Raw genomic sequence first — 227,287 nt, 5'->3', positions numbered from 1 at the left:
GATGGGGGTATTCCTTAACATTATTTTCTTTAGCGTAATTAAATTGAAAACATCTTCGTGGGTTAAAACCCACATTTCGTTACTTGCTTCGAATTAGCTCAGCACAGGTACTTCGACTGCGCTCAGCACAAGCATTGCTAACTGTTCACTGCTCCTCCAATGCCGGGGCTTAAAAGCCACGGCAATTGATGGGGGTATTCCTTAAAATTATTTTCTTTACCGTAATTTAATTGAAAATATCTTCGTGGGTTAAAACCCACATTTCATTACTTGCTTCGAATTAGCTCAGCACAGGTACTTCGACTGCGCTCAGCACGAGCATTCCTCATTCATCATTCTTAATTATTCATTGCTAACTGTTCACTGCTCACTACTAACTCTTTACATTCTCCAACTACTCTCGAAAGTCCACAATAAGACCTCATGGTACCTAAAAATAATTATCGTCGTATCGGCTCGTATGGCGTGGGTGGCTCGACGATAATTACCCTGCGAGCCTCTGGTTTCAGGAGGAGATTCTTCTCCCCGAGTTGCGGTGCATGAAAGTAATCGTAAATAACCTAATTCACCAAGCACCTTACTCGGGGTTATTCAATATTTAAGCCTTTCAGGCTTATAAGGAGACACTAGAGTTCATCGCAGGAAGAAAATTGCTACAATTTAGAGGCAAGAAATTCTTTCATTTTTAATTCCTTGCTTCGACAAGCTCAGCACAAGCATTTTCCATTCTTAATTCCTAATTCTTCATTCCTAATTCCTAATTCCTAATTCCTAATTCCCTACCCACTGTTCACTAAAACAGCCCCAGCTGTTCTTCGTCGTCTTTTTTGACTTTGAACTCAACCGTAGAGCCTACGTCGAAGCCTTCGTTGGTGCTGCTTTCTTCGGAGGTGGCATCAGCTTCTTCGGGTTCGGTGATTTCGGATGCTTCCTCTTCGGTAGATTCTGCAACAGCACTGATCAATTGGATATCTAGAATTGGATGTGAGGATAGTTTGTTGCCTATGGCCTTCCAGCCTTTGACATCAATCAACATATCCAAATCGTATTCTATCTCCTCTTGTTCTTTGCCTTTTTGTAGCTGCACTTTCACCTGTGGTTGTTTGGCAGTGGAAACTACTTTCAAGGAGGATTGCTTATGATCGGAAACTACTGAGAATTTTTTGTTGATGGTGGTGGTTTCGATCAAGAAGCGTTTCACAAAATAGGTTTTGCTAGCTCCATCATAGTAAATGCAGGAAATAACCCCCTCCGGATTAAATTTCTCTATCAACAATACATCCGCAGACTCATAGCGATTGGTTAATTCAAAGGTGGTCAACTCGTATTCTCCGGATTTGTAGAAAACCAAAATACGGTCATCTCCCAGAAAATTACCGATTTTTTTGCCCCGCTGATCGGTATTTAAGCGGCCAACCGAACTATCGTAATAAATATCCAAGCCTCCGAGGGTAGAAACACCCTGCATCTTTAATTGAATCTTCCGAACCGGATATTTGGTCAAAATATTTCCACCTGCAGCACGTCCTTTGATTTCTATTGAACTAAAGTCAAAATCAAAAACCTTGATTTTTGCTTTAGCGCCTTGTGTCAAATAAACGGTTACGATTTCTGCTTCTCCATTGGGATTGGCAGTCATATACAGCACTTTGGAGCCTTTGCTTCCCTTGGTCAAATCATACTCTCTATCCCGTGTAACTGCTAACACTTGGAATCGCTTAACCATAGCCCTGCCACTGCCTCCGTCGAGATAAATCAAATTGTACACCATGCGCTCATCTCCTTTGCGGAAAACAGCCACATGAATTATATCTTTTCCGACAAATCCCTTCTCCTGTATTTTCGTCACTACACAAACACCATCTCTTCTAAAGACGATGATATCATCCAAATCGGAACAATCGCAGACAAATTCATCCTTCTTCAATCCAAAACCCACAAAACCATCAGCTCTATTGACATACAATTTCGCATTGTTGGCAGCCACCACAGTAGCTTCAATCTGATCGAAGGTGCGGATTTCGGTCTTTCGCTCCCTACCTTTCCCGTATTTGGTCAATAGATTTTCGTAGTACTTGATGGCATAAGCAGTCAGATGCTTCAAATTGTAATTCACTTCCTTCAGCTCTTCCTGCAATTTGCGCATCAACTCATCTGCTTTGAAGGCATCAAACTTGGAAATTCGCTTAATCTTGATTTCTGTTAAGCGAACAATGTCTTCTGTGATGATTTCTCGGTAAAAGTCCGGCTTAAATGGATCCAAACCTCGATCGATGGTTTCAATGACTGCATCCCAAGTTTCGCATTCCTCAATATCCCGATAGATTCTATTTTCGATGAAGATCTTTTCCAGAGAAGAAAAGAGTAATTTCTCCATCAATTCAGCCTTTCGGATCTCCAACTCCCGCTTCAGCAATTGCTTGGTTTGGTTGGTATTGTATGCTAGGATATCATTGACCGACAAGAAAACCGGTCTATCCTCGATAATAACGCAGGCATTTGGTGAGATGCTGACCTCACAATCGGTAAAAGCATATAAGGCATCTATGGTCATATCGGGAGATTGCCCCGGTGCCAATTGAATCTGAATCTCTACATCTTTGGCTGTATTATCGACTACTTTCTTGATTTTGATTTTCCCTTTATCATTGGCTTTGATAATGGAATCAATCAGAGAATTAGTGGTAGTTCCAAAAGGTATATCCTTGATTAAAAGTGTTTTATTATCCTCCTCTTCAATTCTTGCTCGAACTTTAACTCTACCACCTCTGAGGCCTTCATTATATTCAGAAAAGTCTGCTAAGCCTCCCGTAGGAAAGTCCGGTAGTATATTGGTTCGCTCCCCATTGAGGATGGCGATGGAGCCATGAATCAATTCAACAAAGTTGTGAGGAAGAATTTTGGTAGACAAACCCACGGCAATTCCTTCCACCCCCTGAGCCAATAGCAAAGGAAATTTGACAGGCAAAGTGACCGGTTCCCGCTTTCTTCCATCGTAGGACAACTGCCACTCGGTGGTTTGGGGATTGAACACCACCTCCAAAGCAAATTTTGAAAGACGTGCCTCGATGTATCGGGATGCTGCCGCACCATCACCGGTACGGATATCACCCCAATTTCCTTGGGTTTCGATCAATAAATCCTTTTGGCCCAAATTGACGATGGCGTCTCCAATAGAAGCATCTCCATGCGGGTGATACTGCATGGATTGACCGATGATATTGGCTACTTTGTTGAAGCGCCCATCATCCATTTCTTTCATGGCATGGAGAATCCTGCGCTGTACAGGCTTCAAACCATCTTCAATGGCTGGTACCGCCCGCTCTAAGATTACATAGGAGGCGTAGTCCAAAAACCAGTCTTTATACATCCCTGTAACAGGAACGGAATCATGTAAGCGTGCGTCTTCTTCGTTTGGGTTGGGTGTATTGGTATCGCTCATGCTTGTGTACTAAGTTGAAATCTGTTTGGGTAATCCAAGAAATTATGCAGCTTCGGAATCTTCATCTGACTCTTTCTTTGAAGGATCATCAAAAACCAAGTCTTTTTCGATTTTCAAATTATCAATGATGAAATTCTGTCGGTCAGGTGTATTTTTCCCCATATAGAAACTCAACAGATCTGCAATTTTGGTCTCTTTGTTTAAGATAATGGGGTCCAAACGAATATCTTCTCCTATAAATTTTCCGAATTCCTCCGGAGAAATCTCTCCTAAGCCCTTGAATCGGGTGATTTCTGCGGTCTTCCCTAATTTATGAATGGCTCGTTGACGCTCCTCATCGGTGTAGCAATAGATGGTTTCCTTTTTATTTCGGACACGGAATAAAGGTGTATCCAATATAAAGAGGTGTCCGTTTCTTACCAAATCCGGGAAGAATTGTAAGAAATAGGTCATAATCAACAAACGAATGTGCATACCATCTACATCCGCATCGGTGGCAATGACTATTTTTCTAAAGCGCAAACCTTCAATACCATCTTCAATATTTAGGGCGTGTTGCAAAAGATTAAATTCCTCATTTTCATAGACCACCTTCTTGGTCATACCGTAGCAATTCAGAGGCTTTCCACGCAAGGAGAATACCGCCTGAGTTTGCACGTTTCTGGACTTGGTAATGGAACCGGAAGCTGAGTCGCCTTCCGTGATAAACAACATGGTATTGTTTCTCAACTCCTCATCCCCTTTAGCATCATCGTAGTGCAAGCGGCAATCGCGCAGCTTCTTATTGTGCAAATTGGCTTTTTTAGCCCGCTCATTAGCCAATTTCTTGATACCGGATATTTCCTTACGCTCCCGCTCGGATTGCAAAATCCTTTTCAAAATAGCATCCGCCACCGCAGGGTTTTTATGTAGGTAATTATCCAATTCTGTCTTGACAAAGTCATTGACAAACGTACGGAGCGTTGGTCCATCAGGTCCTACCGATTGAGAGCCTAGTTTGGTTTTGGTTTGAGATTCAAAGACAGGTTCCTGTACCCTAACTGCAATAGCCGCCACAATGGATTGACGGATATCAGAGGCATCAAAATCTTTTTTATAAAACTCTCGCAAGGTTTTTACCACCGCTTCACGAAATGCTGCCAAGTGAGTACCTCCCTGGGTGGTATACTGTCCATTCACAAAAGAATAATATTCCTCCCCATACTGATTGGCATGGGTCATAGCAAATTCAATATCATTCCCCTTCAGATGAAGAATGGGATAACGAATGGAATCCTCATCTACTTTTCTGGTCAATAGGTCGTACAAGCCTTTTTCAGAAAAATACTTTTTCCCGTTATAATTGATGGTTAACCCAGCATTCAAAAAGGCATAATTCCAAATCTGATTTTCAAGGTATTCGGGAATGAAATGGTAATTTTTGAAAATGCTCGCATCAGGTGTAAAAATTACTTTCGTTCCATTTCGGTCCGAAGTCTTTTCAATCAATTCCTCATGTTTCAAAATTCCTTTTTCAAATTCCGCCACTTTGGACTGTCCATCTCTGTAGGATTGCACTTTAAAGTAATCCGAAAGGGCGTTTACGGCTTTGGTACCCACTCCATTTAATCCTACGGATTTCTGAAAGGCTCCTGAGTCGTATTTACCACCGGTATTGATTTTGGATACGCAGTCAATTACTTTTCCCAAAGGAATTCCGCGACCGTAATCTCGAACTTCCACCCGGTGCTCGGAGATTTTGATATCAATCGTGCGACCATGTCCCATCATGTGTTCATCGATGGAGTTATCCACCACCTCTTTTACCAAGACATAAATCCCATCATCTTGGGCACTTCCATCTCCTAACTTTCCGATGTACATCCCTGGACGTAAGCGGATATGTTCCCGCCAATCAAGGGATCGAATACTATCTTCGGTATATTGTACGTTTTCCGCCATGGACTATTTTGAATATTTATGAGGGTGAGTTTTCTTTAATATCCTGAAATTTTTTGAATAAAATCCAGAAAAGGGCCAAAATCCAGATAAAGAAAAAGATCGGCACCATGTAAAAGAAGAAGCTAAAGCTATCTGCTGAAATTTCATTTTGATTGTTGATACTATGTACAAATAGCGTCAGGATGGATAGAGAAACATTGATGATTCCAATGAAGCTATAAATCCATAGTAAAATGTATTCTCTGAAAATATCTCCCACGGGAAATAAGCGTTTCAAACTGGCAATACTTCCATTTTCAATCATTTTGCCCGGCACAGCCAAGATTACATTTAATAGACCAAAGATGATCAACCCTGTATAAAAGAAGGTTCCTTTGGTGATGGTTTTCAACCAACCTCCATCCTCATCCACTGCATAAGCAATTCTATCTGAGAGTGCTGCATAGAAATACAGGAATACAAAGAGAAACAAGAAAATGGTCAGACCATGAAATACTTTTCCAAATCGAATATACATACCACACAATTTTAGCCTGCTAATATAGCTATTTAAAGGAAATTGGAACGCTGTAAATGCTAGCAACCCACAAAATGCGGCAGCAATTGTCACACAATCTGCTGGAATTTAATACCCTAGCAGGTTTAAGTAATTTTAGAAAGCCCAGGATTTTTGTAGAAGTGCACATTCGTTTATTTCATGGAAGTAATTTAAAATGCTTAAATAGGCAATTTGGAAACAAAGCTGCAGGCATCTAGTTTCTTTGCTTGAGGATAATTATAGATATTCTTTTACTTTTGCATTCAAATCAACACCCATGAAAAATCAACTCTTTTCTAAGCGTTCAGTAGTAACTTTCCTTGTTATTTTGGGCTTAACAGCAGCATGTTCATCCAAATTGGAAATGGAAGGCGTAGATTTTGAGGCTTGGAAAAATGACCGAGGAGGTTGCAAAGGAGATCGTTTGGCTTCCGTGGAGACATTTCGCCCTTTGAAAGATGAATTATTGGGAAAAGATAATCAGGCATTGATGAAGACCTTTGGGAGACCTGACCAAGTGGAATTGGCGGATCGCTCGCAATCCTTTTTCATTTATTTTGCTGAGCCGGGACCTGAATGTGAGCAATTTGTGAAAAAAGAGGAAGAGCCCTTAAAAATTATTTTGCGTTTAAACGCTTTAAACAGGGTCAGTGAGGTTACGATTACCCGCACTAACCCTTGGTAAGCTGGACTAATCCATATTTTTTCGTTGTCTAAACTTGGACTGCTTCGTATTGGCTTCCGATGAACTTGCTTTAGGTTGTTCATTTTGCCTTGGAATAGCAGGTTTGGCTACAGGAGAAACTCTTGGTTTTTTTGCTGTTGCCGTCTCACTACTGCCTTCTGAAGAAGCTTTTGTTTGTTCTCCTCGTTCTTCCTTAGGACGGTTGCTCTTCTTCTTGAAGGGTTTTTTTCCAGTTTTTTTCTGAGATGAACCTGCATTTGAACGTTGTTTAAGAACAGGGCCTGCCTCCAATCCTTCTGGAAGTGGACACTTTTCAATCTCCATTCCAATCAATTGCTCGATTCGGAAATATTTGTAGGCATCCTTGTCAGAAACAAAAGTAATAGCCTCCCCTTTGGAGTCTGCACGAGCTGTTCTACCTACTCTGTGTACATAGTCTTCCGGATCATTGGGAGTATCAAAATTGACTACCAATTCAATTCCTACCACATCAATCCCTCTGGAAATGATATCAGTTCCGATAAGGATTTTCAATTGCCTATTTTTAAAGCGAGACATAATCTGTTCACGCTCCACTTGCTCCAAGTCAGAATGAAAAGCTTCCACTTCAAAGTCTTTACGCAGGAGTTTATGTAAGCTCTTGACCTTATCCTTGGTGGATGCGAAAATAATAACTGCTTCGTAATCTTTGCTTGTCAAAATAGAGCGGATAAGTGCTTCTTTCTGTCCGTCATAGACAGCATATACTTTTTGCGTTACGCCAGCTGCTGTTTTTCCCAAAGCCAAACTAATCTCTTCCGGACTGTTTAGAATCTGCTTGGAGAACGAGCGGATTTTTGGAGGCATAGTAGCCGAGAACAGGATGGTTTGACGCTCTTTGGGCAGGTAGTTAATGATGGTCAGGATATCATCTGAAAAACCCATATCCATCATTCGGTCTGCTTCATCTAAGATCAAATGTTCTAGGGAACTGAGGTCAATTTTCTTACCCTGTAATAGGGCAATCAAACGCCCGGGAGTAGCTACGATGATTTCTGCCCCCATTTCCATGGCTTTTTTCTGCTGTTCCCAAGCAATCCCATCTCCACCTCCGTAAATCGGAATGGAGCTGATGCCTGCGAAATAGGCGAAACCCTGAATCTGTTGATCAATTTGTATGGCCAACTCTCTCGTTGGTGCCAGCACGAGGGTATTTAAGCAGCTTTTTCCCGATTTGACGATTTTATCAATTACGGGTAAAATAAATGCGGCTGTTTTCCCTGTGCCTGTTTGTGCACATGCGATTAAGTCTTTTCCTGCTTGAATTACTGGAACGGCTGCTTCTTGTATAGGTGTTGGCTTGTCGAAGCCCATGGCATCCAGCCCATCTTGGAGGCTGCTGTCAAATTTAAACTGTTGAAATCCCAATTTTTAAAAGATTTTGCAAATCAATACTTATATTACTGATAAAATTACACTCGAACTCAATTAAACCAAAACAATTGTTGATATTTTGATTTCACTAAATAAAAATACCGATTTGCCGATGAATATTCTAATACGACTACAAGGTACGCTATTTTTTGCCTTTTGCCTGCTTTTAACTCCTATTTTATCTTATGCGCAAACATTTCAGATCAGTGGAAGCCTCAAACATGGAATAAGCGAGGAGCCCATTGTCAATGCTACCATAACCATCCGAGAAACAGCTTTCTATGCGATCAGTGGACAAACGGGAAAGTTTGAGATCTCTAATGTGTATGAAGGAAGGTTTGTGATTCAAGTGCTCATTCCTGGTTTTGAACCTTACCAAAATCAGATCAATGTCAAAAACAACCTGAATTTAGGAACGATTCTTATCTATCCTTTGGGGATGGAAGAAAAGTCAGGTGATGTCTTACAAAAAACCATCCGAGCTACCAATGTAGCCCAATTGTTTACCTCCCGTCCTAATTTGGTAGGTGGAAATGCTGTTTTTGGGATTCCTCCGGAGCCGAAGCAATTGATTGGAGACTACTATTTGGATGCGAATTGGAACAAGGCTTCTATCTTACTCTACAAGAATTCGGAAGTGATGGAAGGCTATATGGTCCGCTATCAGATCAATTCAAACACCTTTGAAATTAAAGCTGAGGATTCGGATGAGGTCAGCGCCATTCCCGGATTGCGTATACAAAATGTCGTGTGGGTGGATAAGGATTTTAATATTCCCCGATTTTTTGTCAACGGTATGGATTTTAAAGATGAAGGCTCACCAATTTCCGGGTTCTTTGAGGTATTGGTGGATGGACAAAAGCCTTTACTCCGTAGAACCGTTGCCAGCATCCGAGCTTCCAATTATAACGAAGCATTGATGGTTGGTGAAAAAGATGATAAAATCGTTAAGAGAAATCAGTATTATTATGCTGTTGGAAAAGACATCTTCCTCATCCCAAAAAAGAAAAAACAATTCCTGGAAATCTTTGGAGATCAAGCAACAATGATTTCCACCTTTGTCAGTGATAATAAATTGAGATACAATGACCCCTCTTCCTGGTATAGTATTTTCACATATTACAATAGTCAATTTGAAGGTTTCGAACCCATCAGTAACCAATTGATGGAGAATTAAAATTCAGTCCTTACATGTTTTAAAAACTTATCAAATTATCACCAAAAGAACAATTACATAGTCATGTTCAAACGATTCCGCTTAATCATTATCGCCCTTATCTTAGTAGTCGCCCACAACACATTTGCCCAAACAACTCAAAAGCCACCTCTTCACGGGAAGGAGTGGATGGCAATCACTGGAAAGCCTCTCGGGGCTACCGCTGGCTCCATGATTTTCCAGCAAGGAGGCAATGCCGTAGATGCTGCCTGTGGTATGTTGGCAGCGGTGGCCACAATGTGGGATGTATTGAATTGGGGTGGTGAAACACAAGCGCTTATTTATCATCCCGAACTCAAAAAAGTAATAGCCATCAATGCCATGGGTGTAGCCCCAACAGGTGCGACCATAGAATTTTATAAATCTCAGGGAATGGATTACCCACCAGCTTTTGGCCCCTTAGCGGCCACCACCCCCGGAACACCCGGAGGTTTGATGACCATGCTGGCAGAATATGGAACCATGAGTTTGGAACAAGTGCTCAAGCCAGCCATGCAGTTAGCTAAAGGCTATCCCATTGAAGCACAAACAGCCAATTCCATCGAGAGTAATAAAGCACGAATCAAAGAATGGCCCTATTCCCAAAAGGTTTTCCTACCCCATTTAGGTGAAGAGCGAGAAGCTCCGCATGCAGGTGAAATCTTTGTTCAGGAAGATTTATATCAAACTTTGGCAAAGCTAGTGGAAGCAGAACGGACTGCATTGGCTAGTGGCAAAAACCGTAAAGAAGCGATTTATGCAGCTTATGAGAGATTCTACACAGGTGATATTGCGGAGGAAATTGTTCGCTCTACACGTGAACAAGGGGGATTGTTTACCATGGAAGATCTATCCAAGTGGAAGGTGAAGATCGAAGAACCCCTTTCGGTTAACTACAAAGGTATAGATGTGTATAAGTTGCAAGAGTGGACCCAAGGTCCTGCCCTCCTGCAGTCATTGAATATTTTGGAGAATTTTGACTTAAAATCCATGGGTTACAATTCAGCCAACTACATCAACACAGTTTATCAAGCCATGTCCTTAGCTTTTGCTGATCGGGACTTTTATTATGGAGATCCTGCTTTCGAGCCAAAGAGCCCCATGAGAGGTTTATTGTCCAAGGAATATGCGAAAGAGCGTGCGAAGTTGATTCAGGAGAAGAATGACCCTACGATCGGTCCTGGTGACCCCTATCCTTTCCAAGGAGGTAAAAATCCTTTCTTGCATTTGTTGGAAAAACGTTCGGAAGCTTTGGCTTACCATGCACCTGAACAACCAATTTCAGGCCCCGAAGATCCTTTTTTATTGGAGTTCCAATCCGGCACTACTTCCATTCAGGCTGCCGATGCGGAAGGATGGGTGGTTTCCATTACACCTTCTGGTGGCTGGGTTCCTGCGGTGATTGCAGGAAATACGGGGGTTGGCTTAAGTCAGCGCATGCAATCTTGGGTTTTGGATGAACGTATGAATCCATACAATTTACTAGAGCCTGGCAAGCGTCCTCGGGTAACGCTTACTCCTTCGATGGCTTTGAAAGATGGAAAGCCCTATTTATCCTTTGCTGTACAAGGGGGTGATACCCAAGATCAGGACTTGTTGCAACTATTCTTGAATATCGTAGAGTTTGGAATGACGGTACAGGAAGCCTCTGAAGCAGCCAATATTCACAGTTATCAGATGCAATCCTCTTTCGGTGCCCATGAAATTAAACCCGGTTCAATAACGCTCAACAATGCCATTCCATCTTGGATTCGCAACGATTTAAGAAAGCGAGGCTACAAAATGGACTTTCAAGAGCGCACTTCTGGTCCGTTGAATGCCATTTGGTTTGATTGGAAACACGGCACCCTCTGGGGCGGCTCAAGCAATCATGGAGAGGATTATGGAATAGCGTGGTAGGGTGAACAGTGGGCAGTGCTTGTGCTGAGCGAAGTCGAAGCAAGCAGTGAAAAGTGAGTAGTTAGCAGTGAACAGTTGGGAATGAAGAATGAAGAATGAGGAATGAGGAATGCCCATCCAGAGCGTAATCGAAGCAAGGAGTGAGCAGTGAAAAGTGAGTAGTGAACAGTTAGCAATGCCTGTGCTGAGCTTGTCGAAGCAAGGAATGAGCTCATAGCCACTAGTGCCATAGGCACGCCCCACATCTAAGCCTTGGATTTCTATCCCCGGCATTGGAAAATAATTGAAAGTGATTTGGAGGTAAATAAATCTAGATTTTAATAAAATTAAGGTTTTACCTAAAAATCCCGATAGGGGTTAAATCCCGAAGGGTATTAGCCCCGAGTGACAACTCGGGGTTAAATATGTAATCAATCTACCAGCACTCCCAACCCCTGAAAGGGGTTGAACTGTTAGAAGAATCTTCTTTCTTTTAGGATAAAATTTAATCAAAACTTCTATTAACAATCAATTCCGATAAAATTCAACTCCTATCGGAGTTGGGAAATAGGGGATGCTTTATCATTTTTTCCCCGAGTGGCGACTCGGGGCTAATACCCTGCGGTAGTAGACTCCTGCCGGAGTCTTGAGGAGGTAACAGAAAGAAATTAGGAATGCCTGTGTTGAGCATAGTCCAAGCACTTGTACTGAGCTTGTCGAAGCAAGGAGTTAAAAATGAAAGAATTTCTTGTCTCTAAGTAGTAGTACTTTGCTTCCTGCTATGATCTCTAGTGTCTCCTTATAAGCCTGAAAGGCTTAAATCTTGAATATTCCCTTGTAAGGTGCTTGGTCAATTAAGTTATTTACGATTATTTCTTTCATCTATCCAAATTCCCACAAAAAATGAGACCAGGCAGGTTTTAAAAACCTGCCTGGTCTTTTCAAACTATCGCTAAGTGTTCAATCCCAAATGTAAACTGTTTACTTCAACTGACCTCATCAATAGCACTGTGCACTTTTAACTACCACTGTTCACTAGGCACTGTTCACTACTCACTGCTCACTATGCACTGTTCACTACGCTCTATTCACTACTCACTACTCACTATGCACTGCTAACTGCTTACTGTCAACTTGCCAAAATAATCTTCCCATTTCTACCCCCTGTTTCGTAGGCCTGGATGGCTTCTGCAAATTGCTCTAATGGATAGACTGCATCCACATCTACTTTCATTTGCTGGGATAGCAACATACCAAAAACAGTTTTAAAGGCGGTGTTTCGCTCCTCCGTAGTCAAGCTTTCCATCCAGGTAGTCAGCCAAAATCCTTCCACTTTCAAGTCTTTGAAAATTAATAAGCCTGAATTCAAGGGAATGTTTTCTAAACTCAATAATCCAAACACCATCATCCGTCCTCCGGCTTTCAAACTTGCCAATGCCCGGGCACCTAAGGTTCCCCCTACTGCATCGAATACCACTGAAACTCCTCCATCAGTTTTCTCCATAATCACTTTTTGGAGCTTTTCCTTTTCAGTATTGATAACTAAATCAGCTCCTAATCCTTCCAATAAGGCTTTCTGTTCATCCCTTCTGACGGTACAGGCTACTTTAATTCCCTTTTTACTGGCCAATTGGATCACCAACTTTCCAAAAGCAGATGCGCCAGCCGTCACCAACAACCAGTCACCAGTCTTTAGACCGGATTTCTCTAACATACCATAGGCTGTCAATGGATTGACAAAAGCCTGACAAGCTACCTCATCCGAAATTCCAGACGGCGTAGGAATGACCATCATAGCAGGCACACAGACAAATTCCTTCCAAGTGCCGATAGCTGTAAAAATCACCCGTGTTCCTACAGGAATTTTATTTTCCGCATCGGCGGTCTCCACCACGCCTGCGGCTTCAAAACCGGCAGAACTTGGTAGCTTAGGGGTAATCCCATACATCCCACGAATAAACATGATGTCCGATGGATTGATATTACGGGCAGTTACGCGAATACGTACTTCATGAGGTTTGGGAGTTGGCATTTCTGCTTCCTCCATCTTCAATACATCCAGGGGCATGCCCGTTTCCTTAAATACTACTTGTTTCATTTGTTAATAGCTTTTTAATGTACTTGGCTTGAGGGTTAGCTACCTGAACAAACCAGCACTTTGTTTGAGTTTAAAGGTTAATTTCTGAATCTTGAAGTTATAAAAAATACTCGGTATGCAGAATATTTTTGAAAGAAGGTTTATAAAAAAGCTAGCTTTTCTTATCTTAGGGCATATGTTCAAATATAAACCCAAGCAGAAATGGACCTATCCTCCCTTTTTTCACTAGCAGATAAAGTTGCCTTGATTACCGGTGCCAGTAAAGGTATTGGTTTTGCTATAGCTGAAGCTTTTGCAGCAGCCGGCGCCAAAGTAGTCATCTCTAGCAGAAAGCAAGAATCCTTAGATGAAATGACCGCACTCCTTAAAAGCAAAGGCTACGAAGCCACCGGCATTGCCTGTAATGTGGGCAAAATGGAGGAATTGGAAAATTTGGTTAAGAAGACAGTCGATGCTTATGGACAGATAGACGTGTTGGTAAATAATGCTGCGTCCAATCCCGTTTTCGGACCTGTTCATGAGACATCCTTGGATGCTTTCGATAAAATCATGGATGTCAATGTCAAGGCACCTTTTCACTTAATGAATCTTTGTTTTCCTTACCTCAGACAATCCTCACACCCATCAGTCATCAATATAAGTTCTGTGGGGGGTATTTCCCCTGAAACTGGTTTGGGGATCTATTCGGTCAGTAAAGCAGCCTTGATCTCTCTTTCGAAAGTGTATGCCAAGGAATGGGGAGTTGCCAATATCCGTGTAAATACCATTTGTCCGGGATTGATTCAAACAAAATTCTCCGAAGCATTGTGGAGCAATGATAAAATCATGTCCCACATGATGAAAGCTCTTCCAATCAAACGCGTAGGAACCAGTGAAGAAATTGCTGCGATGAGTTTGTTTTTAGCTTCCCCGGCAGCTGCTTATTCTACTGGTGGGGTATTCACCGCTGATGGAGGATTTACGATTTAAGGCTATGGATTTACGCTATTTAAGTAACTCAACACGCGTGCATGAGTTAGTTCCTGCTTACCAAAGCTTTGTGCAGGAACACCTATATCCCTTAGAACAGGAGGCTGTCTATGGCTCCTTCAAAGCAGCACTTCCCAAACTCCATGCGCTCCGTGTGTTGGCCAAAGAAAAAGGACTCTTTGCTCCCCATCTTTCCAAGGAAGAAGGTGGATTGGGATTATCCTTGGTAGAATTTGCCTTTGTATCAGAGGTCTTGGGAATGTCTCCTTTGGGTCATTTTGTATTCAATTGCCAAGCACCGGATATTGGTAATATGGAGCTGATGCATCAGTTTGCGTCTAAGGAATTGAAAGAAAAATATCTAAAGCCCTTACAGGAAGGCGATATCCGAAGTTGCTTTGCCATGACGGAACCACAGAATCCGGGCAGCAATCCCGTTCATCTTTCCACAACGGCGGTGCGAGATGGAGATGAATATGTCATCAATGGTCATAAATGGTTTACCACTGCTGCGGATGGGGCAAGTTTCACCATTGTGATGGCCTTGACTGATCCTGAAAATGTGAATCCCTACCTTCGGGCAAGCATGATTTTGGTTCCACTGGATAATCCGGGCTATCAATTGCTTCGAAATATCCCTATCATGGGTGATGTAGGAGAAGATTATATGTCACATGGAGAGGTGAAATTTACAGATTGTCGGGTTCCTGTAAGTAATCTCATAGGTAAAGAAGGAGCTGGGTTTGCGTTGGCACAAGAACGTTTAGGGCCTGGAAGAATCCATCATTGCATGCGTTGGATTGGTATTTGTGAGCGGGCAATAGATCTGATGTGTACACGTGCTTTGGCTAGAAATTTGGATCCTGGAAGAAATCTGGCTTCCCAACAAACTGTCCAAAATTGGATTGCAGAGGCCGTTGCTTCGGTCAAAGCAGCTAGGCTGATGGTCTTGCAAACTGCCGAGAAAATCGAAAAGGAAGGTGCAAAGGCTGCCAAAATCGATATTTCAACCATCAAATTTTATGTATCTGATATCTTGATGAAAACGCTTGATCGCGCTATACAGGTTCATGGTGCTTTGGGGGTGACAGATGATACGATTCTTTCCTTCTGGTACAGGCATGAGCGTGGTGCGCGTATTTATGATGGACCTGATGAAGTCCATAAGTCTGTTTTGGCCCGTCAAATTCTCAAAAAATATGCAAGCCATGAATAAGCTGCCTGTTGGAATTGAAGGTATAGCAGGCTATTTGAAAGAGAAATTTGAAATCGATCCTGCTGACTTGACAATTAAGCAATTCAAAGGAGGATATTCTAATCTGACCTACCTCATTCAAAGTCCAAGTAAAAATTTGGTCTTGAGAAGGCCGCCCTTAGGACTAAAGATAGCCAAAGCGCATGACATGCTACGGGAGTATACCATTTTACAGGCACTTGAAAAGGCAGGTTATTCCAAAATTCCCAAAGTGTTGGATGCGAGCGAAGATGAAGGTATAATAGGAGCGCCTTTTTTCATCATGGAAGAAGTTAGTGGACCTATTTTAAGGAACTGCTTATCTACTGAAATTCAAGATCCCATATCCTTTTTTTCTATACTTTCCAAAAATGCCATTGACTGCCTAGTTGAGTTGCATCAGTTGGAATTGGAAAAATCAGGTTTGATTCAATTGGGCAAACCTGAGGGCTATGTTGGCAGGCAGGTACATGGATGGGTCGAGCGCTATTTTAAATCAGAGACGGATGATTTACCCGCAATGAAAGCAGTGGCAGCTTGGTTAGGCAATAATATCCCTACTCGGGAAGATGTGGCTTTCATTCATAATGATTTCAAATATGACAACCTTATCCTCTCCTCCTATGAAAACCCAACTATCAAAGCTGTCTTGGATTGGGAGATGGCAACTGTGGGAGACCCCTTGATGGATTTAGGTACGAGTTTGGCATATTGGGCGGAAGATGGGGATGACACCATCCTCAAACAATTCAATATCAGTCATGTAGCTGGAAATATGACCCGCAAAGAAGTCATTGCCTATTATTTTGAAAAGAAAAACCAAACACCTGTTGACATGGTATTTTACTATGCCTTTGGCTTATTTAAAGTTGGGGTAATTGCACAACAGATTTATAAACGCTACACCTTAGGATTTGCTCAGGATGAGCGATTTGCAGGCTTGATCCATGTGGTCAAAGCTGCTGGAAGAAAAGCATTGAACAGTATTCAAACTCACACCATATGACAATCAAAAATGTATGCATTTTAGGTGCCGGGACCTTAGGCACCCGAGTGGCATTACAATCAGCGCTTTCAGGATATAAGGTTCGGATCTATGATATCCATCCCAAAGCATTGGAGCAATCCAAAAGAGTGATGGAGAAAATAGTCCATCAGCTAGCGAAAACAGCGAATTTGGAGGCAGATGCAGGTTTAAATGCCATTGAAGGAATTATATTCACCGATATGCCTGCCAATGCTGTCATGGATGCAGATATCATCAATGAAAGTGTCTTAGAAGATTATGCAGTCAAAAAAGAAGTTTGGACATTATTTGGTCAAATAGCGCCTGAGAAAACCATTTTCACGACCAACACTTCCTACATGCTTCCTTCCATGTTTGCTGAGTTCAGCGGCAGACCTGATAAATTCTGTGCCCTGCATTTCCATGATGTATTTTATTCCAAGGTGGTAGATATTATGCCTCATACAGGAACAGATCCTGATTTGATTCCTCTTTTGATGGATTTTGGCAGAAGTTTGGAGCAAGTACCGGTATTTGTGAAAAAAGAAAATCCGGGATACATCTTCAATAGTATGCTGATGGCCTTTATTGGGGCAGCAGGCAAATTAATCACTAATGATGTGGGCAGTATTGAAGATATAGATCGCTCTTGGATGGTCAATTTTCACATGCCCATGGGGCCATTCGGTATTTTGGACAGCATTGGTTTGGATACTGCCTGGCATGTGACGAGTAGCCAAAAGGATTCTGCCTCGCAAAAATTTGCAGCATTTCTCAAGACTTATTTGGATGCAGGAAAATTAGGAGAAAAAACGGGTGAAGGTTTTTATACCTACCCTAATCCCGCCTACAGATCCAAAGACTTCGTGGAATGATTACGGCTTAAATCTCCCAACCATAATACCGGATTGAGATTTGGACCCTTGGAGATATTCGTGAATAGGTTTTTCGGATATCTCCACTTTTTTTGAAACAGAACTGGCATGCAGCAAATGCATGCGCCCATTTTTCTCTATAGCAAAGCCCACATGTACCATATCCAAATTCCCTAAACTTGATGTAATGGCAATCAAATCTCCGTTTTGGAGTTTATCTTCTATTCCTTTGACAGCTGCTTTTGGGATATAGTGATACTGCCTTTTGGCTATTCCTTGCTCTATCACACGCATGGCATTTAAATTGTAAGCATTGGCCAATTGAGGATAGTATTGTGGATTTTCGGTCATAAAGGTTGGTTTATTTTCATATGGTACCCCTCCTAGATCTTTCGTAACATCTATCAAAAATCCTTTCCCAACTGCATCACTGATCCAATCGGAAAAATAATGCAGTCGAGAAGGATACCCATCCCGAACACCATTTCTATACCGCACAAAAGTCAGGGAATTTTCAAAAGGACCGATTCCGTGTTTGAGTAAATCCTTGCTTCTGTTTAGAGCAATCACCGATTCCACAAAAGTCGTACAATCCAGTCCCAAGACGTTGATGACCAATGACTCATCATCCGTGATTTCCAGTGTTTTTTCAACATAAGGAGTATTCAAAAATAGCTTCCCCAATTGAATATTCCGTTCGGAAAAGGAATCTGCCAATTTTTCATCAGCCAAAATTTCCATAATTATTCCTTCCATAGCTTCCCTATTCTCGGGGGTACAAATAGTTTGAGCAAATGATTTTTGGGTCAAGCCAAGTAAAGAAAGGACGATAATTTTCAGAAAAAGACTAGAAATTTTCATAGATGACAACTAATATCGATAACCTTAAGCCATTTTATAGGCAAATATGTACAGTTTTTTACATTTTTTAAGAAACCTTTATGATAAAGCTCCGTTGTAATACATTGAATGCAATGACGGGAGGACTTCCTACTGCTCATAAGGAGAGTAAGGCTTTTCTCTTTAGTTTAGTTGATGATTGTCATTGTTCAAACGGACCCCTTTACTCAAGGGGTCCGCTTTTTTTATACCCTTTTGAAAACTAAGGACGTTCTATTCGGAAGGTAAATATGAATCTTTTTATTTTTATCCGAAGGAAAGGTCAATTTTTCCTCAATCCGTTCAAATCCTCCAAATTGTTTATCATCCGAATTAAGTACCAATTCGTAAGTTCCATTGCTGGTTACAGGTAACTCAAATCCAAAAATGGATTCGGAAATATTCCAATTGTGAATAAAAACTAAATCTGCCCGTTCATAAGCCAAGATCTTTTTTTCTGCATCGAGGTATAACTGTTTTGCGGGTTCCGCTGCACAGATTTGATACTCATTCACCAAAGCGATCATAGCTTTATCCCATAAATCCAAATCTCTATACCTCAGGTGTTCTGTGTCCACGAGTGACCATTGTCTGCGAGCATATTGATAGCTCCAATTGTTTCCCTCTCTTGGAAAATCTACCCATTCCGGATGACCAAATTCATTACCAATGAAATTCAGATACCCTTCCCCACCCAAGCTGATGGTAATCATTCGGATCATTTTATGTAGGGCAATTCCTCGATCCACTACCAAACTTTGCTGTAACTTGGACATGGAAAAATACATTTCCTTATCCATCAGCCAAAATGCAATGGACTTATCTCCTACCAAAGCCTGATCGTGTGATTCAGCGTAAGCAATGGTTTTTTCTCCTTTAGGTCTATTGGTCAACTCATGCCACATCTCAAACATATCCCAATGCTCGTCTGGTTTATGCTTCAAGGTTTTGATCCAAAAATCCGGAATTCCCATGCCTAATCTGAAATCAAAGCCTATTCCTCCCTCCTCTTGTGGTCTACATAATCCCGGCATGCCTGAAACCTCTTCAGCTATAGATAAAGCCTGTGCAGAAAAATCATGGATCAGCTTGTTGGCTAGTTGTAAGTAAACCACTGCTTCATCATCCACTCCCTCCCCAAAATAAGCTGAAGGATCACCAAAGCTTACATGGCCATGATGCTCGTAAATCATGGAAGTCACACCATCCCAACGGAATCCATCAAAGTGAAACTCTTCCAACCAATAGCGAATGTTGGAAAGCAAAAATTGCAATACATTGAATTTACCGTAATTGAACAATTTGGAATCCCAGCCTTCATGGTAGCCTTTAGAACCGGGATGAAAATACTGATCAAATGAACCATCAAACTCGTTGAGTCCTTCCAATACATTTTTTACTGCATGAGAATGTACTAAGTCCATGATGACAGAAATACCCATTTGATGGCACTTGTTAATCAAATATTTCAACTCTTCAGGTGTACCAAATCTGGAAGTTGGCGCAAAAAAGTTGGATACATGGTATCCAAAAGAACCGTAGTAAGGGTGTTCCATGATAGCCATCATCTGTATGGTATTGTAGCCCCCGGCTTTAATTCTTGGCAGAATAGTATCTGCAAACTCCACATAGGTCCCCACACCTTCTTTCTCTTGCGCCATCCCTATGTGGCACTCATAGATGATTGGCTGTTGTAAATTTTTCTGCGGATCAAATGTATGGTCTGTCCAAGTGAATGACTTCTCAGGCATCCAAAGTTGTCCCGCAAAGTCATGTGAACGCTCATCTTGGATTACCCTTCGGATGTAAGCGGGGATTCTATCCAATTCATGTCTGGAAGAAATCACGTGCACTTTCACTTTTCCTTGGTGAACTAAGGAGTTTTTGTAATCAGCAAAGGGCAGGAAAATCTCCCAATCTCCTCTATGGTTTTTTTTCATAGGATGGGAGTAGCGATTCCATCCATTGAAATCTCCCATAAAAAACAATTGCTGTGCTTCTGGTGCCCATTCACGGTAAATCCATCCATTACGAATTTTATCAAAATGAATACCGTAATACTCATGGATTCTCGCAAATTCCAAAATACTCCCAAAATGACTTTCGAGTTGGCTCAAGCTATTTTTAAAACGTGTATGCCTTGCTTCAAGCTCTTTAGCATAAGGTTTTAGCCAGTCCTCATCCTGCAAAATTTTTAATGTTTGTTTCTTGCTCACAAAAAGTTACGATTAGTACTCATCCAAGATAAAGAAATGCACACAAAAAAACCTGCAACTTTGAAAAAATCTTTATTGCCTACGACTTTTTGACTCCTGAACTCCTAATAATCTAGATAAAACCGTAGGAGAAGTAATTATCCAACAATGAAATATAACATGGTGGATGCTAGTGTATACCCTATCAATAAGGAAAAAAATATGGGTCCAGATAGGGAGACTTTTTGATAACCTGGACTTTTTTGGTGTGAGTAATAGTGACTAAGTTTCTTTGAGTATTTCTCGGGAAAGAAAGACAATATTACTGCAGCGTAAATCACCGTCAGTAAAATCAATGAAAATGCTGTTTCCATAACTTGTAATCTACGCTACAAAGATACATAAGGTCCCGATATTCCCCTACAAATGTTAAGAAATCTTTACCTGAATTTTATCATGAATTAATATGGAGCGTATCAGCAATTGCCTAAGCGAATTATCCCATTTATCTGTTCGAGGATTCCCTGACAATCAGCCGTGTTTTCAACTCTAAGGTATCCGGGATTTCGAAACTTTTATCCTCTAACTTCTGTATCAACATCCGGACAGCTTCCACGCCCATTTGATAGCCATGTTGATCAATCGATGTCAAACTTGGACTTACAATTTCAGCTAGTTTCCAATTGCTAAAGCCTACAATTGCTAGTTGATCCGGAATAGATATACCCTTGCTTTTCAATGTTTTAATAACCCCCAATGCAACTAGATCTGTAATACAAAAAACAGCATCCGGAGGATAAGGTAAGGCTAAAAATTCCTCCATAAATTGCTCCCCCTCTTCTTCTGTAATGGATTCACAATACCGTATATACTCCTCATGAAAGGGTATTTGATGATCTTCTAAAGCTTTTTTATATCCCTTCATACGCTCACAGGCATTTAGCACATCTTTTCTGCCTGCAATATGTGCGATCCGCTTACAGCCTTGTTCTATTAAATGCTTGGTAGCGGTATACCCCCCTTCAAAATCGTCTACGATTACTTTAGGAACTGGAAGCTTTTCCAAGATTTTATCAAACTGAATAACGGGCTTACCTTCGTCAATAAATTCTAAAATATGGTCTCCATCATAGGTTTCATTGGAGATGGAAATTAAAAGGCCATCTACACTACTTGCCATCATTGTTCTGCAAGCTACGATTTCATCCGCAAGAAAATCATTGGACTGACTCACCAAAATATTATAACCCGACTTTTTGGCTTCATCAATGGAACCACTGATGACCGTGGAGAAAAAATGATGGACTAATTCAGGAACAATTAGCCCAATATTTTTAGTGCGACTTTTCCGGAAATTAACAGCAATGATATTGGGAACATAATTATGCTTTGCTGCATAATCTTTGACCATCTGTATGGTTTCCTGCGCTATATCCGGATGGGCTTTCAATGCCCTTGATGCAGTAGATACAGAAATCCCCAAATCCTTCGCAATATCCTTCAACGTTAATTTTCTTCGCTCAGTCATGACACTACACCTTTATGCTAGCGTCCAAGATACTGGTAATCTATAAAAAACGAATACATCAACAGAGAAAAATCTCTTGACTAGCCTATTGCTCAATTAACATTTCAACCCGGCGGTTAAGCTTTCTGCCTTCTTCTGTGCTATTATCGGCTATTGGACGGGTTCCTCCCCAACCTGAAATCCGTATTCTTTCAAACTCCACCCCATGTAAGGTTAAGTAAGCCCTGATCTTAGAGGCACGTTTTAAAGATAAGTCTTTGTTCAACATGGGATCTCCATAATTATCCGTATGTCCTTCAAAACGAATTTTCAACGCAGGATTTTCTTTTAGGAATTCTAATAGATTATCTAATACTTGTATGGATCGGGCATCTGCAAAATCAGCAGTACCCACATTGAATTGAATATTGTTCAAGACCAATGAACTGCCAGCTTCTGCCTTACTCAAATAAAAAGTATAATCTCCCAATTCAGCCCAACTAGCCGCCGCAACTTCTCTCGGAATATAGTTTGGAGATTGAATCAAAACTCCTTCAAATCCGTCGGTAGCCAACAAAGAATCAATTGCATAAACATTTTCTAAGGTCAACCGGTCACCTCGCTTACTTAATAAAGTTACTTGATAAGGAATGGCTGTACGATCCTTTAAATCCAATACCTCTATAACTTTTCTTTCTAGTGGCTTTTCACTTGGTTGAACTGAATCCTTTGCATTTAAAACCAATGTTTCATCTGTCTTATCTAGAGAAACTACAACATCATCACGCACCACAGTTGAATCTACTTCCTCAATTGCGCTAGCCTCTGCTACGAGATGGGAGGCTTTCACTTCTTCTTTTTTGAAAATGGTCTCATCCATTTCTAAAGAAACCAAAACAAAGTCTCCGAAGCCTTCAGAGTTTTGGGTGGTAGAAAAAAGCGCCAGTTGATTTACCGGATCTATTGGCAAATAATATAAGTCAGAGCCTTGGGTGCTTGCTTTGCTTAGTGCACGAGGAGAAGACCATTGAGTCCAGGTACTATCCAGTCGTTGGGTGACATAAATATCCTTCCCTCTACCATTACCGGATTTATTGGAAGAAAAAAACAAATACTCCTGATTTGCAGCTAAATATGGTCCCTGTTCTTGAGCAAAGGTATTTATCTCTTCACCCAAATTCATCGGATGGGACCATACTCCTTCTCTAATTTGTCGGATGATGTAAATATCCTCATTGCCGTACCCTCCTTGCTGTTGGAAAGAAAGTAGCATCTTGGTTCCTGAGGCATCAAGCCTGCCACTGAAGTAGTTCCCTTCCGGTCGGAAGTTTTCAATGGACAAACGTCTCACATGATTCCATGAACTACCAAATCTAGCATATTGATGGATACCTCTTCCATAAGTTCCCTCACTATGATAGACAAAAACAGTAATAGCATCCGGGAAACCTACAATAACATCATTTCCTTCCGTACTTAAGGCATTGACGCGGGTGGGACGGGTCCATTCTCCCAAGGGATTTTGTGAAGACATCCAAATATCTCCATAATCCTTAAAGCCTCCCACGTTATCCGGATGAAAGCCTACCGAGAAAAAAAGTGAGCCATCCGGTGCGATTACAGGATGCTTTTCATCATAGGGTGAATTAAGCACTTTTAAGTGCTCCAATTCTTGGGCAATGGCTAGGTTTGAAAATAGGAAAGCAAGGGAAAGAACTCCCCTTGCTTTCGAAATAAGATAAGAATAGTTAATTTTAATCATTTTATTGGTCCAGTACAATCGCAAACACAAGTGGCGCAACGATTGTGGCATCGGATTCAATGATGTATTTTGGTGTTTCGAGACCTAATTTACCCCAAGTGATTTTCTCATTTGGGACAGCTCCTGAATACGAACCATAGGATGTAGTAGAGTCAGAAATCTGACAGAAATATCCCCATAACGGCACATTATCACGCTGTAAGTCTTGGTGTAACATAGGCACGACACAAATCGGGAAATCTCCTGCAATACCACCACCGATTTGGAAGAAACCAACAGTGCTATCGTTAGTAGCATTTTCCGTGTACCACTCTGCCAAGAACATCATGTATTCAATACCACTTCTCACTGTGTGAACATTTTTCACATCGCCTGAAATCACGTGCCCTGCATACATGTTACCCAAGGTAGAGTCTTCCCAGCCTGGTACGATGATCGGAAGGTTTTTCTTAGCAGCTTCCAATAGCCAGGAGTTTTTAGGATCAATTTGGAAAGATTCATCCATTTTTCCTGAGAGAAGAATTTTATAGAAAAACTCGTGAGGAAAATAGCGCTCACCTTTCGCATCGGCGGCCATCCACTCCTCCAAGATCACATTTTCAATCCTTCTCATCGCTTCCATTTCCGGAATACAGGTATCAGTCACGCGATTCAAATGTCTATCTAACAAATCTTGTTCCTGTTCTGCTGAAAGCTCCCGATAATTTGGAATTCTTTCATAATAATTGTGTGCAACAAGGTTAAACACATCCTCTTCTAAGTTTGCACCTGTACAGGAAATGATCTGAACCTTATCCTGACGGATCATTTCAGCTAATGAAATCCCCAACTCGGCTGTGGACATGGCACCTGCTAAGGTTACCATCATTTTTCCTCCATTATCCAAATGGGCTTTGTATCCTTCTGCGGCGTCAATCAAAGCTGCCGCATTGAAATGCCTGTAGTTGTGTTTCAGAAACTCCGTAATTTTCATTTGTCAGTTTTTTAATTTGCTTGCAAAAGTACCAAATTATAAGGGACAAAAAAAGCCCCACTTAAAAAGCGGGGCTGCTGATTTCTTTAGATCGGAAATTACTTTGCAGCTGTTTTGCTAGCTACATATTTTTTATTTAATCCTTCGATCACGACATCTGTGATATCCAAGGCTTTGTTAGCATACCACATGGCACCACCACGTGTGTAAGAAAGGATCATTTCAAAACCATTCTCTTCCGCATAAACACTTAAAAATTCTTGGATCTGATCGTAGACATCGCTGTATAGCTTAGCTTCATCAGCAGAAAGTTCCTGCATCAAATTGTCACGGAAAGTCATCAAATTACGTTCCTTCTTCATCAAGTCTTCTTGTCTGGCTCTTGCCTGATTTTGAGTCATGGAACCGGCAGTTTGCTCAAAGTTGGCTACTTCTTGCTCAAAACCTCTCGCTCTGGAGCTTAGATCACTTTCAAATTTTCTACCTTTTTCGGTGATCTCTTCAGACTTCTCTTTGAAAAATTCATACTTGGCAATCAAACTGTCAGTCAACACATAAGCAACTTTGATGTCAGTCATGGCTGTTTCAGATGGAGTGCCTTCTTCTGAAGCAGGAGCGGAAGATGTTCCGGAACCTTGGTTACAACTTACTAGCGCAACTGCCATTATTGTCAGCAGGCCAAATGCAGATACTAATTTTCTCACGATTTTTTGATTAATTGTCAATAGGACGCAAATATAAACAAAGTAATTGTTTGTCAAAGTTTACAAACTTTCATTCTTGTTAAAATGCGTTAACTCATTTTTTCTTGTTGAATTTCTTTTTCCAATCGATTAGTGTTTTGAAAACTACGGCTTGGCCAAATACGGATAAACCTGCCATGATGATGGATAAAGCCAAGGTACCCAATCCAAACCAATTCCAGAATGGTTCTCCGGAAATTTTCCAACTTAAGGATTCACCCATTAAGCTAAATCCAAATCCCAGCAGTAAAATACCACCAACGGCATAGCTGAGCCATTTTTTTTTCAATGCTTTCATCTCTAGAAATAAATTTCTTGTGCTAATCTATACGTATTTGCATGTGCTTCAATGATATGGGAGATTTTTTCTGAGTACCCTCCTCCCATGCAGCACATGACGGGGATCTTATGTCGGTAAGCAGCTTCTAGTACTATTCTGTCTCGCTCCTTGCAACCTTGCATACTCATACCCAACCTACCCAATTTATCTGTTGCCAATACATCCACACCCGATTGGAAAATTAGGAAATCAGGTTCAAACTTGTCCAATAATGGATAAAAATTATCCTTTAATAGCTTAAGGTAATTGGAATCATCGATTTTATCCGGCAGTGCTATATCTAAATCGGATTGTTCTTTGTGCATGGGATAATTAGCAGCACCATGCATGCTGAATGTAAATATATTGGGATTATTGGCACATATTTCTGCTGTACCATTTCCTTGATGTACATCTAGGTCAACTACCAAGATTTTCTTGGCCAATTGTTTATCCAATAAATAGTTGGCAGCAATTGCAATGTCATTGAGCAGGCAAAAACCCTCTCCCCTGTTTGTAAAAGCATGATGAGTTCCTCCGGCTATGTTCATAGCAACCCCAAACTGTTTTGCATAAATTGCAGCTTGAACAGAACCATTCATAATATGGATTTCACGATCTACTAATTGCCTGCTCAATGGAAAGCCTGTTTTGCGGATTTCTGATTTGGTCAGTTCTAGATTGAAGAGGCGGTCTACATAGGATTTATCATGCGTCTGATAGATCCAGTCCATGGCCATATTTTCGGGAATAAAGAAATTATCAGAAGAAACGGTACCCTCGTAAAGCAATTGCTCGGGTAATAGCGTGTATTTCTCCATCGGAAAACGATGTCCATCTGGTAAGGGATGACAATATAATTCTGAATAGGCGATCTTAAGCATATATAAAAAAAGCTTGTTGGTTAACAAGCTCGAAAATTAAAATGTTTGAAACAATAAGGTTTATGGGGTATCAATGTCCTCTTCCTCTTCTGTCTGGAAAGAATATAAGGTCTCATCCAGGACTAATGAATCCTCATTGAATTGTTTAACAAATTTATTGACTACTTTTTCATCGATGTACTCCACATTCAAGGCTGCATCTAAGCCAATTCCATAATCATGATTGGTGTCGATATCTACAAATTCCTGAACTTTCACCGTTTCCTCATCCTCTATTTCCATGATGATTTCTGTGATAAACCAGCCAATTTCTTCCTCTTCACTGCTCAAAGGCTTCAGATTCCCATTTTCATCTTCTTCATACTTGATAGCTTTAAAATTTGGGAATTTTTTGGCAGCTTCATGTTCAGCCAATTCATACACCTCTGATGCATGATGCAATCTTAGGGTGTACAAGGCAGCATCATAAATGACTTCTCTTCCTTCATGCATTCCTATAAAGTAAAAGTTAACAAACTCGTCTGTATTCTCTTCTGAGTCTGCAAGTTTAAATAATGCATTGGTTTCTTTTAATTCCTGCTTTAATGCAGCAATCACTTTTGGATCAAAACCTTCATTCGGTATTTTCATAACATTTCGCACTCGGTTGGTGTCTTTATTTGGGTTGGTTAGGATTAAAAACTATGAAACGCCAAAATAAATTCCGCTTTTCACAATCAATACATTAATATAGCTACAAATTGTAAATAAAAAATGCTTTTACCAAAAAAAAATCTCGAATTTATTGAAAGTTTACTTAGAAGAAAGGAAGGCTTAACACTTGATTTTAAGCTACATATCAGTAGTTCAGAGAAAATAGCAAAAACTTTAGTCGCATTTGCCAATACCAATGGAGGAATGATTCTTATCGGAGTATCCGATTCCGGTAAGATAAAAGGGATTGATGGAGAAGAAGAACATTATATGTTGGAGAGAGCGAGTGAAAGGTTTTGCAATCCTCCCATCCCACTTTCGTATGAATTATTTGAAATCGAAAACTGGGATGGGGATTTAGAATTGGAAGAAAGTTATGTATTATTAGTAAAAGTCCCTAAGACGGGGTTTCAGCATACACATATCAGCAGTGATGGAAAAGCGACTGTTTATAAAAGAGAAGGCGATCAAACCATTCCCATTTAATTAGCGCTTTTCTCCCAGCGAAACTCCTAATAAAGAATTCACTAAACTGAGAATCAATGCAAAAGCTAAAGCCCACCAAAACCCATCCACATGAAAACCCCCAATTATTTCAGAAGCTAGTAGGATTAAAATAGCATTGATTGCCAATAAAAATAAGCCCAAGGTAACAATGGTGATTGGAATGGTTAATACGATTAAAATTGGTTTAACAGTAATATTTAACAAGGCTAATAAGGCTGTTAAAATCACGGCAGTCAAAAATCCATCCACATGCACGCCCGGTAAGAGATACGCTGTAATGATTACAGATACACCCCCCAAAACAAGTTGAGCTAGGATACCCAAAGCTTCAGATGACTTACTCATATATCAATAGTTTGTGGTTTAATACACTAAATTAGGAAACTTGTCACAGAATCGTACCATTTCAGGAAATATATTTATAAAATCAACCCTAAGGCCGTATATTTGTAGTAAGTATTCATTTATAAATTAGTTACAAGTGATTTTAATTGCGTTCTTTCTACTGCATTGGTATTTCTCCTTGTTTTGCCAAAGCTTCTTCTTGCACCGTTATGCCGCTCATCAGATGTTTTCAATGAATAAATTTTGGGAACGATTCTTTTACGTATTTACATGGATTTGTCAAGGTAGTTCTTATTTGTCCCCTAGAGCTTATGCCGTTCTCCACAGAATGCACCATGCATATAGTGATACGCCCAAAGATCCACACAGTCCTCATCATACCGAAAACCTATTCACTATGATGTGGAAGACAAAAAATATTTACAACGATTATTTTACTTTCAGATTAAAGCCCGAAGAGCGCTTTTCCAAAGATGTTCCAGATTGGAACAAATTTGATTTATTTGCCGACTCTATGATGGCACGCTTAGGCTGGGGTGTTGTTTATGTCTTAATATATGTATTAAGCATTTCAGTGTTTGAATTACCAGGTACGCATGTTTGGATGTATGTATTACTTCCATTACACTTTCTAATGGGTCCTGTCCACGGTGCTATTGTCAATTGGAGTGGCCATAAATATGGATATGCTAATTTTGACAATAATGATAAATCTAAAAACAGTTTGTTACTCGATGTATTGATGTTAGGAGAATTATTCCAAAATAATCATCACAAATTACCTAATAGACCTAATTTCGCTGTAAAGTGGTATGAGTTTGATCCTACCTATCCAATGGTGAAATTACTACATGGTATGGGTATCATACGACTCAAATCAGTCTAATTCATTGAAGCTCTTATACTAACCTCCTTTCGGAGGTTTTTTTTTATGAAAAATAAACTAACAAATATTTTGCGAAACTAAAATAAATTTACTAATTTTATCCATGCCAATAGAAAGATTTACAACCTACGCTTGCTTTTATGAAACTAAATGGATAAGTTCGGACATTATTAAACTTAAACGCCAATATGAGAGAGTTAACACGTGCTGAAGAGCAAATCATGCAAATCCTGTGGGACCTAGAGAAAGGTTTTGTAAAGGATATCTTAGAAAAAATGTCAGAGCCAAAGCCGGCATACAACACCGTTTCCACAATTGTAAGGATTTTGGAAAGAAAGGGTTTTGTTAGCCACAAAGCTTACGGTAAGTCACATGAGTACTTCCCTATTGTATCGAAAGATGAATACAGAAGTTTCTCCATCAAAAATTTACTATCAGGTTATTTCGGAGGTTCTTTCTCAAGACTAGCTTCTTTCTTTGCCAAAGATAAAAATTTGGATGTGAAAGATTTGGAGCAAATCTTAAGTGAAGTCAAAGATGAAGTGAAGTAATTCATGGCTATCCTTCTAGACTATATCTGGCAAAGCACTTTCTGCATGCTGTTTTTCTTTGGGGTATATGCAGTATTCCTTAGAAATGAGAAAAGTTTTACGTTTACTAGGATTTACTTATTGGTAACTCCTTTACTCGCATTCACTTTTCCACTTATACAGATCCCCGTTGAATTTGCCAAGCCAGATATATCGCTAGAACAAACAGCATTCTTCAAGGCCCTTACTACACAAGAGGGCCCTGAAGAAGTTGTTGCTACATTTGGATTACCAGAAGTCACTGTAAGCAGCACTAAGTTGCCAATCCTATGGACTTGGCTAGATACCCTGTTCGTTGTTTACCTTATAGCGGTTGCACTGGGTATTTTACGGATCTTTTGGAGTTATATTCAACTTAGATTATTAAAAGAACGTGGTTGGTACCAAACACGCTTCAACCTCAAAGACAATTATTTTTTTATACCCACCTTTGGACTCGCCCCTGTTTTTTCATACTTCAATAAATTATTTTGGGATGATTCCCAACAGCTTTCTAAAGAAGAAGAAGCTCAGATTATCAAACATGAATTGATACATATTCGACAGTATCATTCTTACGACATTCTCTATTACCAAGTATTGAGTATTATTTTTTGGTTTAATCCTGTCATTCACTTGATGCGCTCAGCCTTAGTAGACGTACATGAATACCTTGCAGATGAAGGGGTATTAAAAGAAACTTCATCTAAAGAAAACTATCCGAAATTAGTCGTGAAAATGGCATTTAAGGGTGTAGATCTTCCTATTGGCAATTATTTCATTCGATCTACCACACTTAAAAGAATTGTCATGATGAAGAAATCAGGAAAGAAAAATTGGATTAAAACCCTCATGGTGCTACCCCTCACAGCTATGCTCTTGGGCTTAGTGGCTATGAAAACGAGAACCAACTTGAGTTTCCCTACTGAAGTTTGGGTAAGTAAAACAGAGGATATCAGCCAACAGTTAACCTTGGCTCAGGACTCTATTAACTTCAGTGTAAAGGTGAAAAAAATCACTAATCCACAGCATTATGAGTTAATTGGCCCCCTGAGAGGTGATAAGCTTACGGCCCAACTGGGGGAATTACAATATGAATTCTCAGACATTCAATCCACGGAGGATTATATTAAAGTCAGAGGCTTGATACAAACCCTTCGTAATAATTCCCGTATCACCAAAACCTACAATGGCGTCAGTACCCGATTCCAAGCAGGTGTCAAATTAGCAGAACCTTTGATTGCTTTTAGTGATTGGCAAAAAGAGTTTTTAGATGCTTTAGATATTCCTGAGCAAGAGCAAAGCTTAGGTCTTTTAGATCGTTTGACCTTAGAATTACTTGTTGATGAGACAGGAAAAGTTACTGAAGCAATCATTAAAAATAGCATTGGAGCTGGTATAGATCAGCAGGCATTGGATTTATTGAAAAATGAGCGTTTCAATCGTTGGAAGCCTGGAACCTTAAATGAAAAACCTGTAGTTTCTTTGGCCACCGTAAGTTTCAATTTTCATTCGGAAATTCCTGCCGAAACACGTGCCTCTTTAAATTTTTTCAATCCCTCTGTTGCGAATAGAGGTGTGACTGAATACGGACCTTTAGACCTGTCAGATCCTAACGCAGTATTTGATGTGGTAGAAAACCCACCTAGTTTTGAAGGAGGCATGGAAGCTTGGCAAGCTTATGTGAAAGAAAATCTCCGTTACTCAGAAGCTGCTCAGCGAATGGGAATTGAAGGAAATGTGTATGTCGTTTTTGTAATCGACAGTGAAGGAAAAGTAAGAAATCCTGAGTTATTACGTGGGGTAATGAGTGAATTGGACAATGAAGCGCTGAGATTAGTTGAAAACTCTCCCAATTGGATACCCGGTACACAAAAAAATCAGCCGGTTAATGTACGCATGAGACTTCCTATCCGCTTCAAATTGGATCAGGCTAGTGCTCAACAGCTCAAAGGGTCAGTCGTCTCATCCAATCAGATACCTGTTGGCAATAAGATAGCGGAAATTAAACCAAGTGATGAATTCACCCATTTTCTAAAGCGTAATCTGAAATATCCGATTGAATCAAGAAGAAAAGGAATTTCAGGAGTTGTTCAAACCGAATTGACCTTAGACAAAGATGGATTTGTCAAATCCATTACCATCCGGGAAGCACCGAATAAAGAATTGTACTCAGAAGTTATGTGGACCATGGGTCAAAATCGAGAACGATGGATTATCAACGGGGGCGATCAAGAAGAATATACAGTTCAAGTTCCAATTGCTTTTAATTTGCCGGATTTGCAACAAACAGTATCCACAGGAAATCCTTTTGAAATCAGAGTTGTAGGCTATGGCAGCACTGGGGAAGAGCGAAAGACAGAACAAAAAGAGGCTGTTTTGCTTATGAATGGCCAAGTTACAGGAACACTTAATACCACTCATGGAATTAAATTCCAGTCGGCTTCTGCTACCCCTCCTGTTTATGTGATTGATGGCGCAGTTAAATCTCAGGAATTTCTAAATAAAAAGATAGACCCCAAAAATATTGAATCGATTAGAATTGTGAAGGGTGAGGAAGCTGCTGCCATGAATAACCTATATGGTTCGGCTGCTAGCAATGGTATCGTATTCATAGAAACTAAGAAGGATTAACCCGAGAACTACAAACAAAAAACTCCCATCTGATTGATCAAATGGGAGTTTTTTTGTGCTTTGTTTATTAGGATTTGAATTTACTTGAGATTCAACTTTCCTTGAGAAGCCCCAAATAGGTTAGCCATTCGATACAATACACGTGCAGCAACATTACCGTCCCACTCATCACCTTCGGGACCAGGTGCTACTTCTACGATGTCGAAACCAATGATTTTTCTTCCAGAACGAACTACTTGTTTCATGAGGTACAATACCTGCTCCATTTCAAATCCACCTGCTACAGGGGTTCCTGTATGCGGGCATAGTTTTGGGTCCAATCCATCGATATCAATAGTAATGTAAACATCTTGAGGAAGCTGATCAATGATATCATCACAAATAATTTTCCAAGCCTTTCCTTCATACATATCTTCTTTGATATCCTTATCATAGAATGTATGAATACGGTTATTTTCTTTGGCCATAATAGCTTCTGATTGGCAATAATCACGGATACCAACCTGTACCAAACGGCTGATTTGAGGAAGCTTCAATGCATTGTAAGCAATGGATGCGTGTGAATATTCAAAATCCTCATACGCCTTACGTAAATCCGCATGTGCATCAATCTGAAGAATACCAAAGCTATTGTACTCTTCAGAAAGAGCTTTGATCATACCCAAAGGCGTACTGTGATCACCTCCGACCAAAGCAACCAATTTTCCTTGAGATCTGTAATGTTTTACTTGCTCATATACCCACTGATTCATCTCTTCACAAGCTTGATTAATCAGTTGTGGAATTGCAACAAAACGTTCCTTATCTGCTTCATCCATTCCACCCTCCAACCAAGAAATATAGTTTCTGGCCATGATTCGGTAATTGGATGATTTGGTAGCAATATCATCTGGAAGGGGCAACATGTATACACCCATTTTCCAGGCATCATGGATATCATCTTGGAATAAATCCACCTGATAGGAGGCGTTCAGTATAGCTTCTGGACCTTCGGCAGTACCTGATGAATACGACACGGTAACTTCCCAAGGAACAGGTATTAAAATTAGGTCTGCAGTAGCTTCGTCAAACGGGAGTCCAAAAATTCCCTCATGAGCCCCTACTCCGTTTGGATCGAAGGACTCGATTAATTGATGTTTTAATGACATAATGAAATAAATTTGATTTTTGGGTTTGTAGATTTCGGAAGTCCGAAATTATCTTAAAATATCTGAAATAATAGCAATATCTTGGGTCAAAAAGTTCCATTCCTCAATTTCCAAAGACAAAATGACCAAATCCCCTGGGCTCATGGATAAAAAGAACTCTCCGGAGAAATAACTTACTAATGCACTTACTCCGGGATTATGTCCGACCAAAAGTAAATGATCCACATCCTTCCCTATTTTTTGAAGCTCTTCAATTAACTCCATCAGATCACATTCATACAAACTATCTTTATATTCAACCTTAGCTACCGGAATTTCTTTCAAAATATAATCACACGTTTGTTTTGTTCTTTTGGCGCTACTGCATAATACTTGATCAAAATTAATTGCCCTTTTTGCTAAACGTTCAGCTAAAATTTGAATCTGATTTTTTCCATAAATTGTTAGCACACGCTGAAAATCACCTTCATAATGGGAGTGTTCACTTTCACCATGCCTCAGTACGTACAAAAATTTCATAACTAAAAAAGAATTTGTCAGGAAATCAAATATGCAAAATATACTTGTAAAATCCACTTGATTACTTGTTAAATTTGGAATAGAGTAGAATGCCATCTATTTTTAGGATTTTAAAGTACTTCCAAGTGAGGTAACAACAACAAATAGAATATGCCAAAAAATTTAGTAATCGTTGAGTCCCCGGCTAAAGCAAAAACTATAGAAGGATATTTGGGCAAAGATTTTAAAGTAGCATCGAGCTATGGGCACGTACGTGACCTCCCAAAAGGTGATAAGGCAATTGACATTCAAAACAAGTTTAAGCCAACGTATGAAATCACTCCTGATAAACGCGATGTTATCAAGCAGCTCAAAAGTTTAGTGAAGGATTCGGAAACGATTTACTTAGCAAGTGATGATGACCGCGAGGGAGAAGCTATTTCATGGCATTTAAAAGAAGTGTTAAATCTCAAGGAATCTAACACTAAGCGTATTGTTTTTAGAGAAATAACGAAGTCAGCTATCACCAAGGCCATAGAAAATCCACGTGGAATAGATTATGACTTAGTCAATGCACAACAAGCCAGAAGAATTTTAGACAGATTGGTGGGTTTTGAGCTATCCCCAATCCTTTGGAAAAAAATAAAAACAGGTTTATCCGCTGGTCGGGTACAATCGGTCGCCGTACGATTGATTGTAGAACGTGAGCGCGAAATAGAAAAGTTTAATTCGAAGTCTTCCTTCAAAATTACTGCACAATTTGACGTCAGCGGAAAAACCCTACAAGCCGAACTTCCTAAGAAATTTGATACCAAAGAGGAAGCTGAAAAATTCCTAAAAGATTGTTTGGGGGCAAGTTTCAGTATTGAAAATCTCGAAACAAAACCTGGTAAAAAATCTCCTGCAGCGCCATTTACCACATCAACCTTGCAACAAGAGGCGAGTAGAAAGCTTTATTTCTCTGTAGCTCAGACGATGTCTGTTGCACAAAAGCTGTACGAATCGGGAAAAATCACCTATATGCGTACGGATAGTGTCAATCTTTCAGATGATGCCCGTGCAGCTGCTAAAAATGAAATCTATAGTGCCTACGGTCCAGAGTACCATCAGGAAAGAAAATTTGCCACGAAATCGGAGGGGGCACAAGAAGCTCACGAGGCTATACGCCCTACGGACTTTTCCAAGCATGAAACCTCTGGTGATAGAAATGAACAAAGGCTTTATGAGTTGATCTGGAAAAGGGCTATCGCATCTCAAATGTCCGAGGCTCAATTGGAAAAAACAGTAGCTACCATTGCTATTGATACCCGAGATGAGAAATTAACCGCTAGCGGTGAGGTGATCAAGTTTGATGGATTTTTGAAAGTCTATCTGGAAAGTACAGATGATGAACCAGAAGATGAGGAAAGCAACGAAAAAGGGCTACTACCCCCTTTGAACATCGGTCAAGTTCTTAACCTGATTGAATTGAAAGGAAGGGAAACATTTAGCAGGCCTGCTCCTCGGTATACGGAAGCATCTTTAGTGAAGAAATTAGAAGAAATGGGTATTGGACGGCCATCAACTTATGCTCCAACGATTTCCACGATTCAAAAGCGGGAATATGTTCTGAAAGAATCCAGAGAAGGTACCGAAAGGCCCTATATTGAGATGAAAGTTGCTTCTGGCAAGTTCTCAGAAAATCAGAAAAAAGAAATTACCGGAGCGGATAAAAACAAACTTTTCCCCACCAATATTGCCATGGTGGTGAATGATTTCCTTGTGGAGCATTTCCCTAATGTGATCGATTTCTCTTTTACTGCCAAAGTAGAAAAAGAATTTGATGATATCGCACATGGTGGACAAAACTGGGAAGATATGATCCAAAACTTCTACGGAAAATTTCATACTCGCGTAGAAGAAACCGCCAACGTCGCAAGAGCAGATATCAATAGTTCTAGAGAGTTGGGTATCGATCCAAAATCAGGCAAACCTATTATTGCACGCTTAGGGAAATTTGGTCCCTTGGTCCAAATCGGCGATCAAGAGGATGAAGAAAAGCAGTTTGCCAGCATGAAAAAAGGTCAATTCATCGAAAATATCACCTTGGAAGATGCATTGGAACTGTTCAAACTACCAAGAGAAGTTGGGGAGTTTGAGGGTAAAAATATGGTTGTGGGTGTTGGAAGATTCGGTCCATACGTACGCCATGACGGAAAGTTTGTATCCCTCAAAAAAGAGCAAGACCCTTTAAGCATTACAGAAGCTGAAGCGATTGAATTGATTCAAGAAAAGCGGGAAGCTGACGAGAAAAAGCATATCAAAACTTTTGAAGAAAATCCTGAAATCCAAATTCTCAATGGGCGTTGGGGTCCATATATCAAATTCGGTAAAAACAACTTCAAAATTCCCAAAGACAAAGAAGCAGAAAAATTGACCTATGCCGAAACCATAGAAATCATCGAAGCTCCACAAGAGAAAAAGAAAAGCAGGTTTACGAAGAAAAAGTAAACGATAGGGAGATTGGAATGAGGAATTAAGAATGAGGAATTAGGAATGAGGAATTAAGAATGAGGAATTAAGAATGAGGAATTAAGAATGAGGAATGCTTGTGCTGAGCTTGTCGAAGCACTTGTGCTGAGCTTGTCGAAGCAAACAGTATATCTTGATTCTTGTTTCTTGTCTCTTGATTCTAGCCTCTTGACTAGTAAACATGTAAAGAGACTCACTCTATCTCCCTCAACTCTACTCTCACAGCTTCATCCTTAGGAATAATACTACCTCCGACATTTTCAGCAATGTAATACGTGATTTGTGCACCGAATAGGAAGATAACAATGGAATAATAGGTCCAGACCAAAAGAATTACCAAGGAACCTGCTGCGCCATAGGTGCTTCCCAAGTCTGAATTTCCCATATAAATACCAATCATGTACTTCCCTATTCCAATCAATACCATGGTAATAAAGGCACCTAACCAAGTATCTCTCCAGCGAACTTTGGCATCAGGCAAAATCTTATACATCAAGGCGAAAATCAGTACAAAGAATGCCTGAGCAGTAAAAAAATGTGCCATGGCTGCCAAATCAAAAGGAATATCCACTATCAGAAATTGGGCTAAGTAATTGTTAATAATCACAAAAGCCGCATCCAAGATCAAGGAAACTACCAGAATCAACCCAATCGATGCTATCAGAGAAAAACTCAACAAGCGATTGATGGCAAACTTCAATAAGCCTTTTTCTGGTTTAGGTTTGATATGCCAAATATGATTGATCGCATTTTGTAAGCTTACAAAGACTGTTGTGGCACTAAACGCCAAGATCAGAACTGCTACAAAATTGGGGATCCCTTTACTATCCCCAATTTCAAAATTATTAAAGATTTCTTCAATCGAAGCTTTGCTTTCAGCACCTGCCAATACCTCAATCTGATGAAGGATTTCGGCTTGCATTTCAGATTCCGAAAAAATAGCCGTTCCTATGTTTAGGATAATGATGGCAAAAGCAGGCAAACTGAAAATGGTATAAAAAGCCGTTCCAGCTGCCAAACCCATGGATTCTCCAGAAATAAAATCTTTAATGGAGTCCCGAAGTATAATGTAGGCTGTTAACTTTTTAATCGTTTGAATCATTCTTTATTCTTTTTCCCAAAGGTCATCCAAGGTATATGGACTTCTCGGACCTGTGTAAAATGTACCATCAATAAATCGATACTTGGTACCAATATTTTTCAATGCTAGCATATCCTCAGCAGTTAAATAAATGTTTCCAGCTTGGAGGTTTTGTTGGATACGCTCTTGATTGATGGACTTAGGTATTACCGAAATATCTCTTGCCACCGAGTAGGCTATCAAAATTTGAGCAGCCGTACAGCCATGCTTTTCTGCTAATGACTGAATCAAAGGATCTTGCATCATGGCAGGTTCATCTGCTTTTTTAATGGCAGAAGACCGATCACCTGAACCCAAAGGAGAGTATGCCGTCATAAGCATGCCGTGTTCTTTGCAAAAGTCTACCAGTTTTTCCTGTGGTAGATAAGGATGCATTTCAACCTGATTCATTTCAGGTTTGATGGTACAGGTTTCAAAGATCTCGGTCAATTTAGCACTATTGAAATTGGAAACTCCGATGTGTTTGACAAGTCCTTTTGCATGACAAGCCTCCATACCCTCCCAGGTTTGTGCAAGTGGAACATCCTGATAGGTGTAATACTCCTCTCTATTTTGAGCAAATTCCACGCCTTTTTTAAAACTAACAGGCCAATGAACCAAATATAAGTCTAAATAACCTAATCGTAAATCCCTTAAGGTTTGGGATAAGCCTTCTTCCACATCCTCCAATCGGTGGTTGGAGTTCCATAATTTAGACGTCACGAAAAGATCTTCCCTTCTTACCAATCCATCACCAAATGCTTTGGTAAAGGCCTCTCCTACCTCTGCCTGATTATTATAAATTGCCGCACAGTCGATGTGTCTGTAACCAGCTTCCAAAGCCCATAAAACCGCCTGATATACTTGACCAGGTTTGGATTTCCATGTTCCTAGTCCTATGATGGGTAATTGATCTCCGTTTTTAAACTGTAATGTTTTCATTGGTGTAGTCGTGTGACAGTAAAGTTAGCATATTAAAAACAAATGCTTGTTTGCAATTTCTGCGAGTGGTTATTTCCCATCAAATTTGAATTTCTCCAAATATTTCTTGAAGCGGTTCATTACCCACAAATGAATCCTCGCTTGGGTATTTACGTAAATAAACCAAGGTAAACGAGGCACAAACTCATGTATGGCTGAAATCATATATTTTCCTCCAAGCACCTCTCTAAATTCCAACCATCCATAATCAAAGCGCTTCACCAGCCATCCACCTGTAATGTAAAAGAGCTGCCGCTTCATATCACTACGATCGGGAATCAGTGTAAGTTGTAACATAGGTTTGGGAAAATTAAGCAAATGAAAGCCAATATCCCCTCTGCTGTTTTCTTTGGCATTGATCAAAAAGCTAAAAAAGGTAGGTAACCACACTTTGTACCGATTGGCAACCCATAATGCGGACTGATGACGGGTATTAGGTAGTCGTTGGATACTTCTTACCGTATTTTCCTCACCCATTGAGGCCTTAAATTTTGGTAGTTTTGGTAATTTAACATGTGGGTCTAAGGCTTTCTGTGCCGCAGTTTTATAATCCAAATAAGCGATTTCCTTTTCCTTAAACGCCAATTCGGGAGAGACTGTCAGGGTATGTTTGAGGCTTTCTACCAAGGGAGAAACCAGTGTCATAGGTGTCTTGCCAAAATAGGAGACCCACAATTTGGAAAATCCTACAGAGAAAACAGGCACTGAAATAATCCAACGTTTTTTCCCCATCGCCCGGGCCGTCTCTTCCAACATACCCTTATAAGTCAATATCTCTGGTGAACCTAATTCAATTGCCTTTCCGAAGACATTAGCATTTCCAATACAGCTATCCATAATGGTCAGGGTATCCTCTAAGGAAATGGCTTGGGTTTCTGATAAGGTCCATTGAGGACAAATCAGCACAGGTAGCTTTCTTACCAAATGGTACATCATTTCAAATGAAGAACCACCGGGGCCTACAATAATTCCTGCCCGAAGAGCCGTGACTGGAACTCCTTTGGAGGCTAAGGTTTCCTCTACTTCCAATCGGCTTCTAAGATGAAGAGAAATTGATTCTGTAGCCACCTCTTTTGGAAGAATCCCTCCCAAATATAATATTTGCTTGATTCCATTAGCAGCAGCTGCACGTGCAAAATTATCTGCTAATAATAAATCTGTATCTTGAAAGCTTCCTTGATTCAATCGCGTGGATGCAGACATGGAGTGGATTAAATAGATGGCATAATCTACCCCCTCCAAAGCATCGGTTGTAGATGTAATTGAGAATAATTCCACTTGTTTCCAAGTAACATCAGCATCTTCAGCTTTCGAAGCAGTCCTTCTACTCAAGGCAATGATGTCATAACGGTCTTTAAACCGATCGATAAACCATCTTCCGATGTATCCACCTGCTCCTGCTATGGCGATCTTTTTCTTCAATTTACATGGGTGCTTGGTCTGATAAAATCAAGGCTTCCGCTGCTCTTCTTCCCGAGGTCATCGCTGCATTGATCGATGCATTCAGCATGTGATCTCCTGCCAAATAAACTCCATCCATTAATTTTGATTGGGTAGGCGTGATGTCTCCTTTCATATCCTGCACATCAGGTAAGGCATCTATAATCTCATAGGTGGCAATATGCTCAAAATGAGCAGCAGAAATACCTGTCAACGCCTCCAATTCGATACCTATCATGGAGATTAATTTATCATCCACCGTTACCGGCTTAATAATAGAAACAGAAAGTAAAGCCTTTCCAGCAGGTGCATAAGCTTTACTCACATCGGTCATGAAGACTAAGTTATTGATGATAAATTGAGGATCGGGAATCAAGGAAATCATCGGGCTGGCCGTAAAGGAATGATCCAATGAAAAATACACATTTACAACTTTTCGATAAGGATTTACCTGTCCCTGCATCTGAGGAATCACCAAATCGGGTCTACAAGTTACTATTACCTTTCTTGCATCTAAGATTTCGCCATTTTGAAGATGAATAGTCGTTCCCTGAATAGATGCAACCGGAGTATTGAATCGAATCTCCGTTTTCTTAAGCTTATTTTTCAATTGTTCAGAAATCTGCCCCATTCCTTTGGAAGGCACAGCTGCATGTCCTAAAGCAAACATTCTAAAGACAAATTTGAACATGCGCGAAGAAGTTCTCAACTCGTTTTCCAAGAAAATACCTTTGAAAAATGGTTTGAAGAAATTATTCATAATGATGTCAGAAAAGCCATACTCTTTCAAGAACTGAATTGTCGGTATAGATTCTTCTACGAATATTGCCTCATCTGTTTGCGATTTTAACTTATTCGTAAGCGTGAAGATTTTCACCTTGTCAGACAAGCTTCCCACTTCGGAAAATGCCATTCCAAAAAGCTTCATAGGGTCACGCAATGGATCATGAATGGCAAAGCTATTTCCCGGTTTCAGCACAATGGCGCCGGGAGAAAACTTTTTTAATTCTAAGGCATCATAATCTAAATAGCGTTGAGCCTCAGGATAGGCTGTATTCAATACCTGAAAACCTCTATCGCAAAGAAATCCTTTGACTTCATCTGTTTTAACCCTTCCTCCTACGCTATTGGATGATTCAATAATGATCGGGCTATATCCAGCCATTTCCAATTCATACGCTGCAATCAATCCAGATAGTCCAGCGCCAATAATACAAACAGGTTTTTGTTCGTGCATGAGTATTAAGTAATGTAGATAAGACCAAAATTAATCTAAATTGTTTGATATCATACGGGAACAAGCAGTAAACCGATTAAATAATCTTTGCTTTTGGTCCTGTAATTTTTGAAGGGAATCCTTCAATCTTGCTTACTTTCGGTTTCAAGATAACAGCATCAGCCATGAGAAAACCCCTGACTTTGATTTTATTCATAACTTTTTTTATACAGCAAGTGAGCTTTACACAGACCTATTTCCCATCTTCCTCTAAATGGGAGGAAAAGCAAGCTCAAGAATTAGGTGTATCGGCTTCCAAACTCAATGAGGCTATCCAATTTGCTAAGGCAATTGAGAGTGCGGAAGACAAAAATTTAAAACTAGCTCATTACCAATCCGCTTTTGGTCGAGAGCCATTCGGGTACCCTATTGGACCAATGAAAGACCGTGGTGAATCAACCGGACTGATTATTTATAAAGGATATATTATCGGCAAGTGGGGAGATCCCGAACGTGTGGATTTGACTTTCTCGGTGGCAAAAAGCATATTATCTACTACTGCTGGATTGGCAGTTGATGCGGGATTAATAAAATCCGAAAAGGATTTGGTCTATCCCTACATGGCACCAATCATTCCGTATGTTCCTCACCAATTGATTCAAAATAAAGCAGATCACCTGATGCAAGAAGATGTATTTGATCTTTTTGATGGTCCTCATAACCGAAAAATCACCTGGGAACACTTGCTTCGCCAAACGTCTGATTGGGAGGGCAGCTTGTGGGGCAAGCCTGACTGGGCGGATAGACCTCAGGGAAATTCCAGAGATTGGCTGACTCGAGAAAGGCATGAACCAGGTACGGTTTACAAATACAACGATACCCGAGTCAATGTATTAGCGCTTGCTTTGCTAAATGTTTGGAGGAAACCATTGCCAGTAGTTTTAAAAGAGCGATTGATGGATAAGATTGGTGCTAGTCCTACCTGGAGATGGACTGGTTATGAAAACTCCTTTGTAATCATCGATGGACAAATTATGCAGTCCGTCAGCGGTGGTTCCCATTGGGGAGGAGGATTATTTATTTCTGCTTATGATCAGGCAAGATTTGGGTATCTAACGCTTCGGAATGGCAATTGGAACGGAGAGCAGATTATCTCCCAAGAGTGGATCAAGAAATCCAAGACCCCTACCAGCGTGCAGACCAATTATGGTTTCATGAACTACTTCCTGAATACCGACAAAAAAGAAATTCCTGCTGCACCAGAATCTGCATTTTTCCACTTAGGCGCCGGCACTAATATGGTCTATGTAGATCCCGAAAATGACTTGGTCATCGTAGCCCGATGGATTAAAAATAACGAAAAAGCTGCTTTGGTGGAAAAAGTCCTTCAGGCAATGCCGAAGAAATAGCCAACTAGAAAAAAACAGGTTAAATCATTCAAAGTCAAAGAGCAAAAATGACAAGTAGCAAACGGTTACCTGCTCAATTCCTTTCCAATGCCGGGGGGTTAATACCCACGGCTATTGATGGGTGTTTTCCTTAAACATTCAACACATTAAAGCCCTACTAATTACGATTCTTGTAGTGGGTTAAAACCCAAAGTTGGGAAGTGGAGATTTGCCAATATCCCCATGGGTTAAAACCCAAGGCTAGTATGTCTTATGTGCCTTTGGCACTAGGGTCTCTGATTTCATTCCTTGCTTCGACAAGCTCAGCACAAGCATGCTTCATTACAAATTTTCCACGGTTCACTACTCACTTCTCAATGTTAACTTTTCACTGCCCACTACACAACTGTTCACTGTTCACTACTCACTACCCACTACTAACCCCCTAACTACCCTGACCGCTTCTTGCACCTCCTCCATCGTTGTTGGCGATCCAAAGGAAAATCGAATGGAAGCTTTCCCTTGCTCATCCGTAAGTCCCATAGCTTTGAGAACGTGAGAAGCTTTGGGTGTGATGGAAGTACAGGCCGAGCCTGAACTGCATGCTACAAATTTGTTAACCTGAGAAAGGAGGTCTTCTCCTTGCACTCCCTCAAATTGTAGATTGCTCACATGAGGCAAGCGGTTTGCTATATCCCCATTAACAGATACTCCATCTATTGCTGTCAATGCTTGTTCAAAGTAATCCCGAAGTTGAGCCATACGGATTTGACTCTTGTTCAAGCTTTTTTTGGAGATTTCTGCCGCTTTACCCATCCCCACAATACCAGGTATATTGAGTGTACCACTGCGAAACCCTTTTTCATGGTTTCCTCCATCCATCATTGGATGTGGCTTGAGAAATGTATCATTATGCCGGATGTAAAGCGCTCCTACTCCTTTTGGTCCATAAAATTTATGTGCAGAAAGCGCCATTAGATGGCAATGGATGGTATGGACAGGGATTTTCCCAACAGCTTGTACAGCATCCGTAAAGAAAATCACCCCCATTCTTTCGGCAATGGAAAAGATTTCTTCTACTGGATGGATGACCCCAGTTTCATTATTTGCCCACATGAGAGCAATCATTCGGGTGTGTGCTTGGATGGAGGATTCTAAGTGTTTTAAATCAATTTTACCTTTGTTATCTACAGGTAAATAAGTGACTTCTGCACCCCATGATTCCAACGTTGAAAAGGTATCTAAAACTGCTTTATGTTCCGTTACACATGTAATATAATGTTGCTTTTCTCCTTGATACCGATAAAAAATACCTTTGATAGCCAAATTTATAGCTTCTGTAGCGCCTGAGGTAAAGATAATTTCCTTTGGTTTGGCCTGAATCAATTGAGCTACCCGAGCGCGTGCAAGATCCACCGCTTCTTCTGCCATCCAACCATATGGGTGACTTTTACTTGCTGCATTCCCAAATTGTTCAGTGAAAAAGGGCAGCATTTCTTCCACTACAGCTTGATGACAAGGAGTAGTTGCATTATAATCCAGGTAAATGGGGGCTTTCATTTCAATACTCACTTCTCCATTTTTTCTTTTCCGATTGAGCTTTTTTTGCCTTCAAACGCTCTTCGATAGCGGATTTGGATGGTTTGGTAGCCACTCTGATCTTTTTTTTCTCATAAGCCCTTCCTAATAGCTCATAAAACTTCCGTAAGACCAATTCCTTATTTTGAAGCTGAGATCGTTTTTCCTGACTTTGGATCATGATAGCGCCGGAGGAATCCAGTTTACTTGCCCATTTCTTCTGTAAAAGTGCCTTTTCCTCTTCAGAAAGCAAAGTAGATTCAACTACATTGAATTTCAACTGGACTTTGGAATTCACTTTATTGACATTTTGCCCACCTGGACCGGAAGATCGGCTCATACTAAACTCGAATTCTGAGTCTAATAGTCTCAACTTTATTTTTTTCCGGATATCCATCGTGTGAAGTCTTTTTGCGCTAGTTTTATTTTAAACAAGCAATTTGGAAGAATGGTTTGCGCTACATACCATGTACAATTTGCATCAATAGACCACAGATATATGCCCCATAAGTACCCACAGCATATCCCAATACTGCCATCAAGACACCAACAGGTGCTAAGGATGGATTAAATGCTGAGGCTACAATGGGTGCTGAAGCTGCACCGCCAACATTGGCTTGTGAACCAACGGCAACAAAAAAGAAGGGTGCTTTAATCAGATAAGCCACCAATAGCATGATCATCACATGGAAAACCATCCAAGTTATCCCGATCAAGAAGAAAACGGGATTATCAAAAATAGCTCCCAAATCCATCTTCATGCCAATAGTTGCTACCAGTACATACAATAAAAGAGACCCCATTCTTGATGCCCCCACACCTTCGAGCTCTCTACTTTTTGTAAATGATAGAATTAAACCACCGGTAGTCGAAATTACAACAATCCAGAAAAAGGTTGAATCTAAGGAATAAGCACTTAAAGCAGGGAAATTCTCACCTATGTAAGGAGCTACATAATCCGCAATTAAATGGGATAATCCCGTAATGGCAAAACCAATCCCGAAGATTTTCATGGTATCAGCCAATGTAGGCAGTTTCATGATGCTTGCCCTGTACTTCTCCACTTTTTCTTGTAACTCGGTAATGGCAGAAGCATCCGCCTTGAAGATTTTATCGATTTTTCCAGGTTTGGCAGCCCAATAGAGCAATACGGCCATCCACACATTGGCAACCAATACGTCAACCGCTATCATCTGAGAAAACAAAGTTGGGCTTGCTCCAAATACTTCCAGCATAGCTGTCTGATTAGCTCCCCCTCCTATCCAACTACCGGCAATAGTTGCCAAACCTCTCCAGATTTCATCTGGGCCAACACCGCCTAAAATCTCCGGATATATAGCCGAAATGGTCAACAAAGCCAATGGACCACCTAATATAATCCCTAGAGAGCCTGCAAGGAACATAATCAAAGCCTTCGGGCCTAATTTCAAAATCCCTTTAAAATCAATCCCCAAGGTCAGTAATACCAATGAAGTTGGTAATAAATAACGGGAGGCAACTTTGTACAAACTGGAACTATCCCCTGAAATCACTCCCAAGGAGTTAAATACTGCTGGTATAAAATAGCAAAGCAATACCGATGGGATGTATTTATAGAATTTTTGCCAAAATGGAGCTTTGCTTGCCGAGGTGCTAAATACGAATGCCAAGATCAGCATCAATAATCCTAATACGGTAGCGTCGTTTGTCAATAAAGGCGCTTGTTCTGTCATGAGATAATCCTTAATAGAAGCGTAAATGGGATAAATTAACGCTCGAAGATAGGAAAATTGTGGAAAGTACCAAGTGCCGCAAACCAAGTAGGGATCTAAGACCTAAAAGAGAATTTGATTTTTTACTTGGGCCATAGGTAAATTTCTAAAACCAATTATCCTAAAAAAAAAGACCTTCAGGGTTCTTTAAAACCCCAAAGGTCCTTAATTCCAAGGCTTGAGTGCCTTACCTACCTAAGGCATTTGCACCAAGACCTACATATGCACACTTACCATTTTATATTTTATCGGCAGTCTTTAGAATCCACTCATTCATTTTCAATTCTACATTCACAAATCTCTGCCAACTGTTCACTTATCAACTGTTAACTGTTTAACTGCCAACTGCTCACTACAAGTTCCCTCTCAGCTCCTGTTCCCGCTCGATTGCTTCGAAAAGGGCCTTGAAGTTTCCTTTCCCGAAGGATTTAGCCCCTTTTCGTTGAATGATTTCGAAGAATAGAGTTGGTCTGTCCTGAACTGGTTTGGTAAAGATTTGAAGAAGATAACCCTCTTCGTCTCTATCAACTAAGATATTTAGATCTTTTAAAGGTTGTAAATCCTCATCAATTTCTCCTACTCGCTCGAACAAATCATCATAATAGGAACTAGGAACTTCCAAGAATTCCACCCCTCTTTTTCTAAGTTCAGATACCGTATGAATGATATCATCCGTTGCAATAGCCATGTGCTGCACACCTGCACCATTGTAAAAATCTAAGTACTCTTCGATTTGAGACTTCTTTTTACCTTCGGCAGGTTCGTTAATAGGAAATTTGATGTACCCATTTCCATTGGAAACCACTTTAGACATTAAAGCTGAGTATTCGGTTGAAATATCCTTATCATCAAAAGTAATCAACAAATTAAAGCCCATTACTTTCTCATAGAAATCTACCCACTTGTTCATCTCTCCCCAACCAACATTACCCACACAGTGGTCGATGAATTTCAAACCTATGGGAGTAGCCTGATACAAACTTTTTTTCGGTTTGAAGCCAGGCAAAAATACACCTGTGTAATTTTTACGCTCAACGAAGGTGTGGATAGTTTCACCATAAGTACGGATAGAAGCTACTTTTACCTCTCCAAACTCATCTGTCAATATTTGTGGTTCTGCATAAGAAACAGCACCTCTTGAAGTGGTTTCTTTCCAAGATTGCTCGGCATCGTCTACCCAAAGGGCCAATACTTTTACTCCATCTCCATGTTTTTTGATATGGTCAGCGATTGGATGATTTTCTTGCAATGGAGTCGTTAATACCAAACGAATTTTATCTTGCTTCAAGACATATGAAGCACGGTCACGAACACCTGTTTCAGGTCCTGAATAAGCTACAAGCTCGTAACCAAATGCATATTGGTAGTAAAGAGCAGATTGTTTGGCATTGCCTACATACAATTCTACATAGTCAGTCCCGTTGATGGGAAGGAAATCCTGTTGCATATCCTAAGTTTTTGGGTTTATAATTCTTCTGCAAAGATAGGAAAAAATTATGCGTTAGGGAAGGAACACAGAAGCGAGAATTGCTTTTAGCAGAAAGTAGTAAGGCCACAAAAAATAAAAAAGGTAACCGTATGCAACTACGGTTACCTAATAATTCTCAACTATTTTAAATTTCAAAATTAAAGGGTAAAGTACTCTGGACTTATAGACTAGTAGTTGAAACTTAACACTTGATTCATTTTTAATTCCTCATTTATCATTCTTCACTGTTCATGCCTCCCTTTCCTAGTGTACCCTAGTTTCTATTCAAACTCATCATATTTAAGGTTTCATGGGCCACTTTGATATTGTATTCATAGGCCAAACTCTTATAGTTGACCAAGTCCACAATCGTACCGATAAAACAAAGACCTACTGTTACAAAGTATAGAATCCCTAACCCTATTTGACCCAAGATAAATCGATGTAAACCTGCGAAGCCTACAAAACCCAAGAGGCATAAAATCAGCACCATTTGGTTGTCTTTTCTACGGGCACGGTATACAGTGGAGAATAAGCTAGCTTGCTCGTCATCCATTTCTTTCATGATTCCTTGGATATACCCCAATTCCATGCCTTCCAATTCCGGAAGATGTCTCAATACATTAGCCATGATTTCTAGTTGTTTTTAAGTTTCTGATTAATTGAATGATTCGATAAGATATGACAGCAAAGGCAAACATTGCCAAAGGATGCATGGACCAAGAGGCCTTGAAATCACCATGCGTTAACAAACTCATGGACCTGCCCAATCCACAGCCTGGACACCATTGGAATCCTAGGTTATCCAAAGGGCAAAGTGTGAAATGTTGTGGTCCATAAGGATCGATTAGTAAAATGCCAATGATAGCACCTATCCAAAAGATCAATTCGAGCGGTAACTTAGATACATACTTGCTGATAGCTTTCATATACTTGCTCAAATTACCAAAAGAATGCCATCTTTAAAAATAGGCTCAAATAGAGCGTTTAATGGCTTTTCGGTATAGAAACCTACTGAAATCGGACAAAAAATGTACGATTATGAACGCTTTATCACAGGTACGGACAATTCAGGATGCTTGCCCATACGTATGATGCTTTGGCGCAAAAACTCTTTTCGCGTATTTTCATAAGTTATAGGTGCATTGGATTCTCGCTGCGAAGCAAAACTCCAGTCTAATAAGACTCTGTATGCAAGTCCGGGAACTTGGTCCGAATAAGGTAAATCCAAAGCTCTTGAGGCTTCCTTGCCTACAAAAAAAGCAATAATCCTTTTCAACGAGGCAGTCATAGCTGGTTCAGGGAAGGTTTGTTCGTAATAGCGCATCAAAGAGTTGATCAGCTGAATCCCAGCCTCTGACCGCTTCAAATGACGCTTACGAATCAAACGTTCCAATTCAAAGGCTTCTTTGGAGGTCTCGGGCCAGTATTCCACAGCTAGACCTAAGTACTGCCCCAGCAGTTTCCAGTAATACAAAACGGCTTCGTAAACCTCCAAACCCGGATATTTCCCTAACTTATCCAAACCTCGGATGACCAGCATGCTAAAGGCAAGATTAGTCCCTATCATATCCTCTTGATTGATGGGGACGCCCCACTCAGACTTCCAGTCTTTTACATAGTGCTTGACAAAATAACGGCTAAAGGCATGGATCAACCGAACCTTAGCCAGAGTCAATAAACTCTCATTGACCTGTAAAAATGTACCCGGCTTAAAAGCATCGAGCAGAAATAAAGCAGTTTCCATTAAGCGCTGTCCAACTTCTTCGGTAATCCGCTTTGAACGGACCAATACCTGAGCCCCATCTGCAAATGCATAGCAATAAGGTAAAGAGTATAGGCCTAAAAGAGATAAATAATCATTTCCCTGAGAGCCAAAAAAATCTTGAGCAAGCTTCACTTTTTGATAATCTATTTGATTTGGAACTTCTTTGTACTCAGCAAAAAAATTCTGAAAGTTTGGACTAAACGTACCTAAGTCAGCACCAACAGGGATAAATCCTCGCCAAGAATTGATGGAAGCGGCCCAATCAGGATTCGCTAATAGTTCAAGCACAAGAGCGTCAGCCAAAGGATCTCCTTGACCACGGAGTCCATCTAGATAAGAATTTGAATAGTAAGCTAAGTTTTTCACAAGAATTTAACTCCGAATTGCTACTTTAGTTTCCTGAAATTGACACAAATTCCTTATGAGATTTTTAACACTTGCTATTTATTTCACAGGTATTGCATGCAGTGGGCTTTTTGCCCAACAGTCCACTGATTTGATTCTACTCGATGCAAAAGTAAAAGGAGGAAGTCTCCATGTACAAAACGAATCTCTCAAATTACTGACTGACCGAAACTTGTACGATAATCAACCCTTTTTTATCAACGACAAACAATTAGCTTTCTCAGCTGCGGACGAAAAAGGGAATCACGATATTATCATATACACCATTGCTTCGGGTAAGTTTGTAAACCTCACCCAAACTCGAGATTTCAATGAGTTTTCTCCAGCGACTACTGATTGTGGACTGTATGTTTCCGCCATTACTGTAGAACCTACAGGGAAACAGCGTTTGTGGCTTTATCCCAATAACTTTGGGGAACCGGAATTATTGTATGATGACATCGAGCCGGTAGGTTACTATGCTTGGTATGATAACCGAGCAGCCATGTTTGTTTTAGGTTCTCCAAATAAATTGGTCTATCCCTATTCTCGGGAGGAAGTGCTTACCATTTCCGAAAATGTTGGTCGAAGCATCCATTTGAAACCAAAAAGCGCTATCATCAGCTATGTAGATAAAAACGATGTACAAGAAACTCCTGATGGTAAAACTTACGCTATCAAGGGTTTTGATATTGCCAATAGAATCTACCATGATTTTGGAAGAACTATACCCGGATCGGAGGATATGATTTGGTTAGGTAAAGATATCTTACTGATGGGGTCAGCCAATAACCTCTACACCAGAAAAATCACTCACGCTAACTGGAAGCTCGCCACTACTGTTAACTTAGATTCTCATACCAAAATCTCCAGACTAGCTTATTCTCCAAAGATGAAGAAAATAGCGGTTGTGATGGAGCGAAAGAATTAGAACTGAGCCCTTTGACAGGCTCAGGGACCGTGTAGTGAAGAAAGAGACAAGAGACAAGAATCAAGAATCAAGAATCAAGATATACTGCTTGCTTCGACAAGCTCAGCACAGATACTGCTTACTTACTATGGTATTTATTATAATATTCCATAGCTATCGGCATTTGTTTTTTGAGTTCTTCTTTTCTCCTATTTGGACCTGGATGAGTAGAAAGGAATTCCGGAGGTGCTCCACCACCTCCAAGGTTGGCCATTCTATCCCAGAAATCTGGAGCAACTCTTGGGTCATAGCCCGCCATGGCCATAAAATTAAGTCCTAATTGATCAGCTTCCAATTCATGTCTTCTACTGAAGGACAACATACCTAATTGCCCTCCTACTCCAAAAGACTGTAAAAATATCTGCTGGGTCAAAGTTGGATTTTGCCCCATAGCCACTTGTGCACCACCAATCAAACCATTCAACAGCAAACCGTTAGACATACGCTCTCTACCATGGTTGGCAATCGCATGTGCAACTTCGTGTCCCATCACCACAGCAACTCCCGCCTCATCTTGGCAAACTGGCATAATTCCAGTATAAAAAGCAACTTTACCACCTGGCATACACCAAGCATTAACAATATCTTCCTGAATCAAATTGAATTCCCAATCAAAACCCTGTAGCTGTCTTTCCATTCCATTTTCTCTCATATACATTTCTACAGCTTCAGCAATCTTTTTTCCGACTCGTACTACCATTTGACCTTCAGGGGTATTGGTTACTAATCTCCCTTCCATCAATACCTGACCATACTGATCAAAAGACATTGGCAGCAATTCAGCGTTACTAACTAAGGCCAACTGATTTCGATTAGACATTGGAACCTTAGCACAACCATAGGCAACCAAGCCAACTGTTAATAAAAAGAATATTTTTTTCAACATGGGAATTAACTTTTTTACAAAATTGGCCAAAAAACATGCCAGTTCAAAATCATTTTCAAATATAACTACAATTAAAGCACCTTTCTAGTAATCCAATTAATTAGACCTTGCTTGTATGCATCCTTTGGCTGTAGTAGCAAATCATCCACCTTTTTGAGGCTTCCACCTAGCATTAAGTTTTCATATTGAGGGAGACGGATCAACTTAAATCCATGTAATCTGCTTAATAAATCATATTGAGCATCATTATAGGCTGTCAATTTCCAACCAGAAGATCCTGTCCCACTGAGGTCTCCTGCATCTTGAGAAAGACCAAAAACCTTTTTTGCGATAGGCGGACCATTCCAGATTCTTTCTTGAATACCTGCTTTCAAACACTCCTTTTCATAAGTTCTACAAAGGCGTTTGTAACTTTCTACCCAGTCAAATGAAAAGGTTTCGTACAAATTAGTTTTTAGGGTATTCAAGCGATACCTATTGAAATGAACCTCATCGTCATAAATAAACAGGTAGCGTTGAATTTTAAAGTCAAAACGTAGTTTTTCCAATAATGGCATATTCCCATTTCCTTCTAAAGAATCAAAAACTCCCTTTAGTAATTCCTCTCCTTTACCTTTGAGGTAAGCAGGGTTCACTTCTAATGAAAAAGATGCTTCAAGCTCCAAATCTGAGTCCTGCAAAATTTTAACCAGGTTTGTTATTTTTAATTGATGCATAGACATTATAAAAATTAGTCCTCTTGGACATCCTGACTATTCTCACCTTCCCGAAGTATTTCCCAAGTATGGTCAGCCAGTAATTTGATTTCTGCTACAAAAATGAATTTCTTGGATCTCCCCCACTCTTCTGGACCTACCATGCTAAGAAAGTCGGTTCCATCTTCTTTTTCGTACAAATAATACACATGATTAATCAAGGGCTCAAAAGACATGGAAGACTGATAAATGCGCTCAGAAACTTCTACTCGCTTTTGAATTAGCTTCGCTTGCTCTGCCAACAAGGACATTTGCTGATAAATCTGCGCCATCTGCATATCAGTCTGAGAATGCATTGCAGCAACCGCCCTACCAGTAATTTTACCTTTATCTTCAGGCTTGATGATGGCACTTCCAGATTGATGCGCATAAGGAAGTAACCCCGGCTGATCCGTGGTCTTTTCCTTCATTTTTTCTAAATCAATCCTTTCAATATCTATCTTATTGTTCTTCACTCGATGAATTACTTTGGTTGGTTTCAGAGGGTGCAATACGCTCCTTCAAATTGCCTTTAGAGCCAGGAAATGTAGTGCGGGTAGAAATATCATAACTTACCCAAAGTATAATCACCATGAAGATACCCGCTAAGATTAGGAAAAGCAGCTTATTTCTATTCATTGTTTTGTAAACAAGATTTTGAGGTAATGGGTTTAACGCTTCGCAAAATTACCACGAAAATAAAATCATGGGTTATAAAATCATGACTTTCTTTACCGCTTCTTATGACTCATGGCAAATCCTGCAACAATTCCCACAGCAGCACCAGCCAGATGTGTTTCCCAAGAAACTTTTCTATCTGTAGGAAGTACTCCGTAAATTAAGCTTCCATATAAAAAGATCGTAATTCCAGATATTAGCAAAGATTTCAGAGTGCCTCTGAAAATACCAAAAGCAATCATAAAAAAAGCCAAAGCGTACACCATACCCGAAGACCCAATATGGAAATAAGGCCTCCCAACAATCCATACAATAAGATAAGGAATAAAGTAGGCATAAAACATTACCTGATTGGCGATATTGCTATAAAAGAAATAAAGTGCAATACCCAAAATAAGAAAAGGAACTACGTTTGACAAAAAGTGAAAAAAAGAACCATGGACCAAAGGTGCTGTAAATAATCCCAAAAGATGTGGCAGGCTTAAAGGTTTGACACCCAAAAAACCTAAATCTACCGAAAAAGAAAGTTGAATCATTAAAAGAAGAAACATCAATATTGATAGCCTAATTGGGACTTGTAGACTTTCTTTGATATGCCTAAAAAAACTTTTCATCATTTTAAAATTTGTTGATTATTTTTTGTCTAAAGACTTGAATTTTGTTACGAAATACATAATTTTGCATAATAAGTACATATTTATACTAACTTTTGTTTTAATGTACCAGCTTATAAGTCCTCAAACAATCTACCAATACTTTGGAGATGATGATAAAGAAATGCTTTTAGAGATGATCCAGATCATTTTGGACACTAATTTGCATGACCTAAAATCATTAGATAAAGCCTTTACCGATGAAGATTATCCAATCATCAAGAAGAGTTGCCATAAATCTAAACCTTCCCTAAGCTACATAGGAGCGATCAAAACGCGGAAACTTGTGGAGCAAATCGAGAGCGATATTCCTGCTTCTCAAAGCTTGTATCAAGATTTGAAAGAGCAAATCCTAACGATTGAAAATGAGCTGCACAAATTTCTAGCTTCGGTGGAATAACACATTTTCCGACCGCTGGTTTAGTTTTTTTATTGGCTTTCATTTTTTTTCCGATCTTTAGCTACCCAAATAAACGGTAGTTATGAAACAAAGATTATTAATTCTGTTTTTCCTGCTGACAGGAAGCCATTACCTTTTTTCGCAACAATTATCTGTAGAATACATTATGAGAGATCCTGTTTGGATGGGACATTTTCCATCCAATCTACGCTGGTCAGATGATTCACAGACTATTTACTTCAATTATAACCCTGAAAACAATCCGGGTGACTCTCTCTATAAAATAGAGCTTTCTGACCCTCAACGATACCTAAAAGTTTCAAGGGCCGAACGTCAAAGTTTCGCCCCTATCAATGCACGTAGTAATGCAGCCAAAACACAAAAAGTATATGCAGATGGAAATGAACTGATGCTTTACACAGTTCAGACCAAAGAAAAAAAATCTCTTCTAGAATGGCCTGAACGGCTTAGTAACCCAACTTTTCTCTATGGAGATAAAAAAATCGCGTTTGAATCTAGGTCAAATATTTTTATCTATGACTTAGAGTCTGGAAAAACCCGAAAAGTCACCAACATTCAAAGTGGAAGTAAATCAGAAAACCGTTCTGCAAAACTTAGCGAGCGGGATGAATGGTTAAAAGAAGATAATTTACAATTACTTCAAGTGGTACGGGAACGGGAAGAAGCCCGTGAAAAAAGAAAAGTATACAGTGAGTCTTTTGTAAAACCTGAACCTTTTACCTTTTATACTGGAAACAAGCAACTTTCAAATCTACAAATCAGTCCTGATGGTTCTTATGTCACTTTTTCTCTCATTACCAGAGCAGAAAATAAGAATACTATTGTACCTGATTATACACATCTAAGCGGATACACCACCAATCTTAATACCAGAAGCAAAGTTGGCGATCAGCCAGCAAAAGTAGAAATGGGAATCTATAATCTGCTTAAAGATACTGTTTACATCGTAAATACATCCAATCTTCCAGGTTTAAAAGATTTACCGGATTATGTAAAGGATTATCCAAACAAAAAATGGGAAGCCAAAGAGCGCGACTTGTTAGTTTCAGGACCTTATTTTTCCAATGACGGCAAACAAGCAGTGATCAATGTTCGCTCTTTTGACAATAAAGATAGATGGATTGCATTGTTGAATCTAGAAAACGGAACCGTGAAAAGCTTGGACCGTCAGCGGGATGAAGCATGGATAGCAGGTCCAGGAATTGGCTGGAATATGAGTGGAGGTACCCTGGGATGGCTTCCTGACAACAAGCATATTTACTTCCAATCGGAAGAAAGCGGATATTCTCATTTGTATATTTTGGATGTTAACAAAGGCTCGAAAAAGCAATTAACTTCAGGAACCTTTGAAGTCTTTGACCCAAAAATATCGAATAACGGTAAATATTGGTTTTTGACTACTTCTGCGGTGGATCCCAGTGAACGTCACTTGTATATGATGCCGCTGATGGGTGGAAAAATGGAGCAACTAACCACAATGACGGGTAATAATGATGTGGCTATCTCACCTGATGAGAAAAACTTTGCAATTCTTTATTCCTATTCAAACAAGCCTTGGGAAATTTACATGCAAGCCAATGAAGTGGGGGCTGAACCCAAACAATTGACTTTTGGTCAAAGTGAAGAATTCAAAGCTTATACATGGAGAGACCCTGAAATTGTCCGTTTCAAAGCCGAAGATGGGGCAAGAGTACCTGCTCGTCTGTATAAACCTGATCCAGCAAAAAGCAATGGTGCTGCCGTCATTTTTGTTCATGGAGCAGGATACCTGCAAAATGTTCACAAATGGTGGTCGACCTATTTCCGTGAATATATGTTCCACAATTTATTAACAGATTTAGGCTATACTGTCTTGGATATTGATTACCGGGCTTCTGCTGGATATGGTAGGGATTGGAGAACGGGGATCTATCGTCATATGGGAGGGAAAGATCTATCCGACCAAGTGGATGGTGCAAAATACTTAATAGCTGAACATGGTGTACAACCTGGAAAAATTGGAATTTATGGGGGAAGCTATGGAGGCTTCATTACCTTAATGGCCTTGTTTAACGCCTCCGAAGTGTTTACTTCCGGTGCAGCATTACGTTCGGTGACAGACTGGGCGCATTATAATCATGGATATACCAGTAATATTTTGAATGAGCCATTCAATGATCCCATCGCTTACCGAAGATCCTCTCCTATTTATTTTGCTGAAGGATTGAAAGGTCATTTATTGATTGCTCATGGCATGCTTGATGTGAATGTGCATTTCCAAGATGTAGTCAGACTCGCACAGCGATTGATTGAACTAGGAAAAGAAAATTGGGAATTTGCCGTATACCCAGTAGAAGACCATGGCTTTGTCGAACCAAGCAGTTGGACTGATGAGTACAAGCGGATTTTAAAACTATTCAATGACACCTTATTAAAATAATCATGTTCAACTCATCCAGTACTTCCTATTCTTTTTTATTAGGCTTAGTATTTCTCTTCTACTCTTGTCAATCCAAAGAAAGTTTTGATTCAAGTTCAAGAGGTTTGATAGCGGATAAAGCCATGGTCGTATCAGCCCGTGTGGAAGCTTCGGCTATTGGTCTGCAAGTATTACAGCAAGGTGGTAATGCCTTCGATGCCATGGCGGCAACAGAATTAGCCTTGGCAGTCGCATTCCCATTTGCAGGAAACTTGGGAGGTGGTGGGTTTATGGTATATCGCTTGTCAGATGGGCAAATTGGCTCCATCGATTATCGGGAAAAAGCACCCCTCGCTGCTCATCGAGACATGTATTTAGATGAAGAAGGAAATGTCATTCCAGGATTAAGCACCAAAGGAGCTCTTGCAGTAGGTGTACCGGGTACTATTGCTGGGATCTATGAAGTTCATCAAAAGTTTGGAATTCTTCCTTGGTCTGAAATCCTTCAACCTGTCATTCAACTCGCTGAAAAAGGGGTAGTAGTGACTGAAAAGCAAGCACAACGATTGGCTAATAGCAGACAGGATATTATTGAGATAAGTGGTGAACAAACCTTGTTTGCAAAAGAATTTCAACCAGGAGATACGATCAAGTATCCTGCCTTAGCTAAGACTTTGCGAAGAATTGCGGTAAACGGAGCGGATGAATTTTACAAAGGAGAAACCGCACAACGTCTGGTAAATTTCTTGCAGGCCAAAGGTGGTATCATAACTGTGGAAGATTTGGCTTCTTACCGTGCCCAATGGAGAGATCCAATACGATTTGACTATAGAGGATATACTATCATTTCCATGGCTCCACCGAGCTCAGGAGGTGTTACGCTAGCTCAAATCATGGGAATGTTAGAACCATTTAATTTGGCGGCTATGCGCCATAATTCTTCGAATTATATTCAGGTGTTGACTGAAGCAGAAAGACGAGCTTACGCAGATCGAAATTATTACTTGGGAGATCCTGATTTTGTGGAGGTTCCGATAGCGCAACTTATGGATAAGAAATATCTTAAGGCCCGAATGGCATCCTATGATCCAGATAAGGCTACACTTTCATCAAATGTTAGAAAAGGAGAAATTAGCATTTATGAAAGTGACGAGACAACCCATTATTCCATTGTAGATCAGTTTGGTAATGGATTATCCATCACCACTACCCTAAATGGTGCTTATGGATCAAAATTATATGTTGATGAATTGGGATTCTTTCTAAATAATGAAATGGATGATTTCAGTGCCAAAACAGGTGTTCCCAATATGTTTGGTTTGATAGGGGCTGATGCCAATGCAATCGCTCCTGGTAAACGGATGTTGAGTTCTATGACTCCTACTATTGTAGAGAAAGATGGAAAACTGTTGATGGTAGTGGGTACTCCAGGCGGATCCACTATCATCACATCGGTCTTACAAACTATTCTCAATGTGGTTGAATTTGGAATGAACATGCAGGAAGCTGTAGATGCCCCCCGGTTTCATCATCAATGGCTTCCAGACCATATCAACTTCGAACCGGAAGGATTTTCTTCGAGTGATAAAGAAATATTAAAAGCCAAAGGATATAAAATCAATGAGGGCTACACGCCTATTATTGGAAAAGTGGATGCCATATTGGTTTTAAAAGATGGACGTTTAGAAGGTGGAGCAGATAAAAGAGGGGACGATACAGCAGTAGGTTTTTGATATGGATCCACAGATTTTAAAAGATTTAGTAAAAGAGCGTATGCCATTTGGTAAATACAAAGGGAAAATATTGGCCGATATACCTGAATATTACTTAGTATGGTATCACAGGCAAGGTTTCCCTCCTGGCAAGCTCGGCATGTATCTCTCCACCCTCTACGAAATTCGGCTGAATGGGCTGGAAGGGATTTTGGATGAATTGAGAAGGGGTATTAAATGAACAATGTGTCATGATAAAAGAAGAATGCAGGAGTCTGCGAAATAGAAATAAGAAATTATAAAAGTTAATACCAAACTTACGACACTACTATAGTTTAAATTACCGTTTGTATTCATTTAATTACATTTCATACCATAAATTATAATTTTCTCTGCCTTTTTTTTAGAACTCTTGGTTTTATACAATACTTTTTTTAACTTTCATATGAAACCCTGAACAAATACACAAGATTTCTTCTTTACCATTCGTGCTTATTTTAACTTTTCCCTGAAATCAGAGTTAAAATTTGCTATGAAACATATTATTGTGTTAACCGCTATTGCTATGGCTACAGCAACGTCAATTATTACTGATCCGCTTGTCTTCGATTTCGGAGAAGGTAAAATCTTTGGTCGATGGACCATCATCAATGATCCAGTCATGGGAGGTCTCTCCGATGCAAATGCGCTCGTCAATAAAAACTCTGTTTTTTTAAATGGGTATGTCTCATTAAAAAACAATGGCGGATTCGTTTCCCTTAGAGGCCCTATAGGCAAGTATGACCTGTCTAAGTATTCCTTATGTGAAATTAGATACAAGGCAACTAACGGTCGGATCTTTGAAGTCCTCCTAGAGAGGGAAACACCTTTCTATCTCCCAAAATTTCGAGCAAAATTCTCCTCAACAAAAGATGACTGGGAAACCATCATTATCCCACTCAAAGATTTTGAAATCAGCCGTATGGGAAATACTGTGCAAGAGGGTATCGATATTTCTGAGTTAAAAGCCATTCAACGCATAGGTTTTATCCTAGCGGATAAAATAGAAGGAGATTTTACACTAGAAATTGATTATCTAAAATTCTATTAATCTGTTTGCTCGCAGAAATCAAGGAGATCACTCCAAAATAAATAGTTTTGGAATAAAGGATCGAGTAGGTTGTGATTTTAGTTAAAAGTGAAATGTCAGATTGTAAGAGATAGAAAATCAAATATTTACTTCTACAAGCTTATGAAGAGATCCCAATTTAAATTGATATCCGTCATGGGAATCAAGTTTTGCTTATTGGAGATATATAGACGGCGTTTTAATAAGGAAATTTCTCAAAAATTAATCAGGTAGTTTCAAGACAAGTCATTCACGTGTACTCTTTAAACCTTCAATTGCCAGCTGTTTACAAATCACTCTTCACCACCAAGACCACTTTTTTAAAATCTTCTGGTTTTTCTAGCTTTAGTTTTTCTTTTTTGATCAATTCCTGAACTTCCTTTTCCTTAGGACCAGCGAAAGCTTTAAGGGCTTGCTTAGAGGTTTTGATTTCGGTTGCTGTCAGCCCTTTCATATGAAAATAATTGATATCATACCTGAATTCATCATATTGAGGGCCTGAATAGCCATCTCGCTGTACATATGGCTGAATAAATGTTTTCCGATGAACAGCCACAATTTTCTGATTTTCTCCTTTCCATAATAGCTCAGTTATCTCTTGTTTAGTGCCTATTCGTTCACGAGAAAACAAACGCTTTTGCTCTTGACCTGTTTCCACAATTACCCAATTATTCACTGAAAAAGGATCTGAATCAACACCATCAGTTTGGATAAATAAATCCCCCCTATCCAAATTGATATTAAAAGGGATATTATCATATGTCTTTCCATTTGTTAAGACGATTGTACCCAATTGTGCTTTTTCAAAAAGTAAAGGAGTTCCTTTAATCCCCACCGAAATGGCATTTAACCTGAAGCTTCTAGAGGCATCTAGAGTATACTCTTGAATTGGTGTTTGTGCTTCAGCAAACTTTACAAATCCTATTAAAACCAAACAAACAGCTACTATTCTTCTCCCTAACATGTTTTGAACCAGTAATTAATTTGATAAATTTATTGATAGCGTTAAAATCGGAAAGAAATATCAATTTTAAAACCAAGTTGGTGAAGTTCTAGGATAAAATATCCGGTCATCATTAAGGATTGCTTACTTTTGCAGGATGAAAGAAAGTATACTCTCCTTGTGCCCCTCCCATTGGACTGACTATGAATTGATCGATACGGGAGGATTTGAAAAACTGGAAAGATTTGGCAAGTTTATCTTAAGTAGACCAGAACCACAGGCTATCTGGGATAAAAGCATGCCAGAGTCCGAATGGAGAGCCATGGCGCATGCACATTTTGCCAAAGAAAAAAATAATCCTGAAAAAGGACAATGGCAAGAATTTAGACGTATCCCGCACAACTGGCAGGTAGCTTATAAAAATCCTCATGGACTAGATTTAACACTCAATCTTGCCATGACTTCTTTCAAACATATTGGACTTTTTCCTGAACAAGCGGTTAATTGGGACTATATCAGCGAAACCCTAAAGAACTTTCCTATTGCTAAGCCAAAAATATTGAATCTTTTCGCCTATACAGGGGCAGCTAGTGTTGCTGCACGTGCTTGTGGAGCAGATGTAACTCATTTGGATTCTGTGAAGCAAGTAGTCACTTGGTCCAAACATAATATGGAAAGTTCCAAACTCGATGGCATCCGATGGATTGTGGATGACGCCATGAAATTCATCAAACGGGAACAAAGAAGAGGAAATACCTATCATGGAATAATCTTGGATCCACCTGCATACGGAAGAGGTCCTGATGGTGAAAAATGGATTTTGGAAGAACAGATCAATGAAATGCTCAAAGTATGTGCAGATATCTTAGATCCTACGCATCATTTTCTCATTCTCAACATGTATTCATTGAGCTTTAGCTCTATGATTGCAGCCAATTTAATCCGCTCCAATTTTCCTAAAGTGGAAAACGCTGAACATGGGGAGCTATATTTGGTTGATAAATTTGAAAAGAAACTACCCTTAGGCATCTTTTTTAGATTCAGAAGTTACATATGAACAATAGACAACTATTTCTTAGCCATTTGGCTCAAACCACTGATTTTCCCTTGATGATAGAAATCGAGCGCGCTGAGGGGATTTACATGTATGGGCCAGATGGTAAACGTTATATTGATTTAATTTCCGGCATAGGCGTCAGTAATATCGGACATAGACATCCGAAGGTTTTGAATGCCATTCAAGAACAATTGGATAAGTATCTTCACTTGATGGTTTATGGGGAATATGTGCAAAGTCCACAGGTTCAATTAGCTCATGCCTTGTGCCAAACACTTCCTGATTCATTGAATAATGTCTATTTAGTCAATTCAGGTTCCGAAGCAGTTGAGGGTGCTCTTAAACTTTCCAAACGCTATACCAACAGACGGGAAATCATCTCCTGTATCAACGCCTACCATGGGTCGAGTCACGGTTCCTTATCCGTTGGAGGAAATGAAGTCTTCAAGCGCGCCTACCGTCCCCTACTCCCTGGCATTCGCAATATTCTTTATGGGAGCTATTATCAGTTGGATCAGATAACTGAGCAAACAGCTGCTGTAATTATTGAAACTATTCAAGGGGAAGCAGGTATCAGAGTTGCTTGTAAGCAGTACTTTCAAGCCTTGAGAAAACGTTGTGATGAAACAGGCACTTTACTTATCTTGGACGAAATACAAGCTGGATTTGGCCGTACGGGTAAATTTTGGGCTTTTGAGCATTTTGAGATTGTGCCAGATATATTAGTTTGTGCCAAAGGTATGGGCGGAGGTATGCCAATTGGAGCATTTATTGCCAATCAAGAGGTAATGGCAGCCTTTAAAAACAATCCTTTGCTGGGACATATCACTACTTTTGGAGGACATCCGGTTTCTTCGGCAGCGTCTTTGGCTACCTTAAAAGTTATTCAGGAATGCAGTTTATTGGAGCAAGTAGAGACAAAAGCAAATTTATTTAAAGAGCTATTGGTACATCCCAAAATCAAAGGCATACGAAATAAAGGGTTGATGATGGCAGTGGAATTTGATTCTTTTGATGTATTGAAACCCATCATTGATCGAGCCATAGAGATGGGTGTGATTACGGATTGGTTTCTATTTTGCGATGATAGTATGCGGATAGCTCCACCTTTGATCATTACAGAGGAAGAAATCCGTGAAGCTTGCTTGATTATCTTGCAAGCAATCGGATAAGCGGCTTTTAATTTCAGAAGGAAAGAATTAAATTTCCTTCATCAAAGCCCAAACTTATCCATGAAAAAATTTCTCTACGTACTCTTCAGCCTACTAATAGCCTTATTAGTAGGTTTTTTATTGCTTAAAAATGCGCATTCTCCACAATATTCAGGACAGCTATCCTTGGATGGGTTGAATGAGGAAGTAACCGTCTATTTCGATGCACACGGTGTACCGCACATTTATGGTCAAAATGCTGAAGATACCTACCAAGCGCTCGGGTTTTTGCATGCCCAAGACCGAATCTTTCAAATGGATATGATGCGAAGAGTGGGGACTGGAACTTTAGCAGAGTTTCTAGGGGAAGATGTTCTAGATATCGATAAATTCTTTAGAACCTTAGGGATTCCACAACATGCTGCCTGGAGTACGGAAATCTGGAATCAAGAAGGTTTTTCCGAATGGAAATCAGCGACAGAAGCGTATATCAAAGGAGTCAATCAATTTATTCAAGAAGGTAATTTACCCATTGAATATACCTTGCTTGGGTCCCAACCTCGTGAATTTACTATAAACGATATGCACGGAGTAGCTGGCTATATGGCATTTTCTTTTGCCATGGCTGTTCGTACGGATCCTTTGGTGACCAAAATTGTCAGGAATTTAGGCCCTGATTACACCAAATCCCTTTCTATTCACACGCTTCCGGAGCATTTTGTTATCCCCAATCATTATCCCGAGAGAGATGCTGAATCGGGAACCATTGTCCGCAGCAAACAAACCATCGCTTTCTTGGATAAATTACCTGTTCCCATGTTGGATGGTTCCAATGCTTGGGTGATAGCTCCAGAGCGTACGGCTTCGGGCCAAGTCTTATTTTGTAACGATACGCATATTGGATTTGCTCAACCATCTGTTTGGTTTGAAGCGCATTTAGAATATCCTGGCTTTAGCTTTTATGGGAATCATTTAGCTGGACTCCCATTTGGTTTGGTAGGGCATAGCAGACATCATAGTATTGGATTGACCATGTTTGAAAATGATGATCAGGATTTTTTTGAAGAGCAAATAAACCCTGACAATCCTTTGGAAACAAAGTATGGAGATGGTTTCGTGCCTATGACTGTCAGAGAAGAATTGATTCCTGTCAAAGGAAAAGAACCTGTAGCCATTACCATCCGAGAGTCTATTCACGGTCCAATCATGAATGAGGTAGTTCCTGAAATCGCCCGCTTAACCTCTAATCCTGTGGCTTCTTGGTGGGTATATGTATTGGAGCCTTCAAAGGCTATGGAAGCGTTGTGGAAATTGAATCATGCAAAAACCATTGATGATGTAGAAGCGGCGGCTCCTTTGATTCATGCGCCTGGTCTGAACATCATGTATGGAGATAAGGAAGGAAATATTGCTTGGTGGGCAGTAGCTCGTTTACCTATCCGTCCATCACATGTCAATTCCAAAGTATTTTTGGATGGAAGTAATCCTGAGGACGAACCACAAGGTTGGATGCCATTCTCAGAAAACCCTATGAGTATTAATCCTCCCTCAGGTTTTGTAGCCTCAGCAAATAATCAGCCAGATACTTTGAGTAATGGTACATTTTTCCCAGGTTATTATTATCCAGGAGACCGTTGGAACAGAATTGCTAAAACAGTAACATCCCGTAATGACTGGACAACGGAAAGTATCCAAAAGCTGCAATTGGAAGCCATCAATGAAAATCATCCTTTAAATGCTCAGTCGATGATTGCAGCTGTAGGAAAAGAAGCTTTTGGACCTTATACGGATGCGCTCAAAGCACTTGAACGCTGGTCAGGTAATCATGACTTGGATATTATAGCCCCCACTGTTTATTACAAATGGCTGTATCACACGCTTCATGGCATGATGGCTGATGAATTGGGAGAAGAGGATTTTAGTACTTTTTTGACCACCTTTCTCTATATCCGCAGCGTACCAACCCTAATTCGTTCAGAAGATTCTAAATGGTGGGATAATGTCGAAACAGACGTCATAGAAACGAAAAAGGATATTGTTGCAGCGGCTTTGGAAAAAACACTCCAGGAATTAGCTGAACAGTTAGGGAAAAAAGATTCGGAGTGGTTGTGGAAAAAAGTGGTAACGTTAGAACACCCTCATCCCTTAGGTTCTAAAAAACCTCTGGATAAAATCTTTAATGTAAAAACGGTTCCAGTAACAGCTAATGAGGAGTCCGTGAACAAATTACCGTTCAAATTGAATGGAGATGGAATATATCAGGTAAACTCAGGTCCTGCGATGCGGATCATTTTGGATTTTGCAGATGTGGACGCAGCTATTTCCGTGCTTCCAACAGGACAAAGTGGAAACATCTTCAGCAAATACTACAAAGACCAAGCACACATGTATGCCACTGGTAACTACCGTCCAATGTTAATGAACACAAAAGAAATTGAGGAAAAGGCTGTTTCTGAGTTAGTGTTTAAGAGACGCTAGGCTTGGTTTATCGCAAAGGCTCAAAGGAGCAAAAAATATGGCGTGGGTTGAAACCCGCGCCTTTTGATTTTTGGATTCCCAGCTAGAATTTTGGGTTCATAACTTTATATCCAGTGTCAAATCAAGATTCAGGACCCGAAAAAGAAGAATCGTATTTGAACCACACCTTAAACACATTGTTAACGATTCACTTTTCACTAACCACTAAATCAACCAATCACTTAATTAACTAATAACACACTGCACACTGCTAACTATTCATTAGCACTAAATCCGCGGCTTTCTCTCCAATCATGATGCAGGCGGCGTTGGTATTTCCAGTGATGATAGTGGGCATGATAGAGGCGTCGGCTATCCGGAGCTTTTGTATGCCATACACACGAAGTTGATCATCCACCACGGCCATAGCGTCTTTGCCCATTTTGCAAGTCCCGACGGGATGATAGAGTGTTTCCAGACTCCTCTTGATATGTTTTTCTAAAGTCTCATCATCGAAGCTCGACGGAAGATAAATCCCATCTTTTTGAAAAGCTTGTAATTCCTTGGTTTCCATTACTTGCTTAGCCAGATACATGCCTTTTTTGAGAGTTTCTAAATCATCGGGATGTGAGAAAATATTAGGCTGTATTTTGGGAGAATCCAAGGGATTAGCAGAATTCAATCCTACAAATCCTTTGCTTTTTGGCCGTACTAAGATACACATAATGGAAAAACCAGACTCCTTTGGAAATGTTGCAACATCATACAAATCCGTACTGTAATCTTTCTTTACACCTGTCGGTGCAAAATGGAATTGTATATCGGGTCGGTCTAATGATTGATCAGTTTTGATAAAGGCATTAGCAGTCAAGGGACTATTGCCTAAGACTCCTTTTTTGAACAATATATAATTAGCCAATTCACGAAATTTCACTAAGGGCTTTAAGGTATCGTTATTTGTTGGAACTGTAGATTTAGCAGAGACTCCTGACCATACATGCTCTAGTAAATTCTGCCCTACTCCTTTTAACTCATGTTCACAAGCAATCCCAAAAGAGTTTAAATATGCAGCATCTCCGATTCCCGATAGCAATAAAATTTGAGGACTTTGAAAGGCTCCTGCGCTTAGGATTACTTCCTTGGAACAGAAGATTTCCCGAATTTTACCATCTCCATTGATCGCTTGCACACCTTTGACAACCTTGTTTTCAAGGATAATTTTTGTCACTTGTATTCGAGTCATTACTGTCAGATTACTTCGCTTCAAAGCAGGTTTCAAAAAGGCAGCAGCGGTACTTTGTCGCTCATTATTTTTGATTGTAAATTGGAGTAAGGAAGCACCCTCTTGTTGAGCTGCGTTATATTCAGGGTTTTCGGGAATACCTATTTGTGTACAAGCCTTGATGAAGTACTTTCCCAAGGGATGTGGCTGCTGACTGTGAGCTACATGCAAAAAGCCATCATTTCCATAAAATTCACCAGAAAAATTTTCATTATATTCGGATTTTTTGAAGTAGGGCAATACATCTTGATAACTCCAACCATCATTCTCTAAAGCGGCCCATTCGTCAAAATCTTTTGGATTTCCTCTAACGTAGGCCATAGCGTTGGTACTGCTGCTACCTCCCAACACTTTTCCACGGGGAATATAAATCTTTCTACCATCTACATGTTCCTGAGGTTCTGTCCAAAACGACCAATCCACAGCAGTCCTATTCAACTGACTATAGGCGCCAGGAATGTGAATATCTGTTTGACTGTCGGGTCCCCCTGCTTCTAGAAGTAAAACTTGGTTTCTTGGGTTTTCAGATAAACGATTGGCCAAGACACAGCCCGCCGAACCTGCTCCTACAATAATGTAATCAAAAATCATTTGGTATTTTGGGTTTTTAAGAAACAAAAAGTATGAAAAAAATGAGATTTGCACAAGTTTTTTTTGATTAGAGGTAGGAATGGGGAATTCTTTATTATACAAAGTACCATAGCCTATCCCGTATTTGGATACCAAGTCAGGATTTCAGTCTGAAAGCGAGATTTGATTTTTTAATTAGGTAAAAGGCAACTTTTCCAAAGTTCCAAACTTTGAAAAAGTTTTTCCCTTGAGGTTCAATAAACCCCTAAAGGTCAATTATTCCAAAAAAAATACCCTGTTGGTTTTTAAAACCAACAGGGTATTTCTCTTACAAATTTGCATTTTAATTAACTTCAGTGCTCATTGTTCTCAACTCACTCCTTCTTCTCGTGCATTTCCTTGATTTTTCTACGAAGGATTTTTCCCACGTTAGTCTTAGGAAGTTCATCAGTAAAGTAAACTTCCCGAGGAACCTTATAATTGGTCAAATTCTCACGACAGTGCGAGATAACTTCTTCAGCCGTCAAAGATTTATCTTTAGCAACTACATAAGCAACGACTTTCTCCGTAGATTTATCATCAGGCATGCCAATTACTCCAGTCTCTAATACCTTTGGATGTAAAGCAATTGCATTTTCCACTTCATTTGGATAGACATTAAAACCTGATACCAAGATCATTTCTTTTTTACGGTCTACTATTTTCACAAAACCGTCTTTATCAATTACCGCAATATCTCCAGTCTTAAACCAATCGCCATCCATTACTTTTTCCGTTTCCTCGGGTCTATTCCAGTAGCCTTTCATCACTTGAGGTCCTTTAATGCACAATTCTCCTCGTTCTCCCACAGGTAGATCAGCTCCGTTATCATCGATTATTTTTACATCCGTGTTAGGTAGCGGAATCCCGATGGTACCAATTCGTTCCGTACCATCGATTGGGTTACAAGTAGCCACAGGTGAAGTTTCCGTAAGACCATAGCCTTCCGCTAAAGGAGTTCCTGTTACTTTTTCCCACTTTTCGGCTGTAGCCTGCTGCACGGCCATGCCACCACCTACGGATATTTTAAGAGAAGAGAAGTCCAGCTTAGTAAATGCTTCTTGGTTCAATAATCCATTGAACAAGGTATTCACACCTGTCATTACAGTGAATTTCTTCTTGCTTAATTCCTTGATAAAACCTGGCATATCTCGAGGATTGGTAATCAGTACATTATGTGCACCGATTTTCATCATAGCCAAACAATTAACTGTTAATGCAAAAATGTGATACAAAGGCAAAGCAGTGATGACAATTTCTTCTTTATCCACCAATTTTGGTTTCATCCAAGCAGAGATTTGCTGCATATTTGCTACGATGTTTCCGTGGGTCAATTCAGCACCTTTAGAAACTCCGGTAGTGCCGCCTGTATATTGCAAGAAAGCGGTATCTGCCAAAGTCATATCCTGACGCTTAAATTTGGAAACATCCGCCTTCCCCATCATCGTTTTCCAACGGATAGCTCTTGGAAGGTTGAAAGCAGGCACCATCTTTTTGACATGCTTCACTACAAAATTCACAATCGTGCCTTTCAAGCCACCCAGCATATCACCCAATTCAGTAACAATAATATGCTTGGTATTTAGTTCATGGCGGATTTTTTCCAGATTGGAGGCAAAGTTGGCTACAATAACGATGGCTTCAACCCCTGCATCTTGAAACTGATGTTTCATCTCTGGGGCAGTATATAAAGGGTTGGTGTTGACCACCACCATTCCTGCTCGGAGGGTACCAAAAAGCGCTACAGGATATTGCAGACAGTTGGGCATTTGAATGGCCACACGGTCCCCCTTCTTCATATTTAAATCATTTTGAAGGTAGGAGGCAAACTTTTTGGAAAGCTCATCCACCTCGTTGAAAGAGATGGTTTTACCCATACATTCATAGGCAATCGCATTTCCAAATTTCTTCACACTCTCTTCGAACAAGTTGACGACCGAACTGTATTGGGTGACGTTTACCTCGGTATCTACTGCTGATGGATAAAATTTAAACCACGGGAAATTATGCATAAGTAGTTTTTTGATTTTGGGTTTACAACATTAGAAGGACTAAATATAAAGCATAAAAGTTTTAAAGCCACAAAAAATGTCTCGTAGAAGGAGCAGAATGCACAGAAAAATTTACTGAAAAGATGTATGGAATAGATTCAAACTATTGAAAACAATTTCTAAGGGTGTTTAATCCCTCAGGGTATAAGCAATGAGTTGTCAATCGGAGTGTCAAAAGATTTACTGAACAACAGTTTTCCAACTCAAGAAGGAGTTGAATTCGGAGAATAATTTATTTCTACACAAAAAAGCCAACCCTTTAGGAGGATTGGCTTGAATAGAAATCTTACTTCAAAATTTTTCTGGCAATCAACTCTTTCATGATTTCGTTGGTACCTGCGTATATCCGTTGTACACGAGCATCAGCGAAGGCACGGGCAACAGAGTATTCCCACATGTAGCCATAGCCACCATGTAACTGTACGCACTCATCGGAAACCCAACATTGCAATTCTGTTAATAGATACTTAGCAGCAGAAGACATGGCGGAATCTAATTTTCCTTCATTATGCAACGCGACCAATTGATCTGCATATATTCTTCCTTGTTCTAATTTGGCAGCCATTTCAGCGATTTTAAAACGCGTATTCTGGAAATCTGAAACCATCTTTCCAAAAGCAGGCCTACTTTTAACATAGTCAACTGTACTTAAAAATGTAGATTCAGCCAAGGCAATAGCTGCCAAACCAACTACCAATCGCTCCTGTGCCAATTCTGTCATCAAATACTTGAAACCCTCTCCTACTTTACCTAATAGATTTTCTTTCGGAACTTTTACATCCTCAAAAAACAATTCACAAGTATCCTGTGCGTGTAAACCGACTTTTTCAAAAGGCACTCCTTTGGAAAATCCAGCCATATCCTTGTCAACAAGAAACAAACTGATTCCTTTAGCACCTAAGCTAGGATCGGTTTTGGCAGCGACCACCACGACATCGCAAAGGTATCCATTGGTGATAAAGGTTTTAGAGCCATTGATTAGGTAATAATCCCCTTTATCCTCGGCTGTGGACCGAATAGCCTGCAAATCAGATCCAGCTCCAGGTTCCGTCATGGCTACAGCAGCTATCAATTCACCAGAAATCATACCCGGTATATACTTTGCCTTAGCGGCTTCGGTTCCATAATGCATGATATAAGGAAACACAATATCTGAATGCAATGGATACCCTATCGCTGGACCAGAACAACCAGAAAGCCCTAATTCTTCGGTGAAAATGGCATTATATCGAAAATCAGACAAGCCCAATCCGCCAAATTCCTCTGGAGCTTGCATGCAAAGAAATCCGTTTTCGCCCAGTTTCTTCCAAGACTCACGACTAACCATTTTATTTTTCTCCCATTCAGCGTTATTGGGAGTAATTTCTTTGGAAATAAAATCTCTTACGGATTGGCGAAAGAGTTCATGCTCCTCCGTAAAAATCATTCTTGGGACTTTGTACATATCTATTTGGGTTTATAATTCAGAATTTTAAGAAAACTATCGTAGATTAAACGATAAAAATCTCCCGAAAGTTAAAAAATTAAGCCTGTTTAACCAATCAAAATTTGGTATTCGGTATAAATGCAATAAAAAAAAGCCATGAACGAATTGTTCATGGCTTCCTTTCAATGAGTGGTAAATTTTACCAAGGTTTTCTTGGCAATTTTTCTGTTCTCTCAGACGTGTTATACACCATCGCTGCTATAATGATGGCAGCTTGGGTCATATCTCCAAATTGCATGCGCTCATAAACATCCATATTGGTGTGATAGCCTTTACCATAGTCAATTGGGTCTTGTATAAACTGAAAACCTGGAACACCCACCGCATCAAATGCTACGTGGTCTGTGGAACCTGTGCTTCTTCTTGTAATGGTATTTGCTCCCATCTCATGGAATGGCTCAAACCATTTTTCAAAAATAGGAACCAGCATATCATTTCCTTCCAGATAAATCCCTCTGATTTTACCGGAACCATTATCTAGGTTGTAGTAAGCGGAAATTTTATCCCACTCTGCTTTTTTCTCTTTCGTACTTCTGTCAGCCACATATTTCTGAACATAACCTCTGGAGCCATACAATCCCTGCTCCTCTTCACCCCATAATGCGATACGGATGGTTCTTTTTGGTTGAACATCCAAGGCTTTCAAAATACGAATCGCTTCCATCATTACGACAACACCAGCGGCATTGTCATTGGCACCTGTACCGGCATGCCAACTATCCAAGTGTCCACCTAACATGACAATTTCAGGCTTAAGAGTTCTATCAGTACCAGGAATCTCTGCAATAACATTATAACCTGCATAATCATCATCCAACCATTGAACATCAATTTCAGCCTCTATACTTACCTTTTTACCGTTTTTGATCAGGCGATAAATACGGCCATAGTGTTCGGCAGCAATTTCCATTTCTGGGACTGTTACTTTTTTATCAGTAGAGAATGAACCTGAACGGGTGTGGAATACTGTTCCGAAGCTACCTCGGGTACCTGTCAAACGTAAGCCTACCTGCTCTTCCAATAGGAAGGCATTTAACTTGGCATCCAATTCTCGGGCAGTTCTCATTTGTGCCATCTGCTCAGGAGTCCATCTTGATGGCATATTGCCCACAGGAATTGTTTTTCTATTTTCTAATTCCTCATCTGTCCAACGTCTTGCTTCCGCTTCAAATGCTGGATTGACAGTCAAATTTGCAGGAGTCATCACAACTTTGCCTTTCAACTTCCCTCTATACTTATCAAAGTCTGCATCCGAAGAAATTTCTATCAACATCACTTCATCAGAAACCAAGCCATTGGTTCCGTCTGTCCAAGCTTTCGGATATCCAATGATCTGTGCATAATAAGGCTCTTTCATGGCAATGTAGGCTTTCTTCACATCCCATCCACGACCAAACTCACCATAAGTATCGATTTTCACATTGCTTAAACCCCATTCCTTGAATTTTTCTGCTGTCCAATTTCTTGCATTGCGAAGATTAGTAGATCCAGACAAACGTGGACCTAGGAAGTCTGTTAAATGAAAGGAAAGATCTTGAATTTGGGAATTGCGCATTCCTTCATTTTTGATGCGATGCATCATTTCCAAATTAACCGTCTCTTGAGCAAATACTTGCCCCATGGCCAAAAGCCATACCAAAATCAGGCTTGATATCTTGGTTTTGTAATTCATAAGCTGTTGATTTTTATTTTCAGCCCTAAAAATGTAGAAAAATATGGATTGAGAGATAACCGATGATGTAATTTTCATTCAATGCACGTATTAATTAGAATGATTGATTTTATTGAAAAGAAACTTACACGAAAAGTCTCAAGTTTGTCATTTTTAATATATTTGTCCAAAAGACCGATTTAAACATGAAAAGAGTTCCCTTATTATTAACTAGTTCAATCATCACTTTCTTTACCATTGCTTGTTCTTCTGGGAAAAATGAGGAAGACAATTCGGAGATTTACATCGAAGCAAATGTATATCATCAAAGCAGCCTTGATGCCCGTGAGGAAATTATGGAAATCGAAAAATTATTAAAAGAACAAGATGTTGATTTCTCTAAGTTAAAAGAAGAATTAAAAATTTGGGATAAGGAGATTATCGAAGTACCTGGATTCGAGCATTCCCATGACGATGAATTTCAACGAAAATACCATGTGCATAACCGTATGAAGCCATTTTCCGCAGAGGAACACTTAGAATACCAAAAGGTAATGAATGCAGAAATCAAGACCTTGCTTGACAGTTTCAAATTGTTGACAATTGAAAAAATAATGGATGAGGGTGAGGATTAAATCAATCCAACCCTCTCATATCAGGAGCACACAAGCTGATATTATTTCGATCAAATGCTGCACGACTGTTGTCATTCGACCCTACGTTTCCAACAGTTAGATAAACATTATATTCAGGTCCTGAATCTGCTAAGTGAATTTTAATGTGTCCATCAAAGTTTTTGAAATCTTCGAAATTCAACACCCGTCCATCAGATAGCACATCCATTTTAGTTACACTTTTCAATGTACGGATATCTATTGGGTTAAATAAAAAGGCAATGGGTGAATCAGCTTGGTCATAACTTCCAAAATGTAAATGTACCGGAAAGAAGTAAGGGGTAGCATCTTTAGGTCCTTCTAAAGTTATTTCCATTTCCAACTCTCCTGTATTCAATTCCCTTAAGGTGGCTATTCCCGTGTAGGCAAAATCTGAACTTTGGAATAATTGATAAGTCACTTCATTTCGGGTATATCTTCTATCCTCATCTTTGTTGCAAGCAAAGAAAATTGAACTTAAAAGAAGGATGCTTAGTAACTTTTTCATTGGTGTCTGGTTTTATCAATAATACGCCGAAAAAGGCTATTTTGTTGAACATTTACAAGTTAATTAATTCTCATGGAAGGAATTGTGACTTGATTCACATTTCTGAGAAATAACCCAACTATGAAAGATTTTGTTGCGCTTTTTAATCGCCTAGACCAAAGTAATAAAACAAGCGATAAATTGCAGGCATTGAAGACTTATTTTTTAACTGCCAATGATCAGGATAAACTTTGGACGCTGGCACTATTTACCCATAGGCGTCCCAAAAGACAGGTCAATACACGTTTGCTACGGGAATGGTGCTGCGAGTTAGCTGAAATACCTGCATGGCTATTTGAAGAATCTTATCAAACTGTAGGCGATTTAGCGGAAACCATTTCATTACTCTTACCTCCTCCAACTAAATCATCCCAGCAAACCTTGAGTCAATGGATTTCTTTTTTAATGAATTTGCAAGGTTTGGAGGAGGAAGAAAAAAAGGAACAAATCATGACTGCCTGGACCAGTTTGGACAAAGAAGAGCGGTTCATTTTCACTAAATTGATCACGGGAGGTTTTCGAGTTGGGGTTAGTCAGCAATTGGTGATTCAGGCATTAGCAGATGTACTACAGCTAGAGAAAACCGATGTTACCCACCGTTTAATGGGTGATTGGAATCCTTTAAATGATAGCTTTGAAAATTTACTTCTAACATCCAGTCTATCAGATGATTTATCGAGACCTTATCCGTTTTATTTAGCGCATCCTGTAGAAACAACTTTAATGGAAACAGAGCATCCGCAGGATTGGCAGGTGGAGTGGAAATGGGATGGTATACGGGGGCAATTAATCAAACGAAGAGGAGAGATTTTCATTTGGTCACGAGGAGAGGAATTGGTCACGGATAAGTTTCCGGAGTTGGTAGAAGCCGCTGCCTTTCTCCCAGACAACGCAGTATTGGATGGAGAAATTCTTTGTTTTGAGGGAACACTACCCCTACCCTTTGCCATGCTTCAAACACGTATTGGAAGAAAAACACTTACTAAAAAAATACTTCAGCAGGCACCTGTTTCTTTTTTTGCTTACGACCTGTTGGAACTGGAAGGCAAAGATTTTCGCTCACAGGCATTGACCGTTAGAAGAGCACATTTGGAAGAACTATTGCTAGGGATTCAAACCGACCGACTGCACCTATCTCCAACAGTAGAAGCAGAAAGCTGGGCAGCATTGGAGAAAATCAGAGAACGTTCCAGAAAGCAAATGGCTGAAGGTTTTATGTTGAAACGTAAAAACTCAGTCTATGAAGTAGGAAGAAAGCGTGGGAATTGGTGGAAGTGGAAAATTGAACCATTGACCATAGATGGAGTACTGATATATGCACAAAAAGGGCATGGACGTAGAGCAGATTTATTTACCGACTTTACCTTGGCAGTTTGGGAGGGTGAAAAATTGATTCCATTTACCAAAGCCTATTCAGGTCTCACAGATGCGGAATTGAAAGAAGCGGATCAGTACATCAAAAAGAATACGCTTGAAAAATTTGGGCCTGTGCGTACCGTCAAACCAGGATTAGTATTTGAAATTGCATTTGAGGGGATTCAAGAAAGCCCACGTCATAAGTCCGGCATTGCTTTGCGTTTCCCCAGGATCAATCGATGGAGAACGGATAAAAGCATTGAAGAAGCAAATACCTTATCTGATTTAAAAGATTTACTTTCGCTGTATGGAGGATAAAGAGTTAGGTATTGGCTTTTCCTATTTTGAGAATAAAGGTTGGAAACCATTTGATTTTCAAACACAAACATGGAAAGATTTCTTAGCAGGCAAATCAGGAATCTTAAATGCACCTACAGGAAGTGGTAAAACCTTTGCCTTATGGTTCCCTCCTATTCTCGATTACATACGCAAGCATCCGGATAACTGGCAAAAACCAAAAAAGATGGGTATCCAAGTCATTTGGATAACGCCTTTGCGTGCCTTAGCTCAGGACATACACCACGCCATGCAGGAGGTATGCGACAGTATTGGGCTTCCATGGAAAGTGGCTGTAAGAAATGGAGATACTGACACCAAAACCCGTAACCAGCAGAAACGTAACCCACCCCAGTGCTTAGTAACCACACCTGAAACTTTACAAATTCTCCTGGCTCAAAAGGAAAATGCAAGCATCTTCCAGGAAGTCAAGTGCATCATTGTAGATGAATGGCATGAATTGATGGGAAATAAACGCGGGGTGCAAGTTCAATTGGCCCTTGCCTACATTCAAAGCATCCTACAAAAGGATATACAATTGTGGGGAATCTCTGCCACTATTGGGAATTTGGAAGAAGCCAATCGGATTTTGCTGGGAATCCATGCTCCTATCCATATCGTCAAAGCAGATATTCACAAAGAGATAGCGGTTCATACCGTCTACCCTGATGAACTCGAAAAATACCCCTGGTCGGGACACCTAGGGTTGAAATTGCTGGATAAAATCATCCCCATTATCGAGCATCACAACAGCTTGCTATTGTTTACCAATACCCGGGCACAAACAGAAATCTGGTATCAAAAAATCATGGAGGCAAGACCTGACTGGGCTGGATGGGTTGCCATGCATCACGGTTCCTTGGATATGGCTGTACGTACATGGGTAGAAGAAGCACTCCATCAAAACAAATTGAAGTTGGTGGTTTGTACCTCGAGTTTGGACTTAGGGGTTGATTTCCGCCCAGTGGATGCCGTTATCCAAATTGGAAGTCCCAAAGGTGTTGCCCGTTTTATGCAACGTGCAGGAAGGGCTGGCCATCAGCCTGGATTACCTTCTGAAATTTACTTTGTCCCTACGAATTCTCTAGAGTTAATCGAGGCAGCGGCTCTACGCTTTGCCATGGAAACAGGAGATATGGAAAGCATCCATTGTCCAACTGGTACTTACGATGTATTAATTCAATTTTTGATCACCTTGGCTGTTGGGGATGGATTCTATCCAGAGCCTACATATCATTTGGTTAAAAATACCTACACCTTTCAAGATTTACAGCCGGATGAATTTAAGTGGATGTTGCATTTCATCACCGAAGGAGGGGAATCTCTGAGAGGCTATGAGGAGTTTTCCAAAGTAGAAATCGAAGAGGATGGGCGCTATAAAGTTCACGATAAGCGAACAGCCATGCGTCACCGATTGTCCATGGGTACGATCGTGAGTGATCCTATGTACAAGGTAAGGTTTAAAAATGGCACCTTCTTGGGGATGGTTGAAGAATATTTTATCTCTCGATTGAAGCCTGGTGACCGATTTTTCTTTGCCGGAAGAACCTTGGAATTCATTGCTATCCGTGATTTGAGTGCGATCGTTACTCAGTCTACCAAAAAGACTAGCAATATTCCTTCCTACATGGGGGGAAGGATTTCACTGACTTCCAAGTTGTCAACTAAGATGCGAGAAATTTTGGAAAACGCTTCCAAAGGCTCTTACTACTCAGAGGAAGTAAAATACCTAGCACCTCTGCTAGATTTGCAACAGCGACTTTCCATGATACCCGATTCGCACACATTTCTAATTGAAAAATGTATTTCTAGAGATGGGCATCATGTATTTTTCTATCCTTTTGAAGGCAGGATGGTTCATGAGGTGTTGGGCGCCCTAGTAGCTTATCGCATCAGTTTGAACTATCCAATCACCTTTAGCATCGGGATGAATGATTACGGCTTTGAATTGCTGTCAGATGAGGTGATTCCGATAGAAGATATTTTGGCTGAGGATTTATTCAGTGAGCAAAACTTTATGGATGATATCCAATCATGCATCAATGAAAGCGACATGGCGAAACGTAAATTCAGGGATGTGGCCACCATTTCTGGAATCATATTCCAAGGATTTCCTGGGAAACCCACGAAACTGAAGCATCTGCAATCCAATAGTAGCTTAATTTACAGTGTTTTTGAAGACTACGATCCTGATAACCTTCTGCTGAAACAATCCCGACGAGAGGCTTTGGAGATGCAGATGGACAAGGATAGTGTTTTGAACGCTATTCAAAAAATTAACAAACAGCAAATCGTTTTAAAATATCCTGGTCAGTTTACTCCATTTTCATTCCCTATACTCGTAGACCGTCTCCGAGCTTCTCTTTCCTCCGAATCTTTGGAAGATCGTATCGCCAAAATGAGAGCCACTATGATTGATTAAGGGGGGTCTCGCGGAAAGCCCGGAATACACAGAAAATGGCGTGAGAAATTAGCTGTCCACGACTTACACTAATAAACACGAAAAAATTCTTTTGGGAAGAAGGGAATCTTGACACAGATTGAAATGTGATTTACGCTGATTTCCACAGATATTTTAGTGAAGCATCCATAGGCTCTAAACATGCGAAAAATAAATCCAGAAACATTTACTTTATAAAAAACATATTATCGTACAAATTTCACTTCAGAATCTAATTTCCAAACTCCGATAGGAGTTGAATCCCGAAGGGTGCCAGCCCCGAGTGGCCACTCGGGGTTTATTGTATAGATTACATTTTCATAGACCAACTCCGATAGGAGTTGAATTTAATGGAAGTCCCGAACTATTTTAAGGATTAATTTTAATCATAAAAATCCGCTCTATCGAGTCCTTAGCTACTAACTTTCCCCTAAATTGCTTTTCTTTGCTAGCTGAATAGAAAAGCCCATGAAAGTCATTGCAATCGGAAGAAATTACGCTGAGCACATCGAAGAGTTGAATAACGAACGTCCATCTGCACCTGTCGTTTTTCTTAAACCAGATACTGCCGTCCTCAAAAATAACGCTCCTTTTTATCATCCTGACTTTTCCCAAAACATCCATCATGAGGTGGAATTGGTGTTGAAAGTGTGCAAGGAAGGAAAATATATACAACCGCAGTTTGCACATCGCTATTTTGATGAAATTGGAATCGGTATTGATTTCACAGCAAGAGACTTACAAGACACTTGCAAAGCGAAAGGTTTGCCTTGGGAAATTGCCAAAGCTTTCAATGGTTCAGCTCCTGTAGGTTCATTTTTACCTGTTTCTGAGTTTACTGCCATGAACGATATCAATTTCCACTTAGCAATCAATGGAGAATTGAAACAAAAAGGCAATACCTCCATGATGCTGTTTGATTTCAATGCCATCATTGCTTATGTATCGCAGTTTTTCACCTTGAAAAAAGGAGACTTGATTTTTACGGGTACTCCTGCTGGTGTAAGCAAAGTCAACATAGGAGACCGCTTGGAAGCATTTATTGAAGACCAAAAATTACTGGACTTTGAAATTAAATAATTCCTTATTGTTGCTTTGTTGCTTGCTAGGCCTTTTCACCCAAACCATTGCCCAAGATTATTTATTTCCGGTCAAACCAGGACAGAGAGCAGCTTTGTCAGGCAATTTTTCTGAAATAAGACCCAATCATTTCCATTCGGGTATTGATGTAAAAATCGGTGGAGTGGACGGCGAACCCATCTTAGCTATTGCCGACGGTTACATCTATCGCATGAAAATTTCCACCTATGGTTATGGAAATGTGCTGTACCTTAGACATAATGATGGGCAATCATCCGTCTATGCTCATTTAAGAAACTTCTCTCCAAAGATCATGGAATTCATGCGCAAGGAGATGTATTTCGCCAAAAAGAATGAGCTTGAAATTTTCCCAGATCCTGAGTTTTTACCAATCAAACGAGGGGAAGTTATCGGAAATGGAGGAAATACAGGGAGTTCGGGAGGGCCTCACCTTCATTTCGAAATCCGTGATACTTTAGATCGAGCCATAGATCCTTTTGTCTATCGATTCAAAGAAGTCGTAGATAATACCCCTCCAATCGTTTACAAGATGGCTATTCGTCCAATCGGCATGGATAGCAGAGTGAATGGTTTATATCAACGAATTGAAGTGACACCTGTACTTGAAGGTGGAACGTATGTAGTCAAAGAACCTATCAAAGTAAGCGGTAAAGTCGGAATTGAAATTTATTCCATTGACCGTATGGATGGATCCACCAATATTTTTGGAAATCCAGTGTACGAGTTGATGGAAGATGGAAAGTCGATTTTTAAAGCCAATCTTCAACATGTTGATTTCAACAAGGGTAGATTTTTCTTTTCCCACATGACCAACAATAGGTTTAAGCGACTGTACAAGGTCCCAAACAACATCCTGGAAATTTATGAACCTGATTCAACATGGTCAGGATCTATCACAGTAAATCCACAGCAGCGAAAAAATATCTCTGTTAAAGCCCAAGACTTTTTTGGAAATTCTCGAATGGTGAAAATGACACTGCTCGGTGAAGAAGCTCCGTTTTTTTTGGGGAATAGAAGCATTAGTAGCACCAAAGGCACATTCATTAAATTTGATGGTCCATTAATGATTATAGAAACAGGAGCTTCTGACATTGGAACCTTAGCCAAGGTTTGGGTAAAAAGCCATGAAATGGAAATGGTCCCCATGTATGTGAGCAATTCCCATAGAATATATAAATGGGATATGCGTTATGGGATTCCAGAGCAAATTGACTTATGCACTGAGGTGATTTTTCCGTCCGTCATTGCACATATTCCCTTTGGAGAAGAGCGTTTGGTTGCCAATCAGCTAGTAGAAATCATTGTACCAGAAGAAGCTACTTTGGATGATTTGTATGTGAGGATAGAGCATCAAAGCAATCGTCTCAAAATCAACGATACGGATGAATATTTACGTTCACCTATTGAAATCGTATGGAAGGAACCTCTCGGTAATCCTGATAGAGATAAAACCCATGTATACGCACTCAATAGAAATGGAAGTAAATCTTTTGTGGGCGGTTCTTGGGAATTAGGAAATATCCGTTTCAAAACCAGAAACTTTGGTACTTTTGTACTCGATACTGATATCAATCCTCCCAGCATTACTCCTATCCGTGTAAATGCTGAGGAATTAAGGTTTACCATACGCGATGATAAATCCGGAATTAAGGATTTTGAGGCATGGGTAAATGGGGAATGGGTATTGATGCGATACGAACATAAGCAAAATGTAATTTGGTCTGAGAAGTTGACCAAACAACCTTTCAAAGGAGATGTATTGTTGAAAGTAAGGGATATGGCTGGGAATGAAGCTGTTTTTAAAACGGTCATAAATTAAAATCATCTAAATTAATACCTTAGAGATTCATGAACTGTAAAATATCATTTCAGGAGAGAATCGTTTTATAGATTTAACTCAAGTTAAATCCTACACAAAATCAATAAAGAGTTAAGAAAATAGATACAGGATGCTAATTTTTCACAAGAGCATGCTACATACGTTTTAATACAACTATGTTTCTATGTACCTATGTGGTAAATCTTAAATCATTCATCAAAGTTTTAACCCAAAAACCAGAAGTTTTGGTACTTTTGCCATTAGCCCAGCTTTTATCTATTTAACAACATAAAACCACAAAAACATGGCGTTAGAAATCGGAAATCCAGCACCGGCATTTGAAGCAAAAGACCAAAATGGCAACATCCTGAAGTTATCAGATTTCAAGGGCAAAAAAGTTGTCCTCTATTTTTATCCAAAAGATAATACACCTGGTTGCACAGCCCAAGCATGTAATTTAAGAGACAATTATGATGCTTTATTGGCAGCTGGTTATGTAGTATTGGGTGTGAGTTCAGACTCCGAAAAATCCCACCAAAAATTCATAGAAAAACAAAGCCTTCCATTCCCACTATTAGCAGATGAGGACTTGAAAGTTCATGAAGCTTATGGCACTTGGGTTGAAAAATCCATGTATGGTAGAAAATACATGGGAACAGCTCGCACCACCTTTATCATCAATGAGGAAGGGATTTTGGAAGAAATTATTGAAAAAGTAAACACAAAAGAACATACCAAACAAATCTTAAAATAATTCCAAACCAATGGAAAATCATTCAATCGAACAACTCAACGACATCTGTTCACAGGTAAGAAGAGATTGCTTGCGCATGGTTCATGGCGTGCAATCCGGTCACCCTGGAGCAGCATTGGGCCTCACGGAGTACTTCGTGGCGCTTTTCTTCAAAGAAATGACCCACAATAATCAGTTCCAAATGGACGGAATAGGAGAAGACCTTTTCTTCCTATCCAATGGACACGTATCTGCCTTATGGTACTCTGTATTGGCAAGATCAGGTTATTTCGGTGTTGAAGAGTTGGGGACATTCCGAAAAATCAATACCCGTCTTCAAGGGCATCCTGCAACCGAAGAAGGTTTGCCAGGTATCCGTATCGCCTCCGGCTCATTGGGTCAAGGACTCTCTGTGGCATTAGGGGCTGCACAAGTGAAAAAACTCAATGGAGACGATAAGCTTGTGTTTGCAGTCATGGGAGATGGCGAGCAGCAAGAAGGTCAAGTATGGGAAGCAGCCATGTATGCGGCTCACTACAAGATTGACAATGTAATTGCAGCCATTGATTACAATGGACAGCAGATTGATGGTCCAACTGAAAAGGTGATGGATTTGAAAAACCTGAAGGCCAAATGGGAAGCATTCGGCTGGGAGGTATTGGAAATCCAAAAAGGAAACAATATGGAAGCTGTGTTGGATGGTCTTGCAGAAGCCAAAGCGCTTACCGGCAAAGGAAAGCCTGTACTCATTTTGTTATACACTGAAATGGGATACGGCGTAGACTTTATGGTAGGCACGCACAAGTGGCACGGAATTGCACCGAGTGATGCTGAATTGGAAAATGCATTGGGACAATTGAAAGAAACCTTAGGAGACTATTAACATGGAAAAGACATTGGATTTAAAATATACCTATACAGAGAAAAAAGATACGCGTTCAGGTTTTGGTGATGGCTTATTAGAAGCCGGAAGACTGAACCCAAATGTGGTTGGTCTTTGTGCTGATTTGATTGGTTCTTTGAAAATGGGCGCTTTCCAGAAAGAATTTCCAGAGCGCTTTTTCCAAGTAGGTATTGCTGAGGCTAATATGATTGGATTGGCTGCCGGGATGACGATTGGAGGAAAGATTCCTTTCACAGGAACATTTGCCAACTTCTCTACCGGTCGAGTTTATGACCAAATCAGGCAGTCTGTAGCTTATTCGGACAAAAATGTGAAAATCTGTGCTTCTCATGCAGGCTTAACCTTGGGTGAAGACGGTGCAACACATCAGATTTTGGAAGATTTGGGTATGATGAAAATGTTACCACACATGACTGTCATCAATCCTTGTGATTACAATCAAACCAAAGCGGCTACATTGGCCTTAGTTGACCACCAAGGACCTGCCTATCTAAGATTTGGTAGACCTAGTTGGCCAATTTTCACTCCTAAAGACCAAGAATTTGTCATTGGCAAAGCTTGGAAAATGATTGAGGGAAAAGATGTTACCATCTTTGCAACCGGTCATTTGGTGTGGGAAGCAGTGGTAGCTGAGGCCATGTTGAGAGAAGAAGGCATTTATGCTGAGGTGATTAATATCCACACAATCAAACCATTGGATGAAGAAGCAATATTAGCATCTGTTGCTAAAACAGGCTGTGCCGTATCTGCAGAAGAACATCAAATCAATGGTGGCTTGGGTGATAGCATTGCTCAAACCTTGATCCGCAACAACCCTGCTCCTTTGGAGTACGTGGGTGTGCTTGATTCTTTTGGTGAGTCAGGAACTCCTACTCAATTGTTGGAGAAATACGGCTTGAATGCTGAAAATATTGTGAAGGCTGCAAAAAAAGCGATTGCTCGAAAGGGATAGCAGGGAGCAGTGAACAGTGAAAAGTGAACAGTTAGTAGTGAGCAGTTAGCAGTGAACAATGAGCAGTGAACAGTGAATGGTGATTCGGTGAATTGTTCAATTGGGAATGAGGAATTAAAAATTAGGAATGAATGTAAGTTGTATTTCAGTTTTCTCATTCTTTCTAGCTTACTTTCCGTTCTTTTCGTTCTTAGATAAAAAATCACCCATAAGGAAATCAATTTTTTTAGGGGTGATTTTTTTGTTGGCACCAAAGTTTTTTTTAAATTGATTGAGTATTAAACATCTTATTTTATGAAACAGATTCTTTTTTCTTTCGCAATGATTTTCATGATGAGCATTGTCAACGATGCTTTTGCTCAAAGGTTACGTCTGCCTTCTGGAGGAGGTGATCTCACATCTCAAGTCTTAACTGCTTTAAATACGGTGGACAAGCTGGGTTTAACGGCCGATCAAGACACGAAATTAAAAGCCCACAACAAGTCTTTTGTAGACGATGTATTCAAAGTCTTGAACAATAGCAGTCTTTCAGATGATGCTAAAAAAAGTAGTTTTCTAAATTTGAAAAACACACGTCAAAACTTCCTGCTACAGTTATTGGGGCAACAGCTATTGGGTAACTACAACAAAGGTGTAGGCAATCTGCTCAAACCGCTCAATAAACAGTTAGGATTAGCAGCCTTAGCGTTCTAGCATAGTACTTGCAAAGGCGTCAAGTTCACAAAGCAGTTGCAAATTAAAATTGAACTGATCAAAAGCTATATTTGTGGCTTGTCGTCTCTGAATTTAAAATGCGTCTTGGCGCCTTTGCGAGAATTAATTCAAAGCACCTGAATTCTATCCAATTCAATTTTTGGAAAAAAGGCCTTCAGTAAGTACTGAGAGTCACGCTCAGGTTGAACACGAGTCAAAGTCTCTAGATTAATAGTCACTTCACTTTTACTGGATTCAAAAAAAGCATATCCATGGAACACGCCATCTTCAAAATACAAAAAAGATTGTTCTTGAGTTGACCTACCTACATCCTGAATCAAAAGTCTACCCTTCTCCTTGGCAAAGGTTTGAGTCAATTGTTTTACTTTTTGGTTGTACACTTCGGAGCTCTCCTCTCCCCCACAGGCACCAGCACATTCACCCTTTTCATAATCAAAACAAAAGTGGGTTGACTTCTGAATACCTGCTAATTTGGGACATAAGCCAAACTCATGAACCTTATGTTTCAGCAAATGAAAAGCTTCTGCATGGCTATTAAACTGTGCTATACACTGCGTTCCTTTACTGTTTTTGGCGACCTGCAAACGTAAATAGCCATTCCCATCCTCATAACTGACCAATCCCCAACTCATGGTTTTGAATTTGGCAGCCTTGTTAAATTTGGGCCACTTATGTTTGATTTCTTGTAATTCCAATAAACAAGCCAAAAACTCACTTCCTGTCAATTTCCACTGTATATCCCGAATCAAGGATTTTAATTGGAATTTTTCTTCCTCTTCAGACTTTCCAGAAAAATGCTGCTTGAATCTGCTGCGTATATTGAGGGCTTTTCCAATGTAAATGGGAATGCCTTTTTCATCCAAAAAATAATAAATACCCGTTTCTTCCGGCAGACTCATAAACTTTTCTTCTGAAATATGTGGAGGTAGAAAATGGAAGGTTTGCTTCTTTCGGAGACTACCTAAGACAATTTCTTCATTCGTTTCATAGATCATTCCAAAAAGCTCAGCAGTAGCTTCTGCATCTCCAAAAGCTCTGTGTCTTGCCTGGATTTCTATATTCAAATGACCACAAATCCTCCCTAAACTATACGACTGCAAGCTAGGAAATGCCTTTCTGCTCAACTGAACGGTGCACAACTTAGGGGCTTCAAAAGGAATACCGATGGAAGCAAAAGCCTCTCTAACAAACCCATAATCAAAATTAACATTATGTGCTACAAATACTTTATCCTCCAATAAACCGAAGAGCTTGGGAGCAATCTCTTCAAATACTGGTGCATTGGCTACCATGGATTCATCGATTCCTGTTAGGCCAGTAATGTAAGCAGGAATATACTGCTGTGGATTCAGCAGTGTGTGAAAGGTATCCACAACTTGGGATCCATCATGCACTAATACCGCTATTTCAGTAATTCCTGCACTTCGTGCACTCCCTCCCGTGGTCTCTATATCAACTATTGCAAAAAGCATGGTCTAAGGTAAAAAAGAATTCGGAAGGAATGAAAGGAAAGACGAAGGTTGTCAGAAAAATAAAAAGATTTCTCGCAAAGGCGCTGAGACGCATAAAACTATAAAATTAAAATTTATTCAAACTTATATTTATAATTTGACACAATCAAAATATTCAATTCTTTTTTGGCGGCTTTGCGGCTTTGCGAGAACAAATCATTAACAGTTATTCCCCTCTACATCACAGGCTTGACCATCTCCATCTAAGAAACTAATCCCCATAGATGCCTGATAACCAGCAAAAGCTTTTGCAATGGTTTGTTGAAAAACGTCATCTGCTTGAGCTCCTGAAATACCAAATTTTCTATCCAGTACAAAAAATGGAACACCTCTTACCCCCAGTTGTTGAGCCTCCTGAACATCTTCATTGACTTCTTTCAAGAAAGAATCAGAATCTAAACAAGCTTTCACTTCTTCTTTAATCAAACCAACTTCGCTTGCTAAGTTTACCAGAGTTTCTGTATCATCGATATTCATTCCTTCCGTAAAATACGCTCTCAACAAGCGCTCTTTCATTGGGGAACCCAATCCATGAGTTTTTGCAAAATGCAATAATCTATGCGCTTTATATGCATTAGCAACTACGGTGTTTTCCATGTCATAATCCAAACCTTCTGCAGCTGCCATGGCTACCACTTGTTCGGTGATTTGCTTCGTTTGCTGTATGGACCATCCCTTCACCTCAGAGAGGTAGGCCAATGAGTTTTTGGATGGATCAGTTTTCATACTAGGATTAAGCAAAAAACTCTTCCATTCAATCACAATCTGATCTCGGTATTCGAAGGATTCCAAGGCTTTTTCTAAACGTCTTTTGCCTATGTAGCAAAAAGGGCACATGATATCCGACCAAATTTCTATCTTCATGATTCCAATTAAAATTAATTCGTATACATAAAACGAAATATTCCTATAAGGTTCCCATGAAAACAAAAGAATGTCCCTCCTGTGCAATGGATGTAGATTCAAAAGCAGATTTCTGCCCCATCTGCCAATTTGAATTCCCTAAAAGAAATCCCATTTATCAGTGGATCGCCATCATATTAGCACTCTTTTTTTTGGCTTTGATAATTTTGTGAGTTTACTCGATGATAAAAGGCTGAGGCGTAAAGCATAAGACAAAAATCAAAATAGCAATCCAGCCAATAATTTGACGTTTTTTGTCTAATGATTTTAAACCATTGACTTCGGGATGATTCAGGCCCATGACCCGACCTAGTAAAAAGGCGAAAAACAGCCAGCCCATATACCCTTCAATCGTTGGAAAAAGATTTATCAAAAGGTATTGAGTGGCTACAATTCCCAATACAATGGTCCAAATCGTTTGTGTCTCCAAACTGGATTTTCGATAACAGATATAGAGAAAGCCAATGTATAATGGAATCGCAATGATCAAATGACTGAGTTCATCATAAGGATTAATTACTCCTAAACCTGCATAAAAAATAAAGGCACTGTAAAAGAATAGAGAGATTTGCTTGTGATGCTTAGGAAATAAGCCAAATACCACGTGTCCACCATCCAACTGACCAATAGGAAGAAGATTGAGCGCTGTAAAGAACAGTGCTAAATAGCCTGCAAAAAGGTATGGGAAATGGATGATTTCAGAAACATCAGGCATTTTTTCAGGATCTGCCAAACCTTTTTCCATCATCCAAAACAAGAGGTTATATCCAATTTTGATGGTGATATAGCCTTCATCAGCTGAATGTCCTTGAAAATTTTCATCCAAATATTCGGGATGAATCTGATAAATGTAATCTGCATCTGGCAGATTTGTAAATCCATAGTACAAGACCCCAAGGGCAACTACAAAACCTGCCAATGGACCGGCAACCCCGATATCAAAATATTTTTTACGACTGTTGATAAAGCTTTTAATTCGTATAACCGCGCCAAAGGTTCCGATAGAAAGCGCTCCTAAGAATCCTAACCAGCCTGGAATAAAGAAAGGTAGAGAGGATTTAACACGATGATGAATAGAAGTAAATAAATGACCCAACTCATGGATCAATAAAATCCCGATAAATGGAACAGAAAAATGAAGAGACTTGAGGAAATATTCCCAAGTTAGGGCATGTTCCCCTCCTACCATGATTGATTTTCCATACAGCCACTCTGCACCTGCTAAAGTGGTAGCCGCTAAAGTCAAAATGAAAAGTATACTATGGCGTAGATATTCTTTGGGTTGATACATTTTAAATTAATTCGATTTCTCCTAAACTAGCGATACTTCAAACATCTTAGTGAATTCGTTTTCAATATTTTACAAATAGAATGAAAAAGTAATACTACCTGTAGACTTATTTCTTTCCAATGCTTGTTCAAATATATGCTATTAAACTCAGGAGCCAATAATTAGTTCAAGGATTAAATTTCCTGATCAAAAACATAGTTTTTATCTAATTTCAGCTTTAAATTGCCGTATAATTAAACCAATTTATGAAAAATATAATGTTAAAAACTACCAGCATTTTGCTAATTGCTGTTTTACTATTCAGTTCTTGCGCTAGCACTACTGTTATTCAGAGTTATCCATCAGACGCCAAGTTGTATATCAATGGAGAATATATGGGAACTACTCCTGTCACCTACAGTGATAAAAAAATTGTTGGTTCAACCAATTTGGTGACCTTGGAAAAAGAAGGATATAACCCGTTAAATACAGCATTTTCAAGAGACGAAGAACTTGATGTAGGTGCATTAGTTGGTGGTATATTTGTCCTTGTACCATTCCTATGGATTATGAAGTACAAGCCCAATAGAACATTTGAATTGAAGCCAACTGCTAATTAATCCAAAGCTCCATCGGAGCGACCTACATACTAGCGAAGGGTTTCAACCCGTTGGCACCAATCGAACCGCAAGCAGGCGAAGTGTCGTAGACACGATTAACAATGGCTAATGCCGTAAAATTTAATAGTCTCTATGGGACTTGGGGAAACCCATAAAACAATTATTTCCGCGTATTCCGCGCTTTCTGCGAGCCCCCCTAAAAAAAAGCCCATCATAATTGACGGGCTTTTTATATGGAACTGTACAGTTCCTATGTCAAATAAGATGTGCGGTCTTATTTAACTTTTTCAACTACAGCTTTGAATGCCTCTGGGTGGTTCATAGCCAAATCTGCAAGAACTTTTCTGTTCAATTCGATATCAGCTTTTTTCAACATACCCATAAATTGTGAGTAAGAGATACCAAATTGTCTGGCACCTGCATTGATACGCTGGATCCATAGAGCTCTGAATTCTCTTTTCTTCGCTTTTCTATCTCTGTACGCGTATTGTAAACCTTTTTCGTACTTGTTTTTGGCTACTGTCCAAACGTTTTTACCACGTCCGAAATAACCTTTTGTTGCTTTTAAAACCTTTTTTCTACGTGCTCTTGAAGCAACCGCGTTGACCGATCTTGGCATAATTTTGTAATTTTTTGACCCTAGGTGCCTAATGGACTTAAAACCTCAGCGTCTGGTGAATAATAAACCTGTTAATTAATTTGATTGAAGTGTCGGATTATCCGATTCTAAGCATTGCTTTTACTCTGCCCTCATCTGTTACATCAACCATACCCATCTGAGTAAGATTTCTCTTTCTCTTGGTAGCTTTTTTGGTCAAGATGTGGCTCTTGTACGCATGCTTTCTTCTAATCTTTCCGGTTCCAGTTAACTTGAACCTCTTTTTTGCACCTGATTTTGTTTTTACTTTAGGCATAACTGTATTTGTTAGTTGAAATTATTTCTTAGCCTTGGGAGCAAGGAATAAAAACATTCGCTTACCCTCCATTTTAGGAAGTTGTTCCACTATACCATACTCTTCCAATTCCTGGGCAAACTTCAAGAGAAGCATTTCACCTCTCTCCTTAAAGACAATACTTCTACCAACGAAATGTACATAAGCTTTCACTTTTGCACCCTCCTTCAAGAAACCGATAGCATGCTTCAGTTTAAAATTGAAATCGTGATCGTCTGTATTTGGTCCAAAACGGATTTCTTTCAAAACAGTCTTAGCAGCATTTGCCTTAATTTCCTTCTGCTTTTTCTTCTGCTCGTATTTAAACTTTGCGTAATCAATAATTTTACACACAGGAGGATCAGCATTTGGAGAAATCTCGACCAAATCAAGGTCGTTTTCCTGAGCAAGCTTAATTGCCTGTGGGACAGTCATAACAGCATTACCGCCTTCTATGAAGTCTCCTACCAAGCGTATTTCACGAGCCCTAATCTTCTCATTTACGCGATATGGCTCTTCTTGTCTTTGTCTATTGTAAGGTGGTCTTCCTCTCAAATTAGTATGGTATTTAATGAAATCGACTGCAAATATCGGAATAATTTCGGGATTAAAAAAAATCCCAACTATTTTACCGTTTTATTTAATTTTTTAATGATTCAGCTATGATCCCTTTGAAATGAGATATAAATTCATCCAAGCTCAAACTTCCCAAATCTCCCTCTCCGTGCTTTCTGACAGAGATTTTTGATTCTTCTTGCTCTTTTTCTCCGACGATTAACATAAATGGGATTTTTTTCACTTCTGCATCGCGAATTTTTCTCCCAATTTTTTCATCACGATTATCTATCTGACCGATGATGTCATGCTCTTCTAAAGCCGATTTGACAGACTCTGCATATTCCTTATACTTTTCGGAAATAGGAAGAATGGTAATTTGTTCAGGAGAAAGCCATAAAGGAAAATTACCAGCGCAATGCTCAATCAACACAGCTACGAATCGTTCTAGGGAGCCAAATGGCGCACGATGAATCATCACAGGTCTATGTTTTTGATTGTCAGCTCCGATATATTCTAATTGAAAGCGCTCCGGAAGATTGTAATCTACCTGAATAGTTCCCAATTGCCATTTTCTACCCAAAGCATCTTTGACCATGAAGTCAAGCTTAGGACCGTAAAATGCTGCTTCACCGAGTTCCGTTACTGTATCCAATCCGCGCTCTTCTGCAGCTTCGATGATGGAACGCTCTGCTTTTTCCCAAGCTTCATCAGTCCCGATATATTTTTCCCTGTTATTAGGATCTCTAAGGGAAATCTGCGCTGTGAAATTTTCAAAACCCAAGGCTTTGAATACATATAAAACAAGGTCAATCACCTTCACAAATTCCTCCTTCACCTGCTCCGGACGACAGAAAATGTGCGCATCATCTTGTGTAAATCCTCGAACTCGAGTCAATCCATGAAGCTCCCCACTTTGTTCATAGCGGTATACTGTACCAAACTCAGCATATCGAATAGGCAAATCCTTGTACGAACGTGGCTTGTGCTTATAAATCTCGCAGTGATGCGGGCAGTTCATCGGTTTTAGCAAAAACTCCTCTCCTTCATTCGGAGTAGCGATTGGCTGAAAGGAGTCCTTCCCGTATTTCTCATAGTGACCGGAAGTTTCATACAAAACTTTATGACCGATATGTGGCGTAACTACCTGCTGATAGCCCGATTTATCTTGGGCTCGCTTCATAAAATTCACCAAACGCTCTCTTAGAAGTGTCCCTTTTGGCAACCAAAGTGGCAAGCCCATCCCTACTTTTTCAGAGAAAGTAAATAATTCCAGTTCCCTACCCAGCTTTCGGTGATCCCGCTTCTTGGCCTCTTCCAACATGTGCAGGTATTCCTGCAATTCCTTGGCTTTGGGGAAGGTGATCCCGTAAATTCGGGTCAACATTTTATTTTTTTCGTCGCCTCTCCAATAGGCTCCAGCAATATTCAACAACTTAGCAGCTTTGATAAAGCCCGTATTGGGGATGTGAGGACCCCGACATAAGTCTACAAAATTTCCTTGCTCGTAGAAGGTGATACTTCCATCTTCCAAACCATCAATGAGGTCAAGCTTGTATTCATCACCCTTTTCCGTGAAATAAGCGATGGCATCGGCCTTTCCTACTTCTTTGCGGATATATTCATTCTTTTGTCTGGCTAGCTCCATCATTTTGGCCTCGATTTTCTCGAGTTCGGCGCCATCTAATGGTTTATCCCCGAAATCCACATCGTAATAGAATCCATTTTCCAATGCTGGACCTATTCCAAATTTGACTCCAGGGTATAAGGCTTCCAAAGCCTCTGCCATCAAGTGTGCAGAAGAATGCCAAAACGTGTTTTTTCCTTCTGCATCGTTCCAAGTCAATAACTGAACCGTAGCATCGGAGTGAATGGGCCTGCCAGCATCCCAGGTTTCACCATTGACTTTGGCTGCAAGTACATTTCTGGCTAAACCCTCGCTGATACTAAGTGCAATCTGTAGCCCTGAAACTCCTTTTTCGTATTCCCTGACCGAACCGTCGGGAAGTGTAATCTTAATTTGTTGATTAGACATTTATCATGTGTAGTATTATGAAACATGGCATCTTTACAAACAGATGCTTTTACAAGCTGCAAATATGCAAATTGATTGTGGCTTTATAAAAGATACTGGGGATTGCATGGGTTATTTTTTCAAAGTCAGCAATGAAATTACGTAATTTTCGGACTGAAGGGCATCAAAAGCAGTTTCAACAAATTGAAAAATGGTATCCAAATACGTACGTGTAAAATAAAAGCTTCCTTCATTCAGAAAAAAATTATCCCAATCCATCATTCTACCATAAAAAATAGTCGAATATGCAGGAAAATATGATTCAACTATTGTTCCGTTATGGTCAATTACATTTACTAGATGTTCTGATCCTGGATCACCTTTTACATGAAAATAGGTAGTTTTCTCATCAATATGGAAGTTCCTTCCCAAAACAGGTAATTTGATTTCTTCCAAAAACTCACCTGCTAAATCAAGCTTTAACAGTTTTAAAGGCTGCGCCAATAAGTAAATGGTATCCCTAAAAATCTGAACATCCTCAACCTCTATGTATTTTCCATAATCCAGTCCAAACATTCGAACTTTTTTTATAAAATTCCCTTCTGAATCAAAAAACTGTAAGGATTTTCCTTTAAAACTGTCTAATACAATATATGTATCCCTGTGGAATAAAAGCTTGGATACTTCACCAATTTGGGAGGCAGGGTCATCTGTCTCCTTTAAAATCAAATACTCAATCTCAGGTTCAAAAAAATCAGTCAGCTTAGCTTCTCTTAACTTGTTTACATCAATTGTAATGGTGGTAACACCATTCTTTTCTGTAACTTCTTCAGAGTTAAAATCTGACCCACAACTACTTAAAAATAAAAGTAAACCCCATAAAAGCACCATGAGATTCAATTTTGTCTGTTTCATCATTTCCATGTCAAAATTACTAAAACCCTATTTTCGCTATTCTTAGCTCGGTTAGCCGTAGATACCAATTTGTACCCCTCTCCTTTTACGAATGTCTCCCATGCCTTATTTGACATTTTACCTCGCAATTCTTGGACATGTTTGTACAAATCCCTTCCAGTAGTCCAAGTATATACTGAGGAGTCGTTTAAAAAACTGAGTCCATGAATTACTTTACCTTGATCCAAGTCATTGATAATTCCAGATTTGAAAACAGAACCAGACGTTTTTTCGAAATCATAAACTCCTAAATAATGATTATTCCTATATTGAAAATAGCCCAAAAAGTATCTTTGATTTCCAACTGCGAGACCTGAAAAATATAACGGCATCCTGTTATTCAAATAATCTAAATATTCCAAAGGTTCGTAATCTTTAATTTGATTTAAGTCACTTTCCGTGAAACCCTTTTTTAGAAAATCAAATCTTAAGTAAGATTCTCGCAATCCATTTCTTATCCTAAATAAAGTGTCTGCATATTGTTCAAAAAACACCACATCATCATTGGCTTCTAAAAATGGTTCTCGATTGATTGTTTTTATTTTTTCAAAGGTTGATCTAAAAGGAAACCCATCAAAAATTAATGTTCCATGCTTATCATACACCTGAACCTGATTCTTTAAATCAGCTGATAGATACGATGCTACATAATGAAACTCATTTCCCTTGGTATCAAAAAAAACTTTCAAAGCCGGTGACTTTAATTTGGCATCATAAAGCCAGCTACCCTCTAAATCATAGGAAAGAATTTTGTTTTGAGAAATATCAAGTAAACGAAGCGTATCTTGGAAAATCTGAAAAGATGAAGGGTACACATAAGAACCAGGACCATCTCCATACCCTCTTACTTTTCTGATAAAATTACCTTTGTCGGAAAAAATGTAAAAGCAAATACACATATCTTCATCAAAGATGTAGTATTTATCTTGATGTGAAATCAAGCGATGAATCACTCCTAGGGAAGCATCTTCATTGGATTCATCTTCCAACCATACATAATCTATGGATTCAAAATAATCAGACAATTTTGCCTCACTAACCACATCAATATCTACAACCAATGTTGGAATACTTGACTGATTGGAATCTTTCTGACAAGATGCCAAGCAAGTGATTAGTAAAAAGACAATCCAGCGTATAAACGTATGCATCATCCCGTAAAACTAATTAATTAAAACAAAAACTCCTATACTATCCCTGCATATTCTGTCATTCCAACAGTATATTTGCCTCACAAAGTATTGGAAGCATGACATACGATATCATCATTATAGGCGGGGGGATTGTTGGCCTTGCCACGGGGTTAAAAATCAAGCAAAAAAATTCATCCTTAACAGTGGCTATTTTAGACAAGGAAGATGAAGTGGCCAAGCATCAGACTGGTAATAATTCCGGAGTAATCCATTCTGGTTTATACTATAAACCTGGTTCGCTCAAAGCTATCAATTGCATCAACGGCTACCATCAGTTGGTGAATTTTTGTAAGGAAGAAGGCATTCCATTTGAGCTCACAGGGAAAGTGGTTGTTGCTACCAAGAAAGAGCAAATATCCATTTTGAATGGTCTATATGAAAGGGCTTTGCAAAATAACTTGATTGGTACCAAAAAAATCTCACTAGATGAATTGAAGGAATATGAACCCTACTGTGCAGGAGTAGCAGCTATTCATGTACCACAAACTGGTATTGTGGATTACAAAGTTGTCGCTCAACGATATGCCAGCAAATTTGAGGAGTTAGGAGGAGAAATCTTCCTTCAAAAAACGGTTACAGGCATCAAGACTTTAAATGGAATTTCATACGTACAAACCCAGTATCAGGAGTTTGCCGGGAAGTTAATCGTCAATTGTGCAGGCTTATATTCCGACAAAATCGCCCAAATGACTCAAGATGAGCCTTTGGATGTGAAGATCATTCCTTTCAGAGGTGAGTATTACAAAATCAAACAAGAGCGGGAGTACCTAGTCAAAAACCTAATTTACCCAGTTCCCGACCCCAATTTCCCTTTTTTAGGTGTACATTTTACCAGAATGAAAAAAGGCGGTGTGGAAGCAGGGCCTAATGCTGTATTGGCTTTCAAACGTGAGGGATATACGCGCTTCGCAGTTAACATAAAAGAACTTTCTGAAACCTTGGCTTGGCCAGGATTTCAAAAAGTGGCTGCTAAATACTGGAAAACCGGGATGGGAGAACTTTATCGCTCTTTCTCCAAAACAGCCTTTACCGCAGCCTTACAGGAATTAATCCCAGATATTCAAGAGTCAGACTTGGTGGATGGTGGTGCAGGTGTGCGTGCACAGGCCTGCGATAAGACGGGAGGATTATTAGATGACTTTTGCATCCGTGAAAATGAAAAGGCTATCAATGTTTTGAATGCTCCATCTCCTGCGGCTACGAGTTCCTTGTCGATTGGAGATACGGTGAGTGATTTGGTTTTGAAGAGGATATTGTAAAATATGGTTAGTTTTTTTAAACAAAACAGATTCCTAATAATCAGTACTTTTATTGTACTGACACTTTTTGGAATACAATATTCACCACCTTACTTGAATGTTATTTCGTACACAGTTGTTGGGAAATTCATATCAACCAACAATAAAAGTTCAGTTAAATTATTTTTCCCAAATTATGGGTCTTTTGTAGAAATCAACTTTGATATAACAGCACAAAAATTGTTGGATTTTGAAGGTTATGAATTCAAAAAGGAACAAGATATTTGGGTGGATGTATCGAAAAGGGATAAGGAAAGGATAGAAAATTCAGTTAATGATAATTTTTCAATTGAAGGCTATTCCTTAATAACAATAGATAAAGATTTACTAACAATTGATGATTATTTAGAAGAAAAAATAAAAGATTCCCAAAAAGAATATCACAAGAAATACTTTGCCAACTTAGGGGTTATTTTAATTGTCATTGTAAGTATTGACTTTCTTTTCAAACACTTACACATCCTAACTTATTTTTTTGACAAAACTGAAAAATGGATTGAGGATAAATTTATTTATAAAATAGATGAAAATTCAAAAGAAGGAAAGTTTATTGAGCGAATAGGATTTTTCACAAAGGTCAATACCAAATTTATTCTACTGAAGGATTATCAAGATAAAAAATTTGTAGTTAATAAAGAAAGCTATTCCTTTTACACCAATAAATTAAAAGGAATTTTTGTTGTTCTCTCTGGATTGACAATGCTAATTGGATTGATTTATGTAGCGATAGAAGAAAATAAACCAATCTTATATCTTGGATTACCTTTATTTGTAGGAGAATTTTTGGTACTAGTTTTTCTTATATTCTTTAATTTGGGTGTCAATTTAGAAATAAATACCATTGGTATTTACGGTAAATTCAGAGGATTATTTTTATGGGAAGATATTGACACAATAGTTATTGGTGTTGATGAAAAGAACGGAAGCAGTTCGGTCTATTTTTCAAAGAAAAACAACAAAGAAATTTTTCAAATCAGCATCAGTGGCTTAGAGTTAAGGGACAAATCAATAGCAAAAATCATAAATCACTTTCTCGAAAAGTCAAAAGAAAATACCCAAAACTTTAGACAGGTATAAATATTTAATTTCCATTCAAAAAATCTAAAAATCGCATTTCAGCCCACGTAAACTCCTGTCCTTTTACTTGAAAGCCAGTATGTCCTCCTCGTTGTGGCATCTCTAAAAAAAGATGGGATGATTTTTCTGCTAATTTGACAGGAAAGCAGCGGTCATACAATAGTGGATCGTTAAGCGCATTGATGATTAAAGTCGGAATTTGAATGTTGGGCATGTGTCGATCCGCACTGACCCCTTGATAAAAATCTTCAGCATCCTTAAATCCATGCAATTTGGCAGTAAAGTAGGTGTCGAAAGTGTCAAAATCCTTCACTCGCTCCAATAAGTCCAAATCTACCAATTCGGGATATTGTTGACCTTTAACTCTCATTTTGGCTTTTAACTTTTCCAAAAAACGTTTGGTGTAAAAGCTATTCTTTTTCCATCGTAATGTAGCTGCAGAGTCAGGTAGGTTACAGGGTGTTGAATACACCGCTGCTTTTTTAATTTTTGAATTCAGGTCAAGTCCTTTTTCACCCAGATACTTCAACGTCTGCGCTCCTCCCATTGAAATCCCCACTAGGTAGATAACCGCATAATCAGAGAAATTCTCTACATGCTGGATTACCGTATCCAAATCGTACGTAGCTCCATGGTGATAGAGAATGGGAGCTAAATTCATCTCACCGCTGCAACTCCGATTATTCCAGGCCAATGCATCAATCCCCTGTTGATTAAATAATTTGGCCAAGGCTTTGGCATAATGTCGCTCAGAGCTTCCCTCCAAGCCGTGTGAAATTACTAGCAAGGTATCCGAACCAACCCTCGACCAATCTAAATCCAAAAAATCCTGATCTGGCGTTGTGATACGCTCACGCTTATAGGATACTCCTTCAATTTTTCTAAAAATACTAGGAACAATGGTTTCCAAATGTCCATTAAATAACCATTTGGGGTAATTAGCGTAGGAAGAATGCTTGATTATAGGCATTAGAACACAATCGGAATCATTTATCGACCGTGAAATTACAAGATATCTTTATCTCTAGTGCTACTTTCGAATGTTTATTCCTGCATTTATTGACTTTTCCTTGGGATAGCTTATAAAAACAGAAACCTGATTTACTATAAAATCAGGTTTCTGTTTTAATTCAAGATTACCAATTGATCAAATTCAGTTTGATTATCAATTTTTATCTAATTTGTGTGTCCATCCACCATGAGAATTAAAGGTTGCCGCAGGTGGAATGTCACTGAGGTTATACCCTACCTTATTTTTATTTTTTGAGTTTTGCACATGACGAGGATGAGCATAATGATTAATATCTACACTCGAATTATTCTTGATTGGCATCAATTCAATAGATTTTTGAAGCTCTCTTTGTTGTTTACGAAGCTCTTTTCTTTCCTTTCTCAACTCTTTGTTGGTTTTCACATCATCTGTTTGAGCAAATGACAGAAATGGCATCAAAATAATTGCCGCAACTATAATTATTTTTTTCATGGGTCTGCCGTTTTATTGAGTAATATTACGAGAAAAGTCGAATATATGTTTACTTTTATTTTGAAATAACATCCCTATGAAAAATATTATCTCCACAATTACAGTACTTATGACCATCTCCTTATTTTCTTCTACAGTTAAATCTCAAACAATCGATAGCTTCATTGATGGAATTTACCCTTCGTTAGATATACTATATAAAGAACTCCATCAAAACCCAGAATTATCCCTTCAGGAAAAAGAAACATCCGCAAGAATGGCTCAAGAATTACGCGCCTTGGGGTATGAAGTGACAGAAGGCATTGGCGGATATGGTGTTATTGGAGTTTTGAAAAATGGGGTTGGCCCTACCCTACTGATCCGCACCGATATGGACGCTTTGCCAATGGAAGAAAAAACAGGCCTACCTTATGCCTCTACCAAAAAAGGAATTGGAAATGATGGCAAAGAGACTTTCATTACTCACTCTTGTGGACATGATATACACATGTCAGTTTTTATAGGCACTGCCAAAACTATGATGGAATATAGGGGCTCATGGAGAGGAACATTGCTGATGGTTGCCCAGCCTGCGGAGGAAAACGGCATGGGAGCTTGGAATATGTTGAATGATGGATTATATGAACGATTTCCGCAACCGGACTTTGCGATTGCTTTACACGATGACCCTTTTCTTCCTGCGGGTAAAATTGGCTACAAAACAGGTGCTTTGATGGCTGGTGTAGATATGATGAATGTAACCGTTTATGGAGAGGGTGCGCACGGTGCGGCACCACATACGGGAATAGACCCTATCGTTCTAAGTGCGCAAATGATCCAAGCCTATCAGACAATTGTTAGCCGGAGAATCGCTCCCACAGAGCCTGCTGTAGTTACCGTAGGCTCCATACATGGCGGAACTATCCATAACATCATTCCTGATAAAGTAGAAATGCAATTGACGCTTCGCTCTTATTCTCCAAGTGTTCGGGAAGAAATGGTCAGCAGCATCAAACGTATCTCCGAAAATATTGCAAGATCCGCAGGTCTTTCAGATGATAAAATGCCCACCTATTGGATCAGAGAGCCTCATACACCCGCACTGATTAATGATGTAGACTTAACCAATCAGATGGTTCAAGTTTTCCAAACAAATCTTGGAGTAGAAAATGTTGTGGAAGTACAGGCTCAGATGATTGGGGAAGATTTTAGCCGCTATGGCTTAGCAGAACGCAAGATCCCAATCAGTATGTTTTATTTGGGAGCGAATGATCCTGCATTTCTTGAAAAAGCAATAAAAGAAGGTTTGGAAATCCCAGGATTGCACAGCCCTTATTTCGCACCTATTCCAGAACCAACCATTAAAACAGGAGTCAAAGCCATGAGCTTGGCTGCGATGGATATTTTGCGGAATACGGATATGATGAGAGGAAAGTAAAAAAATACACAATAATTCCTTAACATGAACATAATCAATCACAGCCATCGAATCAGTAGCTTTGCAGCAGTAAAATTTTCTTCATAGGTATTTACGATAATGTAAAGAGGCTCTCAATTGGGGGCTTTTTTTATTCCGTCTTGTACCTCGATGTGACTTTTCGCACAAATTTTTCATTTTCAGAAATAGTACTTTTATCCTCGATTTGCTAACTTATACCTATGGAACTGGATTTACAGATTGTTATTGTATTGGGAATCTTGGTGGCAACTGTCATCATGATGGTTTTTGAAATTTTCAGAATTGATGTGGTAGCCATTATTACCATGTTGGCCTTGGGATGGTCGGGTGTCTTAACTCCTGACGAAATGCTCAAAGGATTCTCATCTAATGCAGTTATTTCCATGTTGGCTGTCATGATTTTAGGCTATGGCATTACCACTACCGGAGTTATGGAACGCTTTTCAGAAGCAGTGCTAAAAAAAGTGGGAAATGATAAAAATAAAATCATTGGCTTTTTGGGACTCTCAGTAGGTACCTTATCAGCTTTTATGCAAAATATAGGTGCTGCTGCTTTGTTCCTACCTGGAACACTTGATATTTCACGTAAAACAAAAATCCCTGCAACCCAGCTCATCATGCCTTTGGGATTTGCTGCGATATTGGGAGGTTCGCTGACAATGGTAGGTTCAGGCCATTTGATTTTGATCAACGACCTGTTAAAAAACGCCTCCTTGGAGCCATATGCATTATTCGCCGTCACACCTGTGGGAGCGGTATTGTTACTCGCTGGAATCGTTTATTTCTTTGTTTTGGGCAATTATGTCCTTCCTAAAGAGGGAAAGGGCGCTAAAAAGAAAACAGCACAGGAACAACTGATCGAAACTTTACACTTGCCTAACAATCTATGGTATTTCAGCATTCAGGAAGGTAGTAGCCTTATTGGCAAAACCACTGAATCGTCAGGTATTTGGAAGAATTTTCAATTAAACCTGATCGCTTTAGCTGATGGAGAAAATGTCATTTATGCCCCTTGGAGAGAAACTACCTTTTTACAGGGTCATATTTTGGCTTTGTTGGGCTCAGAAAAAGAAGCCAAGCGACTCGCTGAAGTTTTTGGATTAAAAGAGACCATACAGCCTTCTATTTTTAACCGTTTAAGCAAACCTGATGAATCAGGTTTTGCAGAAATTATAGTGGGTACTGGTTCAGAGTTGATTGGCCAATCCTTACGGGATTTTGCATTTCGCCGAAAGTTTGCCTTGGAGCCCTTGATTTTGTTTAACAATGGTGTGGAAATCAAAGGAGATTTCTCGGATCACCATTTTCATAAAGGTGATACCTTGATCGTTTATGGTCTATGGGATAATATTAGAAGTTTGAAGAGCAATCCTGATTTCATTTTAGCAACCCCTATTGAAGCAGAGCCGAAAAATCAATCCAAGGCCATTCCGGCTATTGCCAGTTTCGCGTTTGGAATTATCCTTACTTTTTTGGGCGTACCCATTGCACTTGCCTTCTTAACAGGCGCAATGGCAATGATATTGTCGAGAGTTATCAGCATTCAGCAGGCTTATGATGCCGTAGATTGGAAAGTAGTGTTTTTATTAGCCGGATTAATTCCCCTTGGTATAGCCATGCAAAAATCAGGTGCAGCCTATTTCCTTGCACAATATGTAATGCAAGTAATTGAAGGACAGCCCACCATCGTATTATTAATTGCTATTACCGTTCTGAGCACTATTTTCTCCTTATTCATGTCTAATGTGGGAGCTGTGGTGGTATTAGCACCATTGGTAATCGGAATGGCGGAAATCGCTGGATTAGACCCAAGACCATTGGTTTTATTAGCGGCTGTGGGTGTTTCAAATTCATTCTTACTTCCCACCCACCAAGTAAATGCATTGATGATTTCTGCTGGGGGCTATCAAAACAAAGATTATATTAAGGCAGGAAGTGGACTTACTGTTATTTTCGTGATTTTGACGGTAGCAGTTTTCTACCTTTTTTACATTTAAACCTCATATTGGGTAGGTTTGCCTCAATAAGGAGAACTATTGTGGCAAACCTACTCACTTCAACACCAATCATTACTGCTTAGAACTAAGATTCACCTTTCAGCAGATATCACCTGCTTCCCTTTTACGGTATCTGTAACTTTGAATTCGTTAAAATTAAAGTCACGAAATGAAGTTTTGGATTCCCCTTTTTATTTTCTTCTTTTTTTCACTACAAACTGGTTTTTCCCAGTCCTTCCCAATCAAAGGTACAGTAAAGGATGAGCGTACAAACGATGTAATGCCGTTTGTAAATGTATTGCTTCTTTCAGCCTCAGACTCCTCACAAGTTAGTGGAACAGTCACTGATATTGATGGGACCTTTGAGTTATCAAGTATTAGAAGAGGCAGTTATATATTACGTGTACAATTTATTGGGTACAAAGATCTCATCAAAGTCATTGAATTGACTGAACCGCTCAACCTTGGCAATATTTATGTAAGAGAAGAAGCACAAGATTTGAATGAAGTTGTAGTGCAAGCCCGTCGCTCCACCGGTGTGCAAAAAGGTGACACCACCTTATTCAATGCCGATGCATTTAAAACAATGAAAGATGCTTCTGCCCAAGCATTGTTAGAAAAATTGCCAGGTGTGAGTTCTGATGGTGGGGTATTGCAAGCACAGGGAGAAAATATAGCTCAAATTTTGGTAGATGGGAAGCCTTTTTTCGGTAACGATATTACTGCTGCCTTGCAGAATATTCCAGCAGAAATGATCCAAAGTATAGAAATTTTTGATCAGCTATCAGAAAAAGCGCAACTGAGTGGATTTGACGACGGTGAACGACAAAAAACGATCAATATCATTACAAGACCTGATCGGCGAAAGGGACAATTTGGAAAAGGAACAGCAGGTTTTGGAACGGATGATCGCTACTTGGCAGGAGCCTCAGTGAATATTTTTGATGAAGATACAAGACTGACTTTTACAGGTTTGAGTAATAACGTCAACATCCTAAATTATTCAGCAGACCCCAATGCACAGACAAATGCCAGTCCGCAGGAGGGAATTATCACTACAAATCTATTTGGAGCAAACTATACAGATACTTGGGGAGAAAAAATTAAAGTCACCGGTAGCTATGTGTTTACCCGGACTGAAAACCTAGGAATTGAAAGCCGGATACGTGAGTTTATCACTTCGGAAGACGAAAATCAATTTTATGCGGAAAATAGCCGAGATGTGAGAATCAATAACCGTCATCAAGCCAATCTTCGATTTGAATACCAAATTGATGAAAAAAACAGAATTCTTTACATTCCGCGATTTTCTGCCAGATTTGAAAATGAAGTCTCTGGATTTGAAGGACAGACTACACAGGGAGGCAATCTGATCAATACTGTAGAAAATGCCCGTTTGGGTGAATATGGAGATTTTGACCTTTTCAATCGCTTTTATTACAGCCATAAATTTGATAAACCCGGAAGATCTTTTACCACTCGCTTGAATTTTAGTACCAATTGGAATAAGGACGAATCCACACGAGAAGCGGTAAATACCTTTTTTAATGAATCAGGGACCGATGAAGAAATCCTCAACCAATTAACCACAAGGGATCGTCGAGGGAATTCTTGGAATGTACGATTGGCATTCACAGAACCGGTTGGTGAATTTGGCCAGATGGAATGGGAGTACTCCATAGGAAATAGAAACAATCGATCAGACCAATTGCTGTTTAATATCATCTCAGACCTTGGTCCTTCTGATCAATTAGCATTGGATACAGCTTTAAGTAACACTTTCGAAAGTTCTTTTCTACGAAATCAATTTGAGTGGGGCTATCAATACAAAAAAGACAATCTACGCATTCAAGCAGAGTTAGAGTATCAAGATGCCCGACTGGACAATAATCAGTTCTTTCCCAACGAAGAAGTGCTCAATCGGGTGTTTACAAACTTCCTCCCTACCGTCCGCTTAGAATACAAATTGTCCCGTAACACAAATGTTCAATTGGATTACGACACCTATACCAATGAGCCAAATGTAGGACAGCTCCAGGCAGCGATCAACAACAACAATCCACTTCAGCTACGCACAGGGAATCCAAATTTGGATCAGGCATTTACCAATCAATTCCGATTGCGATTTAGAAGTAACAATCCAGATAAAGACCAAAATTGGTTTTTATTTGCACAGTCTCGGGTAACCAATAATTTTATTTCAAATAGCACATTTATTGCGGATGGACCGATAGACATCGGGGATGGCATCATTTTACAGCAAGGTGCACAGCTCAATCGACCAGTAAACCTGGACGGATTCAGAGAGTTTAGATCATGGCTTAGTTATGGTATTCCCTTAGGATTTATGAAGTCCAATTTAAATTTAAATACGGGGTTAGGTATCACTCAACGCCCTGGACAAGTCAATGAGGAAATAGGTTTTAATAATTCAAACCGATATTCAGGCGGTTTCAATATCAGTAGTAATATCAGTGAAAATGTTGATTTTAACATTTGGTCCCGCTCTTCTTACAATCAAGTGAACAATACCTTAAATCCTAGATTGAGCAATAACTTCTTTCAACAACGATTCCGAGTAAACTTTAATTGGATTATCTGGAAAGGAATCATTTATAGAATGGATGTCAACCATCAAATCAATAATGGTTTAGCAGATGGATTTGACGCTACGTTTACGCTGATAAACATGAGTTTGGGTAAAAAGCTTTTCAAAAATGAGCGTGGTGAAATCAGCTTGATGGTATACGATTTACTTGGTCAAAATGCCAATGTTCGTCGAAGAATCACAGAGACATACATTGAAGATTTTCAATCCAATGTACTTCAACGCTATGCCATGATCACATTCACTTATAATTTAAGGAGATTCAGCAAAGGATTGGAAGAAAGAGAAGTGCAAGAGATGTTTTCTGGCAATTAAATAAAGCCTATATCTTTATCAAAATGAGCCGCTTATTTCCTTTGGGTAATAGCGGTTTTTATTTAATTTTGATTTTGAACAACATCATCAATGCATATATTACGGGTTAATTATATTTTATTTATTTGGCTTTTTGCCTTAATTACTAATTTTTGTTTGGCATTACCCACATTTGCTCAAGATCATACAGCTGCCTCAGATAGCCTTTATAAAACTTTCATCCAACTAGAGGGGCCAAAGGAAAAGTTAAAAACTCTAACCCTCCTACTTCGGGAAATCCACTATTCAGACTCTGCACAGCCATATTATCTTCAGGCTATCGCACTTGCCAAGGAGGTTAATGATCAAAGTTTACTTGCAGAAAACCTCAACAGACTTGGGGTTTACTACCGCAACAATAATCTCCAGGACGAAGCACTCTTCTATTACGAAGAGGGGCTTGAAGTCAGTCAGCGTGCCAAGGACATGGTACAAGTCGGACATTCATTAAATAGCATTGGTCAGATTTATTATTACCAAGGACTTTACGAGGAAGCCCTCAATTACTATTTGAAAGCTGGCGTATATTTCAAGGATGAAGATGATTTGAGCGGTCTCGCGTATAATTTGACAGGAAAAAGTTTGGTACTAAGTGCATTAGGACAATATCCCCAAGCCTTGGAGGCTATCGATGAAGCTATTGCTATTAGAGGTACCAAAGGAAACGAAAGACAGTTGATCGTATCAAAATTCAATAAAGCCCAACTTTTGATGGACATGGGCGACTTAAATGCCGCCCGCAAAGATGTGCTTGCTTTATACGAGTATGGAAAGGAAAATGATCCTTTCAGGGCTTTGCAGGCCCTTGAAAAGTTGGTAGAAATTGAATTTTCAAACAAAAACTTCGCAAACCTCAAAGTATATACAGAAGAAGCCTTAAAACTCCATCAAATCCGGCCAAACAGAGAATCAATCATTGATATTTTGACATTTGCCACAGAAGTGGCAAGGCTTGAAAATGACATTGAAAGAAAAATTGCTTTGGAGCAAATGCTGGAGGATGAGAAAAAGGAATTGAATTCCCAAAAAACCAGAGAATACCTCGCTAAACTAACTATTCAACGACAAAAACGTGAAATTGAGCAACTTAACAGAGAAAATGAATTAATCCTTCAAACTGAAAAATTTCAGAATTATATTTTTTTCCTCCTTTTTGCTATATCAATCATCCTTTTTATTCTCGTCATCGTGTATCGGAGATACTTGAATTACCAAAGAGATTTGAATCAAGAGCTCAAAGTCCAAAAAATCAAAATGGAAGTTCAAGCGAGTGAACTTTCTAAGACCAACCGAATCAAAGATAAAATTTTGAGCATACTTGCGCATGATTTAAGAGGTCCCTTACATTCTCTTCAAGGCATGCTGGATTTGGTCAATTCGAAATATTTAACTCAAGAAGAATTTCAAACCTATATCCCGAAACTTTCCATGGATTTAGGGAATAATGTGTTGCTGTTGGAAAATCTGTTGTTGTGGTCTAAAAATCAGATGCAAGGGATGCAAAGTAAAAAATCAACTTTTGATATAGCTGATATGGTACAAAAAAACTTTGAGCTTATAACAGCCTCAAGCTATTTTAAAAATCAAGAGTTGATAAATCTCATTCCTGCTGGCACGCAATTGTTTGCCGATAAGAATATGATTGAGATTGTACTACGGAATCTTTTGAATAATGCGATGAAATTCACCAATTCAGGCAATCAGATTTTTGTAAATGCATGGTTGGAAGATAACAACTATTGTATTTATGTGGAAGACAAAGGTATAGGAATGGACGAAGAGACTAAAAACAAGTTGTTCAAAAATGATTTTTATACCACCTTAGGTACCAATAAAGAAGGTGGTACAGGATTAGGTCTGATGATTTCAAAAGAGTTAATTGAACACAATCAAGGTAAAATTTGGGTCGAAAGTGAATCTGGAAAAGGCTCTAAATTCATTTTTACCATTCCTACATCTTAATTGGCCCTCCAAAAGTAGGGAGTAAATAACACTAAAATGGTAAATAGCTCCAAGCGTCCCAGTAGCATTAAAAACGATAGAAATACTTTAGCAACTGGGTCAAAGAAAGCAAAATTATCCGTTGGGCCAACCATTCCAATAGCCGGACCTACGTTACCTAAACATGTAGCTACAGCACCAAATGAGGTGACTAAATCGTATCCCATAATGGATACTACGATCGACCCAAAAACAAAAATCATCAAATAGATTAAAAGAAATGTCATAATGTGAGTGATGATTTTCCCTGTAACCCTATCCCCATTTATTTTTAACGGAACAACAGCTCTCGGATGTACAATTCTCTTAAACTCTAAATATGAGTTTTTAAAGAAGGTAAGGTGACGTACGAATTTAATTCCCCCAGACGTCGATCCTGCAGATGCCCCAAGAAAAAGCATCATGAAAAACACCAATGTAACCCCCGGATGATAAACCGTATAATCATCTGTGATATAACCTGTGGTAGTAATTAAGGACACTACTTGGAAAAGTGAATTACGGAAGGATTGTTCAATAGAGTCATTGTTACCATATACATAGATGGGAATAGCCAGTAAAACCCCTAATATTATCAAAGTGAATAAGTAAGCACGAAACTCATCTGACTTCCAAACACGCTCCCATTTACCACTCAGCCCAAAATAGGTAATCGTAAAGTTGGTACCCGACAAAAACATAAATACAATCGCTGTATAATGAATCATAGGATTATCATAAAAAGCCATTGAATCGTTTTTGGTAGAAAAACCTCCTGTAGCCATCGTAGTGAGCCCATGATTGACGGCATCAAAAAAAGTCATTCCTTGAAAAAAGTAAAGAATTATTACCAAAACCGTCAAGCCTACATAAATCAACCAAAGTCTTTTGGCCGTCTCACGGATTCTAGGATGGAGCTTATCGGAGGTGGGACCTGGTGATTCTGCCACAAATAGCTCAATCCCGCCAATGCCTAACAATGGGAAAATAGCTACTGTCAATACTATTATACCTAGGCCTCCTATCCACTGAGTCATAGACCTCCAAAATAAGATACCTTCAGGCATAATCTCTATATTGGTCATGGTAGTAGCACCGGTAGTAGTCAAGCCAGATACTGTTTCAAATACTGCGTCTGACCAACTCATGGGATTTTCCATCAAGATATATGGGAGCATTCCAAAAATGGACATAATCAACCAACTCAAGGATACAATCAAATAGCCCTCACGTTTCCTGATATTCTGATCTTGCTTGGAGAATGAAAAAAACAGAATTCCTCCAAAAGTTAAAGAAGCTAAAGCCGCCATTGAAAGCGCCTTTTGATCTCCAGAATCAAAGTAAAAGGCAAAAGCTATACCCGGCAACATCAAACCTGTCAGCAGCATCAGGAGCCCACCCATGATTTTGGCTATTTCCTTATAATGGATCATGTCAGTTAAACAATTTCTCTAAGGAATACTTCGCCTCAGGAAGGGTCAAAATAATCACTTTATCATGTAAACTCAACTGAAAATTGCCATCAGGAATAAAAACGGACTCTCCCCGAATAACACCGGCAACTATGGCCGCCTCTGGAAAATGAAGATCTTTCAACGCATGCTTGGTCACACGATTACCTTTGGTGATTTCAAATTGAATGATTTCGGCATCTACACCGTAAATTCCGCTTAATGCATCGACTTTCCCTTTTCTCAAGTATCGTGTAATTTCATTGGCTGCCACAATTTTTTTATTGATCAGAGAATCTACACCTATACTATGCGAAATATGAATATATTCTCGCGTATCTACATGCGCAATAGTCTTATAAACACCATGATTTTTGGCAGAAAGGGAGGTGATAATATTGGTCTCAGATGATTCTGTCAAGGATATGAATGCATCCATCTCTTCCAACCCTTCCTCTATCAACAATTCAATATTTTTGTAATCTCCATGGATTACCAAGGTATCATCTAGGCGCTCAGCTAGCCATTTACAGCGCTCTTTTTCTTTATGCACCAAGGTGACTCGATAATCTTTTTCCAGTTTGAGCGCGGTTGTGTAAGCCATATCCTCACCACCAATAATCATCACATTACTGATGTTTACTTTTTGCTGCCCTACCAAATCAATAATTGAAGACACTGCCTTTTTATTTGAAATGAAGAAAACATGGTCATTATTCCGGATGTAGGTAGTTCCTCTTGGAATGATGGTCAATTGATCTCTGACAATTGCAATGATTTTAACGTCTTCAAAGATGGGATTACTTTTCATATCCCCTATGCGCTTGCCAACCAAGCTACAGGATTGGTCCAAAGTTATACCTACCACATTCAGCTTACCTCCCTCAAATTCAAATACATCCGTAAAGGTTGAGTTTTTCATCATTCGGGAAATTTCACCACTACATAAGACAGTGGGCGAAATTAGGTTATCAATCCCCAGATTTTTAAAATACTGCTCATGCTCTACTTGCAAATATTCGTGATTCCTTACCCTGGCAATTACCCGCTTGGCTCCTAATTGTTTGGCTAAGGTTGCTGCAATAATGTTCGTTTTTTCAGAGGTAGTCACGGCCATAAACATATTCGCATTCCGAACATTGGCATTTTTCAAAATTTCCAATGAGGTAGTATCTCCTAATACCGACAATACATCCAAGTGCGCAGAGGCATTATCTAGGACATCTTTATCTAAATCGATAAGTGTGATATCTTTGTTTTCGAAGCTGAGCTGCTCGGCCAAGTGATAGCCCATATCTCCTGCGCCCGCTATGACGATATTCATCCCCATGAGTATAGGTTCTTAATATTCAACCGTGTAAAAGTAATCATGTAATTACAGCGGGAAAGGTAGGTTGATTTTCACGTATCTCCCAAAAAAATAGCAAAAAAGCCTTTCATCCTTAATTACAAAAGCTTTTCAAATACTTATCAGCTTCTTTTCTACCTAATGAGGACGCCAAAGTCCAATCTGCACAAGCTTTTCCTCGCTGATTGGTCTTATAGTGGCAAAAGCCCCGATTTGTTAAAACGTCAGCATTTTTAGGATTTAATTTGAGCGCATAATCGTAATCGGGAATTGCTTTTGCATGCTGATTAGCTTTTAAATAGCTATTCCCACGATTAAAATAATAAGCCCATACAAGTGGGAAATCTTCCCCATTGATTTTGCTGTAGGCAATGGCATCCGAATAAGCTTTGATAGCCTCTTGTAGTCTTCCATTTTTCTGAAGAATATTTCCTAAATAATAAGCCAATTCATCATTTTCTTCGAATATAGTCAAAGCCTTTCGCAAAATGGCCACCGTCTCATCTGTTTTTTCAGGCAACTGACTCCCTGCTTTATAGATGTTCATGTAGGCAAAAATGAAGGAGGGATCTGAATCTATAACTTTTTCTAAAATACGGAACGCTGATTCATTATTTCCCTTGTTCATCATATCAATGGCCGTATTGGAAATAACGATGGAGTTATCTCTAACCTCTGCATCAATTTCAAAAAATTGCTGAGCATTCACATCAGTACTCAACAGGATGGAGAAAATCCAACAACTAAAGACAAAGCAAACTAACTTCATTCGAATGATTTAATCATTTTTAGGAAAGACGGCTGAGCACAAAGTTTTTCCCATTGTGATGGAATATTTGATCAGCAATCAACTTCGAAGTTAAGGATTTAGGTAATGATATTCCAAATCTTTTGGCAGAACTCTTAAAATCTTTTTCAAATCTTTTCTTCAAAAAATCTATTCTTGTAGCATCAGTAGCATACCGTATGCTATCTATCAAACCATCAAAATCTGACCCAATACAAAGTATTTGCATAAGCATTTTTTCAACGCCAGCACTACCCTCCCATTCCTGTGCAAGCCTAGCTGCATGAAGAATAGTCGCCATAAAATGTAAAAACTGCGTATAGTGCCCTGCTGTACCTTTACCTCCAATGATTGGATGTAAATTTTGATAGTTTACACAGTTATCAAACCAAGAATCAGCCCGTTGAGCTCTCAATCCCAAGCGTGCAAACTCCTGTTCTGAAAAGAATTCAGTATCAGTAATCAATGTATACTGATGTCCACGATGGGCAAATGACTTTACGTAGGGCAATAGTTGATTGTGATTATGCAACCCAAAAAGACTAACATAACCTAAAATCCTCGCATCTAAAGAAATGCCTAACAAGCCATTTGAATTGTAAATCTCCTTTACATCTTCATCATACAGATTGATACTTGCACAATTAAACCCAACAGTGCCAAAAACCCCGTTTTTAGATGCAATAGGTTTAGCAAGGGTTACTTGGACGTGTTGAACACTTGTATTTGTGTTATTGGAATGAATCTGAGATTTTACCAATTGAGCATCAATGATGTGGTTTTGAAAGGAGTTTGGCGCACCTTCAAAAGGAATCCCTGCCAATCCAGCATGAGTACACAAAATGGGGGAATGTATGGCATTACTTTTTCTATGGGCGTATAAATCTTTCCGTGCCTGAAAACTCAAATGCTTGATATCTGTACAAATTTTTTCCTGTTCTAAAAGGTGAATAGCACGTATTCCAAGGGGCCTGAAGCCATTTCCTGTTGGCCGCAGAGGAACATCATCCAAGCCCATCGCCCGCATCCCATCCATAGCATAGGCTTGATTTGCAAATAGCTGATTCTCATTATCAATGTGCGTAATCGTACTGGAGATTATTTTAGCACCTTTAGATTGAATGACTTGTATAGAAGCTTGTACATCCGCTAAAACACTTGCGGAATCCGTCAAATTAGTATCCGAACGTAAACAATGTAATCCTTCCACAGCAAATACAAGGTTCAGGGTCTGTGGAGATGCATCGAAACTATCTTGAGTGGATAGAAAGTTAACTTTTCCAGCAGAGTTTTTCTCTTGAAGCAAGTCTAAATCCTCTAGCAAAATCTTGAAATGATTATCAGTAGCTATCAGAGATTCCAATCGCTCGCCTGATAAAATTTTCCCAAACCAAACCTTGTCAATGATTTTCCGAAAGTCTGGATGCTCGTACAATGCCTTTAGTAAATCTTTGTCAGGGGAATACAAAGACATCATACACAAGTCATAATGGCTTTGCACCAATTGGGTTAAGGAAGATTGAGAGCGAAGCGTTCCTTCAATAAAGTTTTTTAAAAAAAACAAGGTCATCTTACCCATGAAGCCAGAAAAATTGGTGGAGTAGTCCTTATTTGTCAAGGTATCCCAAGCAGAGACTTCTTTGGTCTCACTGGCAAAGTGATGTTTTAATGTGGCATGTAGGTGTGAATCAAAAAACTTCTCCATAGCAAATTATGTTAATTACCTGTAATTTAACGATTTATATCCAAAAACAAAAGGAGGTAAAAACCTCCTTTTGAAATAGCTTATAAAAATCGATGGTTAAAAAGTAAAAACAGAACAGGTTCACTTGGCCAGCCTAACGAAACAAACCTAAGTTAAGCTGACCATAATTTTAAAAATTGAAACAACGCGGGCGACTCTTACGCTAGCAAGTGTCAAAGTCAAACAAGGGTTTACGAACACTCAAATTTGGCCATTTTTTTGACGCTTTACCATACCCCAAATGGGGTATATTTTAATTCAAAAAATTAGTTGAAATACCCCATTAGTGGCACTCTATACTAAAATATATTCTTGTCTCTCTCTGATACAACCTTCCAGATGGCCACAATCCCGGCTATATTATGCACCCCTAATTTTCTATAGATATTTTTTCTATGGGTTTTGATAGTGAGGTAGCTTAAATTCATTGCGTCTGCGATCTCCTTATTTTCCTTTTGATCCAACAGATGACCAATGATTTTTATTTCTGTGGGAGATAACTTGTATTGCGATTTGAGCTCTTTTGAAACATCTATTTCCTGTCTGTTTTCACTTGGTTCATCAAAAAAATGTTTTCCTTGCATCAAAAGTGTTACTACTTTCAGTAGTTTTTCCAATGATTCATCTTTCTTAACAAATCCTGAGGCCCCCAATTCCTTGCATTTTTCTATATGACTGATGGTATAATGCATGCTGACCACCAATACTTTTTGCTGCGGCCTAATGCTCTGCATTTTTTGTAAAAAAGTAAAACCATCCATCCCAGGCATATTTAAATCTAAAATAACCAAATCTAAAGCTCCATCAAACGCCAAATAGTCCAAGGCTTCACCTCCTTTACAAAAACTTTTAACCACTTTCAAAGGCAATCTATTTTCCAAAATCATACGCAGACCATTGGAAAATATCTCGTGATCATCGATAATTATTATCCTGTAATTCATCTGCTCATCTTTAAAGGTAAACTGACACAGATCTGGGTTCCATTGTCGCCTGAGTCTATACTGATTTCTCCGTTGAGGTGAACTATTCGTTTTTGGATACTAATCAAGCCTAAACCAGAATTTGAAGAAAGTACCACGGCTTTATCAAAACCTACCCCATCATCCCAGATCAATAAATTAAGTACTTCTTCCTCTGGATCATAAAACAGATTAACATCTGCATGGGTAGCTTTGGAATGACGAATAATATTATTTATCAACTCTTTGATAATTCGAAAAACATGCAATTTCAATCCCGATGAAATCAAGGGCAACTCACCAATATCATATTGGATGTTCAAAGTCTCTTGATTTTGCAATGCATCTATTATTTCTGCAACCAAGGTAGCTAGGCGCTTTTCTTGGATATCCTGTGGCATCAACTCATGGGATATAAAGCGTACATCTTGACAGGCTGCTTGCAATAAGCGATCAACTTCATCAAAGCTTGCTGCCACTTGACTTTTGGTGCCATTTAATGAGGATTTAATTTCATCCATTTTTAACTTGGTAATAGATAATAATGCACCCAAATCATCGTGTAAATCTCTACCAATTCGATTGCGTTCACTTTCCAAGGCTGCAAATATTTCAGCCATTTTTGTCTGTTCTTTGAGCAATAGCTCTTTTGCTAATAATTCTTTTTGATTTTTAAGAGAATAGTAGCGATTAATCACAGAAAGCGACAAAACAATCACCATGAAAAGCGTTCCGAAAACTATCCCATTGGGATAAAATAAATTAAATGTGGTTAGACCCAAATGGTTGAGTAGGTAATTCACAAGTCCTAACACTAGAATCAAACTAGCCACCAACAAAAAATACACTGAACTTCTATTTTCTCTCAGATAAGATGCAAGAATAGAAATGGAAACGGATAAATTAGAAAAAGCAATCACAAAGGCTGTAATAATGAAAATTATTTCCAGTTTAAAGTAGGAATGATCAAACAAATTGAAAAAAAGTAATGAGCCAACAAGAATACTCACCACAGTTAATACTTTCCCAAGTGATGGAAGTAAAGATTCTTTTTTTGGCTGAATAAAAAATAACCGTACAAACTCCATAAAGAATAAAGTAATCAGTAAACAAAGCAGGGGAATCAATATTTCGGCTAATGATGGAAATAGATTCCCATAAATAAACCAATAAGCAAAGCCATCCTCTTCTAATATCAACAAAAGACTGGCAAACACAAAAAGGGTAAAACACCCATAAATCTTCTCTTTCAAATAAATCAATAAAAATAAACCCAAGACCATAGCCATTAATAGCACCCCTCCCACTAAACCAAAGCCCAAACTCCTTCCTACTTCATATTCCCAGTATGATTTTACATCATCCAAATAAAATGGCACAAAGGTGCTTAAACCTCTAGTATCCATCAGAAACAAAAATAGCTTTTCTTCACCTGCATTAAAATGGAGCTCTAGGGAGTTAATTCTACTTTCAATAACACGGTTTTTTGGGGGAGTCTGTATTCCCACAAAGTCAAAAGCTAAGATATTCTCCATCTCATCCAAGCTGTACAAAACACCTTTTCGAATACTAGGCCCGGCAGGACTAAAAATTACTGTATTGGCTTTTTGTTGTATATTCTTGACCCGAAATGCTACCCACCAATACTCCAAACCAAACCCCTTATTAAGCACATGCGTATTCTCTAACGCTTGAAATTGTCCCTCTTGTAATTTTTGGATAATTTCATGAATCTCCAACTCTTCCTGTACTTTCAAAAACTGTATGTACGAACCAATAGGATAATCAGGAAGATCAGAGATTTCTAATATTGGAAGAGATGTATTTGACCGGAAATAAGCCTCCGTTGTGTTTAATGAAAAAAGAAACACCAACCCCGCTATAAAATTTAAATACATAGTTTAGTCTAAACTCAACAATAACTCTTGAAGATACGAAAAATAACCAAACAATCTTAGGCCGTTTGAAAAAAGGTTTAAAAATAAATAATCAGGATATCAACCGTTTATCAACTGGAAATGATAGCTTAAAGCTCAGACCTGCACATCTCAACTTTTTCCAAGGGGAACCAATACGCTTTTTTGATAATAGAGTCTGACTCTTCATGACCCAAATTCATGAAATCAATATATCTGTTCCCATCAGAAAATAAACCATGGCAATATTTGGGAAATACATGTTCAGGTACAATCCCAATAAAATCAATTCCTAAAATCATTTTATAAATCTCATCTGCATTGTGTAAAATGAATGGAACTTGATGAGTATAAAGCGCGTGGGCAAATTTCACCGTTTCTACCACACGCTCACTGCTACAACCACTTAATATAAAATACCAACCATTTTCTTGCCTCTTTACGTACAAGGAGATATGGGTAGCATTCCCTCCCCTGCACACCTCCCACGGATGTCCACCACACTGACTTTCATGATCATACCAATTGGAAAACTCCTCACTAGATATTTCATCTATCTTGGTCAATCCACAATCCCTTCCATCAGCCTTAGCGATATATTTCTCCTTTGGACTTAAGCTGTTTTTGGATGTAGTAAAGTATTCATTAGCCTCATAACCCAGCTCACAAACTTTGAAAAAATCCAACGCACAAATATGTGGTAAGTACTTCAATTGACTTTGATAATCTTCACTTTTTAAAATCTGCAATACTGCGACCATTTCAGGACTTACATGATTCTCAAAAAAAATCTTTTCCTGAGGAAAAATAGACCATAAATCCCTTCGCTGAATTCTTCCAAGTCGCTTTTTGTGGGGTAAATTGACTTCTAAATACTGATTAAACGCAGCTTCATTTGCTGATAATTCATCAATTACACGTAGAACTTCAGAGGAAAGCCAATTACATAATTCAAACTGGTACTCATCTGCATGATCTTTTGACACTTGATTTTTATCAAACTGAAAAATTAACTCCGAATCTAGATAGAAGTAATAACCATATTGATAATTGGCTACCGAAAATTTGTACCACTTGAATTCATCGGGATAATACATTTCCCATAAGTCTTGAAACTCTTCTTCATTAGAAACTTCGCCAACTTCCAAATACTCTTCGTACACTCCAAAATCCTCAATACCTCCTCTTTCAGCGGTTATCCAAATAGCTCTGTACAAGTCGTCTCCTTGAACTTGTACTCTTTCCATCAGCTGGAACAAGGACTGAAGGGTAGTTATAAGTCTAAGACTTGTCACTGCAGCATGCCTTTTGGAGTATTCAATCAAATTGTCAATATGTGGAGCTTGCATAGTAAAAATCTAAAGATTACAAACAATTGAAATCGATTCTCAATATACAAAATCGTGTCTATTCTACATGCTGAGCCTGAATGTTTAACAGCTGCTATTGAATTACTCTCATCAATCGTTCCCACATCTCATTATGGAAAGCGATCGGCACCAGTGCATTATCGGGAGCTTCACCCATCCGAACCACTACTAAGTTCATGCTTGGTACTACTTCAACAAATTGTCCATTTTTCCCCATACCTGCAATCAGATCTGCAGGTGCATTGGATGCTAGGGGTAAGTTTAATGAATTAGATATTCCGGGAGGTATGATGGATTCTTTTCCATTTAGCCACCATAAATATCCATAAGCTGGATTTAAGGTTTGGGAACTGCTGACCATTTGATTGAAATAGTTTTGATCTGAAATCACCTCATTATTCTCCCACCTACCCCGATTTAATATCAATAATCCAAATCTAGCCATATCCCTAGCGGTACTCCAATAAACATTATTGAATTCCTGAGAAATCCATTGTCCTCCCATGCCAATTTTAGCTCCAATTTTTTGACGCGTATAGGTATTGTAGTTGATTCCAGTGGCATTTTCAACCACTTTTTCCAAAAGTGTATAAGGGGCATTATGATAAAACCATTGCTGACCAGCATCGGTCCGATAGCGTAGACAAGAAGGCAAAGTGCAATCTAAATCAACACCTAAGTAGTCAAGACCTGTAGTCATACTCAATTGATGCTTGACTTGAATGAGTCGTTCCTTTTGAGGTGATAAATTGGTCCAAGATAATCCCAAATAATCCGAACTGGCATCATCTATACTCAATTTCCCTTCTTGCTGAGCTATCCCAACCAATGTAGCGGTTAGAGTTTTTCCAGCAGAAGCCCAATACCACTGCGAAGTTCTTCCAAATGGTTGGTTACCTATAATCGTTCGACCAAAATATTCCTCTATCGCAATTCTTCCATCCTTTAAAACAATAAAAGCCCTCGTATTCATGCTTTCGAGATAAGTTTTAAAATTTTCAAACTCTTGTGTATTCCACCCCAATTCATTAAATGTAGAAATGTCCCACTGCATGGAATTGATCGGAGGGAAATACATTTCTCTTGGAGGAGTTGGCTTTTCCTCCTCAGCGCATGCGCAAAACAAGATTGTTAGAAGACATATAGTCGTTCGGTAAAAAAGTCTGTTAAGCGGATTAATGGTTCTCTTCTCAAGATTTTTTACCCCCATAAGTTATTATTCGAATGTTTCTTAGGTAAAGTAAAGAAAAATGTACTCCCTTTCCCGGGCTCAGAAAGAACTCCAATCTCTCCTCCATGGATTTCGACTATTCGCTTACAGCTGGCTAAGCCTATACCTGTACCTTCAATGGATTTATTCGTATTTAATCGTTTCATAAAATCAAAAACTTCTGATGCATAAATCATATCAAAACCTATACCATTATCCTTGACAAAAAGTGTGTATAGCTCAGGTGTTTCTTCATAATAAATAGCTATCATTGGTCTATCCTCAGATCTATACTTCAGCGCATTTTCAATGAGATTTTGAAATAATTTTTTCAAAAGTATAGAGTCACCAATTATCTCAGGCAAAGACTGAATGGATATGCTAGCATCATGTTCATTAATCAAAGAATCGAAGGTCACTAACAGCTCTTCACAGATGCCGTTCAATGAAACTTGTTCAAATTCACCTTTATCTTTTTCTAGTTTGGTGTAGTCCAAGAGATCAGTAATCATCGATTTCATTGACCATGCACTTGATTTCATTAAATGAAAGAATTGCTTGGTTTCATCATCCTGCTGAGCGACACCTTTAAGCTCGAGAATCTCGATGCAACTTAAAATATAATTTAAAGGGGCTTTAAGATCATGAGCAGCTGAAGCAGCAAATTTTTCAAGTTCCTCATTCACTTGTTGTAGTCTAACAACTAGATTTTCGGCATATTTTCTAGCCTCTAACAGCTCCTTTTCATAGGTTTTTCGTTCTTCTATTTTGATAACAGAAAACCTAACCACTGGTAGATGATGACCAGTGTATGTAACCTTCTTTCCATTAATTAGAGCTGGAAAATGACCACCTGACTTAGTTTTTAAGGTCAAATTGATTTCATTGACAAAATTTTGTAATTGTAATAAAGGTAAAACATGGGTATCAAGATAAATCTTATCCCCCATCCCAAAAAAATCATAAATTATTTTAACAAACACAACCTCATCTCTAGTATAACCTATCCAATCTAGTAAGGTTTCATTAATGTTTACAACCAAACCATCCATACGCACTGACAAATAACCATTGGGTGCGTATTGGTATAATTCTTCTGCATCTTCTATAATTGGTTTAGCTATCATGAAATCAAAAATTTAAATATTGATTGATCGCTGAAATAACTTCATTTGGAGCTGTCAGATGTGGACAATGTCCTATTGTTTGAAGCTCTATATAGGTACTGCCTAGCACGTTTTGGTGAACATACTGCCCCACTTGGACTGGAGCTATCACATCTGGATTGGTCTGAATAATCAAAGCAGGTGTTTTAACCCTTTTTAGATCTCCACGGTTATCACTTAGGAATGTTACTTTAGCAAAATGCTTTGCAATAGCAGGATTCATTGAACAAAAACTGTTTTTAAGTTCTTCCGAATATTCCTTTTGATTGTCATCTCCAATAATTACAGGAGTTATGAAACTAGACCATCCCAAATAATTGCTTTCTAAGGTACTTACCAATTCATCAATATCATCTTGAGAAAAACCCCCATCATAAGAAGGTTTGTTGATGTAGCAGGGTGAAGGACCTAAAAGAACCAACTTCGAAAAATGACTAGGGCGCTCTGCTGCCGCTAAAAGAGCAATCATTGCACTTCCCGAATGCGCAACAATAATCGTTTCTTGCAGCTGAAAGGCGTCTATTATTTCTAATAAATCATTTGCATAACCATTCAGGGAACTATATTTATTAAAATCATACGCTTCTACATTTGATTTCCCAGAGCCCACGTGGTCCATTAGAATGATTTTGTAATGATCCTCAAATGCAGGATATACAAATCTCCACATTTGCTGGTCACATCCATAGCCGTGTAAAAAAATCATTGGAACATTACCATTACCAATGATCTTAATATTATTTCTTTCTACGAGGGTATCGATCATCTTTGGTTATTTTGAAGGAATCAAAAAGCGGAAGTCATGTCTACTTTGAGAACTCAACTATTTACGATCTTTTTTTTTGATTGGATTTTGAGGTAATCATCTAAATTTAATCAAAACTACTCGGGTGACCATATAAAATCAAACAATCCTTCATTATACTACTCACATTTTGATGCCGTATGACTATTACTCAAAACAAAATTTTACTTTTTGAAGTACGCTTCAGAACCTTGGGTAGAATAGTACAATTTAAGAATGGTAATTATGAAAAAAAGAAATTGCTTGAATCATGCTGCACACCGATAAACTTTTGTGTTTTTAACTGATTTTTTCAATTTATTCTTTGAATACAAATTCAATTGTCTACATTTGCAACTCGTTAGAGCATTATGAATGCTTTTCTAACAAATCGGGGTGTAGCGTAGCCCGGTATCGCGCCACATTTGGGATGTGGAGGTCGTAGGTTCGAATCCTGCCACCCCGACAAAAAGCCAGTCTCGACTGGCTTTTTTTATTTTAATCTCTCAAAACACTTATCGAATCTTTCATCCCTCATCCTGTACTTTTATACCACTCTTAACAACCTTTACAAAATTTTTCTCTTTTCAGTCCCCAATAAAAGTATCTTTGCTACGATCCTCCTTGGATAAAATCTTATAAATGCAAATATCCCTATGAAGAAACAACTTTACGCATTACTACTTGCTGGATTTTTGATCTACAACACTGCAGATGGTCAAAAACTGGATGGATTTCAGGATTCCACTTTGGAAAGGCAACAGCTGATTGAGAGTAAATTCCAACAAACCGTTGACTTTTCCTCTTTTCGCAAGCACTTAGAAAAAATCACTTCCGATCCCCATCCCGCTGGTACTGTTGCCAATGAAAAGGTCAAAGACTACATGGTGGAAATCATGAAAAAAGCTGGCTTGGACGTCAAGGTTTATCCTTACGATGTCTACTTACCAATTGGCCCGGGTGAATCCTTGATTGAATTGGTTACTCCAATACGGATGCCATTGAATCAACAAGAAAACATTTTGGCAGAGGATCCCTACTCAGGGCATAAAGATTTATGGAAAGGTTGGAATGCTTTTACTGGCAATGGGGATATTACCGCTGAAGTTGTGTATGCCAACTATGGAACAAAGGCTGATTTTGAGCGTCTCAAAGAATTAGGTATAGACGTAAAAGGTAAAATTGTTTTGGCTAGGTATGGAGGAAATTTCCGTGGATTCAAAGCCAAATTTGCAGAACAAAATGGAGCTGCTGGTTTGATTATTTTCACTGATCCTGGAGACTCAGGTTACATGAGAGGCCTGGTCTACCCAGATGGTATTTTCTACAATGAAAGCTCCATTCAGCGAGGGTCGCTCCTCACAGTTGACTGGACCGGTGATGCCTTGACGCCATTTGAACCGGCTTTGCCTTTAGACAGCAAAACTAAAGTCAATCGTTTGAAGCCTGAGGAGGTTGGTTTGCATACCATTCCTGTGACACCTATCTCTTATGGTTCTGCCAAAGAAATCATCGGACGCATGACAGGCAATCCAGTTCCGGCAGGCTGGCAAGGTGGACTTCCATACACTTATCGTTTGGAAGGTGGCCCTGAGCTTCGAGTTCGATTGAAAGTACATCAGGATAAAGGCTTTGTCCGTGCAAACAATGTGATTGGAACAGTTAAGGGGAGCGAGTTCCCTGATGAGTGGGTAATTTTAGGTTGTCATTACGATGCATGGAGTTTTGGGTCCACTGATCCTAATTCAGGCACAGCCATGTTACTTTCTTTGAGTGAAACCTTAGGTAAAATGGTTGCTGAAGGTTACAAGCCATCCCGCTCCATCATGATTGCTCATTGGGATGCTGAGGAACATGGAGTCATAGGTTCGACAGAATGGGTAGAGCAATTTAGAGATGACCTTAAAGCGAAGGCAGTTGCCTATATCAATTTGGATGCCGCTGTATCTGGAAGAAATTTTGGAGCATCTTCCTCTCCTACCTTGAAAAAAGTGATTATGGATGCTGCCAAAGCAGTTAGCTTCCCTGACTCAGCTAAAACTGTGTATGAAGTATGGGCAGGTAGAAGAGATGAACCCAGTATTGGAAATTTAGGGGGTGGCTCGGACCATATTGCTTTTTATATGCATGTAGGTGTTCCATCCATCAATGGAGGAGCATCAGGCCCTACCTTGTATCACACCAACTATGATAATCTTCACTTCTATGAAAAATTCGCCGATCCAACCTTTAAAATGGGAGGCACGGTTGAGCAGTTGGTTGGAATTATGAGTTTACGCTTGGCAAATGCAAATATCATTCCTTATCAGGTATCCCGATATGCCAAAGATTTGGATGGACATTTTACATCCTCAGAAAGAGGGGTGAAAAACTTCAATCCAACATTTTTAGGGTTTGAACAATCCCGCGCTGCAATAGCTTCTATGAAAACTGCTGCGGAATTATTAGACGAGCAACTTGCTGCTGCTTTGGCCTCCAATAAATTGGATAAGAAAAAAGCACAACGCATCAACCAAGCCATGCTTGCCTTAGAGAAGGCCTTTATTGATCCAAAGGGCATGTATTTTGGTAGTTGGTATCGTTCCCTATATGCCGCCAATGATCCTTTCAGTGGCTATGCATCCTGGATTTTGCCCGGTATCCAATATGAAATTGAACTCAAATCATCCGAGAGATTAGAAGAATGGGATATGCGTTACTCCAATGCTATCAAAGACTTACAGCAACGTATAGAAAAAGTGATAGAATTGCTGTAAGCTGAAACTTGTTTTTAGAGCTCAACAAATTTATGAAATCAAAAAAGGCCCAATCTGATCAATTGGGCCTTTTTTAAACAAACTTCTTTATTGAACAACAGCCGCTGCATTTAATAGACCCCATCCAAATTGATTATTTCTATAAAGCCTATATTTACGGAATAAAATTTAAAGATTAATCAGATTTTTTACCTTTAAACAACTCGTACTTCAAAAGCCTGCAATCAATTGTACCATTGTAAAACTCAATTCTTTGTGAGGTACGCAGCCCTACCCTTTTGGCCAAGGCCATATTTCCGGTAAAAATCAACCCCGTATATCCCGGACATTTCTGTTTCATGAAATCTCCCATAGCCTTGTAAATTTCACCCAGGTCGCCTTCTTCCCCTAGTCGTTCTCCATACTCAGGATTGAAAAATACCGCTCCTTCTCCTGTTTCCGGCACGAGTGTATCCCTAAAGTCGCAGACCTGAAAATCAATTAAATCCTCAACTCCGGCAGTTGCTGCATTTTCTCTGGCAAATAAAACCGCCTGTTCAGAAATATCAGAAGCTATGATTTTCAAATTAGGTACTCGGAACACCTTCTGCTCCATTTTTGCTTTAATCTTCTGATATACAGTTTCGTCGTAACCTTTAAAGTACATAAAACTGTAGTGATCTCGATGCAAACCAGGATATCTTCCGGTAGCCATCATCGCAGCCTCAATAGCCAAAGTTCCTGAACCACACATAGGGTTTACAAATGGAGACATCATATCCCAGCCAGAAGCCAAAATCGTCGCTGATGCCAAGGCTTCCAACATAGGTGCATGTCCTGGAATTTTTCTGTAACCATGCTTGGCTAGGGTTTCTCCAGAAGTATTGACATATAGGGTAGCTTGTGTGTCTTTCCAAAACAATTGTAAAACCGCTCCATCCAAGTCTGATCCTGAATCAGGTCTTCTATTAAATTTCTCCCGAAAACGGTCCACAATCGCATCTTTCACTCGTACATTGACAAAAAGAGGGTTGGTTACTGTTGGGTTATCCACCGTAGAAATGACTGAAAAATAGGTGTCAGGTTCCAAATAATCTTCCCATGGAAGAGCTTTTACCCTTCTATAGATATCATCTGCCTTATGTAAATAGAAAGACTTAATTTCATACAAGACATGACTGGCGGTTCTTAAATGAAGATTTAAATCAATGCAATCATTTAATGAACCAAAAATCTCCACATAGGTACGTTCTACACGTACGGGTTTAAAACCCAAGGATATTACTTCTTCTTCCAAATAGGAGGAGAAACGATCTTTACAGGTAATGACTATTTTACCTTTCTCATCATAATTCAACATGGCGCAAAGGTAGTCAAATAAAATGTCTATTCATCTCCTACCTGTTCAGTAGGAGCTATAAGTACTGTCTCAACCAGCACAGGACTTGCTTTAAAATATCCTGCAAACATCCCCGAACCTTTCACTTGTCTGATATTCGAAATCGGGTTTTGAGGAGGGGGTGAAAATAACCCACCATCATTGAAAAGTAAGCTTACCAATTGATTCATATAATCAAACGCATCCTGATTCAAACGAAATAACTCTAAACGCACCCGATCATTGGCGCGAAATGGCACATTCAGCTCAAATCCTTGGTTCAGTATATTGGTACCAAAGGTATCATCAAACAATAGATAGTCTGTTCTGCTATTTAGCAATGTATCATTTCGGATAATCCGAATTCTGTAATTATTATCCTCTGTAAATGGAATATCTCCGAACAACGTCAAATAATAACCTTCACGACGAAAAAATCGCTGATCTTTAAACTCAACCCGGATACTATCGAGTATAGGGGGAGGTAAGATAGTTCCCTCCGCCTGATATTCATTTTCTCCGATCCGTACATTCAACTCGTAGCTTTCATTGATTGAGCCAACAAAATTGTTGACAGGTAAATACAATCCCAACTGCTCTGAAAACCTAAAATTCAGGCGACCATTCGTACGTTTATTACGGATAAATACCTGCGCATCTTTAATGAAATCATTGGGCTCTGCATCAAAAAAGTCTCGAGAACGGGATAATTGAACAAAATTCATTTGCGAATTATTAGTCCATATAGCCTCAATAACCGGTATTGGCTCGGTTGTTTGGAGATCTAAAAAGACTTCCTCTTGACAGGAAAGCATACTGAGTGCTATTAATATCCAAATCAGTCTTTTCATATTAAAATTCAAAATTATAGGTCAAAGCTGGCAAGAATGTAAAGAGATAGGTCATCACTACTCCAGGTCTTCTAGAGGTAACGGGGCCTGTACTTGGATCAAATCGTATGTCCTCATTCAGGATTTCTGTGAACTGATAAGAGAAAGGATTTTTCCTACCGTACAAATTATAAATACTCAAATTCCAACTACCTCTCCATTTTCTCCCCTGATCTCTATTTTTATAGGTCACCGAAGCATCCATACGATGATAATCTGGAAACCTGTCTTCATTTCTTAAAGGCCCATATAAAGGCAAGCGCTGATTATCCACCATGTAAGTACCAATTGGGAATGTAACGGCCTGACCTGTTGTATAAATAAATGTTAACGCTGCCGACCAACGCTTATCAAACTGATGATTTGCCACCAAAGCTAAATCATGAGGCCGATCAAATCGTGGATTGAAAGGCAGGTTTTCGCTAATGCCATCAATCACTCTCCAAGTTCTAGAATACGTATACGACAACCATCCGGTAGTCTTTCCTACGTTTTTTCTCAATAAAAACTCTGCCCCATATGCATAGCCCCTTCCGGCTAGAATTTCGGTTTCAACATTATCTGTGAAAATGATAGAAGCTCCCTGCCTTAGATCAATGATATTTTGAAAGTTTTTATAATAGCCTTCTAAGGACAACTCCCAAGTATTGTTTTGAAAGTTCTTGAAGATTCCCAATGAAAACTGATCCCCGATAATCGGAGGAATGTAAAATCCAGCTGGAATCCATCTGTCCAAAGGTAAACCAGCGGAGGAATTACTAGCTACTTGAATGTATTGATTGGTTCTATTATAGGAAGCTTTTAAAGAAGTCATAGGGTCTATCAAATACCTAAAAGCCACTCGAGGCTCTAAACCTGAGAAAAATTTCATATTTTCAAAAGCACCAAAACTTAAGGTATCTAATATTTGAGATTCTGGAGCCGGTAAATCATTCTCATAGATATACTTTACACCCCTACCTACTTGATTATAGGTGTTGGCACGAAGACCAGCTTCTAAGGAAATACGATCAGTAAGCTCTCTCGAATATGAGACAAAGAAGTTGTTTTGCAGTCCATTTCGGGGATTCGTAGCAATTGGTTCAATAACAGAACCTGGTTCCGGCCTCAAAGAAATTGGTGCAAAGCGATACAGCTGAGAATGAAAACCCCAAACCAAACTGGATTCTTGATCAGGTAACCAAGTCCAAGTAGCTTTCAAGCCAGTTTCTTCAAGTATGTTATCCCAAAGAAAACCCGAATCAGGATCTTCGAATGTGACCAAATATTTGTAATAACTGTGATAACCATTGACATCCAAGAAGAAATCATCCCGGATGGCTCTATTCCAAGTGATTGATGTAATCCAGTTGTCCCATCCAAAACCAAATTGCTCAGAGATTCCCAAAAAGTCTCTACCGAAATAACTTGATATGGATAATTTGTCTTTATCACTAAGTTTGAAAGTGAATTTTCCACTCAGGTCGTAAAAGTAAAGCGAGTTATTTCGAATATTTTCATCACTGGAAAGTCTTAAAAATAAATCTGCGTATGTTCTTCTACCTGAAACCACGAAGGAGGATTTATCTGAATACAAAGGTCCATCTACTGTCAATCTGGAACTGATGGTCCCAATTCCACCCTCTCCCTTAATCTTTTGATAATTTCCTTCTTTCAGTCCTATATCAATGACAGATGATATCCGGCCTCCCAAATTTGCCGGTATATTCCCTTTGTAAAAGTCAACCCCGGATAAGGCATCAGGATTAAAAACCGAGAAAAAGCCAAAAAAATGAGATGGATTATAGATGGGTGCTCCATCTAATTGAACTAAGTTTTGATCTGCTGAACCTCCTCGAACAAATAAACCTGTCGTTCCTTCTCCTGCTGTCTGCACGCCTGGCAATAGCTGTAAACTTCTCAATAAATCAACCTCACCAAACAATGCAGGTATGTTTTTTATCGTTTCTATGGGGACAATAGACTTACCCATCTCCAATCCCCGAATGTTCTGATCAGGAGCTCGCTCCCTTACAATGATCTCTTCTAGTGATAACTCTTCTGCTCTCAAAAAAAAACGCACGGAGTTGTCAACATCCTTTGTCGTAATTTGTCTGCTCGCTGGCTCAAAACCTACGAAAGACACAATTAATGTAGCTGGAAGGGGAATTATGGGAATACTGAACTTACCATTGATATCAGAAACTACTCCACTTTGGGGATTGGATTTCCAATAAATATTAGCCCCCGGAAGCGAGGCCTCCGATGGAAGTTCGAATACATAACCTTCCAAAACTTTGGTTTCTTGTGCTCGTAAAACAGCAGGAGTTAAAAGCAAGAAAAGGAGAATCAGTCGTGACAAAACAAATAGTTCTAATGAAATTCATTTCAATAACGCATATTTTCCGTTAACTGTTAAAAATTCTATGATTAAACTTCAATTACTTTTCTTTTGTCCGATTATTAGTAATTTCAGGCCATGATTTGGGCATATCCGGATATTACGTTATACACTTGGCTTGCCATAGGTTTTGGGCTGCTTTACATAGGTTATCTTTACAGGTTTTATAAGATCAACAAAAAACTAGAGGTCAGTAAGCATCGAATATTGATGAAGATGCTTTTACGGAGCAGTTACTTTGTTTTGTTTTTGATAGCTATGGCAGGTCCTTCCATAGGCACTTCTATGAAAGAAATCAAGGAAGAAGGGAAAGATATATTCATCGCAATTGACCTCTCCCAATCTATGAATGCAACAGATATTGGTCCTAGCAGATTGCAGCGAACAAAATTTGAATTAAAAAACCTGGTAAGAACCTTTTCAGGAGACCGTATAGGATTGATTATTTTCTCATCCGAAGCATTTATCCAATGCCCGTTGACCTTCGATCAAAATGTCTTACAATTACATATTGATGGACTCAATACAGGATTGGTACCTAATCAGGGAACCGACCTGAACGCTCCTTTAGCCATGGCATTGACAAAGTTTTCAGAAGATGAAAGTTTGGAAATGAAGTCGAAATCGGTCATTCTTATTTCTGATGGAGAAGATTTTGCGGACAATTTTAAAGAAACCACCTCTAAAATGTCCAATGAGGGTATAAAGGTTTTCAGCTTAGGGGTAGGAACTTCGCAAGGAAGTACCATACCACGCGGAAATTCCGTAATTATCGATCCCTCGACAAATCAACCTGCCATCACACGGTTAGAAAGCAATAACCTTAAACTGATTGCTAATCAAACAAATGGAGAGTATTTCGAATTGAGTGATGAATCACAGGAAATCCCTGATTTAATTACTGCTATAGAAAGACAGGAAGGAACCTTGACAGGCTCTAGGATGGTAGAAGCTTCGGCAAATAAGTTCTTCTACTTTTTACTGGCAGCCTTGGGATTGGCAATTATGGATATGATTTTACCACTAAGAACTATAAAACTATAAGCTATGCTATCAATTCGTTTGTTCTGGCTTATCCTACTGATTTTCCCCAGCTCTTGGACAGAGATTGGTAGAAAAAACACGGCTATCCGAGATGCAAGCAATGCCTACGCATCAGCAGCTTACGAAAGTTCTGTAGAAAAACACCTTCGATTGAGCTCAGAATTCAAGATTAATGAAGCCAATCTTACCTTTAATTTGGCGCTAAGTTATCATTACAACAATCAGTTGGAAGAAGCACAGCGCACCTATTCTAGCCTTTTTAGTGATGCTAATAAAACCATTGCCTCATTTGCCAGTAATCAGGTGGGGGTTATTCAGACTTCCCAGAAAAAATATCAAGAGGCATTGGAATCATTTAAGTTTTCTTTAATCAAGGATCCAAGAAATGAGGAAGCCCGCTACAATTATGAATTATTGAGTCGATGGCTGCAGGAAAACCCTGACCAAGAAAATCAAGATGACTCGGAGGGCGAAGATCAGGAAAACCAAGATGAGGATCAAAATCAGGATAACCAAGATCAACAAAAGGACTCTGATGACAGCAAGGATGGAGAAGGCGATGAAAAAAGTGAGGAAGATAATGCCTCTGAATCCGAAAAGAAAGATGATAAATCAGGAGATAAGTCTCAGGAAGAGCGTGATTCTGACGAAGCATCTGACATGGAAAGTGATCTAAGTGATCGCGAAAAAGCGATGGAAAAAATGCGCGAGCGATTACAGGAAATGAATCTTACTCCTGAACAAGCTGCTCAGATTTTGGAAGCAATGAATGCAGCAGAACTACGCTTTATCCAACAAAACCGAAAGAAAGCTACTCAGCGACCGAATCGAGGTTTGCCAGAGTGGTAATCAATATTCAACAAACACATAAATATAAACCCAATGAAAGAAGTATTTATTGTATCCGCTGTAAGAACTCCTTTAGGAAGCTTTGGTGGTAAATTAAGTGGCTTGACAGCCGTAGAACTTGGAAGTTTTGCTATTAAAGGTGCGTTAGAAAAGGCAGGAGTTGATCCTAAAGAAGTGCAGGAAGTAATGATGGGAAATGTAATTTCTGCTAATCTTGGGCAAGCTCCGGCGCGTCAAGCTGCCATCGGTGCTGGCATTGGCTACAATGTACCATGTACAACAATTAATAAAGTATGTTCTTCTGGTATGAAAGCGGTGATGTTTGCTGCACAGTCCATCATGACCGGTCAAAATGATTTAGTGGTAGCTGGTGGTATGGAGTCCATGTCCAATGTACCTTATTATGTTCCTAAAGCACGTTTTGGTTATAAATATGGAAATGCAGAATTTGTAGATGGTCTTGTGAAAGATGGCTTGTTTGAGGCATATTACAAGTTCCCAATGGGTAATTGTGCAGACAACACTGCCCGTGAAATGAATATCAGCCGTGAAGATCAGGATGCTTATGCTATTCAATCTTATACTCGTGCAGCTGACGCATGGAAATCAGGTGCATTTAAAGATGAAGTGGTTCCGGTAGAACTCAAAGGCAGAAAAGGTGAGACTATCATCATCGATGAGGATGAGGAATACAAAAATGTGATGTTTGACAAAATCCCAGGTCTTCGTCCGGTATTTGAAAAAGATGGAACTGTGACTGCTGCTAATGCTTCTACCATGAATGATGGTGCCTCTGCATTGATTTTGGCTTCCAAAGAAAAAGTAGAAGAGCTTGGTTTGACACCTATTGCCAAAATCAGAGGCTTTGCTGACGCCGCACAAGATCCATTATGGTTTACTACTGCCCCAGCTTTAGCAATTCCTAAAGCTATTAAAAATGCTGGGATTACAGAGGCAGATGTGGATTACTATGAAATCAATGAGGCTTTCTCCGCAGTTGCTTTGGCCAACCAAAAAGAATTGAACTTGGATGGCGATCGTCTGAATGTATATGGCGGTGCAGTGTCTCTAGGACACCCACTTGGTGCTTCTGGTGCCAGGATTATAGCAACACTAAACTCCGTTTTACATCAAAAAGATGGTAAGATTGGTGTGGCAGGTATCTGCAATGGCGGTGGTGGTGCATCAGCAATCGTCATAGAGAAAGTTTAAGTAAACCTGAACATATAAACACTATACCCTTGAGATTCTTTGCTTTAGTATTTTTTCTATTGATAGTAAGTAAGGTGCATGCCCAAAAGCAGGTAAGGACTTACTACGATGAACAGCAAATGAAATTGAAAGAGGTATATACTACTATCAATGATGTAGCAGAGGGAGACTACCGTCTTTATTATGAAGACGGTGGTCTTGCTGTCACAGGTACGCTTATCAAGGGACAAAAAGAGGGACTTTTCGTAGACTTCTATCCGGGTACATCAGATACTCTTCGTACTACCAATTTTGTAAACAACCTCAGACAAGGACCATCCATTTCTTACTTTGAGAATGGCAATATTTCCCAGAAAGTCAACTATATATCCAATGAAATTGAAGGCGAGGTTGAGACCTATTACGAGGATGGAACCTTGATGAGAAAGGCTACCTTCAGACAAAATAGACCCGATGGATTTACCTATGAATACGATTCAATGGGAGTTTTACTAAAAAAAACATTCTTTAAAAACGGACTTATTGACGGTAAAAAAGAGGAGTTTTACTCTGATGGAACACTTTTGTCTTTTTCGACTTATAAAAACGGGATTCTCAACGGAGAACAAAGCAGTTTTTATCCAAGTGGAAAGTTAAAATCTCGATTTTTCTACAAAAATGGTTATCAGCATGGCCCTATGGAAAGCTTTTTTGAGACTGGGCAACTCTTTAGAAAAGGAAAATATAAAAATGGAGACCCTACAGGTAACTTTGTCACTTACCACCCTAATGGAGTAATAGCAGAAACAGCCAGTTACAGCAAAGGACGTCCAAAAGGAAGTATTCTCGCATACGACGAACATGGGAATCTAAAAGAAAAAAGTACTTACAATAAATTTGGTCAAATCGCCGAACTTTTGGAATACTTTCCTACAGGAGAACTAGCGAGAGATGTTTTCTTTATCAATGGTTTAGAAGATGGTATTTCCACCCTGTATTACCAAAGTGGACAGGTCAAAGAAACATGGCCCTATAGAAGAGGAAGACTCAATGGTACGCAACAAATCTTTGATGAATCTGGAGTACTGCTAATGGAGCGATATTTTAAAGATGGAAGATTATTGGGGAGTAAAGACATCGAAAATTAAATCAATACTTTTCTTACTTTTGTAAGAACTCATCCAATCATGAATCAAGCAATTAAAGAAACAGCCTTTCAATTTCCCGGTCAAACAGGTTTTTACAAAGGAAAGGTCCGGGATGTTTATCATTTCCCGGAATTACTTGTGGTGATCGCAAGTGACAGAATCTCTGCATTTGACGTGGTGCTACCAAAACCAATTCCCTATAAAGGACAGGTTTTAAACCAAATAGCAGCTAAATTTTTAGCTGCAACAGCTGATATTGTTCCTAATTGGGTGTTGGATGTACCGCATCCACAAGTAACTATTGGTAAAAAATGTGAGCCCTTCAAAGTTGAAATGGTGATCCGGGGATATTTAGCAGGACATGCCGCAAGAGAATACAAAGCAGGTAAACGGACTATTTGCGGCGTAAATCTTCCGGAAGGTTTAAAAGAAAATGATCCACTTCCCCATCCCATCATTACACCTACGACTAAGGCATCTGAAGGACATGATGAAGATATTTCGAGAGAAGAAATTCTCAAAAAAGGCATTGTAAGTCCTGAAGATTATGCCATTCTGGAAAAATACACCTATGCCCTCTTTCAAAGAGGTACTGAAATGGCCAAAGAAATGGGCTTGATTCTCGTAGATACCAAGTATGAGTTTGGAAAATTTAGGGATGAGATTTTATTGATCGACGAAATACATACGCCTGATTCTTCCCGTTATTTCTATGCAGAGGGGTATGAAGAACGACAAAAACAGGGAGAAGCACAAAAACAGTTGTCCAAAGAGTTTGTTAGACAATGGTTGATAGCCAATGAATTCCAAGGAAAAGAAGGTCAACGTATTCCTGAAATTCCACAGGAATTTGTAGAAGAGATTTCTGATAGGTATATTGAGCTTTTCGAAAAAATCACGGGTGATCACTTTAACAAAAATACTAGCCATCATTTGTCTGAAGACATCGAAAAAGCAGTTAATGAATATTTAACAAAATTAAACCAACCATAAACATTGTATGAAATACACTGTAGATAAAAAAGAACAGTACGTGGTGTTTACACCTATGGAAGAAAAGTTAGATACGCTACTATCTCCAAAATTGAAGTCAGAATTATTGACCGTACATGCAGAAGGTTATGATAAGCTTGTAATTGATATGAGCCATGTAAAGTATGCAGATTCCAGCGGTCTTTCGGCATTGTTGGTAGGAAACCGTGAATTCAATAGAAATGGCGGTATCTTCATAGTGCTGAATCCTCAGGACCACGTCATGAAATTGATAAAAATTTCCATGCTTGATAAAGTATTTACTATTGTAAATACTTTGGAAGAAGCTGCTGAAGCAGTATTCATGCATACCATTGATTCTGTTGATAGCGAAGAAGAGGAAGACTGATTTTGGAGTTTGAAGTAACAATTCTGGGAAGTAATTCTGCTATTCCAGCCCATGGTAGGAATCAATCAGCCCAATTGGTTACGATTGGAAATAGCAGCTTGTTGTTGGATTGTGGAGAAGCTACCCAGATCCAGCTTAGGAGATTTAAGCTAAAGTTTTCCAAAATTGATTTTATATTCATTTCACACCTTCATGGAGATCATTACCTAGGTTTAATGGGTTTGATCTCCAGTTTTCACCTGAATAAGCGCTCAAGACTTTTAACCATCTTTGGCCCCGCTGGCTTGGATGAAATAATTACCGTCCAACTGAAGCATAGCAACTCGAAACTCAATTTCCCCCTGAGGTTTGTTCAGACAGATCCCGAAAATCAACAACTCATTTTAGAAGAGAAAAATTTCCGGGTATTTAGTTTTCCCTTAAAGCACCGATTACCTTGTACGGGCTTTAGAATAGAGGAAAAAATCGCATACCGTAACCTCATCAAAGAAAAACTCCAAGAAAATAAACTTCCTGTTGCTGCAATCAATTCCCTACGGGAGGGAAAAGATTATATAGATGAGGAGAGTGGAAAGAAGTTTTTAGTAGAGGAATACACACATCCGGTAAAAAAAGCACGCTCTTACGCTTATTGCTCAGATACTATCTATGATACCAGCATCAAACAATACATTGAAGAGGTGAGTTTATTGTATCATGAGTCTACTTTTGGAGAGGATGAGACCGTAAGAGCTGCTGATACATTTCATAGTACGGCAGCGCAAGCGGGAAAAATCGCCAAATTAGCCTCCGTAAATCAACTGATGTTAGGGCATTATTCTACACGATACCTAGACCTTACTCCTTTATTGGAACAGGCCAAAGAACACTTTCCTTCAGTCATATTGAGTGAAGAAGGAATCACCTACCCTATTAGCTAAAACACCGCCAAACTACCTATGAGCCTTGTAGACAGCAAAACCTATCAGTCCAAAAAGACGAATTTGTTCATCATTTTGGCAGGGATTTTTTTAACCAATGCGATTTTAGCGGAAATTATTGGAGTCAAAATATTCTCAGGAGAAAAAACCATAGGGCTGGAACCTGCTGGTTGGACTTTTTTCGGTGAATACATATTAGACTTTAATTTGACAGCAGGCGCTGTGATTTGGCCGATCGTGTTTATCACCACAGACATCATCAATGAGTATTATGGTAAAAAAGGAGTAAGGAAAATTAGCTTCATCACTGCCTTTTTTATAGCCTACATGTTTATTGTGATATCCATGGTGACTGTTTTACCTCCGGCTGCTTTTTGGTTAGATGTCAACACCCCTGACCCGAATGGGAATGCTTTTGATATCAACTATGCATTCAATGTGATCTTTAGGCAAGGGCTAGGTATTATCATTGGCTCCCTTATTGCATTCCTTTTAGGGCAATTGGTGGACGTCTATGTCTTCCAAAAACTAAGAAAAATCACTGGAGCCAAAATGATATGGTTGAGGGCAACAGGCTCTACTTTAGTGTCTCAATTTATTGACTCTTTTGTGGTATTGGGGATTGCTTTCTACATTTTTGGCAATTGGTCCTGGGCCCAAGTTGTCTCTGTAGGTATCATCAATTATATCTACAAGTTTGGAGTTGCAATTTTATTGACCCCATTGTTGTATTTAGGACATCATTTAATTGATCAATATTTAGGAAAAGAGGTAGCGGAGCAAATGACGCAAGAAGCTTCTTCAGATACTTCATTTTTATAAAAGCAGCTTTACATCCCTAAAACTCAAGGATTGGTCACAGGATTTTGTAGAAAAAAATGAAATCTCTTAACCTTGTTGCATCAATCATGCAACTATGAAAAATAAAAAACTTCCCTTTAAACAAATAGAATGGTGGACGGTCACTGTGCTCTTTACGGTAATTATTCTTGGCAATATTTTGGAAACTAGTGTTTTTCAAATCAAGCACAATGATGTCCGTTTAGCAAGATACTTTTCCAATATTTTTTTACCATTAACACTTTACCTCTCTTTTTACCTGTTCCATATCCGTTGGCTGCCCTCTTATCTTCAAACCCAAAAATCTGGAAAGTTTTATTTTCAAAGCTTTTTATTATTGCTTTTAGGCTGGATTGTATCGAGTGTATTGGGTTTCATGACAGATTGGTACAATGCACCATTTAATCCCCAATATTTCGGTAGCTTGTCCATCTATATTGGCTACATGATTTTCGTATTTGTGTATAATCAGGGTCTGTTACCACCAAAAATCCGAGATTTTGCTATTTACAACAGCATCCGCTTATTGACGCTTTACATTTTTATTGTTCTGTTTTTAATTCAAAGCTTCCAGTTTATCGGTAATCTCTTACAAGTTGCCTTCATAATTTTCCTTCCTGGAATTGTGGCTGTGGTATTGTATAACTATTTTTTCATCTACAGTAATCGCAAAAATGGTAATACAGAACTAGCTTGGCGTATGTACTATTTTCTAATCGGCTTAGTGGTGGTACTGACTATATTTTTCACCATCACAGTAGGTCGGCATGAGGAGCTTTCAGTTATCATGGCTGGGATTGTTGCGCTCTTTTTTATCCTCGTAATTCTGCTTCCCCTATCTAATTTCTTTTTCAACAAATTTGATGGCTATGTAAGGCAAATCAATACCTTATCCCTACAAGTAGATCAAGGAAATGCAAATCTTGATTTCCTCAAGTCACAAATCAACCCTCACTTTCTTTTCAATGCACTAAATACACTATATGGTACAGCATTAATGGAACAAAGTGAAAGAACTGCCGAAGGAATTCAAAAATTGGGCGATATGATGCGCTTCATGCTTCATGAAAACAATCAGGATAGTATTCAAATTGAGCGGGAAAAAGAATACCTCATCAATTATGTGGACTTACAGATGCTTCGATTAAAAGATCAAAACCATGTGGAGGTCACGTTTAACAAATCAGAAAACACTTGTGAGGGAATGATAGCTCCCATGTTGTTGATTCCTTTTGTGGAAAATGCCTTCAAACATGGGATAAGCATGCAGAACAAATCATGGGTAAAAATCAGTCTTCGATGCTTAGCCGGTTCTGTTCATTTGGATGTGAATAACAGCATTCACAGAAGCGATGAATCAGATCCTGAAAAGCCAAACTCAGGAATAGGCCTAACCAATGTCAAACAACGCTTAAAATTACTCTATCCAAATAGACATGATCTTGTAATCCGAGAAAATGAATCAGAATACTTTGTACATTTAAGTATTCAACTTCGGACGACTTAATTTAAATATGCAGCTATGCTGAAAGCAATTGCAATTGATGATGAATCCCTAGCTCTGGAAGTTATCAAGTCACACGCAAGTAAAGTTTCTTATCTTGAGTTACTCCACACCTTCACCAATCCCTTAGAAGGTTTGGAGTATTTGAAATCCAATCCGGTAGATGTTTTATTTTTGGATATCAAAATGCCTGACCTCAATGGGTTGGAGCTAAAATCTTTACTTCCCAAGGATATCTTGGTAATCTTTACCACAGCCTACTCCGAGCATGCCGTTATTGGCTTTGAATTAGATGCTTTGGATTATCTGTTAAAACCATTTAATCTCAGTAGATTCATAAAGGCATGTGATAAAGCTTTGGAAACTTATCAGTTAAAAAACCCAGTGAAATCCTCATCTGAGCATATCTTTATCAAATCAGGCAATGAAGAGATTCGGGTCAAATTTGATGACTTGGTATTCTGTGAGGCCAAAGGTAACTATGTGCATTTTGAACTGACTCAAGGTTCGTTTCTCAGCCGAATGACTTTTAAAGAGGCAGAAGGAATGTTACCAGATCATTTTATCAAATGTCACCGCTCATTTGTTGTCAATTCCTCATTGATAGAGAAAGTAGAAAAGCAACAAGTGCAAGTGATGGGTAGGCTTATACCTATTGGCAATAATTTCCAAGAGAAGTTTTTATCAGAGTTGAAAAAGTAAATCCTTTGGCAAAAAACTGGAAAAATTGTGAGGAGATATTCAAATCTCCCCACAACTATTCCAATTAGTTTAAGTGAATTCAGTTTACTTTTTATAAGAATCCTCATGGAAATCGACCAATTCCACAGGGGAAGGACCTACTTTCCAGATATCATCACAATAATCCTTTATACTTCTATCGGATGAAAACTTGCCCATCCGTGCAGAATTCAGAATAGACATTTTTGCCCAAAGCTGTTTGTTTTTATAAGCCTCTGCCACCCGTTCTTGCTCTGCTACATACGACTCAAAATCAGCCAATACCAAATATTGATCATGATACAATAAAGAATTGATCAAATCGCTGAAAACAGAACCATTCAAATGAGAGAAATAACCACTCTTAATTTGATCGATCGCTAATTTTAGTTCAGGATTAGCCATGTAGTATTCAAATGGATTGTAACCTTCCCTCTTCTTCTGCTGCACCTCTTCTTCTGTCAAACCAAACAAGAAGAAGTTCTCGGCTCCTACGCAATCCCGGATTTCAACATTAGCACCATCCAAAGTTCCGATAGTAAGTGCTCCATTCATGGAGAGTTTCATATTTCCTGTACCAGATGCTTCTTTACCAGCAGTAGAAATCTGCTCTGAAACATCTGCAGCCGGATAAATCCGCTGAGCATTGGTAACATTGTAATTAGGATAAAACACCACCTTGATACGGTCTTTGACAATAGGATCCTGATTCACTACATCAGCAACAGAAGTAATCAGTTTGATCATCAATTTAGCCAGATGATAGCCCGGGGCAGCTTTACCCGCAAAAATAAATGTTCTCGGAACCACCTCTGCATCTGGATTTTGCTTGATTCGGTTGTACAAAGCTATGACATGTAAAATATTCAAGTGCTGACGCTTGTACTCATGAATTCTCTTCACATGTACATCAAAAATTGACGTTGGATCTACTTTGATTTTGGTGCGCTGTAGAATTCGCTTTGCCAAATCTTTTTTCATCTCAAACTTTACCTCCATCCACTCTTGCTGAAAGTTGGGATCATCTGCATATTTTTCCAAGCCATTCAATTCATCCAGATTTTTGATCCAACCTTCTCCAATTTTTGAACTGATCAAAGAAGATAGTTTTGGATTACTCAATACCATCCATCTCCTTGGTGTAACTCCATTGGTTTTGTTGGAAAATTTCTCAGGCCATAACTTATACCAATCTTTCAGGACCGTTTTTTTCAACAACTCTGAGTGGAGCGCAGCCACCCCATTGATTGCAAAGGAACCTGCACAAGCCAAATTAGCCATACGGATTTTTTTCCAAGGGCCATCTGAAATAATTGATAAGCTACTGATCAATTCTTGGTCTCCATAAGTTCTGATGGTAACTTCATCCAAAAACCTTCGATTGATCTCCTGAATAATTTCTAAATGACGAGGGAGGACAGATTGGAATAAGTCTTGATCCCAAGTTTCCAAAGCCTCTGGAAGAAGGGTATGATTCGTATATGCGAAACTCTTTTTGGTAATATCCCAAGCTAAGTCCCACTCTACTTCATATACATCCACCAACAAGCGCATCAATTCAGCTACACCAATAGCAGGGTGAGTATCATTCAACTGAACGACAAACTTATCGTAAAACCTTTCAATTTTTCCACCCTGACTCAAGTGAATGGCAATCATATCCTGCAAAGAGCAGCTGACAAAGAAATACTGCTGCTGTAATCGAAGAATCTTACCCTCTCGCTGTTCGTCATTTGGATAAAGGACTTTGGAGATATTCTCACATACGGTTTTATCACTAACAGCTCCTGAATACAACCCTTGATTAAAAGTCTGAAAATCAAATGACTTGGGTGCTTCTGACTTCCACAAACGCAGGGTATTGCAGGTATTGACGCGATAGCCCAAAATCGGGGTGTCATAGGCAATCCCTTTGACAATCAATCCAGGTATCCAATTAGCTTTAAATTTACCATTGATATCGGTGTAATGCTGAACATAGCCACCCAATTTCACATCATATCCCAATTCCCGCTTGGCGATTTCCCATGGATTTCCTCTTCTCAGCCAGTTGTCTGTATCCTCAATCTGCCAACCGTCTTTAATATCTTGCTCGAAAATTCCAAACTGATAACGGATTCCGTAGCCAATCGCAGGAATTTCCAAGGTTGCTAAAGAATCCATATAGCAAGCTGCCAAACGTCCTAATCCCCCATTCCCAAGACCAGGCTCTACTTCTTTTGCAATTAGCCAGTCCAAATTCATTCCAAGAGAACTGGAAGCTTTTTCCATATTTTCATAAATCCCCAAATTGATCAGATTATTGGCCAAATGAGGACCTAGGAGATATTCTGCGGATAAATAGGAGACAATTTTTTGATCAGCATTTAAATATTTTTTTACCGATGCTACCCAACGTTGCTGTAAGCGGTCCCTGACAGCATACGACATGGCCATATAGTAATCATTTCGTGTAGCAATCTCAGGAAACTTTCCTTGGTTATAAAAAAGATGGTTCAAAATGGCCCTTTTTAAGGTTTCAGGACCTAAACCCGTTCTTGTTTCTTCTCTGGTTAAGATACCTTCTGTATCCTTAGTGCTTGATTTCATATCGTTAATATCTGATTGCTCAATTTGATAAAAGACTAATTTTAAGGGCAGAAAGTTACGGAATTCGTGGGCGAATCAAAAAAGTAAGTCAAAATCAAACGATTGCGGAAATAAAATAAATTTATATCCTATCCTCAGGGTAAATTTTAACCCTACTTCTTCTAAACTCTTTTACTCGATAATTGATATTCACCCACAAGAATAATCCATGATTGATTCGTAAGGTCTCAGGGTTAGGTGTTGCTATTCGTATATGATAGCCCGGAGAGACAACCACAGATTTTTTCTGGAAAGAAAACAGCATAAAAACCCTGTGCTCAAAAGGATTATCTGCAGGGGCAGGACCCACTGTGAATAAGGATTCGTTGAATAATGTGGTTGCAAAATTGAAATGAGGACTCAATAAATCCTTCCAATTGTAGCGTAAACTCATATTGAATCTAGCCCGGTGATTCAACTGAAAACTATCCAACAACTCAGTACTCGAAAATTGTTGGCGGTAGCGCATATCATGTCTGTAGCGAAATGATGCAGAAAGGTTAGATTTACTTGGAGGCCTAAATACCACTTGTCCCCAAGGTCTTCTTTCCTCACGGATTAGACCTCCCTCAGAAAAAGGGGTAGTTAAACCCAATCCAGCATAGCCTGCTGTCAGTGCCCATTGCTGATTATTGGTATGATAAGTCATCCCACCTCTCACAATTAAGAAAAGTTCTGGTACGTAATGTGAATCTAGCCAAAGAGACCAGTTTTTTGCTAATTGTCCGGAAGTCATAAGTCCATACCAGACTTCTGAATTGACTAATGTTTCGCGCTGAGCAAAGGAGGTTCCGCTCAACAACATTAAAAAACATATTATGACTAACTTTTTCATACCAAAACTTAAAAGTAATCCTCAAGTAGGATAATTGCTAATTTTCAATCCCAAAATTATTCGGTAAGTGTTTAATTTATCTTTGCTTACCCATATAAATATCCATAAAAAAATATGAATTTTGCAGTCATGACAGTAATAGAACATCCAATCAAAATAAAGTTGTTGGCGGCTGGTCAGGAAGCTCTTAAAGTTCAAATCACCGACATCCAACAACAGCTTAGCGACTTGCAGGAATCTTCCGAGGTAGAAGAGAAAAGTTCTGCGGGCGATAAGTATGAAACCCATCAGGAAATGCTCAATCAAAACCGTGACATTCTGCAAAAAAGATTGGCAACATCCAAAATAATGTTGGCACAGTTAAACGCTGTATCTGTAAAACCAACCGATACTATTCAAGAAGGAAGTATTTTTGAAGTTATGGTGGGCAATATATGGGTATCAATTCCTTATGGAAAGCTCATAGTGGATGGGAAAGATTATCAATTAGTTTCCCAAGACTCTCCATTAGTTCAAGCACTTTGGGGAAGACAAAAGGGAGAATCAGCTGATTTTAGAGGAAAACCTATTCTAATTAAAGATATATATTGAGACCAAAACCGCTTAAGTAGCGGTTTTTTTATTGGCCAACAAAATAATAATCGCAGAACTGACAAACATGATCAAGCTATATATAGCTATCGGAATGGTCATTTCAGAGTTTTTCAATAAGGTTGCGGCTATCATGATCCCTAGTGTGCCATTCTGAATACCGGACTCTATGGCAATGGTCATTCGTTGCCTCTTGGGTAAGAAGAAAAGCGTACCAAGGAAAAAACCCAAAACCAAAGTAGCTATATTCAGACTAAGAGAGACAGGTCCCGCCAAGATAAAGAATTCAACAATAGAGGCTCTTTCTTTTAAAATGGCCGCAAGTAATACCAATGAAAAAATTACAGCAGATGCAATTCTTACAGGTTTATCTGCCTTAACAGATAGCATGGGAAATCTTCTTTTCAGTAACATCCCAATGATCACCGGCACTACTGTCACCCCCATTATTTGAATAATGGTCTGGAATACAGGAAGCGTAACACTTCCCTCCTCTCCAAAATAGCTGATAGAAAAATTAACTATCAAAGGAATCGTTAGGATGGTAATAAAGGAAGTTACAGCTGTCAAACTGATAGATAAAGCCACATCTCCTCTGGATAAATGTGTGATTAAGTTAGACGTCGCACCTCCAGGACAAGCCGCTAAAATCATAAACCCTACTGCAAATGCTCCAGTCAAACCAAAAACCTGAATTAGTGCAAAAGCTATTAAAGGCAATAGGATTAACTGATTGAGTAAACCTAAACCAATGGCTTTGGGATAGACCAAAATATTTTTGAAATCCTTGGTAGTCAGTGAAAGTCCCATTCCAAGCATGATAAATGCCAAGGCCAAGGGTAAGAATACAGCAGTCAAAATACTGTCTTGCATAGGTTCTAGAGGTTTTTTGGTTTTTTTTAGAAGATTTAGAGCGGAAATCGCTTTCAATTGATTCTCAAATAAACAAATTATACCGAAATTCTAAGAAAATTTTACAAAATACCCAACAAGAACTTCACTATGAGCGTTTTAAATCTCAAATCGATAAGGAAATGAAAAGGCTATTGCTATTTTGTCTTGCTTGTTTATTTTGGGGCTGTATGGAGCGTGAAGAGTTGGTACCATCCGGCAGTCAACTGCTCAGAAATACTGATTTATCCAATTCATTGGATACGGTAAGCCCATGGAATTCAGTCATGGCAGCTCCCTTTAACGTTGGAGTATCAGATGAAATCTTTTTTAAGGGAAACCGTTCACTATTTCTTGAAGGTACCACCCAAGAAGCAACAGGTTCTGTAGCTTGGGTTCAACATTATACAGGCCCAATGCCTTTTGCTAATAGAAGGCTCAGACTTCGGGCGATGATGAAAGGAGAAAATATTGAACTGAATGGAATCAATTCCAATGTTTGGGTAACCATAAGAGCTTGGCCTGCAGAAGGCTCAAGCGGTACTTTTGGAAGATCTGTTTCCAGTCAACGCACTAATTTTATTTCAGGAACCTTTGATTGGACACCATTTGAATTGACTCTGCCAAATTTCCCAAATGATTCCAATCGGATCAGCGTTTTCTTAGTGATGGGGCCAAGAACTACCGGAAAGATCTATTTCGATGAAATTACCCTAACCGTAGAATAAGGATCATTTAATCCCTTTTTCAGGATACTTTCCTTGAATCGTTCGGCCAAATGCCATCATCTCCTCGATCTGTGCATTCATGTCCCCATTGGGGTAAATCACAGGACCTATCCCAGCTACTTTATTTTTGTAATCTAAAAACCCAATGACCACAGGCACATCTGCGCCGAGAGCTACATGGTAAAAACCCGTTTTCCATCGGGGCGCGTAACTTCTCGTCCCCTCAGGTGTAACCATGATGACCAACTCATCAGCATCTTTGAGCATATTGGTCATTGCTTCGGTGTAGGTTTGTTTTCTGCCTCCCGGGATTCGCTTGCGGTCAATGGCAATTCCTCCGAGGCCTTTGATCATCCAACCCAAAGGACCTATCATCACCTCTTTTTTGATGGTAAACCTTACAGGTATATCCATCAGGTAAAAGGCTGCTCTTGCATACAAGAGATCCCAATTACTAGTATGTGGAATAGCAATTAAAACCGCTTTCTTTAGCCCCTCAGGCCACCCAACTTTAAGTTTCCAGCCACTAATCCAAAATACAAATCTGGATAATAATTTCATCATAGCTTATTTCGTTTGAGCCAATGCTAATATGCTTTCGTTTTGTTCAATAAAGTTAATGGTTGCGTCGTATCCCGCCTGAAAAATCTCAGGAGCTTTCTTGTAATCAAATACACCATACCGAGCTAGTCCCTTGGGTTCAATAAAATAATCACATTTATTTTTCCGGCTGTATACATTGTAATTCATTGACATGATTACCGTTCGTTCAATCAAATTTTTAATGTTCTTGATATTATGCTCATCAGGGAGGTGATTGCTATTCACTCCAATGATGACATCGCAGATACCATCTAAAGGTTCTACTGGTAAATTATTCAAGACCCCCCCATCCACGTAGTAATGATTATTGATTTGAATAGGATCAAACATACCAGGGATACACGAGGATGCCATCACAGGCGGAATCAATTCCCCTTCAGAAAAATATGCCACCTTGGAACGCTTGATATCAGTCGCTGCTACAGTTAAGGGAATCTTTAATGCCTCAAAGGAATTTTCCGGTAAATATTTCTGATACAGTTCCTGAGCAGTTTCCATTTTAAGCAAACCGGTGAGTGAAATAGCAGGCCTGATAAATTTGAAATAATTAGTCTTGATGATGATTTCTAAAATCTCATCTGGGGAATAGCCCGAGCAATACAAGGAACCTGCAATGGCTCCTGCTGAGCTACCGCTGAACCTGTTTGGAAATATATTATAATAATTGAGTGCTTTCAATACCCCCAAATGTGCAATTCCACGAATTCCCCCACCCGAAAGAACGATTCCTATTTTCTTGTTAGATTTCATGCAAGCTAAAGGTTTGATCCAAACGCACTCCTTTTTCTGTCCGCTTGACTGTGCAGCACTCGTTTATTGAATCATGTTCAAAGAAAATAATATATTCATTATCAGCTGCTTCTTCCAAAAACTTCTTTTTTTCTTCTAAGGTAATCAGTGGACGGGTGTCATATCCCATGACATAAGGTAAAGGAATATGACCCACTGATGGAAGTAGATCAGCAGCAAACACAATAGTTTTTCCTTTGTATGATATCATAGGAAGCATTTGCTTATCGGTATGTCCATCAGCTGTAAAAAAAGAGAAATTTTCAGTTAATCGAGGCTTTTGTAAATCAACAAATTGCAATTGTCCACTTTCTTGAATTGGGGTAATATTCTCTTTCAAGAAAGACGCTTTTTCTCGACCATTGGGCACAGTAGCCCATTGCCAATGATCCTCATTGGACCAATATCGAGCATTTGGAAATACCATTTCAACTTGCTCAGGATTACCATTTTTGTAGTGTACTCCTCCCCCACAATGATCAAAATGGAGATGGGTAAGAAAATTATCTGTGATATCGGAAGGTTGAAAACCTGCTTGCTTCAATGATTTTTCTAAAGAATCATTCCCATGCAGGTAATAATGAGAAAAAAACTTAGCATCTTGTTTTGTTCCTATTCCATTATCGATCAAAATCAAACGTTTGCCATCTTCAACCAATAAGCAACGCATAGCCCAAGTACAAAGATTGTTTTCATCTGAAGGATTGGATTTGGACCAAAGCACTTTAGGCACTACACCGAACATAGCACCTCCGTCCAGTTTAAAAAATCCGGTATTGATTACATGTAATTTCATTGAGGTATGGAAAATAAAAACCCTGTCAATAAAAACTTAACAGGGTTTGGGTTGTCGTCTATTCTTCAAAAACCCCCATGGAGCAGAATTTATCAATTCTCTGATCAATTCGCTTTTCAGGCTTGATTTTATCTAATTCTTTTAATGCCTCTACAATGGTTTGCTTGATAGTGCCTGCCATTTTTTTCATATCCTTATGTGCTCCTCCTAATGGTTCTTCAATAATTCCATCAATAAGCCCATTTTTCTGCATATCAGTTGCGGTCAATTTTAACGCTTCTGCTGCTTGTTCTTTATAGTCCCAAGACCTCCACAAAATGGAAGAACAAGACTCTGGCGAAATCACGGAATACCATGTATTCTCTAACATAAACACCTTATCTCCAATCGCAATACCCAAAGCTCCACCAGAAGCACCTTCCCCTATGATGATGCAAATGACAGGTACTTTCAGCATAAACATCTCTTTCAAATTTCGGGCAATGGCTTCACCTTGGCCTCTTTCCTCTGCTTCCAACCCAGGAAATGCACCTGGAGTATCAATAAGGGTTACGATAGGCTTACCAAATTTTTCGGCCATTTTCATCAAACGAAGCGCTTTTCTGTAACCTTCAGGGTTGGCCATACCAAAATTACGCTCTTGTCGCTGCTTAGTATTTCTGCCTTTTTGCTGACCGATAAACATGACTGTCCGACCATCAATATCGCCTAACCCTCCAATCATAGCTTTATCATCTTTCACCGTACGGTCCCCATGCAACTCTATAAAATCATTGGTGATTTCATAAATATAATCCAATGCATAGGGCCTATCAGCATGGCGAGATAGTTGTACTCTCTGCCATCTGGTTAAATTTTGGAAAGTTTCTTTTTTCAACGCATGTATTTTTTCCTCCAACGACTGTATTTCATTGCTTAAATCAATGTTTTTTCCTTTTGCTAAATCCTTCATTTCTTGAAGTTTAAGCTCCAGATCAGCGATGGGTTTTTCGAATTCTAGCAACATATCATGTTTATTTGAATAGGACAAAGATAAAAATATTCTCTTGAACAAAAATTCCGACAGCTATTTCCACTCAAATACTTGTCGTACGAATCATGAAAAAAGTATGCAATCAATTGAATGTCTTTTGTATATTTCAAAATTATATAGTTTGCGATGGATTGGAGAAAGTATTTTGCGGCGTTTGTATGTGTGCTTTTGTTTGGATTGAGTAACCCAAGTATTTCTGTAGCCCAACTTTCGACAGTGGGAAGGGAATTTTGGTTTGGTTTTATGGAAAACAACCGAGTGCAGGGAACCAATCCTTTCAATTCCGCTCCCGATGTGGGGATTATCATCATCACAGCAGAAGAAAATACCACAGGAGTTATCCAATACCAAGCCAATTCTATCACTTTTTCTTTAAATGCGGGACAACAATTCATCTACAGAATTGAAGATTTTGATATCATCCACCGAACATCAGGAATAGTTGAAAGCAAATGGGTTTATATTACCTCATCGGGTAATATATCTGTTCATGCATTTAATGAACGGATTCGATCCGCAGATGGTACCGTTATATTGCCACTCACAGCTTTGGGTAAAGATTACCTCGTTACTTCTCATTACGAATTCATGGATTTACCCTTAAACTATAATCCAAACGTCAATGATGAAAGTATTTTACTGGTTTTAGCTACTGAAAACAATACTCGTATTGAAATTACCCCGTCTGTATTCACTTTGAATGGAAATGCACCAAATGTCCCATTCACTATTACACTCAACAGAGGCCAAACATATCAACTAAAAGCATTGGGTGATTTAACAGGTTCAAGGGTTCGGGTCGTGGGAGATACTGCCAATGATTGTAAAAATATAGCAGTTTTTGGAGGTAATAAATGGACTTCTGTTGGACAATGCGGAGCTGCCAATGATCACCTTTTTCAGCAAATTTATCCTACAAGTACTTGGGGTACTGACTACATTCATATTCCATTAGGCGGAAGAACATCCGGTGAGTTGGTCAAAGTACTTGCTTCCGAAGATGGGACAGATGTAAGTATCAATGGAACGATCGTATCAACCTTAAATGCAGGTCAATACCGCACGCTTGAATTTTCAGCCACAGAAGTTGCATCTATCGTAACTTCTAAACCGAGCGCAGTAACGGTTTTTGCCAAAAGTCAAGAATGCAATGATCCTGCCCAATTTAACTTTGATAAGGGTGACCCATTCATGATTACCTACAGTCCAAATAATCAGCGACTGACAAGCCTTACTTTTAATGCTCTTCAGCTTCCTTCCATAGATCAACATTTCATTACGGTTATTGTACCTACCACAAGTATTGGAGCTACACGCTATGATGGAGGACCGGTCGTTACCAATCTATTTCAACAAGTACCAGGAACCGAGTTTTCCTACATACGCTTACAAATTTCTGAAGGAGTCCATAGACTTGAAAATCCTGATGGTTTCATCGCCTACGTTTATGGATTTGGGTTTATTGAATCATATGGATACTCTGCCGGCGCACGTTTAGAAAACTTAAACTTTGAAGTTGAACCCTTGTATGATTTTGAGGTTGAAGGTAATCGAGTCGCTTGTTTAAATAATGAAGCCTTATGGGAAATCTTCCCTGAAAACGAATTGTTCACCTACTTTTTATGGGACTTTGGAGATGGAAGTAATCAGAAAGAGGGGAAAGCAATTAACCATACCTATTCAGAAGAAGGGGTTTTTGAAATTAGCGTAATTGCGGCTTTAAGTCCAGATAGTTGTGACGAGCAGCAGACGATTACCTTTGAAGTACGGGTGGAATCTACCACTGGAACCTTGGAAGGACCACAAAGTGTATGTCCTGAGGTGGAAGAACTTATCTATCGCTTTAATGGAACAGCTGACCTTTTAAAAACCGAGTTTATGGTAGAAGGTGGTACAATTACAGATGTGGATGAAAGTGCAGGAACCGTAACCATCCAATGGGGAGAGGCCAATCCAGCGGCAAGAATAGTTGCCTTGCCATACAATCTACAAGGTTGCCCAGGCGATGAAGTGGAATTGATTGTTGTAATTAACCAGGTCATTGAATCATCCATACCACAAGGCGATGCCCAAATATGCTTTGATTTAAATCGAACAAATACTTATACTATTCAAAATCCCACTCCTAATAGGATATTTACATGGTTCATTACAGGTGGTGAGTTTGTTGGGGGAAATGATGGGAATTCTGTTGAAGTACTATGGACAGCAGCTGGAACCATGGGAAAGATTTGGTACACTGAAGTCAGTACAATCGATGAATTATGTGAAGGTGAATCGCCAAAATTGAATGTGTCTATCAATCCTTTACTGGAGGCCCAAATCCAATCCATCAACATGGTCAGTTGTTTTGGTGGAACGGATGGTTCTATAGTAGTATCCTCCACCGGAGGTACTGCTCCATACACCTATCAATGGTCCCATGATCCTTCACTTAATCAACCAAAAGCAGATGGGCTTATTGCAGGCTCCTATCAAATAAAAATCCTAGATAGTAAAGGGTGTGATGTTGAGTTATTAGATGTAGAAATTATTGAGCCAGACTTGTTAGAAATCATAAGTCTAAGTACTGAGCCTACCTCTTGTTTCGGGAAAGATGACGGAAGGGCAAGCATCAGTATTCAAGGAGGAACAATGCCTTATTCTATTGACTTTCCGGGTTCACAATTTCAAGGGAAAGATTTGCTTTTGACAGGCTTGGAGGGACGAAGTTATTCCCTGGAAGTAAGCGATGCCAATGGATGTACAATCCCTGTTTTTTTTGAAGTAACTTCGCCGATTCCACTAGAGGTTGATGTACGTGTTTTAAGGCCTGCTTGCCCCGGTGAATCCAATGGACAATTGCTAGCAGAGCCAACTGGAGAATTTAGACCTTTCATTTTCACTTGGGACTTTGATAATTCAGGAGAAGTGATTCTTTCAGATATTCCAAGAGGTACTTACACTGTGTCCGTTCGTAATCAATCGGGATGTATAAGTGTAGGAAAAGCGGATATGATTGAAGCTAGACCACAAGTTCGTATGCCCACAGGTTTTAAATTGGAAGAAGGTGAGTTCAAGGCAGTTTCCAACTGTACGCTCAACTTTGACATAAAAATCATCAACCGTTGGGGGCAGCTCGTTTATATGGGTAGTGAAGGATGGAATGGACTGATCGATGGGGAGCCAGCTCCCTTGGGTAGTTATTCCTATGTTTTTTCGTATCAGTACACATTTGAGGGAAGCATAGTACAGGAAGAAATCCGAGGAGTAGTCACTTTGATTCGCTAATCAATTCTATAGTTTTGAAGGCTTTATTATTGTGTAAAAAGGGAATGTTGTAGTTTTGTACCTGTATAAATAACTGAACCTGTGTCCGCCAACGTTTTACTTCTAACACCTCCTTTTACCCAGCTAAATACGCCTTATCCTGCTACTGCCTATATTAAAGGATTTCTAAACACCCTAAAAGTTTCAGCCTATCAGGCTGACTTGGGTATCGAAGTGATTCTAAAAATTTTTTCAAGAAAAGGGCTGGAGGAGATGTTTGCCGCGGTCACTGAGGAGGCTATCAAAAAAGCATCCGCCAATGCCCAGCGTATTTTTTATTTACGAGAGGAGTATATTTTGTGTATAAATCCGGTTATCAAATTTTTGCAATTTGAAAATCCCACACTTTCGTATACCATTTGCGAAGGAGATTTTTTACCTCAAGCAGCACGTTTTGAGCAATTGGATGATTTGGAATGGGCATTCGGAACCATGGGAGTTCAGGATAAAGCTAGGCATCTCGCTACTTTGTACTTAGAAGATATCGGAGATTTTATACAAGAATTAGTGGATCCATTTTTTGGATTTAGCCGCTATGCCGAGCGTTTGGGAAGATCTGCTGTTGATTTCGAACCTATTGAGGCGGCACTTCAGGGTTCGCCTACCTATATCGATCAGATACTTACGGAAACACTACATGGGTTACTGGTGAAAGTAAAACCCAGACTTGTGTGTATGTCAGTACCCTTTCCAGGCAATCTTTATGGAGCCTTCAGAATTGGAAAATACATTAAAGAAACCTTCCCAAGTATTCAAGTGGCAATGGGAGGTGGTTATCCCAATACCGAGTTGAGAAGCTTACAGGAACCGAGGGTCTTTAAATACATGGACTTTATCACTTTGGATGATGGAGAAAGGCCTTTGCAAAACCTGTTGGAATACTTGGGTGGAACGAGAAGCATCGAGCAATTGAAACGTACCTATGTTTGCATAGATCAAAAAGTAGTCTACAAAAACAAAGCATTAGAGCGAGATATCCCTTTTAGTAATACTGGAACACCTGACTATTCAGATTTGCCCCTTAAAAAGTACCTCAGTGTCATAGAAATCGCCAACCCCATGCACCGATTGTGGTCAGATGGACGGTGGAATAAACTAACAATGGCCCATGGCTGCTATTGGAAGAAATGTACGTTTTGTGACATTACTCTGGATTATATCAAAAATTATGAACCTATTTCCGCTTCCATTATTTGTGATCGAATGGAAGAGTTGATTGCCCAAACAGGAGAAACAGGCTTCCACTTTGTCGATGAAGCAGCACCGCCTGCCTTAATGCGTGAGTTGGCTATGGAAATCCTCAGAAGAAAACTCAAGGTCTCTTGGTGGACAAATATTCGATTTGAGGAAAGATTTACCTATGACTTATGCAGGCTATTAAAAGCTTCCGGCTGCATTGCAGTATCTGGAGGTTTAGAAGTAGCATCTGATCGCTTATTGGAACTTATGAAAAAAGGAGTAACTGTGTCCCAAGTTGCTCGAGTAGCCAATAACTTTACTGCCTCAGGCATCATGGTCCATGCTTACTTGATGTATGGGTTTCCTACGCAAACCATTCAAGAAACCATCGATAGCTTGGAAATGGTGCGTCAGTTGTTCCAAGAGGAGGTCTTACAATCTGGTTTTTGGCACTTGTTTGCCATGACATCGCATGCACCAATTGGACTGGAACCTGAAAAATACAAAGTGATTCGGACAGGCCCTGAAAAAGGTCTCTTTGCAGATAATGACCTAAGCCATGAAGACCCTCTAGGTGCCGAACATGAACAATTCAGTCAAGGTCTGAAAAAGGCTTTATTCAATTACATGCACGGTATTTGCATGGATTACCCACTACAGGAATGGTTTGATTTCAGGGTACCACGGACCACTGTTCCAAGCAATTTTATCTACAACGCTATTCATCACGCACTTCCACAACCATTAAAGGCTAATCATAAAGGCATATGGCTTGGCGGAAGGGTCAGCCTAAAAAAGACAAGTTTCAACAAAAAAGGAAAAAAGATAGAGCGTTTTTATTTAGAAGCAGAGCAAAAATCACAAACACTACAAATTAAGATCAGCACTAAGGAATCCAAATGGGTTGCTCATATGCTCAACAACCATCTTTCTCATACCAATGGAGAAGAAATGACATTTCAGGAGTTCTCTCAACAATTCGAAGCAGCAGGATTGGGTCCAATAGAAATATTTGTTCAAAGCCCAGTATTCCAAGACTTATCGGAGGCTGGTCTAATTTGGGTATAAATGAAAAACCCTGTCCAAAAGACAGGGTTTTCACTCACTTTAACCACTAACAACCATAAAACAAATTCATTATTTCTTCTGCTTTTTTCAAATGACGGAAGTCACAATGTATTGTAGTAGTCCGTACGGGAATCGAACCCGTGTTTTATCCGTGAAAGGGATACGTCCTAACCCCTAGACGAACGGACCGTTTATTTTCTGAAGGGGCAAAAAAAGACACTGATAAACAGTGCCTTTTGTAGTAGTCCGTACGGGAATCGAACCCGTGTTTTATCCGTGAAAGGGATACGTCCTAACCCCTAGACGAACGGACCATTTTATTTGAGAAATACCCCTTTTTGAAATGGTGATGCAAATATAGGAAGTCAATTTTATATTCCAATAGGGTGCCAAAAAATATTTGGAAACAATCCTTCAAATTACTGAAAATAAGGACAAAAAATTATTTATAGGCTTTCATTCCCAACTTTATTAACTTCGCCGCCTGTAAGCTGTAGACCCAAATGAAAAAGAAACGAGTTGCAATTAATGGTTGTGGTAGAATCGGAAGATTGACATTTAAATTGTTGTTGGATTGTGAAGATTTGGAACTGGTAGCAGTGAATGACCTTACTAACCCAGAAACTTTAGCACATTTACTTCAATATGATTCCATTCATGGAAAGTACCCACATCTTATTCAGGTAGAGGATGGTTATCTTCATGTCAAAGGTAGAAAAATAAAAATCTTTGCTGAGGCTAACCCTGCCAATATCCCTTGGCATGAACAGGCCGTAGATGTTGTTTTTGAATCCACTGGGAGATTTACTCAAAGTACGGATGCAGCCAAACACCTCTATGCAGGCGCAAAGAAAGTAATTATCACTGCCCCTGCCAAAGGAGACATTCCAACGATTGTTCTTGGTGTTAATGACTACATTTTGAAAGGAGATGAACCTATCATTTCCAACGCCTCTTGTACAACCAATTGCTTAGCGCCAATGGTGAAGGTCTTGGATGAGCATTTCGGCATAGCACACGGCTTTGTATCCACGGTACACTCCTATACAAATGACCAAAACCTGCATGATGCCCCTCACCGGGACTTGAGACGAGCACGAGCCGCAGCTTACTCCATCATACCTACCACTACTAATGCCGCAATTGCGACAGAATTGGTTTATCCTGCCGTGAAAGGAAAAATCGAAGCATCTGCCATGCGTGTTCCTGTACCGGATGGTTCATTGACAGATATGATTGTGAGCTTGGAAAGAGCGACCACTGCCAGGGAAATCAACGAGGTATTTAAAATAGCTTCAGAAACTTACTTGAAGGGAATACTATCGTATTGCACTGACCCAATAGTTTCTATAGATATCATAGGAGACCCACACTCCTGTATCTTCGACGCAGGTCTTACATCAGTCAAAGGAAACCTATGTAAAATCGTTGGATGGTATGACAATGAAGCAGGGTATTCTAACCGACTGGTAGATCTAGCCCGAAAAATTTAAGCTTCTATGAGTGGTTTGATGTAGTCAATTGCTTGATCAACCTGCTGCTTGAAAACTATTAAATGGTCACGGAATGCGGGGGAAAACCCATTTTCCTCCAAAATATCCTTTCCTTCATACACGACTCTTGTAAGTTCATGCATTTCGAATAGAGATAAAGAAGGCTTTACTTTATGCCTGATTTCTTGAATAGTAATCATATTCTGCTCCCGAGCCCCTATGATGTAGCGATCCTTGAGCTCATTCAGCGAATTATAGAGTGCCAAAACCAATTCATTTTTGAATTCGGCATCACCTTCCGTCATGATGTCGATTTTCTCTAAGTTAATAGGGGGATTTTCCATTATGGTAATTTTTGACTATTCTTTCCGGCAAGGTATCCAGTACTCCAAGCAGCTTGAAAATTGAATCCACCAGTAATACCATCGATATTCAATACCTCACCAGCAAAAAACAAACCTTTAACCAATTTACTCTCCATAGTATCTGGATTTACAAAGTTAAGATCAACACCGCCAGCCGTCACAAACTCCTCTTTAAAGGTCGTCTTTCCTTGGATGGGTACAATATAGCAAAAAAGATTTTGAACGAGTTTATTGAACAACTTTTTTGATAAATTTTCCCAAACCTGCTCCTCAGAAATACCTGATTCTGCCACAAGAAAAGCCCAAAGCCTCTGAGGAATTCCAAAAAGAGGGTTCGTACTGATTTTCTTCTTGGGATGCTTAGCTTTAAAAGCTCCAAGATTTAAAATCAGTTCTCCTTCTGTCCAATCAAAACCCCAACGAATATGAGCATTAGCGGTGTATTGCATTTCAGCTAGCCATTCTGCACCAAAAGCAGAAAGCTTGAGGACAGCGGGACCGCTGATGCCCCAATGCGTGATCAATACAGGACCTCGATACAATAATTTGGTCCCTTCCAGTTTGACAGAAGCATCCGGCATCGAGATCCCCATCAAGGATTTCAAGGGTGATTGGGGAGTATTAAATGTAAACAATGAAGGAATTGGATCTGAAATGGTATGTCCAAGTTTTTGAATAAACTCATAGCCTGAAGATTTAGGACTCCCTCCTGCGCAAATAACCAAACGATCAAAAACGAATTTATTTTTAACCGTATGTACTTCAAAGATTTCACCCACTTTTTCTATCCTTTGCACATGCTCGTTCAACCTCAGACGGATTTGCTTTTGGGTTGCTTCTTGCACTAAGACATCAATGATACTTTGAGAACTGTCAGTAACAGGAAACATACGACCATCCTCCTCAGTCTTGAGTACTACTCCCCTACTTTCAAACCAATTAACCGTATCTGGCATAGCAAAATCACGAAATACTTTTTTCAAAAAATTAGCCCCTCTTGGATAAGACTTGATCAATTTGGAAATCTCTGGAGCATGGTGCGTGACATTGCACCTTCCACCTCCTGATATTTTGACTTTTGATAAGACCTTAGAAGTCTTTTCTAGAATTGTCACCTCTGTATGGATGGATGCAGCATGAATAGCAGAAAAATAACCTGCTGCACCTGCACCGATGATTCCAATTCTTAATTTTTGCATAGCTTGATCACCTGCTTTTAAAACTTCCAAAATTCCTTCTCTTACGAATTATCCAACAAAATGAAATCAAAATTACATTCAAAATTGTGAACCAACCATCAAATGATACGATTTTTTGCAGAAAACATGCAGTATCCAAAACCAATTAATGCTATGTTTGATTGTAAGTTCATAATATCTGAAAGAATACCAGAAGTCAATGAAAATATTGAACCCAAATATACATATCAAAATAAGTTTTGCCCTCATGCTATTGTTTAGTTGCCTGTTTGGAAACTTAGAGGCGCAGGTACGTCCCAATCTTGGCAACACCTCCAGATTGATGAATAGCGCACTGTCAGAAATGGAAAAAGGAGATTATCAAAAAGCCAATACGTTTTTTAGACAGATCATCGAAAGTAATCAACCCATTCCTCCAGAAATGCCTTATTTCTTTGCGGAGACTTTATTTCAATTAGAGCAATACGACAACAGTCAAAACTTTCTTACCAGATATCTTCAAATCAATGGATTCAGAGGAGAAAATTACCAAAAAGCTAAAGACTTAGAAGAGCGATTAAAAGAGCCATTAAAAGCCATTCAAGCCTGTGATTTGTGCGACAGAAGAGGCTATCGATATGCTTTGTGTACCACATGTGAAGGGGAAAAAACAATCTCACAAGCTTGTAATTACTGCAAGGGGCGTGGGGCAGTTGGCTGTAACCGATGCTTCGGGAAGGGATTGATAACCCGAAGAAATATATTTAACATCGTAGAATACCATGAATGCGGTCAGTGTAGTGGTCAGGGAAAACATACTTGTCCACAATGTGAAGGGAGTTTAGAAGAGGTAAGTGATTGCCGTACATGCAATGGCTTGGGTAGAATGGTGGAAGAAAATGTGTGTAATCATCAAGCTGCGCCTAAGCATATGTCGCTTGTATTCCAAAAATTGCAATCTTTGCATGCGAATACAACTGAGCAACCCAACCCATGAAAAAACTTTCCTTTCCGCATCCTTTGATTATCATGCTGAGCTTTGTTTTTCTTGCCTCAGCACTAACATACGTAGTGCCTGCAGGAACTTTTGATCGGGAATTGGATGAAGCTACGGGTAGGGAAATTGTTGTCCCGGGAAGTTATACCTCTCAAGGTTCTAATCCTGTCAGCATTGGAAAAACATTTTTATCTATACCTGAAGGAATCATTGAAGGTGCTGAAGTAGTAGTACTGATACTCATCATTGGTGGTGCTTTTTATGTGGTGGACCAGACAGGTGCATTTCAATCAGGATTGGAAGTTTTGGTGCATCGCTTTAAAAATGCTAAATCCTCACTCCTGATAATTGTCGGAATGCTTTTTGCGACGGCTGGCGCTTTGAATGGTCTGCAGGAAGAAATCATTGCCATGGTTCCTGTTTTAATGATTTTGGTGGGAAAAATTGGGTACACTCGAATTGCAGGTGTAGCGATAAGTCTAGGATGTGCTCTCATAGGTGGCTCTTTTGGCCCTACCAATCCATTTTCAGTAATTATCGCCCAAAAAGTAGCTAATGTAGATGTCTTTTCCGATGGCATGTACCGTATGGTATTTTTTCTCATTGCGTTGACTGTATGGATAGCTTATGTCATTAAATATGGCAAAGACAAACAAAGCGTAGAATCCACTCAAGTAGGAAATAAACAGGTGTTATCATGGAATCATAGCCTCATTCTGTTGCTTGTGGCACTTACTTTCACTGTCATGATTTACGGTTTGACAAATTGGGGATGGGATTATAATGAAATGTCAGCCATCTTTTTTGTTTTGGGCATGAGTGCTGGCATTATCGGGAAATTGGGAGTAAATGGAACAGCCAAAGCCTACTCTGCCGGTTTTGCAGAATTAGTTTTTGCAGGTGTAATCGTAGGTTTGGCAAGAAGCATCTACCTTGTTCTTCAGGAAGGTCAAATCATCGACACCTTGATCTTGGGTCTTTTTAACCCACTGGAAAACCTACCAACTGCTTTATCGGCATTTGGAATGTTAGTAGCGCAGGCAATCCTCCATATCCCTGTTCCGAGTACTTCCGGTCAGGCTGTGTTAACAATGCCACTTTTGAGTCCATTGGCAGATTTGATTGGAATGTCAAGGCAGGTAGTTGTGCTTGCATATCAATATGGTGCAGGGATGATGGATTTGATTACTCCTAGTAATGGTGGATTAATGGCTATCCTTACAGCCGCAGGAATCTCCTATAAAGACTGGGTTAAATTTGCTTGGAGACCTTTTTTAACTATTTTCGGAATCGCCTCAATATCAGTAGTATTAGCAGTATTTTTGTTGTAAATTAGGGGACCACTAACCACCTTTTACAATGAAAAAAGTAGCTATCCTTTCCATCGATGGAGGAGGTATCAGAGGAATTCTACCCGGTACCATCCTCAGCAAAATCGAACAAAAAATTCAAGAACGCACACAAAATTCCCAAGCCAGACTACTCGATTATATTGATTTTGTCGCAGGAACGAGTACAGGGGGCATTTTGGCCTGCGGCATGTTGATCCCAGATATCTCCAATCCAGGGCGTCCTATGTACACTATGGAGCAAGTAGTCAAGCTTTATTTGGATAATGGTGAACAGATATTTAATAAACCCATAGGCCATAAAATTCGCACACTTTTTGGCGTTAGAGAAGAAAAATACCCTAATGCTAATTTGCTCAAGGCATTGAAAGAATATTTTAAAGACTATTATCTCAGTGATTTACTTCGACCTTGCTTATTTACTGCCTACGATATAGAGACCAGGAGTGCCAAATTTTTTAAATATGGAAAGGCCTGCGACCATGAATCCTTTGACTTTTTGGTAAGAGATGTGGCCCAAGCTACCGCTGCAGCGCCAACTTATTTTGAAGCAGCACAGATTTTATCCAGAAAAGGTGTGGCTCATGCCTTAATAGACGGTGGGGTATTTGCCAATAATCCTGCCATGTGTGCATATGCAGAAGCTAGAAAATGTGATTTTGGTGATATCCATAGACCAAGCTCTAAAGATATGCTCATGCTTTCTGTTGGAACTGGAAGTGTTAAAGAATCCATCCCATTCGAAAGGGCTAAGCGGTTTGGACTGGTCCAATGGATTAGGCCTTTGATTGATATCATGATGTCTGGCAATTCAGAAACTGTTTCTCACCAATTAGAATGGTTATTTGATGCAGGAAACAATCCTGAGGGTTATATTCGCATCGAGCCTGAATTACATAAGGCTAAACCAGCTATGGACGATGCCAGCAAGGAAAATATGAAAGCTTTGGAGGAAGCTGGAGAGTTTTATGTGACCGAAAATGCTGAATTTGTCGATTCCATTGTAAGCAAATTAATAGAAAATAAAACCCCCTCATGAGAATAAACGACCACAATCCCCTCCCACCCTATAATGCAAAGCCTGACCGCTATGACCATATGCAATACCGTAGATGTGGAAATAGCGGAATCCAACTTCCACTTCTATCCTTGGGCCTATGGCATAATTTTGGTCACAATGGAAATTTCACCCAAATGCGTCAGATTATCCGGTCTGCTTTCGACGCTGGAATTACCCACTTTGACTTAGCCAATAATTATGGTCCCCCTTTTGGTTCTGCTGAGGAAAACTTTGGACGGATTCTGGCAACTGATTTGAAAGGGTATAGAGATGAATTGATTATTTCCTCAAAAGCCGGTTGGGATATGTGGCCGGGACCATACGGAAATCTGGGTTCTAAAAAATATCTTATCGCTTCCTTAGACCAAAGTCTTAAGCGGATGGGCCTAGACTATGTAGACATATTCTATCATCACCGTCCAGACCCTGATACACCCTTGGAAGAAACAATGGAAGCTTTAGCCTTGATGGTCAAGCAAGGTAAAGCACTTTACGTAGGTATTTCCCAGTACAGCGCCGAACAAACCGCTCAAGCCTACGAAATCTTACAATCTATGCAGATTCGACTCTTAATCCATCAACCTCGGTACAGCATGTTTGATCGCTGGGTTGAAAATGGGTTATTGGAGACACTTCGTGAAAAAGGAATTGGAGGCATTGCATTCTCCCCCTTGGAACAAGGTATTCTGACGGACAAATACCTAAATGGTATACCAGCTGATAGTAGAATTGCCACTGATGGCAGGTATTTGACCCCAAGCAATCTCACACCAGAGGTATTGAATAAAGTTCAAAGATTAAATGTGGTCGCTCAGCAAAGAGGACAAAAACTGGCTCAAATGGCGTTAGCTTGGATTTTAAGAAAACCAGAAATTACCTCCGTACTTATAGGTATCAGTAATACACAACAGCTCCAAGAGAATATCGCCACCTTAGAAAATCTCCATTTTAGCGAAGAAGAAATTCAAGCGATTGAAAACATCCTTTCATAGTCAAAACAAAAATCGACCAAACATCCCAAGGAGTTTGGAAGTAGGAGTTCATTATAGTAGCTTATTGCATCATTCAGGAAGAAACAAACTATGAAATTATCAAGAAGACAATGGCTTAAAAGTGCAGGCTTCATCGGCGGAACTACACTCTTGACTGGTGCGCAGGCCAGTAGCTTATTGACCAAGGAAGAAATTAAGAAATTCAACCCAAGGAAAATGAGTATGCCCATTCGCCTTGGAAGTAATGAAAATCCCTATGGCCCATCCGAAAAGATGAGGCAAGCCATGATAGAAGGATTCGAATTAGGTTGTCGCTATCCTTGGTCCTACAATGCAGCACTTCGTGAAAAAATAGCTCAAAAAGAAGGGGTTCCTTCCGACCATATTGTTCTTGTAGCCGGTTCTACAGAAGGATTGAAAATCACAGGAATCACCTATGCCGGTCCTGGAGATGAAATAATATCGGGTTTGCCAACCTTCTTATCATTGATGAACTATGCAGAGGTCTGGGGTGCTTCTATCAACTGGGTTCCTTTGAATAAAGATTACGATTACGATTTGGAGGAAATTGAAAAAAGAATCTCTTCAAAAACCAAGCTAGTCTTCCTTTGCAATCCAAACAACCCTACTGGTAAACTCTTACCTGCCCAGCAAGTACTGGATTTTTGTGAATCTGTCAGCAATAAAACCATGCTCTTTAGCGATGAGGCTTATTGTGATTACATTGAAGATCCAAACTATCCTTCCATGGTGGAATTGGTAAAAAAAGGAAAAAACGTTATTGTATCCAAAACACTTTCCAAAGTATATGGCTTGGCAGGAATCCGATTAGGCTACTTGGTAGCAAGACCTGATATAGCTGAAAAGCTTTCTGAGCGTGTCGTAGCCAATACGAATATCATGGCAATTGAAGCAGGGAAAGCAGCCCTAGATGACCAAGAGTTCTATCAATTTAGTCTCAAGAAAAACCTTGAATGCAGAAAGCTGATAGAAAATACATTAGATCAGCTAGCATTAGAATATTTACCATCTCAGGCAAACTTTGTTTTTTTCCATGCGAAAAGGGATGTATCCAAACTTGCAGATGAATTTATGGCGAAAGGGATTGTTATCGGACGCCCCTTCCCTCCTCTCAATGACTGGTGCAGGATAAGTACTGGTACCATTGAGGAAGTTCAATTATTTAATCAAGCAGCTTTGGAAATCTTGGGATAAATCTTTCTTGAAAGATTTTCGTAGGATTGGGATAAATTAAATGCTTATAACTGCTGCCTATGCCTTTTTATGTTAGAAAAGGACTGAACTTTGGTCCTTTGAGAGTAAATTTTTCCAAATCTGGAATTGGATTATCCGCTGGAGTTACTGGTGCTAGAATCGGAGTAAACTCACAGGGTCGGGCATATGTCCATGGGGGAAGACATGGCTTATATTACCGAAAAAGTTTGGGTAGTGTCACTGGAGTAAATGGCAGGAACACCACTTACAGTGGAACTATTGAAAGACAACCATCTATCGAACTATTTCAAGATACAGGGCTGACTTTTCCCTTGGTAGGCGTTCAAAAAGACGAACTTAATCTTCCAGCTTTGAACAAGGAAGTGAGTAAAATCCCTTTAGGAATTGCAGGTATCATTGTCCTTTGGTTTGTATTTAACCCGTCTATCTTACCTGGTGTTGGTTTGCTTGTCTCTGCTGCCTTGGTTTATTATTGGTATCAGCAACAGCATCAACAAAAATTAATCTCCAGAGCATTTGAAGCACTCAAAGAACTTACTGTTACAAAACAAACAGTTGAAGAATGGCAACGACATACGGAGGGTATTAAAGGTATAAACCAAGCATCATTGGCTATTCATACTGCTTTTTGCTGGGCAGAAAATCAACTAGCAGATGGAGAATTAAAAAACCTACCTGAAGAATTCACATTTCTACCCATTCAAGAAAAACAAGTAGAAGAAATCAGCATCTATCTCTACCAAACCATTGTAGATGAATCACTAGTGGACCATCAATTATCTGATGCAGAAGAAAAGCTAATTCGGAAGTTAGAAATCAATTGGAACTTACCACTTCAAAAAATTGAGGAAGAAAAAAACCTAGTCAGTCAGTTTAAAGAATTACGAACAATCCAAGAGGAAGAGCTGCAACAAATAACTTTTAGTAGGGAGATGGTTCGATCCGAGGAAGGTTATTTTGAAGGTCAAGGCAAATTTTTAATCAAACGGATTTTGAATTCCTGGCAAGAAAATCGTCAGCGAATCAAGGAAGTGGGATACGTGGTAGACCTAGAAGGTATTTTCAGAATCAGTAACAGACTAATTGAAATCCAAGATGGACATCAAACAAGAAGCTATCCAATCAAACAATTACTTGATATCACACTTTCTTTAGAAGATGGAGTAATTGAACTCACATTTCAAAACCGTAAAAATCCAGTAATTATTAGCAGTGATGAGTTAATAAAAGCTTCAGGAATACTCAGCAAATTAATGCCCACCTGATTCAGTTGATTCTCCTGGAAAGAATGGAAAAACAGACGGGGAGATAAAACTATCCGATCGCTTTAGGTTTTTTTCTTTCAGATAAAATCTTCTGAATTCATCATCCACTATTTGTACGCCATCTTCTGTATTTTGATTGAAACGGAGCTTCCTTTTGGTTACTAGATTAAATAAAGGTAAACCTAACTTAGATAGAGGAATAATTCTTTCTTCGAATTGTGGGTTTTGTTGATTAAGTAAAAGATTCATGCCAAATGGTGTGAAAATCACAAAAAGCAATCGCACTTGACCTCGAACCTTTAATTGGGTTTGGGAATCGTATTGTGTAAAAATAAGCGGATGCTCAAAGCTGTGGATTTTTGGGTTTTTACTGGTATCATCCTCATCTAGCAAGGTGAACTCAAAAGGCTTTCCAAGACAAATTCCCAAACTCATCCCACTTTCAAATTTTTTAAGAGGAATTAGTTTGTCGCCAGCATTTACCTCAATAAAAAAGTAACCAGAAACAAAATCTGCGAGATTGTTATGGGGAAGGAAAACTTCTGTGTGCATAGGTTCAAGGTTTGCATAAATCTAAATGAAAAATTTTTTATATCCAAAAAAACACATTTTAGATATAAAAAAACGTTTAACAAAAAAAAGAGCCCCGAAGGACTCTTGCTTTCATTTATTACTTATTTCGTTAACTTTTCAGCCTCCGATTTAGCTTTTTTAGCTAGTTTTTCAACTTCATCAGTAGCTTCATTTACCTTTTTGGATAATCCATCAAAGTACCCATTCAACTTGCCGGTAACCTCATCTAAATACTCTCCGCTCTTTTTACTGATTTTCTTTCTAGTTACCTCTCCTTTTTCAGGGGCAATTAAAATACCGATTTGAACACCTACAACAGCACCAACTAGTGCACCTAAAAGAAATTTGGTAGAACTCATAACAATTATGGTTTTTTGGTTAGAAATGATTTTATTTAGGACTAATTTCCCACTCTTATTACAACAAGAGTCATACCATTATACGAAAATTTGGTTTTAAAGTTTATTTAATCATACTTCTAAGCGTAATCGTTTGGACAGGATTGATGGGATCATTGGTGAAAAGTGTGATATGTTTATGATCAATACCACGCCTACCTTTAGGGTCAAATGAGATACTTATTTCAACTTTTCCACCCGGTAAAATTTCTTTTTCTTCTAAATTAACAATGACACAATCACAATTAGTACTAACCTTACGGATCAAGAGAGGCTCTTGTCCTAAGTTACTCAAAACCAGTGAACGCTGAACAGTACGAGAGGAATTGATTTCTTTAAAATCGATTTCAGATTCAGAAAGTAAAAGTCTTGGAACCATCTTTTCCATACTTTTTGGGATAGGTTCAAAATATTCAAAAGCTGTCCCCATAAGCGTAAGATCAATAGATGCATTTGCATCTTCTGTCAAAACCTTTATATTTTCTGAAAAAAATCCCAAATCCCCAATCTTTTCTGCATCAGCAGTAACCGCTAATAGAGCTCTGGAGGAAGGTGCCACCTTTCTTGGCTCCAAAGTAAACTGTACATAAGCAGGCCATGGTTGTTCCATTAGGTCCTTAAAAGAAACCGAATCTTTACCAAAATTGTACACATCATAAAATTTAACTTTTGGTTCGTTGGTAAATAATTGCCCTAGGTTGATCGAAGGCAGTCTGAATCCTAATTCACCTTTTTTATACGGAAAATTTCTCTCAGCATCGTCTATGACTGGAAAGTTAATACCCTCCAAAATCAAGGTATCACCGTATATATCCAAGTTTGTCCGAACCAAGATAAGCTTCGCAAAATCTCCCCCTCGATAATCTGACTCATAACTAACCTTGATACTAAGCAAACCATCAGCTACCAAGGTATCACGACTATAACCAACCACAGTACATCCGCAATCTGTAATTACATCTGTAATGAACAATGTATCAGCATGAGGGTTGGTAGCCAAAAACTCCACAGTAGTCACTCCATTTTCGGCCAAAACAGGGCCGAGATAAATTGACTTTTGTTGCCAATTCAGGAGTTTACGCTCAATCTCCTGAGCCTCAGAGAGATTATACGTCAATAAAGAAATGAATGAGAATAGTATAAGTTTAACGGCATGCTTCATGTGCGCAAATAACGTTAAAATTCGAGCGAATTGTACCTGCATTTCCTTAATTTGCACCAAAATTTAACAAAATGGCAAGAGTTTTAACAGGCATTCAGAGTTCTGGCAGGCCCCACATGGGTAATATACTGGGAGCAATCGTTCCTGCAATTAAGCTTACCAAGGACACCTCCAATGAGTCTTTTATTTTTATAGCAGACTTTCATTCACTGACATCCATCAAAGATGGTGCATTACGTAAAGAAAATACCTTGGCAGTAGCAGCAGCATGGCTGTCTTTTGGTCTGGATATCAATAAAACTGTTTTCTACAGACAATCCATGATTCCTGAGGTGACAGAACTCACTTGGTATCTTAGTTGCTTCACTCCTTTCCCCATGCTAGCCAATGCACATAGCTTCAAAGATAAATCTGATCGTCTTTCGGATGTGAATGCAGGCTTATTTACCTATCCTGTTTTAATGGCTGCTGATATCTTGCTCTACAGTGCAAATATTGTCCCGGTTGGGAAAGATCAGTTACAGCATTTGGAAATGGCCCGTGATATGGCGAGTTCCTTCAATCACCGCATGGAAGAAGATATCTTGACACTTCCAGAAGCTAGAATTTCCGAGGAAGTAATGATTATCCCTGGTACCGATGGACAAAAAATGAGTAAATCTTATAATAATTTCATTGATATTTTTCTACCTGAAAAGGAATTGAAAAAAAATGTTAATAGCATTATTACAGACTCTACACCCTTAGAAGAACCAAAAGACCCGGATACCTGCAATGTATTCAAACTATATAGTCTGATGGCTGAAAACGACCAAATACAAGCTTTGAGAAAAAAATACTTAGCTGGTAATTTCGGTTATGGACATGCTAAAAAAGAGTTTTTGGATCTCATTCTCACAAAATATCAAGAAGAAAGAAAAGCTTTTGATTACTTCATGGGCAATCCTCAAGAATTGGAGGCTAAACTAGCTGCGGGGGAAGAAAAAGCCCGTCAAGAAGCTCAAATAATCCTAACGAAAGTCCGTCAGAAATTAGGATTCAGATAAAACAAAAGCATTGATCGAAATACATCCGAAGTTTTCTATCAATGCTTTAAAAAATATAACCACAACTCACAGAAAACCTGTGAGTTGTTTATTTTTAGAATCCTACATATTCATAAGAAGCTTGGATACCCAAAGGAATTCCCAGTGCCCAATAAAGTAATAGGAATAATGTCCAAGCAACCAATAAAACCAAGGAATACGGAATCATGATCGATACCAATGTTCCTATACCCGTGGACTTTACATACTTCTGACAGAACACTACAATAAGCGGGAAGTACGGAAGCAATGGTGTGATGATGTTGGAAACGGAATCCCCAACTCTGTAAGCTGCTTGGGTCAAGTCAGGAGAAATACCCAATTGCATCAACATAGGAACAAAAATCGGGCTGATCAGCGCCCATTTTGCCGATGCAGAGCCTACCAATAAATTTACAAAAGCAGTCAATAACAAAATCCCCACAATAGTCACCTGACCCGGTAGCTGCAAGGATTGCAGGAACTCTGCTCCTTTCAATGCTGTCAATGAACCAATTTTAGATTGGGTAAATGCATCGATAAATAGTGCACAGAAAAAAGCCATGACAATGTAATAGGACATACTTCCCATGGACTTACTCATGGACATGACCATGTCTTTCATGGAAGCATAGGTTTTGGATGCAAAGCCATAAACCATGCCGGGAACCCAGAAAAGTACGAAAATGAGTGGTACAATACTTTTCATCAAAGGAGCATCTCCTGCTGTAATCTTTCCTTCAGGATTTCTCATAGCCGAACCTTCAGGAATAACCCAAATAACCAACAGTATTACACCGGCAAACAAGGTACCAAAGGCTTTCCAAAATGCCTTTTTCTCGGCGGATGTAATGGCATCCATTTTGGGTACATCTTCCAAATTTTCATCCACAGGCACATTTTTTTGCAACCTTGGTTCAATGATTCTATCTGTGATAAACCATACCACTGCAATCACTACTATAGAAGACAAAGAAGTGAAATAGTAGTTGTTTAAGGGGTTTAAGACAATATCAGGGTCAGTGATTTGGGCAGCGGATTGGGTAAATGATTGAATCAGCGGATCAATACTTGATGGAATAAAGTTTGCTGAAAAGCCTCCAGAAACTCCAGCAAAAGCGGCCGCAATACCAGCCAAAGGATGCCTTCCTGCGGCATAAAAAATCACCCCGCCCAAAGGAATAACCAATACATAACCCGCATCCGCAGCTGTATGACTCACAATACCAACTAAAACCAAAATTGGAGTTAATAACATTTGAGGAGTTACACCCAATACATACTTCAATCCAGCATTAATAAACCCACTGTGTTCGGCAACACCTACGCCCAACATCGCCAATAGAACCACGCCCAAGGGAGCGAAATTGATAAATACAGATGTCATATTGGCAAAGAAAGCCGCCATACGGTCTGCCTGAAGCATGTTTTGAATTCTTAAGGCTTCCCCTGTACGAGGGTCAAATGCATTAAAATCTATTGGAGCCAATAACGCAGAAATAATCCACGTAAGAATCATCAATCCCAAAAACAAGATCGCCGGATCAGGCAATTTGTTACCTGCTTTTTCGATAATATCAAGAAACCTGTCCAAAAAACTCTTCTTTCCAGTAGCTGTATTCATCATAAGTCAATCGTGAAATTTGCCAAAAATAAGAAGCTTGTGGCATAATCAAAGAATTTCCTCAGTTCTATCCAGAATTAAAATCAAAAAACCAAAAAAGGAGTGCCCAATGGACACTCCTAATGAATACATCAATCAATCCCTGATAGTATTAATACAATACTCTGAAACGAATGGTCCCAGGAATATTTTTCATCGCCTCAATTACCTCTGGTGAATAGACTTTATTAATATCGGTAATCACGTAACCAATAGACTCATTTGTTTTCAAATACTGCCCTGCGATATTGATTTCATGATGTGCTAAGCATTGATTGATTTTCGCCAAAATACCCGGCTCATTTTGGTGAATATGTATCAATCGGTGAGCATCTTTTAAAAATGGCAATTGAATATTTGGGAAATTTACAGAGTTGTAAGTATTTCCTGTATTGATATACTCCATGATTTTGCCAGGAACAAATCGTGCGATATTTACCTGTGCCTCCAAAGTTGAACCTCCAATGTGAGGGGTAAGAATGGTATTCCGCAAACCAATCAACTCTGAAGCGAAAGGCTCATCATTATTTTTCGGCTCCTCAGGGAAAACATCCACTGCTGTACCTGCGATATGTCCTGAATCCAACGCATCTCTTAAGGCTTTGATATCGACTACATGGCCCCTACTCAGGTTTACGAGATAGCTTCCCTTTTTCATCATGCCTATTTTCTCTGCATCAATAATGTTTTTGTTATCCTTACGACCATCTACATGAAGAGATACCACATCTACGGTTTGAAGCAATTCTTCTAAGGAATCCAACTTCGTAGCATTTCCTAAAGCCAACTTCTCAATAACGTCATAGTAGTACACATCCATACCCATGTTCTCAGCCAAAACGGATAGCTGTGCACCAATATTTCCGTAGCCTATAATCCCAAGTTTTTTACCACGGATTTCAAAGCTACCTGTTGCAGATTTATCCCAAATACCCTTGTGCATTCCCATGCTTTTATCATGAAAATTACGCATCAAGAAGATGATTTCAGCAATAGCCATTTCCACTACAGAACGAGTATTACTAAATGGCGCATTGAATACAGCAATTCCTTTTTTAGTGCAGGTATCTAAGTCTATCTGATTCGTTCCAATACAAAAAGCTCCAATAGAGATCAACCTATTCGCATTTTCCAATACCTTTTTGGTCACATTCGTCTTGGAGCGAATTCCCAAAATGCTGACGTCCTTAATTTTTTCAGCCAACTCATCCTCAGACAAAGCAGAAGAAATAACTTCTACATTGTAACCTTCTTCTTGCATCAATCCAACACCTATGGGGTGTACATTCTCTAGTAAAAGCACATTGATGCGGCTTTTGGGGTAGGAAAACTTCTTATTCATTTTGTTGATGTATAAAATTTCATCTAAACTTGGTGCTATATGGTCTGCTTTAGAGGTCACTTTCGGACGAGCTACATTTTCGGTAAAGGCATAAAATTTATTGGCCAGTCCGGACTCTTTTATTTCATAGTCTGTATATCCATCTCCAATTACGTAAATATCTCCATCTAAATGAAGACTTTTGATCACTTCTGGTTTACCACCATTTTTTGAAAGAACACTATCTCTATCAAAATCAATGATTTTACCAGTTTCATCATAAATAAACTCATTAGCAAATACATTCTCCTGTGGAATACCATACTCTCCCACGATAGGCATGATAAAATCCTTAAAACCATTAGAGATAATAATAATATCTTCCGCATGCTCCTGTAAAAATTCTTTATTGCGATGAAAAGATTTGGAAACTTTTTGCTTCAATGAAGCAATCAACTCCTCGATTTGGGATTTATCAGCCTGCAAAATATCCAATCGACGCTCCAAACTTTCCCTAAAATTCAATGAGCCCTCCATACCAAGATCAGTAATTTCTTTGATTGCTTTCAGTTTCTGCTCTTTTTCAGGGTCTTTGGCTAAAGATATCTCCCCTAACACATCCAAGGCTTCAACTTGGGTAAAGGTACTATCGAAGTCAATGATAAATTTCTTATTTCTGGGCATTGGAGTAAGTAAATTTTGTAGAATCAATGTTCAAAATTAGGATTTTATTAAAAAAATCACGGTTTTATTAAGAAAAATACTTTTGGACTTTTATCACATACGATAAGAAATCGATTGCAGGGAATTTAAAGCCAGCTTTTCTACACATTTCTAAATTGAAGAAAAATCTTATCCAACAAAAATGCCACTGAAATAATCAACTCAGTGGCATCTTATTCTATCTTTTATATTGGATTAATTATCTTCCATAAAACACAAAGCGGCCGCACCAAGTGTACCTGCATTATTTTCTAAGGTAGCTTTGGTCAAGACCAAATCTTGAACGTAATAAGGTGTTAGGTATTGACGAACTGTTTTTTCCAAGGATGGCATCATAAATTCCAAACCTGCTGAAATCCCTCCTCCAAAATACACATGCGTCACATCTAATAAGCGGATAGCCGATACAATGGCTTCCCCTAAGATTCTCCCAACCTCCTCAAAAACCATCAAAGAAACCTCATTGCCACTTTTTGCAGTATCTACCAATAGATGCGTTCCCAATTCCTTATCCGCTAGATCTCCGACCAAACGGGGATAGCCTTTAATAAATCGATCCAATATTCTAAGAATGCCACCTCTCCCAATCAACTTCTCCAACCCTTCATTGCCTCTTGAAAGCATATGCCCCATCTCCATGGCATTTCCTCGGCTACCTTTGAAAACTTCTCCATTCAAAATGAGGGCACTGCCGATTCCTGTTCCCATGGTGATAAACATAAAGTTTTCAGGGGGATTATTTTTACCATAGCGATACTCACCAATAGCAGCTGCAGCAGCATCATTTTCTAGAAAAAAAGATATGTTGGGGTATTTTTCCTTCAAAGCTCCTTTCAAATTAAAGCCATTAAGCGAAGGAATTGCAGGAATTTCTAAGGTTGTGGTCCTATCTTTAGAAATCAATCCAGGCAAACCAATACCTACTTTGGATACCTCAGGATACTTGGCTAAGATATCGGCCATACCATCTACAAATTTGGCATTGAAACCTTTAGGGTCGTCTCGGTATGGAGCTGTTTCAACTTTATCAAAAGAAAGAATCTCACCTGATTTATTGACCAAACCGATTTTTAGATGCGTGCCTCCTACATCTACACCTAAAAAATATTGCTCTTTGTTACTCATACTTGTTCATTCAATAGGTTTTAGCCTCTAAAATAGCAAAGACTTTTGCTTACTTCCTAAAATCTTTCTCAAAGTCTTGAAAGATTTCGAAAACAACTGGGCATACTAATGTGTTACGCAAAGTCAAATTTAAAATACCATGCATATTTTTTCTGTTGGTATGTGGATATTCTCTACAAGCCTTTGGACGCTCCTCATACACCAGGCAGGTATTGTCAGAATTTAGAAAAGGACAAGGAGAGCTTTTGAGGACAAAATCACCATCAGCATCCCTAAATAAGTACTCATCTATAAACTCAGAAGGCTTCATTCGAAATACCTTCGCCAATCGTTCAATGTCAGTTTGAATAAAAATTGGGCTCGTAGTTTTGCAGCAATTGGCACATGTAAGACAGTCCATGTGTTGGAATTTTTCCTCATGAGCGGTGGAAAAATGCTGATCCAGTTCTTTGCCCTTCACCCGTTTCAATTTGGGAAGTAATTTTTTATGCTGCCCAAATGCAGACTTACTCAACTTCCCGAAATCATCCAAAAATTCCTCCATAGAAAACAACTAAAACACCTTTATAAATGATAAAATTTAGATATTTATTTGGACTTATGCAATTTTTATAGTAAGTTCGATTTCAGTTTTGGCTATTGGCAGAAAATTATAAATGCTTATTCGATAATTTCAATACCATTATCCAAAATCTTGATTCTTTGAGCTTTATATAATTGACCAATCGACTGTTTAAAATGCTTTTTACTCATTCCCAATAACTCTTTGATAGACTCAGGGGATGATTTATCATGAAGGGGCAAAAATTTTCGGACTTTTAAGGTTTCCAGAATTTTTTCAGCCCCTTCCTCGTATTTTGCCCTTCCGATAGGGAGTAATTGCAAATCTATTTTGCCATCCTCTCTTCTCTTTTTGACAAATGCTTTTTTGCGATCACCAACCTGCACATCCTCAAAGACCTCATTTTTGTAAATCAACCCTTCAAAATCCCCATCGATCAAGGCTTTGAAACCCAAATCTGTTTCCTCAAAAATCAAAATTCCTACTTCTTGACCGGTTTCGAATCCTTGGGTATCCCGAAGTAAAAAATCCTCATATTTCGACACACCAATCAATCGCTCGGTTTTGTTGTCTCGGCAGAGCATAACCAAATATTTTTCTCCCACTTCCATAGGCTTTCCCATCTCAGCCTTGGGAACAAACAAATCCTTTGGTAATCCCCAATCTAAAAACGCTCCAAATTTAGTCACTTCCTTTACCTCCAACACTTCAAACTCATCCAATAACATCTTTGGACGGTTAGTCACAGCTACGGGTCTATCTTCACTATCTGTGTAAACAAAAACCTCCAATTCTTCTCCTTCTTTCTCTTCACCTGTCAAGTATGATTTTGGAAGCAATACCTCTCCCCCGTCTTGTAATGCCAGATAGGCTCCGTGTGGTGAAAATCGATTGATAAATAATGAACTAACTTTTCCTAATTCGCGCATAATGGTAATAAATTCCCTATTTAGGGGTTGAATGAAAAGGACAGGACACGCCTACCTTGTTACTTTTTGTGTAAATATCTGTCAAAGGTACACAAAATCTAATTTGATAAATTGCAAATCCTTTTCAATCGACCTAGATTTGAACACTCATTCAAAAGCCTAGTTATTGGTACATGGCTTAGTTTTGAACTTACTTTAATAGAATTAAACCCAAAAATTCATGAAAAACATCGCAGTAATCGGTTCTGGAACCATGGGGAACGGTATCGCCCATGTATTTGCTCAATATGGATATGAAGTGGCTTTGATTGATATCAATCAGGAAGCATTGGAAAGAGCATTGGCTACCATTAGCAAAAATATGGATAGACAAGTATCCAAAGGAACCTTATCCGAAGATGATAAAAAAGTAGCTGTAAGCAGAATCAAGTCCTTTACTAACCTTGCAGAAGGTGTGGCAAATGCCGATTTGGTCGTAGAAGCCGCTACAGAAAACATTAGCATCAAACTAGATCTTTTCCGTCAATTGGACGAATTATGCAAGCCTGAGGCCATTTTATCTACCAATACATCATCTATTTCCATCACCAAAATCGGAGCAGTAACCAAGCGTCCTGATAAAGTAATCGGTATGCACTTCATGAACCCGGTACCAGTGATGAAATTGGTGGAGGTCATCCGTGGATATGCTACTTCTGATGAAGTGACTGCTACAACTATGAACCTTTCCAGAAAACTGGAAAAAGTCCCTGTAGACGTAAATGATTATCCGGGATTCGTAGCCAACCGAATTTTGATGCCGATGATCAACGAAGCTATTTACACCTTGTATGAAGGAGTAGCCGGCATTGAAGAGATTGACACTGTTATGAAACTGGGTATGGCTCATCCAATGGGGCCTTTACAATTGGCAGACTTTATCGGATTAGATGTGTGTCTTTCCATCTTAAGAGTCTTGCACGATGGCTTCGGAAATCCTAAATACGCACCATGCCCGCTATTAGTAAATATGGTAGAGGCTGGTTACAAAGGTGCAAAAACAGGGGAAGGCTTCTATAAATACACACCTGGAAGCAAAGAACTCGTAGTTTCTCCAAGATTTAAGTAATACTAACCACCTATAAAGGCTATTCTACAAGTGAAGATTTACTTGTAGAATAGCCTTCTTTATCCAATCCAGTATGCACATAGCAGTATCCGGCAACATCGGTAGTGGCAAAACTACCTTATCCATCAAATTAGCCAAACATTATGGTTGGCATGCAGAATTAGAGGCAGTAGAAAACAACCCCTACCTTGCTGATTTTTATGAAGATATGAAGCGTTGGTCTTTCCATCTGCAGGTTTTTTTCTTAAACAGTCGGTTCAATCAAATTCAACGAATCAGAGAGAGCGGAATGTCTGTTATACAGGACCGTACCATCTATGAAGATGCCTATATTTTTGCTGCTAATCTTGCTAAATCAAATCTGATTTCGGAAAGGGATTATGAAAACTATCTGGCTTTGTTCCACTCCATGATCAATTATGTGAAAGCACCCGATTTATTGATCTATTTGAAAGCCGATATTCCAAAACTGGTTGGTCAAATCGAGAAACGAGGTCGGCATTATGAAAACTCTATCCGTATAGACTATTTGAAAAATCTTAATTCTCACTACGAAGAATGGATTGGAGGGTACGACAAAGGAAAACTATTGATAGTAGATGTAAACGATATGGACTTTGTGGCGCATCCTGAGGATTTTGCATCCATTCTCCAAAAAGTAGATCGAGAGATTTATGGTCTTTTTTCTTGATGTTTGGATTTAAATTAATACCAATTCTAAATTTCAAGATACAGGAACTAATGCACAGCAAATTAGTTATGTTTGTATAAATGACTATTACTATGAAAGGAAAAGAAATCGTAACGCTACAGCGTTCACTTTTGCACGATACAGAGGATTTACTCAACAAGCAAATAGAGATGGAAGGTAGATCTTCTGCCTATTATTTGTCTATGGCTTCTTGGTGTCACATGATGGGCTATGAAAATGCCGCAAAGTATCTTTATACACATGCAGATGAAGAAAGGATGCACATGATGAAGATATTCCACTACATCAACGAGGCTGGTGGACACGCCTTGCAACCAGAAATCACTGGTATCAGAAATAATTTCAATTCATTGAGAGAAATCTTTGAATTAATCTTGGAACATGAAATTAAAGTCACAAAGTCTATTAATTCAATTGTAGACCATGCATTCTCTGCAAAGGACTTCGCGACCTTTAGCTTTATGCAATGGTATGTAACCGAGCAAAGAGAGGAAGAAACGATGGCAAGAAGAGCTGTTGAACTCTTCGACATCATCGGAGAAGAAGGTATTGGCCTTTGGACAATCGATCAAGAAATTGGTAAGTTACACCAAGCAGCTCATGGGTCTCAAAATTGAGACCCATTATTTTTTTATAGTTTCCTAACCCAAATATTCCTAAAACTCACCAAATCTCCGTGATCTTGCAGTTTAATGGGCAAAGCCTCAGGATGTGCTTTGTAATTTGGAATTCCAATATATTCGGTTGGACCTTTGAGCTCCACGTTATTTTGTACCAAAACTCCATTATGAATTACCGTCACCCGTGCAGGTGATACCAACATACCATCTGAATTGAAGCGTGGTGCAGTAAAGAAAATATCATAAGTATTCCATTCTTGAGGAGTTCTCATCGCATTGACCAACGGTGGATATTGCTTATACACACTTGCTGCCTGACCATTGGAATAGGTCTTGCTTTCATAAGAGTCTAAAATCTGAATTTCATAGGTTGACATCAAGAAAACTCCTGAATTCCCTCTCCCCTGCCCTTCTCCTTTAATTACATCCGGTGCAGACCATTCTAAGTGCAACTGTACATCTCCAAAAGATTCCTTGGTCTGTATATCACCTGTTCTTGGGACTACTGTGAATGTTCCGTTTTCAACTTTCCAAGGTGCCGACGATCCATCTCTGACAGATTCGAATTTATCCAACGATGTTCCATCAAAGAGAATAATAGCATCTGATGGCGGTAAGTGATTCTCTTTTCCGGGAGTAACTTTTCTTGGAACTGGCTCCCAAAATTCCGTTGCTTCTGGTGGTAATTTGATGGTTTGCTGCTGTGCAACTACCTGTTGAATACATGCGAATGAAAGCAGAAGGCTTCCAAAAAGGAATAGGTTTTTCATAGGATTATATTGTTTGATTTTCAAAATACTGCATATCCTACACATTCAAAAACCATTGGTGGATTTTTGGTTGAAAGTAGAACGAAAAGCGAGTACTTTCCACAAAATTACTATCTATGAAAAAGCTTTTACTGTTGATCTTAGGACTGACTATTGGTTTAAACACCCTCTATGCACAAAATTCCTATTTCTTCCCAAATGAATCATTCAACCCCAACATAACTTCACCAAAAGACTTTTTGGGTTATGAGATCGGTGAATGGCATACACGCTATGATCGTTTGATCAGTTATTTTGAGCATTTAGCGCAATCCTCACCCATGGCTACCATGCAGACAATTGGCTACACCAATCAACTTCGCCCTTTGGTTGTATTGACCATCAGTAATTCCTCCAATATCCAAAATCTGGAAAACATCCGAAAGGAACATGTCAAACTTGCAGACCCAGCACAAGCATTACCGGATGTGAACTCCATGCCAGCAATCATCAATTTAGCCTATTCGGTGCATGGAAACGAACCATCCGGTGGTGAGGCTGCAATTCTGACTGCCTATTGGCTGTTGGCCTCTAACAATCCTTTGGCCGAAGAAATCAGAAATAATTCGGTAGTCATGATTGACCCTGCCATCAATCCAGACGGACGGGACAGGCACAGCAACTGGGCTAATATGCATAAGGGCAATCCTCCAGTTGCGAATTCATTAGACAGAGAACACAATGAAATTTGGCCATCTGGCCGAGTGAATCATTACTGGTTTGATTTAAATAGAGATTGGTTGCCTTTGGCCCAAGTGGAGTTGCAGCACAAACTCAAGTGGTATCATCAATGGTATCCAAATGTGGTGGGAGATTTTCATGAAATGGGCACCAATAGCACCTATTTCTTTGAACCAACCAAACCATTTAGCAGTGAAAACCCAGTTGTTCCCCGCAAAAACTACGAAGACATCAACAGCAAATTTGCTGGATATTTTGCCAAATCTTTAGATGAAATAGGCTCACTTTATTGGACCAAGGAAGTCTTTGACAACAGTTATCCAGGCTATGGAAGTACCTACCCTGATATTCAAGGAGGATTAGGAATTGTTTTTGAGCAAGGAAGTTCCAGAGGTCATATTCAGGAATCGCAAAGAGGAGATATCACCTTTGCATTTACAATTCGCAATCAATTGAAAATATCTCTTGCTACACTAGAAGCAGGTGTCAAAGAGCGGGTGTATATGCACCAATATTTGCGGGAATTTTTTGAAACTGCCGTAAATGAAGGAAATAAAGACAGAATTAAATCCTATGTTTTTGGAGACCCATTTGATGATAGCAGAAATCAGCTGTTTTTGAAATTATTGATGGACCATAAAATACAAGTTTATGAAAACCCAAAAGATATCACGTTGAATGGAAAGACTTTTACCAAAGAAAAATCATGGGTAGTTCCAACCAATCAGGCTCAGTATCGAATGGTCAGAACCATGTTTGAAAAAGTGACAAGCTTTGCAGATTCTGTTTTTTATGATGCTTCGTCGTGGACCATGGCCTTGGCTTATGGAATCCCTTATGAGGGGCAAGCAACTTCATCTATTGGACAGCAGCTAACTTCAATTCCTTCAATAATTATAGATTTTCCAGCTAATGACTCTTATGTGGCCTATTTAGTAGATTGGTCGGATTACTTTGCCCCTAAGTTTCTTCATCATTTGCAGAGCAAAGGAGTACATGTTGAAGTAGCAGCCTTACCTTTCACAGCAGCTACCCAAGCTGGTAATCGACTATTTCCCGCCGGAAGTTTGATGATCCCAACTGCCTTTCAAAGCATGAATCCAGATCATCTTCAGGAAACGCTAGTAAATGCTGCAAATCAAAGTGGACAAAAAGTTTTTGCCACCAAAACAGGTTTGAGTCAATCTGGGATTGATTTGGGAAGTAATAATGTATCAGCCGTACGGGTTCCAAAAGTCTTGATGCTAATTGGTCAAGGTACCTCTCAGTACGAAGCTGGAGAAATCTGGCACTTGCTCGATACCAAGGTAGGTATGCCTATTACTAAAATGGATGTGAGTTTATTCTCCCGTGTAAATCTATATGATTTCAACACCTTGATTCTTCCCTCTGGCAATTATAATATGCTGAGTACAGCTCAATTGAATCATTTGAAAGACTGGCTTAACCGTGGGGGGACAATTATTTCCTTGCGACAAAGCAGTTTATGGCTACAAAGCAGCGACATTACCAAAGAAGAGTTTGTACTGGGAGAATCCAAGCAGGCTGAATTTATTCCGTTTGCGTCGAGAAGAGATGCAGCAGGTGCACAAAATATTGGAGGAAATATCTACATGGCAAGCTTAGATCTTACGCATCCATTAGCTTTTGGCTACCAGTCCAAACACCTTCCTGTTTATAGAAATTCAACCATTTTTATGAAGCCCTCCAAAAATCCAAGCAATACCCCTGTACGGTATACAAACAGTCCATTATTAGGTGGCTATGTATCTGCTCAAAACTTGGAAAAGGTGAAACAAAGCGCTTCTATTTTGGTGAGTAATGTTGGGCAAGGCAGGGTTATTCACTTCATTGATAACCCCAATTTCCGAGGAACTTGGTTTGGAACCAATAAGCTGTTTCTGAACGCTATTTTCTTTGGTGACAAGCTATAATTATTTTCACACATGAACAAACGAGATTTTCTTAAATCATTGGCAATTACTAGTGCTGCTGGTATTTCTTCCTTTGAGGCACTTGCTAACAGGTTGGGACAATTCCATGATTTCTCCTCTGAAGAACTAGCCTCAAATGAAGATTACTGGACAATCATTCGCTCGGGCTATAAACTAAAAGAGGACTATATCAATTTGGAAAATGGTTATTACTGCTTTTTACCCGAACAAACACTCAACAAGTATCTCGAAAAAATAAAGGAAATCAATTACCAAGGTTCTTGGTATTTCAGAACTGTTCAATGGGAAAATAAGGATAAAACCGCTGCTCGCTTAGCCCAGGTTTTTGGAGGAAGTCCGGATGAATTGGCAATTACAAGAAACACCACAGAATCACTGGATATCATCATTTCTGGCTACCCATGGCAAAAGGGTGATGAGGCTGTTTTTGCGCATCAGGATTATGGGAGCATGAAGAACATGTTTGAATTGGCAGCTCGAAGACATGGGATCATCAATAAAATCATCGATGTGCCCCTTCACCCTGAGAATGATGAGGAGATTGTTAGAGTCTATGAAGCTGCCATCACTCCTCGAACCAAATTGATCATGGTCAGTCACATGATTAATATTACAGGGCAGATTTTGCCTATCAAAAAAATCTCTCAAATGGCTCATTCCTACGGGGTAGAAGTGATGGTAGATGGTGCACATTGCATAGCTCACTTTGATTTCAAGATAGATGAACTAGACTGTGACTATTATGCTTGTAGCCTCCATAAATGGCTATCTGTACCACTTGGAGCTGGTTTGTTGTATGTGAAAAAAGATCATATCAGTAAAATTTGGCCCCTACTTGCTCCCTATGAATTGGATCATCCCAACATAAAAAACCTCAATCACACAGGCACACATCCAGTAGCTACTGATTTAGCTATCAATGATGCATTGGATTATTTTGAAGCTGTCGGTGCCAAAAGAAAAGAAGAACGCTTACGATACCTACAGCGCTACTGGTCTGATCAGGTACGCGGGCTACCAAGAATTCTACTCAACACTCCTATTGATCCAGATCGCTCCTGCGGAATTGCGAATGTTGGTATAGAAGGTATCGAACCAAACCTGATGGCCAAAACCTTATTGGATGATTACAAAATTTATACTGTAGGGATAAACTATGCAGGAGTCTATGGATGTAGGATTACTCCGAATATTTATACTACCACAGCAGAGCTCGATTCTTTTGTAAAGGCATTAAAGGAAATGAGTCAAAATTAAATTTTTGGAAATTTTTACAAAGATATCTTGCATATTGTTTGATTAGTTTCAACATTTGTGTGCGTTTAACACATGAAGAACCTAACCAACATAGCAGATACATTCACAAGAACAGAAAATCCTGTTGCTGTTATGTCTTTTTTTACTCCTTTGAGGAGATTTAGGTCTTTGTTCAGGGCAAGGTCCCTCTAAAATTTTATGGTATCCCATGTGGAATACCGCCAATAGCTTCAACGTTACCTTAGTATATCCTATCAACAAGCCAACCTGATTGGCATAATCATCCATATAAATTCATGGAAGAACCAACTTTCATTATTAGACCAGCTACAGAGAAAGACTGTATTCATGCGCTCACCATCACGCAGGAAATGGAGGAATCTGCGAAAGCACGTGGTACTGGTATCGCTAAGCGTTCCCCCGAATACATTGAAACCAAAATGAGAGAGGGGAAAGCAGTTATTGCTTTGACAAAATCTGGAAAATGGGCTGGATTTTGTTATATTGAGGCTTGGGGGCATGGAAAGTTTGTCGCCAATTCTGGTCTCATCGTTGCACCAGAATTCCGAAAATATGGGCTGGCTAGAGAAATCAAAGGAGAAATCTTTAAATTGAGTAGGACCAAGTATCCGGATTCCAAAATATTCGGACTAACCACAGGACCTGCCGTCATGAAAATCAACTCAGATCTCGGCTATATACCTGTTTCCTATGGCGATTTGACCGATGACGAAGATTTTTGGAAAGGCTGTAATAGCTGCGTAAACGTTGAAATACTCAAAAGCAAAAGCAAACAAAATTGCTTATGTACGGCTATGCTGTACGATCCCGCCAGAAAAGCAAAAACACAGGATATCGCCTTGAGAAAAGACTTCAAGAAAAACCTCAAGTTATTTGAACGTTGGACAAGAATTAAAAAACGTATCCTGTTGAATTTGAAATTAACCAAGAACAAAACATTGAACTTATTCTAATCATCCTGAGAAGGATCAATCTTTGAATTATGAAAAAAACAGTTTTAGCGTATAGCGGAGGTTTAGACACTACTTTTTGTGCCATTTACCTATCCCAAGAATTAGGCTATGAAGTACATGCCGTATTGATCAATACTGGAGGATTTTCTTCCGAAGAATTAGAGGAAATCCAAGAAAGGTCTACCAAATTAGGTGTTGCTTCATTTACTGTTTTGGATGTAACCAAAACCTATTACGAGGAAGTACTCAAATACTTGGTTTTTGGAAATGTATTGAAAAATCAAACCTATCCCCTATCAGTAAGCGCAGAACGGATTCTTCAAGCCAAAACACTGGCAGATTATGCCAAAAGTATAGGCGCTACCTCCATTGCCCATGGAAGTACAGGTGCAGGTAATGATCAGGTTCGATTTGATATGATTTTTCAGACCATTATTCCTGATATTGAAATCATCACTCCTATTCGTGACTTAAAATTGAGCCGAGAACAGGAAATCGACTACTTACAAAAGCATGGAGTTCATATGAATTTCACCAAAGCTGCGTACTCTGTCAATAAAGGTATCTGGGGAACATCCGTAGGTGGTAAAGAGACCTTGACTTCTAATTTAACCTTACCGGAAGAAGCTTGGCCAACACAAGTAAGCAAAACAGGTGAGGAAACCGTAACACTCCAATTTGAAAATGGTGAGTTAAAAGGAATCAATGGAGAAAAATTTGAGCATACAGTTACAGCGATTCAAGCACTACAAGCCATTGCTGCGCCTTATGGAATCGGAAGAGATGTACATGTGGGAGATACCATTATAGGTATTAAAGGACGTGTGGGCTTCGAGGCAGCAGCGCCATTAATCATTATCAAATCACACCAACTACTTGAGAAACACACCCTGACGAAATGGCAATCCTTCTGGAAAAACCAATTGGCTGAGTTTTATGGCAACCACTTGCATGAAGGACATTACTTGGATCCTGTGATGCGTAATTTGGAAAGCTTTTTAGAAAGCACTCAAACCTATGTAACAGGCGAAGTGACTGTACAGCTCAGTCCGTACAGATTCCAACTTGTCGGGATTACCTCTGCCCATGATTTGATGGCCTCCAAATTTGGAAGCTATGGGGAAATGAACAAAGGATACACAGCTGAAGATGTTAAAGGATTTACACGAATTCTCGGAAATCAAACTGCCATCTTCCATCAAGTAAATAGTCATGACGAAAATTAAAACAGCCATCATTGGTGGTGCCGGCTATACAGGTGGAGAATTACTACGCCTACTAATCCATCACCCCCATGTGGAAATTGCATATGTTCACAGCAACAGCCAAAAAGACAAGCCTGTCACCCATTCGCATCCAGATCTGATTGGGGAGACGGATTTAATTTTCACTGATGCTGTACATACAGAAGGAATTCAAGCTGTTTTTTTGGCCTTGCCTCATGGAGAGACCAAATCATTTTTGGATAAACATCCTTTTGCTGAGGAAACCATCATCATCGATTTGAGTACGGACTTCCGTGATGAGAGTTATGGTTTCGTTTATGGCTTACCCGAAACCAATTTGAATAAGATTCAAGTTGCCAAAAAAATAGCCAATCCTGGTTGTTTTGCCACAGGTATTCAGTTGGCATTGGCACCTGCTATTGCGAATGGTTGGGTAAAGGATGCTGTCCATGTTTCCGGAATAACTGGAAGTACAGGAGCTGGTAAAAAACTGGCTGAAACGAGTCACTTCTCTTACAGAACTGGAAATTTATCGGTGTACAAGCTTTTTACGCATCAGCACTTGAAAGAAATCAAACAAACGTTCAAGCAGTTAAATGCCTCCTTCAATCAAGAAATTCTATTTGTGCCTTATAGAGGCAACTTTAGCAGAGGCATTTGGATTACTGCTTATTTTCCATTCGAAGGAAGTGAAGAAGAGGCAGTAAAAGCTTATCAGGAATTTTATCAAGATGCTGCATTTACCTTTATTTCAACGCAAGACATTGATCTGAAGCAAGCTGTTAATACCAATAAATGCATTCTTCACGTTCAAAAAGAAGGTGGCATGTTGGTCATCTATTCAGCGATTGATAATTTATTAAAAGGTGCTTCGGGGCAAGCTGTCCAAAACTTGAATATTGCCCTTGGCCTTCCTCAACAAACAGGGCTTCAGCTTAAAAGTATAGCCTTTTAAATCATTGATTATGAAAACATTTGATGTGTACCCTTTAATCAATGTTACACCAGTTAAAGCGATTGGTGCAAGCATTTGGGATACAGAGGGAACAGAATATTTAGACTTGTACGGAGGTCATGCGGTGATTTCCATAGGACATAGCCACCCTCATTTCAATCTGCGGATCAAAGAGCAATTGGATCAAATTGCTTTTTACTCCAACTCCATTCATATTCCTATCCAAAAGCAATTAGCACAAAAGCTTGGAGAAGTTTCTGGTTGCCAAGAATACGAACTATTCCTATGCAATTCAGGGGCAGAGGCGAATGAAAATGCCTTAAAATTGGCTTCTTTCAGCACAGGAAAACCTGGGTTTATCTCGTTCTCGGGTGCTTTTCACGGCCGTACAGCTGGTGCAGTAGTTTTGACTGATAACCCAAAAATCATTGCTCCTTCCAATCAACGCAACGATGTATACATCTTGCCTTGGGGGGATTTGGATGCAGTGGAGGCGCAATTAGCCAAAGGTACTATTGCTGGAATTATCATTGAGGGTATCCAAGGTGTAGGAGGCATTCATGTTCCCGAGGCTTCTACCCTGCAACAATTAGCCCACTTAGCAAAGAAGTATGAGGCAAAGTTAATTTTAGACGAAGTTCAGTCCGGATATGGAAGAACCGGTAGATTCTTTGCTTTTCAATGGGCTGAGGGACTTGAACCTGATTTAATTACAGTTGCCAAAGGAATGGGAAATGGATTCCCTATAGGAGGAGTGCTGATTCATCCTTCCATTAAGGCTTCTTTTGGACTCTTAGGGACTACATTCGGAGGTAATCACTTAGCTTGTGCAGCTGGATTGGCAGTTTTAGAAGTAATCGAAGGCGAAAACTTAATAGCTTATTCAGAGGATTTAGGGAATAAACTAATCCCGATCTTGGAAGCTATACCTGGAGTATCTGAAGTTCGCGGAAAGGGTTTGATGATCGGAATAGACCTTGATAGAGAAGCAGGACCTGTCCGAACAACCTTGGTCCATAATTACCAGATGTTTACAGGAAGTGCCGCAGGAAAAAACACTATTCGCCTCTTGCCACCGCTAAACATTGACGAAGAGTCATTATTAAAATTCGCTAAAAACCTATCGATAATTTTGAATTCATAATTCTAAGCGGTAGATTCATACAAATATTTCAACAAAAATGAAACATTTTACAAAATTCGAATCCTTATCACTTTCGGAAAGCCTTATTCAATCTGCTTTGGCCTACAAAGCCAATCCTCTGATCGATGTTCAAAAAGGTTTTAAGAAAAGGATAGGATGCATTTTTTTAAATCCTTCTCTTCGGACGCGAGCAAGCACTCAAATTGCCGCATTAAACTTGGGTATGGAGCCTATCGTAATGAATATGGACAAGGAAGGATGGGCTTTGGAGATGCGTGAAGGAGCAATCATGAATAAGGGCACGGTAGAACACATCAAAGATGCTGCAGCCGTGTTGGGCTCCTACTTTGATATCTTAGCTATCCGTGCATTTCCTTCTCTAACAAACAAAACAGAAGATATAGAGGACTTTGTTTTCAACCAATTTATCAAGTATTCCGGTAAACCTGTTATCAGTTTGGAATCTGCCATAAGACATCCGCTGCAGAGCTTGGCGGATATGGTTACCATTCAGGAGCATTGGAAAGAAACACGGAAACCGAAAGTTGTTCTGACATGGGCTCCCCATATCAAAGCAATCCCACATGCAGTGGCTAATTCCTTTGCAGAATGGGCTATTGGCAACGGTCATGATGTCACCATTACACATCCAGTTGGATATGAATTGGACCCAGTGTTTACCGCAGGTGCGTATATTACCCACAATCAAGCAGAGGCTTTGGCAAATGCTGATTTTGTTTATGTAAAAAACTGGTCAGCTTTCAATGACTATGGCAAGATTCATAGCACAGATAGTTCCTGGATGCTTACTGAAAAGCATTTTGAAGCCGCCCCACAAGCTAAAGTGATGCATTGCCTTCCTGTGAGAAGAAATGTAGAACTTTCTGATGAAATCTTAGATGGAACAAGAAGTATCGTCCAAGAGCAAGCAACAAACCGAATTTATGCTGCACAAGCAGTAATCAGCCATCTTCTTGGCTAATATCAACACAACCACTTTAACTATTACAACCTATTAAACATGCAAATTAACATCATTAAAATCGGAGGGAATGTCATTGACTATCCCCACAAACTAGAGGAGTTTTTATTCCTTTTTTCCCGATTTCCTGGAAAAAAAATCCTAGTTCACGGTGGCGGTATCATGGCCACAAAATTTGGTGAATCCATGGGCGTAATGCCTAAAATGGTAGATGGCAGAAGAATTACCGATGCAGATACCTTGGATATCGTAACCATGGTCTACGCTGGATTGATTAACAAGCAAATTGTAGCCAAGCTTCAGGGATTAAACCAAAATGCATTGGGATTGACAGGTGCTGATGGCAATAGCATCTTATCCTCCAAAAGACCTGTCAAAACAATTGATTATGGCTATGTGGGGGATATTTTGAAGGTGAATACAAATCTGATTGAAAATTTATTAAATGATAATATCATTCCGGTATTCTCAGCCATTACCCATGATAAAAAAGGTCAATTATTAAATACGAATGCGGATAGCATCGCTTCCGAATTGGCTACCTCTCTTTCAAACAATCATAAGGTAAACCTCTATTTCTGCTTTAACAAACCAGGGGTATTGATCGATGAGCATAATGAAAACTCCATTATTCCCCTGATCAATGAGGAGATTTATGGGGAGTTGAAAAAGGAACAGGTCATTCATTCCGGTATGATACCTAAATTGGATAATGCTTTTGCAGCGCTGTACAAAGGAGTAAATCATGTGTGGATTGGCAAGGCTGAAAATCTATTACTGGCTGCCAAAGGTAAACTATCAGGCACCATTATCGAAAAACATAAATACGACCTATACTAAATTCAATCAATGATTTCAACAAAGGATTTAGCATCCTTACATCAGCAGCAAATTAAACTGTTACAAGCATTAATAGCTGTGCCCTCTTTCAGCAAAGAAGAGGCTCAAACAGCCAATGAGATTCAATCCTTTTTTGAATCAAAAAATATTCCTACCGAAAGACATGGTAATAATGTCTGGGTTAAAAATCTGTTTTTTGATCCAAGCAAGCCATCAATCCTTCTCAATTCACATCATGATACCGTGAAGCCTAATAGTGGTTACACTCGGGATCCTTTTCTTCCTACTATTGAGGAAGGTAAGCTATTTGGCTTGGGTAGCAATGATGCAGGAGGACCATTAGTGGCTTTAATAGGAGCCTTCTTGTGGTTTTATGATCAAGAAAACCTTCCTATTAACCTTATGTTGGCAGCAACAGCCGAAGAAGAAATCTCCGGAAAAAATGGAATAGAATCCATCCTTCCTTTACTTCCTAGCTTTGAATTGGCCATTGTGGGGGAACCTACATTAATGCAGGCAGCAGTTGCTGAAAAAGGCTTAATAGTCATTGACTGTGTAGTAAGAGGGAAAGCAGGTCATGCAGCAAGAGAAGAAGGAGAAAATGCTTTATACAAAGCTTTGGATGATTTGAAGGCAATCAAAAATTTTGAATTCAAACGATTATCTCCATTTTTAGGGAAATCGAAAGTATCCGCAACAATTATTCAAGCTGGTTCCCAACATAATGTAGTCCCTGACATCTGTACGTTCACATTGGATGTAAGGGTTACAGATGCCTATACCTTAGATGAAGTCTTGGAAGAACTTTCTCAAGCTATACAAGCAGAAATGATACCTCGCTCCAAACGACTGAACTCTTCAAAACTACCCAAGCAACATCATGCTTTCAAGACGTTGGAATCAATGGGAATTCCCACCTATGGAAGTCCCACCCTCTCCGATCAAGCATTAATCCCCTACCCTTCATTCAAAATGGGGCCTGGGAATTCGGCGCGCTCTCATACTGCCGATGAATTTATTTATGTAGCAGAAATCCAAGAAGGAATTCAAGGCTATATTCAATACTTAACCCAATACTTACAAACATACCCATGAAACTTTGGCAAAAAGATAAAGGTGCGACTCAAGAAGTAGAAAAATTCACTATTGGTCGTGATCCTGAATTTGATAATTTATTAGCCCCATTTGATGTATTAGGTTCGATGGCTCATGCTACCATGCTGGAAAAAATCGGTCTGCTAACAGCTGAAGAGTTAAAGGCTTTGTTAGGTGGGCTTCGAGAAATTTATTTTGAAATTGAAAAAGGTGATTTCAACATTGCTCCTGGTGTAGAAGATGTACACTCTCAGGTGGAGTTTTTGTTGACCGAGCGACTGGGAGAAGTGGGAAAAAAGCTACACTCCGGAAGATCCAGAAATGATCAGGTATTAGTTGACCTGAAGCTATATTATCGTTCAGCTATTCGAGATATCGTTGAAACCACACAGGATTTATTTGATTTGCTGATTGAGTTAGCTGATAGGCATCAAAAAGACTACATGCCTGGCTATACGCATACGCAATTAGCCATGCCTTCTTCTTTTGGTTTATGGTTTGGGGCTTTTGCAGAAGGGTTGACAGAAGATTTAGAGCTTTTATCCAGCGCATTTCATTTGGCAGATAAAAATCCACTGGGTTCGGCAGCAGGCTATGGTTCCTCATTTCCTTTGGATCGAACGATGACAACTGAACTGCTTGGTTTTTCTGACCTACATTACAACTCCATCAATGCCCAAAATTCACGGGGAAAAACAGAGAAGACGATCGCATTTGCATTAGCAGGATTGGCTTCGACTTTAAATCGTATGGCTTCGGATGTTTGCTTATTTATGAATCAGCATTTTGCATTTATCAGCTTCCCCGATGAATTAACCACGGGCAGCAGTATCATGCCTCATAAAAAGAATCCGGATGTATTTGAATTGATCCGTGCGAAAACCAATCATATTCAATCCATCCCTTACTTGGTCTCCATGCAGTTGACTAACATGACAACAGGATATCACAGGGATCTACAAATTTTGAAAGAAGCAACTTTTCCTTCCTTTACAACGATCCTTGATTGTTTGGATATGAGCATTTTAATGTTGAAGAACATAAAAATCCGATCTAATATTCTCTCGGATGAGTTTTACAGGCATGTCTTCAGTGTAGAAGTGGTCAACAAGCGGGTATTGGCAGGCATACCATTCAGGGACGCTTACAAACAGGTTGGTTTGGAAATCGAAAAAAACGAATTCTCCCCTCAGCAAGATCAATTGAATCATACCCATGAAGGAAGCATTGGGAATTTGTGTTTGCCTGAAATCCGACAAAAAAATCAGCATACGCTGGAAAAATTCAATTTCAAGAAAATTGATGAGGCCTTAGTGGCTCTGATTTCAGGTTAAAAACCAAGTAATATCTGGAGGTCTAATTGCTCTTCTACTTTAATTAGGCCTCCCATTTTTTTGGGAGCTTCCAAAGCTAGTTCTGTAAAAGACAAGGAAAGCTTTCCTTCGAGCCCATCTTTGGTATTATCCAATTTAAAGTTATCAAACACGAGTGTTTTACCAACAATGTTAACTGTAAGTCTACACGTATAATGCTGTTGATTTTTTCGCAGATTAGCCACTTTTACCTGGCATTTTGGAAATTCCTCAGCTTTAATTGTTTTACGAAAATCACGATTCAATAAGAAATTCCCGCAAGCGAACTCGCTCACGGGAATATTGAAATTAAGGACTGAATTATTTGTTTGGGAATTCAAAGCAAGAGTGTCTCTCATTCCATTCCTGTTGAAGCTACAGTTGAAGTTCCCAATTGAAGTCTGGCCGGAAACGGTGATCGTCTTTTGGGTGATTACCAGTTCTTTTTCTTGGGGACTTACCGATAGGAATCCAATCAGAATTAAAAGAAAGACACTCATGGAATTTAATTATTAGAAGCCAATGACACCTTCAATCATTAGACCATTAAACTTACCACCATTGAATCTGTCGTTAGCAGCGAAGTTGTTATAGTTTTGACTGACGTACTCTAATTTAGCTAAAACATTTTTAGTTACAAACCAACCACCACCAACTTGGACTCTATCAAGATTCACTTCCAAACCTGAACCCGCTAGTGGACCGGACACTTTATTATATCTACCTGCCACATAGAACTTATCCGCAGTACCAAATCTGTAAACTAAGTCCGCGCCTGTTTGATTCCAAGTTCTGTTATCCGCTTCATTTCTTGCACTACCTGTAGAACGTTCGAAGTTACCGAAGAACTCTAATCCTTGGAATTTGATGAATGGATTGAATACCAAAGCAGTGATATTGTCAGTTTGTCCTGGGTTGAACCGTCCTGAAGTAAAGTTTGCTGCTGTAGTTGCCAAGGTATTTTCCATTACTAGGTAATATCTAGAGCCTGCTCTGTCACCACCCCAAAGTGTATTTCTGTTAGAACCTGACGTGGTATAAACCGAACCTGTCATACGAACTCTCAGGTCATCATTCAATTGCTTGTCATAACCTAATTTACCAATGAAATTTGGCTGTCTGAATTGAGGATTGGTCACACCACCTTGAATCTCACCACCAGTTACTGCCACCATGGCCAAGAAACCTTTGCTTTGGAAGAAAACTTCACCACCGACTTCAGTTGTAAATGCATCCATGATATAATTACCTACAAATGGATTCCACATAGCATTACCGTTATCAGATCTTCTGAAGTGTGCATCACCGTAGTTAATTTCCATATGCCCCACTCTTACGGTCAAATACTTATCAAACCAGTCTGTTTCCCCTAGACCCAAGAAACCTAATTTATCTACTTGAATATAACCACCTTTTACCCAAGCCTCTGGATGGTGTCTGGATGACAAATAAGTAATCAAATTCAATCTTAAACCATCAGCCAATGCCACATCAATGTTTAAATTAGCTGTAGCTAGATTGGTTCCTGCTCCGATATCAACTAATTGATTGACATTGACTCCATTTGCATTTAAAACTGGAGTTGCTGTATTGGAGTGGCTAATGTTTTGCCATTGCTGGGCAAAATGACCACCGATTCGTACACGCATGCCATCATAAGCCACTGTATCTTCCTTGCCTGTTTCAAATACGTTGATACCACGTTGATCATAAGGTCTCCAGAATTGCTGGTCACGCTGTAAACCTTGAGCGAAAGAGGACATAGAGATTCCTACAAACGCAATTGCTGCGATAAAATACTTTTTCATAGAAATGGGTTTTTATTTTGTTGGTTGAAATATTGTTTTAAAAGAAATAGTTACTTCGTCTCGTGTTTTGACGGTTCCCATCAAGGCCGTAGGAGGATCGATGGAAAAATTGGTAAGTTTGGTATCATAGCTACCTTCAAATATCAGATTACTTCCATTTTGGGTTAATTTCACCGGAAAGCTTGCTGGCTTGGTCACGCCTGCGATAGTGAAATCTCCCTTAGCAGTAAAGTTGGGTGCTGAACCTGAAAGCTCTTTCAGTGTAAAACTGATTTGCTTATGTTGACCGGTTTTTAATGCTTTATATGCATTGTTATCGAGGCCTCTTGTGCCACTCTTAAGGGTTTCTGCTTCTGCATTCACTCGGAGAGATTGAGCACCATTAACGGTATTACCTGCCAATGTAAATACTGCTGTACCTTTAGCATCTTTGGAGATCATTTCCCAGTCATGTAGAGAGGATCCACCGGTAATTTTTAACTCAGTCCCTGAAGCGATTGTATAGTTGGCTTGTGCAATTGCTGAAATATTAAAAATCAGTAGTAACCCAAGCGTAGCAATTATTCGGGTGCTTAACTTTACTTGTTTCATAGACTCTGTGTGTTTTGGTTGATTTGATGATGTAAAATTGCGCACAGAGGTCTAATTAAAACATGACGAAAATCATGTTAACGTATGATTGATAACACAGGTCAAAATGCAACTCATGGGAAGAACTAAAAAATAAGAAACAGCGGATTAGATGAAACGCCAATATAATAGCTCTTATCCTTTAAGGATCGAATGACATATACAAAAAAGGCCATAAACAAAAAAAGTCTCAGATTTTACTGAGACTTTGCGGAATGGATATGGTATCAAAAATGCGACCTTCCCGAGAATCGGGACAGGCATTCTAACCAGCTGAACTACCATTGATTAAATTTTCTATAAATTCCCTGCTTTTCTGGGCTTTGATAAAGTTTTCTCTTTTGAGGGCTTCTGTTTTTGATTCGTAAGATTCATTATAAACCAAAACCCAAGGTTGTTTCTAGCTGTATATCCTTTGTGCGGACGGTTATGTTTAAGTAAGCGTTCTTCTGGATTGGAAGAAACGCCAATATAATAGCTCTTATCCTTTAAGGATTGAATGATATATACAAAAAAGGTCATAAACAAAAAAAGTCTCAGATTTTACTGAGACTTTGCGGAATGGACGGGACTCGAACCCGCGACCTCCTGCGTGACAGGCAGGCATTCTAACCAGCTGAACTACCACTCCTTTTACTTTAATAACTCAACTGTAGCTACCTTCCCGAGTATCGGGACAGGCATTCTAACCAGCTGAACTACCACTCCAATTAATCTTTTTTTGATTTGATGATAAACAAATTTGCGGAATGGACGGGACTCGAACCCGCGACCTCCTGCGTGACAGGCAGGCATTCTAACCAGCTGAACTACCACTCCTTTTTACTTTAATAACTCAACTGTAGCAACCTTCCCGAGTATCGGGACAGGCATTCTAACCAGCTGAACTACCACTCCTTTCTTCCTTCTCGTTTGAAGTGGTGCAAAGGTATACAATTGCGCTATTTTTGCAAAGATATTGAGTAAAAAAAAGAAAGCTGGAAGAGTACAATCCTCAATTCCAGCTAAATAATTTTACCTTTTTGCAAGTTTTAACTCCCAATTCCAGGCATCTCTCAAAGAATCTTCTAATGAATACTGTGGCTTCCAACCTAGAAGTCGTGTAATTTTTTCCGTACTAGCCCATGTTTTTACTACATCTCCAGGTCTTCTAGGGCCTATTTGATAATTCAAATTATTGCCAGCAACCTTTTCAAAAGTCTTCACAACTTCCAAAACGGTATTTCCATTGCCAGTACCCACATTTAAAATATCATAAAAATTGTCTTCCTGTTCTGATAAATACATAAGAGCTTTCACATGAGCATCTGCAAGGTCCATCACATGAATATAGTCTCTTACGCAGGTTCCATCAGGGGTGTCATAGTCATCCCCGAAAACCGTCAATTTTTCACGTTTCCCAATTGCTGTTTGTGTAATGAAAGGAACTAGGTTGGCAGGAACACCAATTGGTAATTCACCAATTTCTGATGAAGGATGTGCACCTATAGGGTTAAAGTATCTTAATGAAATGATTTTATTTCCAGCATTAGATTTTGTTACATCCAACAAAATGTCCTCACATATTTTTTTAGTGTTACCATATGGGCTTTCTGCATCTTGTCTAGGGGTATCTTCTGTTGCTGGTAAAATTTTTGGTTCACCATAAACAGTGCAAGAAGAAGAAAAAACAAGGTTTTTAATTTTAAATTTTTGCATTGTCTGCAATAATAAAACCAATGAACCAATATTATTATGATAGTATTTCAATGGCAATTGTGTGCTTTCACCAACTGCTTTGAAAGCAGCAAAATGAATAATGCCTTTAATTTCATGAGTACTAAATACCTCTTCCAAAACCGAAGGCTCATTACAGTCTCCTTCAATTACTATTGGCCTGAAGCCAATAATTGCCGATAATCCATCTATCGCTGATTTTTCTGATGTGCAAAAATTATCTAAAATTATAGGTTCAAAACCGGCTTCTACTAAGGCAACTGCTGTATGGGAACCAATATATCCAGCACCGCCAGTGATTAAAATTTTTTGTTTCATTAGGTATTGATTATCGTTGATGGTTTGAAGATAAGCAATTAACTTTTGATGTAAGAAATTGCAAAATCAAATTTTATAAATTAGTTTTTTCTTTGGTCAAAATAAGTTTATTTAGCTTAAGCAATCAAAAACACTATGAAAAGAATTTTAGTAACTGGAGGTGGAGGATTTTTAGGAAGTCATCTCTGTGATAAATTAATTGACGAAGGCAATGAAGTCTTATGTATGGACAATTTTTTTACTGGCAGTAGAAAAAATATCCATCATCTTTTAGACAATAAAAACTTCGAACTGCTTAGGCATGATGTTACCCATCCGACATTTGTTGAAGTTGATGAAATCTACAATTTAGCTTGTCCAGCAAGTCCAATTCACTATCAGTTTGACCCTGTTCAGACTACCAAAACCTCAGTTCTTGGTGCCATTAATATGCTTGGACTAGCGAAGCGATTAAAAATTAAAATTTTACAAGCTAGTACATCGGAGGTTTATGGTGATCCTGAAATCCATCCACAACCGGAATCCTATAAAGGCAGTGTAAACCCAATAGGTATCCGTGCATGTTACGATGAAGGAAAGCGTTGTGCAGAAACATTATTTTTTGATTATCATAGACAGCATAAGGTGAAAATAAAGGTGATGAGAATTTTTAATACATATGGGCCAAGAATGAATCCTAATGATGGCAGAGTGGTAAGTAACTTTATCGTTCAGGCGTTAAAAGGGCAGGATATTACCATGTATGGTGATGGTAAACAGACTAGAAGCTTCTGCTATGTAGATGATAATATCGACGGAATGTATAAGCTAATGAATAGTAGGGATGGTTTTACAGGTCCTGTAAACATTGGCAATCCAGGAGAATTCACTATGCTTGAATTAGCTCAACGGGTCATTGATATTACCAATAGTAAAAGTAAGATGGTATTTCTGCCATTACCTCAAGATGATCCTATGCAGCGTCAACCTGTTATCGATCTTGCAAAAAAAGAATTGGACTGGGAACCTAAGGTCAAATTGGAAGATGGGTTAAAAAAGACCATAGCTTATTTTGAATCAATCCTCTAAAAAAAAGGTCCATTAAGGACCTTTTTTTATGCTTTGTGACGCTTTATCAACACCTCCATCACATCATCCAACTCATAGCCTTTAGCCTCTAATAATACGAGGTAGTGAAACAATAAATCAGCTGCTTCCCCCATAAAAAGGTCTTTGTTATCATCCTTGGATTCAATAACCAATTCCACCGCTTCCTCCCCTACTTTTTGGGCTACTTTATTAATACCTTTGGCAAACAAAGAGGCTGTATAGGATTTATCAGCTGAATCCTGTTTACGGGATTTGATAATTTTTCGTAAAACATCGATAAAAAAAGTCTTGCTAGAATTGACTTCTGCAAAACAAGTATCATCCCCCCTGTGACAAACAGGACCTTCGGGCCTTGCCTTAATCAATATGGTGTCATTATCACAATCAACAGTCAAAGAAACTACATTTAGAAAATTACCTGAACTCTCGCCTTTGGTCCAAAGTCTATTTTTGGTTCTAGAAAAGAATGTCACCTTCTTGTTTTTCATGGTGATATCCAATGCCTCTTGATTCATGTATCCCAACATCAATACTACATTAGAATTGGCATCCTGAATAATCGCTGGAACTAGATTATCTACTTTTTGAAAGTCTATTGTTAATTCACTCATGGTTATTCAAATTTTATCAAAAGTGGCTAATGATAATCATTAAACCACTATAAAACATTTTTAATTCAGATTCGACTTGGAATTCCTTGCTGATGCAAATAGCTTTTCAAACTCGGAATCGGTATTTCTTTGAAATGGAAAATACTTGCCGCCAATGCCGCATCTGCTTTACCAACTGTAAATACATCCTTAAAATGCTCCATATTTCCAGCCCCACCTGATGCAATAACTGGAATAGAAAGCATGGAGGAGATTTCAGCAGTTATCTCATTGGCAAAACCCGCCTTCGTACCATCATGGTCCATAGAAGTCAACAAAATCTCTCCTGCGCCTCGATCACACACCTCTTGAGCCCAAGCTTGGGTCTGGAGTATAGTGGGTTTTCTACCTCCATGCGTATGGACAAAATCCAATCCGTCTACATTTCGCGTATCAATAGCTACAACCACGCATTGACTTCCAAACTCTTGAGCCATTTGATTGATGATTTCCGGATTTTTGACGGCGGCAGAATTGATGGAGATTTTATCTGCACCGGCATTCAGAAGTACCTTTACATCTTCTACGGTTGAAATACCGCCTCCCACGGTAAATGGAATATTTATAGTCTTGGCAACTTTGGTAACCAAATCTGCAAGTGTTTTCCTTTTATCAACCGTTGCCGTGATATCCAAAAAAACCAATTCATCCGCACCCTCAGCAGAGTATATTTTAGCCAATTCCACCGGATCACCTGCATCACGCAATTGCACAAAATTGACACCTTTTACGGTTCTACCGTCTTTAATATCCAAACAAGGTATAATTCTCTTCGTAAGCATCGTTGCTATTACTAAGTCTTTTTAATTTGAACCAAAACTCGCCAACTCTTCCAGGCTGATTCTTCCCTCATAGTATGCCTTCCCTACAATTGCACCATAAACACCGGTTTTCTGCAAAGCTTCTAAATCCTTCATAGAGGATACTCCTCCACTTGCAATCAAACGAAGCCCAGGAATCTCTTGCATAATCTCTTCATAGAGTTCGGTGGATGGACCTTGTAGCAATCCATCCTTAGCTACATCTGTACAGATTACGTAGTTAATACCTTTGGCAACATAGCCTTTGATAAAGTCAATCAAATCAACTGAAGTAGTTTCTTCCCAACCGGAAATGGTAATTTTCCTGTCTTTCGCATCAGCACCGAGAATAATTCTATCACCACCAAATTTTTGAATCCAATTTTCAAACATTATTTGATTTTTCACTGCTATACTTCCGCCGGTCAATTGATAGGCTCCCAGTTCAAAAGCAAGTGTTGCATCCTCATCAGATTGAACACCTCCCCCAAAATCCACCTGTAGAGATGTTCCTTGGCTGACACTTTTCAGAACTTCTGAATTGATGATTTTTTTGGCCTTTGCTCCGTCTAAATCTACCAAGTGTAAACGGTGGATACCAGCATCTTCAAATCGCTTAGCCATTTCCAAAGGGCTATCATGATACTCTTTTTTTTGATTATAATCACCTTGGGTCAGGCGAACACATTTTCCTCCAATAATATCAATGGCAGGTATGATGTACATGAATTTGCTTTTTAGGTTATAGGTTTAGAAAATTTTGTAAGATACGCTCCCCGACCAAGCCACTTTTCTCAGGGTGTGCCTGCATCGAATAGAAATTATCTTTATGCATCAAAGCCGCAAAATCCAATACATAGTTGGTTGAGGCTATGGTATATTCACTCAATTCGCAATAATAGCTATGCACATAATAAACAAAAGAGTCATCAATCAAACCCTCAAATAAAGAAGATTTTAAATTCGAAATACTGTTCCATCCAACATGGGGAACTTTGAATTCATTGATGTTCTCAGGCTGAAAACGCTTTACCTTAACTGGAAATACCCCCAAACATGGAGTGTCATTTTCCTCTGAATGTTCACACAGCAGCTGCTGTCCAAGACATACACCGAAGAAAGGTTGCTTCAAGTCCGGAATCAGCAAGTCTAATTTTTTTTCTTTCAAATACCGCATGGCAGTACTTGCCTCTCCCTGCCCGGGAAAAATAACTTTATCGGCTTTTGAAATCTGCTCAAAATCATCCGTCAGGATGGCATTTGCACCCAAACGCTCTAATGCATACAATACAGACTGAACATTGCCAGCATTGTATTTAATTACTGCGACTTCCATTCTATTGGACTAACATTTAACTTGTTACAATTAAAAAACCTTTGGCAGAAATTTAAAGCTGCCAAAGGCTATTTAGCTGAATCTATGGTTATAACAGATTCAATTTTTTTAGGAATTATTTTCAATTTTTTCTCGCTTTTACGATCAAATCTAAATTCTCCATTTCTAATTCCTAATTCTCAATTTTTCATCCTTCATCCCTCATCCTTCCTCCTTAATTCATTCTCAATTCTTAATTCCTTACTTCGCTTCTTCCGCCACCATTTCTTCCAAAACAGCTTCAATCTCAGGTAGTGATTGATACAGCTGTTCGTAACTTTCAATGATGAAATATTTGTCCTGGAATTTGTCTTTCCAATAAGGAGTATTCATGATTCTTTTTACATCATAATCATAATGTGCTGGCTCACTGGATAAGCTGTATTTAGTTTCTCCAGCTGAACTCAAGATACCTGCACCATAAATTCTCAAATTTCCATTTTCACGAATTAACCCGAATTCAATGGTGAACCAATAAATTCTGGAAAGCAATTCAATGGCCCATTTGTTATCGATATATTTCAAAGCGATACCACTTAAATCCTCCAAGAAATCTACATAATGCTGATTGGTCAAAAGGGGCATGTGAGCGAAAGCATCGTGGAACATATCCGGTTCTTCCAAATAATCTAACTGTTCCATTTTCCTCAGCCAAGTAGACGAACAAAATCGTCTGTTATTCATCAAACCAAAGAATAAATCATCATCGATAAGTCCTGGAACCACTTGTATGGACCAACCCGTGGAATTAGCAAGTCCTCTATTGACATCTTCAAAATCCGCGATCTTATCTGAAGTAAATCCTATTTCTTTAATTCCTTTTAAATAAGCCTCAGATGCTGCCTTCGGGAGGTTGACTATCTGTCTATCAAAAAGAATTTTCCAAACTTTAAAATCTTCATCTGTATAGGCGGCGTAATCTTGCCTCATCTCCTGTAATCTAGGGTCAGAAAAGACCCAATCTTTGGGTTTATTAGTCATATTATATTTGGGTTTTCTATGCAAGCCATTGCCTTAGCTAACGTAAATTTAAGACTTCGGTTTGATGATTCAAAAAGGCATAATTTTTTGGAAAAATTCAATGCCTTTTTGAAAAGTGGATGTTTGAATGTTCAATCGGATACTAAATCCTATCTAGACCAAGTCAAAGGTCTTGCGCATGGCAAAGGTTTTTCGAATCCAATCTGCCAATAAAGCGGATTGCGTAAAATCCAGTGTTTGCTGACCATCAGAATAGGCTTTTTCCGGCACTTCATGAGTTTCATAAATGATTCCGTCAGCACCTGCCATTACCCCCGCCAGTGCCATTTGAGGCACGTAGGCACGAATACCAATTCCATGAGATGGGTCAACAATAACCGGTAGATGAGACTTTGCCTTCAAAATAGGAACAGCATTCAAATCCAAGGTATTTCTGCTCGCTTTCTCATATGTTCGAATTCCTCGCTCACAAAGAATCAGTTTTTCATTTCCTCCTGAAAATACATATTCAGCAGACTGTAATAACTCTTCAATGGTTCCAGAAATACCTCTTTTGATCATCACAGCTTTATCAACTTTCCCAAGTTCATCCAACAAATTGAAGTTTTGAGTATTTCTCGCCCCAACTTGGTAAATGTCTGTATAAGGATACATTTCCTCAATTTGGGATACCTGCATGACCTCTGTAACAATTTTAATCCCTGCTTCTGAAGCCAAATCATACCATAACTTCAAACCATCTATCCCTAAACCTCGGAACGCATATGGACTTGAACGAGGTTTAAAAACACCCCCCCGCATCATTTTGATACCATTTTCTTTCAAATGCTTGATGACTTTACGAATCTGCTCTTCGGACTCAATAGAGCATGGTCCAGCGATGATGGCCATATCTCCATCCTTAATAAACACCCCATCACCCAAATCGATAGAGGTAGGTTTGGCTTTCCATTTTTTAGAAACCAACTTATATTCATCAGATACTATATGGATATCCTTGATCCCTTCTTTTTTACCGATTTTACGGATATCAAATTCCTTTTTTCCAATCCCAATGATATAATCACCCAATTGGGTTTTTACTTCTGTCGTTTTGTAACCGATTTTAGTAACTTCTGCTAGTAAAGATTCCTTTTGTTTCTCGGAGATATCCTCCTGTAATTGAATAATCATGGTATTAAGAAATTATAGATTGTATGTACGTATGGATATCTTTGGATAAGTCCTTACTGTCTTTCAAAACTTTAATAAATGCGCTTCCTATGATAGCTCCATGGCTGTATGTAGATGCTGTGGTAAAAGTTTTCTTATCTGAAATACCAAATCCTATCAATCTGGCATTGCGAAGATTCATAGCTTCTACCCTTTCAAAATAAGCAATTTGCTCTTCCGAGATTTCAGATTTTGCTCCTGTGATGCTGTGGCTTGAAACCATGTAGATAAATCCGTTAGAATGTTCGTCAATCTCTCGGATTCGTTGCTCACTTGTCTGAGGAGAAATCAAAAAAGTATTGGAAAGTCCGTAAGCTTCAAATAACCCTTTGAATTCATCCAAGTATTGCTGCATGGGTAAATCCGGGACAATTAAACCATCAACTCCGATTTCCTGACATTTTTTACAAAAAGCCTCCATTCCGTATTGTATAATCGGGTTTAAATAGCCCATCAAGACCACAGGAATTGTAATGGTTTCCCGCATATACTGAAGCTGCTCAAAAAGCTTTTTCATGTTCATTCCATTGTCCAAAGCTACCATATTGGAGTCTTGAATAGTAGGACCGTCAGCAATAGGATCGGAATACGGCATTCCTATCTCAATGATATCCGCTCCTGCCGATTCCAACGCCTGCATCACCGGCAATGTATCCTCTAACTGAGGAAAACCTGCCGTAAAATAAATCGACAGAACCCGCTCTTTCTTTTGTTCAAATAATCTATGTAATCGATTCATTATAAATAGTTTATTATCATCTAATTAAATCTTTTTCTGATAGATGAAAGCCTAAGACATATCTTTTGGTCATTCACCTTACCTTGGGTTGAAACCCAAGGCTAATATGTCGGGCGTCCCGATGGGACTTTTAATTTAACACCTCATTTTTCCTTGGGTTGAAACCCAAGGCTAGAATGTCGGATGTCTCTACGAGACTTTTTTGTAAGAATCAATGCTATCTCAGAATAACTATTATCCTTAAATGTCAATCTATTCAAGTACCTTGTTTCTTTTACTTGTCATGAAAATACTTGACACTTTTTAGTGTTAGTTTTTATTAACACGTCCCTAAATTATTTCGCCGAACCTGTCTACCTCTGGTAGAGGCATATTTCTGATTTATTTCGAACAAGCATATTTCATTCTTGAATCTTGCGTCTTGTTTCTTGTTTCTTGTTTCTTGCCTCTAGTCTAAACTCTCGTCTCTCGCATCTTGTCTCTCACTAAATTCCAAATCTCAATACCCTCCCCACTTGATATACGTATCCAAATCCTTATCGCCTCTGCCCGAAAGATTAATAACAATGATATCATTTGGTCGGAATTCAATCATATTGAGTGCATGAATGGCGTGGGAAGTTTCGATGGCTGGGATAATTCCTTCTGTTCGGCTAAGTTCTATACCTGCTTTCATAGCATCTTCATCCTCAACAGCAACAAACTCTCCTCTACCAATGTCAAACAAATGTGCATGAACAGGTCCTATCCCAGGATAATCTAATCCAGCTGATATTGAATGTGGTTCAACTACTTGTCCATCCTCTGTTTGCATTAATAAGGTCTTGCTTCCATGGAGAATTCCTGGGGTCCCTAAAACAGTTGTAGCAGCTGATTTTCCAGATGAAATTCCTAATCCAGCAGCTTCTACGGCCACCAATCGTACTTCAGGAACATTATAATAATGATAAAATGCACCTGCTGCATTGCTACCTCCACCCACACAGGCAATGACGATATCTGGATTTTCGGTGCCTTCTTTTTCCAATAATTGGGCTTTGATTTCTTTAGAAATTACAGACTGGAATCGAGCTACCATTTCTGGGTATGGATGAGGCCCTACTACGGAACCAATGATGTAATGGGTATCTACTGGATTATTGATCCACTGTCTCATAGCTTCATTAGTAGCATCCTTGAGCGTTTGACTACCGGATGTTGCAGGAACTACTTTTGCCCCCAAAATTCGCATACGCTCTACATTAGGGCGCTGCCGTTGGATATCCAAAGCACCCATGTAAATGGTACAGTCCATACCCATCAGCGCGCAAACCGTGGCTGTAGCAACACCATGTTGCCCCGCACCTGTTTCGGCAATGATTCTTTTCTTACCCAGTTTTTTAGCCAAAATAATCTGACCAATGGTATTATTTACTTTATGGGCACCTGTATGACATAAATCCTCGCGCTTCAGATAAATCTTAGCCCCATATTTTTCTGATAAGCGGGAAGCTAGATACAAAGGTGTTGGCCTACCCACAAAGTCTTTTAACAACGCATTAAACTCTACTTGGAATTCAGGAGTTGCCACTATTTGCTCATAATTTTCGCGCAATTCCTCGATGTTTGGATGCAACATCTCCGGGATATACGCTCCTCCAAACTTTCCATAAAACCCTTTTTCATCTACTCGTATCATATGCTTCCCTCGTTAATTTCTGTACTCAATAAACTGTTTTTAAATGCGATTAATCGCTCAATATCTTTTAATCCTGGTCTAACTTCGAATTTTGAATTTAAGTCAACTCCGGCTAATTGTGGAATTTTTGATTTCAACTCTGCTATTTCAGATAGATGGCCTGAGGATAAACCACCACTGAGAAAGAATGGCTTTTGAAATGGGTAACCCTTTAATAATTGCCAGTTAAATAACTTTCCACTTCCTCCATGTGCCTCCGTGAAGGTGTCGAATAAGAAGGCATTCACTAGCTCCTCATATGGTCTTAGCAAGTGCCAATTTAACTCCTCTTTAACAGACCAAACCTTCCAAACAGAGACATCTGTATACTTTTTCAACTCTGAAATGTAGTTTGTGGATTCTTTCCCATGTAATTGAACCCCGTTTAATCTATAAGATTTAACTCGACCCAAAACAGTCTCCAATGCTTCATCTACAAAAACCCCGATTTTCCGGAGTTGAATCGAGTGATAGCCTTCTGGATCATTGTCTCCCATATATCTTGGTGATGGAGGATAGAAAATCAAGCCCATATAATCTGGTTGAACTTGCTTTTGCAAGTCTTGGATATTCTCCAAATCTCTCATCCCACAAACTTTAACCAACATCTTAGCTTACTTGAGCAGTTCTAATTAATCTTCTATACCCATTCATAAAATTCAATGCAGCTTGTTCCGGCCTACTGGACTTCATGAAGTTTTCTCCAATTAAAAATCCATCAAATCCTGCTTGCTTCAATTCCACCAAGGTTTCCGGTGCCGAAATTCCACTTTCCGAAATTTTTACAAATTCCTGAGGGATGCGATCCACCAAACTATAGGAAGTGTTTAAACTCACCTCAAAAGTCTTCAAACTACGATTATTTACCCCTACCAAATCCAAGTGTGGATTTAAGCTGCGATCCAATTCTTCTCCATCATGCACTTCCATCAATACCTCAAGGCCTAGACTTTTGGCAAAGGAGGCTAAAGAAGCCAACTTTTCAGGAGTTAAGGCTGCAGCAATTAATAAGATACAATCTGCACCTGTAGACTTTGCCTCTACAATTTGATATTCGTCAATGATAAAGTCTTTTCTCAATAAAGGACAGAAATTATACTTTCTTGCGATGGATAAATCTTCATTTTTTCCACCGAAAAATTCTGTATCTGTCAAAATCGATAAAGCAGAAGCCCCCGCTTGCATGTAACCGATCGTGGTAGCTTCTACGCTTGCTGTTCCATTGATTACACCCTTGGAGGGAGATTTTCTCTTAAATTCGGCAATTATCCCTGTTTTGTCTGCCCGGGTGATGTACTTTTTCATTGAAACAACTTCTGAATCGAAAAAAATACTTTTCTCCAATAACTTAACAGGCACTAAACTTTTATTTTCTGCTACTTCTGCTGCTTTGTGGGCAATAATTTTATCTAAAATATTCATATACAATTAATTGCTAAGTGAAATACTGGTTTTGGGAGAAAGTAAGGCTTTAAACACTACAAGAGCTTTTCCACCCATCAAAGAATCTGTTGCTTTTTCAACTGCAGACGGAAAATCAAGACCCGCATTGGCAGTAACTAACGCCGCAGCTGCATTCGCAATAACTACTGAGTTTTGTTCCACTGTCCCTTTTCCTTTCAACACACTTTCAAATATTTGAGCTGATTCTGCGATAGATTCCCCCCCTGCAATGCTCGATGCTTCAATTTTGGGAAGTCCAATCTGCTCAGGGGTATATAATTTCTCTCCATCATTAGAGATCATTTTAAAATCACCAGTCAATGAAATCTCATCATATCCGTCCAAGGCATGTAAAATACTGAATCTGCCATCATTTTCCTGATAAAGATACCCATATAAACGGGCTAACTCCAAACTGAATACTCCAACCAATTGCTTCTTTGGAAAGGACGGGTTGACCATTGGTCCCAACATATTGAAGAAAGTCTTGACTCCCAACTCTTTTCTGATAGGAGCCACATGCTTCATGGCAGGGTGGAACAAGGGTGCATGCAAGAAACAAATGCCAGCCTCATCCAAGCTTTTACGGATTTTATCAATATCATTGGTAAACTCGTATCCAAAAGATGCTAACAAGTTAGAAGAACCACAGATAGATGAAACACCTGTATTCCCGTGTTTGGCAACGTTTTGTCCAGCTCCTGCTACAATAAAAGAAGCAAGCGTTGAAATATTAAAGGTATCTTTTCCATCACCACCAGTTCCGCAAAGGTCGATAGCATCATATTCAGGGATATCCACAGGTACGCATAATTCTAACATCGCCTCTCTAAAACCCGATAGTTCCTCGACAGTTATACTCCGCATCAGATAAACTGTCATAAATGCAGCAATCTGACTATTATTATAATTCCCTGATGCTATATTTTTCAACACCTCCCTCGCCTGTGCTTTGGATAAGGTCTTGTGTTCGATCAATTGGTTTAATATCTCCTTCATTGGTTTTATTTTAGATTTTAGTCCCGTTAGCTATCGGGAGTAGATTTTAGATTTTGTTTTTCCCTCTATTTTTGAAGGTTCAAAATTCATGTCACTCATTAATCCATTCCTCATTCTTAATTCCTAATTCCTTACGACTAACTGTCCACTGTTAACTGTTCACTACTCACTCCTAACTATTCCCTGTTAACCAATTCTGTACCATCTCCACTCCATGTTCTGTGAGAATGGATTCAGGGTGGAACTGGACTCCCCGGACTTGGAAGGATTCGTGACGGACGGCCATGATTTGGCCATCGGGGGTTCGAGCGGTAATCTGTAAGCAAGGTGGCAGTGTCTGCTCATTAATAACCCAGGAATGGTAGCGGCCAACTTTGAATTTACTAGGTAAGCCTTTGAAGATCAAATCTTCTTTTACCGTAACTTCTGATGCCAATCCATGCACAACCTCAGATAAATTGGTCAAGCCACTGCCAAAAGCTTCACCAATGGCCTGATGTCCCAAACATACTCCTAAGATATCCTTTGTGGAACTGTATTGTTTCAATAATTCTGGCATTATTCCTGCCTCGGAAGGAATCCCTGGACCGGGAGAAAGGAGGATTTTTTCAAATTCATTAACAGCATCCAACCCTATTTTATCATTTCTGACAATTTGCATTTGTGCCCCATACCCTAATTGACGGATGATATACACCAAGTTGTAAGTAAAGGAATCGTAATTATCTAAAACTAAAATTTTCATACCTTTCATTCAACATTAAATGGTTTCAGCAGCTTTCAAGGCTACCCGAAGTGCTTCCAATTTATTGGCAACTTCTTGAAGTTCGGATTGTATGGAGGATTTCGCTACCACTCCTGCACCCGCTTGATAGCGCAATTCATTATTTTCAGAAACAAAAGAACGAATCAAAATTGCATGGTTGAAGTCTCCATTAAAGCCTAGGAAGCCAATAGCCCCTCCGTAAAATGTCCTCCTTACATTTTCCAGCGAATCTATGATTTCCATTGCCTTGTATTTAGGAGCACCAGAGAGTGTCCCCGCAGGAAAGGTATCAGCTACTAATTGCAAGGGATTGGCATCATCAGGAAGTGTCCCGGTAACTTTAGAAACCAAATGGATCACATGAGAATAGTACTGAATCTCCTTAAATACTTCCACTTCCACTTTTTCTGAACTTCTACTCAAATCGTTTCGGGCCAAATCTACCAACATCACATGCTCTGAATTTTCCTTAGGATCATCGTATAGCTTTCTAGCCAAACTCGCATCCGCCAAGTCATTACCTGTTCGTTTGAATGTCCCCGCAATAGGATAGATCGTTGCCTTGTTGTTTTTAACTACAATTTGGGCTTCTGGAGAACTTCCAAATACCTTAAAAGAACCATAATCAAAATAGAACAAATATGGAGATGGATTTACCGATCGCAATGCTCTATACACATTGAACTCATCCCCTTTGAATTTGGATGAAAATCTACGGGACAAAACAATCTGAAATACATCTCCACGGAAGCAATGATCTTGGCCTTTTTTCAATATATCTAAAAACTCCTCATCTGTATAATTGGAAACTTCCTCTCCTACTGTTTTGAAGCTATACGCAGGAATATTTTTGGAATTCAAAATGGTTTCGAGCAATGGCATCACCGGTTCTTTAGGCGAATCTTCAATCTGATGCTCAAAGAGGTACATTTCATTCTTGAAATGATCCACCACAATGACATTTTGGTATACCGCATACTGCATCATGGGAACCTCAGCAGTCTCCCTAGATCTCAGCTGTATATCTTCAAAATAACTCACTGTATCGTACTGAATATACCCAAAAAGACCATTAGAAATGAATTTATGCTTCCCATTATCATCTTTGAATTTGGCAGAGAAGCTTCTTAGAGCATCTACCAATGCCTGTTCCTGTCCTACTTCATATTCTAAAAAACTCCCATCCGGTAAGGATTCTTTGACTTTTCCTTCATTGAAAACAAAGGAAGCCAATGGATTGAAACAGACATAGGAATAACTGTTATCCTGACCATGGTAATCGGAACTCTCCAACAAGATTGGATTTGAAAATCGATCCCGGATTTGTAAGTAGATACTCACTGGAGTAATGGTATCTGCCAGTAATTTTTTAAAACTCGTCTGTAAATTAAATCTTTTCATAAGGTTGATTTAAACGAAAAAAGGCTTGCGGGAAAAACCAGCAAGCCTCTAAAATATAGTTTTTAACATTACATATTAGGCAATAGCTTTAAGGTTCTTCCCTTGGAAAGAATTCAAATGCCACCACCAATAGTTCATGTGTAAATTCATTGTTGTATTAACTATGCAACAAAGTTAGAAATGCATTTACAAAGTCAAAATTTCAAAGCTACATTTTTACGATTTTTTGATAAAAAAGGTCGTTTTCTTCAATCAGTGGAAGAATAATGCCATAGAAAACTCTTCCACAATAGAGATTTGGGAAGCCTGATGAAATTTTTCTACCTTTCGGGCATGAAAAAAGGCAAAAGCTCCCCGCAATACTTCAAGCGAGTATTTGATGATTATCAAGTGTTAGTCAAAGTAGATCCTGATACTTTCACAGGGATAGAATTGATTATTCATCCAGACGGGAAGGTTGAAAAAACAGAAATGGAATTCGATGAGGAGATCTTTGACGACCTAGAAGTGGACGAATTCAAATCATCCAATCCTTTGGAGTTTGAATTATACCTCACAAAAGCTTAAAATGGATAGCCTATGGCGAAGTTGAGAATTAAATTATCTCTTCGCCAATCCCGCTCTCTTATACGGACATCTGTCAACCATCGCTCTTCCTGTTGCAACCAAGGCCTTCTTAGAGGTGCTGCAAGATCAAAACGCAATACAAAAATCTGAATATCAAATCGCAAGCCAAAGCCTGCCCCTACGCCAAGCTGTTCCGCCCATTTAGAAGAAAACTTCCCTCCTGGTAAAGCTTCATTTTCGTTGAATAACCAAACGTTACCTGCATCTACAAATAGAGCCCCTTTCAGATACTTATTGAATGGAAAACGGTATTCCAAATTGGACTCTATAATGATGTCGCCCGCCTGATCGAAGAAACCACCTGTACCAATGCTCTGAGGAACAAAGCTACCAGGACCTAAAGAACGGATCCTAAACGCCCTGACACTTCGAGGCCCACCACTGAAATATTGCTTCACAAAGGGTAAAGAAACAGAATTCCCTAAAGGGGCACCTACCCCTCCAAAAAATCGTGCAACCAAAAGATTTTCGGTAGTAAACCGATGGTATAACCGAAGGTCAATATCTCCTTTAATATATTGGGCATACTCCAAGCCTAAGAAGCTCTCTGGATTTCTTGAATTGACAATGGAGTTCCATGCTCCTAAGGTATTCCCTGCGATATCAATAGTACTAGCAAAGAATAGAGGAGTCTTTCTATGTTCATCGACTAATTGGTTGTAGTTAAAAGCATAATTCAATCCAAGGATAAACTGTTGCTCAAAACTTCGTCTTAGAAATGGGTTCGAATTTAGAATTTCCTCAAAAGCAGGGGTTGTTCTTGCAAGATTCACCACACTTAAGGCAAGTGGATTAAATTCATGGTAAGCATAGCGATTGACATTCCAGAAATAACCAAATGAAGCATTGTAAGACTGAATCAGGTATAAATCCGTTCTATTCTGATACTCAAAACCCAATCCCATCCGTGTTTTAGGAATGGCAATTTGAAATCTATTCATTATGGGCACTGGGAAAAGTACCCTTGGAAAAATCAAATTTGCCTGCAAGCCCAATTCAATGGATTGCAATGCGTCCCTTTGTCCTGAGGCAACTTGCTGTTCATAGCCAACATTACCTCTTAATGTGAAAATTTCTCCGGCTTGGAAAATATTTCTATTGGTATAATTCAGTACAAGACCAGGGCCTACGAATGTATTGGACTTGGTGACTCCTTGCAATTCTGCACGGACACTTCGTTTATTCAAAGGAGACAAAAATACACGTGCATTTAAAGGGAAGGTCCCATCTTCCATTAGAACTGTATCAGCTTGTTGAAATTCTATATTCACATATCGGAAATTCCCAATAGCTGACAATCGATTACTTGTCAATCGGGAGGTAGCCGGATTGAATCGGGTGTTGTTCTTAAACAGAATGTAAGGCTCTAAGTATTCAGGTTTGAAGACAAGCTCATCTTGGATAATGTCAACCCCTTCGATCCGAACAGTATCACCCTCTCTGCCACTTCCCGTAATCGAAAAATTAGGGAATACTGCAATATTTTGAATGGTATATGGATGTAATGATCGCTGAGGAACATTACTTTTTAAACGAAGGACCAAGTCAAACTGTTTATCAGCATATTGATTGGTATCTGCTTCAAAAATCAATAAATCCGCATTGAAATTGAAATACCCTTTTCTTTTGAGCATCGCATCAATTCTAGTGCGCTCATCTTTGAATTTTTCTAAATCAAACCTACTCCCAAGCGGCAATAAGGTGTTTTCCATGTCTTCTTTGATAGTTTGCATGAGTACAGTTGTGTCCTCTTGAAGGGTATAGGTTGCTAAGCGATAGGCTTCGCCAAAGGTTAGGGTATAGGCCACTTGGGCATACTTTCTACCTCGTGTGATTTCTGAACTTGCTTTACCTAAAAAATACCCCTTATTCTCCAATCTGTTTAATAAAATACCTTCTGTTCGTTGAGGTTGTACTTTGGAAATATACACTGGCTCTTCCCCAAACTTTCTTGCCAAATAACGATTGATAAATCCTGGTTTTTCTTTTTGCCCTTTGTAATAGGCCCACAAACCAAAACGCTGTCCCAGAATAGATGAGTTCGGATTAGGACGGACTAAAGATTCTAATTCCGAGCGGAGTTGCTGTCGTTCCCTTCGCTCGATGGGTGTTTCTAAATTCAATTCATAGCCTGTGTACAAATGTTCCCCTTCCGGAATAAACTTTTTGACACTACAAGCACTTGCCGATAGCAATAAGAAGCAGACTATATGTAAGTAAATTCCTCTCATTCGTTTTCTTCCTCTTTTAATTGGGCTTCTTGAACTGGCTTAGATTCATCGGATGTGTTTTCTGCTTCTTTTGATCGACGCTTCCATAACTCCGCAAATGCATTGAACTCCTTATTGAAAATAAGGGCTATACCTGTTACTATTAACTGACCGTCGATAACTGATTCAAACTGATTTCTGCGGAATGCTTTGGCTCTCCATTGCGCACGTTGATCAAGCAAATACTCAATACTTACATCTCCGAACAAAGCGTCTCCTTGATTGACCTGTCCTCGATCCCCACCTTCCACATCTACTTGACCGCCAATGGAAATCACCAATCGGTCATCCATTAATGTTTGCTTGGCTGCAACGTTCAATTGGGTCCGATCTTGTGGCCCTCCATTTTGATAATCTGTAAAGGAATCCAAATCAAAATCAACGGAGAAACCAGATTGTCCAAATAATCTATCCGATAGAGCATTTAACTGAGTACTCAACACCTGACTGACGCTAGAGCGAGCCAAGTTAACAGAACCACCAGTACTTCCATCATTACCCATGCTTGGGAAAAACTGATTCAACACCAATAAAGCAAAGACCTGTTTGGTCAATTCATCTTCTTTTTCGTTCAATTGCGTAACGGCTGCATATACATTTCCTCCAAATACTCCACGCTCATTTTCAGGCATATCCAATTCAAACGAAATCTCCGGACTCATCAATTCTCCTTTGATGTTCAAATACACCATAAATGGTAAGACCTGCCTAAATTGGCCACGAGTACTGGCATCGGTACCGCTCAATTGGGCCTGCATCAGCTCTGCTGCAGATGTACGTACATTATAAATAGCAGTCAAATCCAAATTAGCATCCAAGGGATCTCCTGTCCAAGTCACCGAACTTCCCTCACCCAATAAAAACCTTCTATTAACCAAGCCAAATAAATTCAACTCATAGTGCCCTTGTTTGACTTCATATTTTCCAGAGAGAGAAATATTCCCATTGGGATCCATAAGCATATTCAAATCAGCTTCTCCCTGCAACTTGAGATTATCACCTGTCCGTTCGTCCACAATTAGATTGAAAACAAAATTTGGGTCAATCTTAATATTGGCCCGGACATCAAACCCTTGGGCTCCTTGGGTATATAATTCCAACTCTCGCTGATAAAACATGTCATACGGATCTTTGCGATTGACCATCAGTACTACCCCATCGCGCTCCTGCATATCCAGCTGATCTTCCGGCACAATAAACGAGATTTCAGAACCTCTGTTCATGGCGAATATGACATCAATTTTTGGCAGACTGAGGGGACCAGTCACCTTCATATCCAAATCAATATTGGCTTTTCCAAAAAATAAATCATTATCAGCTCTCGTAGAATTCAATAATTGGAACCCTTTGGTTTTCAAGGCTAAATCAAAGCCGATATCGGAATAATCATCAGTTAAAATTCTCCCATTGACCAAAAAATTACTTCCCAAAGCATCCTTCATGGTAAAATCTTTGAACTCTAAGTAATTTCTGCTGATATCAACCCTCTCATCAGGAAATGCAAATTCAGCATTGATGGAACTAACCCTGAAACGGGCTTCATCCAATTTTAAAAATCCGTTGTAGTCTAAATCATCGGTAGACCCAGATGCTTTCAACTGACCTGATAATTTACCGGATGCATTAGAAACCCCACCCTCTGACAAGATTTCCAACAATTTCAGATCTATGGATTGAATATCTATTTCTAAATTCAGCAAGGACGCTATTTCATCCGATAGCAGCTGACCCTCAATATCCGCAGCTATTAGGCCGTCCTTCACATGCAATCCAAATACATATTCTTTTAAGTTTTGGGAATCGGCATCCAAGCTCAAAGTCCCCAAGGGTATATCCAAAGCCACCAAATCTTTGATATAAAAGTCTGCCAGAAATCCGATATCTGCTAAGGGTCTTTCTATGATGATACTTCCATTGGCTCTTCCCTTGAGAAATGGTTTATCAGGATTTAAAAAAGAGGTTACCGTATTGACATCAAAGTTATCTACCAACAAAGCCAAATGATTCTCAGCTACACCTTCTAATTGATTGGTCAATGAAAAGCGTTGATTAGTTCGGGTCAAATCAAAACTTTCGAATGCCAAATACCCTTCAGCATATCGGATAGCGTTTGCCTCAGGAATCTCCCAAGCTCTTTTATTGAGCGTAAAATTATCAGGATTGATCTTGTATACCAAAGTATCTCCTTCCCAGAAAATATGGGACTTGACAAAAATAATAAAATCATCCTCTTGCTTTGATTGGAATTGGGTAAAGATTTCCCGGTCTCTTAATCTAGCAGAAAACTTGGTCTCCTCCATAGCAACAGGCCCTGTATCCAAAGACTCAAAACTCAAAGCAACTTTTAACTCTTCTCTATCACCTGCCAAAGTCAACAGTAAACTATCCACTCCCAAACCTCCATATTGAATAAATGGAACTTTCATTTGCCCATTCAATCGAGAAGCTTGAGCATCAAAATCAAAATTGATCTTGATAGAGTCTATTCGCTCAACATTAGCTATCAACAGTTGATCGATAAATGGGGTTGACTGGAAGGTGAAACTTCCTTTAGCTTTGACATCTTCGAGTTGCTCTCTGCCCACTTTCTCAATGGCCAATTGTTCTTCTATATAGGCCGTTAGGGCTTCTCCTATTACATCAAACCCTCGATTACCCTGGACTTCACCGTTTAAAAAATCACTAATCAGTTTGAATGAGCTCTTGTTTTCTGTATTCTCAACTGTCAGCTGAATATCACCCATGGGAATACTTCGCTGACCTTGGATACGCATAAATGCATCCGAAATCATCAATTCACCCACAAAATCAGTCCCATCCAAGGCAATTTCACCGGAAGATTTAAAGGTTGTATTTACTGCTTGCTTGGTTAAACCAAGATACTGGGCATTCAAATTTTTTAAATCCAAAAGGAGTTGAATTTCAGGTTGAAGGGTATCTACTTTGGCCTTGACCTGTAGGTCCATATTCAAAAAATCGGCAGGATGACTGACGGTCAAAACTGCATCCTGTTGTTCCAAAGAAGCTTGAATTTCCAAGTCAGAAAAATCAATGCCATTCCAGTTAAGTTGATCAAAACCCAAGCTTAGTTTTGCGATAGATTCATATAAATCCTTTACTTCCGCATCTAAGGCCAATTGCAAAGAAATCGGCTCTAATTCGGACAAATCAAGCATAGTTCCAACCTGCACTTCTTTCAGTTGAAGCTCTGTGCTGACAATCCAAGCGTCATGATCTTTCAATAACAAATTGGCAAAGGCATCTCCTAAGGAGCTCTTAAAATCTACATTTCCTTCAAAATCTTTCATGCTACCTTTGCCTTGGATCACTAAGGCAAAGTTTTCTGGTACATAAGACTCCGTATCTTCTGTCAAAAACCCTGAAATAGATGCTTTAGTGCCGGTTAGTTTTGCTTCATTAATGTCCAAGGATAGCTTTTCTACATCCAAGTAGTCGGAAAACTCTCCCACTTTCATTGAAAACTTCAAGTTACGATTGTAAGACGCATTCAAGCTATTTACTTTTACTTGTCGCTCATTACCGGCAACTTTCCCATGGATGGCAAAGGCTTTTCCTCTAATCTCTTCGTACCAATCTTCCTTCGATAAGCTCGGCTCAAAAAGGCTTAATTCCCGAAAGTTAGTCCTAAACTCCCGAAGGTTGATTGCGTAGTTCATTGACATTGGATTGGCAATCCAGTCATTGATGGAGGCAAAGGTTAAATTGATAGCAGAATTGAGCTTACTATCCCCTGTTTCGATGGCAACTCTGGAAATATCCAGCTTTTGATCCGTCAGTAATAAATCCATCCCAAATTGCTTTAGCTGAAATCCAGATGCTTCTTGGAATCGCAATTCATCCAATTTCAAGGCTAGTTTTCCAGGTTCTAAACTTAGCGCATGGGTTTCCAAATTAAAATCCCTGACAGCTAAAGCCTCAGGATTAAAGTACCCAGATCGAGGAAGGTTGTCGTCTAAGGAATAGTTGAGGTCAATATTGGACAAACCCAAATAATGCAGGTGCACAGTCCAATCGGGCCACTCAAAACCTGATGAGGATTCAGGGACAGATGTACTCGGAGTATTTGTTTCTAATGTTTTGAAAGCGAAATCTATGGATGAGTTATCCAAAGAAATCGATTTGACCAAAACCTTTTGGCTTTCCAAATCAGCTTCGGGTAGTTGTAGGTTAAAGTCTCCTATTTGGACATCTGCAAAAATACCATCTGGAATAGATTCAAAATACAGAGCTACGTTATTTAATTGCCCATAATGCAAAGCAATTAAAGGCAATGGTGTGTTTGTGTCTTCCTCTTCATCGAAGGAAGGTTCAAAGGGCTTGGATTGTATGCATCGAATAGTGGCATCCGATAAAAACAACTCTTTCAAATCAAAATTCATTTGATTCAAATCTACCGTTTGAGCATCCAATCGAAATGTATCCCATAAGAGTAAGGCATCTATCCCCAACCATTGGTCATCGTAGATCACATCAACCTTTTTGATAGAAACTACCGGTAGTTTGATTCTGGGAAAGGCGGATGTGGATTCTTCTGTTATGGTGGTGCTTTCCTCTTCTGGGTTTGTTTCACCAATAAAGGGTGCTAACAAAAAATCAAAATTAAATGCTTCGCTTTCCTCCAACCTACTCACTCTTGCTACCAATCGCTCCCATTTTAGTTTGGTTACCGTAATATCTCCTGATTGAATCAAAGGTCGGATTGCTACTCCTGTTTCCAAGGATCCTGAGTACAGGAGTGTATCTCCTGTGGCATCACTGACATACAAATCCTCCAAATACAAGTCCCCGGAAAAGGTTACGAAGAGTCGACCTATACTGATTTCAGCACCTGTTTTTTTGGAAAGATAATCAACAGCTTTGGATACAATGATATTTTGTCCCCAAGGAGATCGGACAAAAAGAATTGTCAAACCAATAAAAAGTATCAAGAAGGCGAGAACACCTCCTGAGATTTTCAAAAATCTGTAGAAAAACCGCTTGATATTGATATTGTTAGGGTTGAACTCTTAAACTCAAAGATATTACAATATAGGCTAATTCACCTCTAAATTGACATCATTTAGTGGTAATTTGTTCAAAAAATCATGCCAAAAATCACAAAAGAAGCAAATACAGGTTTGCTAATCTTTATAGCTGAAGGAATTCACTCCTGTTTCAAATTCTCCCCGTCTCGGTTACCAAATTGTTACTTTTTTGAGAAATTAATTGGTGGTGCTAGAAAATATACTAACTTGAAAATCTATTGATTGAGTTATGGAAATTTACTTTACGATTGGATTTTTGTTGAGCGTTTATTTTCTGACAAGCCTTGCACTTTCCCAAGGTTTTTTCCCTTACAGTAAGACTTTTATTCAAGACAAGAAAGGTGAAATAAAACCCGTATTTTATTACGGAAGAATCCTATTGATCAGCCTACTGATATCAATTTCACTGACAGCGTTGATGTTTTACTTTTTCATTTCCCCTGCCAATTTTCTTCCTTAAGCCTACTCTACATATAAAACCAATCCTTTCAAGTATTCTGTTTCTGTATGAAATAAATTGATCGGATGATCGGCTGGCTGAGATAAGTAATGTAAAATCCGCACATTTCGCTTGGCTTCAAAAGCCGCGGCAGTGACTGTATCAGCAAATAACTTTTTATCCACTACTTGGGAACAGGAAAAGGTGAATAATATTCCTCCTTTTTGAATACGCTTCAGCGCTTCTGCATTCAGTCGTTTATAAGCCTGCACTGCATTATGTCTAGCTTTCATATTTTTTGCAAAAGCAGGTGGATCTAAGACAATGATATCGTAATCCAAGTCAATTTCCCGTATATACTTGACCACATCAGCCACGATGGATTCATGCTTGCCATCAAAACCCGTATTTAACGCTACATTTTTATCCGTCAATTCAATGGCTTTAGCGGATATATCCACTGAATGAACTTCGGTGGCCCCTGCTTTTAAGGCTGCAACCGAAAATCCCCCTGAATAACAAAAGGTATTGAGTACTTTTTTTCCTTTGGCATAAAGACCAAGTAAATTCCTGTTTTCCCGTTGATCTACAAAAAAACCTGTCTTCTGCCCCTTCTCCCAATCAATTTCATAGGCACATCCATACTCTAATACTTGTGTAGTTTTAGGTTCGCCCAAGACGATTCGGTTCTCTACGCCGATATTTTTGGGCAAAGTTTCCGCACTTTTATCATACACGCAATCCAAGGTATCCCCATAGACTGTTTTCAGAGCCTGCGCTATTTCTTTCACATGCTTGTACATGCCAATTTGATGACACTGAATAACGGCCGTACCATTGTAAAAATCAATAATTAACCCTGGAAAACCATCTCCTTCTCCATGCACCAATCGGTAAACATTCGTCATATCAGCATCCACCAATCCAATGCTTGTTCTGACCTGATAGGCATCACTCAGACGTTTTTGCCAAAAAGCAGCATCAATCAATTCCTCCTGAAAACTGATAATTCGGACCATGATAGACCCATATTGAAAATGACCAATTCCTAAGAATTCTCCTTTAAAACTGTGAATTTGAACCAAATCACCGTTTTTGAGGTCTTCATCTTTTTCCAAAATAGCACCAGAAAACACCCAATGATGCCTGCGTAAAAGAGAAATCTCTTTGCTTTTGCCTAATTTAATGACTGGATATGGTAACATGATTTTTTGGTTTGCGAGGGAAAATATAAGAGCCCACGACCATGCTCAAAGCACTTACCAAAAGTGCAGGAAGGTGTGGGTAAACAGGAAGTTCTTCAAGTAAAGAAAAACCAAGAAAGGCAATCATTCCAAGAACTATGGACATCAAGGCACCCATTTCAGAAGCTTTTTTCCAGTACAGCCCTGCTGTCAACGGAACAAATAAAGACACCATCATTAAAATGGATGCTCCTGCGACCAATTCATAAATGTTTGTTTTCCAATTGGCCATAAGTACCGCTACAATGGATACAGCAATGATATTCAAACGTAAAATCCAAAGAAAATGAGCATCCTTTAACTTGTTACCAAAATAGGGACGGATTAGGTTTTCTGAGATGATAGCCGCTGGAGCCAGCAATCCTGAACTTGTAGTACTCATGATAGCTGAAATCAAGGCTCCGAAAAAGAGGACTTGCACATGCAAACCAGAATGCCGCAAAACCATTTCAGGAAGTAACAATTGCTTGTTTTCTAAATAGATTTCTGGATAAAGAAACTTAGCTCCTAAAGCAATAAAAAGTGGCAGTAAGCCTATCGTTACATAAAAACCACCTGCCAGATAGGTGGATTGGATCGCAATTTTCTCGCTTCTAGAGGCCATCACCCGCTGATAAATATCTTGCGATGGAATACTACCAATCCCCAAAATCATCCAAGCTCCTAAATAGTTGAGCCATGAAATGCTATTCATTTCCGGAAAAAACTGAAAGCTTCCTTCGGGAGCAGACTCTAGAATCGGCATCACTCCTCCAGCCTTTTCCGCTACAAGGACTGCAACCCAAATCAACCCAACCACAATCAAGGTAGTTTGGATAAAATCAGTAATGGAAATCGCCCACATCCCTCCAAGAAAAGTGTAAAACACCACAATCCCCGCAGAAATTAAAATTCCCTGAGAAATAGTCAAGTCCGAAACTGAGGTAAAAATTAATGCCAAGGCCACCAGTTGTGCTGCAACATATCCAAAATAGGCTGGAATCATGAAAAGCGAAGCGAAGAACTCCACCCGCTTACCAAATAGTTTTTTGTACACATCACCAATAGTCAGCACATTCATCCGATACATTGGTTTCAGGTAAAAGGCACCAAACAAAATCAAACACAGTGCTCCACCAAAAGGATCTTCGATTACACCCTGTAAACCATGTTCCAAATACTCTGAGGAAGCTCCAAAAATAGTCTCTGAACCAAACCAGGTTGCAAACAATGCAGAAGCCGATAAAAATAAGGGCAACTGCCTTCCTGCTAATACAAAGTCATTGGAGTTTTTCACCAATTTTGATGACCAGGCCCCTATCAGGACAGTGATCAGTAAGTATATGACGATGGAGGTTAGTAGCAATGGAAGTGAGCAGTGAATAGTGAACAGTTATTGGGTGAACAGTGAACAGTTTGATTAGTAACAGAATAAAACTATTCTTTTTTATTACATAACTCCGTACTTGGTACATGGTACCGCGTACATTACTAAATACGAGATAAACTTACCAGGTCTGCAAAGTCTTGAGTTTTCTATCACATTCCTCAATTACCAAAAATCAAGTCTTATCTCTTGGTTCTTGATTCTTGGCTCTAAATTCTAATTTCTCGCTTCTCGTCTCCTGCTTGCCGCGGGCAAGTCTCGCTTCTCATCTCTTACCTCTCGATAGGCAAGCTCGTCTCTCGCTTCAATCCTCACCCATACATTTTCGCTCTCATGGCCTTGATTTCTTCCGATGCCAAATAATCATCATAAGGCATGCGGCGATCAATCGTTCCTTTTGGAGTGAATTCGATGATACGGTTTGCGGTAGTAGATACGAACGCATGGTCATACGAGCTCAAAAGGACAGTTCCGTTAAACTCAATAACAGCATTATTGAAGGCAGTAATGGACTCCAAGTCTAAGTGGTTGGTTGGTTCATCCATGACCAACAAGTTCGGGTTTTGAAGCATCATACGAGATACCATGCAGCGAACTTTTTCACCTCCGGAAAGTACGGATGACTTCTTCAAAGTCTCCTCTCCCGTAAACAACATTCTTCCCAAGAAAGTCCTCACATAAGCTTCTTCCTGATTGGTAGAAAACTGTCTCAACCAATCAATCAAATTCAATTCTGTCTGGAAGAATTTCGAGTTATCATTTGGTAAGTAAGCCTTATTGATTGTTACTCCCCACTTAAAAGAACCCTTTTGTACAGGGATTTCCTCCATGATGGTTTGGAAGAATTTGTTGACAGCCTGCTTGGTTTTAGATATAAAGGCAATCTTATCTCCTTTGTCCACCATCAGATTGACATCGGTGAAATAGATCGCATTGTCATCTTTCAACTCCAATCCATCTGTCATAAAGATTTGGTCTCCTGCTTCTCTCTCAGGTTTGAAGATAATGCCAGGGTATTTACGGGTAGAAGGCTGAATGTCATCTACATTCAATTTCTCCAACATCTTCTTACGAGCAGTAGCCTGCTTGGACTTGGCCACGTTAGCGGAGAAACGTGCGATGAATTCTTGCAATTCCTTACGCTTTTCTTCTACTTTCTTATTTTGATCAGATTTTTGTTTTGCAGCTAATTGAGAAGATTCGTACCAAAAGGTATAGTTACCAGAGTAAATCTTTATTTTCCCAAAGTCAATATCTACGATATGAGTTGAAACAGCATCCAAGAAATGTCTATCGTGGGAAACTACAATCACCAAGTTTTTGAAATTGACCAGGAAGTCTTCCAACCAATTGATAGTTTCCGCATCTAAGTCATTGGTAGGTTCATCGAGAATCAGAATATCTGGATTACCAAAAAGTGCTTGTGCCAATAAAACTCTCACTTTTTGATTACCTGCCAATTCCTTCATCGGTAAGTAATGTAAGTCTTCTGTAATCCCTAAGCCAGATAATAAAGCTGCTGCATCTGACTCTGCATTCCACCCATCCATTTCAGCAAACTCAGCTTCCAATTCTGAAGCCCTAATTCCATCTGCCTCGGTAAAATCTTCTTTCATGTAGATGGCATCCTTTTCGGACATAATGGAGTAAAGTTTTTGATGTCCCATCAAAACTGCTTTTAGCACTTCAACCTCATCGTAGGCAAAGTGATTCTGCTTTAACACAGCCATACGTTGCCCTGGAGTGATATTGATAGCACCTGATGTACTGTCTTGTTCACCTGAAAGGATTTTTAAAAAAGTGGATTTCCCTGCCCCATTGGCACCGATTACACCATAGCAATTACCAGGTGTGAATTTAAGATTAACATCTTCAAAAAGGGTACGTTTGCCAAACTTGAGGGAAAGATTATCTACCGAAATCATGCGCTTCTTTTTTTATGAGGCTGCAAAGATAACCTTTCTATGGTAAGCCTGCAAAAGCAAATGAACGAATTTACAATCAGCTCATTTGGTTAAAAACATAAAAAAGCCAAGTTTTGCACTGAGGCTTAAAAGTCTTCAAATAAAGTCTGCTATCCTTTAATTTTTCGTAACTAATCTAAATTGATCCATAACTCGATAAGTCGCTTTTGTCAAATCTGATTGCCCATCAGGAGAATAAAGATCAAAATTTCCCGCTGTATAACCTTGCCAAATAGTATTTCCTCTTTTGTTATCGATTACATAAATGACCAATAAGCCATTTTTCTCCACAAATTTTACCCGATTATAGGTTTCATCACGTTCTCGTTGCTGCCTTTCTTCCTCTTCTGAAAGTTCAAAATCTCCAATTCTCCTATTCAACCAATAATCAAAATTAGGTTGATCATAGCCTCTGTATTTAACAGAGTCGCTAAAAATTTTATAATTAATCAATAAATCTGGACGATCCTGATCCACTCTGAAGCCTTGAGAACCAAGTCTTGATGAAATCGTACGTTCTATCGCTTGGTAATAAGTTACGCTATCTTCAGGGATGGCATTAACGACGAAATTGAACGTTTTATACTTTTTGAAATTTCCTGAATAATTAAAATCATATTCGGCTATGAAATCTTTTTGGGAAGCACAGCCCAAAACAAGCAGCGCAAGAACAAGGATAAAATAGGTTTGTCGCATGATGAATTGATTAGAAATTGAATGATTAACTTACATGATTCTTTTTTGTTTGGAATGACGTATTGAAGTTCAACAATTTACATACTTTTTCGTACATAAATCAAGTATCTTATTCCCTGTAGCTTTTGAAAAATGTATATTGCCAAAAATTTTGTAGCGACTGATCATGATGGATTTGTTTGTAATTGGAGATGTACACGGTTGTTTCCACACTTATTTGACACTCATGGATCAATGGGATCCTAAAAAAGAGCAGTTAATTCAGGTAGGTGATTTAGTAGACCGTGGAAATTTTTCTCCTGACACCATCCGGTTAGCATTTGAATTGAAAAATACGTTTAAACGAACAGTACATTTTATCCGAGGTAACCATGAGCAGCTTTTACTGGAATATATTCATGAACCGAAACTGGATGATTGGCTTTTTAACGGAGGAAAAGAGACGCTAGCGCAATTTGAAAAATCCAAGCTAGACATTGAATTTTATGCCAATTGGATCAATACACTGCCTTTTTATTGGGAAAACAAAGAAGTATTGATTTCGCACGCTGGTATCAGCAGTTTCCATCCTGAATTGTACCATCCCAGTCATTCAGAATCTGTGCTTTGGAACAGAAAACCTTTGAAAAATATTGGCCGATTACAAATCCACGGACATACACCGCAACTTTCCGGTCAACCGTCATTTGATCAAGAATCTAATTCTTGGAACATTGATACAGGAGCTTTTAGAGGCTTGGCGCTTACAGGGCTTAAGTTAAAGGCCAATGGAAAACTCAAAGAAATCATTACACTTCCAACACTTCCTGAAGATTATCAAAAGCCTTAAATCGAATTAAGCCTTAAAGCTTTTGTCACCCCATCTGGAATATCTTCATCATAATGAGATACATAAATCAACCCAACCGAAGATACTTCCAAAACGGCCTCCAAAAACCTCTTGAATCGCAAGCGTTGTCCTGTTTCCAATCCCTGTGCTCCTTCATCGATAATCAACAACTGAGGGGATTTAATCAAAGCCCTGCACAGTAAAAGCATTCGTTGTTCGGCTAAAGGCAATTGATGAAAGGGTATTTGAGCCTTTTCTTTCATCTGTAAAAACTCCAACCATTGGATTCCTCTAGCTTCCTGTTCCTGACTAGGCTTTTTAAATAGCCCCATGGAATCAAAAAAACCTGAAAGCAAGACTTTCCATACAGTTTGATTTCTAGGAAAAAAACGACTCAGCTCGGGCGCTACAAAACCTATGGGCTTTTTTACATCCCAAATACTTTCTCCTGTCCCCCGCTTTCGGTCAAACAAAAAAATATCATTTGCATAGGCTTGTGGATGTTCCCCAATCAATAAACTTATCAACGTTGATTTTCCAGCTCCATTAGGCCCTTGCAACAACCAACGTTCTTTAGGTTTTACCTCCCAAGACAGTTCATGCAAAATCCATTTTTCTCCATACCGAATAGATACTTTTTCCAAACGAATCAGGTACTGCACCTGAATAGAAAAAGTTGATTCGAGCAGATTTCGAAGTTTTTTCTTGTCAACTTTTGCATGAAATTCTTTTCTTGTAGAGGAAATTTTTGAAATAGCTTCCCTTTCCACTACTTCCAAGCACCTGTTTTGAAGCAGCGCAATACGAGTAAAAGATTCTGGGATTTCAGTAGGAATAGTGCTCATAAGCAAGTGAACACCTGAAGCTTGAATAACCTTCAGAATTTGATCAAATGAAACCCTCGTTTGAAGATCCAACCCAGTCATAGGATGATCCATCACCAACAATTTGGGCTGTTGTATCAAAGCTGAGGCAATTGCCAATCTTCGGGATTCTCCATTGGATAATTTGATCAGGGATTCTTGCTGCAATTGCTCCAAATGTAAGAGTTGTATGACAGTAGTCAATGTCCAAAAGCCGGTTCGCTTTGGAATATTTTTCAAGTAAGCTTCCACGGTAACGGTGTCCTCTGAATCCATTGAATTGAAGCGTTGTTGATAGTAAAAGTTCTGGAGATTGGATTTATTTCGAAAAGGATAATCCTGACCCACATAGGCAATCAAATCCCGAAAAGAATGAACCTCTCCCAATTGACTTTTCTCTTCAACATAGTCCTGAGCAAAAGGTCTTGCAACGATTCCAGACACCACAGACCGGTTACCCAAGAGTACCTGCAAAAAATCAGTTAATACCTGGCCTTCCTCCCCGATGATTGCCCAGTGTTCTCCTTCACTCCAAGTAAAGTTAAGGTTTTCGAATATTACCTTTTGTCCTTGATGAACGCTTACTTGGTACAATTGAAGTAACATTAGACCTTATTTTTACTGTCCATTATGATGGTGACTGGCCCATCATTGACCAAGGAAACTTTCATATCTGCCCCAAATTCTCCCGTTTGAATACCTTTTCCCAAATCAGTTTCCAATACTTGGATAAATCGCTCATACATAGGAATGGCTATTTCTGGTTTGGCAGCTTTGATATAAGAAGGACGATTGCCTTTTTTGGTGCTGGCATGCAGCGTAAACTGGGAGATCAGTAAAATATCCCCCCCACAATCCAAGATACTTTTATTCATCACTCCTTGTTCATCTGGAAAAATCCGAAGATTGACGATTTTCTTGCTTAGCCAATTCATATCTTCCTCCCCGTCGGCTTCTTCAATTCCTACTAATATCATCAAACCTCCGCCAATGGCTCCATTGATTTCTCCATTGATCTTAACTGATGATTCGGATACACGTTGGATAACTGCTATCATATCAATAATCGAGCATTTCGCTGTTTGAGATCACCTGAACTTTGACAGATTTGGCTTGGTTTGCATGGTCAATCATAGCCTTAGCTACCTGTCGGTCATAAATGGGGCGGTACTTTTTGTACATCTTAAACCAGACCATGGGCTTAGTGATAATTTTGGCAAACTCCTCTCCTAATCTGAATTCCGAACGCTCTCCAAGAAGCAAGGAAGGCTGCATCAATCCAAGGTATTCAAATGGAATCACTTTCAGGTCTTCTTCTACTTCACCTTTGACCTTGTTATAAAAAACTTTAGATACTGGATCTGCTCCGATAGCCGATACATACATCAGGCGGCTAACCCCTTGTTGATACAACCAAACTGCGGATTGCACCACAAAATCATGATCTATTTGATAGAATTTCTCCTGCGAACCTGCTTGTTTGATGGTAGTTCCTAGGGAACAAAAGGCATGCATGCCCACTGATTTTTGGGAAATTTTCTCCCAAAGTGGAAACAGTTGCCCACCTAGATCTTCTTCCCGAAGCATGTCTTCTAGGTTCCAGGTTTGGATTTGCGTAAAATCACCGGTGACCTGAATAAGTTTCTCGTGTTTGAGGGCTAGCTTTCTTCTGCCTACTGAAATGACATATTCGTAGCGCTTGTCTTGGAGTAATTGGTGCATCAACTGCTTCCCAATCAAGCCCGAGGTTCCAATAATAAATGCTAGTTGATTCATGAATGTTGGATTCTTTCTTAGTCCTTTATTTGGACAATGTTTGATTTTTTTCCCAAGCCAAAAACTCTTCCACTTCCTGCTTGATTGCATTATAAACCGCAATCAACACCGATAGATCATCTGCGTAGCCGATAACAGGCATGATATCAGGGATAATATCTAGTGGAGACACAAAATACACCAAGCCCAACACCATAAGCATTAAAGATTTGGAAGAAACTTTGAACTCTCCACGCTTGTGAGCTTGTATCATACGCTTAAAAACCATAATGGGCTCCAAGGCTTCCTGCACTTTTGGATGATGACTGACCTGTTCCAGCTTGAAAACCACCTGCTGCTGCAATTTCTTCAGTTCTCCTTCTTCACCTAAGATACGCTCTGCCTGCTTTTGGTACATCAGTTTAGCTTTGGAGAAGAAATCGGTAGTATGTTCGCGGAAAGAGCTCATATTAAAAGAAAATACGGATTTCATTTTTGACATTTTGCAGGGCTACCTGAATGGCGTCCGACCGTTGATCCAAGGAAAGCTGGAAAATACGCTTGGCTAAATCAATTCCTCTCGCATCTTCCGGCATATCTTGTAGAGCCGTATTACACAAGGTGACTACCGATTCGGTGGCTCTTCGGACAGATTCCCAAGTTTCATCGGAGAAATAGACCTGCTGGGCTAGGTTATGATTGAATTCCTCCCTTACTTCCGTCAAGAGCTGTCTATGCAAATCTGCTGCCGAAAATGTGGGGTTGTTCACTCTTCTAATCAGATTATTAGGTGTGATCCGCTCCAAGAGCAAACATAATCGCTCCCCTGCCTGTAATCGGATGGGAAGGATGGTTTGGGTATTTTGTGTTTTAAGGTCGACCAAAAGCTTTTCCCGCTCCTTGTTGAGGAAAGACATCACAGTCAGATACATTCCGTAAATCACGAGGCCTGCGGGCAAGACAATTTTTAACAAATCAGCAATGTACTCCATGGGTGTAAATTATTAAGTTTCGAATATCCGAAATTATTGAGCAGGATAAAACCTTGTTTTTGGTAATTTTGCTAGAGATTGATGAACTTGCTAACGCAAAAAGCCATTATACGGACATGATTGTACCCATAAAAATATCAGAAAAAGCCCAGATCGAGATCAAAAACATCATGCAGCACAAAAATATCCCTGCAAACTATGCCCTTCGCATAGGTGTCAAGGGGGGAGGTTGCGGGGGCATGGCCTATCAACTCGGGTTCGACAAATCCAAAGAAGGTGATCAGCAATTCGATGTGGACGGGATCCCTGTGTTGGTTGAAAAGAAACACTACATGTTTCTGATGGGAATATTGGTAGATTTTTATGAAGGGAATGATGCTAGAGGATTTACGTTCGTGAATCCGGATTTAAAAAAAGAGGAAGGATAAAGAAGCGATAGGCGAGATTTTAGATTTTAGGTTTCGGTATATCTTGGATGGATAGTTGGGAGGTAATGCTTTTTGCAGCTTGCCATAAAAGAATAAAAGGAAGACATCGCTGCCCTCCTTTTATTCCTAAACCTAATTTAAATAACTTTTCTTTGAACCGTTGGAGTAAACTTTTCCAAAGTTTTAATCGCAACTAGCTCTATTGCTTTTGAATCAACTTTAGAAAAGTTCCTTATCACTATCAATCTACATGCACAGTATAGGTCTTCTGCGTCACATTTCCTGCAACATCTTCAACCCATACAATTAGGTCTAAGTGGTCTTCTCCAGCGGGAACGGTGATTGCATTTGATCCTGTTAATAAGTCTTCAAAGCGTAAATCAGTAGTATTTGGTAAATTAGCGCCAGACATACCTTGTCTCCAAGTAGAGGATCCCCACATTCTTTCAACAAATACTTCATCAGCTACTCTTGCCATAGCACTGTGATTATGATTATGATCGTGCTCTTCAGCTAATCTGATCCATACAAAGCGAATATCTGAACTTAAAGAATGCGTACCTTTCGCAATACTTCCTCTTACATCCAATAACTCACCTGCCTCAGCATCGATTTCACCATTTTTTAAGTTGTTTACAGCTACCTGTGGCGCATAGGCACGCTCAATAAAGAAAGTAGCGATGTAATTGCTATCATCTGCGAAACTAGTTTGGTTTCCAAAAATGTCTACCGCCGAAATGATAATATCATAAGGTCCTGCCAATACATTTCCCTGAACTCTGGAAGTAGGTCCCTCCCAATAAACATCCGTTGCTGTGTTATCAACATTCAACCGTTTTGCTCCTTGCGGGAAACGGAAAGCTAAATTAGCAGCGTCTGCACTGTAAATATCCTTCACATTCAATGCCTCAAACGAATTGGACATCCTTGCATGGGTATGGCCATCAAAAGAATTATGAATATCAACCAATACTTGACCGATGCCTGATTCATCCGTTACACTAAAACGGATATGCATATGGTCAGTTGTTGCAAGCCTTACCTCATTATTCGCAGGTCTAAATCCATCTCTACCCTCAGCAAAAGAAATTACCGGAGCCTCAAGATCAGCAATTGCCGGATTGTCATCATCCGTACAGGCCGAAAAAGCCAACACACCACCCATAGCTAGCAATCCTAGAAACTTTTTCATAGTTTAATTTTTGTTACAATGTTTAATTTGCAATAATGTTGCAAATATAAGAAAGGCAATGGAAGCCACAAATTATTATTTTGTTTTTTTATCGAATTCCTACGGGAATATTGATACTCAGGGAAATATTTCTTCCTTGCTCAGGTAAATTAAGAAGCCTGTATCTGCTCAAATGATTGAAATATACAGCATTTCCTAAGTTTTGACCTGATAATTGCAGTTGTAATGGCTGATTTTTCAACAATACATCCCAGCCCAGACCAGCTTCCCACAATTGGTAACCTTCGGTAATACGTTCATTTCTATCCACTCGATTCTGTGTAGCCGCCCAACGGGATTCTACAAATACATACATATTCTGGATATTTTTACCCAAAGAAGGCAACTTGTACTCCAAGCCGACCAAAGTAGAAAAAGGCGGTGTCAACGGTAAAGGTAACCCCGTATCCAAATTGTGATTGTAGACATATTCTGCACCAAGGGAGAAATTCAAGTTCTTTAACAAGGAAACCTGCGACATCAACTCACCACCTGTGAAAATGGCATTGTTTTGGCGATATTCCCATAATAAGCTTGCACCAGGCAATGGGGAAAATCGAGGAGCAGGTGCCAAATAAATGTAATTATCAAAGTAGCCAAAGAACGGACTGATACTCACCATAACCTTCTTTTTGGATAAGGAAATATTCAGATCTGCCTGATAACTTCTTTCTGCAATCAAATTAGCATTCCCAACTTCATGCCTGAAATTTCCGTGATGCACACCATTGGAGGCTAATTCAATAGGCGTTGGAATTCTATAAGCAGAACCTAGATTGAATTTCACATTCACATCATCCTTATACACCCAAGAAAGCCCCGTACTACCACTCCAATTAAGAAAAGTTCGATAGATATCTGCATTCCGTTGCTCAAATTCTCCCGTTGGTTGCATACGTACGAAAATGGGTTGTAGATGCTCCTGAATATCATGTACTGCCCCATCTACTCTAACCCCTCCATTCCATACCAAATTTGGATTCAAGCGCTGTTCTCTGAAATAGAAAATACCTCCTTGTGTGGATTCAAAGTTGGGAAGTAGGAACTCAAAACCACTTTGTCTATTAACGGAATGCTGTACGTTGAAACCTGCTACGGACTGTCCTCTTTCTCCATGCTGCTGATTCAAGCGAAGGTTTGCCGTATACACATCCAGATCTAGGGATAATGCCAAATTACCAAATTCATTTTCTCCCAAACCTTGGATATGCGGAAAAGAAAACTCCCTACGCTGATTGCGCTGATAGCCCAAATCCAATTCCATCCAGTTTTTTCCTAACTGAATGGTATTATTCCAAATCACCTTATAATGTTGGTTGTCCTGCTTTGGTAAATCAATGTTGCGATGATCTCCATCATGCCTTAAATTATTGATATTCGGAATCCCCACAGCTCCAACAAAAATTCCTGCCTGTTGATTAAATCCACTTACTGTTACAGTTGAAAAACCCCAATCCTTTTGCACACCTCCCGTAAAGGAAAAATGGCGTTCGCGACCAGCTGTATTTTTGAGACGGTTATCAAAAATGGGCAATAAAAACCCCGCATAAACAAAGTTCTCCGCGGGAACTCGATAATCACTAAAATCCTGTGCAGTAAATCGTGCTCGAAACACAAAATCCTTTTCATTGCCATCTACAAAGACAGAATGGGAAATCATATCATTATTCGAGCGATACATGCCAGAATAGTTCGCCTCAATGGCTCCGTTTTGTTGGAAAGCTGCGGGAGCGATGTTGATCACACCTGCCATACCATCCGAACCATAAATCAGAGAAGCTGGACCTTTCACAATTTCTACTCGATCCACGTCAAATGGGTCGATTTCCAAGCCATGATCGGCTCCCCATTGTTGCCCTTCCTGCTTGATGCCACGATCGTTCACCATGATACGATTGAAACTCATCCCTCGAATCACAGGCTTGCTGATTCCCACCCCAGTATTAATGGTAGAAATTCCAGGAAGCTTTTCAATAGCATTGGCAAAAGTTCCTCCATTATTTCTTTGAATAAAATCTCTATCCAAAATCAAGATGGTTTGTGACTGCTCTAAAGGTCCATTTTTAAAGGGGTTGGCTTCTACAGTCAAACTGGCCAACAAAATCTCCGATTCTGTCAATTGAATGCTCAATTCAGTACCCTCCATTCCGACTTCAACATTTTTACTGTAGGACTTAAAGCCCAAATGCGTCACATGTAGATGATAAATACCCGGATTTAGATTGGAAAATTGAAAATCTCCATCCAAGGATGCCACCGTAGATCTCCCCAACTCATGAATGGAAATAATGGCTGCTAACGGCATTTGCTTGCTGTCCGTAACTTTCCCTTTCAAGACCGTCTGACGGCTCTGAGCAAAAGATTCTGCCAGTATCAGAAGAAAAACGAGGAGTAAAAGAAAATATTTGTTGGGACGCAAGCGTATTTGCAATAATGTTACAGGTACAAAAGTACGGAATCCTCCAAAAAGTTCAACTTTGTTGCAAATAAAATAAAAGTGCATTTCAATGAGAGATCAAGCCTACCCGTAGGATAAAAAAAGATAATTTTTCTTGTATATTGGGCAGTAAAACCAACATATCCTATGACAAAAGAGGCTGAAAAATATTTAAGTAGAATGACAAATCCCTTCATTTTTTGGTGGGCTATGTTTTTCAAATTACCATCAGCAGTTTTTTGGAGATTGAAAATCAAGTCCTTATCCTTAGAGAAATGTGAGGTTAGCATTCCCTTCTTTTGGAGAAGTCAAAACCCATTTCAATCTATCTATTTTGCTGCCTTGGCTGGTGCTGCAGAACTCAGCACGGGAGCTTTATGTCAATTAGGCATGGCTGGAAAAGGAAAATTCAGTATGTTGGTGGTAGACTTCCGAGCCGAATACCACAAAAAAGCCAATCAAAAAATAATTTTTACCTGCGACCAAGGAGTCGAACTCACACAAATAATCGACTCTCTACAACCACAGCAAACAGGATCCCTCACCATGATCTCCACCGGACGTAATTCCCAAGGAGACGTAGTGGCGAAGTTTTATGTCACTTGGTCATTTAAACGAAAAGAGTAAACAGTGCAGAATGACAGTGCGAAGTGAAAAGTAGCAGTAATAGCACGGCGACTGAGCGAAGTCAATGCATGTGGTAAATGAAGGATGAAAGAATAAAGTATGAGGGCTGATGGTTGAATGTACTAATTTTAGATTTCAGATTTTAGATCTTAGATTTAATCGAACAATATAAGCCCCTTAGCCAAAGCTCCTTAATTCTCTTCATCCCTTAATGGTTTCTCTTTTATTCGAAAATTCTATGAGTAAGTGCGCTTAGAAGTCTCAATAAAGAAACGGCCACCAATAGGAGGATAAAACACATGGAGTTTCAAACTCCCTTAATTTTCTAAAATCCTTAATGGTTTCTTTCTAGAAAAGACCAAACATTAAAAAGACTTCAAGAATATCTGGCTCTTGATACTCATTTCTTATTTATCGTTTGGATCCTAAACATGGTTGGTGTTCCTGCCCAACCATTCCTAAAGGCTCAGTTCTTAATTACCATTCCACCTTGGGGGACCTATAAAAATTAATTCCTTTCCGATCCCAGGTTCTTTCATGAGCAGAAATCCTTCTTGAAAAATCTTCCCAATTCCTATTGGAGGCAGGAGACCAAGCAATCTCTGCTATAGCTGCTAATCTCGGAAACACCATATATTCTATATCCGCTCTTGTTTCAATGGTTTCTGTCCATAAAGGAGCTTCTACACCTAAAATATCTTTTCGCTGAATTCCCTCATGAAGCGTGGTCGGGTCCCAATTGTAGGCGTCATCCAATTCTATATACGCAGCCCATTTTAATCCAATACTTGTCGTACTGTCATACTTCATATCCAAATAAGTACGAACTGCGGGAGAAATTAAAACCTTCGCTCCCTGATCAATTGCTAGCAAAGCATTTTCAGCTTTTGCCCAATATTGTGCTATGGAACTTGTCTCCAATTTGGCATGCGCTACTTCATCCCAGCCTATAGTGATTTTACCATATTTTGTTACAAAATCTTGGGCTCTTTCAATGAAATAAACATAATCTTCAATAGGTACAATCAGGGTTTCATCCCCACCAATGTGCAAATATGGTCCAGGAGTTATCGCCGCTAATTCCCGAATAACATCTTCCACAAACTGATAGGTTACTTCTGAATGAATATCCAAGGTACTAAAACCCACATCTATTCCAGTATGGTAAGGAGTTGCAAGGGAATCTTTTTCAAGTCCAAATGCAGACCAATCAACCGGAACTGCTGTTTCTTTGGGTACTTCTATTCCAGGATTGAGAAATCCATAAGCATTTAAGACTGCATTTGTGTGGCCCGGCATATCGATTTCTGGTACAATGGTTATAAAATTCTTAGCAGCATAAGCCACCAATTCCTGATATTCCTCTTGGGTATAATAACCTCCATCTCCCCCTCCCACTTCGTTAGCACCGCCAATAGTCGTCAGTAATGGCCAAGATTTGATTTCAATTCTCCATCCTTGGTCATCTGATAGGTGCAGATGTAAATGATTGATTTTATAAACGGCCAACTGATCTATCAAATGCTTCACATCTGCTAAAGGGAAAAAGTGCCTAGCTACATCTAACATCATCCCTCTGTAAGAATACTCTGGATAATCCTCAATCAATCCCCCTTGGATGAGGACCTGCTTTCCATCCACTCCATCCAAAAGTTGCTTAAATGTCTGAATAGCATAGAATAACCCAGCCTCATCCGAACCAATTAACTGAATTTTATCTGACTGAATATCGATTTTATAAGCCTCACTCTTAGAGGTAAAACTTGCATCAATGTTTATTTGTATCACCTTCGCAGCAGTTTCATTTTGCATCCCCAACTCCAATCCTATGGCCTGCTGTATAGTAGCTTTCATTAGATTTCCGAAAGAACCAGTTCTCTCATCCACCATAATTTTGACCGATTTATCCAATAAAAAGTCTGATGATGATGTCATGACCTGTACTGGGACTGGAATGATGGTATGCTTTTCTAAAGAAACTTCCACTACTTGACTAGTACATGAACACATGATAAATCCAACCAGTCCAACTATGAAAATGTAATCTTTTACTTTTGAGCACATGAATTCTGCCAATTTGGTTTATG

192 protein-coding genes and 5 tRNA genes are annotated in these 227,287 nt (G+C 39.3%); 80 read left to right on the top strand and 117 right to left on the bottom strand.

Going from position 1 to position 227,287, the window contains the following annotated elements; genetic code table 11:
• Nucleotides 1-793: 793 nt before the first annotated feature.
• Genes ACXIUD_RS16660 through ACXIUD_RS16650 form a run of 3 tightly spaced genes read right to left on the bottom strand, consistent with a single transcriptional unit; the run spans nt 794 to nt 5,900 of the window.
• Nucleotides 794-3,442, bottom strand: coding sequence for a DNA gyrase/topoisomerase IV subunit A (locus ACXIUD_RS16660; RefSeq protein ID WP_458053775.1), 2,649 nt, complete (start codon nt 3,440-3,442; stop codon nt 794-796).
• Nucleotides 3,443-3,484: 42 nt separating this feature from the next.
• Nucleotides 3,485-5,383 carry a DNA topoisomerase IV subunit B gene (locus ACXIUD_RS16655; protein ID WP_458053774.1) on the bottom strand — a complete coding sequence of 633 codons (1,899 nt, stop codon included), beginning with the start codon at nt 5,381-5,383 and terminating at the stop codon, nt 3,485-3,487.
• Nucleotides 5,384-5,399: 16 nt separating this feature from the next.
• A complete protein-coding gene (locus ACXIUD_RS16650) occupies nt 5,400-5,900 on the bottom strand; it encodes a DNA topoisomerase IV (protein ID WP_458053773.1) in 501 nt (166 codons plus the stop codon).
• A gap of 298 nt (nt 5,901-6,198) precedes the next feature.
• Here ACXIUD_RS16650 and ACXIUD_RS16645 point away from each other — a divergent pair, with 298 nt between their 5' ends.
• Nucleotides 6,199-6,606, top strand: coding sequence for a hypothetical protein (locus ACXIUD_RS16645; protein WP_458053772.1), 408 nt, complete (start codon nt 6,199-6,201; stop codon nt 6,604-6,606).
• Nucleotides 6,607-6,612: 6 nt separating this feature from the next.
• Here ACXIUD_RS16645 and ACXIUD_RS16640 read toward each other — a convergent pair whose 3' ends face one another.
• On the bottom strand, nt 6,613-8,013 hold the full coding sequence (locus ACXIUD_RS16640; RefSeq protein WP_458053771.1) for a DEAD/DEAH box helicase: 1,401 nt from the start codon (nt 8,011-8,013) through the stop codon (nt 6,613-6,615).
• A gap of 118 nt (nt 8,014-8,131) precedes the next feature.
• Between ACXIUD_RS16640 and ACXIUD_RS16635 the strand changes: the two genes are divergently transcribed.
• Together ACXIUD_RS16635 and ACXIUD_RS16630 are read left to right on the top strand one after the other, a co-directional pair.
• Nucleotides 8,132-9,196: a carboxypeptidase-like regulatory domain-containing protein gene (locus ACXIUD_RS16635; protein WP_458053770.1), complete on the top strand. Its 1,065-nt coding sequence runs from the start codon at nt 8,132-8,134 to the stop codon at nt 9,194-9,196.
• Nucleotides 9,197-9,259: 63 nt separating this feature from the next.
• Entirely contained in the window at nt 9,260-11,113 is a 1,854-nt protein-coding gene (locus tag ACXIUD_RS16630; RefSeq protein ID WP_458053769.1) for a gamma-glutamyltransferase family protein, read from the top strand.
• A gap of 1,108 nt (nt 11,114-12,221) precedes the next feature.
• Here ACXIUD_RS16630 and ACXIUD_RS16625 read toward each other — a convergent pair.
• Nucleotides 12,222-13,190, bottom strand: a complete 969-nt coding sequence (locus ACXIUD_RS16625) for a zinc-dependent alcohol dehydrogenase family protein (protein ID WP_458053768.1) — start codon at nt 13,188-13,190, stop codon at nt 12,222-12,224.
• A 201-nt stretch (nt 13,191-13,391) separates the two neighbouring features.
• On the opposite strand from ACXIUD_RS16625, the gene ACXIUD_RS16620 reads away from it, so the two are divergent.
• From ACXIUD_RS16620 to ACXIUD_RS16605, 4 genes are read left to right on the top strand one after another with little or no spacing between them, the layout of a single operon-like run.
• The gene (locus ACXIUD_RS16620; RefSeq protein WP_458053767.1) at nt 13,392-14,159 is read left to right on the top strand and encodes an SDR family NAD(P)-dependent oxidoreductase; all 768 of its coding nucleotides are present in this window, start codon (nt 13,392-13,394) and stop codon (nt 14,157-14,159) included.
• Nucleotides 14,140-15,375 carry an acyl-CoA dehydrogenase family protein gene (locus ACXIUD_RS16615; RefSeq protein WP_458053766.1) on the top strand — a complete coding sequence of 412 codons (1,236 nt, stop codon included), beginning with the start codon at nt 14,140-14,142 and terminating at the stop codon, nt 15,373-15,375. Before ACXIUD_RS16620 ends, ACXIUD_RS16615 begins: the two co-directional genes overlap by 20 nt.
• Entirely contained in the window at nt 15,368-16,399 is a 1,032-nt protein-coding gene (locus ACXIUD_RS16610; protein ID WP_458053765.1) for a phosphotransferase family protein, read from the top strand. Before ACXIUD_RS16615 ends, ACXIUD_RS16610 begins: the two co-directional genes overlap by 8 nt.
• Nucleotides 16,396-17,274 carry a 3-hydroxyacyl-CoA dehydrogenase gene (locus ACXIUD_RS16605; RefSeq protein ID WP_458053764.1) on the top strand — a complete coding sequence of 293 codons (879 nt, stop codon included), beginning with the start codon at nt 16,396-16,398 and terminating at the stop codon, nt 17,272-17,274. Before ACXIUD_RS16610 ends, ACXIUD_RS16605 begins: the two co-directional genes overlap by 4 nt.
• Here ACXIUD_RS16605 and ACXIUD_RS16600 read toward each other — a convergent pair whose 3' ends face one another.
• The 9 genes from ACXIUD_RS16600 to ACXIUD_RS16560 form a co-directional block, all read right to left on the bottom strand.
• Nucleotides 17,275-18,030 (bottom strand): N-acetylmuramoyl-L-alanine amidase-like domain-containing protein, encoded by a 756-nt coding sequence (locus ACXIUD_RS16600; RefSeq protein WP_458053763.1) that lies wholly within the window; start codon nt 18,028-18,030, stop codon nt 17,275-17,277.
• A 329-nt stretch (nt 18,031-18,359) separates the two neighbouring features.
• Nucleotides 18,360-20,369 carry an alpha-amylase family glycosyl hydrolase gene (locus tag ACXIUD_RS16595; RefSeq protein WP_458053762.1) on the bottom strand — a complete coding sequence of 670 codons (2,010 nt, stop codon included), beginning with the start codon at nt 20,367-20,369 and terminating at the stop codon, nt 18,360-18,362.
• A gap of 484 nt (nt 20,370-20,853) precedes the next feature.
• Nucleotides 20,854-21,876 (bottom strand): LacI family DNA-binding transcriptional regulator, encoded by a 1,023-nt coding sequence (locus ACXIUD_RS16590; RefSeq protein ID WP_458053761.1) that lies wholly within the window; start codon nt 21,874-21,876, stop codon nt 20,854-20,856.
• Nucleotides 21,877-21,961: 85 nt separating this feature from the next.
• Nucleotides 21,962-23,617: an OmpA family protein gene (locus tag ACXIUD_RS16585; protein ID WP_458053760.1), complete on the bottom strand. Its 1,656-nt coding sequence runs from the start codon at nt 23,615-23,617 to the stop codon at nt 21,962-21,964.
• 1 nt (nt 23,618) lies between these two features.
• Nucleotides 23,619-24,590 carry a deoxyhypusine synthase family protein gene (locus ACXIUD_RS16580; protein WP_458053759.1) on the bottom strand — a complete coding sequence of 324 codons (972 nt, stop codon included), beginning with the start codon at nt 24,588-24,590 and terminating at the stop codon, nt 23,619-23,621.
• Nucleotides 24,591-24,688: 98 nt separating this feature from the next.
• Complete coding sequence (locus ACXIUD_RS16575; RefSeq protein WP_458053758.1) at nt 24,689-25,294, bottom strand: OmpH family outer membrane protein; 606 nt, start codon at nt 25,292-25,294, stop codon at nt 24,689-24,691.
• Nucleotides 25,295-25,388: 94 nt separating this feature from the next.
• Entirely contained in the window at nt 25,389-25,631 is a 243-nt protein-coding gene (locus tag ACXIUD_RS16570; protein WP_458053757.1) for a hypothetical protein, read from the bottom strand.
• A 2-nt stretch (nt 25,632-25,633) separates the two neighbouring features.
• Entirely contained in the window at nt 25,634-26,536 is a 903-nt protein-coding gene (locus ACXIUD_RS16565; protein ID WP_458053756.1) for a histone deacetylase family protein, read from the bottom strand.
• Nucleotides 26,537-26,596: 60 nt separating this feature from the next.
• Nucleotides 26,597-27,166: a hypothetical protein gene (locus ACXIUD_RS16560; RefSeq protein ID WP_458053755.1), complete on the bottom strand. Its 570-nt coding sequence runs from the start codon at nt 27,164-27,166 to the stop codon at nt 26,597-26,599.
• A gap of 123 nt (nt 27,167-27,289) precedes the next feature.
• Between ACXIUD_RS16560 and ACXIUD_RS16555 the strand changes: the two genes are divergently transcribed.
• Nucleotides 27,290-27,715 (top strand): AlbA family DNA-binding domain-containing protein, encoded by a 426-nt coding sequence (locus ACXIUD_RS16555; protein ID WP_458053754.1) that lies wholly within the window; start codon nt 27,290-27,292, stop codon nt 27,713-27,715.
• On the opposite strand, the gene ACXIUD_RS16550 is transcribed toward ACXIUD_RS16555, so the two are convergent.
• Complete coding sequence (locus tag ACXIUD_RS16550; protein WP_458053753.1) at nt 27,716-28,081, bottom strand: phage holin family protein; 366 nt, start codon at nt 28,079-28,081, stop codon at nt 27,716-27,718.
• Between the two features lie 136 nt (nt 28,082-28,217).
• Between ACXIUD_RS16550 and ACXIUD_RS16545 the strand changes: the two genes are divergently transcribed.
• The 3 genes from ACXIUD_RS16545 (at nt 28,218) to ACXIUD_RS16535 (ending at nt 32,170) form a co-directional block, all read left to right on the top strand.
• Nucleotides 28,218-28,967, top strand: coding sequence for an acyl-CoA desaturase (locus ACXIUD_RS16545; RefSeq protein ID WP_458053752.1), 750 nt, complete (start codon nt 28,218-28,220; stop codon nt 28,965-28,967).
• Between the two features lie 188 nt (nt 28,968-29,155).
• Complete coding sequence (locus ACXIUD_RS16540; RefSeq protein ID WP_458053751.1) at nt 29,156-29,518, top strand: BlaI/MecI/CopY family transcriptional regulator; 363 nt, start codon at nt 29,156-29,158, stop codon at nt 29,516-29,518.
• A gap of 3 nt (nt 29,519-29,521) precedes the next feature.
• The gene (locus tag ACXIUD_RS16535) at nt 29,522-32,170 is read left to right on the top strand and encodes a TonB family protein (protein WP_458053750.1); all 2,649 of its coding nucleotides are present in this window, start codon (nt 29,522-29,524) and stop codon (nt 32,168-32,170) included.
• A gap of 80 nt (nt 32,171-32,250) precedes the next feature.
• On the opposite strand, the gene ACXIUD_RS16530 is transcribed toward ACXIUD_RS16535, so the two are convergent.
• Together ACXIUD_RS16530 and ACXIUD_RS16525 are read right to left on the bottom strand one after the other, a co-directional pair.
• Nucleotides 32,251-33,318, bottom strand: coding sequence for an agmatinase family protein (locus ACXIUD_RS16530; protein ID WP_458053749.1), 1,068 nt, complete (start codon nt 33,316-33,318; stop codon nt 32,251-32,253).
• 48 nt (nt 33,319-33,366) lie between these two features.
• Entirely contained in the window at nt 33,367-33,933 is a 567-nt protein-coding gene (locus ACXIUD_RS16525) for a SixA phosphatase family protein (protein WP_458053748.1), read from the bottom strand.
• A 54-nt stretch (nt 33,934-33,987) separates the two neighbouring features.
• Between ACXIUD_RS16525 and topA the strand changes: the two genes are divergently transcribed.
• On the top strand, nt 33,988-36,306 hold the full coding sequence (topA, locus tag ACXIUD_RS16520) for a type I DNA topoisomerase (protein ID WP_458053747.1): 2,319 nt from the start codon (nt 33,988-33,990) through the stop codon (nt 36,304-36,306).
• Between the two features lie 214 nt (nt 36,307-36,520).
• Here topA and ACXIUD_RS16515 read toward each other — a convergent pair whose 3' ends face one another.
• The 4 genes from ACXIUD_RS16515 to ACXIUD_RS16500 all read right to left on the bottom strand — a co-directional run bounded on the left by ACXIUD_RS16515 (nt 36,521) and on the right by ACXIUD_RS16500 (nt 41,105).
• Nucleotides 36,521-37,429 carry a YihY/virulence factor BrkB family protein gene (locus ACXIUD_RS16515; RefSeq protein ID WP_458053746.1) on the bottom strand — a complete coding sequence of 303 codons (909 nt, stop codon included), beginning with the start codon at nt 37,427-37,429 and terminating at the stop codon, nt 36,521-36,523.
• A 3-nt stretch (nt 37,430-37,432) separates the two neighbouring features.
• Complete coding sequence (locus ACXIUD_RS16510; RefSeq protein ID WP_458053745.1) at nt 37,433-38,389, bottom strand: aldo/keto reductase; 957 nt, start codon at nt 38,387-38,389, stop codon at nt 37,433-37,435.
• A 69-nt stretch (nt 38,390-38,458) separates the two neighbouring features.
• The gene (locus ACXIUD_RS16505; RefSeq protein WP_458053744.1) at nt 38,459-39,850 is read right to left on the bottom strand and encodes an NmrA family NAD(P)-binding protein; all 1,392 of its coding nucleotides are present in this window, start codon (nt 39,848-39,850) and stop codon (nt 38,459-38,461) included.
• 1 nt (nt 39,851) lies between these two features.
• Nucleotides 39,852-41,105 (bottom strand): NAD(P)/FAD-dependent oxidoreductase, encoded by a 1,254-nt coding sequence (locus tag ACXIUD_RS16500; RefSeq protein WP_458053743.1) that lies wholly within the window; start codon nt 41,103-41,105, stop codon nt 39,852-39,854.
• Nucleotides 41,106-41,269: 164 nt separating this feature from the next.
• Between ACXIUD_RS16500 and ACXIUD_RS16495 the strand changes: the two genes are divergently transcribed.
• On the top strand, nt 41,270-42,493 hold the full coding sequence (locus ACXIUD_RS16495) for a serine hydrolase domain-containing protein (RefSeq protein WP_458053742.1): 1,224 nt from the start codon (nt 41,270-41,272) through the stop codon (nt 42,491-42,493).
• Between the two features lie 399 nt (nt 42,494-42,892).
• Here the strand turns inward: ACXIUD_RS16495 and ACXIUD_RS16490 are convergent, their stop codons facing one another.
• From ACXIUD_RS16490 to ACXIUD_RS16460, 7 genes are all read right to left on the bottom strand, one after another.
• Entirely contained in the window at nt 42,893-44,032 is a 1,140-nt protein-coding gene (locus ACXIUD_RS16490; protein ID WP_458053741.1) for a cysteine desulfurase family protein, read from the bottom strand.
• A 1-nt stretch (nt 44,033) separates the two neighbouring features.
• Nucleotides 44,034-44,390, bottom strand: coding sequence for an alternative ribosome rescue aminoacyl-tRNA hydrolase ArfB (arfB, locus tag ACXIUD_RS16485; RefSeq protein WP_458053740.1), 357 nt, complete (start codon nt 44,388-44,390; stop codon nt 44,034-44,036).
• A gap of 118 nt (nt 44,391-44,508) precedes the next feature.
• Entirely contained in the window at nt 44,509-45,762 is a 1,254-nt protein-coding gene (locus ACXIUD_RS16480; protein WP_458053739.1) for a DUF819 family protein, read from the bottom strand.
• Between the two features lie 391 nt (nt 45,763-46,153).
• On the bottom strand, nt 46,154-47,248 hold the full coding sequence (gene hppD / locus ACXIUD_RS16475) for a 4-hydroxyphenylpyruvate dioxygenase (RefSeq protein WP_458053738.1): 1,095 nt from the start codon (nt 47,246-47,248) through the stop codon (nt 46,154-46,156).
• Between the two features lie 295 nt (nt 47,249-47,543).
• Entirely contained in the window at nt 47,544-47,900 is a 357-nt protein-coding gene (locus tag ACXIUD_RS16470; RefSeq protein ID WP_458053737.1) for a TM2 domain-containing protein, read from the bottom strand.
• A complete protein-coding gene (locus tag ACXIUD_RS16465; protein WP_458053736.1) occupies nt 47,893-48,198 on the bottom strand; it encodes a DUF2752 domain-containing protein in 306 nt (101 codons plus the stop codon). The genes ACXIUD_RS16470 and ACXIUD_RS16465 overlap by 8 nt, the downstream gene beginning before the upstream one ends.
• A 110-nt stretch (nt 48,199-48,308) precedes the next feature.
• Entirely contained in the window at nt 48,309-49,403 is a 1,095-nt protein-coding gene (locus tag ACXIUD_RS16460) for an oxygenase MpaB family protein (protein WP_458053735.1), read from the bottom strand.
• A gap of 55 nt (nt 49,404-49,458) precedes the next feature.
• Here ACXIUD_RS16460 and ACXIUD_RS16455 point away from each other — a divergent pair, with 55 nt between their 5' ends.
• Nucleotides 49,459-50,352, top strand: coding sequence for a hypothetical protein (locus tag ACXIUD_RS16455; protein WP_458053734.1), 894 nt, complete (start codon nt 49,459-49,461; stop codon nt 50,350-50,352).
• 118 nt (nt 50,353-50,470) lie between these two features.
• On the opposite strand, the gene ACXIUD_RS16450 is transcribed toward ACXIUD_RS16455, so the two are convergent.
• The 5 genes from ACXIUD_RS16450 to ACXIUD_RS16430 all read right to left on the bottom strand — a co-directional run bounded on the left by ACXIUD_RS16450 (nt 50,471) and on the right by ACXIUD_RS16430 (nt 53,240).
• Nucleotides 50,471-51,277 carry a M48 family metallopeptidase gene (locus tag ACXIUD_RS16450; RefSeq protein ID WP_458053733.1) on the bottom strand — a complete coding sequence of 269 codons (807 nt, stop codon included), beginning with the start codon at nt 51,275-51,277 and terminating at the stop codon, nt 50,471-50,473.
• A gap of 71 nt (nt 51,278-51,348) precedes the next feature.
• Complete coding sequence (locus tag ACXIUD_RS16445; protein WP_458053732.1) at nt 51,349-51,957, bottom strand: DUF7255 family protein; 609 nt, start codon at nt 51,955-51,957, stop codon at nt 51,349-51,351.
• Nucleotides 51,958-52,007: 50 nt separating this feature from the next.
• Nucleotides 52,008-52,487 carry a DUF2452 domain-containing protein gene (locus ACXIUD_RS16440; protein WP_458053731.1) on the bottom strand — a complete coding sequence of 160 codons (480 nt, stop codon included), beginning with the start codon at nt 52,485-52,487 and terminating at the stop codon, nt 52,008-52,010.
• Nucleotides 52,474-52,650: a hypothetical protein gene (locus ACXIUD_RS16435; protein ID WP_458053730.1), complete on the bottom strand. Its 177-nt coding sequence runs from the start codon at nt 52,648-52,650 to the stop codon at nt 52,474-52,476. The genes ACXIUD_RS16440 and ACXIUD_RS16435 overlap by 14 nt, the downstream gene beginning before the upstream one ends.
• A gap of 92 nt (nt 52,651-52,742) precedes the next feature.
• A complete protein-coding gene (locus ACXIUD_RS16430; RefSeq protein ID WP_458053729.1) occupies nt 52,743-53,240 on the bottom strand; it encodes a rhomboid family intramembrane serine protease in 498 nt (165 codons plus the stop codon).
• A gap of 166 nt (nt 53,241-53,406) precedes the next feature.
• Between ACXIUD_RS16430 and ACXIUD_RS16425 the strand changes: the two genes are divergently transcribed.
• The 5 genes from ACXIUD_RS16425 to ACXIUD_RS16405 all read left to right on the top strand — a co-directional run bounded on the left by ACXIUD_RS16425 (nt 53,407) and on the right by ACXIUD_RS16405 (nt 58,963).
• Nucleotides 53,407-53,742 carry an Hpt domain-containing protein gene (locus tag ACXIUD_RS16425; RefSeq protein WP_458053728.1) on the top strand — a complete coding sequence of 112 codons (336 nt, stop codon included), beginning with the start codon at nt 53,407-53,409 and terminating at the stop codon, nt 53,740-53,742.
• Nucleotides 53,743-53,824: 82 nt separating this feature from the next.
• Entirely contained in the window at nt 53,825-56,182 is a 2,358-nt protein-coding gene (locus ACXIUD_RS16420; protein ID WP_458053727.1) for a prolyl oligopeptidase family serine peptidase, read from the top strand.
• 2 nt (nt 56,183-56,184) lie between these two features.
• Nucleotides 56,185-57,894 (top strand): gamma-glutamyltransferase, encoded by a 1,710-nt coding sequence (ggt, locus tag ACXIUD_RS16415; RefSeq protein WP_458053726.1) that lies wholly within the window; start codon nt 56,185-56,187, stop codon nt 57,892-57,894.
• A 1-nt stretch (nt 57,895) separates the two neighbouring features.
• Nucleotides 57,896-58,114, top strand: a complete 219-nt coding sequence (locus ACXIUD_RS16410; RefSeq protein WP_458053725.1) for a DUF3820 family protein — start codon at nt 57,896-57,898, stop codon at nt 58,112-58,114.
• Nucleotides 58,115-58,438: 324 nt separating this feature from the next.
• Nucleotides 58,439-58,963, top strand: a complete 525-nt coding sequence (locus ACXIUD_RS16405; protein ID WP_458053724.1) for a CIA30 family protein — start codon at nt 58,439-58,441, stop codon at nt 58,961-58,963.
• 304 nt (nt 58,964-59,267) lie between these two features.
• Here the strand turns inward: ACXIUD_RS16405 and ACXIUD_RS16400 are convergent, their stop codons facing one another.
• The gene (locus tag ACXIUD_RS16400; protein WP_458053723.1) at nt 59,268-59,945 is read right to left on the bottom strand and encodes a hypothetical protein; all 678 of its coding nucleotides are present in this window, start codon (nt 59,943-59,945) and stop codon (nt 59,268-59,270) included.
• Nucleotides 59,946-60,081: 136 nt separating this feature from the next.
• Here ACXIUD_RS16400 and ACXIUD_RS16395 point away from each other — a divergent pair, with 136 nt between their 5' ends.
• Genes ACXIUD_RS16395 through ACXIUD_RS16385 form a run of 3 tightly spaced genes read left to right on the top strand, consistent with a single transcriptional unit; the run spans nt 60,082 to nt 64,610 of the window.
• Nucleotides 60,082-60,981 (top strand): class I SAM-dependent methyltransferase, encoded by a 900-nt coding sequence (locus ACXIUD_RS16395; protein WP_458053722.1) that lies wholly within the window; start codon nt 60,082-60,084, stop codon nt 60,979-60,981.
• The gene (locus ACXIUD_RS16390; protein WP_458053721.1) at nt 60,978-62,153 is read left to right on the top strand and encodes an aspartate aminotransferase family protein; all 1,176 of its coding nucleotides are present in this window, start codon (nt 60,978-60,980) and stop codon (nt 62,151-62,153) included. The genes ACXIUD_RS16395 and ACXIUD_RS16390 overlap by 4 nt, the downstream gene beginning before the upstream one ends.
• A gap of 60 nt (nt 62,154-62,213) precedes the next feature.
• Nucleotides 62,214-64,610 (top strand): penicillin acylase family protein, encoded by a 2,397-nt coding sequence (locus ACXIUD_RS16385; protein ID WP_458053720.1) that lies wholly within the window; start codon nt 62,214-62,216, stop codon nt 64,608-64,610.
• A gap of 250 nt (nt 64,611-64,860) precedes the next feature.
• Here ACXIUD_RS16385 and ACXIUD_RS16380 read toward each other — a convergent pair whose 3' ends face one another.
• The 4 genes from ACXIUD_RS16380 to ACXIUD_RS16365 form a co-directional block, all read right to left on the bottom strand.
• The gene (locus ACXIUD_RS16380; protein ID WP_458053719.1) at nt 64,861-66,462 is read right to left on the bottom strand and encodes a GMC family oxidoreductase; all 1,602 of its coding nucleotides are present in this window, start codon (nt 66,460-66,462) and stop codon (nt 64,861-64,863) included.
• A gap of 353 nt (nt 66,463-66,815) precedes the next feature.
• Nucleotides 66,816-68,492 carry an AMP-binding protein gene (locus ACXIUD_RS16375; protein WP_458053718.1) on the bottom strand — a complete coding sequence of 559 codons (1,677 nt, stop codon included), beginning with the start codon at nt 68,490-68,492 and terminating at the stop codon, nt 66,816-66,818.
• 325 nt (nt 68,493-68,817) lie between these two features.
• Nucleotides 68,818-69,975: an acyl-CoA dehydrogenase family protein gene (locus tag ACXIUD_RS16370; protein ID WP_458053717.1), complete on the bottom strand. Its 1,158-nt coding sequence runs from the start codon at nt 69,973-69,975 to the stop codon at nt 68,818-68,820.
• Nucleotides 69,976-70,156: 181 nt separating this feature from the next.
• Complete coding sequence (locus tag ACXIUD_RS16365; protein WP_458053716.1) at nt 70,157-71,689, bottom strand: M20/M25/M40 family metallo-hydrolase; 1,533 nt, start codon at nt 71,687-71,689, stop codon at nt 70,157-70,159.
• Between the two features lie 185 nt (nt 71,690-71,874).
• Here ACXIUD_RS16365 and ACXIUD_RS16360 point away from each other — a divergent pair, with 185 nt between their 5' ends.
• Nucleotides 71,875-72,303, top strand: coding sequence for a hypothetical protein (locus tag ACXIUD_RS16360; protein WP_458053715.1), 429 nt, complete (start codon nt 71,875-71,877; stop codon nt 72,301-72,303).
• Between the two features lies 1 nt (nt 72,304).
• Here the strand turns inward: ACXIUD_RS16360 and ACXIUD_RS16355 are convergent, their stop codons facing one another.
• Nucleotides 72,305-72,829: a hypothetical protein gene (locus ACXIUD_RS16355; protein ID WP_458053714.1), complete on the bottom strand. Its 525-nt coding sequence runs from the start codon at nt 72,827-72,829 to the stop codon at nt 72,305-72,307.
• A gap of 120 nt (nt 72,830-72,949) precedes the next feature.
• Here ACXIUD_RS16355 and ACXIUD_RS16350 point away from each other — a divergent pair, with 120 nt between their 5' ends.
• From ACXIUD_RS16350 to ACXIUD_RS16315, 8 genes are all read left to right on the top strand, one after another.
• Nucleotides 72,950-74,542 (top strand): ATP-dependent DNA ligase, encoded by a 1,593-nt coding sequence (locus tag ACXIUD_RS16350; RefSeq protein WP_458053713.1) that lies wholly within the window; start codon nt 72,950-72,952, stop codon nt 74,540-74,542.
• Nucleotides 74,532-76,982: a ligase-associated DNA damage response DEXH box helicase gene (locus ACXIUD_RS16345; RefSeq protein ID WP_458053712.1), complete on the top strand. Its 2,451-nt coding sequence runs from the start codon at nt 74,532-74,534 to the stop codon at nt 76,980-76,982. Before ACXIUD_RS16350 ends, ACXIUD_RS16345 begins: the two co-directional genes overlap by 11 nt.
• A gap of 486 nt (nt 76,983-77,468) precedes the next feature.
• Nucleotides 77,469-78,080, top strand: coding sequence for a fumarylacetoacetate hydrolase family protein (locus tag ACXIUD_RS16340; RefSeq protein WP_458053711.1), 612 nt, complete (start codon nt 77,469-77,471; stop codon nt 78,078-78,080).
• Nucleotides 78,067-79,920, top strand: coding sequence for a M23 family metallopeptidase (locus tag ACXIUD_RS16335; protein WP_458053710.1), 1,854 nt, complete (start codon nt 78,067-78,069; stop codon nt 79,918-79,920). The genes ACXIUD_RS16340 and ACXIUD_RS16335 overlap by 14 nt, the downstream gene beginning before the upstream one ends.
• 304 nt (nt 79,921-80,224) lie before the next feature.
• Nucleotides 80,225-80,674, top strand: coding sequence for a thioredoxin-dependent thiol peroxidase (gene bcp / locus ACXIUD_RS16330; RefSeq protein ID WP_458053709.1), 450 nt, complete (start codon nt 80,225-80,227; stop codon nt 80,672-80,674).
• A gap of 10 nt (nt 80,675-80,684) precedes the next feature.
• A complete protein-coding gene (locus ACXIUD_RS16325; RefSeq protein ID WP_458053708.1) occupies nt 80,685-81,536 on the top strand; it encodes a transketolase in 852 nt (283 codons plus the stop codon).
• A 1-nt stretch (nt 81,537) separates the two neighbouring features.
• A complete protein-coding gene (locus ACXIUD_RS16320; protein WP_458053707.1) occupies nt 81,538-82,509 on the top strand; it encodes a transketolase family protein in 972 nt (323 codons plus the stop codon).
• A 294-nt stretch (nt 82,510-82,803) separates the two neighbouring features.
• Nucleotides 82,804-83,202 carry a hypothetical protein gene (locus tag ACXIUD_RS16315; RefSeq protein WP_458053706.1) on the top strand — a complete coding sequence of 133 codons (399 nt, stop codon included), beginning with the start codon at nt 82,804-82,806 and terminating at the stop codon, nt 83,200-83,202.
• 128 nt (nt 83,203-83,330) lie between these two features.
• Here ACXIUD_RS16315 and ACXIUD_RS16310 read toward each other — a convergent pair whose 3' ends face one another.
• The 3 genes from ACXIUD_RS16310 to ACXIUD_RS16300 form a co-directional block, all read right to left on the bottom strand.
• Complete coding sequence (locus ACXIUD_RS16310) at nt 83,331-84,695, bottom strand: exonuclease domain-containing protein (RefSeq protein WP_458053705.1); 1,365 nt, start codon at nt 84,693-84,695, stop codon at nt 83,331-83,333.
• Between the two features lie 198 nt (nt 84,696-84,893).
• Complete coding sequence (locus ACXIUD_RS16305; RefSeq protein ID WP_458053704.1) at nt 84,894-85,598, bottom strand: DsbA family oxidoreductase; 705 nt, start codon at nt 85,596-85,598, stop codon at nt 84,894-84,896.
• A gap of 214 nt (nt 85,599-85,812) precedes the next feature.
• The gene (locus ACXIUD_RS16300; protein ID WP_458053703.1) at nt 85,813-86,928 is read right to left on the bottom strand and encodes a site-2 protease family protein; all 1,116 of its coding nucleotides are present in this window, start codon (nt 86,926-86,928) and stop codon (nt 85,813-85,815) included.
• A 245-nt stretch (nt 86,929-87,173) separates the two neighbouring features.
• Between ACXIUD_RS16300 and ACXIUD_RS16295 the strand changes: the two genes are divergently transcribed.
• Complete coding sequence (locus tag ACXIUD_RS16295; protein ID WP_458053702.1) at nt 87,174-87,527, top strand: PEGA domain-containing protein; 354 nt, start codon at nt 87,174-87,176, stop codon at nt 87,525-87,527.
• 274 nt (nt 87,528-87,801) lie between these two features.
• On the opposite strand, the gene rplT is transcribed toward ACXIUD_RS16295, so the two are convergent.
• From rplT to ACXIUD_RS16265, 6 genes are all read right to left on the bottom strand, one after another.
• Nucleotides 87,802-88,146 (bottom strand): 50S ribosomal protein L20, encoded by a 345-nt coding sequence (rplT, locus tag ACXIUD_RS16290; RefSeq protein WP_189578531.1) that lies wholly within the window; start codon nt 88,144-88,146, stop codon nt 87,802-87,804.
• A gap of 97 nt (nt 88,147-88,243) precedes the next feature.
• Nucleotides 88,244-88,441, bottom strand: a complete 198-nt coding sequence (rpmI, locus tag ACXIUD_RS16285) for a 50S ribosomal protein L35 (RefSeq protein WP_189578532.1) — start codon at nt 88,439-88,441, stop codon at nt 88,244-88,246.
• Nucleotides 88,442-88,462: 21 nt separating this feature from the next.
• Nucleotides 88,463-89,014 (bottom strand): translation initiation factor IF-3, encoded by a 552-nt coding sequence (infC, locus tag ACXIUD_RS16280; RefSeq protein ID WP_189578533.1) that lies wholly within the window; start codon nt 89,012-89,014, stop codon nt 88,463-88,465.
• A gap of 85 nt (nt 89,015-89,099) precedes the next feature.
• On the bottom strand, nt 89,100-91,049 hold the full coding sequence (gene thrS / locus ACXIUD_RS16275) for a threonine--tRNA ligase (RefSeq protein WP_458053701.1): 1,950 nt from the start codon (nt 91,047-91,049) through the stop codon (nt 89,100-89,102).
• Between the two features lie 111 nt (nt 91,050-91,160).
• Nucleotides 91,161-91,946 (bottom strand): 6-bladed beta-propeller, encoded by a 786-nt coding sequence (locus ACXIUD_RS16270; RefSeq protein ID WP_458053700.1) that lies wholly within the window; start codon nt 91,944-91,946, stop codon nt 91,161-91,163.
• The gene (locus ACXIUD_RS16265) at nt 91,943-93,136 is read right to left on the bottom strand and encodes a 6-bladed beta-propeller (RefSeq protein ID WP_458053699.1); all 1,194 of its coding nucleotides are present in this window, start codon (nt 93,134-93,136) and stop codon (nt 91,943-91,945) included. Before ACXIUD_RS16265 ends, ACXIUD_RS16270 begins: the two co-directional genes overlap by 4 nt.
• A 95-nt stretch (nt 93,137-93,231) precedes the next feature.
• Here ACXIUD_RS16265 and lhgO point away from each other — a divergent pair, with 95 nt between their 5' ends.
• Together lhgO and ACXIUD_RS16255 are read left to right on the top strand one after the other, a co-directional pair.
• Nucleotides 93,232-94,434 carry an L-2-hydroxyglutarate oxidase gene (gene lhgO / locus ACXIUD_RS16260; RefSeq protein ID WP_458053698.1) on the top strand — a complete coding sequence of 401 codons (1,203 nt, stop codon included), beginning with the start codon at nt 93,232-93,234 and terminating at the stop codon, nt 94,432-94,434.
• Nucleotides 94,435-94,527: 93 nt separating this feature from the next.
• The gene (locus ACXIUD_RS16255) at nt 94,528-95,550 is read left to right on the top strand and encodes a hypothetical protein (protein WP_458053697.1); all 1,023 of its coding nucleotides are present in this window, start codon (nt 94,528-94,530) and stop codon (nt 95,548-95,550) included.
• A gap of 4 nt (nt 95,551-95,554) precedes the next feature.
• On the opposite strand, the gene ACXIUD_RS16250 is transcribed toward ACXIUD_RS16255, so the two are convergent.
• On the bottom strand, nt 95,555-96,520 hold the full coding sequence (locus ACXIUD_RS16250) for a YheT family hydrolase (protein ID WP_458053696.1): 966 nt from the start codon (nt 96,518-96,520) through the stop codon (nt 95,555-95,557).
• A 195-nt stretch (nt 96,521-96,715) separates the two neighbouring features.
• Nucleotides 96,716-97,033, bottom strand: coding sequence for a hypothetical protein (locus ACXIUD_RS16245; RefSeq protein WP_458053695.1), 318 nt, complete (start codon nt 97,031-97,033; stop codon nt 96,716-96,718).
• Nucleotides 97,034-97,109: 76 nt separating this feature from the next.
• Between ACXIUD_RS16245 and ACXIUD_RS16240 the strand changes: the two genes are divergently transcribed.
• From ACXIUD_RS16240 to ACXIUD_RS16225, 4 genes are all read left to right on the top strand, one after another.
• The gene (locus ACXIUD_RS16240; protein WP_458053694.1) at nt 97,110-98,450 is read left to right on the top strand and encodes an amidohydrolase; all 1,341 of its coding nucleotides are present in this window, start codon (nt 97,110-97,112) and stop codon (nt 98,448-98,450) included.
• 221 nt (nt 98,451-98,671) lie between these two features.
• On the top strand, nt 98,672-100,468 hold the full coding sequence (locus ACXIUD_RS16235; RefSeq protein WP_458053693.1) for an SLC13 family permease: 1,797 nt from the start codon (nt 98,672-98,674) through the stop codon (nt 100,466-100,468).
• A gap of 169 nt (nt 100,469-100,637) precedes the next feature.
• On the top strand, nt 100,638-103,391 hold the full coding sequence (locus ACXIUD_RS16230; protein WP_458053692.1) for an outer membrane beta-barrel protein: 2,754 nt from the start codon (nt 100,638-100,640) through the stop codon (nt 103,389-103,391).
• Between the two features lie 156 nt (nt 103,392-103,547).
• Nucleotides 103,548-105,392 (top strand): tetratricopeptide repeat-containing sensor histidine kinase, encoded by a 1,845-nt coding sequence (locus tag ACXIUD_RS16225; RefSeq protein WP_458053691.1) that lies wholly within the window; start codon nt 103,548-103,550, stop codon nt 105,390-105,392.
• Here ACXIUD_RS16225 and ACXIUD_RS16220 read toward each other — a convergent pair.
• The 10 genes from ACXIUD_RS16220 to ACXIUD_RS16175 all read right to left on the bottom strand — a co-directional run bounded on the left by ACXIUD_RS16220 (nt 105,389) and on the right by ACXIUD_RS16175 (nt 118,130).
• Nucleotides 105,389-106,843, bottom strand: a complete 1,455-nt coding sequence (locus tag ACXIUD_RS16220; RefSeq protein WP_458053690.1) for a TrkH family potassium uptake protein — start codon at nt 106,841-106,843, stop codon at nt 105,389-105,391. The two genes, ACXIUD_RS16225 and ACXIUD_RS16220, sit on opposite strands and share 4 nt — an antisense overlap.
• Nucleotide 106,844: 1 nt before the next feature.
• Entirely contained in the window at nt 106,845-108,191 is a 1,347-nt protein-coding gene (trkA, locus tag ACXIUD_RS16215; RefSeq protein WP_458053689.1) for a Trk system potassium transporter TrkA, read from the bottom strand.
• A 112-nt stretch (nt 108,192-108,303) separates the two neighbouring features.
• Nucleotides 108,304-108,978: a tetratricopeptide repeat protein gene (locus tag ACXIUD_RS16210; protein ID WP_458053688.1), complete on the bottom strand. Its 675-nt coding sequence runs from the start codon at nt 108,976-108,978 to the stop codon at nt 108,304-108,306.
• A gap of 19 nt (nt 108,979-108,997) precedes the next feature.
• Nucleotides 108,998-110,701, bottom strand: a complete 1,704-nt coding sequence (locus tag ACXIUD_RS16205; protein WP_458053687.1) for a hypothetical protein — start codon at nt 110,699-110,701, stop codon at nt 108,998-109,000.
• A gap of 338 nt (nt 110,702-111,039) precedes the next feature.
• Entirely contained in the window at nt 111,040-111,684 is a 645-nt protein-coding gene (locus ACXIUD_RS16200; protein WP_458053686.1) for a response regulator, read from the bottom strand.
• Nucleotides 111,681-113,600: a 7TM diverse intracellular signaling domain-containing protein gene (locus tag ACXIUD_RS16195; protein WP_458053685.1), complete on the bottom strand. Its 1,920-nt coding sequence runs from the start codon at nt 113,598-113,600 to the stop codon at nt 111,681-111,683. The genes ACXIUD_RS16200 and ACXIUD_RS16195 overlap by 4 nt, the downstream gene beginning before the upstream one ends.
• Nucleotides 113,601-113,728: 128 nt before the next feature.
• Nucleotides 113,729-114,967 carry a hypothetical protein gene (locus ACXIUD_RS16190; protein WP_458053684.1) on the bottom strand — a complete coding sequence of 413 codons (1,239 nt, stop codon included), beginning with the start codon at nt 114,965-114,967 and terminating at the stop codon, nt 113,729-113,731.
• Between the two features lie 94 nt (nt 114,968-115,061).
• Nucleotides 115,062-116,114, bottom strand: a complete 1,053-nt coding sequence (locus ACXIUD_RS16185; RefSeq protein ID WP_458053683.1) for a serine hydrolase domain-containing protein — start codon at nt 116,112-116,114, stop codon at nt 115,062-115,064.
• 74 nt (nt 116,115-116,188) lie between these two features.
• Nucleotides 116,189-117,325: a sensor histidine kinase gene (locus ACXIUD_RS16180; RefSeq protein WP_458053682.1), complete on the bottom strand. Its 1,137-nt coding sequence runs from the start codon at nt 117,323-117,325 to the stop codon at nt 116,189-116,191.
• Between the two features lie 4 nt (nt 117,326-117,329).
• Nucleotides 117,330-118,130 carry an alpha/beta fold hydrolase gene (locus ACXIUD_RS16175; protein WP_458053681.1) on the bottom strand — a complete coding sequence of 267 codons (801 nt, stop codon included), beginning with the start codon at nt 118,128-118,130 and terminating at the stop codon, nt 117,330-117,332.
• A 410-nt stretch (nt 118,131-118,540) separates the two neighbouring features.
• Here ACXIUD_RS16175 and ACXIUD_RS16170 point away from each other — a divergent pair.
• A tRNA-Pro gene (locus ACXIUD_RS16170) sits at nt 118,541-118,614 on the top strand.
• A gap of 190 nt (nt 118,615-118,804) precedes the next feature.
• Nucleotides 118,805-120,904 carry a M28 family metallopeptidase gene (locus ACXIUD_RS16165; RefSeq protein WP_458053680.1) on the top strand — a complete coding sequence of 700 codons (2,100 nt, stop codon included), beginning with the start codon at nt 118,805-118,807 and terminating at the stop codon, nt 120,902-120,904.
• Nucleotides 120,905-121,079: 175 nt separating this feature from the next.
• Here ACXIUD_RS16165 and ACXIUD_RS16160 read toward each other — a convergent pair whose 3' ends face one another.
• The 3 genes from ACXIUD_RS16160 to ACXIUD_RS16150 are packed head-to-tail and all read right to left on the bottom strand — an operon-like array spanning nt 121,080 to nt 125,492.
• Complete coding sequence (locus ACXIUD_RS16160) at nt 121,080-122,243, bottom strand: THUMP domain-containing class I SAM-dependent RNA methyltransferase (protein ID WP_458053679.1); 1,164 nt, start codon at nt 122,241-122,243, stop codon at nt 121,080-121,082.
• 26 nt (nt 122,244-122,269) lie between these two features.
• The gene (locus ACXIUD_RS16155) at nt 122,270-123,112 is read right to left on the bottom strand and encodes a DUF4249 family protein (protein WP_458053678.1); all 843 of its coding nucleotides are present in this window, start codon (nt 123,110-123,112) and stop codon (nt 122,270-122,272) included.
• A 1-nt stretch (nt 123,113) separates the two neighbouring features.
• Nucleotides 123,114-125,492, bottom strand: a complete 2,379-nt coding sequence (locus tag ACXIUD_RS16150; RefSeq protein ID WP_458053677.1) for a TonB-dependent receptor — start codon at nt 125,490-125,492, stop codon at nt 123,114-123,116.
• A gap of 117 nt (nt 125,493-125,609) precedes the next feature.
• Between ACXIUD_RS16150 and ACXIUD_RS16145 the strand changes: the two genes are divergently transcribed.
• The 10 genes from ACXIUD_RS16145 to ACXIUD_RS16100 all read left to right on the top strand — a co-directional run bounded on the left by ACXIUD_RS16145 (nt 125,610) and on the right by ACXIUD_RS16100 (nt 135,110).
• Nucleotides 125,610-126,575, top strand: a complete 966-nt coding sequence (locus ACXIUD_RS16145) for a VWA domain-containing protein (RefSeq protein WP_458053676.1) — start codon at nt 125,610-125,612, stop codon at nt 126,573-126,575.
• 3 nt (nt 126,576-126,578) lie between these two features.
• A complete protein-coding gene (locus ACXIUD_RS16140; protein ID WP_458053675.1) occupies nt 126,579-127,424 on the top strand; it encodes a hypothetical protein in 846 nt (281 codons plus the stop codon).
• Between the two features lie 33 nt (nt 127,425-127,457).
• Nucleotides 127,458-128,636, top strand: coding sequence for an acetyl-CoA C-acyltransferase (locus ACXIUD_RS16135; protein ID WP_458053674.1), 1,179 nt, complete (start codon nt 127,458-127,460; stop codon nt 128,634-128,636).
• Nucleotides 128,637-128,665: 29 nt separating this feature from the next.
• Complete coding sequence (locus ACXIUD_RS16130; RefSeq protein ID WP_458053673.1) at nt 128,666-129,763, top strand: toxin-antitoxin system YwqK family antitoxin; 1,098 nt, start codon at nt 128,666-128,668, stop codon at nt 129,761-129,763.
• 39 nt (nt 129,764-129,802) lie between these two features.
• Nucleotides 129,803-130,756 (top strand): phosphoribosylaminoimidazolesuccinocarboxamide synthase, encoded by a 954-nt coding sequence (locus tag ACXIUD_RS16125; RefSeq protein WP_458053672.1) that lies wholly within the window; start codon nt 129,803-129,805, stop codon nt 130,754-130,756.
• A 7-nt stretch (nt 130,757-130,763) separates the two neighbouring features.
• Complete coding sequence (locus tag ACXIUD_RS16120) at nt 130,764-131,144, top strand: STAS domain-containing protein (RefSeq protein ID WP_458053671.1); 381 nt, start codon at nt 130,764-130,766, stop codon at nt 131,142-131,144.
• A gap of 2 nt (nt 131,145-131,146) precedes the next feature.
• Entirely contained in the window at nt 131,147-132,064 is a 918-nt protein-coding gene (locus ACXIUD_RS16115; protein ID WP_458053670.1) for a ribonuclease Z, read from the top strand.
• Nucleotides 132,065-132,082: 18 nt separating this feature from the next.
• Nucleotides 132,083-132,886 carry a queuosine precursor transporter gene (locus ACXIUD_RS16110; RefSeq protein ID WP_458053669.1) on the top strand — a complete coding sequence of 268 codons (804 nt, stop codon included), beginning with the start codon at nt 132,083-132,085 and terminating at the stop codon, nt 132,884-132,886.
• A 94-nt stretch (nt 132,887-132,980) separates the two neighbouring features.
• Nucleotides 132,981-134,411: a sensor histidine kinase gene (locus ACXIUD_RS16105; protein WP_458053668.1), complete on the top strand. Its 1,431-nt coding sequence runs from the start codon at nt 132,981-132,983 to the stop codon at nt 134,409-134,411.
• A gap of 15 nt (nt 134,412-134,426) precedes the next feature.
• Nucleotides 134,427-135,110, top strand: a complete 684-nt coding sequence (locus ACXIUD_RS16100) for a LytR/AlgR family response regulator transcription factor (protein ID WP_458053667.1) — start codon at nt 134,427-134,429, stop codon at nt 135,108-135,110.
• Nucleotides 135,111-135,194: 84 nt separating this feature from the next.
• On the opposite strand, the gene ACXIUD_RS16095 is transcribed toward ACXIUD_RS16100, so the two are convergent.
• Both ACXIUD_RS16095 and ACXIUD_RS16090 read right to left on the bottom strand, forming a co-directional pair.
• A complete protein-coding gene (locus ACXIUD_RS16095) occupies nt 135,195-137,717 on the bottom strand; it encodes a glycogen/starch/alpha-glucan phosphorylase (protein WP_458053666.1) in 2,523 nt (840 codons plus the stop codon).
• Between the two features lie 121 nt (nt 137,718-137,838).
• Nucleotides 137,839-138,591: a DUF2490 domain-containing protein gene (locus tag ACXIUD_RS16090; protein WP_458053665.1), complete on the bottom strand. Its 753-nt coding sequence runs from the start codon at nt 138,589-138,591 to the stop codon at nt 137,839-137,841.
• Between the two features lie 129 nt (nt 138,592-138,720).
• Between ACXIUD_RS16090 and ACXIUD_RS16085 the strand changes: the two genes are divergently transcribed.
• Nucleotides 138,721-139,182 carry a hypothetical protein gene (locus tag ACXIUD_RS16085; RefSeq protein WP_458053664.1) on the top strand — a complete coding sequence of 154 codons (462 nt, stop codon included), beginning with the start codon at nt 138,721-138,723 and terminating at the stop codon, nt 139,180-139,182.
• A gap of 12 nt (nt 139,183-139,194) precedes the next feature.
• Here ACXIUD_RS16085 and ACXIUD_RS16080 read toward each other — a convergent pair whose 3' ends face one another.
• On the bottom strand, nt 139,195-140,055 hold the full coding sequence (locus ACXIUD_RS16080; protein WP_458053663.1) for a bile acid:sodium symporter family protein: 861 nt from the start codon (nt 140,053-140,055) through the stop codon (nt 139,195-139,197).
• 161 nt (nt 140,056-140,216) lie between these two features.
• On the opposite strand from ACXIUD_RS16080, the gene ACXIUD_RS16075 reads away from it, so the two are divergent.
• The gene (locus ACXIUD_RS16075) at nt 140,217-140,801 is read left to right on the top strand and encodes a hypothetical protein (RefSeq protein ID WP_458053662.1); all 585 of its coding nucleotides are present in this window, start codon (nt 140,217-140,219) and stop codon (nt 140,799-140,801) included.
• Nucleotides 140,802-140,804: 3 nt separating this feature from the next.
• On the opposite strand, the gene ACXIUD_RS16070 is transcribed toward ACXIUD_RS16075, so the two are convergent.
• The 4 genes from ACXIUD_RS16070 to ACXIUD_RS16055 are packed head-to-tail and all read right to left on the bottom strand — an operon-like array spanning nt 140,805 to nt 143,995.
• Nucleotides 140,805-141,365, bottom strand: coding sequence for a 1-acyl-sn-glycerol-3-phosphate acyltransferase (locus ACXIUD_RS16070; RefSeq protein ID WP_458053661.1), 561 nt, complete (start codon nt 141,363-141,365; stop codon nt 140,805-140,807).
• A 3-nt stretch (nt 141,366-141,368) separates the two neighbouring features.
• Nucleotides 141,369-142,154: a patatin-like phospholipase family protein gene (locus ACXIUD_RS16065; RefSeq protein WP_458053660.1), complete on the bottom strand. Its 786-nt coding sequence runs from the start codon at nt 142,152-142,154 to the stop codon at nt 141,369-141,371.
• Nucleotides 142,144-142,989: an MBL fold metallo-hydrolase gene (locus tag ACXIUD_RS16060; RefSeq protein ID WP_458053659.1), complete on the bottom strand. Its 846-nt coding sequence runs from the start codon at nt 142,987-142,989 to the stop codon at nt 142,144-142,146. The genes ACXIUD_RS16065 and ACXIUD_RS16060 overlap by 11 nt, the downstream gene beginning before the upstream one ends.
• Before the next feature lie 58 nt (nt 142,990-143,047).
• Entirely contained in the window at nt 143,048-143,995 is a 948-nt protein-coding gene (locus ACXIUD_RS16055; protein WP_458053658.1) for an acetyl-CoA carboxylase carboxyltransferase subunit alpha, read from the bottom strand.
• Nucleotides 143,996-144,148: 153 nt separating this feature from the next.
• Between ACXIUD_RS16055 and ACXIUD_RS16050 the strand changes: the two genes are divergently transcribed.
• Nucleotides 144,149-147,292, top strand: a complete 3,144-nt coding sequence (locus tag ACXIUD_RS16050; RefSeq protein ID WP_458053657.1) for a PKD domain-containing protein — start codon at nt 144,149-144,151, stop codon at nt 147,290-147,292.
• Nucleotides 147,293-147,373: 81 nt separating this feature from the next.
• Entirely contained in the window at nt 147,374-149,578 is a 2,205-nt protein-coding gene (locus ACXIUD_RS16045) for a B12-binding domain-containing radical SAM protein (protein ID WP_458053656.1), read from the top strand.
• Nucleotides 149,579-149,695: 117 nt separating this feature from the next.
• Here the strand turns inward: ACXIUD_RS16045 and ACXIUD_RS16040 are convergent.
• Nucleotides 149,696-149,767, bottom strand: a tRNA-Glu gene (locus ACXIUD_RS16040).
• A gap of 53 nt (nt 149,768-149,820) precedes the next feature.
• Nucleotides 149,821-149,892, bottom strand: a tRNA-Glu gene (locus tag ACXIUD_RS16035).
• A gap of 189 nt (nt 149,893-150,081) precedes the next feature.
• Between ACXIUD_RS16035 and gap the strand changes: the two genes are divergently transcribed.
• Nucleotides 150,082-151,071, top strand: coding sequence for a type I glyceraldehyde-3-phosphate dehydrogenase (gene gap, locus ACXIUD_RS16030; protein ID WP_458053655.1), 990 nt, complete (start codon nt 150,082-150,084; stop codon nt 151,069-151,071).
• Here the strand turns inward: gap and ACXIUD_RS16025 are convergent.
• Together ACXIUD_RS16025 and ACXIUD_RS16020 are read right to left on the bottom strand one after the other, a co-directional pair.
• Nucleotides 151,068-151,415 carry a hypothetical protein gene (locus ACXIUD_RS16025; protein WP_458053654.1) on the bottom strand — a complete coding sequence of 116 codons (348 nt, stop codon included), beginning with the start codon at nt 151,413-151,415 and terminating at the stop codon, nt 151,068-151,070. The two genes, gap and ACXIUD_RS16025, sit on opposite strands and share 4 nt — an antisense overlap.
• Entirely contained in the window at nt 151,415-152,635 is a 1,221-nt protein-coding gene (locus tag ACXIUD_RS16020; RefSeq protein ID WP_458053653.1) for an NAD(P)/FAD-dependent oxidoreductase, read from the bottom strand. The genes ACXIUD_RS16025 and ACXIUD_RS16020 overlap by 1 nt, the downstream gene beginning before the upstream one ends.
• Nucleotides 152,636-152,834: 199 nt before the next feature.
• On the opposite strand from ACXIUD_RS16020, the gene ACXIUD_RS16015 reads away from it, so the two are divergent.
• The 6 genes from ACXIUD_RS16015 to ACXIUD_RS15990 all read left to right on the top strand — a co-directional run bounded on the left by ACXIUD_RS16015 (nt 152,835) and on the right by ACXIUD_RS15990 (nt 159,513).
• Nucleotides 152,835-153,611: a molecular chaperone DnaJ gene (locus ACXIUD_RS16015; protein WP_458053652.1), complete on the top strand. Its 777-nt coding sequence runs from the start codon at nt 152,835-152,837 to the stop codon at nt 153,609-153,611.
• Complete coding sequence (locus ACXIUD_RS16010; protein WP_458053651.1) at nt 153,608-154,942, top strand: YfcC family protein; 1,335 nt, start codon at nt 153,608-153,610, stop codon at nt 154,940-154,942. Before ACXIUD_RS16015 ends, ACXIUD_RS16010 begins: the two co-directional genes overlap by 4 nt.
• Nucleotides 154,943-154,970: 28 nt before the next feature.
• Nucleotides 154,971-155,999 (top strand): patatin-like phospholipase family protein, encoded by a 1,029-nt coding sequence (locus ACXIUD_RS16005; protein ID WP_458053650.1) that lies wholly within the window; start codon nt 154,971-154,973, stop codon nt 155,997-155,999.
• A complete protein-coding gene (gene mgrA / locus ACXIUD_RS16000) occupies nt 155,996-157,012 on the top strand; it encodes an L-glyceraldehyde 3-phosphate reductase (RefSeq protein WP_458053649.1) in 1,017 nt (338 codons plus the stop codon). Before ACXIUD_RS16005 ends, mgrA begins: the two co-directional genes overlap by 4 nt.
• Nucleotides 157,013-157,102: 90 nt before the next feature.
• Nucleotides 157,103-158,227, top strand: a complete 1,125-nt coding sequence (locus tag ACXIUD_RS15995; protein ID WP_458053648.1) for a pyridoxal phosphate-dependent aminotransferase — start codon at nt 157,103-157,105, stop codon at nt 158,225-158,227.
• Between the two features lie 59 nt (nt 158,228-158,286).
• Entirely contained in the window at nt 158,287-159,513 is a 1,227-nt protein-coding gene (locus ACXIUD_RS15990) for a DUF4236 domain-containing protein (RefSeq protein ID WP_458053647.1), read from the top strand.
• Here the strand turns inward: ACXIUD_RS15990 and ACXIUD_RS15985 are convergent.
• The 3 genes from ACXIUD_RS15985 to ACXIUD_RS15975 all read right to left on the bottom strand — a co-directional run bounded on the left by ACXIUD_RS15985 (nt 159,499) and on the right by ACXIUD_RS15975 (nt 161,688).
• The gene (locus ACXIUD_RS15985) at nt 159,499-160,065 is read right to left on the bottom strand and encodes a hypothetical protein (protein ID WP_458053646.1); all 567 of its coding nucleotides are present in this window, start codon (nt 160,063-160,065) and stop codon (nt 159,499-159,501) included. The two genes, ACXIUD_RS15990 and ACXIUD_RS15985, sit on opposite strands and share 15 nt — an antisense overlap.
• Before the next feature lie 122 nt (nt 160,066-160,187).
• Nucleotides 160,188-160,445 (bottom strand): YtxH domain-containing protein, encoded by a 258-nt coding sequence (locus ACXIUD_RS15980; RefSeq protein ID WP_458053645.1) that lies wholly within the window; start codon nt 160,443-160,445, stop codon nt 160,188-160,190.
• A gap of 103 nt (nt 160,446-160,548) precedes the next feature.
• Nucleotides 160,549-161,688, bottom strand: coding sequence for a DUF1573 domain-containing protein (locus tag ACXIUD_RS15975; RefSeq protein ID WP_458053644.1), 1,140 nt, complete (start codon nt 161,686-161,688; stop codon nt 160,549-160,551).
• 29 nt (nt 161,689-161,717) lie between these two features.
• On the opposite strand from ACXIUD_RS15975, the gene trpS reads away from it, so the two are divergent.
• Entirely contained in the window at nt 161,718-162,692 is a 975-nt protein-coding gene (trpS, locus tag ACXIUD_RS15970) for a tryptophan--tRNA ligase (RefSeq protein ID WP_458053643.1), read from the top strand.
• 94 nt (nt 162,693-162,786) lie between these two features.
• Here the strand turns inward: trpS and ACXIUD_RS15965 are convergent, their stop codons facing one another.
• From ACXIUD_RS15965 to ACXIUD_RS15945, 5 genes are all read right to left on the bottom strand, one after another.
• Nucleotides 162,787-164,334, bottom strand: coding sequence for an AbgT family transporter (locus tag ACXIUD_RS15965; protein ID WP_458053782.1), 1,548 nt, complete (start codon nt 164,332-164,334; stop codon nt 162,787-162,789).
• A 151-nt stretch (nt 164,335-164,485) separates the two neighbouring features.
• Nucleotides 164,486-166,378, bottom strand: a complete 1,893-nt coding sequence (gene serA, locus ACXIUD_RS15960; RefSeq protein ID WP_458053642.1) for a phosphoglycerate dehydrogenase — start codon at nt 166,376-166,378, stop codon at nt 164,486-164,488.
• A 234-nt stretch (nt 166,379-166,612) separates the two neighbouring features.
• Nucleotides 166,613-167,542, bottom strand: a complete 930-nt coding sequence (locus ACXIUD_RS15955; RefSeq protein WP_458053641.1) for an ROK family protein — start codon at nt 167,540-167,542, stop codon at nt 166,613-166,615.
• Nucleotides 167,543-167,591: 49 nt separating this feature from the next.
• Nucleotides 167,592-168,086, bottom strand: a complete 495-nt coding sequence (locus tag ACXIUD_RS15950) for a YkgJ family cysteine cluster protein (protein ID WP_458053640.1) — start codon at nt 168,084-168,086, stop codon at nt 167,592-167,594.
• Nucleotides 168,087-168,202: 116 nt separating this feature from the next.
• Nucleotides 168,203-169,033, bottom strand: coding sequence for a CvfB family protein (locus ACXIUD_RS15945; protein ID WP_458053639.1), 831 nt, complete (start codon nt 169,031-169,033; stop codon nt 168,203-168,205).
• Between the two features lie 220 nt (nt 169,034-169,253).
• On the opposite strand from ACXIUD_RS15945, the gene ACXIUD_RS15940 reads away from it, so the two are divergent.
• The 3 genes from ACXIUD_RS15940 (at nt 169,254) to ACXIUD_RS15930 (ending at nt 171,470) form a co-directional block, all read left to right on the top strand.
• A complete protein-coding gene (locus ACXIUD_RS15940; protein ID WP_458053638.1) occupies nt 169,254-170,141 on the top strand; it encodes a 3-hydroxyacyl-CoA dehydrogenase family protein in 888 nt (295 codons plus the stop codon).
• Between the two features lie 73 nt (nt 170,142-170,214).
• Nucleotides 170,215-170,832: a deoxynucleoside kinase gene (locus tag ACXIUD_RS15935; protein ID WP_458053637.1), complete on the top strand. Its 618-nt coding sequence runs from the start codon at nt 170,215-170,217 to the stop codon at nt 170,830-170,832.
• A 92-nt stretch (nt 170,833-170,924) separates the two neighbouring features.
• The gene (locus tag ACXIUD_RS15930) at nt 170,925-171,470 is read left to right on the top strand and encodes a ferritin (protein WP_189579036.1); all 546 of its coding nucleotides are present in this window, start codon (nt 170,925-170,927) and stop codon (nt 171,468-171,470) included.
• A gap of 14 nt (nt 171,471-171,484) precedes the next feature.
• Here the strand turns inward: ACXIUD_RS15930 and ACXIUD_RS15925 are convergent, their stop codons facing one another.
• On the bottom strand, nt 171,485-172,243 hold the full coding sequence (locus ACXIUD_RS15925) for a 3-keto-disaccharide hydrolase (RefSeq protein ID WP_458053636.1): 759 nt from the start codon (nt 172,241-172,243) through the stop codon (nt 171,485-171,487).
• 116 nt (nt 172,244-172,359) lie between these two features.
• On the opposite strand from ACXIUD_RS15925, the gene ACXIUD_RS15920 reads away from it, so the two are divergent.
• From ACXIUD_RS15920 to argH, 10 genes are all read left to right on the top strand, one after another.
• Entirely contained in the window at nt 172,360-174,897 is a 2,538-nt protein-coding gene (locus ACXIUD_RS15920) for a M14 family zinc carboxypeptidase (RefSeq protein WP_458053635.1), read from the top strand.
• Nucleotides 174,898-174,909: 12 nt separating this feature from the next.
• Complete coding sequence (locus tag ACXIUD_RS15915; RefSeq protein ID WP_458053634.1) at nt 174,910-176,175, top strand: aminotransferase class V-fold PLP-dependent enzyme; 1,266 nt, start codon at nt 174,910-174,912, stop codon at nt 176,173-176,175.
• 296 nt (nt 176,176-176,471) lie between these two features.
• On the top strand, nt 176,472-177,149 hold the full coding sequence (locus tag ACXIUD_RS15910) for a GNAT family N-acetyltransferase (protein ID WP_458053633.1): 678 nt from the start codon (nt 176,472-176,474) through the stop codon (nt 177,147-177,149).
• A 29-nt stretch (nt 177,150-177,178) separates the two neighbouring features.
• Complete coding sequence (locus ACXIUD_RS15905; protein WP_458053632.1) at nt 177,179-178,375, top strand: argininosuccinate synthase; 1,197 nt, start codon at nt 177,179-177,181, stop codon at nt 178,373-178,375.
• Nucleotides 178,362-179,330 carry an N-acetyl-gamma-glutamyl-phosphate reductase gene (gene argC / locus ACXIUD_RS15900; protein ID WP_458053631.1) on the top strand — a complete coding sequence of 323 codons (969 nt, stop codon included), beginning with the start codon at nt 178,362-178,364 and terminating at the stop codon, nt 179,328-179,330. The genes ACXIUD_RS15905 and argC overlap by 14 nt, the downstream gene beginning before the upstream one ends.
• A gap of 10 nt (nt 179,331-179,340) precedes the next feature.
• Nucleotides 179,341-180,474 carry an aspartate aminotransferase family protein gene (locus tag ACXIUD_RS15895; protein ID WP_458053630.1) on the top strand — a complete coding sequence of 378 codons (1,134 nt, stop codon included), beginning with the start codon at nt 179,341-179,343 and terminating at the stop codon, nt 180,472-180,474.
• Between the two features lie 37 nt (nt 180,475-180,511).
• The gene (locus ACXIUD_RS15890) at nt 180,512-181,456 is read left to right on the top strand and encodes an acetylornithine carbamoyltransferase (protein WP_458053629.1); all 945 of its coding nucleotides are present in this window, start codon (nt 180,512-180,514) and stop codon (nt 181,454-181,456) included.
• Between the two features lie 39 nt (nt 181,457-181,495).
• Nucleotides 181,496-182,296: an acetylglutamate kinase gene (gene argB, locus ACXIUD_RS15885; RefSeq protein ID WP_458053628.1), complete on the top strand. Its 801-nt coding sequence runs from the start codon at nt 181,496-181,498 to the stop codon at nt 182,294-182,296.
• A 9-nt stretch (nt 182,297-182,305) separates the two neighbouring features.
• Nucleotides 182,306-183,391 (top strand): M20 family metallo-hydrolase, encoded by a 1,086-nt coding sequence (locus ACXIUD_RS15880; protein ID WP_458053627.1) that lies wholly within the window; start codon nt 182,306-182,308, stop codon nt 183,389-183,391.
• Complete coding sequence (gene argH, locus ACXIUD_RS15875; RefSeq protein WP_458053626.1) at nt 183,388-184,725, top strand: argininosuccinate lyase; 1,338 nt, start codon at nt 183,388-183,390, stop codon at nt 184,723-184,725. Before ACXIUD_RS15880 ends, argH begins: the two co-directional genes overlap by 4 nt.
• Here the strand turns inward: argH and ACXIUD_RS15870 are convergent.
• From ACXIUD_RS15870 to galE, 7 genes are all read right to left on the bottom strand, one after another.
• The gene (locus tag ACXIUD_RS15870; protein WP_458053625.1) at nt 184,722-185,243 is read right to left on the bottom strand and encodes a hypothetical protein; all 522 of its coding nucleotides are present in this window, start codon (nt 185,241-185,243) and stop codon (nt 184,722-184,724) included. The genes argH and ACXIUD_RS15870 overlap by 4 nt on opposite strands.
• Before the next feature lie 12 nt (nt 185,244-185,255).
• Nucleotides 185,256-186,551, bottom strand: a complete 1,296-nt coding sequence (locus ACXIUD_RS15865; protein WP_458053624.1) for a hypothetical protein — start codon at nt 186,549-186,551, stop codon at nt 185,256-185,258.
• Nucleotides 186,552-186,563: 12 nt separating this feature from the next.
• The gene (locus ACXIUD_RS15860) at nt 186,564-187,142 is read right to left on the bottom strand and encodes a YceI family protein (RefSeq protein ID WP_458053623.1); all 579 of its coding nucleotides are present in this window, start codon (nt 187,140-187,142) and stop codon (nt 186,564-186,566) included.
• Nucleotides 187,143-187,478: 336 nt separating this feature from the next.
• Nucleotides 187,479-187,703, bottom strand: coding sequence for a GIY-YIG nuclease family protein (locus ACXIUD_RS15855; protein ID WP_458053622.1), 225 nt, complete (start codon nt 187,701-187,703; stop codon nt 187,479-187,481).
• A gap of 35 nt (nt 187,704-187,738) precedes the next feature.
• Nucleotides 187,739-187,812: transfer RNA gene (locus ACXIUD_RS15850), tRNA-Asp, on the bottom strand.
• A gap of 114 nt (nt 187,813-187,926) precedes the next feature.
• Nucleotides 187,927-188,000, bottom strand: a tRNA-Asp gene (locus ACXIUD_RS15845).
• A gap of 195 nt (nt 188,001-188,195) precedes the next feature.
• Entirely contained in the window at nt 188,196-189,215 is a 1,020-nt protein-coding gene (gene galE, locus ACXIUD_RS15840) for a UDP-glucose 4-epimerase GalE (protein WP_458053621.1), read from the bottom strand.
• A 135-nt stretch (nt 189,216-189,350) separates the two neighbouring features.
• Here galE and ACXIUD_RS15835 point away from each other — a divergent pair, with 135 nt between their 5' ends.
• Nucleotides 189,351-190,283, top strand: a complete 933-nt coding sequence (locus ACXIUD_RS15835; protein ID WP_458053620.1) for a UDP-glucuronic acid decarboxylase family protein — start codon at nt 189,351-189,353, stop codon at nt 190,281-190,283.
• A 26-nt stretch (nt 190,284-190,309) separates the two neighbouring features.
• Here ACXIUD_RS15835 and hisIE read toward each other — a convergent pair whose 3' ends face one another.
• From hisIE to ACXIUD_RS15770, 13 genes are all read right to left on the bottom strand, one after another.
• Nucleotides 190,310-190,915, bottom strand: coding sequence for a bifunctional phosphoribosyl-AMP cyclohydrolase/phosphoribosyl-ATP diphosphatase HisIE (gene hisIE, locus ACXIUD_RS15830; protein ID WP_458053619.1), 606 nt, complete (start codon nt 190,913-190,915; stop codon nt 190,310-190,312).
• Between the two features lie 65 nt (nt 190,916-190,980).
• Nucleotides 190,981-191,736 carry an imidazole glycerol phosphate synthase subunit HisF gene (hisF, locus tag ACXIUD_RS15825; RefSeq protein ID WP_458053618.1) on the bottom strand — a complete coding sequence of 252 codons (756 nt, stop codon included), beginning with the start codon at nt 191,734-191,736 and terminating at the stop codon, nt 190,981-190,983.
• A 21-nt stretch (nt 191,737-191,757) separates the two neighbouring features.
• Nucleotides 191,758-192,480: a 1-(5-phosphoribosyl)-5-[(5-phosphoribosylamino)methylideneamino]imidazole-4-carboxamide isomerase gene (hisA, locus tag ACXIUD_RS15820; protein ID WP_458053617.1), complete on the bottom strand. Its 723-nt coding sequence runs from the start codon at nt 192,478-192,480 to the stop codon at nt 191,758-191,760.
• Nucleotides 192,481-192,496: 16 nt separating this feature from the next.
• The gene (gene hisH / locus ACXIUD_RS15815; protein ID WP_458053616.1) at nt 192,497-193,090 is read right to left on the bottom strand and encodes an imidazole glycerol phosphate synthase subunit HisH; all 594 of its coding nucleotides are present in this window, start codon (nt 193,088-193,090) and stop codon (nt 192,497-192,499) included.
• Nucleotides 193,091-193,330: 240 nt separating this feature from the next.
• Entirely contained in the window at nt 193,331-194,110 is a 780-nt protein-coding gene (locus ACXIUD_RS15810) for a phenylalanine 4-monooxygenase (protein ID WP_458053615.1), read from the bottom strand.
• 153 nt (nt 194,111-194,263) lie between these two features.
• Nucleotides 194,264-195,283, bottom strand: coding sequence for a 3-deoxy-7-phosphoheptulonate synthase (gene aroF / locus ACXIUD_RS15805; protein ID WP_458053614.1), 1,020 nt, complete (start codon nt 195,281-195,283; stop codon nt 194,264-194,266).
• A 4-nt stretch (nt 195,284-195,287) separates the two neighbouring features.
• A complete protein-coding gene (gene trpA, locus ACXIUD_RS15800) occupies nt 195,288-196,061 on the bottom strand; it encodes a tryptophan synthase subunit alpha (RefSeq protein ID WP_458053613.1) in 774 nt (257 codons plus the stop codon).
• Between the two features lie 499 nt (nt 196,062-196,560).
• Nucleotides 196,561-197,739, bottom strand: a complete 1,179-nt coding sequence (gene trpB, locus ACXIUD_RS15795; protein WP_458053612.1) for a tryptophan synthase subunit beta — start codon at nt 197,737-197,739, stop codon at nt 196,561-196,563.
• Complete coding sequence (locus ACXIUD_RS15790) at nt 197,736-198,386, bottom strand: phosphoribosylanthranilate isomerase (RefSeq protein WP_458053611.1); 651 nt, start codon at nt 198,384-198,386, stop codon at nt 197,736-197,738. Before ACXIUD_RS15790 ends, trpB begins: the two co-directional genes overlap by 4 nt.
• A gap of 1 nt (nt 198,387) precedes the next feature.
• Nucleotides 198,388-199,200, bottom strand: coding sequence for an indole-3-glycerol phosphate synthase TrpC (gene trpC, locus ACXIUD_RS15785; RefSeq protein ID WP_458053610.1), 813 nt, complete (start codon nt 199,198-199,200; stop codon nt 198,388-198,390).
• Nucleotides 199,201-199,206: 6 nt separating this feature from the next.
• The gene (gene trpD, locus ACXIUD_RS15780) at nt 199,207-200,220 is read right to left on the bottom strand and encodes an anthranilate phosphoribosyltransferase (RefSeq protein ID WP_458053609.1); all 1,014 of its coding nucleotides are present in this window, start codon (nt 200,218-200,220) and stop codon (nt 199,207-199,209) included.
• 172 nt (nt 200,221-200,392) lie between these two features.
• On the bottom strand, nt 200,393-200,965 hold the full coding sequence (locus ACXIUD_RS15775) for an anthranilate synthase component II (RefSeq protein WP_458053608.1): 573 nt from the start codon (nt 200,963-200,965) through the stop codon (nt 200,393-200,395).
• A 15-nt stretch (nt 200,966-200,980) separates the two neighbouring features.
• A complete protein-coding gene (locus ACXIUD_RS15770; RefSeq protein WP_458053607.1) occupies nt 200,981-202,387 on the bottom strand; it encodes an anthranilate synthase component I family protein in 1,407 nt (468 codons plus the stop codon).
• 333 nt (nt 202,388-202,720) lie between these two features.
• Here ACXIUD_RS15770 and ACXIUD_RS15765 point away from each other — a divergent pair, with 333 nt between their 5' ends.
• Nucleotides 202,721-202,954: a hypothetical protein gene (locus ACXIUD_RS15765; protein ID WP_458053606.1), complete on the top strand. Its 234-nt coding sequence runs from the start codon at nt 202,721-202,723 to the stop codon at nt 202,952-202,954.
• On the opposite strand, the gene tamL is transcribed toward ACXIUD_RS15765, so the two are convergent.
• From tamL to ACXIUD_RS15735, 6 genes are all read right to left on the bottom strand, one after another.
• A complete protein-coding gene (gene tamL / locus ACXIUD_RS15760; RefSeq protein ID WP_458053605.1) occupies nt 202,951-205,245 on the bottom strand; it encodes a translocation and assembly module lipoprotein TamL in 2,295 nt (764 codons plus the stop codon). The genes ACXIUD_RS15765 and tamL overlap by 4 nt on opposite strands.
• Nucleotides 205,242-210,215 carry a translocation/assembly module TamB domain-containing protein gene (locus tag ACXIUD_RS15755; RefSeq protein WP_458053604.1) on the bottom strand — a complete coding sequence of 1,658 codons (4,974 nt, stop codon included), beginning with the start codon at nt 210,213-210,215 and terminating at the stop codon, nt 205,242-205,244. Before ACXIUD_RS15755 ends, tamL begins: the two co-directional genes overlap by 4 nt.
• A gap of 576 nt (nt 210,216-210,791) precedes the next feature.
• Nucleotides 210,792-211,973: a class I SAM-dependent rRNA methyltransferase gene (locus tag ACXIUD_RS15750; protein ID WP_458053603.1), complete on the bottom strand. Its 1,182-nt coding sequence runs from the start codon at nt 211,971-211,973 to the stop codon at nt 210,792-210,794.
• Entirely contained in the window at nt 211,951-213,288 is a 1,338-nt protein-coding gene (locus ACXIUD_RS15745) for a sodium:solute symporter family protein (RefSeq protein ID WP_458053602.1), read from the bottom strand. Before ACXIUD_RS15745 ends, ACXIUD_RS15750 begins: the two co-directional genes overlap by 23 nt.
• A gap of 401 nt (nt 213,289-213,689) precedes the next feature.
• A complete protein-coding gene (locus tag ACXIUD_RS15740; RefSeq protein WP_458053601.1) occupies nt 213,690-215,303 on the bottom strand; it encodes an ABC-F family ATP-binding cassette domain-containing protein in 1,614 nt (537 codons plus the stop codon).
• A gap of 156 nt (nt 215,304-215,459) precedes the next feature.
• Nucleotides 215,460-216,038: a DUF4136 domain-containing protein gene (locus ACXIUD_RS15735; RefSeq protein WP_458053600.1), complete on the bottom strand. Its 579-nt coding sequence runs from the start codon at nt 216,036-216,038 to the stop codon at nt 215,460-215,462.
• Between the two features lie 166 nt (nt 216,039-216,204).
• On the opposite strand from ACXIUD_RS15735, the gene ACXIUD_RS15730 reads away from it, so the two are divergent.
• Entirely contained in the window at nt 216,205-216,867 is a 663-nt protein-coding gene (locus tag ACXIUD_RS15730; RefSeq protein ID WP_458053599.1) for a metallophosphoesterase family protein, read from the top strand.
• Here ACXIUD_RS15730 and ACXIUD_RS15725 read toward each other — a convergent pair.
• Genes ACXIUD_RS15725 through ACXIUD_RS15705 form a run of 5 tightly spaced genes read right to left on the bottom strand, consistent with a single transcriptional unit; the run spans nt 216,864 to nt 220,477 of the window.
• Nucleotides 216,864-218,336: an ATP-binding cassette domain-containing protein gene (locus ACXIUD_RS15725; RefSeq protein ID WP_458053598.1), complete on the bottom strand. Its 1,473-nt coding sequence runs from the start codon at nt 218,334-218,336 to the stop codon at nt 216,864-216,866. The two genes, ACXIUD_RS15730 and ACXIUD_RS15725, sit on opposite strands and share 4 nt — an antisense overlap.
• Nucleotides 218,336-218,788, bottom strand: a complete 453-nt coding sequence (gene dtd / locus ACXIUD_RS15720) for a D-aminoacyl-tRNA deacylase (RefSeq protein WP_458053597.1) — start codon at nt 218,786-218,788, stop codon at nt 218,336-218,338. The genes ACXIUD_RS15725 and dtd overlap by 1 nt, the downstream gene beginning before the upstream one ends.
• A gap of 1 nt (nt 218,789) precedes the next feature.
• Nucleotides 218,790-219,506, bottom strand: coding sequence for an oxidoreductase (locus tag ACXIUD_RS15715; RefSeq protein ID WP_458053596.1), 717 nt, complete (start codon nt 219,504-219,506; stop codon nt 218,790-218,792).
• Between the two features lie 25 nt (nt 219,507-219,531).
• A complete protein-coding gene (locus ACXIUD_RS15710) occupies nt 219,532-219,978 on the bottom strand; it encodes a YkvA family protein (RefSeq protein ID WP_458053595.1) in 447 nt (148 codons plus the stop codon).
• Complete coding sequence (locus ACXIUD_RS15705; protein ID WP_458053594.1) at nt 219,956-220,477, bottom strand: DUF7935 family protein; 522 nt, start codon at nt 220,475-220,477, stop codon at nt 219,956-219,958. Before ACXIUD_RS15705 ends, ACXIUD_RS15710 begins: the two co-directional genes overlap by 23 nt.
• A 116-nt stretch (nt 220,478-220,593) precedes the next feature.
• On the opposite strand from ACXIUD_RS15705, the gene ACXIUD_RS15700 reads away from it, so the two are divergent.
• The gene (locus ACXIUD_RS15700; protein WP_458053593.1) at nt 220,594-220,905 is read left to right on the top strand and encodes a HesB/IscA family protein; all 312 of its coding nucleotides are present in this window, start codon (nt 220,594-220,596) and stop codon (nt 220,903-220,905) included.
• 241 nt (nt 220,906-221,146) lie between these two features.
• On the opposite strand, the gene ACXIUD_RS15695 is transcribed toward ACXIUD_RS15700, so the two are convergent.
• Together ACXIUD_RS15695 and ACXIUD_RS15690 are read right to left on the bottom strand one after the other, a co-directional pair.
• Entirely contained in the window at nt 221,147-222,097 is a 951-nt protein-coding gene (locus tag ACXIUD_RS15695; protein WP_458053592.1) for a DUF4625 domain-containing protein, read from the bottom strand.
• Nucleotides 222,098-222,185: 88 nt separating this feature from the next.
• Nucleotides 222,186-224,639, bottom strand: coding sequence for a TonB-dependent receptor (locus ACXIUD_RS15690; protein ID WP_458053591.1), 2,454 nt, complete (start codon nt 224,637-224,639; stop codon nt 222,186-222,188).
• Between the two features lie 81 nt (nt 224,640-224,720).
• On the opposite strand from ACXIUD_RS15690, the gene ACXIUD_RS15685 reads away from it, so the two are divergent.
• A complete protein-coding gene (locus ACXIUD_RS15685) occupies nt 224,721-225,200 on the top strand; it encodes a DUF4442 domain-containing protein (RefSeq protein WP_458053590.1) in 480 nt (159 codons plus the stop codon).
• A 477-nt stretch (nt 225,201-225,677) separates the two neighbouring features.
• Here the strand turns inward: ACXIUD_RS15685 and ACXIUD_RS15680 are convergent, their stop codons facing one another.
• Nucleotides 225,678-227,264 carry a family 20 glycosylhydrolase gene (locus ACXIUD_RS15680; RefSeq protein ID WP_458053589.1) on the bottom strand — a complete coding sequence of 529 codons (1,587 nt, stop codon included), beginning with the start codon at nt 227,262-227,264 and terminating at the stop codon, nt 225,678-225,680.
• Nucleotides 227,265-227,287: the final 23 nt, after the last annotated feature.

This window comes from Mongoliitalea sp. (assembly GCF_054166905.1).
Note: the sequence above shows the minus strand (reverse complement) of the source record. Positions and strands in the feature narration are given on the sequence as shown.

Coding starts and splice junctions, on each gene's coding strand:
- ACXIUD_RS16660 (WP_458053775.1), bottom strand. CDS start 3,442: ATGAGCGATACCAATACACCCAACCCAAACGAAGAAGACGCACGCTTA.
- ACXIUD_RS16655 (WP_458053774.1), bottom strand. CDS start 5,383: ATGGCGGAAAACGTACAATATACCGAAGATAGTATTCGATCCCTTGAT.
- ACXIUD_RS16650 (WP_458053773.1), bottom strand. CDS start 5,900: ATGTATATTCGATTTGGAAAAGTATTTCATGGTCTGACCATTTTCTTG.
- ACXIUD_RS16645 (WP_458053772.1), top strand. CDS start 6,199: ATGAAAAATCAACTCTTTTCTAAGCGTTCAGTAGTAACTTTCCTTGTT.
- ACXIUD_RS16635 (WP_458053770.1), top strand. CDS start 8,132: ATGAATATTCTAATACGACTACAAGGTACGCTATTTTTTGCCTTTTGC.
- ACXIUD_RS16630 (WP_458053769.1), top strand. CDS start 9,260: ATGTTCAAACGATTCCGCTTAATCATTATCGCCCTTATCTTAGTAGTC.
- ACXIUD_RS16625 (WP_458053768.1), bottom strand. CDS start 13,190: ATGAAACAAGTAGTATTTAAGGAAACGGGCATGCCCCTGGATGTATTG.
- ACXIUD_RS16620 (WP_458053767.1), top strand. CDS start 13,392: ATGGACCTATCCTCCCTTTTTTCACTAGCAGATAAAGTTGCCTTGATT.
- ACXIUD_RS16615 (WP_458053766.1), top strand. CDS start 14,140: ATGGAGGATTTACGATTTAAGGCTATGGATTTACGCTATTTAAGTAAC.
- ACXIUD_RS16610 (WP_458053765.1), top strand. CDS start 15,368: ATGAATAAGCTGCCTGTTGGAATTGAAGGTATAGCAGGCTATTTGAAA.
- ACXIUD_RS16605 (WP_458053764.1), top strand. CDS start 16,396: ATGACAATCAAAAATGTATGCATTTTAGGTGCCGGGACCTTAGGCACC.
- ACXIUD_RS16600 (WP_458053763.1), bottom strand. CDS start 18,030: ATGGAAGGAATAATTATGGAAATTTTGGCTGATGAAAAATTGGCAGAT.
- ACXIUD_RS16590 (WP_458053761.1), bottom strand. CDS start 21,876: ATGACTGAGCGAAGAAAATTAACGTTGAAGGATATTGCGAAGGATTTG.
- ACXIUD_RS16585 (WP_458053760.1), bottom strand. CDS start 23,617: ATGATTAAAATTAACTATTCTTATCTTATTTCGAAAGCAAGGGGAGTT.
- ACXIUD_RS16580 (WP_458053759.1), bottom strand. CDS start 24,590: ATGAAAATTACGGAGTTTCTGAAACACAACTACAGGCATTTCAATGCG.
- ACXIUD_RS16570 (WP_458053757.1), bottom strand. CDS start 25,631: ATGAAAGCATTGAAAAAAAAATGGCTCAGCTATGCCGTTGGTGGTATT.
- ACXIUD_RS16565 (WP_458053756.1), bottom strand. CDS start 26,536: ATGCTTAAGATCGCCTATTCAGAATTATATTGTCATCCCTTACCAGAT.
- ACXIUD_RS16560 (WP_458053755.1), bottom strand. CDS start 27,166: ATGAAAATACCGAATGAAGGTTTTGATCCAAAAGTGATTGCTGCATTA.
- ACXIUD_RS16555 (WP_458053754.1), top strand. CDS start 27,290: ATGCTTTTACCAAAAAAAAATCTCGAATTTATTGAAAGTTTACTTAGA.
- ACXIUD_RS16550 (WP_458053753.1), bottom strand. CDS start 28,081: ATGAGTAAGTCATCTGAAGCTTTGGGTATCCTAGCTCAACTTGTTTTG.
- ACXIUD_RS16540 (WP_458053751.1), top strand. CDS start 29,156: ATGAGAGAGTTAACACGTGCTGAAGAGCAAATCATGCAAATCCTGTGG.
- ACXIUD_RS16535 (WP_458053750.1), top strand. CDS start 29,522: ATGGCTATCCTTCTAGACTATATCTGGCAAAGCACTTTCTGCATGCTG.
- ACXIUD_RS16530 (WP_458053749.1), bottom strand. CDS start 33,318: ATGTCATTAAAACATCAATTAATCGAGTCCTTCGATCCAAACGGAGTA.
- ACXIUD_RS16525 (WP_458053748.1), bottom strand. CDS start 33,933: ATGGCATTCTACTCTATTCCAAATTTAACAAGTAATCAAGTGGATTTT.
- topA (WP_458053747.1), top strand. CDS start 33,988: ATGCCAAAAAATTTAGTAATCGTTGAGTCCCCGGCTAAAGCAAAAACT.
- ACXIUD_RS16515 (WP_458053746.1), bottom strand. CDS start 37,429: ATGATTCAAACGATTAAAAAGTTAACAGCCTACATTATACTTCGGGAC.
- ACXIUD_RS16510 (WP_458053745.1), bottom strand. CDS start 38,389: ATGAAAACATTACAGTTTAAAAACGGAGATCAATTACCCATCATAGGA.
- ACXIUD_RS16500 (WP_458053743.1), bottom strand. CDS start 41,105: ATGCACGAACAAAAACCTGTTTGTATTATTGGCGCTGGACTATCTGGA.
- ACXIUD_RS16495 (WP_458053742.1), top strand. CDS start 41,270: ATGAGAAAACCCCTGACTTTGATTTTATTCATAACTTTTTTTATACAG.
- ACXIUD_RS16490 (WP_458053741.1), bottom strand. CDS start 44,032: ATGAAAGCCCCCATTTACCTGGATTATAATGCAACTACTCCTTGTCAT.
- arfB (WP_458053740.1), bottom strand. CDS start 44,390: ATGAGCCGATCTTCCGGTCCAGGTGGGCAAAATGTCAATAAAGTGAAT.
- ACXIUD_RS16480 (WP_458053739.1), bottom strand. CDS start 45,762: ATGACAGAACAAGCGCCTTTATTGACAAACGACGCTACCGTATTAGGA.
- hppD (WP_458053738.1), bottom strand. CDS start 47,248: ATGCAACAGGATTTCCTTCCCATCAACGGGACTGACTATGTAGAATTG.
- ACXIUD_RS16470 (WP_458053737.1), bottom strand. CDS start 47,900: ATGGCTAATGTATTGAGACATCTTCCGGAATTGGAAGGCATGGAATTG.
- ACXIUD_RS16465 (WP_458053736.1), bottom strand. CDS start 48,198: ATGAAAGCTATCAGCAAGTATGTATCTAAGTTACCGCTCGAATTGATC.
- ACXIUD_RS16455 (WP_458053734.1), top strand. CDS start 49,459: ATGAGATTTTTAACACTTGCTATTTATTTCACAGGTATTGCATGCAGT.
- ACXIUD_RS16450 (WP_458053733.1), bottom strand. CDS start 51,277: ATGTTGAAAAAAATATTCTTTTTATTAACAGTTGGCTTGGTTGCCTAT.
- ACXIUD_RS16435 (WP_458053730.1), bottom strand. CDS start 52,650: ATGAATAGAAATAAGCTGCTTTTCCTAATCTTAGCGGGTATCTTCATG.
- ACXIUD_RS16430 (WP_458053729.1), bottom strand. CDS start 53,240: ATGTTTCTTCTTTTAATGATTCAACTTTCTTTTTCGGTAGATTTAGGT.
- ACXIUD_RS16425 (WP_458053728.1), top strand. CDS start 53,407: ATGTACCAGCTTATAAGTCCTCAAACAATCTACCAATACTTTGGAGAT.
- ACXIUD_RS16420 (WP_458053727.1), top strand. CDS start 53,825: ATGAAACAAAGATTATTAATTCTGTTTTTCCTGCTGACAGGAAGCCAT.
- ggt (WP_458053726.1), top strand. CDS start 56,185: ATGTTCAACTCATCCAGTACTTCCTATTCTTTTTTATTAGGCTTAGTA.
- ACXIUD_RS16410 (WP_458053725.1), top strand. CDS start 57,896: ATGGATCCACAGATTTTAAAAGATTTAGTAAAAGAGCGTATGCCATTT.
- ACXIUD_RS16405 (WP_458053724.1), top strand. CDS start 58,439: ATGGCTACAGCAACGTCAATTATTACTGATCCGCTTGTCTTCGATTTC.
- ACXIUD_RS16400 (WP_458053723.1), bottom strand. CDS start 59,945: ATGTTAGGGAGAAGAATAGTAGCTGTTTGTTTGGTTTTAATAGGATTT.
- ACXIUD_RS16395 (WP_458053722.1), top strand. CDS start 60,082: ATGAAAGAAAGTATACTCTCCTTGTGCCCCTCCCATTGGACTGACTAT.
- ACXIUD_RS16390 (WP_458053721.1), top strand. CDS start 60,978: ATGAACAATAGACAACTATTTCTTAGCCATTTGGCTCAAACCACTGAT.
- ACXIUD_RS16385 (WP_458053720.1), top strand. CDS start 62,214: ATGAAAAAATTTCTCTACGTACTCTTCAGCCTACTAATAGCCTTATTA.
- ACXIUD_RS16380 (WP_458053719.1), bottom strand. CDS start 66,462: ATGATTTTTGATTACATTATTGTAGGAGCAGGTTCGGCGGGCTGTGTC.
- ACXIUD_RS16375 (WP_458053718.1), bottom strand. CDS start 68,492: ATGCATAATTTCCCGTGGTTTAAATTTTATCCATCAGCAGTAGATACC.
- ACXIUD_RS16370 (WP_458053717.1), bottom strand. CDS start 69,975: ATGTACAAAGTCCCAAGAATGATTTTTACGGAGGAGCATGAACTCTTT.
- ACXIUD_RS16365 (WP_458053716.1), bottom strand. CDS start 71,689: ATGAATTACAAAACCAAGATATCAAGCCTGATTTTGGTATGGCTTTTG.
- ACXIUD_RS16360 (WP_458053715.1), top strand. CDS start 71,875: ATGAAAAGAGTTCCCTTATTATTAACTAGTTCAATCATCACTTTCTTT.
- ACXIUD_RS16355 (WP_458053714.1), bottom strand. CDS start 72,829: ATGAAAAAGTTACTAAGCATCCTTCTTTTAAGTTCAATTTTCTTTGCT.
- ACXIUD_RS16350 (WP_458053713.1), top strand. CDS start 72,950: ATGAAAGATTTTGTTGCGCTTTTTAATCGCCTAGACCAAAGTAATAAA.
- ACXIUD_RS16345 (WP_458053712.1), top strand. CDS start 74,532: ATGGAGGATAAAGAGTTAGGTATTGGCTTTTCCTATTTTGAGAATAAA.
- ACXIUD_RS16340 (WP_458053711.1), top strand. CDS start 77,469: ATGAAAGTCATTGCAATCGGAAGAAATTACGCTGAGCACATCGAAGAG.
- bcp (WP_458053709.1), top strand. CDS start 80,225: ATGGCGTTAGAAATCGGAAATCCAGCACCGGCATTTGAAGCAAAAGAC.
- ACXIUD_RS16325 (WP_458053708.1), top strand. CDS start 80,685: ATGGAAAATCATTCAATCGAACAACTCAACGACATCTGTTCACAGGTA.
- ACXIUD_RS16320 (WP_458053707.1), top strand. CDS start 81,538: ATGGAAAAGACATTGGATTTAAAATATACCTATACAGAGAAAAAAGAT.
- ACXIUD_RS16315 (WP_458053706.1), top strand. CDS start 82,804: ATGAAACAGATTCTTTTTTCTTTCGCAATGATTTTCATGATGAGCATT.
- ACXIUD_RS16310 (WP_458053705.1), bottom strand. CDS start 84,695: ATGCTTTTTGCAATAGTTGATATAGAGACCACGGGAGGGAGTGCACGA.
- ACXIUD_RS16305 (WP_458053704.1), bottom strand. CDS start 85,598: ATGAAGATAGAAATTTGGTCGGATATCATGTGCCCTTTTTGCTACATA.
- ACXIUD_RS16300 (WP_458053703.1), bottom strand. CDS start 86,928: ATGTATCAACCCAAAGAATATCTACGCCATAGTATACTTTTCATTTTG.
- ACXIUD_RS16295 (WP_458053702.1), top strand. CDS start 87,174: ATGAAAAATATAATGTTAAAAACTACCAGCATTTTGCTAATTGCTGTT.
- rplT (WP_189578531.1), bottom strand. CDS start 88,146: ATGCCAAGATCGGTCAACGCGGTTGCTTCAAGAGCACGTAGAAAAAAG.
- rpmI (WP_189578532.1), bottom strand. CDS start 88,441: ATGCCTAAAGTAAAAACAAAATCAGGTGCAAAAAAGAGGTTCAAGTTA.
- thrS (WP_458053701.1), bottom strand. CDS start 91,049: ATGTCTAATCAACAAATTAAGATTACACTTCCCGACGGTTCGGTCAGG.
- ACXIUD_RS16270 (WP_458053700.1), bottom strand. CDS start 91,946: ATGATGAAACAGACAAAATTGAATCTCATGGTGCTTTTATGGGGTTTA.
- ACXIUD_RS16265 (WP_458053699.1), bottom strand. CDS start 93,136: ATGATGCATACGTTTATACGCTGGATTGTCTTTTTACTAATCACTTGC.
- lhgO (WP_458053698.1), top strand. CDS start 93,232: ATGACATACGATATCATCATTATAGGCGGGGGGATTGTTGGCCTTGCC.
- ACXIUD_RS16250 (WP_458053696.1), bottom strand. CDS start 96,520: ATGCCTATAATCAAGCATTCTTCCTACGCTAATTACCCCAAATGGTTA.
- ACXIUD_RS16245 (WP_458053695.1), bottom strand. CDS start 97,033: ATGAAAAAAATAATTATAGTTGCGGCAATTATTTTGATGCCATTTCTG.
- ACXIUD_RS16240 (WP_458053694.1), top strand. CDS start 97,110: ATGAAAAATATTATCTCCACAATTACAGTACTTATGACCATCTCCTTA.
- ACXIUD_RS16235 (WP_458053693.1), top strand. CDS start 98,672: ATGGAACTGGATTTACAGATTGTTATTGTATTGGGAATCTTGGTGGCA.
- ACXIUD_RS16230 (WP_458053692.1), top strand. CDS start 100,638: ATGAAGTTTTGGATTCCCCTTTTTATTTTCTTCTTTTTTTCACTACAA.
- ACXIUD_RS16220 (WP_458053690.1), bottom strand. CDS start 106,843: ATGATCCATTATAAGGAAATAGCCAAAATCATGGGTGGGCTCCTGATG.
- trkA (WP_458053689.1), bottom strand. CDS start 108,191: ATGGGGATGAATATCGTCATAGCGGGCGCAGGAGATATGGGCTATCAC.
- ACXIUD_RS16210 (WP_458053688.1), bottom strand. CDS start 108,978: ATGAAGTTAGTTTGCTTTGTCTTTAGTTGTTGGATTTTCTCCATCCTG.
- ACXIUD_RS16205 (WP_458053687.1), bottom strand. CDS start 110,701: ATGGAGAAGTTTTTTGATTCACACCTACATGCCACATTAAAACATCAC.
- ACXIUD_RS16200 (WP_458053686.1), bottom strand. CDS start 111,684: ATGAATTACAGGATAATAATTATCGATGATCACGAGATATTTTCCAAT.
- ACXIUD_RS16195 (WP_458053685.1), bottom strand. CDS start 113,600: ATGTATTTAAATTTTATAGCGGGGTTGGTGTTTCTTTTTTCATTAAAC.
- ACXIUD_RS16190 (WP_458053684.1), bottom strand. CDS start 114,967: ATGCAAGCTCCACATATTGACAATTTGATTGAATACTCCAAAAGGCAT.
- ACXIUD_RS16180 (WP_458053682.1), bottom strand. CDS start 117,325: ATGATAGCTAAACCAATTATAGAAGATGCAGAAGAATTATACCAATAC.
- ACXIUD_RS16175 (WP_458053681.1), bottom strand. CDS start 118,130: ATGATCGATACCCTCGTAGAAAGAAATAATATTAAGATCATTGGTAAT.
- ACXIUD_RS16165 (WP_458053680.1), top strand. CDS start 118,805: ATGAAGAAACAACTTTACGCATTACTACTTGCTGGATTTTTGATCTAC.
- ACXIUD_RS16160 (WP_458053679.1), bottom strand. CDS start 122,243: ATGTTGAATTATGATGAGAAAGGTAAAATAGTCATTACCTGTAAAGAT.
- ACXIUD_RS16155 (WP_458053678.1), bottom strand. CDS start 123,112: ATGAAAAGACTGATTTGGATATTAATAGCACTCAGTATGCTTTCCTGT.
- ACXIUD_RS16145 (WP_458053676.1), top strand. CDS start 125,610: ATGATTTGGGCATATCCGGATATTACGTTATACACTTGGCTTGCCATA.
- ACXIUD_RS16140 (WP_458053675.1), top strand. CDS start 126,579: ATGCTATCAATTCGTTTGTTCTGGCTTATCCTACTGATTTTCCCCAGC.
- ACXIUD_RS16135 (WP_458053674.1), top strand. CDS start 127,458: ATGAAAGAAGTATTTATTGTATCCGCTGTAAGAACTCCTTTAGGAAGC.
- ACXIUD_RS16125 (WP_458053672.1), top strand. CDS start 129,803: ATGAATCAAGCAATTAAAGAAACAGCCTTTCAATTTCCCGGTCAAACA.
- ACXIUD_RS16120 (WP_458053671.1), top strand. CDS start 130,764: ATGAAATACACTGTAGATAAAAAAGAACAGTACGTGGTGTTTACACCT.
- ACXIUD_RS16110 (WP_458053669.1), top strand. CDS start 132,083: ATGAGCCTTGTAGACAGCAAAACCTATCAGTCCAAAAAGACGAATTTG.
- ACXIUD_RS16105 (WP_458053668.1), top strand. CDS start 132,981: ATGAAAAATAAAAAACTTCCCTTTAAACAAATAGAATGGTGGACGGTC.
- ACXIUD_RS16100 (WP_458053667.1), top strand. CDS start 134,427: ATGCTGAAAGCAATTGCAATTGATGATGAATCCCTAGCTCTGGAAGTT.
- ACXIUD_RS16095 (WP_458053666.1), bottom strand. CDS start 137,717: ATGAAATCAAGCACTAAGGATACAGAAGGTATCTTAACCAGAGAAGAA.
- ACXIUD_RS16090 (WP_458053665.1), bottom strand. CDS start 138,591: ATGAAAAAGTTAGTCATAATATGTTTTTTAATGTTGTTGAGCGGAACC.
- ACXIUD_RS16085 (WP_458053664.1), top strand. CDS start 138,721: ATGACAGTAATAGAACATCCAATCAAAATAAAGTTGTTGGCGGCTGGT.
- ACXIUD_RS16080 (WP_458053663.1), bottom strand. CDS start 140,055: ATGCAAGACAGTATTTTGACTGCTGTATTCTTACCCTTGGCCTTGGCA.
- ACXIUD_RS16075 (WP_458053662.1), top strand. CDS start 140,217: ATGAAAAGGCTATTGCTATTTTGTCTTGCTTGTTTATTTTGGGGCTGT.
- ACXIUD_RS16070 (WP_458053661.1), bottom strand. CDS start 141,365: ATGATGAAATTATTATCCAGATTTGTATTTTGGATTAGTGGCTGGAAA.
- ACXIUD_RS16065 (WP_458053660.1), bottom strand. CDS start 142,154: ATGAAATCTAACAAGAAAATAGGAATCGTTCTTTCGGGTGGGGGAATT.
- ACXIUD_RS16060 (WP_458053659.1), bottom strand. CDS start 142,989: ATGAAATTACATGTAATCAATACCGGATTTTTTAAACTGGACGGAGGT.
- ACXIUD_RS16055 (WP_458053658.1), bottom strand. CDS start 143,995: ATGTTGCTAGAATTCGAAAAACCCATCGCTGATCTGGAGCTTAAACTT.
- ACXIUD_RS16050 (WP_458053657.1), top strand. CDS start 144,149: ATGGATTGGAGAAAGTATTTTGCGGCGTTTGTATGTGTGCTTTTGTTT.
- gap (WP_458053655.1), top strand. CDS start 150,082: ATGAAAAAGAAACGAGTTGCAATTAATGGTTGTGGTAGAATCGGAAGA.
- ACXIUD_RS16025 (WP_458053654.1), bottom strand. CDS start 151,415: ATGGAAAATCCCCCTATTAACTTAGAGAAAATCGACATCATGACGGAA.
- ACXIUD_RS16020 (WP_458053653.1), bottom strand. CDS start 152,635: ATGCAAAAATTAAGAATTGGAATCATCGGTGCAGGTGCAGCAGGTTAT.
- ACXIUD_RS16015 (WP_458053652.1), top strand. CDS start 152,835: ATGAAAATATTGAACCCAAATATACATATCAAAATAAGTTTTGCCCTC.
- ACXIUD_RS16010 (WP_458053651.1), top strand. CDS start 153,608: ATGAAAAAACTTTCCTTTCCGCATCCTTTGATTATCATGCTGAGCTTT.
- ACXIUD_RS16005 (WP_458053650.1), top strand. CDS start 154,971: ATGAAAAAAGTAGCTATCCTTTCCATCGATGGAGGAGGTATCAGAGGA.
- mgrA (WP_458053649.1), top strand. CDS start 155,996: ATGAGAATAAACGACCACAATCCCCTCCCACCCTATAATGCAAAGCCT.
- ACXIUD_RS15995 (WP_458053648.1), top strand. CDS start 157,103: ATGAAATTATCAAGAAGACAATGGCTTAAAAGTGCAGGCTTCATCGGC.
- ACXIUD_RS15990 (WP_458053647.1), top strand. CDS start 158,287: ATGCCTTTTTATGTTAGAAAAGGACTGAACTTTGGTCCTTTGAGAGTA.
- ACXIUD_RS15985 (WP_458053646.1), bottom strand. CDS start 160,065: ATGCACACAGAAGTTTTCCTTCCCCATAACAATCTCGCAGATTTTGTT.
- ACXIUD_RS15980 (WP_458053645.1), bottom strand. CDS start 160,445: ATGAGTTCTACCAAATTTCTTTTAGGTGCACTAGTTGGTGCTGTTGTA.
- ACXIUD_RS15975 (WP_458053644.1), bottom strand. CDS start 161,688: ATGCAGGTACAATTCGCTCGAATTTTAACGTTATTTGCGCACATGAAG.
- trpS (WP_458053643.1), top strand. CDS start 161,718: ATGGCAAGAGTTTTAACAGGCATTCAGAGTTCTGGCAGGCCCCACATG.
- ACXIUD_RS15965 (WP_458053782.1), bottom strand. CDS start 164,334: ATGAATACAGCTACTGGAAAGAAGAGTTTTTTGGACAGGTTTCTTGAT.
- serA (WP_458053642.1), bottom strand. CDS start 166,378: ATGCCCAGAAATAAGAAATTTATCATTGACTTCGATAGTACCTTTACC.
- ACXIUD_RS15955 (WP_458053641.1), bottom strand. CDS start 167,542: ATGAGTAACAAAGAGCAATATTTTTTAGGTGTAGATGTAGGAGGCACG.
- ACXIUD_RS15950 (WP_458053640.1), bottom strand. CDS start 168,086: ATGGAGGAATTTTTGGATGATTTCGGGAAGTTGAGTAAGTCTGCATTT.
- ACXIUD_RS15945 (WP_458053639.1), bottom strand. CDS start 169,033: ATGCGCGAATTAGGAAAAGTTAGTTCATTATTTATCAATCGATTTTCA.
- ACXIUD_RS15940 (WP_458053638.1), top strand. CDS start 169,254: ATGAAAAACATCGCAGTAATCGGTTCTGGAACCATGGGGAACGGTATC.
- ACXIUD_RS15935 (WP_458053637.1), top strand. CDS start 170,215: ATGCACATAGCAGTATCCGGCAACATCGGTAGTGGCAAAACTACCTTA.
- ACXIUD_RS15930 (WP_189579036.1), top strand. CDS start 170,925: ATGAAAGGAAAAGAAATCGTAACGCTACAGCGTTCACTTTTGCACGAT.
- ACXIUD_RS15925 (WP_458053636.1), bottom strand. CDS start 172,243: ATGAAAAACCTATTCCTTTTTGGAAGCCTTCTGCTTTCATTCGCATGT.
- ACXIUD_RS15920 (WP_458053635.1), top strand. CDS start 172,360: ATGAAAAAGCTTTTACTGTTGATCTTAGGACTGACTATTGGTTTAAAC.
- ACXIUD_RS15915 (WP_458053634.1), top strand. CDS start 174,910: ATGAACAAACGAGATTTTCTTAAATCATTGGCAATTACTAGTGCTGCT.
- ACXIUD_RS15910 (WP_458053633.1), top strand. CDS start 176,472: ATGGAAGAACCAACTTTCATTATTAGACCAGCTACAGAGAAAGACTGT.
- ACXIUD_RS15905 (WP_458053632.1), top strand. CDS start 177,179: ATGAAAAAAACAGTTTTAGCGTATAGCGGAGGTTTAGACACTACTTTT.
- argC (WP_458053631.1), top strand. CDS start 178,362: ATGACGAAAATTAAAACAGCCATCATTGGTGGTGCCGGCTATACAGGT.
- ACXIUD_RS15895 (WP_458053630.1), top strand. CDS start 179,341: ATGAAAACATTTGATGTGTACCCTTTAATCAATGTTACACCAGTTAAA.
- ACXIUD_RS15890 (WP_458053629.1), top strand. CDS start 180,512: ATGAAACATTTTACAAAATTCGAATCCTTATCACTTTCGGAAAGCCTT.
- argB (WP_458053628.1), top strand. CDS start 181,496: ATGCAAATTAACATCATTAAAATCGGAGGGAATGTCATTGACTATCCC.
- ACXIUD_RS15880 (WP_458053627.1), top strand. CDS start 182,306: ATGATTTCAACAAAGGATTTAGCATCCTTACATCAGCAGCAAATTAAA.
- argH (WP_458053626.1), top strand. CDS start 183,388: ATGAAACTTTGGCAAAAAGATAAAGGTGCGACTCAAGAAGTAGAAAAA.
- ACXIUD_RS15870 (WP_458053625.1), bottom strand. CDS start 185,243: ATGAGTGTCTTTCTTTTAATTCTGATTGGATTCCTATCGGTAAGTCCC.
- ACXIUD_RS15865 (WP_458053624.1), bottom strand. CDS start 186,551: ATGAAAAAGTATTTTATCGCAGCAATTGCGTTTGTAGGAATCTCTATG.
- ACXIUD_RS15860 (WP_458053623.1), bottom strand. CDS start 187,142: ATGAAACAAGTAAAGTTAAGCACCCGAATAATTGCTACGCTTGGGTTA.
- ACXIUD_RS15855 (WP_458053622.1), bottom strand. CDS start 187,703: ATGACCTTTTTTGTATATATCATTCAATCCTTAAAGGATAAGAGCTAT.
- galE (WP_458053621.1), bottom strand. CDS start 189,215: ATGAAACAAAAAATTTTAATCACTGGCGGTGCTGGATATATTGGTTCC.
- ACXIUD_RS15835 (WP_458053620.1), top strand. CDS start 189,351: ATGAAAAGAATTTTAGTAACTGGAGGTGGAGGATTTTTAGGAAGTCAT.
- hisIE (WP_458053619.1), bottom strand. CDS start 190,915: ATGAGTGAATTAACAATAGACTTTCAAAAAGTAGATAATCTAGTTCCA.
- hisF (WP_458053618.1), bottom strand. CDS start 191,736: ATGCTTACGAAGAGAATTATACCTTGTTTGGATATTAAAGACGGTAGA.
- hisA (WP_458053617.1), bottom strand. CDS start 192,480: ATGTACATCATACCTGCCATTGATATTATTGGAGGAAAATGTGTTCGC.
- hisH (WP_458053616.1), bottom strand. CDS start 193,090: ATGGAAGTCGCAGTAATTAAATACAATGCTGGCAATGTTCAGTCTGTA.
- ACXIUD_RS15810 (WP_458053615.1), bottom strand. CDS start 194,110: ATGACTAATAAACCCAAAGATTGGGTCTTTTCTGACCCTAGATTACAG.
- aroF (WP_458053614.1), bottom strand. CDS start 195,283: ATGATTATTCAATTACAGGAGGATATCTCCGAGAAACAAAAGGAATCT.
- trpA (WP_458053613.1), bottom strand. CDS start 196,061: ATGAATCGATTACATAGATTATTTGAACAAAAGAAAGAGCGGGTTCTG.
- trpB (WP_458053612.1), bottom strand. CDS start 197,739: ATGATACGAGTAGATGAAAAAGGGTTTTATGGAAAGTTTGGAGGAGCG.
- ACXIUD_RS15790 (WP_458053611.1), bottom strand. CDS start 198,386: ATGTTGGTTAAAGTTTGTGGGATGAGAGATTTGGAGAATATCCAAGAC.
- trpC (WP_458053610.1), bottom strand. CDS start 199,200: ATGAATATTTTAGATAAAATTATTGCCCACAAAGCAGCAGAAGTAGCA.
- trpD (WP_458053609.1), bottom strand. CDS start 200,220: ATGAAGGAGATATTAAACCAATTGATCGAACACAAGACCTTATCCAAA.
- ACXIUD_RS15775 (WP_458053608.1), bottom strand. CDS start 200,965: ATGAAAATTTTAGTTTTAGATAATTACGATTCCTTTACTTACAACTTG.
- ACXIUD_RS15770 (WP_458053607.1), bottom strand. CDS start 202,387: ATGAAAAGATTTAATTTACAGACGAGTTTTAAAAAATTACTGGCAGAT.
- ACXIUD_RS15765 (WP_458053606.1), top strand. CDS start 202,721: ATGAAAAAAGGCAAAAGCTCCCCGCAATACTTCAAGCGAGTATTTGAT.
- tamL (WP_458053605.1), bottom strand. CDS start 205,245: ATGAGAGGAATTTACTTACATATAGTCTGCTTCTTATTGCTATCGGCA.
- ACXIUD_RS15750 (WP_458053603.1), bottom strand. CDS start 211,973: ATGTTACCATATCCAGTCATTAAATTAGGCAAAAGCAAAGAGATTTCT.
- ACXIUD_RS15740 (WP_458053601.1), bottom strand. CDS start 215,303: ATGATTTCGGTAGATAATCTTTCCCTCAAGTTTGGCAAACGTACCCTT.
- ACXIUD_RS15735 (WP_458053600.1), bottom strand. CDS start 216,038: ATGCGACAAACCTATTTTATCCTTGTTCTTGCGCTGCTTGTTTTGGGC.
- ACXIUD_RS15730 (WP_458053599.1), top strand. CDS start 216,205: ATGATGGATTTGTTTGTAATTGGAGATGTACACGGTTGTTTCCACACT.
- ACXIUD_RS15725 (WP_458053598.1), bottom strand. CDS start 218,336: ATGTTACTTCAATTGTACCAAGTAAGCGTTCATCAAGGACAAAAGGTA.
- dtd (WP_458053597.1), bottom strand. CDS start 218,788: ATGATAGCAGTTATCCAACGTGTATCCGAATCATCAGTTAAGATCAAT.
- ACXIUD_RS15715 (WP_458053596.1), bottom strand. CDS start 219,506: ATGAATCAACTAGCATTTATTATTGGAACCTCGGGCTTGATTGGGAAG.
- ACXIUD_RS15710 (WP_458053595.1), bottom strand. CDS start 219,978: ATGAAATCCGTATTTTCTTTTAATATGAGCTCTTTCCGCGAACATACT.
- ACXIUD_RS15705 (WP_458053594.1), bottom strand. CDS start 220,477: ATGGAGTACATTGCTGATTTGTTAAAAATTGTCTTGCCCGCAGGCCTC.
- ACXIUD_RS15700 (WP_458053593.1), top strand. CDS start 220,594: ATGATTGTACCCATAAAAATATCAGAAAAAGCCCAGATCGAGATCAAA.
- ACXIUD_RS15695 (WP_458053592.1), bottom strand. CDS start 222,097: ATGAAAAAGTTTCTAGGATTGCTAGCTATGGGTGGTGTGTTGGCTTTT.
- ACXIUD_RS15690 (WP_458053591.1), bottom strand. CDS start 224,639: ATGCACTTTTATTTTATTTGCAACAAAGTTGAACTTTTTGGAGGATTC.
- ACXIUD_RS15685 (WP_458053590.1), top strand. CDS start 224,721: ATGACAAAAGAGGCTGAAAAATATTTAAGTAGAATGACAAATCCCTTC.
- ACXIUD_RS15680 (WP_458053589.1), bottom strand. CDS start 227,264: ATGTGCTCAAAAGTAAAAGATTACATTTTCATAGTTGGACTGGTTGGA.